Raw genomic sequence first — 194,887 nt, forward strand, 5'->3', positions numbered from 1 at the left:
GTGTGGCACCGGCAGAACATACCGACATGGCATTCCTTCCCGTCGTACCCCGCTGGTTCCACGGTAAGACGGAACCAACCTCGGCGGCTACGGTCTTTGGTCCCTAAACGGCGCAAGCCCCCATTTCCGGCTCGGCGCCAGGGAATGGGGGCTTGTGCGGTAAGCGTTCCGAAGGCTCTTAGACCTCCAGGAAGTTCCGGGTCACGGCCGGGTCGACCTGGATGCCCGGGCCGGTGGTGGTGCTGACGACGACCTTCTTCAGGTAGCGCCCCTTGGCCGACGACGGCTTGGCACGCAGGATCTCGTCGAGGACCGCTCCGTAGTTCTCCGTCAGCTTCTCGGCGTCGAAGGACGCCTTGCCGATGATCAGGTGAAGGTTGGAGTGCTTGTCGACGCGGAAGTTGATCTTGCCGCCCTTGATGTCGGTGACGGCCTTGGCCACGTCGGGGGTCACGGTGCCGGTCTTGGGGTTCGGCATCAGACCGCGCGGGCCCAGGACACGAGCGATACGACCGACCTTGGCCATCTGATCCGGGGTGGCGATGGCGGCGTCGAACTCGAGCCACCCGCCCTGGATCTTCTCGATCAGGTCGTCGCTACCGACAACATCGGCGCCGGCGGCAGCAGCCGCTTCGGCCTTGTCACCCACCGCGAAGACGATGACGCGAGCGGTCTTACCGGTACCGTGCGGAAGGTTCACGGTGCCGCGGACCATCTGGTCAGCCTTGCGGGGGTCGACGCCGAGGCGCATCGCGACCTCAACAGTGGCGTCGTACTTCTTGGACGAGGTCTCCTTGGCCAGCTTGGTGGCCTCAAGAGGGCTGTACAGTTTGTCGCGGTCCACCTTTTCGGCGGCCTCGCGATATGCCTTGCTGTTCTTGCTCATTGGTATCCAATCAATTGTTGGTTCGTGGTCGTACAGGCCGAAGCGGGCCTTACCACTGGGTTATGCGGATTACTCGCTGCCGTGTCTATTCGACGGTGATGCCCATCGAGCGCGCGGTGCCGGCAATGATCTTGGCGGCGGCGTCGATGTCGTTGGCGTTGAGGTCTTCCTTCTTCGTCTCGGCGATCTCGCGCACCTGATCCCAGCTCACCTTGGCGACCTTGGTCTTGTGCGGCTCACCGGAACCCTTGGGCACACCGGCGGCCTTCAACAGCAGCTTGGCGGCGGGAGGGGTCTTGAGCGCGAAGGTGAAGCTGCGGTCCTCGTAGACACTGATCTCCACGGGGATGACGTTGCCGCGCTGCGAGTCCGTCGCGGCGTTGTACGCCTTGCAGAACTCCATGATGTTGACGCCATGCTGACCGAGCGCGGGACCTACCGGCGGCGCAGGGTTGGCTTCGCCGGCCTTGATCTGAAGCTTGATCAGCCCGACGACCTTTTTCTTCTTCGGGGCCATTGGGTGTTTCCTTACTTTCCTTCCGTGTTCCGGCCGTTATTCGACCGGAGTTCTGCGGACCGTGACGCGGTCCGAAGTCTTGTTAGAGCTTCTCCACCTGAGTGAAGTTGAGCTCGACCGGGGTCTCACGACCGAAGATGGACACCAGCACCTTGAGGCGCTGCTGTTCGGCGTTGACCTCGCTGATGCTGGCGGGCAGCGTCGCGAACGGGCCATCGGTGACGGTGACCGACTCGCCGACCTCGAAGTCGACCTCGATGACGGGACGCTCCAGGCCACCCGTCTCGGCGGCCGCGGTCCCGGAGGTTTCGGCTGAACCACCCTTGGTGGCCTTCTTGGCCGGGGTCTGCGGGAGCAGGAACTTCACCACATCGTCGAGCGACAGCGGCGACGGGCGCGAGGTCGCGCCGACAAATCCGGTGACGCCGGGGGTGTTGCGAACCGCACCCCACGACTCGTCGTTCAGTTCCATCCGGACCAGGATGTAGCCGGGCAGCACCTTGCGGTTGACCTGCTTGCGCTGACCATTCTTGATCTCGGTGACCTCTTCGGTGGGCACCTCGATCTGGAAGATGTAGTCGCCGACATCCAGGTTCTGCACACGGGTCTGCAGGTTGGCCTTGACCTTGTTTTCGTATCCGGCGTACGAGTGAACGACGTACCACTCGCCCGGCTCGCGGCGCAGCTGCGCCTTCAACGTGACGGCCGGGTCGGCGTCCTCGTCAGCCTCCACCTCGGCGCCCGACTCTTCCGAAGACGACTCAGTCGGCTCGGGCGCAGCGCTGATTTCGGCCTCGTCGATCACGTCGACCGACGCAGCCGTGTCAGCGGTGTCCTCTGGCTCGCTCGTAGCGTCGCCGTCGAAGGTCGTCACCGTTAGTCCTCTCTCGTCTTTCTATTACCCGAACACCAGCATGACCAGCCGGGCCAGGCCCAGGTCAATCACGCCGATCAGGGTCACCATGAACACCAGGAAGACCAGCACCACCGTGGTGTAGCTGACCATCTGCTTGCGGTTCGGCCAGATGACCTTGCGCAGCTCAGCGACCACCTGCTGGAGAAACACCCAAAGCTGGACCAACGGGTTGCGCGATGGCCCCGTCTTGTCCTTCTTCGCGGCAGGCTTCCGACTGTTCTTCCCAGCCTTCTTCTTCACCTCACCGGTCTCGGAGGCACCAGATTCGGTGAGCTCCGTAGCCGCGGTCGAGGAATCAGCACGGCGGGTCCGCTTACCCGTCGGGCGAAGCGGCTTGGTCGAGGCGACGGCCCGGTCGCTATCGGCGGTGCCGATGTCGGGCTCGTCTAGCTCGTCGCTCATTCCCTTCCGTACCTCTCTGTTTCCCTAGTTCTTACTCCAGGGTGTTGCAGGGGTGACAGGACTTGAACCTGCAACCTGCGGTTTTGGAGACCGCTGCTCTGCCAGTTGAGCTACACCCCTAAGGCTGGCACGCCAACCCGGTGGTCGGGGGCCTCACACAACACACGCGCCTCCCGAGTAGCCGACAGGCGCGTTGTTATGGGAAAACCCCGAATCTCGAGTGTACCCCGCGGCCAGCTCCAGACTGAAATTGCCCACCGATCCAACACCGATCAGCGAGCTCTCTTCTCAGATGAGCTTGATATCGGCCATTCGATCCGAGTCGCGGCCCATCAGGGTGGTGAACGCTTCCATGACCAGCTCGCCATTCTGATCGCGCACGATGTTGCGGGTGGTCACAATGTCCACGCCGAAGGCCTCCTTGTGGGAGTCGACCTGGAAGTCGCACGACAGTTCATCACCCTCGGTGATGGGCTTGTGGTACACGAACTTCTGCTCGGAATGCACGATCTGCATGGTGTCCATACCGACGTCATAGGTGCGGAAGAATTCCTTCTGCACCAGCAGGGCCATCACCGCGGGGAAAGCCAGGGGCGCGATGAGGCCGTCGTGTCCGAGTTCGGCCGCCGCCTTCGGATCGAGGCTGGCCGGGTCCACGGCCTTGACCGACTGCGCGAACTCGCGGATCTTCTCCCGTCCCACCACATAGGTCCTCGAGTACTTATGCGTCATTCCGACGATATCGAGTTGAAGCGCCATGACTACGCCAGCGTCGCAGTCGCGATAGCGCGCCCGAAGATCTTCTTGCCATTGGTGGTGGCGGTCAGCGCGATGGTGATCGACTTGCTGTCCGCGTCGACCGACTTCACGCGACCGTTGAAGATGATCTCGGCGCCGACACCGTCGTTGGGGACGGTGACGAAGCTGGTGAAGCGCACGTTGTACTCGGTCACCGCCGCCGGGTCACCAATCCACTCGGTGACATACCCGCCACCCAGGCCCATGGTCAGCATGCCGTGGGCGATGGCACCGTCCTCGAGCCCGACCAGTTTGGCGGTCTCGTCGTCCCAGTGGATCGGGTTGAGATCGCCGGAGACTCCGGCGTAGTTCACCAGATCCTGCCGGGTCAGCGGGATGGTCCTCTCCGGCAGCTGATCTCCCACGTTGACCGAACTGAACTCACGCAATGCCATCAGTTGAACCCGCCTTCTTCTCCGTCTTCTGCAGTGCGCCCGGCAAGAGTCGTTAACAGCTCCTGCACCAGCTCACCCTTGTCATTGGTGATCAGGCTCTTGGTGACGATGATGTCGGCACCGAACGAGCGTCGGATCGAGTCGAGGTACACATCGCAGTACAGCTTGTCGCCGGCCCTGATCGGGCGCAGGAGTTTGAGCTCCTGGTCGACCTGGACGATCTTCTCGTCCTTGATTCCGATGTTTGCGTCCTCGAAGAAAGCCGCCTGTGCGGTGTAGCCAAAGATGCACAGAAAGGTAGGCGGGGCGACGAGAGAATCGTAGCCAAGAGCCGCGGCACCTGCCTCGTCATGATGAGCAGGGTGCTCGCTCTTCACCGCCTCGGCGTGCTCGCGGATCTTCTCCCGCTCGACCACATAGTGGTCGGGGTATCGGTAGTGCGTTCCGACGAGATCTTGCGATAAAGCCACGGGGCGGAACCTACCTACTGATGTTGACCGATACCAAGTAAGGCTTGCCTATTCGTGTCGCGTTGAGACGACACGGGAAGAGCAAAGGGAAGCGCGTCAGCGCGACTCTTTGTGAGGCTGGTGCGATCCGCAGTTCGGGCAGAACTTCTTCAGTTCCAGCCGGTCCGGGTCGTTGCGCCGGTTCTTCTTGGTGATGTAGTTACGGTGCTTGCACGTCTCACAAGCCAAGGTGACCTTGGGCCGGACGTCTGTGCTGGAGGCCACTGCAGTTGCCCTCTTTCGTTCGTTGTCTCTAGGTTCGGGTGGTAGCGGTGGGGAGGCTCGATCTCCCGACCTCACGATTATGAGTCGTGCGCTCTAACCAGCTGAGCTACACCGCCCCGCAGACAGAGCCGGCGTTTCCGCCTTCCGTCCACCGAGCCCCCTAACGGAATCGAACCGTTGACCTTTTCCTTACCATGGAAACGCTCTACCGACTGAGCTAAGGGGGCATTAAAGCCCTCACGAGGGTACCCGTTGACGTCGGCGGAACCAAAACGGCTTATCGGGGGTGGCACGGCACCGGCGCGTACAGCGCCTGCCTGCACAAATCCTCGGCCTCGGCAGTCGATCGGTCCAACGGTAGTCGGGTATCGATCACATGCGCCTCGCTCCACCCGTGGTCTGGTCCGACGAATTCGGTGCCCAGCGCCGCCGCGATATCGCCGGTGGCATCCGACATCCCGTCATGGCGGGTGGCCACTCGATGTTGCGCGGTGATCAGCGGTGCCATGCACAGGAACTCCACCATGGGTGCGCCTGCCTCGTAGGCGAGCTGATGCGCGCGCAGTCGGTGCCGAGGACTGCGCCAGGTTCCGTCCAGGATGACGGTGTGGCCGCTCGCCAACGACAGGCGTGCACGCCGTAGTACCGCGTCGTACACGGCACACACGTTCTCCGCCGAGTACAGCCCGGCGTCCAGCACGCCCTTCCCTCCGGATATGACGCCGAGTCGATGCAGTTGTTGACGCACCTCGTCCGTTGAAATCACCTGGGCACCAATATCTTCCGATATGCGACGGGCCAAGGTGCTCTTGCCCGTGCCCGGGCCACCGCCAACGAGCACCAGCCGCACGGTCGCGGCCCCCAGGTGGTTCAGCGCCATCGCCATGTGTTTGGCCGCCCGCGCCGCGGCCGACCGTTGCCCCTGGATGAACCGGACGCAGTCCACCTTGGCACGCACCAGCGAACGATAGGCAATGTAGAAGTGCCGCAAGGGCTCCGGCGCCGTGTCTGCGGACAACTCCACGTACCGGTTCATGAAATAGTCACCCAAATCCCGGCGCCCCAAAAACTCCAGATCCATCGCCAGAAACGCCGCATCGTCCAGACCGTCCACGTGACGCAGCCGGTCGTCGAACTCCAGACAATCCAGCAGGACCGGCCCGTTGGGCAGGCAAAAGATATCGCTGGCCATCAGATCTCCGTGCCCGTCGACGATTCTCTTGTCGGCCACGCGCTGCGCGAAAAGCACGGCGCGCCCGGAGATGAACTGCGTCGCCAACGTGCGGACCAGACGCACATCATCGGCGGCGAGCACCGTCCCCGCGTACTTCTCCAAGGCCGTCACGGTGTCCTCCCACCGATCGACGATGGCATCGAGAGATCCCGCCTCGTCGATCGACGGACTGCGATCGGCCCGCTGATGGAACGCCGCCAATACCTGGGCGATCGCGTCCAGGTCCGCCTTGGTCACCCGTTTGGACTTGGCCATCGCCGACAGCCGCGTGGAGTCCGGGTAGCGCCGCATCACTACGACCGGTTCGCCCGATTCGCCGTCGGGACCGGTGAGGTGTGAGACGCCGACATAGCTGTCGCGCGAGATCCGACTGTTGAGTGCCACCTCACGGGCACAAGCCCTTTCACGAAGCTCGGGGGTACTGAAATCCAGGAAGTTCGTCACCACCGGTTTTTTGATCTTGTAGGCCAATCCTCCGACCAAAATCACGATACCCGTGTGTGTTTCGCGTATCTCCGCACCGACGGAGGTGGGGCTGATGGTCGATCGTAGTGAGCGCATGACCTCATCGTTGCGGGGCAGCCGGTGCGGACATCCGGCCATGGGCCCCCAATCTATGGGCCGGAAGTCACCAGTTCTTCCCATCCGAGGCGCGGGGCACGTGCCCCGCGTCGCCAACGCGAGGACCTGGGGCACATGGCCGGTGACCAAGTGCCCTGTCCATGCGCGGGTAGGTCACCAAGAGTCGATATCACCACCAGCCGAGCGGAGCCGACATGCCCAAGACAATGGTTCACATTGACGTCATCCAGACCGCGATCCAACTTGCCTGCCGGGCACCGTCTTTGCATAACACGCAACCGTGGCGCTGGATTGCCGACCTTGGGTCCGGGCCGGGCGATCTGCACCTGTATCTGGACCGCACCCGATGTGTCACACGAACCGACGGTGCCGGACGCGAGGCAATCATCAGCTGCGGGGCAGCGCTGGATCATTTCCGGGTCGCGATGGCATCGGCCGGCTGGATGTCCCGCGTGGAGCGGATCCCGGACCCCGACAACCCGGACCATCTGGCCGCCATCACCTTCTCCCCCAGCTCCGTTGTGGTGGTGGGGGATCGTCGGCGTGCCGACGCGATCCTGCAGCGGCGGACCGACCGTCTGCCCTTCGAGGCTCCGCCCAACTGGTCGCAGTTCGCCCGAATGCTGAACGCGGTGATCGCCGACAGGACGGTCATCTTGGACGTGATCGATGACATCACGCGGCCGAAGTTGGCCGACGCATCGGCACTCAGTGACGCGCTGCGCATCTACGACTCCGCCTACCAGACCGAACTCGACTGGTGGACAGCACCGTTCGCCTTGAACGACGGAGTTCCGCGCAGCGCGCTGGTCTCGGCGACCGAGAGCGATCGCGTCGATATCGGCCGCACCTTCCCCGTCGTGACGGAACGGACCTCACGGCCCGGCCTACGGGAGGACCAGGCGCGGGTGCTGGCGTTGTCCACGGCCAGAGATACCCCGAAAAATCTCCTGCGCTGCGGCGAGCTGCTCTCGGAAGTACTGCTGGAGGCGACGCTCGCCGGCATGGCCACCTGCACCATCACCCACATGCTGGAGCTGACCGCGAGTCGAGAAGTCGTCGGCACCGCCATCGGCAGGACGCACCCGCAGGCGTTGATCCGGGTGGGGATGGCGCCACCGTTCGGTCGTATCCCGCCACCGACACCACGCCGGTCCCTTGCCGATGTGTTCGAGATTCGCGGCTAGCGCACGGCCATGAGCGAAGTCCGTGCGCGCGGATCCGCGGTGGTGGTCGGTATCGACGGGTCACGGTCGGCGGTCCGGGCCGCGCTCTGGGCAGTCGACGAGGCGCTGCACCGCGGAGTGCCGCTACGCCTGGTTCATGTGGCACCTCAGCCCGAGTTCCCGGAGTTCAGCCACGAACGCAGTCCCGCCGGGACGGCCGTGCGACACGTGTTCCGTGAGATCGGCGCCACCGGCAAGCCGGTGAAGATCGAGGCCGAGATCCGGCATGGCCGAGTGGCTGACGTGCTGTTGGACGCCTCACGCAGCGCCGTCATGCTCTGCGTGGGAGCGATCGGCATCAGCGGCTCCGACACCCGCACGGTCGGGTCCACCGCCGCCGAGGTTCTCCCGTCGGCGCGCTGCCCGGTCGCGGTGATCCGTGACGGCCAGTCACCACTCGGCACGACTCCCGCGGTGGTGGTGGAGATCGACGAGTCGCACGAGTCGGCAGCCTCCTTGGAGCTGGCCGCTCACGAAGCACGGCTGCGCGGTGCGCCGATGCGTGTCCTGCTGCGCCATCGCCCGACCGCGCGGTCCGGCCAACGGGTCGCCACCCTGCCCCGCGGCGACCGTCGCATGGCAGCAGTCCAGGTGGAGCGGCGTCTGGCGCCGTTGCGGGTGCGGTATCCCGATCTGGACATCCGCGCGCTCGATCCGGTGGGCGGCACGCTGGACTACCTGGAACGCCATGGGCATACCGTGCAGCTGGTCGTCGTCGGGGCCGGTGACACGGCTCATGTGCAGGAATTGGTCGGCCCCAACGGGTCCGGTGTGCTTGGCCGGACGCACTGCTCGGTGCTGATCGCGGCGCGCCAGCGGCTGTTGTAGGCCTCACCGGCGCGGTCTCGACCCCGGAAATGCAATCAGGCCCCCTCGTGAGGGGGCCTGAGCAGTGTGGCGGGTGCAGGATTCGAACCTGCGTAGGCGTAAGCCGACGGATTTACAGTCCGCTCCCATTGGCCGCTCGGGCAACCCGCCTTATCAGACGATGCAGGATACAACGATAGGGTCGGGCCAACGCAAACCGACTGGATACGGAACATACGAAGAGCAGAAAGAGGGAGCAGTCATGGCGGATTCATCATTCGACATCGTGAGCAAGATCGATCGCCAGGAGGTCGACAACGCGCTAAACCAGGCGGCCAAGGAGCTGACCACTCGCTTCGATTTCCGCGGCACCGACACCACCATCGCCTGGAAGGGCGAAGAGGCCATCGAACTGGTGAGCTCCACCGAGGAGCGCTTGAAGGCGGCCGTCGACGTCTTCAAGGAGAAGCTGATCCGCCGCGATATCAGCATGAAGGCCTTCGACGCCGGTGACCCGCAGCCCAGCGGCAAGACCTTCCGGCTCACCGGGACCCTCAAACAGGGCATCGACGCCGAGAACGCCAAGAAGATCAACAAGCTCATCCGCGACGAAGGCCCCAAGGGCGTCAAGTCGCAGGTCCAGGGCGAAGAGATCCGGGTTTCGAGCAAGAAGCGCGATGACCTGCAGGCCGTCCAGTCACTGCTGAGGGGCTCCGACCTCGATATTGCGTTGCAGTTCGTCAACTACCGGTAAGACGATGGTCCGATGATTCCCGCCGTGACCCCCGCGCATCTCATCGGTTTCGCGGTGGTGGCGTACGCGCTCATCGTGATCCCCGGGCCGAGCGTGCTGTTCACGGTGGGCCGCTCGCTGAGCCTGGGCCGTCGATCCGGCCTGGTGAGTGTGTTGGGCAACACGGCCGGCACCGCCGTGTTCCTGGTGCTCACGACGGCCGGGCTGGGCGCACTGCTGGCCGCCTCCTCCTGGGCGCTCACGGCCGTGAAGCTGGCCGGCGCGGCTTACCTGATTTACCTTGGCGTGCAAGCATTCCGAGACCGCAAGTCACTCGTTGAGGCGCTCAACGCCCGCCAGCCCGCCGCCGTCGGCCGGCAGCGGGTATTCCGGCAAGGGTTCCTCGTCGGTATCACCAACCCGAAGACCGCGCTGTTCTTCGCCGCGGTGCTGCCGCAGTTCGCCGACCCGTCTGTGGGCTCGGTCACGGCGCAGATTTTTGAGTTCGGCCTGGTGTTCGTCGCGATGGCCATGGTGTCCGACAGCTGCTGGGCGTTGCTCGCCGCCAGCGCCCGCGATTGGTTCGCGCGTTCGCCCCGCCGGCTGGAGGCGGTGGGAGGCGCCGGCGGCCTCATGATCGTCGGGCTGGGTGCCGGCGTGGCGATCTCGGGCACATCGTCCTGACCCCTGCCCCGCCATCGACACGCCGCGTTTCGGCGGAGCTACTCGCGAAACGCGTCAGAAACCGGAGTCTCGGCGGCAGGCCCCCAGCAGCGCGGCCAGCAACTCGCGATCGGGCCGATACGGGGTGTTGAAGCCCAACCGGTGCACCAGATCGCCGTAGCGGCGTGCTAATTCGTGCGCACCCTGCGCGGCGTCGGTGACGGTGATGGCCGCGGTGTCGACGAACTCGTCGTCGATCAGAGTGGCCATCGCATCCCATTCACCTTGTTTGGACAGCTCTTTGAGTTTCGGCCCGACATCCGCTCGGCCGTGCAGTTCCAGCACCGGCCAGTAGGCCGGTGTGGATCCGTAAAACGCCAGCTGTTTGCGCACCGCTGCGCGCGCATGTACCAGCTCGGCGTCGTCGCGCCCGATGACGATCATCGGCGAGTGGTGGATCTGGATGTCGGCGAGCGTCTTTCCGGCTTTCGCGGCGCCGCGGTCCAGGGTCGGTCGCGTGACCTGCGCAAGGTAGTCGGGTGTACAGAACGGGTGTGACATGAACCCGTCGGCCACTTCGCCGGCCACCGCTGTCATCCCACTGCCGACACCGGCCAGCCAGATCGGCGGCGGGCCAAAGGCGCTCACCTCAGCCGGATCGGGCATGAACATCGGCGTCATGAGGGTGTTCTGGTAGAACTCGCCGCGATAGTCCAACGCTCCGCGCTCCTGCCACGACTGCCAGATGGCGCGCACCGCGAGCACCATGTCCCGCATCCTCGCGGCGGGACTGCTCCACGGCATGTCGAACCGGCGGGTGATGTGCGGTTTGATCTGCGTGCCGAGCCCCAGGATGAATCGGCCGCCCGAGTACGCCTGCAGATCCCAGCCAATATTGGCCAGCAACATGGGATTTCGCGCAAATGCGACAGCGATCGAAGTGCCCAGCACGACATCCTTGGTGTGCTCGGCCGCCAGCAGTATCGGCAGGAAGGGGTCGTGCGCACCTTCGAAGGTCCAGATGCCGGCGTACCCGGATTCCTCGGCCTCGGAGGCATCGGTGGCCATGGTGTTCAACCCGGTTGTGAGCGTCACGTCGATCAACACCTCACTCATATTGCCGAACTGCATATTGGAGGCGCACAGGGCCCATACCCTGGCGAGCATGGCAGCACTTCGTGAACCGCAAGTCGTCGTCCTCGGTGGCGGATCCTGGGGCACCACAGTGGCCTCGATCGTGGCGCGGCGCAGTCCCACGCTGCAGTGGGCCCGATCCCCCGAGACTGTCGCCGATATCAATGAGCGGCACCGTAATTCGCGGTACCTGACCGATGAGGTGGAGCTGACCGAGAGTCTGCGCGCCACGTCGGATCTGCACGAGGCCGTCGAACAGGCCGATGTGGTGATCATGGGGGTTCCCTCACACAGCTTCCGCGAGGTGCTCACCGAGATCGGGCAATCCCTGCGCCCGTGGGTGCCCATCGTCTCCTTGGTGAAGGGCCTCGAGCAGGGTTCACGGATGCGGATGTCGCAGATCATCGAGGAAGTACTCCCCGGGCATCCAGCGGGCATTCTGGCCGGCCCCAACATCGCCAAGGAGGTGGCCCGCGGATATGCGGCCGCCGGTGTGGTCGCGATGCCCGATCAGCACCAGGCGGACCGCCTGGGCGAGCTTTTCCGCACCTCACGCTTTCGCGTGTACAGCACCAATGACGTAGTGGGCGTCGAGATGGCGGGCGCACTCAAGAACGTCTTCGCCATCGCCAGCGGGATGGGCTACGCGATCGGGATCGGCGAGAACACACGCGCCATGGTGATCGCCCGGGCCCTGCGCGAGATGACCAAACTCGGGGTGGCCATGGGCGGCGATCCCGAGACGTTCCCCGGCCTGGCGGGGCTGGGCGACCTCATCGTGACCTGCACGAGCCCCAGCAGCCGCAACCGGCACGTGGGTGAGGAGATCGGCAAGGGCAAGACCATCGATGAGATCATCGAATCGATGAATCAGGTCGCCGAGGGGGTAAAGGCATCCTCGGTGGTGATGACCCTTGCCGAGGAGTACGGCATCCAAATGCCGATCGCCCGCGAGGTCGACGGAGTGATCAATCACGGCTCCACGGTGGAGCAGGCCTACCGCGGGCTCATGGCCGAGACGCCCGGCCATGAGGTACACGGCACCGGATTCTGATCACGCCGGCAAGTACTCGGGCTTCACCACATCGCGCAGCTCGGACAGCGCAACCCGGCTCTGCATCGGTCCCTCGGCATAGGACGCCACTCGGTACGGCTCGAACGAGAACAGCAGCGCGTCACCGTCCAGCGAAAAGTCCTTGAAATTCCCCGGTTCCGGATCCGTTCCGGTGTCGACGAATTCGGTGCCGATACCGCCGAGCTGTGCACGCAGGTCGCGCCGGACCAGCGCCGCGACCTTCGGCAGCGCGGCCGCGGGATCGATCAACAGCGTGTCCAGGGTGATGGGCCGTTTGGTGGTGCGGTCGAAGGCGAGGGTGCGAAACGCGAACCCCGGGTGATAGCCACCAAGTGACTCGCTGATCGAGAACCGCACGCTATCGGAGGGATGCACGCCCTTGCCCTGATACGCCTCAAAGCTGAGCTGAAGCGCCCAGGGCTTTCCCTCGGGTGGGGCGCCGGCGCGTTCGACGGACTTGCGGAAGCTGGCGCGAACATCCGCCACGGTGTCATCCACCGCCCGCTGCAGTTCGGGAAACGACGAATCCCATTGCACGGGAATCACCAGATGCTGCGTCGCCTGCGGCGTGGCCTCGTCGATGACGCAGCCTTGTGCGGCGTCCCAGCGGCCGCCGTGTTTCGGGCACGCGGCCTCGCCGCTCGGATCGACGCGGACAGTGGGCGATGCCGTGGCGGATTCCGACGCGCTGGTGGACTCCGGGGCGGATGTTTCCCTGGGCGCCTCTCCCCGATCACAACCGACGAGGACGACACCGCACAGGACGGCGGTCAGTAGGTACCCGAAACGCATGGGAACCAATCTAACCGGCCGCTACGTCGTGTAGCTGCCACCCGGGCCTACCACGAAGCCGTTCTGCCAGCGATTGTTGACGCAGGTCAGCGTGCCGCCCCCATCCAGACCGCAACTCACTTCGCGGTAGCTGAGCCGGGATCCCGGCGGCAGTGGCTTGAACGGCTCGCCTCCGAGGCCGTAGATCGGCCGATCGGTGCTCGCGAAACCGGGGGCATTGCTGCCGCTGACGAGGTTCGCTCCGTTGGGAGCCCCGGGCAACGGACCGCTGCAGCCGTAGCTCGCGTCGGCGCGCTTGATCAGACAGGAGATTCCACCGGGAATGGTGAAGCCGTACGCGGTGTCGGCCAACGTGCTGTACTCCAGCGGCGACACCGGGGTGAGTCCGTTGACATTCGGAAGCCCGGACGGGTCAAGGGGATTCGGGGTGTCCGGATCGGCGGTCGCCGTGCCTGCCAACATCACGGCAGCGACGACGCCGGTCACAGCGCCAAGGATGGGCAGGATACGCATCCCGTGACCATATCCAAGTTCGCGCGCGATCTCGCGGCTACTGGTCGAAGGCGATATCGACACTGTCCGTGACCGGAATGGCCTGACATGCGAGGGTCAACCCCATCGCGAGGTCAGCCTCGACCAGGGTGTCGTTGCGCAGCATCCGCACCTCGCCGCGGCGCACGGTACAGGCGCACGCACTGCACGCACCTTCGCGGCACGAGTACGGCGCGTCGATGCCCTGCGCGAGCAGCACATCGAGCAGCGGGGTGTTCCTGGGCCACTCGACGGTGACCTGTGTGCCGTCGAGCTCCACAGTCGCCCGGGCCGCATCCTCGCCACCGTGCGGGATGACGATGTCGGCAAACGGGTCACCGGAGAGGGACTGGTAGAGCTCGATGTGAATGTGCTTGGCGGGCATTCCGACGGCCGACAACGCGGCCCGGGCCTCCGTCATGAACGGTGCGGGGCCGCAGATGTACGTGCTGTACCGCGTGTAGGCGGTGAACATCTCGGACATGGCGTCGCGGGTGGGCAGGCCGCGTTCGGCTTCGAGCCAGTGCACGACGCGCAGCCGATCCGGGAATTCCACCATGATGTCGTCGATCTCGGCGCCGAAGATCACGCTCTGCTCGTCGCGGTTCGCGTAGAAGAGATACACGGTTCCCGCACCACCGAGCAGCACCGACTTGGCGATGGACAGCATCGGGGTGATGCCGCTTCCGGCGGCAATCAGCAAGAAGTCGCCGTCCAGCGAGCGCGGAACGAAGACCCCGGAGGGAGTCAGCACGGTGATGTGGTCTCCAACACCGACGTTGTCGCACAGCCAGTTCGACGCATACCCGCCGTCGGTGCGTTTGATGGTGACCACGAGGTCGTCGTCAAGGTGCGGTGAACTGGACAACGAGTAACAGCGGGCCACCGAGCCGGTCCGCTCACTGGGGACCTTCAGCGTCAGAAACTGGCCCGGCCGGTAGCGGAAAGCGTCGACGAGTGCATCCGGCACTTCGAACACCAGGGAAACGGCATCCCCTGTCTCCCTGATGATCTCGACGACCTCGAGAGAGTGAACATGAGGATTTCCGGTCACCCTGCGCGCGTCGGGAGTAGCGATGTCTGTCATCGGCCGCCGCCTAGAGCTCGATACCGAAGCGTGCCGCGATCTTTTTGCCGACCCCGTACTTGCCGATTCCATAGAAGGGCGCCATCAGGTCCCCGTAGCGCGGTCCGATGACGCGCGGTATGGCGTCGAACACCCTGGCATCGGGACCGATCAACACGCGTGGCCGATTCTTCTCCACCCCACGCAGAATGATCCGTGCGGCCGAGTCCGGCCGGGTGATGGCCGCGAGCTGGAATCCTTTCCGGACGGTTTCCCGGTCGACGCCCTCTGGGATACCGCGCGCGCTCGATGCGATGTTGGTCTTGATGCCACCGGGGTGCACACAGGTGACACCGACGGGGTACTTCGCCGCCCGGATCTCCTGACGCAGCGCCTCGGTGAAGCCGCGAACAGCGAATTTCGCTGCGTTATAGGCACTCTGGGAAGGTATACCCATAAATCCAAACACCGACGACACGTTGACGAGATGACCGTCGCCGGACTCGATCAGATGCGGCAGGAAGGCCTTGGTGCCGTGGGCGACTCCCCAGAAGTTGATATTCATCAACCAGTCGAAGTCATCCCATTCCATGTCCTTGACATCGGCCGAAAGCGCCACCCCGGCGTTGTTGAACACCAGGTTGACCTGACCGAACTCGCTCTTGACGTCGGCGGCATGGGCGTAGACGGCGCTGCGGTCGGCGACATCGAGTTCGAACGGGATCGCGGTCGCACCTGCTTTCTCGCAACGTCCCGCGGTGTCGGCCACCCCGGCGGTGTCGATGTCCGAGAGTGCCAGCCGCGCACCGCGCTGCGCCAGTGCCAACGCCAGGCTGCGGCCGATACCCGAACCGGCACCGGTGATTACGGCGACCTTGTTGTCGAAGTCCTTCATCGTTTCTCGCTTCTGTGGGACGGGGAAAACGGCTAGTTTGTGGCCATGCTCGGCGACGTCTGCCGGGGCCCGTTCACCAGGGGAACGGTCTTGCGAACAGCCGGGCGCACCGCACCCTCGAACTCGTACTCGGTGGGGTCGACTTTTCTTGTCTGCGACCAGTATTCGAAGGTGAATCCCGACCACAGTGTCCGGTTCTTGCCATGCTCATCGAGGTACCAGCTCTGGCAACCGCCGCTATTCCACACCGAGCCCTCCAGCTTGCGTTGGACCTCGGCATTGAAGCGGTCCTGGGCCTCGCGGGTGGGCACAATCGCCTGGGCGTACGCCTCGTCGACGCGTTTGATCGCCTCGGTGACGTAGTGGATCTGCGATTCGATCATGAACACGATCGAGTTGTGGCCCAGGCCCGTATTGGGCCCGAGGAGGAAGAAGAGGTTGGGCATGCCGGCGATGGTGATGCCGCGGTGAGCGGCGACCCCTTCCCTCGACCAACGGTCGCCGAGGTCCTCACCGCGCTGCCCCTTCAGGTCCAGATACTTGTACGAGTCGGTGACGTGGAAACCGGTGCCGAAGATGATGGCGTCGACCTTGCGTTCTATCCCGTCACTGGTGATGACGCCGTCCGCGGTCACCCCGGTGATGGACTCGGTGACCAATTCCGTTTTCGGGTTATCGATGGCCTTGTAGTACGTCCCAGATCCCAACAGGCGCTTGCACCCCGCGCGGTAATCGGGTGTCACCTTCCGGCGTACTTCTGGATCGGAGATCTGGCTCTTGATGTACGCACGGCCGAGCAGCTCAACACCTTTCAACAAGGCAGGCCTGCGATTCATCGCGTACGCACCGGCCTCTGCGCCGAAGTACATGCTGCTGCGGAACAGCGCGCGCAGGCCGGGAACACTCGCGAACGCCCGTTTGGCCAATGTGCCGAACTCGACATTGGTGCGTGGCAGCACCCACGGCGGAGTGCGCTGAAACAGCTTCAGCTCACCGACCTTCCCGACAATCTCGGGGACAAACTGAATAGCGCTGGCGCCCGTACCGATTACCGCGACCTTTTTGCCGGTCAGGTCGAAGTCATGGTTCCACTGCGCCGAGTGGAAGACCGGTCCCTCGAAGCGGTCAAGGCCCTCGATCCCCGGGATGCTCGGGATGTGCAGGGCACCGACCCCCGAGATGAGGAACTGGCAGATGTACTCCTGGCCGCTATCGGTGAAAACGTGCCAGCGGTACTCGTCCTCGTCCCAGTACCCGCGGGTGACGCGTGTGTTGAAGGTGACGTGCCGATAAAGGCCGTATTTGGCGGCGACTTCCTTCAGGTAGTCAAAGATCTCGGGCTGCCGGGAGAAAAGCTGTTCCCAGTTCGATCGCGGCTCGAAGGAGAAAGAATACAGATGGGTAGGCACATCACATGCCGCACCGGGATAGGTGTTATCGCGCCATGTTCCGCCTACCTCGCCTGCCTTCTCAAGGATGAGGAACGGTACTCCCATTCTCTGCAAGGCAATTCCCGCGCCAATGCCCGAGAACCCCGTGCCGACAATCAACGCGCGAATGCGGATGGGCTCCGACGAACCGCTATCGTCTGCGGTTCCGGGTTGCTCCTCTTCGCGCGATGCTTCGGTAACAGTCATGTGGTGCAATCTCTTTCTGTTTCACGGGTGGACCCTGGACATGGCTGAACCTGGCTCATTGCACCGGCAACGAGCCAGTTCGATTGCCGCGCTTACCGCGCCTTGATCTCGGCCAAAATGTCTTCGGGCATCGCGCGGGACATCCGCAGCAGTCGGCCGGTGAATTTGCCGTCCAGGAAACCGATCTCGTGCATGAAACGCATCAGGGGCTCCGAAACCCAGGTCGCATTTTCGCGATAATGCGGGGAGGTCAGGAAGGTAAACAAACCACGGAGAGGATGGATTCCCACCGACCGGTAGGCCTTCGGATTGAAGAGCACCGGATAGATACCGATCACGGACAGGGCGAAGACCGCTCGATGGAACGCGTTGGAAACCGGTCCCCGCTCGGCGATCTGTCGGACCAGTTCCTCACGCGCATAAGTGATATGCCGCGCCTCTTCCAGCACGTGGATCTTCATGAGCTGACGGGCATGCGGCTGCACCGTCTCATCCATCATCGTTTCCCGCTGCGCACGGTCCAGCACCTCCTCGACCAGCAGCAGGGTGCCGAGCCCCGAGGGGCCCAGTGGTACCAAACCGAGGAGCCGGATGACGCGCGTCGCGAACTTCGGATAGGTGTACGGCTCGATGCCGAGCTTATTCACCAGGCGGCCAAACATGGTGGAGTGCCGTGCTTCTTCGCTGATCTCGGTCAGCGCATAGCGGCCGTGATCGGTCGCTCCCCCATTCTGCTCGACAACCTGCCGCCACAGCATGGCGCTGAGACCGGTCTCGACGTAGATACCGAAGCTCAACACGGAGCCCAGCTCATGGCGCGTCAGCTCGATGCGCTGTTCCTGAGTCAGCTTGTCCCACAGCTTGGTGCCGTACAGCGACGTCCGGCGCGGCGTGGCCCAGTACAAGCCGGGCACCACCGGGGCGTCCCAGTCGATATCGACCTCGCCGTCGTAGGCGCGTTCCGCGGCCGACCGCAACAGCCGTTGCGCGGTCTTCTCCCGATCCCCGACGGACTTGCCCCGTACCGACGAGGCGCCGGCCTCGTGCAGAGCCCTTGGCTGGTCGATGGTCGTCATTGATCCCGCCCTCCCGTTTTATTCATTACTTTAAGTATCCGTTACTCTTCATACCGCTAACCTGAGTCTCATCCTCGCGCGCCGGTTTGTCAATGCCTCACGCGACGTCAAAGAAGCCCATGACCTCCGAGAATCGCCCGTGCAGCAGCAGTTCTGAACATCCCCGCACCCTCGGCGACGTCGAAGTATCGACCCAGCAGCACCACATTCCGGTGGCGAATTTTCTCGCTGCGCGCGGCCGCGCGGCGCCCCCTCCTCGAGGTCAGGCCCACGCCGGCGTAGACCTGCGGCCGGACGATCAATGACGTCACCAACACCGTCAGCAGCGCGAGTGATACGTCCGCCCAGGCCGCCGGGAGGTACTTGCGGGTGTCCGTAGCTCGGTACAGCTCGTCCTCGGCGAACTCGAGCTGACGACGGCTGACCAGAACACAGATCTTCGCGACCTGCCGGACCACTGGCTGAGCCAGCTCATCGGCCTCAAGCTCGCCCATCAACTCATGAATCAGTCTGTGCAACAACAGAACGAAACCGCGCCCCAGCGGGCCGTGCGGAATGAGCGGAACGCAGAACCGCTGCAGACGCTGCACCACCATGGGAGCGGGCTGCAGCTCCAGCCCCGTTTTGTTGATCAGCCGGCCGACCATGGTGGCGTTGCGGCTGATATCGCGGACACTGGCCAACAGGAACCGTGTGTAATCGTCGGCCAGGGTGTTGCCCTCGATGACATCGCGGAACATCAGCGACGCCAGTGCGCCCTGTGCATCCATCACGAAACTGAGCAGACTGACCAGCTCTCGGCGCGCCAATTCCCCTTGCTGCGCAACCGAAAGCGCATCCCACTCCGATGTGCCATAGATCGATACCCGAGGTGCGGCCAGCCAGTGCTTGCCCGAGTCCAGCGGCGCATCCCAATCGATATCCAGCTCGGGGTCATAGCTGAGTTCCGTCGCCTCGAAGAGCAGCCTGCGAGCGGTCTTCAGTCGATCGCCCACTCGCCGCCGCCGAGTAGGCACCTCGCCATCGACCGTGGTGGCCGGGGTGAATTCACGGTCGGCGTAATTGATGTCTTTGTAACTGCTGGACGTCACGTCACTGCCTTCTGATCAGCCAAGATCAAGTATCCGTACCCAAAAGTATGGGGTACTGTTTGTTACGACAATGTCAGCGAGTCTGTCGGGGCGGTGTCCCGATTGTCAAGAGGCAACCAAGCCGGACGGAGAGTCATGAGCCTGCCCCGCCAGGACGACGCCAACAGCGTCTTCACCCACAGCCCGCACGACGATTCGGACTACATCGGCGAAGCGACAGTGACCGTTCGCGGTGTCGACATCCCGGTCGAGCTGGAACTGAAGGGCTATAGCGAGCCGATCGACGGCGTCTTCCGCTGGATCGGCCGTATCAGGCCGAACGACCAGCTGAGCGCGATCGTCGGAGACGAGGCGCGCGTCAAGGCAACCATCCGCACCACACACAGCGCCCGCGATGCGTTCATCGGCGACCCCGACCCATGGAATCGGTACCGAGTCATCGGGAAGAGCACTCCACCGTTCCACGTGCCCACCGATCTCTCGGAAATCCAAGCAGAATAAGGGCTTTCGCCCTTAACGTGCCCGCGCACGGATGAGTGCAATCAGCTCATGCTCAACCTCGCGCAGCGGCTGTACCGAGTGCGCGGCCTGCGCCTGCAACAGCGCACCTTCGATCGCGCTGACCGTGAGCGATGCCAGGCTGTCGACGCCTTCGGTCACCCCCGAATCACGAAAGGACTCCGCCAGCCGGGCCCGCATCGCCACGAAGGCATCGTGCGCCGCGGCACGGATTTGCCCCTCCCCCGGCCCGGCGAGCGCGGCCGCGGCGTGGGGGCAGCCGGTGTCGAAATCGTGGGTCTCGAGCTGTTTGACCCACCATGCGATGAACTTCGTCAGGAGGTATTCGGCGTCTCCCCGGACCCGCAGCGCGTCCAGGAATCCGTTGGCAAGCTCCGACGCCTCGCGCTCGGCCGCCGCGATGAGCTCCGCCTTGCCCTCCGGGAAGTGCTGATAGATGGAGTTACGCGCAGTGCCGCTGCGTTTCAGCAGGTCAGCAAGGCCGGTGGCATGCACCCCGCGTTCACGCATCATCGCGATCGCACTGTCGATCAGCCGTTGCCGTGGACCCGGTGTCACCTCGTCCTCCTCACCCGATATGGACCAATCGGTCCATGCCCTGCTACCGTCGGCATGGACCAATCAGTCTACGCGGAAGGGTGGCCATGACCACGGAAATCGAGAACCTGTCCGGACTGGAGCTACTGCGCAGCATGGGCGGGACGGTGGAGGGGATGCCTCCCATGGCCCGTCTGCTCGGGATGCAGCTGGAGGAGATCGAGTTCGGGTCGGTCTCGTTCAGCGTGGTGACCCGGCCTGATTTCGCCAATCCGCTGGGCACCTTGCACGGCGGTATCTGCGCCACGCTGCTCGATTCGGTGCTGGGCTGTGCCGTGCACTCCACCCTGGAACCCGGAATCGGTTACGGGACACTCGAACTCAAGGTCAACTACGTTCGGACCGTCCCCGTCGACGGCGAACGCCTGATCGCCACGGGCACCGTGCTGCACCCGGGACGCCGAGTGGCGACGGCCGAGGGCAAGGTCGTGGACTCCCAGGGCAGGTTGGTAGCGCATGGCACCACCACTGTCATGGTGTACCGCTGATGAGCGCGCGCGAAGAGGATCGGGCGATGATGAGCGGCTCGCGCGAAGAAGGTCGAGCACAAACGAGCGCCGACGACTTCACGCGCGCTTCGGCGGCCATTGAGGCGCTGATCGCGGCGGTGCACCCGGACCAGTGGGATGCCGAGACGCCGTGTGCGGAATGGAATCTGCGCCAGTTGGTGGACCATCTCGTCGAGGTGAACTACTCACTGGCCGAACGCTTCGGTGGCCCCGGCGGAGACACCTGCGACGACCCGGCGGCCGCCTACCGCCGATCAGCGCAGGCGCTGAGTGACGCGCTGGCACGTCCCGGCGTGCTGGATCAGACCTATCCCGGCCCATTCGCGCACACCACCGGCGAAAGGCAACTTCAGGTCCGCATGGCCGACCTGGTGACGCACGGCTGGGATCTGGCGCAGGCCACCGGAATTCCCGCGGACCTGCCACTCGACCTCGTCCAGAACGCGCTCGGGTTCGTGGAGAAACTTGCCGCTGCATTCGCCCGGTCGGGGAAGTTCGGTACCCCGCAGCCCGTTGCCGCGGATGCGCCGATACTCGACCGGCTGGCAGCGCTGAGCGGACGTCCGGTCGGGTAGTCCATCGAGGCTAGAAGCGGGCCATAGCCTCAAGGCGCGCAATGCGATCGGCCATCGGGGGATGCGTCGAAAACAGCGACGCCATCCGGTCACTGGCCCGGAACGGGTTGGCGATCATCAGGTGCGACTGACTGGCCAGCTGTGGTTCGGGCGGCAGCGGTGCGGCCTGCACCCCGCCGGAAATCTTGCGCAGCGCCGAGGCCAGTGCCAGCGGATCACCCGTCAACTCGGCACCGGACTGGTCGGCCTGATACTCGCGCGAACGAGACACGGCCATCTTCACCACCGTGGCGGCAATGGGCCCTAGCATCGAAACCAAAAACAGCGCAAAGGGATTGGGACGGTCCTCGTCACCGCCGCCGAAGAAGTTCATGAACATCGCCATATTGGCCAGCCCCGAGATGACGGCGGCCAGAGCTCCAGCGACACTGGAGATCAGGATGTCGCGGTTGTAGACGTGTGAGAGTTCGTGGCCCAGCACCGCGCGCAATTCACGCTCACTGAGCAGTTCGAGAATGCCGGTGGTGCAACACACCGCAGCGTTGCGGGGATTGCGGCCCGTGGCGAACGCATTGGGCGCATTGGTATCGCTGATGTACAGCCGGGGCATCGGTTGGCGAGCGACGGTCGCCAGCTCCCGCACGATCCGGTACATGGCGGGCTGCTGCAACTCGGTCACCGGCTGGGCATGCATGGCGCGCAGCGCCAGGGTGTCGCTCTTGAAGTACACATACGCGTTCATGCCCACGGCGAACAGAACCGCCAGCAACAAGATGCTCGGGCTGTGAAACAGCGAGCCGATGAACACGATCATCGCCGACATGCCACCCAGCAGCAGCACTGTCTTGAGCCCGTTGGCGTGGCTAGATCCTGCCGCCGGCATGTTCATCCTCCTCGTTACTCGGTGTCACTCAAGCTAACGAAGAAGGGGCCGCTCGGGTTCCAGGCGCGCTACCCGTGACGGCGAACGGTGTACTCGATGAGCACAGCCAGCGCGTCGCGGGCACCACCCGGTGGCAGCTCCACCAGCTCGGCCTTGGCACGGTCGGCGTAATCGATGACCACGGCCTTGGCTTGCGTGAGTCCGTTGGAGGCCCGCAGCAGGGTGAGCGCCTCCTCCACCTCGGCATCGTCGGCGATGGGCGCCGCCAGCAGGGTGCGCAGCCGGTCGGAGCCGGGACCGGTATCGCGCAGGGCGTACAGCATCGGCAAGGTGTGCACTCCCTCACGCAGGTCCGTGCCGGGTGTCTTGCCCGACTCGTCGGTGAGGCTCTCGATGTCGATGATGTCGTCGGAAATCTGGAAGGCGGTGCCGACGATGGCGCCCAGGCGGCTCAGCCGTTCGATCTGCTCCTCATCGCAGCGCGACGTCATCGCGCCAAACCGACCCGCCGCCGCGATCAGTGACCCGGTCTTCTCGTGGATGACCTTGAGGTAATGCTCGGTCTCGTCACCGCCCACGGGCACCCCGACGGTCTCACGCATCTGGCCGGTAACCAGCTCGGCGAATGTCTCGGCGACGATACGCACGGCCGCCGGACCCAGCCGGGATACCAGCCGGGAGGCTGTGGCCAGCAGATAGTCCCCAGCGAGGATCGCCACGTTGTTGCCCCACCGCGCGTTGGCGCTGGGCACTCCACGGCGCTTCTGCGCCTCGTCCATGACATCGTCGTGGTACAGCGTGGCCAGATGGATGAGCTCGCACACCGCACCGGCGAGGATCACCTCGTCGTTGTCCGGATCGGGCCCGGTCTGCGCCGCCAACACCGTGAACAGCGGGCGGAAACGCTTACCGCCGGCGTGGAAAAGGTGCAGCACAGACTCCGTCAACAGCGGGTCCGACTGCCCCAGCTCGGTCACGATGAGGGTTTCGATGGCGGCCAAATGGTCGCGCACCTTGGCGGCGAATACGGGATCACCGAGGTCAACTCCGGCCACCGTGGTCGAGTTACTCACCGGTCCAACATACTGGGAAGGTGCAGACCTCAGCGGACCTGGTCGTCATCGGTGCCGGCCCAGCCGGATCAGCGGCCGCGGCATGGGCGGCCCGCTCCGGCCGTGAAGTGGTCCTGGTCGATTCGGCGGTGTTCCCCCGAGACAAGACCTGCGGCGACGGACTGACCCCGCGCGCCGTCGAACAGCTCGAGTTGTTGGGCTTGCGTACATGGCTCGACGAGCACATCCGATACCGAGGCCTGCGCCTGCACGGCTTCGGCGGCAATCTCGAAGTACCCTGGCCCGGGCCGTCTTTCGGGGGCACCGGCAGTGCGGTACGCCGCACCGAACTGGACGACAAGATCCGGCAGGTGGCCGTCGACTCCGGCGCCAAGATGGCCGAGTCCACCAAGGCTGTTGACGTGGAACGCGACGCTGCGGGCCGAGTGACCTCGGTGCGAGTGCTCGACGACAGCGGGCCGGGAGAGATCGCGTGCAAGGCCGTCATCGTCGCCGACGGGGTGCGCTCCACCCTCGGGAAAGTCCTTGGACGTGAGTGGCACAAGGACACCGTGTATGCCGTCGCCGGGCGCGCGTACATCGAGTCGGCGCGTGGCGACGACGAATGGATGACCTCGCATCTGGAGCTGCGCTCGCCCGAGGGCGACGTGCTGCCCGGATACGGCTGGATCTTCCCGCTGGGCGGCGGACAGATCAATATCGGCGTCGGCGCACTCGCCACCTCGAAACGCCCCGCCGACGCGGCGTTGCGTCCGCTCATCGAGTACTACACCGAGCTGCGACGCGAGGATTTCGGCCTCAGCGGGCGGCTGCAATCGATAGCGTCGGCGCTGCTGCCGATGGGTGGCGCGGTCTCCGGCGTGGCCGGTCCCAACTGGATGCTCATCGGCGACGCCGCGGCGTGTGTCAATCCACTCAACGGTGAGGGCATCGACTATGGGCTCGAGACCGGTCACCTGGCGGCCGAAGTGCTCGATGCCGACGATTACTCGCTGCTGTGGCCCGAGCTGCTGCGGGATCGGTACGGCCGGTCATTCTCGATCGCGCGGCGGCTCGCTTCGCTGCTCACCTTGCCGCGCTTCCTGCCCGTCATGGGGCCGGTCGGCATGCGTTCGGCGGTACTGATGCGGATTGCCGTGCGCCTCATGGGGAATCTTGTGACCGACGAGGATCACGATGTGATCGCGCGTGCCTGGCGAGTTGCCGGTGCCGGTTCACGGCATCTCGATTCCCGCCCGCCCTTTTCCTAACCGCGAGCAGACATGTCGTGCACAGAAGTCCCAGGACAGACGTGCAATAAGCGTCTGCTGGCCGGGAGGCGTCAGAGCGTGGCGACGTGCAGCGCGACGATGCCGCCAGTCAGGTTGCGCCACCGCACATTCGACCACCCGGCCGAGAGGATCTGCTGGGCCAGCGCCTGCTGGTCGGGCCACGCCCGGATCGATTCGGCCAGGTACACATAGGCATCCGGATTGCTACTGACGGCGCGTGCGACTTCGGGCAGAGTCTTCATCAGATACTCCATGTACAGCGTGCGGAACGGCCGGTTGACCGGTGTCGAGAACTCGCATACTGCAAGGCGGCCACCGGGTTTGGTGACGCGAGCCATCTCACGCAATCCTTCGACGTGATCGACGACATTGCGCAGCCCGAAGCTGATGGTCACCGCGTCAAACGAATGATCCGCGAACGGCAACCGCGTCGCATCTCCGGCGACCTTCGGTACGTTGCGACGGGCTCCCGCCTTGAGCATGCCGACCGAGAAGTCCGCCGCCACGCACCACGCGCCCGACTGGGTGAGCTCCGCCGTCGAGACTGCTGTGCCCGCGGCGATGTCGAGGACCTTGTCTCCGGGCTTCAGCTTCAGCGCCGCCCGAGTGGCGCGGCGCCACGAACGGTCCTGCCCGAAAGAGAGCACGGTATTGGTGATGTCGTATCGCTTGGCCACCGCGTCGAACATGGACGCGACCTCGTGCGGGTCCTTTTCCAGGGTGGCGCGGTTCATACCGTGACGGTACAGGGCAGCCCGTTTTGCCGCCGACGCGCAGTCGGCGAGATCACCCGTGCGTCAACGTCGCGGTGTACTGGTATCGCACGTGTTGGTATCGCATTGCCCCTGTGCCCCCGGATAGCCCGGATAACAGGTGCAGGCGCGAGTGCCGTTGTGGCTCTGGCGCGCACGCTTGGCCTCATACAGGCTGAAATCGGCTTCTCGCGAGAGCGATTCGAAGGTGAAGTCCTCGTTGTAGGTGTACTGCCAGGCCGAGCCGACGCTGATCGAAACCATGGGTTCGGCGGTTTTCAACGGTGCGTCGCAGATTCGCCCCAGCACGGTGTCGACGTCCTCGGAGCGGTCCAGGAAGGCCACGACCATGAACTCGTCCCCTCCGATGCGGGCGGCGATATCGCGCTGACGGATGCCGGCGGCGAGGGTATCGGCGACCCTCTTCAAGGTGGAGTCGCCGACATCATGGCCGCAGGCATCATTGACTTCCTTGAAATGATCGATGTCCACGACGAACACCGCCACCACCGCGGGTCGCGGTTCCCTACATAGCCGGGCCCTCATGGCCGATTGCACGCCGCGGCGGTTGAGTAGGCCGGTGAGCGGATCACTATGTGCGGCAATGGCGTTTCGTCGGATAGACTTGCGCACTCCTTCAATTACGGCCTGAATGACGATGGGCAGGAACACCACGTTCGAGTACGCCGGGGCGTTGTACACGTACAGCTCGGATAGCGTGGCGGCACCGGAATGAAGGTTCCACAGCGTCAGGGCAGTGATCACGGCGGTAGCGAAGACGCAGTGCGCGGCCAGCACCCGCCACCCCAGCAGGAAAGCCGCGAAGATCCCGATCAGGGCGAGGTGATTGGTGGCGCCGAGCTGCGATGCGGGTTGAGAGCACATGCTGGCGCCGACAGCGGTCGCCGTGTCAGCCCAGAAAACGAACGCAATGGCCCAGGGCCGGCTGGGCCATGGCCGCACAATCCACGCCAGACCCACAAGCAACGCCGAACCGGCCACAATGCCATGTATGGCTCGCGGCCATAGGCCCTGCGGCCCCAGCGGATTGAACTGCACGATCACCGACAGCACGGTCATCGACATGCACAGCACCCCAATGGCGATTTTTAACCGGGCGGTGTTTCTCGTCGTCTCCAGCGCCATTGTCAGGAATCGATATGTCACCCCATGCCGACGGCCCTGACGGTCAATGTCTACGGGCCGCGATTCAATTACGAGATTGTTAGTCTCGCCCCGCTCCGAGGAGCGCCGATCCGCCACCTCCATTATTTGCCACTCAAAAGGGTCGGATTTCTTTACGAAAGACCACGGGTCTCACGAACAGAATTAAATGACCGGCCGATCCGATCAACGCGTATCACCATTGCCATGACCTATCCGCCCGGGCGGGCGGCCACAACGGTAACGCGTCAGCTCCGCTACCGTCCGGGCCTGTCGAGATATAATCCGCACGGCGACAAGCTGATTGGTCGCCACAAATTCCGTGATTCATCACTGATCCACCTCAGTAGTTGCCGTCACCAACTCACAAGGAAGGCCTTACCCCGACCGTGACGGAATCGCCCCGCACGATCAATTCGTTCGCATTCTCGTAACGGCACCGTACCATTGTGCCCATAGCCGTTACCAGTTTCCGGGATTCGCACGAGGGCGTCCGTTCGGCCGCGGCCTAACTGCCCCGCAGAATTACTCGTCCCGCCTTCGGACAAGTCCGCGGGCGTATTGAGGAAATGGTCAGGCGGTCATGATGCCGCGGCCCAACGTGGTGCCCGCCGCGGCGGCGTAGTGCTCCAGCAGCTCATCACAGATGGCGGGCCAGGTGCGCGAGAGCACTCCCCGGCGAGCGGCCGCCGAGAATCGGCTGCGCGTCGCCGGCTGCACCAGATGGTCGACCGCCATGCCCAACCGCGCCTCGAAGTCGGCAACCGGCAGCAGCATGCCATTGCGCCCCGGGACCACCAAGTCGCGCGGCCCGCCGGCATCGGGCGCGATGGACGGCACCCCGCTGGCCAGCGCTTCCTGCACCGCCTGACAGAACGTCTCATGCTCCCCGGGGTGGATGAAGACATCGAGGCTGGCGTACGCCCGGGACAGCGCCGAACCGGTTAGCTCTCCGGTGAAAACCGCTGTAGGCATCCGCTTTTCGAGCGCCTCTCGCTCCACGCCGCCGCCGACGATGACGAGTTGCAGATCGTCACGATCGGCCAGCACGGCGAGGCGCTCCACATGTTTTTCGGGCGCAAGCCGACCGACGAACCCGATGATCGGCTTACCTTCGGGCGACCAGGATCGACGCAGTTCCTCGTCACGCGCCGAGGGGGCGAAACGTTCGATGTCCACGCCGCGCGACCACCGGAACACCCTTGGGATTCCATGCGCGGCAAGGTCTTCCATAGCAGAAGAGGAGGGCGCCAACGTGCGGTCGGCACGCCCGTGCAGATGCTTGGTCCAGCGCCATGCGGCACGCGCGGCGAAACCGGCGCCGTAGCTGTCGGCGAATCCCGCCACATCGGTCTGATAGACGGCCACGACGGGGATGTCGAGGTGCTGTGCGGCGCGCAGTCCGCCGTATCCCAGCACGAACGGCGAAGCCAGGTGCACCACATCGGGCGCAAACTCACGAAGGATCCGCACCATGCGCGGCTGTGGGACTCCCAGCGGCAGCGTGCTCACCTTGGGAAACATGATCGCCGGCACGCGGTGCACCGGAAGGCCGTCGTGCTCGGTGGCGGCGGGACTCTGTCCGCGGGGGCTGTCCGGCGCGATGACGACGGCCTCGTGCCCGGTGCGGCGGAGGTGCTCCAGCACCCGCAGCACCGAATTGGACACTCCGTTGACGTTCGGCAAGAACGACTCGGCGACGATCGCGATGCGCACATCGATAGCATGTCAGTGCCAACTGGCAGTTAGGTTGCCCCCAGGCATACGTCACGCAAACTTAAGCATGAACGGGAGCAGGGCTGCGGCGCTGCATCCAGGAAAGCCCCAGCAACAACGTCCCGGCAACCGTCCACACCACCACGATGATGGAGCCCGCCGGGACGATCGACAGTGATGCGTTACGCCCTTGTACGCGAACCAAATCCGGGTTGGCCTTGTCGTATTCAACGTAGATGCGCATACCCGGGCTGAGCTCGGACGGGTAGAGAACGCCCAATTCCGGTCGGTACGTAACGCGTTCGGGCGTAACGAACTCGATGGTGGATCGCCGCGGCCCCGCACTGAGCACCTCAGCCAAGGCGACGCCCATATCCCGCTCGATGGCCTTGTCATTGCGCCAGGCCCCGGCGACCAACAGCAATGACTGCAGGGTCATCAATCCCGCCAGTACCAGCACCCCGATCCGGACTCTCTTGATGACCCGGGAGCGCCGGTTCACAGAGCAGCCCTGATCGCGGCATGCAGCTCGCGCAGGGTCGAGCGGTCGGCCTTGACCTCCAGAACCCTGATACCCCTGGCTGGTTCGTCCAGTGCGGGGCCCAGCTCCTCGACCGAGATGGATTGCGAATCCACGTGGTAGGCCCGGCACAGTGCCGTGATATCGACATCATGCGGAGTGCCGAAGATGCGTGAGGACACATCGCGGAATCGCGGGTCGCCCTGCTCCAACAGCTCGAAAATGCCACCGCCGTTGTCATTTGAGACCACAATGGTCAAGTTGTCGGGCCGCGGCTCGGTCGGGCCGATCAGCAGGCCCGAGCTGTCGTGCACGAAGGTGAGATCGCCGATCAACGCCACCGTGCGGCTTCCCTGGTGCGCCAAGGCCGCACCGATCGCCGTCGATATCGTGCCGTCGATACCGGCCACGCCCCGATTGGAGCGCACGCGAACATCTTTGGCGCCCCACGGGACAAGGGCGGCATCGCGGACCGGGTTGGAGGCGCCGAGCACCAGCTGGTCCCCGTCACGCAATGACCCGCATACCTGCGCCGCCACATGCAGACCTGTGGTGAGGGGATGCGTGCTCAGCTGTCCACGCACAGCATCGAGTGCCTTTTGGTGCGCGTGGGCGCACCGTTGCAGCCAACCGGCATCCGGGGTTCCGGACGTGATCGCCCGGGTACCGGTGGCCTGCGAGTTGCCGGACACATCGGGCCAGCGCGGTCCGGTGGTCAACGCGTACACCGGAATCCGACTGTCAGCCAGCAACGATGACACCTGCCGATGGAGCGTGGGCCGCCCCAGCATGATCACCTGCTGCGGATGCAGCAGCGCGAGCGCCAGCGAATGAACCGGGTTATCGGGTTGCGGCGCAGTCGGTTCGGCCACCGTGGGCAACATCGAAAGATTCGGGTGCGCGGCCGCGCCGTGCCCCGCTATCACGACGGTGTCGGGGGTCAGGTCGATCTCGACGGGTTCATCGAACGTCACGTCCGGGGTGTATGTCCATGGGGCGCCACCGGGACGTCCGGCGGGTACCGGGCCGCCGTCACGATCGGGCACGAGCGGTTCCCGCAGTGGGATATCGAACTGCACGGGTCCGGCGTTGGCGGTGCGGGATCCCTTGGCCGCAGCCAGGACTCGACAGGTCGCCGAACGCCAGTGCGGATTCTGCGCCTCGATCTTCTCCGAGCCCTCTTCCGCCAGACCCAGGCTGATGGCAGCGCGAACCTGGGTGCCGAAGTAGCCCAGCTGCTCCATGGTCTGATTGGCGCCGGTGCCCAGCAGTTCGTAGGGGCGATTGGCGGACAGCACGATCAGGGGCACCCGGGCATAGTTGGCCTCCACCACCGCCGGGCCGAGGTTGGCTACCGCCGTCCCGGACGTCATCGCCACGGGAACCGGGGAGCGGCTGGCGGCGGCAAGCCCGACGGCCAGGAAGCCGGCGGTGCGCTCGTCGATGCGCACATGCAGCCGCAACCGGCCGGCCTTATCGGCATCGTGCAGCGCGAAGGCCAGCGGGGCGTTGCGTGAACCGGGGCACAGCACCACCTCGCGGACGCCGCCGCGGATGAGCTCGTCGACGACGGCATGGGCCTGTGCGGTCGACGGGTTCATGCCTTCAGGGTGTCATACCGTGCGAGCGGTGCTCGCAAAGAACTCCAGGATCACGCGGTTGACCTCGTCGGGTTGCTCGATGAAGCCCAGATGCCCGGCATCGGCGATCTCTACATACTTTCCGCCGGGAATCGCGTCGGCCACCTCTTTACCAAGGTAGGGCGGCAGGGTCATATCGTCGGTGAACCCGATGACCAACGACGGGACGCTGATATCCGCATAGGCACCGGGCCGGTCGGGGGCGGGTATGGCGCTGCGCTGATGGTCGATGCCGCCCGAGGTCGGCTCCGGCCACAGCGTGAACATGTCGATCCAGTCCTTGATGGCCGCATCGTTGTTCAGGGTCTTCGGCGAGAAGTTCAGCAGCAGGCGCATCGCCGCCTGGTACGCCGCCGGTACCTCGACCCCTGACGCGGACAACTCGAGCTCGGCCTTGCGGAAGAACGACCGCGTGGAATCCTCACGGCCGCGGGTCCCCATGAATACGGCTGCGGTCACCAGATCGGGGCGGGTGAGCGCGAGCTCCTGGGCGATGAGAGCGCCCATGGAGAATCCCACCAGCCGGGCCGGGGCGGCACCGAGATCTTCGATGAGCGCCGCGGTGTCGGCCACCATGTCCTGCAGTGTGAAGCCATCGGCCGACTCGGTGGTCGGAGGTATCCCCCGGTTGTTGAACGTGATGGTGCGATACCCGGCAGCACGGAAGGCCGGCACCTGATGCAGGTGCCAGCTGCGCCCCGCGCCACCACGCCCGGAGATGAAGACGACAGGATCGCCCGAGGCGCCGAGCGCCAGGGGTCCACGGTCGTCGTAGCTGATCTGGATGCCGTTGATGTTCGCGAGAGGCACGTTGACTGAACCTACCGGTTCAGCAGCGCGTAGCAGTCGGCCACTCGGTGCTGCCACCAATCGCGCCGGTCAGCGGGCGCGGCGAGCGTGGCCAGCCGAGCCGGGTCGGGGGTGAACGATGCCACCGCGAGGTGACCGTCCACCACAGGCGGCATATCCGCTACATCGTCCAAGAAGAATCCTCCGGTGCCCAATCCGCAGGCATGTTCCAGCACCGGGAGCGCCGCCGCTGCGCGCAGGCCGATTCCGATGCCTACCGCGCTGTCCAGCGCGCTGGAGATCACCACGGGCATGCCGATGCGCTCGGCGATCTCCAGCAGCGCGGCCACACCACCGAGGGGCGCCACCTTGAGCACGGCGATATCGGCCGCCTGCGCCTGCGCGACACGTAGCGGATCACTTGCGCGCCTGATGCTTTCGTCGGCGGCAATCGGCACGCCCGGGAGACGGCGGCGCAGTTCTGCGAGTTCCTCCACGGTGGCACACGGCTGCTCGGCGTACTCGAGCGCGCCGTCGCGAGTCAGCGCGGTCAGCGCGTGGACTGCCTGCGCAAGGGTCCAGCCGCCGTTGGCGTCGACGCGCACGGTGCGAATCTGCGCGCGGACCGCTTGGACCCGCGCAATGTCCTCATCGAGTGTCTGTCCGGGCTCTGCCACCTTGATCTTGGCGGTCTGGGCGCCCGGGAATCGGGCCAGCACCTCGGGCACGTCTGCGGCGGCGACCGCGGGCACCGTCGCGTTGACCGGGATTAGGCTGCGGCGCGCTGCGGGAAGCCCGCGGTACCCGGCCTCGATGGCCGCGGCCAGCCAGGCGGAGGCCTCGGGGGCCTGGTACTCGGGGAAGGCGCCGAACTCACCCCAGCCCGCCGGCCCGTCGATCAGCGTGACTTCACGGGTGGTGATGCCGCGAAATCGCACCCGCATGGGTAGCGCGACGACATGCAACCGGTCGAGCACATCGTCCAACCCGGGCAGCTCCACGCCTGCGATCGTCGCACGCTGGTCAGCGGATCCACCGGGCCGCCCTGAAAGTGACTTTCGGTTCTAGGCGGCCTTGCGGCCGGATGCCAGTCTGCCCACGGCGATGTACGCGATATGCGAAGGGAGAGGACATGGCAACGGTTCACGGTGTCGCGGGATTTCAATCGGGTTGCCGGTGCGGCGGCTGCTCCTCGGCGGAGTCACGGCGGCTGCAGCGGATCGGCGAAGCGGAACGGGAACGCTGGGAACCCATCAACCAACGTGCCACCCGGCGCTCTCAGCGTTACTTCGCCGATGCTTCGGATCATCCGCTGAACTGGCAGAAGCCTTGGACCAAAGAGGAAATCAACACGGTGCTCGACGCGTCGTCGACCGCCGCGCAGGTCGCGACACGGCTGGGCCGTTCGGTCGGAGCCGTTCACGCGGCGCGCAGACGATTCCGCCCTCGGCCACGCCGCAACTAGCCCGCCAGGGAAGCCACGCTGCATACCGCACTTCGGCTGGGCCACAACTTTATTAGCACCGAACATCTCCTGCTGGCCATCCTGTCGGGCCACACCGGCACCTCGCGAAAGCTCTCCGAACTGGGCCTCAACGCCGTCGTGGCGAGGAGCAGGTGACTCGCCTGCTCCTCGGCGAAACCCTGTAGGGCAAGACCCCTGACCACGGCGGACATCCAAGTCCCGTGAGCCAAAGGGCGATCACCGCGGTTGCACATGCCGCGGTGCCATCTTCGCGCACCTTGCCAGCACTTGGTATACAACGTAAACTAGAGTGGGTGATCGGGCGCGTGCGTGCCGTAAGAACTTCGCATCAGCGGCAAGAACTGCCTGGCGATGGTGGCGCCCGTCGATCTTCCTCGGCGGGCGCCGCCGCATGGCGCCCGATCCAAATAAGGCATCCGCACAATCGCGTTGGAGGTTTTCATGTTGGTTCGGCGCATTGCCCGCCCGCTGCTCGGCTCGTATTTCATCACCGCAGGTTTAAGTGGTTGGCGTGAGGCGGCGACACCTGCCGCCGAACCCGTGGTGTCCGGAGTCCGGAACGTGTTGCCCGAGCGAGCCACTCGATATCTGCCGGATGACCCGCAGGTGTACGCGCGCGCCAACAAGGCACTGCAGTTGATTGGCGGGTTGGCGTTGGCCAGTGGAAAACTGCCGCGGATCTCCGCACTGGTACTCGCGGGCACGCTCGTGCCAACCACATTGGCCGAGAACCGTTTCTGGCAGGAGTCCGATCCCGCGGCGCGTGCGCAACAACGAACTCATTTCTGGAAGAACACGTCCATACTGGGTGGTCTGATCATCGCGGGAATAGACACCGAGGGGCGTCCGGGACTGTCATGGCGCGCCCGGCGGGCCACCCGCCAGGCGGCCGAAGTGGTGGCCTCGGTCATTCCTACAACCAACCACCCGACACAGTCACTTACCGACAGAATGAATGAACTTGGCGATGCCACAAGGTCGTTGGCCGAGAGAGCGGGCGAACGCTGGGATGAGGTGTCCGAGACCATAGGCGATGGAACCTCCACGCTGAGTGAGATCGCCCGCCACAATGCGCCCAAATTGGCGGATTTCGCTCGCGACAAGGGCAACCAGCTCGCGAAGGTCGCGCAAGAGCAGGGCAGCACGCTTGCCGACGTCGCATCGCGGGGTGGCCGCAAGATCGCCGACCATGCCACACACCTGCGATCAGAACTGACAGACACCACGACGCGCAGCTAGTTCCGCCAGACGAGCCCTGATCCATACGCGGCGCCAAACCCCTGGCCAAACGACACCCCGCAGGCGTAGCGTGATGTCATGTCAATTGACATCAAACCCGTTCCCAAATGGCTCAAATACTTCAACAAGGTCGTCATCGGTGGACACAAGGTAGGGCTCAAATTGCCGATGGTGGTCCTGACCGTCCCGGGCGCCAAGTCCGGCAAGCCGCGTTCGACTCCCATCACCCCGTTCACGCTCGACGGGCAGCGCTATGCCGTCGGCGGAGTTCCGGGATCGGCCTGGATCACCAACGCGCGTAAAGCCAAAGCGGGCACCCTGACCCAGGGACGGCACACCGAGCAGGTGCGCATCGTCGAGCTTTCCGCCGAGGACTCACGCCCGGTGCTCCGCGCGTTTCCGATCGAGGTGCCCACCGGTGTCGGCTTCATCAGAAACGCCGGGCTGGTCAAGGAGGGCACTCCGGACGAGTTCGAGGCCCTCGCCGGGATCGCCGCCGTATTCCGGTTCGATCCGGTGGAGGGCTAGATACCCGCGCGCCACACGCACTGATCGTCGACGCCAACGCCCGGATGAAGAATCCGGGATTGATTGCCTCCGCCGCGCTTTGCCTCGTACATCGCGCGGTCGGCACACGCGGTCAGCGCATCGATCGCCTCCTGCGATGTCGCCAAGGCCACACTCGCCACCGGCTGAGCCGCGACCCCGACACTCGCGGTCACGGCGATACCCGCGGGCATGGAGGCCGTCACCGCTTCCTTGAGGCGAGTGGCGAATTCGGCGACAGACCCCGCCGGGCAGATTGTCACCACCAGAAACTCCTCACCACCCGAGCGGCCCACCAAGTTGCCCTGAGCCGTCTCGGCAGTCAGCGCACCGGCCAGGCCGACGAGCACCCGATCCCCCGTACCGTGGCCGTAGCGGTCGTTGATCGATTTGAAGCGATCGATATCGACAATGGCGACCGCGATCACCCGATCACCCTCCAAGATGCGGTCACCGGTAAGCCCATTGTGCAGGCGCTGCCACTCACCGTAGATACCGCGTCGGTTGAGCAATCCGGTGAGCGGGTCCCGCTGCGCGGCAAGTGCATCCAGACGCACCACCGCGATCCCGAACTGGATGACCGCGGGTATCAGCACCACGACCAGCAGCATGCTCGTCATCTTCACCACCGCGGTCATCGCCGCACCGACAGTGCCCGCGGCCAACAGGCGGGATGACAGTGCCAAGATCATCGGTGCACACCAGGCGACATGCGCCACCAACAACCGGTTCCCCAAGAAGAAGCTGACATACGCACCGACCGGCGTGAACAGCACCGTCCCCACCAGGCCTGCCAGTGGATCGGAATCCTGCCAACACGCGATCGCGATGCCAACGTCCGCAAAGACCACGAACCCCACCGCTTCACGCAGGGAAGGCCACGGCCCGACTACCCAGCGCACTGCCCAACCCAGCGCACCAAGGGCGCACACACCGACGATGATGCGTCCGGAGGTGCTACGGGGCCCGGTGTCGCTGAACTGCACGGCGACACAGATCGCAGCAAAGATCAACGCATACCCGCCGATCAGGTTGCGGACAGTCCGGTCGAGCTTGCGCGCGTGCAAGAACGCCCGGAGCCAGCCCGTCGGAACCGGTTCGGTCCACCATTGGCGCAGGAAGCCCATCCACGCGGTGGAGCGGATGTACGAAACGATCACGACGTCGCATTGTCCGGATTGGCGGTCGGCGGATTTCGCCTGGGTACCATCCGCACCTTCGGCAATGGCGGCGCGGGCAGACGAGGCACCGCGCCCCAGTAACCCTCCACGCGGCCAAAGCGCTCGGATTCTGACTGCCATTCCTCGCGGAATCCCGCGATCTCATCGTGATCACGGCCGACGAAATTCCACCACATCACGATCTGTTCGCCGAACGGCTTGCCGCCCAACAGAATCGCTCGTGCCGTGTCATCCGTCGGGTTGGTTACGGTCAGTTGCTCCACCCCCGTGCCCACGTAACCCAGCTCACCGCGCGACAGCCGGGTTCCGGAAAACTCGATGGTCTCGGTGTCCACCAGTAGGCCGTGCTCGAACCCCGGATCGACATCGAATCGCGCCGTGCTGCGCGGCTCCAGCAGCAGCTCCGCACCGAGAAGCGCAGTGGCGGTACGCACCGGTGACACCTGACCTGCCAACGCTCCCAGAAAAACCCGCACACTAACCCCACCGGCCACCACTGCCTCGGGGGCGTAATGCTGGAAATCTCTTGCCGCATCCCGAGATTCATTGGGCAGCGCGACCCACAGTTGCACACCGTGCAGCGTGGTGGTCTCTGATGTCGACACCTCCGAGTGACAGATCCCGCGACCACCCGTCATCAGATTGAGCTCGCCCGGGCGCACCACGGCATGTACACCATTGCTATCGCGATGCTCGATCTCGCCGGTGAACAGCCAACTCACCGTCTGTAGCCCGGTATGCGGATGAGGCGCGACATCCATACCGCCGGTCTGCGTGATGTCATCGGGCCCATAGTGATCGGCAAAGCACCAGGCGCCGATCAGCGAGCGCTGAGCCTGAGGCAGAGTCCGCAGCACCGTCATCGCGCGCGGTCCGCCGAGTGGAACCTCTCGGGCAGTGAGTATTTCAACCACCGGCCGGCCGGCCCCATCCAGCGGACACGGGCCACCCTCGCACCGGGTTTCCGTCGGCGTGGTCTCGGTATTGCTCATGTCACCATCATCGGCCGAATTCACCATACGTGCGGCATAGTGGGTCACCATGGACGAACCCGACGCCACGGTCGCCGACGCCCCCGACAATCGTCGATTCGAGATAACGGCAGACGGTGAGCTCGCGGGATTCACCGAATACCTGGATACCGCATTGGACGGCGCCGAGGTGCGGATCTTCTTTCACACCGAGATCGACGAGAAATTCGGTGGTCGCGGCCTCGCCGGGACGCTGGTGCAGTCCGCACTGACCTCCACCCGGTCCACGGGGCGCAGGATCGTGCCGGTCTGCCCCTACGTGAGGAAGTTCGTCGGCAAGCACCACGAGTTCGACGACATCCTCAGCCCCGTCACCCGGGAGGCGCTGGCGGCGGTCGAGGCACGTCAGGAATGAGCGAACATCGCGTCTACATCGACAAACAAACTCCCTCCGTCTATCAGGGACTGAGCAAGGCCGCCGCCGAGCTCCGCACGCGCGCCGCCGAGGCCGGGCTCGCGCGAACGACATTGGAATTGGTCAACATTCGGGTGTCGCAGCTCAACCGCTGCCTGTTTTGCCTTGACCTGCACACCCGGATCGCGCTGGAAGAAGGGGAGTCCACGCAGCGGATCGCCGTACTACCGGTGTGGCAGGAGGCCGAGTTGTTCAGCGATGTGGAGCGCGCGGCGCTGACGATCGCCGAAGCCGTGACGGAAGTCACCGACCAGCACCTCAGTGACGAGCAGTACGCCGCCGTGCGCGAGCACCTGTCCGACGATCAGGTGTCGGCGCTGGTGTGGTCGGCGATCATGATCAACACCTTCAACCGGATCTCGATTCTGAGCCGCCACCCGATCAAGCGGCGCTGACAACCGGTCACGGGGCGGGAATACAGCCACCCCACCATGGGTTAGATTTCTTAAGCCAGGGTAATGATCTGGCCACTGACATATCTCATGGGGAAGGTATTCAACGATGGCTCAGGTGCATGCCACACATTTCCGTAGGACAGTGCGTTCGGTAGTGGTGGCGGCCGCACTTGCTACCGCACTGTCCGGGTGCACCGTCTACCAGACCCTGACCAAACCCACCGAAGTTCCCCAGACCACCACGGCCCCCACCGTCAGCGATCAAGAACAGATCCGTCAGGTGACGGCCCAGATGGGCAAGGCCCTCGGCAGCCTGGACCTGGACGCCGGCAACGCGCTGACGTGCCCCCGGTACCAGGTGTCCAGCCGCACCGCCGACTCCAAGCTCGTCCCCTCGATCAATTCCTGGCGTGGCGCCGAGCAGGCGCTCATGTACGGCGACACCTCAACGCTGTCCAGCGATGTGGCACAACACTTCCCCAGCGCAGGAAGCAGTGAACGCGCCACGCTGGTGCGGGCGATCGTCAGCCGTGACGAGTTCGCCTACTCGACCACCGTGCTGCAGGTCATCCGCGAATCCACCACGGTGGAGAAGTTTGCGATCGACAACATCAAGATTGTCGGCGACAGCGCCACCGGGGACATCACCGCGACCTACAGCTTCGGCGGCGCCGGCACCCAAACCCAAACCAAGCCGAATCAGTTCCGCAAGGAAGGCGGCAAGTGGGCGTGGTGCCAACAGCCGCCTCCGGGTCTCTTCACCCAGTGGACGACGTCGTCGGCAGCACAGGCCTCGGCCTAGTCGTTCACGGGTGGCGTCGGCCGACCGCCGACAAGGCGGCCTCTAGAGTCGGAGCCATGACCCAAGAGCACGGGCAGACCGCCAATCCCTTCGACCCGACGCGCTGGCAGCCGGTGCCAGGGTTCGACGACCTGACGGACATCACCTATCACCGGCACGTCGAGCCCGGCTCCGGAGAAGGCGTCAAAAAAGGCACCGTGCGGATCGCGTTCGATCGGCCCGAGGTGCGCAACGCGTTCCGGCCACACACCGTCGACGAGCTGTATCGCACGCTGGATCACGCACGGATGACCTCCGATGTGGGAGCGGTGCTACTCACCGGGAACGGCCCGAGCCCCAAGGACGGCGGCTGGGCCTTCTGTTCCGGCGGCGATCAGCGCATCAGGGGACGCACCGGATATCAGTACGCCGGCGGCGAAACCGCCGAGACCGTAGACCCTGGACGTGCGGGCCGTCTACACATCCTGGAAGTGCAGCGCCTCATCCGTTTCATGCCAAAGGTGGTGATTGCCTTGGTGAATGGCTGGGCCGCCGGTGGCGGACACAGCCTGCACGTGGTGTGTGACCTGACACTGGCCAGCCGCGAACACGCGCGCTTCAAGCAGACCGACGCCGATGTGGGCAGCTTCGATGGCGGATATGGCAGCGCGTATCTGGCCAAGATGGTCGGGCAGAAATTTGCCCGCGAGATCTTCTTCCTGGGTCGGCCGTACACCGCCGAACAGATGCACCACATGGGTGCCGTCAACGAGGTCGTCGACCACGCGGAGCTAGAGAACGTCGCGCTTGAGTGGGCGGACGCCATCAACGGAAAGTCACCGCAGGCGCAACGCATGCTGAAATACGCCTTCAACCTCGCCGACGACGGACTGGTGGGACAGCAGCTATTCGCCGGTGAGGCAACACGATTGGCCTACATGACCGATGAGGCCGTCGAGGGCCGCGACTCGTTCCTGGAGAAGCGCGAGCCGGACTGGTCGCCCTACCCCTGGCATTACTAAGGGGCTGTTCCTCCTCCGTCGTCGAGATCGACGTTTTGCAGACGCACACGCGCACTTTCGCTGCAAAACGTCGATCTCGGCGGACGGGGTGCGCCCGAACTAGGCGCGATCCATCCAGAAGTCGAGTTCGAGGTCCTCTTCGGCGCACTGACGGTATTTCGAGAAGTCGGTGACGCCCGCTTCTCGGAGCACCTCGTCGTCGACGAAGCTGTTTCCGGTGACCTCACGGCTGGGCTTGATCAGGATCTCGTATGCGGCATCGGCCATGATCTCCGCAGAGCGACAACGCGCAACCAGTTCTGCACCGAGGATGTTTCGGATGGCGGCGGTGTCGATCGTGGTGCGCGGCCACAGCGAGTTCGACGCGATGCCGTACTCGCGCAGTTCGGCGGCCAAACCGATGGCCACCAGACTCATGGAGAACTTGGAGATCGTGTACGCGGTGGTGGTCTGGCTGAACCACTTGGGATCCAGGGTGATCGGCGGCGACAGCGTCAGAATGTGCGGATTGTCGGCCTCCTTGAGTGCCCCGATCGCCGACTTGGACAGCGAGAACGCGCCCCGCGCATTGATGTCCTGCATCAGGTCGTAGGCCTTCATCGAAATCGACTCCGAGGGAGCAAGATTCAGCGCACTGGCATTGTTGACCACAATGTCGATCCCACCGAACTTCTCGACCGTCTGCGCTACCGCCGACACGACGACCTCGTCGTCACGGACGTCTCCGAGCAGGGGCAGCGCGTGACCACCGGCCGCCTCGATCTCCTCGGCGGCGGTGTAGATGGTGCCGGGAAGCTTGGGATGCGGTTCCGCGGTCTTGGCCATGATCGCCACGTTGGCGCCGTCCCGAGCCGCGCGCAGCGCGATGGCCAGCCCGATACCTCGGCTGCCTCCCGACATGATGATGGTCTTACCCGCCAGCGATCCCATAAGCCACGTCCTTGTCGTCATAGGGTTGAGTGAGGCCAGCGTAGGACACCGCCAGCGCGTAAAACCGGGCGAGATCAATGTCACCGGGACCCAGCATTTCGCACGCAACGGAAGAGGAATACAGTTCTTACTCGTGAGTAAGAACTCGGTCAGCAGTCGCGTCAGCACAGCCATCGCGCGCGCGGCCATGCAGCCATATCCCAGCCCCTCACTCCTTCGGGCCAAGTTCGATCCCAACTACGGGGTCCCCCTCAAGGGCAAGCGCGTGCTCATCACCGGCGCCTCCTCCGGCATCGGCGAGGAAGCCGCCTACCGTTTCGGCAAGCTCGGCGCCAAGGTCATCGTCGTCGCCCGCCGCGAGGACCTGCTGGCCGAGGTCGCGGCCCGCATCACCGCCGACGGCGGCGAGGCCGACGCCATCACCTGCGACCTGTCCGACCTGGATGCCATCGACAAGCTCGTCGAGACCGTGACCGAACGCCACGGCGGCGTCGACGTCCTGATCAACAACGCCGGGCGTTCCATTCGGCGCGCCACCCACGAATCCCTGGACCGCTGGCATGACGCCGAGCGCACCATGCAGCTCAACTACTTCTCACCGCTGCGGTTGATCCGCGGGTTCGCCCCCGGCATGGTCGAGCGGCGCAGCGGGCACATCATCAACGTGGCCACCTGGGGTGTGCTGAACGATGTGGTGCCCAAGTTCGCCGTCTACAACGCGTCCAAGGCGGCGCTGTCGACGGTCAGCCGAATCGTCGACGCCGAGTACGGCAAGTACAACGTGCACACCAGCACCCTCTACTTCCCCCTGGTACGCACCCCGATGATCGCGCCCACCGACGCGTTCACCGACGCGCCGGCGCTGACCTCTGCCGAGGCGGCCGACTGGATGGTGCTGGCCGCGCGCGTGCGGCCAGCCCGAATCGCCCCGCGTTTCTCGGTGCTGGCCGCAACGGTGAACGCGGTGGCACCCGAGCTGGTGACCCGCATGGCGCGATCAGGGCCCGAAACCCTGGGCTAATACTGCCCACCGTGATAGACACGGCACATGGAGATATTGTCCAGCCGAATACTGTTGCGGCCTAAGGACTATGACGCGACGTTGGCGTTCTATCGCGAGACGTTGGGGCTGGCCGTCGCACGTGATTACGGGGCAGGCATGGTGTTCTTCGCCGGTCAGTCCCTCATCGAGATCGCCGGGCATGGTCGCCCAGACGGTCCGCCGACGGCGTTTCCGGGCGCGCTCTGGCTCCAGGTCCGCGACGTCTATGCGACGCAGGCCGACCTCGAAAGCCGTGGGGCCGCAATAGCCCGTGCCGCACAAGAGGAACCGTGGGGCCTACATGAGATGCATGTCGCAGCGCCCGACGGTGTCACGCTGATCTTCGTGCAGATCCCGGCCGACCACCCACTACGCAAAGACACCCGGCGGTAGCTCCCGCCGGGTGTCTTTGAGGGTCTCGGTTACTTCTTGAGGAACGGGAAGAAGTCGAAGCCGGTGTGGTGGATGATCGTCGTCCGGGTGATCCACAGCAGCGCGATGACGATAACCGCGCCGACCAGAGTGAACAACGCCAGCCCCAGGAACTTCACGGCCGGGTTGGGGGCGACAACGGTGCCGTCGTCGTTGGCGCCACCGGCACCCGACGAGTAGGCGACCAGGCCCGCGGCGAAGACCGCCGGCAGACCCGCACCGAGAATCAACCCAACCGCGAGCACCTTGCCGAGGGCTTCCAAGTAGTTCATCGAAGATTCCTTACTGTCCGTGGAGGTCTGATTCGCGGGGTTCGGTTAGACCGAAGCCGTGTCGTTGGCCGAGTCCTTCTTCGAAGCATCCTTGTCCGAGACCTCGGCGGACGCTCCGACCTCGGCCTCACGATCGCCAGCGGGCACCACCGAGTTGGTGGAGTCGTCCCAATCGGCGTTGACGTTGCTGGAGTCGACCTTCTCCTGCTGAGCGCGCCACCACATGTAACCGGAGAGCACCACCAGCAGGGCGAAGATGATCAGGTCGCCGACCATCGGGGTGGTGAGGTTGCCGATGAGATGCGACAACCAGTAGGACAGTGCGCCGACGATGCCTGCGGCGGGCAGCGTGACCAGCCAGGCCAGCACCATGCGGCCGGCCACGGCCCAGCGCACCTCGGCACCCGGCTTACCAACGCCGGTACCGAGAATCGAGCCGGTCGCGACGTGGGTGGTGGACAGTGCCATACCGGCGGCGCTCGAACTCAGGATGATCGCGGCCGAGGACGCTTCGGCAGCAAGACCCTGCGGGGACTCGATCTCGACAAGACCCTTGCCCAGTGTGCGGATGACCCGCCATCCACCGAGGTAGGTGCCCAGGCCGATGGCGAGCGCACAGCTGGCGATGATCCAGAACGGCAGGCCCGTCTCCTTCACGTTGCCGGTCAGGTGGCCGGTGGTGATAAGCGCCAAGGCGATGACACCCATGGTCTTCTGCGCATCGTTGGTCCCGTGCGACAGAGCGACGAGGGACGCGGTCGCGATCTGGCCCCAGCGGAAGCCTTCCTCACGACGCTTCTTCACTACTTTGCGGGTAATCCGGTAGACCAACCAGGTGCCCGCGGCGGCGACGAGGCCCGCGATCAGCGGGGCGGCCACGGCGGGGATGATCACCTTCTGCAGGATGCCGTCCCACTTGACGCCCGACGTGCCGATGGCGGCAAGGGCGGCACCGATCAGGCCACCGAAGAGCGCATGCGAGGAGCTGGACGGGATACCGAACAGCCAGGTCAGCAGGTTCCACAGGATGCCGCCGATGAGGCCCGCGAAGATGATCGTCAATCCCATGGACGGGGTGATGTTGGGCAGTAGGTGCCCCGTCTTGCTGTCTTGCACCTTGATCACCGAGGTGGTCACGGTGACGGCGACTTCGACGGAGAGGAAGGCGCCGACGAGGTTCAGGACGCCGGCCAGTAGGACCGCGGTCTTGGGCTTGAGGGCGCCTGTTGCGATGGACGTGGCCATGGCGTTACCGGTGTCATGAAACCCGTTGGTGAAGTCGAAAGCCAGTGCTGTGGCAATAAGCAGCACCAGGATGATCATGGTTGCGTCCATGGCGCTAATTCTGAGGCAAAGGCCTTGACTTTGACCAGCTGATGACGGACGAAGTTTGGGCGCTGACCGGCCAGTTTGATATTTCCCGCAAGGAGTTCACATTCCGTTAACCTTCTGGGTGCGGACTGTTCGGGCTGCTTGTTAGTTTCAGCACCGAGTACCGCTAGGTTTTCCACTGGCGACAATGGGCCTCAACGGCACTACGATCGCTAGGCAGTCGACAAGATCCAGGACGGCCGCCCGTCCTTACAGGAGTTAGAGGCCGTGAACGCATTTCTGAGCAAGATCGTCACCTGGCTTCGGGCGGGCTACCCCGAAGGGGTCCCGCCACCGGACTATGTGCCGTTGTTGGCGCTCCTAGGACGCCGCTTGAGCAACGACGAGGTCAAGACCGTGGCCCGCGAACTCATGGCCCGCGGCGACTTCGACAACATCGACATCGCGGTTCTCATCACCCAGGTCACCGACGAGCTGCCCACCGGCGAGGACATCGAACGCGTCCGTGAGCGGTTGGCCAAAAAGGGCTGGCCCCTTGACGATCCGCGTGAGCCCGCGGAGCACGATGAGAATGGCTCCGGTCAGGCAACAGACCATTCCGCGTGACGCGGCTGCTGCGCGCCCTGCCCGTGCCCAGCGGGCAGAGAATGCTCGGGTTGCTGCCCCGCCTGGCTGAGCTCCTGGACGGTCGCGGCGATGCGGTCCTGCCCGTGCCCGCCGACAACGCCGATCAAGCACACCTCCTCGCCTCCGAGCTCTCCGCCGACGAGCCCATCGCCGAGGACGTCGCGATAGTGGTATCGACCTCGGGCACAACGGGAAAACCCAAGGGCGCCATGCTTACCGGCGAGGCTCTTAGCGCCAGTAGTACCGCGACACACGCACGCCTGGGCGGCACCGGTCAATGGCTATTGGCACTGCCACCCCACCACATCGCCGGAATGCAGGTGCTGCTGCGCAGCATCCAGGCCGGAACCGATCCCGTGGTGCTCGACGTATCGGCAGGCTTCTCCATCGCCGACTTTGTGCGCGCCGCTACCGAGATGACCGGGAGTCGGCGATATATCTCTTTGGTCGCAACACAATTGGTGAAAGCGCTGGACGACTCGGCAGCATCGGAGGCACTCGCCTCCTTTGACGCGGTCCTGTTGGGCGGCGGCCCCCTACCCGCCACCGTGGCCATCAAGGCCGCCCAAGCGCGTGTCCCCGTCGTGCGCACCTACGGCATGAGCGAGACCTGCGGAGGGTGCGTCTACGACGGAGTCGCCCTCAGTGGAGTCGAGGTGCGCGTCGGCCCAGAGGGGCGTATCAGTCTGGGTGGCGCCACCGTGGCAGCGGGATATCGAAACATGCCAGACCACAAATCCTTTGCCGAACCCAGGTGGTTTCATACCGATGACTTCGGCGAGCTCGAGGACGGCCGGCTCCGGGTGCTGGGACGTTTGGACGAGGCCATCAGTACCGGGGGGCTCACGGTGGTCCCACAGGTGGTGGAGGCGGTCCTTGGTGCTCATCCACTGGTGGCCGAATGCGCCGTCTTCGGCGTGCCCGACGGCCGGCTCGGCCAACGCGTCGCTGCCGCGGTGGTGCCCTCGGCGGCAGGCACCCCGACGTTGGAGGATCTCCGCGCGCATGTCACCGCGGCGCTCGACGGCACCGCGGCACCTCGTGAACTACACCTCCTCGACGAACTACCCCGGCGCGGGATCGGGAAACTGGACCGCCGCGCCCTCGTCAAACGCTTCTCTTGACCTCAAGCTCACGTGAGCCCATAGCGTGGAACGCTATGACACGCGAAGAATTTGAGCCGGGTTCCGCGCCGCTGGTTCGGGACGGGGATCGGGAGTTCGTCAGCACCGCCGCCGGGAACAACACCGGATTGGTGCTGGACTCCGAGGCGGCGGGCGGAGCGGTCAGCGTGCTCACCGTCTCGCTGCCGAAGGGCGCCAACGGCGCGGCCCCGCATTTCCACACCCGATCCGCCGAGCTGTTCTACGTGGTGTCCGGGCGACTGGAAATCCTGGCCGGCGATCGCATCGAAATCCTCGAGCAGGGTGACACCCTGCTGGTCCCGCGGCTCATGCCACATGCCTTCGGCGCCACCGGTGACAGCGATGTCGACATCTTCACGGTGCTCTCCCCCGGCGTCCAGCGCTTCGACTACTTCCGGCTGCTGGACCGAATCGTGCATGGACAGGCGGATATCAGCGAGCTGCAGGCGGCGCAGGAGACCTACGACAACCATTTCGTGGAGAGCGCGGTGTGGGCGCAAGGGCGCGGGCTATCGGCGCTGGACGCCCAGTAGTCACGCCGCCTCGGCGACCGCCTTGATCCGATTCAGGGTCTCGCGCATGCCGTTTCGATTGGTGCGCCCGCGCGCCCAGCCGAGCAACGCCCAGTAGATGCGCAGCGGCAATGTCGGTGTCAGCTCAAAGGATTCGGTGACATCGGTGCCGTCGCCGGCGGGTTCGAAGCGGTAACGCCAGGTGTTGACCGTCTTTCCATTGGGCCAGAGCACCGCGAAACCGAAGGAGCGGTCACGGTCGCACTCGACGATCCGGCACACCGTCCAGTAGACGGGCCCCTTCTGATTGCGCTTCACATGACCGCGGAACCGCACACCCACCGCCGGGCCGGTGGCCCCGTCGAGCCACTCGGCCTCGAAGGTCTCCGGACTGAACTTGCCTGTGTTGGTGATATCGCTGACCAGTCCCCAGATCTTCTCGGCGGGAGCCGCGATGTGCACCGTGACCGAATCACGCATGGCGTTACGGTACCCGCGATGAATCCTGACGCCGGGTCGGGTCTGTATCCGCATGACCCTTACCTCCCGTCTTGATCAGCGGTTCAGCGAGCCCGGCGCCGGCGCGCCCGCCTGGTGCGAGGTGTCGGCGCTGCTGGCCGCCGCCGAGCTGTACTGGATCGGCACCGTGCGCTCCGACGGCAGCCCGCATATGACCCCGCTCGTGGGCCTATGGCAGCAGGACTCGTTCGCGTTCTGCACCGGCCCCACCGAGCAGAAGGCCCGCAATCTGGAATCGAATACCGCGGTGACGATCGCCACCGGCGTGAATACCTGGAACCAGGGGCACGACGTCGTCGTCGAGGGCACCGCGGAACGTGTGGTCGACACGGCCGCACTGCAGAACCTCGCCGATGCCTATTTCGAAAAGTACGGCGAGGACTGGAAATTCAGGCCGAGCGAGGGCGGATTCGGGGAAGGTGACCAGTTCGCCATGGTGTACCGGGTGACGGCGTCAAAGGTTCTCTCCTTCACCAAAAACCCGCACGGACAGACCCGCTACACCCCTTAGGGAAGCTCGATGGGGAGCGTGACGCCCTCATGCGCGCGACAGTGCCCGCACGTCTGGACGGATTCCGTCGCGGTGACCGCGGTGCGCACCAGCTCCTTGAATCCGCCGATGTTCCGCTCGAACTCGGCGAATACGTCCACCGCCCGAACGCCCTGACCGTGCTCGACACCGGCGTCCAGATCGGTGACCAAGGCGATTGCGGCGTAGCAGATTTCGAGTTCACGGGCCAGCACTGCCTCGGGATAGCCGGTCATGTTGACCAGGGTGAAGCCCTGTGACGCATACCAACGGCTTTCCGCACGCGTCGAGAATCTCGGCCCCTGCACCACCACCATGGTGCCGCCATCGACGGCGCCCGGTTGCAGGGACACCCCGCGTAGCTCGGGGCAGTACGGGTCGGCGAACTCGACATGGATGCCGCCGCTGTCGAAGTAGGTCTGCTCGCGTCCGCTGGTGCGATCCACCAGCTGATCGGGCACCACGATGGCACCGGGTCCTAGATCGGCGGTGAGACTGCCCACCGCACAGGGCGCGAAGACCCTGCGCACACCCAGCGCCCGCAACGCCCACATGTTCGCGCGGTACGGCACGGTGTGCGGCGAGAACTCGTGACGGCTCCCGTGCCGCGGCAGAAACGCCACCTCCCGCTCCCCCACCAGCCCGATCGTGATGGGTGCGCTGGGCTGACCGTACGGCGTCGTCGGGGTGACGGTCCGCACCGGTTTGTCGAAGAACGAATAGAAACCGCTTCCACCTATCACCGCCAGCATGCCGCTATTGTCGTTTATCGTCTGAGCCCCAATCCATCTGGGGGTGAGAGAACACACTCCGCATTGAATTCGTCGTACAAATGGCCGAGATAGTTCCCGAGAGAATTCGCAGAAACCGGGGATCTCCCGAATTCGACAGATTCACACAACGGGCCTTGAAGAAACGCCCACCGCGATTACCGTGGAGTCGTGAATTCGATTGAGTATCAACTACATCGAAGGCAATTCTTGGTGATGGCGGCCGCATCCGCGGGCGCCCTCGCACTCGCGTCGTGCACCGGCCAGTCCCACGAGGAAACAGCCCCAACAAAGGAGACGAGCGGCGTGTATCAATTACCGAATCTCGACTGGGATTATTCAGCTCTCGAGCCGCATATCTCCGGCGAAATCAACCAACTGCACCACGACAAACATCACGCCGCCTACGTGAAGGGCGCCAACGAAGCCGTGGAACAGCTCGCCCAGGCGCGCGAGAAAGGCGACAACGCGGCCATCGTGCTACTCGAGAAGAACCTCGCCTTCAATCTCGGCGGGCACACGCGAACCATTCGATTTGGTGGAAGAACCTGTCGCCCGGACGGCGGCGACAAACCACAGGGTGAGCTGGCCAGTGCCCTCGATCAGCAATTCGGCGGATTCGACAAGTTCCGCGACCAGTTCTCAGCGGTGGCCAGCGCGGTGCAAGGCTCCGGCTGGGCGTGGCTGGGGTACGACACTCTGGGGAAAAGGCTGCTCACCTTCCAGATGTACGACCAGCAGTCCAACGTGCCATTCGGCACCGTTCCGCTACTGGGCCTCGATGTCTTCGAGCACGCCTATTACCTGCAGTACAAGAACGTCAAGGCCGACTACATCAAGGCATTCTGGAACGTGGTGAACTGGCCCGATGTCCAGGCACGTTTCGCGGCAGCGGTATCCAAGACACCCGGCCTGATCTTCCCCTAGCGCGCCCGGGACGCCCAGGTCGCTCCATGGCAGGATTTGCCACATGGCCAGCATCGCGCAGTGGATCGAAGGTTCTCGCCCCCGCACCTGGCCGAACGCGGTGGCACCCGTCATCGCGGGCACCGGTGCCGCGGCCGCGGCCGACTCGGCCGTCTGGTGGAAAGCGCTTCTCGCGTTGGCCGTGTCGGTCTGCATGATCATCGGGGTCAACTTCGCCAACGACTATTCGGACGGTATCCGCGGCACCGATGACGACAGAGTGGGCCCGCTGCGCCTGGTGGGCTCCCGGCTGGCGTCGCCGTCGGCGGTCAAGGCCGTCGCCATCGCCTTCCTGACGCTGGGTGCGGTAGCGGGTGTGGCGCTGGCCGTCACCACCGCATGGTGGCTGGTGGCCGTCGGGGCGGCGTGCGTCGCCGGGGCATGGTTCTACACCGGCGGCTCGAAACCTTACGGATACAGCGGTTTTGGTGAGATCGCGGTATTTGTGTTCTTTGGGCTGGTGGCGGTGCTGGGCACCGAGTACGTACAGATCTTGGCGATCAGCCCCACCGGGATTGCGCTGGCGGTGGCCATTGGCAGCTTCTCCAGTGCCGTACTCGTCGCCAACAATCTGCGCGATATCCCCACCGATCGCGAGTCGGGGAAGATCACCCTGGCCGTCCGGCTGGGCGATGCCCGCACCCGAATCCTGTTCCCGGCCCTGCTCGCGGTCCCGGTTCTGGTCAGCATCGGACTGGGCTTCAGTCACCCATGGCACCTGCTGGGGCTTGTGATGTTGCCCCTGATGGCCAAGGCCGCCCGGCCGGTGGTAACGAAAGCACAAGGGCCGGCACTGATCCCGACGCTGCGCGATACCGGACTGGCCATGCTCGGCTGGGCGATTCTCACCGCCTTGGCGCTCGCCTGGCTGAGCTAGGCGGCCTGATCGAGCAGGCCCACCACGGCGTGCCGTAGTTCGTCGGCGGGTACCCGCTCGGTGATGACGGCCAGCGCGACCGGGTCACCGCCACGCAAGATACCCAGCACCATGTGCTCGCATCCGATCCAGTTGTCCTTGTGCGCAATGGCCTCCCGCAGCGCCAGCTCCAGGCACTTCTTGGCCGATGAGTTGAACGGGATCATCCCGAACGGACGCCAGCCACGGACGCGTCCCTTGCGGCGCCCCGATTTTGCGAAAGCCTCGTCGAAGGCCTGCGGGCCAAAGACTTTCGAAACACTCTCGCGCACCTGAGACAGATCGATGCCGATCGCCTTGAGCGCCTCGGCGTCCTCCTCGTCCAACGGCGGCTGCGCGGATCCGGCGCGGAGCCGGTCACGCACACCATCTGCCGTCAGTCCGTATTCACTCAGCAGCGCGGAGAGCGGTCCGCCGGCGCTGTCCAGCACACCCACCAGGACATGCTCGGCCCCGATGCGTGATTCGTCCATCTCGCGGGCCTCTTCCTGCGAGAGCACCACCGCGACCTTCGCCGACTTCTGGAACTTCTCGAACATGGCCACTCACTTCCTCACGCGGTTGTATTTCTGGTGCACTGCCTGACGGCTCACTTCGAGTGCCTCGGCGATCGCCTGCCAGCTCCACCCCTGATTGCGGGCATTGGTCACGTGGATCGCTTCCAGCCGTTCACACAGACGCCGCAGGGCCTGCACCGCCCGCAGGCCCACAGCTGGGTCGGTACTGCTGACGGCGTCGTCCAGATTGGCCGCCGCGAGGTCACTCATACCTGTCAACATAGATTGACAACTTCAATGTGTCAAGAAAAGTTGACACGCCACGGCGACCTTCGATACAGCCCCGCCACGAGACGGCGCGTCGGCGGAGAGTGAGTTAGGAGTCTTTCGGCTTTTCGCCGCGCAACCGCGCCTGCAGATCGGCACGGTCGGCCCGGCGCCGCTCATCGACAACGGCAATGCTGGCGGTCACTCGACGGCGCAGCGGGGCGAACACCGCCATCCCCAACGGCAGCGCAATGATCAACGCGAACAGGATCGCGATGGCCAACGGAAAGTCCTCATACCCGATGAGCCGGGCCAGCCAGAAAATGACAAGCGTCAAGACGACCGCGAGACCCAACCGCGCCAAGGTGTACAACGCGATGTCGATAGCGAGCCGGCTCCCCGGCGACCGTTCAGCCACGTCACCACCCTATCGCTGCGCCGAACACCAACCTTGGCCGCGCGTATATTCGGAGTTAGTTGTTCAGGAGGCTTTCAGAAGGATTTTCTTGTGTATTACGTGCTCATCGCGGTCGTACTCGGCGCGCTGGTCTACGCCGGGTGGCGAATCAGCCAGTCGGTCCCGACCCGTCCGCAGACTCGCGTGACCGGCCCCGACGACGATCCCGAATTTCTCTGGCGCATCAGCAGGGACGATCCGTCCGAACACTGACGTTATGCGGCCCGATAGGCCGCACAACGCCTCTAGCCCTGGAACGTCTGCTGTTGACGCTGCGTACCGGTGAATCCCTGCGCCACGACAGCGGCCAACTCGATGAGCGCGCGCCGCGTCGGCGGCCGAAGCCGGTCCAGGCTGATCTCGGCGCCCTCTTCCAGGTGCGGGTCGAACGGCACCAAACGCACCGCACGGCACCGCCGCGAGAAGTGATCGACGACCTTCTGCATGTCGACCTTGCCCGAACGTGGACGCACCGCGTTGATCACCGCGACCGAACGGCGCACCAGCTCGCGATGCCCATGGGCGTCCAGCCAGTCCAGGGTCGCCGACGCGCTGCGGGCACCGTCCACCGAGCCGGAGCTGATGACCACCAGCGTGTCCGCCTGCTCCAGCACCGATGACATGGCTGAATGCATGAGCCCGGTGCCGCAGTCGGTGAGCACGACGCTGTAGAAGCGCTCAAGAATCTCCAGGGTGCGCGAGTAATCCTCGGCGCTGAACGCCTCGGATACGGCCGGATCACTTTCCGACGCGAGCACCTCGAGGCGGCTCGGCCCCTGCGAGGTGTAGCTGCGAACATCGCTGTAGCGCTGGATCGAGTTGGCGTCCCGCAACAGGTGACGCACGGTCGCCGGGGTTTCCAGCGGCACCTTCTGGCTCAGCGTGCCACGGTCCGGGTTGGCGTCGACGGCGATGACGCGGTCACCGCGGATGGACGCGAAGGTAGCACCCAGGGTTGCGGTGACGGTGGTCTTGCCGACACCGCCCTTGAGGCTCAGCAGAGCGATCTTGTAGCAGCCCTGCAGCGGCTGGTTCACCTGGGCGACGAGGTCGTTTTCCTCTGTCTTCTTGGTGCCCTCACCGAGGTTGATCGTCCCGAAAGATGCGCGGTAGACGGTCTTACGCCACCCCGCGGACGGCGCCGGCTTGTGCGGGCGCAGCAACGCGGAGGTAGACAGGTCACGCGAGGACGGCGGTAGCTCGGGCCGGATCTGGGCACCGATTCCGGTCTGCTGGCCGCCGACCGGGGTGTAGTACCGGGAGCCGCCGACGGGAGGCTGCTGGGCCTGCTGCGGGATGCCAGTGGCGGGAGTGTCGCCGCCCCAGCGATCAGCCGTGAACGGCGTCTGTTGTTGGGGCTGCTCAGCGGAGTCACTGAATCGGTTGTCGGCCCGGAAACCTCCCGCGCCGGCCGACGACCCTGCCGCTCCGATCGCGGTGGGGTCGGCGCTCTCATGCCCACCCGACGGCGTGAAATCGAGCGGCGCGAACGAACCACCCAGGGTGTTCAGCGAAGGCACCGAAGGATCGTGTCCCAGGCCCGCGATGTCCTGCTGTGGCGCAAACGGATCCTGGAACGGGACCGCCTGGAATTGCTGGGTCATCTCATGGGGCTGCTGCGGCGTGCTCTGGCCGTACATCACCGGCTGCGCAGGCTCCTGAGCTGCCCACGGCGGGGCCGTTGGTCCACCCTGCGCCTCGTCGGCGTATGGCGACGGTCCATCCGGCGCGCGGTGCGCGGGATAGTCAGACATCGATCCCCCAATGCATTGGTTGGATGTGCAGTTCGGACACGGAGCGTTCGGAACAAGTGTTCGGAACGACTCAGCATCGCACCCTATCGCAGGTGTGATGAACCGATCTGGCGGAACAGTTCGTTAGCTCACACCAGCGTACGAGTGAAGACCAACCGTCACCAGGTTGACGAAGAACAGGTTGAACACCATCGCCACGAATCCGGCGACGTTGATCCACGCGGCCCTCTTGTCCCGCCAGCCGGCGGTGGATCGTGCGTGCAGGTACGCGGCGTAGATAACCCAGGCAACGAAGGAGACGGTTTCCTTGGGGTCCCATGCCCAGAACCTCCCCCACGCCTCCTCGGCCCAGATGGCACCGAAGATCACGCCGAATCCGAAGATGGGAAAGCCGAAGATGGTGGTCCGATATGCCAACCGGTCCAGGGCCTGAGCGTCGGGCAACCGCTGAACAAATGGGTTGTCGGGCAGGTACATCTTGACCAAGAACAGGATGCTTGCCACCCCGGCGACCAGGAAGACACCCGATCCGAGGCTCACCACGGAGACGTGAATGGGCAGCCAGTACGACTGCAGCGCCGGCATCACCGGGGCGGCATAGGTGTAGAGGTACCGCCCGGACACCGTGAGCAGGATGAGCACCGGAATCAGCACGAAGACCCAGAGCGCCCGGCGCCCCTCTGCGCCGTTGGCGCGCGGCCGCAGCACTACCGCCGCCGTCACCAGGCCACACGCACACGTCAGGTTGATGAACTCGTACATGTTGCCCCAGGGCACCCGGGTGGTCGCCACGCCGCGCAGCACGATGCACAGCAACAGCAGCCCGATGCCCAGGTAGACCAGGGCCAACCCGGAGCCACCCACCCGCTCGGCGAGCGGACGCTTGCCCTGCGGCACTACCAGACCCGGCTGATTCTGATCGGCGGACACCACCTCACCACCGGAGCTGACCAGCTCACGCTGGGCGGTCTTGTTGCTCTGCCGGTAGGCCAACTCGATGGCCAACAGCACCAGCGCACCGACCATCACCACGATCGCCGACGTGAAGGCGTAGTCGGAGAACTTGGCCAGATTCACGTCGATATTGGTCGAATTCATTCGGCATCCTCATCGTTGTGGCCGTTGCCGGCCCCGGCTGCGCCCAGCGGGGGGAAGCCCTCAAGGCAGCGATCGCACAACCGCTCAAACTCGTCGCCCCAGCCGGAGCTGTCGGTGCGCGCCAGCCCTCCCAGCTCGACGTTTACCGTACCCGCGGCGGCGCCCGGGGTCAGCCGCGCCCAAACCCGGCGACGCTTGATGACGAGCGACACCACCAGACCCGCCATCATGGTCAGCGCGAAGATCAGCACCCACAGTTGGGCGGGATCACGCGACACCTGCAGATTCACGAAGTTGACGGCGCCGTCGAACTTGACGATCGTGCCGTCATTGAGCTTGACCGACTGCCCGGGCAGCAGGTTGGCGCGCGCGACCTGATTGAGGCGCTTCTGTTCGATCATGCGGGGATCGAGCTCGAAGATCGACTGCGCCCGTCCCGAGTCCAGCCCGGTGTCCCCCCGATAGATGTTGATGGCCACCGCGGGCTTGCGCATCTCCGGGAAGCTCGAGGAAAGCAGAGTGCCGTGCAGTTGTTCGGTGGGTGCGAACAACCCCTGGATGGCGATTTGATTCTTGCGACGCACATTGGGATCCGGGTAGGTACCGGCCGGCGGATCGATGCGCACGGCTCCCGAGGACAGCAGTGTGGTGGGGTCATCCGGTCGCCATTGGATGGTCTCGCTGCGTGAACGTCCGTCCGGGAAGGTGACCGTGAACGTGGGCGCGTAGCCGTAACCGAGCAGGTAGACACGGTTGCCGTTGACGCGCAGCGGATGGTTCATGGCCAGCCGATCCGGCCGCCACACATTGTTCTGCAGGTCGTCTCCGGCCTGGAACTCGATGTTCGATTCGAAGGAATGCGCCTGTCCGGAGGCAAGGTACGTGGCCTTGAAATCCTTGACCTTGACGCAGACCGGATCCAGGTTGGTGCCGTCGACGGTGTTGCCGGCCCGGAACGAGTCGAAGGCCGCCGGCGATGACGAGCAGAATCCTGGACCGTTGTTGGCGACAACGATGACGTTGCCCTCGTATCCGAAGAGCTTGCCGACCGCGAACGCGACCAACAGTCCCACCAGGGACAGGTGGAAGACCAGGTTCCCGACCTCGCGCAGATAGCCCTTCTCCGCCGAGATTTCGGTGATCTCGTCCTTGACCCGGATGCTCTTGCGCCAACCACGAAGCCGGCCGGAAATGACCGCGGCCAGCTGCTCCTGGTCCGCGGTCACGGTCCGTTCTGCGTGCTTGGGCAACCGTCCCAGGTTCCGGGGCACCGGAACCGGCTGCGCGCGAAGGGCCTTGGCGTGCTCGACGGTCCGGGGAATGATGCATCCCACCAGCGAGACGAACAGCAGAACGTAGATCGCGGTAAACCAGAAGCTGGAGAACACGTCGAAGGCCTGCACGCGATCCAGCCACGGACCGATGGTCGAGTGTTCGGTCAGATACTCGTCGACCTTGGCCTGATTGAGTGCGCGTTGCGGCAGCATCGCACCGGGTATCGCGCCGAGCGCGAGCAGCACCAACAGCGCCAGCGCGGTGCCCATGGAAGTCAAGCCCCGCCAGGTGTTGCGCGCATAGGCGAGGAGACGCTTCGCGATCATCATCAGATGGGCAACCTCGCGTCCGAAACGAATGAATCGCGCACCCAGGCGACGAAGTCAGCCCACACGCCGGTCACCAGCGCCACCCCGACGGCCAACAGCGCGATACCGCCGATGATCTGGATGGTCCGGGTGTGCCGCCGCAGCCAGTCCATACCGCGTACCGCGCGCGCCGATCCGAAGGCCAGCAGCAGGAACGGGATTCCGAGCCCCAGGCAGTAGGCAATCACCAGCGCTATCCCGCGCGCCACATCGGCACCCTCGGTGGCCGATGCCACCGCGACCACCCCGGTCAGGGTCGGCCCCAGACACGGCGTCCACCCGAGCGCGAACACCGCGCCCAGCAGCGGCGCACCGGCCACCGTCGAGACGCGGCGTGGCGTGAACCGGAAATCACGCTGCAGGGCCGGCACCAGGCCGATGAACACCAGGCCCATCGCGATGGTGACCACCCCGCCGATGCGCTGCAGCAGCACCTGATTGGTGATCAGCGTGGTCGTCATTCCCATCACGGCCACCGTGCCCAACAGGAACACCGCGGTGAACCCGGCGACGAACAGCAGCGCAGATCCCGTGACACGCAACCGATGGGATCGAGTGTCGGCCCCGTTCGCCGGTCTGTCGTCGGCGCCCACCACCGCGGCCAGATAGGACAGGTATCCCGGCACCAGCGGAATCACGCACGGCGATGCGAACGACACCAGCCCGGCGAGCGCGCAGGCGCCCAGCGCCAGCAGCAGCGGTCCGCTGGTCGCCGCGTCCTGAAACGCGGAGCCGGCATCGGCGAGAATCACTTCACATCCCCCGCAGGCTCTTTCGCTGATTCTTGTGCCACGCGCTGCACCACGGGCCGCAGATCTTGGGTCAGCAGCTCGCGCAGGAACACCGCCGCCACCCGGTGCTCACGGTCCAGCACCAGGGTCGCGGGGATCGCCCCCGTCGGGAACTTCCTGCCGAACGCGATGAGTGTGCGCATCGACGGGTCGTAGATGGACGGATACGGCACCTGGCGATCGGTCACGAAGTCCTGCGCCTTGGTGATCTCGTTGTCCCGGACGTTGATACCGAGGAAGTCCACCCCCTGAGCATGGGTGGCCCGATAGACCTCTTCCAGGGCCGAGAACTCCGAACGACAGGGACCACACCACTGCCCCCACACATTGATGACGACGACCTTGCCGGCGAAATCATTGAGCGACAGCGTCTTTGCCGGATCCAGCAAGCTCGGCCCGGCTATCGGCCCGGGTGTCTGACGAGTTTGCGGCGGGTCGTAGAAGATATCGGTCTTGCCGCCGGGTGAGACGAATTGGAACTGGCCACCGCGCGCCACCGCGTCATCACCGGTGGAACACGCGGTGATGAACAGAGCCAGCGCGGCCATCGCCGCGACCAAAAGTCGCACTCGTTACCCCGCCGGTTCCGAGTACACGACGTCGGCCAACTCTTCCCCGTCGAACACGAGCGAGGTGAGCGACGCGACATTGCATTGGCGCTTACGCGGGTCGTGCCACAACTTCTTGCCGAGCAGGTACTGGCGCGCAGTCCAGACCGGCAGCTGATGGCTGACACACACCACCTCGGAGCCTTCGGCACGCGCCCGCGCCCGATCGATCGCCGCCGTCATCCGGGATGCGATGTCGCGGTAGGACTCTCCCCAGGAGGGAGTGAACGGATCCCGGAGCTTCCACCAGTTGCGGGGGTCGCGTAGCGCGCCGTCGCCCACCGACACCTTCATGCCCTCGAAGGAGTTACCGGCCTCGATGAGGTCGTCGTCGGTGACGATGGCGAGCCCGTGAGCGTCGGCGATCGGTGTGGCCGTCTGCTGGGCACGCAGCAGCGGCGAGGCGACCACAGCGGTGATCGCATTGCCTCGCAGCGACTCTGCCACCTTCGCGGCCTGTCCCTGCCCCTTGTCCGACAGCCGGAAATTCGGTAGCCGGCCGTACAGAATGCCTTCCGGGTTGTGTACCTCGCCATGGCGCATCAAATGAACGATGGTGCGGGTCGTCACAGTCAGTTCTCCTCAACAGACGCCGCGGCGCGAGCGGCGGCGGGCAACGCGTCGGCGATACGGTCGAACGCCTCGTCGTCGAGGGCGGTGGAAACGAACCAGGTCTCAAACGCACTCGCCGGGGGGTACACGCCACGGCTTAGCAGTGCATGGAAAAACGCGGGGTAGCGCCAGGTTTCGGTGGCCTTGGCACTCTGGAAGTCCTGTACCGGTTCGGCACCGAAGAAGACACTGAACATGCTGCCGGCGCGGCCGATCTGGTGCGCCACACCCTCGGCATCCAGGGAGGCGGTGAGCAGCGCGATAATCGCGTCAGCGTTACGATCAAGCGTCTCATAGGCTTTCGCGTCCGCTGCGCGCAACGAGGCGAGCCCGGCCGCGACCGCGATCGGATTGCCGGACAGCGTGCCCGCTTGATACACCGGGCCCAGCGGCGCCAGCCGGTCCATGATGTCGGCGCGACCGCCAAACGCCGCGGCGGGCATGCCACCGCTCATCACCTTGCCGAACGTGACCAGATCGCCGGCCACCTGATCGATGCCGTACCAACCCGAACGGCTGACCCGGAAACCGGTCATCACCTCGTCCATGATGAGCAGGGCGCCATGGTTTTCGGTGATGCGCCGCAGTCCGGCGTTGAAATCCGGGGCAGGTGCAACCGTGCCCATGTTCCCCGCCGCGGCCTCGGTGATGACAGCCGCGATCTGATCGCCCTCTTCGGCGAAGATACGGGCCACAGCACCGATATCGTTGTACGGCAACACGATTGTGTCGGCCGCCGAGGCTCCGGTGACCCCGGGCGAGGAGGGCAGGCCGAAGGTGGCCACCCCGGACCCCGCATCGGCCAGCAAGGCGTCGGCATGACCGTGGTAGCACCCGGCGAACTTGATGATCTTGGTCCGGCCGGTGAATCCGCGGGCCAGGCGCACCGCACTCATGGTGGCCTCGGTGCCGGAGTTGACCAGACGCACCTTTTGTACCGGCTCGACGCGATCGATGATCTCGCGCGCGAGATCGATCTCACCCTCGACGGGCGCGCCGTAGGACAACCCCGTAAGCGCGGCTTCACGGACGGCCTCCACCACCGCGGGGTGTGCGTGGCCAAGGATCAGCGGCCCCCAGGAGCAGACCAGGTCCGCGTACCGGTTGTCGTCGACATCGGTGAGCCAGCATCCGGCGCCGGATTTGATGAACCGCGGGACGCCGCCCACGGCAGCGAAGGCACGTACCGGCGAGTTCACTCCACCTGGGATAACGGCCGAGGCGTCGGCGAACAGACGTGTGGAGTTGGGCGTCTCGTCAGGCACGGCATCCAGTGTCTCAGCTGATGCCAAATCGTCCACTACAGGGTGTAGTGGATCAGGCAGGTGTCAACGCAAATGTCGGGTGATCGGCGTCGTCGGGCAACTGCGCGAAATAGCCGTCGACAACCTTTCCCGCCTTGGGCTTGTAGGCGGCGATGATGGGCGCACGGTCGGCTACCGGGACCTCGGTGGCCGTGTACACGGTGCTGGCGCCCTTGACGGTCAACGTCACCTGCGGGTTTGCCCTGATGTTCTTGACCCATTGGCTCTCGCCCCGGGTGGAGACCACGTACTTGATGCCGTCAACGTCCACGGTGGCAACCGGGATCTGCTGAGGCTCTCCGCTGACCCGTTTGGTGATGGTCAGCGTCTCGCCGATATTGGCAACCATCGCGACCTTGTTGAAGATGTTTTTCACGAACCATGGGGGCTTGAGGTATGCCATGGATCACAGTTTGATGGTGGTATGCAGATACCGCAATCGGTCGCGCGCTTCAACAAGTACGTCACCAACCCGGTCCAGCGGCTGTGGGCGGGCTGGGCCCCGAGCTTCGCGATCATCGAGCACAAGGGCCGCAAGTCCGGCAAGGAGTTCCGGACGCCGGTCACCGCGTTCAAGACGCCCGACGGCGTCGCCATCCTGCTGACCTACGGCCCCGACCGGGATTGGCTCAAGAACTTGCAGGCCTCCGGCGGCGGTCGCATCGTGCGTCGCGGGAAGACCCACGATGTCGTCAATCCGCGGGTGGTCAGCCGGGATCAGGCGGCGGCACTGGTCAAGAGCCGCGCATTCGGGAAGCTCCCGTTCGAGCAGGCCGTGCTGCTGACCTACGCCTAGCCCTTCTCTGCGCTGGTAGACCTGCGTCTACCAGATCTTCACGAACTTGTCCGGCGCGTTCACCATGGGATCGCCTGCCAGGCAACCGAATTCGGTTGCGAACGGTGCGACATTCGGCACCACTCCGTTGATCCGCAGCGCCGGCGGAGAATGCGGATCGCTGGCCAGCTGGGTGATGGCCGCCTCGGGTCGCTGTTTGTCACGCCAGATCCGTGCGTAGTTCAGGAAGAACCGCTGCTTCTCGTTGAACCCGACAATGCCGCTGGCCTTGTCGGCATCGTTCTTCTTCGCCAGTTCGGCGACCAGTGCGTCGTACGCGGTGTTGACGCCGCCCAGGTCGGCGATGTTCTCGCCCAGGGTCAGCCTGCCGTCGACGTGTAGGTCGGGACGGCCCGGAATCGGCGCGTAAGCGTTGAACTGCTCCACCAGCCGGTTGGCACGCTTGTCGAACTCCTCGCGATCGTTCGGTGTCCACCAGTTGACCCGGTTCCCCTCGCCGTCGAACTGGCTGCCCTCGTCATCGAACGCGTGGGTGAACTCGTGGCCGATCACGGCACCGATACCGCCGTAGTTGAACGCCGGATCTCCCTTGGTGTCGTAGAACGGCGCCTGCAGGATCGCCGCGGGAATGGTGATGCTGTTCTCGGTGGGGTCGTACTGGGCGTTGACCGTCTGCGGGGTCATCCCCCACAGCGACCGATCGGTAGGGCGCCCGATCTTGGCCATCTCGAAGTCGTAGTCGAACTTCAGCGCGGCGGCCCGGTCGGTGTAGAAGTTATCGCCGCCCAGCTTCAGCTTCGAGAAATCGCGGTTCTTGTCGGGGAATCCCACCTTGAGGATCAGCTTGTCCCACTTGCTCTTTGCGGCAAGCTTGGTCTGCGGGCTCATCCAGTCGACGGCCTCGATGCGTTTGCGCAACGCCTCCTTCACATTGCCCACCATCTCGGTGGCGGATCGCTTGTCGCCATCGCTGAACATCCGCTCCACGTACAGCTGACCCAGTGCCGGGCCGATCAGCTTGTTGACGATCTCAAGCCCCTGCTCCCAGCGCGCCTTCTGCGCCGTTGTGCCGGTGAGCGCCGACTTGAATGTAAAAGCGTTGTCGCGGAATGTCTTCGACAACGCGTTGGCCGACCGATGCACCGCATGGAAGGTCAGGTACGACTTCCAGGTGTCCAGATCGGTGGTGGCGAGCAGCCGATCGAATGTCGTGAAGAACTCGGTCTCGGCCAGCGAGAACGACCTGGCCTCCGGGGCTCCCTGCGCCTTCAGGTAGGCGCCCCATTCGAAATGCGGTGTCAACGCATCAGCTTGCGCAACCGTGACCAGCTTGTACTGGTTGGCCGGATCACGTTGTTGCACCGGGCTCAATGTCGCTGCCGCCAGCGCAGATTCGAGCGAGGCCACCTGTTCGGTACGAGCCTTGGCTACCTCTTGATCGGCTCCGATCGAGCCGAAGGTCGAAGCGATGTACGTGCGGTACGCGTCGAACACCGACGCATACTTCGGATCGGTGTAGTAGTCCTTGGCGGGCATGCCCAGCGCGTCGGCCCGGGCATAGCCGATCTGCTCGGTGGCGTTGGCGTAGTCGGCACCGGCCTCGAAACCGAACACCAGATGCTGTCCGGTGGCAGCGTCGGCGGCCAAAAAGGCGGCAAGGTCCTCGGGAGTCTTGATCTGATCGATCGCGGCGAGCGTCGGACGGATGGGGTCATATCCGGCCGCATCCAGCTTCGCGTCGTCGGTGGCGGTCCGGTACAGCAGACCGACCTGATAATTGACCGACTCATGATCGGCGGTACCAAGCCCCGAGACCGCACCGTCGACGATCTCGTGCTGAACCTTGCGGGACTCGTCGGCCAGCATGTCGAAGCTGCCGTAGCTGGCCTTGTCCGCGGGGATGGTGGCCTCATCGATCCACTTGGCGTTCACAAACCCGTTGAGATCGGCGCACGCGGCAAAACGCATGCTCAGCTGCGCGTTGTCGAATGTGGGAATGGGCGCGTTCGACGCTACCGGCGCGGTGGGCTGGTCGCGGGTACACCCGGAGAGGGACACGGCCAGCACTAACGCCGCCACACCGGCGGATCGACTCAGAGGCATGCCCCCCATTTTGCCTATCTGAGCCACCGCGTCGAGCCCGCCCCTGAAATCCCCCGCGAATCCCACGTGATTCCGGACGACCCATGATCGATACCTACCCCCTTCCTAATCTCGGTCTATTTGCGTGACCCGTGGGGCATACTTGACGTGCAACTTCGCCTGTAGGTGGTGGGTCGTGCGGAAAGTATTCATCTCGTACGCCCGGGCTAACAAGCCCGACGTCGATCAGTTGGTCGAGCACCTGACCGAGCTCAACTGCCAGACATGGGTCGACTCGTCTCTGCACGGCGGCCAAGATTGGTGGCAGGAAATCCTGCGCCGGATCGCGGATTGTGATGTGTTCATTCCGGTTGTTTCGCACGAATCGTTGAATTCTGGTGCATGCGCACGCGAATTCGATTGGGCAGAGAATCTCGGCAAATCCGTCCTACCCGTCGCATTGGAGCGACCGTCGCCCGCGCTTCCGCGGCGCATCTTGAGCCGTCAGATCGTCGACTACTCCAACCCGGAGGAACGGGACCGCGCCGCCCGAAAGCTTGGTGGCGGTTTGTTGAGCCTGCCACCCGCACCACCGCTTCCCCACCCGATGCCGCAACCACCGGCGGCCCCCCTGTCCTACCTCACCGATCTCGTGGAAAAGCTGTCCTCGCCGCACGCCCTCAGCCACGAGGAACAGCGGCAGATCCTTGCGAGGTTGGATCCGCCCCTTCGATCCCTCGACCCCGAGGAGCGACAAGCAGGACGCGCAATCCTCGATCGATTGGGCAGCCGGTCCGACCTCTACGCCGACGTAGACCGCACGATCGGTGTGTTGAAACAACTCCATGACGAGGTACGCGGGAAGGTTCACACACCCTCGCGGGCAGCACCACATTCGCCTCAACGATTTGTTGACGACGCCGTCGCCCCGCCAAAAGGACAGCCGTTCAACCATATTCCGCCGCCTACCCGCAACGGCGAGAAAGCCCCGTCGGCCCCGACGGTCATGCCCCTTCCAAAACCACGGCCAGCGCCGATACCTCGTCCGAAACCGGACCCACATCGACCCCTCTCCGGCGAGTGGACGACCGCACTGCCGGCGACGCTGCTCGTGATGGCAGCGATCACGGGAGCGATACCACCCATCCGAGCACTCAGCTCGGGATACGACTACGGCATCAGCGTGTGGTATTGGCAGACAATCTCACGGATCCTTATCGGTATAGCGTTCAGCGTTTTGGCGTGGAGCGCAAAGTTGTTCTCCCCCAACGCCGCCCCGGTGGGCTGGTTCATGGCGCCGATCATGGTGGTCCATGTCATCAACGACATCGTGGTGTTGACCGCAATAAGTGCGGGCAAGTGCACACCCACGTGTATAGCCGACCCGGGAATCGACCTTATGCGCGTGTACGGGTATCCCCTCTTGCTAGGCGTGGCCGCACTCGTCGGAATCGCGTTCGGATTCGCTGTTTTCGCATCCACGCGCGCCGCCTGGGCACCAATACTGGCGGTGTGGGGATTTTGCGGTGTGCTGGAAGCGATTCTGTCGTACATCGCCAAAGTTGACGATCAACGCGCTCCCGAAGCCGATGCGGTGTTGATCGTGCAGAACGCAATCTTGCTGGTGGCCGCGATCGTGATGTACCAGCGCGTCCGGCCCAATCGCCCGATCAAGCAAACACCACGTTGACTGGGCGCATCCCTGCGTCAATGTGGCGGCTTAGTACCGTAATCCGATATGTAGATCTGCTCACGAACCCCGTCCAGCTCCCAACCGCCCGACCTCAACGATTCGGACGCCAGTCCAAACTTGTTGTCTCTGCTATAGCCTTCCGCAGCGGAAAGGTGAGCCCGGGCGTTGTCGAGCTCGTGCCCACTGAGCGTTCCGCTCCTGAAGAAGCCCCCAGTGCGCTCGTTCACATGGGGCTGAAGGTTCTCGATTTCGTTGCGCAAGCGTTCAATTCTGCCGGCTACCGCAGACTGGGCAAATAGTTGACGTGGTCCTTCTACTGTGCTGCGCACACTATCGGACATCCGCAGCTCGGTGTCGCCAACTCGAACGGTTGTGCGCCCGAAGACATGTTCGCCGCGTTGGATTGCTTCATACATCTGAATCGCACGCGTGCCGGCACTGACGCGGTCACCGTTCCCACGCGCGGTGTCGTAGGCGGCAACGAACTGCTTGTCCGACGTAACATCCACAACGTTCCGTGGCGGTGCGTCCGTTCGATTCGATTCGGTGACTGGCATTTGTTGCCGGGGCTCGTACACCTCGACCACGACGTCACGGAAGGCCCGTGTCTCCATGCGTTCTTGGATATCTCGCGATACTTCGCGGTCCGGACCGGGATCTGCAGCGCGGTACTCCATCGGTGGCCTGACGACATCCGCGCGGCTGGAGCCCGAAACAATGTAAGCGCCTTCAAACTTTCGGATCTGATCCGCAGTCGTGAACACGGGGTTCCCGAAGTCGTGCGTTCTCGGCTCCGACACACCTGCATGGATGGCGACCCAATTGCCGGCGGTCTGTAATCGTCGGACCTCTGGCATCAACTCATTGACTGCCTTCTCCGCCTTGAATCGCTCGGCGTGTTCAAGATTCTGGATTTGGGCCTGGTGGAGCGCCAAGGCGAGGCCTTCAACGCCTCCCTTGGTCGCCTCGGATGATCGCGGGTTATCGATCTCCCCGGTTGTCCGAGGTGCCATCACACCTTCGGCAGGCTTGACCGTTTCTCGGACGCCACCGGATTTAGTGTCCTTGTTCCCTGTCTCGGTGTTCCCTGCCTCGGTCGTGACAACGTTCCCCGTCTCAGTCCTAATAATGACCTTCGGTTGTTCCACCGCGGGCCGGCGCTGCTCAACAGCCGACTTGGGCGTTGTGGCCCCTGCCGCAACATGCTCAGGCGGGGGCCCGGTAACGACAACACGGACCGGAACATCCTGGATAGTTCGATTCTGCAGATTGCCGCCCTGGTATCCCGCGAGATCGCTGTTCAGCTGTTGCTCGGCGGTCTGCTGCAATCCACGTTTATCTGACGCGCCGAGGCTCTCAAATCTAGGCACCTCGACATAAATCGCAAGCCCATCCGGCTTCGTGAGTGTGACATTCAATTTGGTTCCGTCGGCCTGCGTCCGAGTCGCTGACGACTGACCGGCCTCCAACACTGCGTCAAACTTCTTGTACGCCTTGTGAACCTCGCGTTGAATACGAGTTTCCAGTGGAGTCTTGGCAGTGGGGTCAAGACTTTTCAATTGCTGCCACTCGCCGCCCGTGATTTCACGGGATACTCGGACCTTCCCGCTCTTTTCAGTAGTTTCCGATCGCGACTCCTTCGGCACCTGACCGTTCGGGCCGTGGCCGACCCAATCGACTGCCGGCTGTTTGACATTGACGTCGATCGCCGTCGGATTAATTCGCTCCTTCGACTGCGGTTCCCGCATCTCGTTCCGGCTCATTCCACGGGGAATGGCGGGTTGTCCGGTGCTTCTGTCGGAAAGCGACGGCCTAGCCGCAGCACCCTCTACCTTTGCTCTGTCCTGTGGCATCGAGGTAACCGCGTGGGGCTGATCAACCCTGCCGACGTCCGTGGTTCCAGGACCACTGACCCGGCTCTCAGTGGCGGATGCCCCCGTGGCTGCCTTCCCTGCCTCCGCGGTACCCGTACGACGAGTCAAATCCGGCCGACTCGCCGTTGCCGGTGCGGCAGTTGCCTCGGCGTTGCCGCGCTGCGCTTGCTCCGGCCGCCGCTGCCCAAGGTCGGCGCCACGCTCCCGCGTCTGAATCGAAACGTCCCGCGGCCTGTCCGGGCTCCCGCTCTTGCCAGCATCCGCAGGCTTCCCTACCCGGCCATCGTCACGCCGGCCAGCCTCACCTCGCTCATTGCCGACTCCGGGTTGGCTGCCGTCCCCGCCGCACTGCAGCGTGCGCTCACCTTTTATCCCGTCGCCCAGTTGGTCGCCACGTTCAGCACGGGATGCCGTGTCAGTACCGCGATAGGACGCACCGCTTGATGAGCCGCAATCCGACGAGCGGTCCTCACCGTACGATCGGTTGGAGGAACCACCTCCGCCACCGCCTGAACTGCTGCCACCCATACCGCCGCGGGAGCTTCCACTGCCGCCACCAGAACTGGCTTCCCGCCGTTTGCGATCCAGCTCCTCTTTCGGCGTTTCAAGGCGACCGTCGCTCTTGATCCTCACCATGCCAGGCCCTCGTTTCCAGGCTCTACAGCTCCGCTTCGGCGACGATCCGGTCGAGGATCCGCCGACTTGTTCTGATCGACTTGCGTGTGTCGGCGACGAGCATCTGCTGTGCGAAACACATGCACACGCGTTTGGCGTTGGCCACGATGTGTTGGGCGACATCGGCTGGAGCGCCTTCATCGGGAAACTCTGTGATCTCGTAAGCGGCGTCCTGACACACCTGCCAAGTCTCTTCGCGCGCACCATCTTCCGACCGCGCATCTGTCTCGTCCGCCGCGTACCAGGCGTCCTCGTAGCGGCCACTGGCGACCACATCGGCAACAGCGGCACGGTACAGACATTGCGGCGGCACCTGGTCACACACCTTGCCGCACAACGGATACGGGTCGAGGGAGCGGGCCGCAAGCCGGTGTGCGATCTCGTGAAGACTGCCCCGCAGCTGTGCGGTCACCTGGTCATCTGTACCTTGCAGTTTGTCGAGAAGCACTGCGCGGAGACGGTCCGAGTAGTCCGCGGTGTCTGAGTAGTTCCAATTTTCCTGGGCTCCGCGTCGCTGAGCGAACCAGTCAGCGAGGTGGCCCGCGAGCGCTCGCTGCAGCGCCCCCGCGTCGACGTAGCGCGGACGGCGTGCGTCGATCGAGGCAATGACATCCGGCCAGAGACGGTCAAGCGCACCGATCTGCTCGACCGCCGCCAACACCACCCTCGCGAAAGTCCTTTGCACGTAGACATCTTCGGCGAGCTCTCGCGCGACTGCGCACACTTCGGGCGCATCCGCGCATGTTGAGGCGCAGAACGTACGCGGATAGAACAGTGCCCCGCCCTGGTGAGCGCGCAACAGTTCGGTCGACGCGCGTATGCGGCTTCGGATGCGCTCTTTGTCGCGCAGATCGCCTACCGGACGCTTAGCCTCAGGCACCTGCAAGAGCAGCGGCGCGTCGTCTCCGTCGGCGAACACCGCTGCCTGGCCGGGCCTGAACGTGGCCAGGGCACGCGCCTGATTCTCGTTCATCACCATGGCCGAGGCAAGCGTCGCCCGGTCGTCGCTGGCGACGATGCGATGCACAAGTTTGAGGTTCGTATTCTTCACAACGTCAGGAGCGAGCTTCGACGGCACCTGGTCGACGATGACCAGTCCCTGCCCATAGGCCCGGATTTCGGAGATCAAGTTGGCAAATGTCTCGACTGCTTTACCCCGCACGTCGCCCCCGGATTCCTCGCGCTGCACGACTGGGCCGCCCGTGCCGGCAAGCAAGCGGTGGGCTTCTTCGACGATGAGCAGATGACGAATCCCGTCATGGGCGCCAATACCGCGCAGATGCTCGGCAAGGCCAATCATGAACAGTCCCATGACAAATGCCTTGTCATCGTCGTCACCCATCCCCTCCAGCTCCAGGACCGTCGGCCGCTGTACCAATGCCTCGATCGACAGAGAGCGCTGGACATCGAGCATTCGCCCCTTACCGCCCACACGAAGACTGTTGAGCCGCGTGCCGAGTGCGGCGCGAATGTTGTTTTCGACTTCCTTGTCGTATCCAAGCTGACCGGCGACCTCGTCGACCTTCGCGGCGAGATCCGCGAGCGTTGGAAATGACAATGATCGACCAGACATGTTGTCCAGACGTCGATTTCGGTTGGTAGTAATGTCCCAACCACGGTCTTCATAGATTCGATACAAACAGGTTTCGAGCACCTGAGGCAGCGGCGTCCACATTCCGAAGCTCACGTTGAACACCGACCGGAGCAGATCGAGATGCACGCCAACGGATACTCCGGGAGGAAATTCGAAGGGGTTCAGCCGCAATGGAGATACTGTCTCGTCACCCAATGTGAACACCTGCAAGTGAGGTCCGATCAGCGGATCGTCCACAAGTGAACGGTACTCAGACTTAGTGGGTTCGATGACGAGGAACGGCACCCCTTTTTCCGCGAGCTGTTGAAGCAAGTAGAAGACCGTGTTGGTCTTTCCTGAGCCAGTGACACCGGCGATGAATGCATGGCGGGTGAGCGTATCCAGCCCAACATCGTAGGTGGCGCTGGTGGGCTGCCGGTGTTGCAGCACACGCCCGAGCGGGACGCAAGACGAATCTTGTTGGGCCGTCCCGGGAACAAGGTCGAATCGGGCAGCGAAGTCGGTGGTGTATCCGGGAGTTTCGAGCTCTGGCAGATGAACGCACGCGGCTAGTTGCGCCGATGACAGCAGCGTCTGGTGTTCAAACGGCCGGCGGTAGTGTCCAGGGCCCAGCGCTCCCGCGGTGTCCGGTAGGGCCCACATGTTTGCCAGGTCGCACACTTGGTCGAGATCGATGGTACGGACCGGTTCCGGCAGGGACTTGGCACCAGACATCACGCTTCGCCATGCGCTGGCCAGGCGTGGATAGCTCTCGTCGTCTCCCAGAAGGTAAACCGCCGTACGCCAAGCGCCTGTTGCCATCCCGTCACTCGTCGCCACCAGCCCCGCCTTGAGCAACTCCACATAATGATCGGCCAGCGGACTCGGAGCGGCTTCGTTCTTGGCAGCAGCCATCACCGTGCGCATCTCATTGAGGATGGCTTGGCGTTGTCCCGCAATGCCACGTTCCGACATTGGTTGTGCCAGCACCTGGATCGCCCACTCCGATCCGCTCATCGAACGGATGACCTGGTCGATCGGCGCGGCTCCATCGATCTCATTGATGCCGGCCGGCGCCGGGACTCCCAACGCCAGTCCGCCGCTTCGCCATGCCGACCGTTCGGGCAATGCTTCGAGAAGATCGATCGCCGGGTAGAGGCCACGTAGAACGGACCCCATGATGCCGATTTGCGCATCGTCGGAGGCCGGATCCTCCTCATGATTTGTAGGCCAGGTACCGATATAGACCTGGACGCCGTGCGGCGATCCCCGCACCGTGTAAGCAAGCGGAATCCGGTAGCCGTACAGTCCGGTGATCAGTTCGGCGGTTGTCGGCCGCCAAGGATCGGAGTTCGGCGAAGACACCGGCTTCGGCGCACGGAGCGTGTCCTTATCGGGGCGCGAGATCCCCCGTACATGAAGCATCCGCCGCGATGCCGGATCGCCAACCGTGTACGGGGCATTCGGCGCTTGCGGCGATTCCCCGCAGCGTTGCAGATAGTCGACTTTCGCAGTCGTGACGGATTCGGTCGCCACTCAAATGACCCCGTCACACTCGTGGGGCAGCTTCATACCGGCGTCCCTGATGTTCAGGCACCAATTCTTGAGCTGGTCATCCCGCTCGCGATCAAACGTGGAATCAGCATGGCGAACCAACAACACGAACACGGTAATGACCACAACGATCACGGTGACGATCGCCGCCAGCACGATCACAAATCCTCTGCGGATCCTCTTCCGGCCATCCGGCGAGATGGATTCGGTCAGCTCTTGCCAACCCGACCGTCCCTGAACGTGCGCTCCGGTCGAGAGGTTGATGACCGTGTCGGCCCGGAGATTCCCACCCCGCCATTGGCCGCGAACCTCAACCTCGTCTCCGTCACTGATCTGCCCTGATATTCGGCTTCCGCTCCACTGCATGCCTCCCAACTCCACGGGAACCGGCGCGAGCCGGTTGCCTGCCGGGTCGTAGCGTTCAACGCGAAACGTCAAGATTTCCATGGCCGTTTGGCTTCCGACGGAGCGCTGTTGCACCGCCCGGGCGGAGCCACGAATCACGACTTGCCGGCCGGACGATGTCTCGGCGTCGACGCGACTTCTGGGCGCGGGCGCTATGTACGGGCTGTCCGAACCACGCGAAGGGTTATGCAGATTGCTGACCCCAGTGGGGTACAAAGGTGGCTGGTCTACCGTGCCAGTCCATTCCTCGGATCGATCAAGACGTGGCCGGCCGCCGTCGTTGCGCATCGGACGATCTACCGTCGATCGAGGGCCTGCAGAACCGGGGCGTGGCGTTGTCGAATCGGTCCACCGATCCCCGTCCCACCACCGCAGCAACGCATCGTCAGAAGGATCGGCGTACCAACCCTGCCGCCGCCCTGATTGAGATTTATCTGTCATGGCATGCGCCTCGCTGTCCTGACGTGCGTTCGCAGAACGTATTTTATGACCGCAATAAGCATTGCGGGCGAAGTTGTGTACCCTACTTTCTCTCAACCCTCCACGAATATCGTCCTCTAGTTTCCCGCAAATCAACCTGTAGGCCACTGCGCGCTGAAGGCGTTAGGTGCACACCCATTTCGTTTTCCAACTGCACATCAATTCGGCAACAGTGCGCGAGAATTTATCGGTGCATGCGCCCGCCGACGACAAGCTTCGGAGGCCGTTCTTCCTCCGGACGGCGCGACGCCGGCGGCCAGTCGTGGCACGCCGGTGGACGTCGATCGTTGAATTGCTGCTGGACACGTGCTTCGTCACCGCGATCATCTTCCTATGCCTGAAAGCGCTGAAACCTGGGATATTCGAAGGCATCTCATGGTTTAGCTGGTTCGGCACACCCGGCTCAGGGGCGCTGGCTACGATTGCTGCGGTCTTGGCACTCCCCACGCTGGGTTTCGGCGTACGTTGGCTTAGCGGGACAACACTTTTCGACGGCCCACCGCTGGTGCTGCTCTCAGCAGCGGCAGCCTCGGCGTTCGCCTTGGGCATGAGCGCTTACTGGGGCTGCCATGGTGCCCACGCGCCGTTCTTCGCACCATTGACATGGACAGTGGCGTTGTTCGCGGGCGAGTATCAGGACCCTGACGGCGCGGGAAGCTCGTGCCAAACAGTACCTGTCGCATTGGACTTTGCGCGGCTACTCGCTATTGGGACGACGCTGGGCACCGCGCTGGCCGCGGCCCTGACCTTTCTCCGCGCGGAACGCGATCGTCTCGCCGTTTGGCGGGCGCGCGCCTTGACGGCAGTCGTAGGCCTGGACGACGACGCGGTGCCGATGGTCCGGGCGATCGCTCGCACCATGTCGCCCCGGGAGAGCCTCGTTGTGCTCACCGGCGATTCGGACACAACGGCGGCTCACGCGGTACGCGATATCGGCGCCCGGGTGCGAGTCGTCAATCTGGATGATCCACAGGCCCTACCGCGTCTGCATATATGGAACCGGCTTGATCGGCTGTATCTGCTCTCAGCGGATCCGGTGCAGAACCTTAAGCGTTTCAACGTGATTAACGCCGAAGTCGGCGGCCAGCGATCCGAGCGTGTGCGGTTGCCGGTAACCGTGCGTATCGACAATCCGTGGCAGGCAGAGGTAGTACGTCGCAGACTCTTAGCGCACAGTGATCGCCGCTGGGCGGCCGATGCGGTGGGCCGCTTCGAGGCGACCGCAGCCAAGCTTGTCCGGCACATGACGCTAGCGCGCCCCGAAACCGACGCTCCGCAAACGGTTGTGCTGTGCGGGCTATCTCCGCTTACGTACGCGATAGCCTCCGCACTTTCGCAGTCACAGCGCGAACTAGAACTGGATCCCAACGATCGGATCGTATTGCCGGCCCGGGTGGTCATCTTCGCCAGAGGCGCCCAGAGCTTCGTCGATGACCACCGAATGTGGCAAAGCATGCTGACTCCGGCGAATTCGGCACTGCCGGTGATAGCGCACAACGCCGAGCCCTCCGTCGATGAGATCACCGAATACATCCGGCAGGACCCTCCGGCACACGTGGTTGTCTTCAGCGACCCCGCAATGGAAACAGAAGGCATCCGGCTCACTGCACGATTCCCAGACCTACGCCTGTATCTAGCATCAGCGGTGTCCACAACCTTCACCGACTTTTCGCTTGCGGGAAGCCTTCTCAGTTTTCCGATCAACATGGAACTCGACCAGGGCGCACCACACGACGCATGGGAGCGTGCGGCCGAGTTGATACACGAGCACTACAGCAGAGGCAAAGACCGAACCCGACGCGCCACGAAACCCTGGGTGGAGCTCGATCCCTTCTTGAAGAGTTCGAACCGGCGTCAAGTGCTCAACGCCTTGTGGATCGTGGAGACCTACGGCGATCACACTTGGAACAGTTTCGAGAGCGGTCCGGCAGAACCACTCCCGCCCGGCTTCGATGCGTTGGACCCGCTGCGACGCCTCGAAATCCTGGGGTTCGAGGAAGCGACCGTCATGCGAATGATCAAAGCCGAGCATGAGGACTGGTACCGCTTTTACCGGGGCGCGGGATGGAAGTACGCGGCAATTCGCGACGACGACCACAACAGCCACGACAAGCTCCTGCCATGGAGTGACATGGAGAAGCACCCGGGGTTCGTGCTGGACGCGCAACGCAGCCTTGCGAGCACTCTGATCAACCTGCGATGTCTCGGATACCGGCCGGTGCTAAAGCGGCAGGTAGAGGTGAGGTCGGACGATGTCGGCTGATTCAGTCTGGAATTGCTATCGCCGGCGCGGCGAGGTCACCGCCAAAAAGCTTTCACGCGCGTGGCGCTGGACGACCCCACACGGCGACCAGATGGAGGCCCAGCCGGGCGACTGGGCAGTCACCGACGACAGCGGCAACGAGCGATCGGTAGCGGCGGGAGTGTTTGAAAGAACCCACGAGCAGGTCGGTCCGCAGCGGTACCGGCGGGCAGGAACGGTGTTGGCCCGCACTGCCACGCGGCGAGAAGTGACGGAGACGTTGGAGGGCAAGGCCGTTGCCCACGTCGGCGACTGGATTCTGCGGGGCGAGAACGGCGAACAGTGGGTGGTGCCGGCCAACCAATTTCGGACTACCTACGAAGGTCCGCTCGACGCGGACATCAGCCAACCGCCGGGATAGCCGCAGACCACGCCTCACACTGTGGCGGGTTTCACTGAGAGCAGGATTGGTTCGGCTCGCTAACGGTCGTACGCTGGCACGAGTGCCGGTGCAGGAGATGTTTTTCATCGCGCTCGCCGCGTTCGGTGCCGGGGCGATCAACGTGGTCGCCGGGTCCGGCACCCTCATCACCTTCCCCACCCTCATCGCATTCGGCTATCCGCCCGTGGTGGCGACGATGTCGAACGCCATCGGGCTGACCGTCGGCAGCATGACCGGCGTGTGGGGTTATCGCCGCGAACTGACCGGACAATGGTCACGGCTCAAGTGGCAGGTACCCGCGGTGCTGCTCGGCGCGCTCATCGGATCGTTTCTGCTGCTGCATCTTCCGGAAACCACATTCGTCACCGTGGTGCCGGTGCTGCTGATCCTCGCGCTGGTTCTGGTGGTTGTCGGCCCCAAGATCCAGGCCTGGGCGCGGCGGCGGTCCGAGGCGCAGGGCCTGGACGCCGATCACGTGCCTCCCGGCCGCATGGCCGCACTCACCGGAGGAAACTTCCTCGTCGGCATCTACGGCGGGTATTTCACTGCCGCCCAAGGCATCATGCAGATCGCGGTGATGGGCGCGCTGCTGCCCGAATCCATGCAGCGAATGAACGCGGCCAAGAATGTGCTGGCCATGATCACCAATATTGTTGCCGCCCTTGCCTACACCATCGTCGCGTTCGATCGGGTGAGCTGGACGGCGGCCGGGATCATCGCGGCCGGCTCGTTTGTGGGCGGACTCGCCGGAGCCCGCTGGGGGCGCCGGCTCTCCCCCGGCGCGCTGCGGGTGGTCATCGTGGCGGTTGGCCTGATCGGCCTGTGGCGGCTGCTTTTCTAGCAGCTCCCCTTCGACACGCCGCGTTGTGATCTGTTTTGCGAGTAACTCGCGCACAATGCGGCGTGTCGGCGGTAGTGACTAACTGACCTGAGTGAAGGCGCCCGGCAGCGTGTAGCGGACGTTCTTAACCTACGAACCCTCCTGTTGACACTCACCACATTCGGTAAGGAACCTAGCGGAAGGTTCGCAGCCTCAGGCTGTTCAGCACCACGAAGACGGACGACGTCGCCATCGCCGCACCCGCGATCATCGGGTTGAGCAAGCCCAGCGCGGCCAGTGGAATGGCGGCGGTGTTGTAGGCGAACGCCCAGAACAGATTGGCCTTGATGGTGCCGAGTGTCTTGCGCGACAAACGCAGCGCGGTCGGCACGGTGGTGAGCTCACCACGCACCAGGGTCAGGTCGCTAGCCTCGATCGCGGCATCGGTACCGGTACCCATGGCCATACCGATATCGGCCGTGGCCAGCGCGGCGGAGTCGTTGACACCGTCGCCGACCATGGCGACCCTCTTGCCCTCGCCCTGCAAGCGCGCGACGACGTCCGCCTTCTCCGTGGGTTTGACTCCGGCGATGACATCACCGGGGGCGATCCCGACTTCCGCGGCGACCCGCGCGGCCACCTCCGCGTTATCACCGGTCAACAGCACCGGCGTGATGCCCATGGATTTGAGCTCGTCGATGGCCCGGCGGCTGGACGGCTTCACCGTGTCGGCCACTTCGATCTCGCCGCGGCGCAATCCGCCCCAGGTGACCGCCGCCGTGGTGTTCTGGCCCGGGATGGCCTCGATCGACACCTCGTGGCCGTCAACAACACCGGTGACACCGATACCGGGCTCGTTGCGGAAGTTGGTGGCAGGTGACAACGTCAGCCCGCGCGCCCGGGCCGATTCCACGATGGCCTTGGCCACCGGGTGTTCCGAGGCAGCCTCCACCGAGGCGGCGATGCGCAGGATCTCGTCGGTGTCGGCGACACCGGACCCGATACTGCGCCGCACGGCCACCACGCTCATCGCGCCGGTCGTCACGGTGCCGGTCTTGTCGAGCACCACGGTGTCGATGTTCTTGACGTTCTCCAACACCTCGGGGCCCTTGATCAGCACGCCTAGCTGCGCGCCCCGGCCGGTACCGACCAGAATCGCCGTCGGCGTGGCCAGTCCCAACGCGCAGGGGCACGCGATGATCAGCACGGCGACGGCCGCCGTGAACGCCGACGACAGTGGATAGCCCTGCGCGGTCCAGGCCACAAAGGTGAATGCCGCGATGACGAGAACGACCGGCACGAACACCGCCGACACCCGGTCGGCGAGCCGTTGTACCTGCGCCTTGCCGGTCTGCGCATCGGATACCAGCCGCGCCATCCGGGCCAGCTGGGTATCGGCGCCCACCGTGTTGGCGCGCACCACGATCCGCCCGTGGGTGTTGACGTAGCCACCCACCACCGGGTCGCCCGCGCCGACCTCGACCGGCACCGATTCGCCCGTCATGGTGGAGGTGTCCAAGGCCGAGTGGCCGTCGGTCACCACACCATCGGTGGCGACGCGCTCACCCGGGCGCACCACGAACTCGTCGCCCACCGCCAGTTGTTCGACGGGAATGCGCGTCTCGTGCCCACCCCGCAGGACGGCGACATCCTTGGCACCGAGGGACAGCAGGGCGCGCAGCGCCGAGCCTGCCGAGCGCTTGGCCCGCGATTCCGCGAACCGGCCGGCGAGCAGGAAGACCGTGACCGCCGCGACCACCTCGAAGTAGACGTGAACGCCCCCGTGAGTGTGTCCGGCACCGGCGAACAGTGTCCACATCGACCACACGTAGGCGGCGATGGTGCCCAGGGATACCAGGGTGTCCATCGTCGAGGCGCCGTGGCGTGCGTTGACCAATGCTGCGCGATGGAACGGGTAACCGCCCCACAGCAGGATCGGCGTGGTCAGCGCCGCGACCACGACTTCCCAGCCGGAGAAGTGCCAGGGCATCACCATCGAGATGGCCACCACCGGGACGGCCAGGATGAGTGAGCCGATGAGCCGGGTCTTGAGCTGGCTGTCGGGCACATCGTGGTTCATGTGATCGTGCGAATCATGGCCCTGGTGTTCATCGGCGGCGTGCTGTGAACCGCCGACCACCTGAGCCTTGTAACCCACCGATTCGACGGCCTTGACCAGATCCTCACCGGAGACCGAGCCGTCGTGTTCGACGCGGGCGCTCTCCAGCGCCAGGTTCACTCGGGCCGTCACGCCCTCGAGTCTGTTGAGCCCCTTCTCCACACGGGACGCACACGAGGCACATGTCATGCCATGTAGCTGCAGATCAGTGGTCTCCATGCCCGTCTCAGTGAACTCCATACCTAAACTATACCCCTAGGGGGTACCAAACAACAGGGTGACCTGCGCTACAGCCCCCGTCGCGCCACCACGATCTGCAAGGGCATCGGTAGCTGAACCCTGGCGCGGAGCTCGACAACGATCGACGGGTCCGCATGCGCAGCAAGGCTACGCAATGCCTTCGGACCGTAGGCACGCAACTGACTGATGGCACCGTCATGGGCAACCGGATGCACCCACCCGATGACCGACGCCAGAAGATACGCGGGTGCCAATAGCGGGGCCGGCAAGCGCAACAAGTCGATGATCAAAAGAGTTCGCCCCACCCGAGTGCCCTCGGCGAAAACCTTCGCGGCAAGCGAGGGCGGCAGATGGTGGAACGACAACGCGAACACCACCAAATCAAACGCCCCGTCCGGAGCATCGACGGCTGTCGCATCCATGGCGCGTACGGTCACCCGGGAGTCCGAACCCAGATCGGAGGCGGCGATACCCGCGACAGAGGACGGCTCGATGTCGGTCACCGTGATCGAGGCATCGGGGCGCAACTTCAGCAGTTCACGGGACAGGCCGCCGTGGGCGGCGCCGAGTTCGAGCACGCGCGGGTTGTCGATACCGACGAGGAAGGCGGCCGCCTGCTCCGCATTCCACTTGTGCAGCCCCTTCTTCTCGCCCAGGAGGTCAAGCGACTCGACGACGGCCCGTTTCTTCCCCGGAACGTCGTCGCGGTCGAGGTACTCCAGACGGTCCGTCTGCAGCGTGCGGTCCCACAAGGGAGCGCCGAATCCAGCGCGCGGCATCTGGTCGATATCAGCAGTCTCGGGCATAAACACCAGCGTAGATTAATGTCAGTTAACCTGACATTAAATTCAGCTGTGAATCGCGCGGTCAGCCTCCCGTCGGGCACGAACACCCCGCGATATCGCCATGACCAGGAATATTCCGGCAACAGCGCTCAGCGCGAGGGCCCGCGCCACGCATGCACCGTCGAGAGCGGTGAAATACAGCGTCGGCTCGCCCTTCGCGACGGGCGCCACCTCAGTCGGTATGCGTGCTGACGCTGCCGCCCAGCCGGCGAGCGCAATCGCCACCGCCGCAATGACCAGATCTACTGCTACCCGCTTCCCGAACTTCACCACTTCTCACTCTCGATATCGATTTCCGGGTCGTCGCCCAGATCCATGCCGGCCGGCGGCGCGGGCACCAAGGTCGCAAGCGCCGCCCGCAGCTCCTCATGCTTCCTGGCCCACGCTTGTGCCCGGCGTCCCCCAGTCAGGCGCAGACCCACCGGTTTACGTCCCTTCGGCACGCCCGTCAGCTCTCCCAGCGGACGGGACTCCTCCCAGACGTTCCGGTCGGCATCCGGATACAGCCATTTGATCTGACTCACCGCCAGGGTCTCGCCGCCCTGCCGGAGCTCGGTGGGTGTCAGCTCGACGGTCGCGTGCACCCGTGCGGCGTAGATCTGCAGCGAGATGAAGAAGGCGACGATGGCCGCCGCGATCAACGGCATGACGGGACTGAGCCCGGCCTTGCCCCAGACTTGCAGGCCGAACATGATCAGCCCGGCCAGCGGGCCCAGGAGCAGCCACCGCCACCGGCTGCCGGGTTCATAGAACAGGCGCGGCTCGCCGTCCGGCTCCTCAGGCATGGTCGGCCCCGTCGAACCATTCCTGGGCGGTCGGCCTGATGATCAGCACATTGGCGACGATCAGCGACAGCGCGGCGATGAGTAGCAGCGGGCCCACCGAACCGGAACTCGCCATCGCGATGGCGCCGAGAACCGAGACCAAGGACAGCGCGATCAACGCCCGGCGATACCGCTTATCCCCCTGCCGGGTGCGCCCGGCAAGGAATGCGATACCGACCGCCAGCAGGATGCACAGCACCCCCCATCCCCGGGAGAAGGTGACCAGATCGCGCACCTGCTCATCGGTCAGCGAGGGTTTTGCGGCCCGTGCCATGTCGAAGCCGGTGAGCACCCCGGCCAGCCCGTTGAGGAACAGCGCGGCCGCCGAGACCACCCAGAACCAGAACGCCACGTCGACAATGCGTGGGCGCGGTTGTGCGGGAGTCATTCGGGGCCCTTCGTCATTCGGGCAGCGTATCGGGGCGCTAGCGCTGCCTCGTCAGGTACGCGGTGGAATCCTCGCGATGCAGCAGGAACAGGCCGCCACAGATCAGGACGGACGCGGTGATACCCGACAGCGCCTGCACAATCGCGGGCACACCCTGCAGGTCGATCAACCGCGTCGCGGTGAACACCACCGACCCGACCGCACCGCCGGTCAGGAAGGTACGGGCCAAGCGGTAGCCCGCGCGCATCAGGAAAATCGCGGTGACGACAAGGGCGCCCACCACAACGACGATGAATCCGTTGAAGGCATAGACCGTCCACAGCGGGGCGGCCTTGTGGACCTCGGGGTCCTGCTGCCATTGGCCGACATTCGCGGCCATATAGCTCACGATCATCAGCGGGAGCGAGGCCAGCCAGAGCCAACAGCCGGTGTCGATATCGTCGGGTCGCGGCTTGGCCGGACCTGTTGGGGATTGTCCAGCCAGCCCGCTCCGATGGTGGGGATCGGGATACATCACCAACCACGGTAGTGCAGGACGCGACGGTTGACAGACCCCGGTGGCCATGCCGCGCACTGTAAGTGAACCGCAGTCCGCCAGAGCGGCGATGGTCCCTTGCCACTCGGCTACAACAGGAGGCCACCATGCACGTCGCTGTGGTTCGTACAGATATCGCTGGCGGTGGTGCTCCTCGGCACAGGCTACGTGCGAAACTCGGCGATCTCGCCGATGCGGCTCGGCTACCTGCCCTGCGCGCAAGGGTGGCAGCGGCCATCGGGCTGGTGGCGCCCCAGGCAACAGGCGTTGCCCCACTCTCGTCGTTGCCGCCGCTGCCGGATTCGGCATCTGGGGCCGTCTTTCGCAGTAGCCCCGACCTCGCTAGTCGGAAAGCCAGCCCGCCACATCGGCTGCCCAGTAGGTCAGCACGATATCGGCACCGGCGCGACGGATGGAGGTCAGTGTCTCCAGCGCCATGGCCTGCAGGTCGATCCAATTGTTTTGCGCCGCAGCACAGATCATCGCGTATTCGCCCGAGACCTGATACGCCGCCACCGGCACCGGTGAGACATCGGCCACCTGTCGCAACACATCGAGATAGGCCATCGCCGGTTTCACCATGATGATGTCGGCGCCCTCCTCGACATCGAGTTCTGCCTCACGCAGGGCTTCGCGCCCGTTGGCCACATCCTGCTGGTAGGTGCGCCGGTCTCCGCGCAACGAGGAACCCACGGCCTCCCGGAACGGACCGAAGAAGGCCGAGGCGTACTTGGCGGTGTAGGCCATGATGATCACCTCGGTGTGCCCGGCAGCGTCCAGTCCGTCGCGAATGGCCGCCACCTGGCCGTCCATCATGCCGCTGGGGCCTACTACGCGCGCACCCGAATTCGCCTGCGCCACCGCCATGTCCACGTACTGCGCCAAGGTCGCGTCGTTGTCCACCCGGCCAGAGGCATCCAGCACCCCGCAGTGGCCGTGATCGGTGAACTCGTCGAGGCAGGTATCGGCCATCAACACCGTGGAGTCACCCAGGTCCGCTGCGAGGATCGACAGCCCCCGGTTGAGAATTCCGTCCGGCGCCAAACCGGCACTTCCGCTGGCGTCCTTGTCCTTCTCCTCGGGAACCCCGAATAGCATCAGACCGCCGACACCGGCCGCCACGGCATCCGCCGCGGCCCGGCGCAGAGATTCGATGCTGTGCTGAACCACGCCCGGCATGGAAGCGATAGGGCGCGCTTCCGTCGCACCGTCGGCCACGAACATCGGCAGCACCAATTGCCGCGGCGCAAGCGTGGTTTCGGCCACCAACCGGCGGATCGCCGGGGTAGCTCGCAGCCGGCGCGGACGCTGGTAAGGAAAGGGCACCGCTATGGCCTCCGCTATCTCCGTCGTTACCTTCTGCGGCTCTTCTTACGCGGCGGCGGCAGGGCACCCTCGGTGCGCAGCCTTGCCGCATGCTCGGCGAGCGCCTCGACCAGCGGGCCGATGGCCGCGGTCTCCGGTTGTACGTCCACTCGCAGCCCGAATTCGATTGCGGTCTCGGCGGTTTTCGGCCCGATGCACGCCACGATGGTGCGCGCGTGCGGCTTGCCTGCAATACCCACCAGGTTGCGAACCGTCGAGCTCGAGGTGAAGCAGACCGCGTCGAATCCACCGGTCTTGATCATCTCGCGGGTCTGCGCCGCGGGCGGGGCCGCACGTACGGTGCGGTAGGCGGTCACGTCGTCGATCTCCCAGCCACGCTCACGCAAGCCCTCGGCGAGGGTCTCGGTGGCGATATCGGCGCGCGGCAACAGCACCCGGTTCACCGGATCGAAAACGTCGTCGTAGGGCGGGAACTCGTCGAGCAGGCCCAGTGAGGACTGCTCGCCCGCAGGCACCAACTCCGGGTTGATACCGAAGGCGCGCACCTTGTCGGCGGTCGCCTGGCCCACGCACGCGATCTTCACGCCGGAGAACGCGCGGGCATCCAGACCGAATTCGGCGAACTTCTCCCACACCGCGCGCACCGCGTTGGTGGAGGTGAAGACCACCCACTGATACCGGCCGTCGACCAAACCCTTGACGGCCCTTTCCATTTGGGCAGGGCTACGCGGCGGCTCGACAGCGATGGTGGGCACCTCGACCGGCAGCGCGCCGTATCCCACCAGCTTCTCGCTCATCTCGCCGGCCTGATCCTTGGTGCGTGGCACCAGCACGGTCCAGCCGTACAGGGCACGGCTTTCCCACCAGTTCAGCTTGGAGCGGCCAGCGACCACACGGCCGATCGTCAGCACCAGGGCGCCGGTCATCGGCCCGTGCGGGTCATTGGCATCCACCGGGACGCCGTCGATCAGCGAGGCCAGCGTGGTCTCCACGGTGCGCTGCGCGCAGGTGGTGCCCTGGGCGGTGACGGCGACCAGGGTCTGGTCGGAGAGGCCGTGCTCGATGAGCGCCTTGGCGGCGTCGGGCACATGCGTCGGGGTGGCGTGCAAGATCAGCGGGCCGGGAGCGGCGGCCAACGCCGCCCAATCCACATCGCCACGCACGTCGGCGACGGTGTGCGCGGATCCCGGGGGCAGGCCGGCATACGCGGGCACCGCGGTGCTCGACGACAGACCGGGCAGGATCTCGAAGGCCACCTGGGTCCGGGTGACCGCGTGAACCTCGGCGAGCACCGAATCGATCGAGAGCGGATCGCCGGCGACCAGCCGCACCACGTCCACACCGTTCTTGGCCTCGGCGACGAGAGTCTTCGCGACATCGGCAGGATCACCCAGGGCAGGGCGAATGTCGATGGTCAGCGACGGCTCGGCAGCGGCCTCGCTGTCGGTCGCGGCAGGCGTCTCATCGCCACCAGTCGCGGGTTTGACGGGCGCAGGTTCCGGAAGTTCGACCGCCGACCCGACGAGATCGAGTACCACCTGCGGCACGTCGGGATCGGTGAACGCCACCGTGGCACCTGTGAGCACCGCGCGCGCCCGGACGGTCAACAGACCTGGGTCACCAGGTCCGGAACCAACGAACAGAATGCGCCCTGGCTTCTTGCGCCCTCGGGTCACTACTGCCTCCCATATCGGCGGTTTGCGCCGCCTACTCAGCTGTCATCAGTGCTCGCGCACCGAGATCAAGCAATTCCCTCGCGACCGCGAGCCCAAGCTCTGCGGCCCGATCGGGGATGCCAATCCCAGAGGCCCGAATCACGTCAGATCCGTCCAGCGCCGCCGCACATCCGCGCAACGACAGTTCGTCGAAGACGCGGCCTTCCTCATCGATCGACTCGACCACCTCGGCGATCGCGCCGACCGGTGCGGTACAGCCCGCCTCCAGCTCGGCAAGCAGAGCCCTTTCGGCAGTCACCGCGGCGCGCGTGTCGGTGTGATCGAGTTCCGCCAGTACGGCCACCAGATCGGCGACCTCACTGCGGCACTCCACCGCCAGCGCTCCTTGAGCCGGTGCGGGCAACATCTGCACCGGTTCCAGTGTCTCGGTGATGCGGTCCAGACGTCCGATACGGGCCAAACCCGCCCGGGCGACTACCACACCATCAAGATCACCATTGGAGACCCTGCTCAACCTGGTATCCAGGTTGCCTCTTAGGGGGCGAATTTCCAAACCGAGACCCAGTGCTCTAAGCTGCGCGGCCCGCCGCGGAGACGAGGTACCGATCACCGAGCCTGTGGGCAACTCCCCCAGCACCAGCCCGTCGCGGGCCACCAGGGCGTCTCGATAGTCTTCACGAGGCGGAATGGCGGCTATGACAAAGCGCGGGTCGGCTGCCGTTGGCAAATCTTTGTATGAGTGCACGGCAACATCGACGACGTCATCGGCGATGGCCTCCCGAAGAGCGGCCGTGAAGACCCCCACACCGATTTGCTCGACGGGTGCCGCCGACTGGTCCCCCGCGGTCGCCACGATTACCAGCTCCGCCTCGTGCCCCTTGGCGCGCAGCGCGTCCCGAATCACCCCGGCCTGAGTCGTCGCCAGCAGGCTGCCGCGGGTACCAATTCGGATCATGAACAAGCCTCTCGGGCGATGGCGGTCAAGATGGATGACCCAGTTGGGCGAGGAACATCAACCACGACGGCTATTCGCGCAATTCCTTTGTGGCGAGCGGCAGTTCACCGGCCGTCGCCACCGCCTCGACGGTGTGCGGATCAAGCTCGAACAGCTCACGCAACGCCTCGGCATAGCTGTCACCGCCGGGCGCCGACGCCAGCTGCTTCACCCGCACCGTGGGGGCATGCAACAGCTTGTCGACGACACGGCGCACGGTCTTGGCGACCTCGTCCCGCTCGGCTCCGGCCAGACCGGGCAGACGCCCATCCAGCCGCAGCAGCTCGGCCTCGACGACCTCGGCGGCGCGCTGACGCAACGCGGTGACCGTCGGGGTGACCTCCGCCATCCGCTCGCCGGTCAGGTACCGGGCGACCTCGTCGTTGACGATCTGGCGAGCGGCACCCGCGTCGTTGGCCGCGGCGCGCGCGGTGGGCTCGCGCTGGATGCGTTCCATGTCCACCACGACCACGCCGGGCAGGCCGGCGACCGTCGGATCGACGTCACGGGGCATGCCCAGATCGCAGAAGACCAGCTGGCGTCCGCCGCCCAGAGCGCGGTGCACATCGGCCAGTGAGATCACCGGACGCACCGCGCCGGTACAGGACACCACCACATCGGCTTGAGCCAGCGCCTGGTCCAGGTTGTCCAGGGTGATCGCCTGCGCGTTCACACCCGCTTCGCGGGCCGTCGCGGCGAGGCGGTGCGCACGGTCGGCGCTGCGATTCACCACCCAGAGGTTGTCGATGCCCGCACGGATCAGCTGTGCCGTCGCCAGCGAGCCCATCGACCCGGCGCCGACAACGGCAGCCGTGCGCCCGGGCAGGCCATCGAGCTTGCCGTCGGCCAGGTTCAGCGCCACCGACACCACCGAGGCACCGGCCGCGTCGATACCGGTCTCCGAATGCACCCGCTTGCCCACACGCAGCGCGCTCTGAGACAGCTCGTGCAGTACGCGACCAACCGCCTGATGTGATTCGGCGGTGGCGTAGGCGTTGCGCACCTGGCCGAGCACCTGCTGCTCACCGATCACCATGGAATCCAGGCCGCTGGCCACCGCGAACAGGTGCTCGACGGCGGCCTCGCTGTATCGCACATAGGCGTACTTGGTGAGCTCGTTCATGCCCATTCCGGCATGGCGGGCGATCGCCTCCCCGATGACGGTCAGACCGCCGTGGAAGGCATCGACCACGGCATATACCTCGACCCGATTGCAGGTCGAGAGCACCATTACCTCGGTGACCAGGGGCGATTGCAGAATGTGTTCGATGATCTTGGGCTGATCGGCCTCGCCAATCGCCAGTTTCTCCAGCACCGGCACAGGCGCGCTACGGTGCGAGGCTCCGAACAGCAGGACACTCACCGCAGGTCACTCCGCTGACATCTCAGGGGCTGACGCTCTTCGCGCAAGCGGCTCATCACTGTCCAGCTCCCTTGCTTTTGGTGAGGCTCGAACTTCAAGCACGGTAGCTCGAATATGGCCACTGGGCAAAATCCAAACAGCCTGTTATCGGTCACGTTTCAGGTCCGCCCGGAGCCGGGGCTCGTCCACTTCCCAGTAGCTGTGCTCCAGACCATCAAGCAGAACCACCGGAAGGCGGTCGCCGAACTCCGCGCGCAGCGAGGAATCTGTGACGGCGGCCTCATCGACATCGGTGACCGTGAGGCCGATACCGAACTCGTCGGCCAACGCCGCCAATTCGCGCTGGGCACGATCGCAGGCAGAGCATCCGGCCCGTGTCAGCAGCGTTAGCGACGTCATATCCCAATTCTGCCACCGGGTCCCCCGCGTTCCGGCCACCCTCAGTAGGGTTGGACGGCATTGGCACGCGGCGCACAGGAAGGGCGGGTAACCAGTCATGACCAGCCCACAAATCAACGGCGAACCCCCTGCCGAGGGTTCTGCCGAGGAGCAAGTGCTGGCCGAGGCGTTCGCCGAAGATGTCGCGCGGGCGGCATCCTTCGCAGAGGCCGACGCGGCGGCCGAACTGCCGCCGGGCCCTCCCCCCGCCGATCTGACCGCTGCCGCGTTTTTCGACGTCGACAACACGCTGGTGCATGGCTCCTCGCTGGTTCACTTCGGCCGCGGCCTGGCGCAGCGCGACTACTTCCAGTACTCGGACATGCTTCAGTTCGTCTGGGCGCAGGCGAAATTCCGGCTGACCGGTCGCGAGAACTCCGACGACGTCGCGGCCGGCCGCCAGAAGGCGCTCTCGTTCATCGAGGGGCGCAGCGTCGACGAACTCGTCACGCTCAGCGAGGAGATCTACGACGAGACGATCGCGGACAAAATCTGGCCCGGTACCCGGGCACTGACCCAGATGCACCTGGATGCCGGTCAACAGGTGTGGCTTGTCACCGCCACACCCAAGGAGCTGGCGGAGACCATCGCGCGGCGGCTGGGTCTGACCGGAGCGCTGGGCACCGTCGCCGAATCGGTCGACGGGGTCTTCACCGGCCGCCTCGTCGGCGACATCCTGCACGGGCCGGGCAAGGCGCGGGCCGTACGCAACCTGGCTATCCGCAACGGCTTAAACCTCAAGCGCTGCACCGCATATAGCGACAGTGTCAATGATGTGCCGATGCTGTCCTTGGTGGGCACCGCAGTGGCCATCAACCCCGACGCGGAGCTGCGAGATGTGGCACGGCGCCGGGGGTGGGAGGTCCGTGACTTCCGTACCGCCCGCAAGGCCGCCCGCATCGGCGTGCCGTCGGCGGTGCTGCTCGGTGCCGCGGGCGGGGCATTGGCGGCCGCGTTGGCCCGCCGAGAGAAGTGACGTTCGGCATTACCGCTGCTGATAGGCTCAGCGCCGCTCGAACTGTCCTAGATTCGTCACTGACCTGCAGCGAAATGGGTTAACGCATGGCCATCCGCCAAGACATCGTCGGAACTCACTACCGCTACCCCGATTACTTCGAGGTCGGCCGCGAGAAGATGCGTGAATTCGCGGCAGCCATCAAGGACGAGTGCGAAGAGAACTCCGGCGTCGTCGCGCCCATCACCTTCCTGGCCGTCGCGGGCCGGCGCGTGCAACACAAGATCTTCACCGAGATGGATCTACCCATCAATGTGGCGCGGGTACTGCACCGCGACCAGAAGCTCAAGTTCCACCGGCCGATCAAGGTCGGCGACCGGCTGTACTTCGACAGCTACCTGGACAGCGTGCTGGAGTCACACGGCATGGTGACCGCCGAGGTACGTGCCGAGGTGACCGATGCCGACGGCGAACCCGTCGCGACGAGCATCGTGACCATGATCGGCGAAGCCGAGGGCCACGAAACCGACGCGGCTGCCATGGCCGCGAATATCGCCTCCCATCGCAAGAGCTAGCCCGATCCCAATAGTCTGGCCACGACCATAAGCCAGTTCCGCCTGAAATCTGTTGCCCCCAAAGGGACAACACGAACGCCCCAGATGCCCCACACTGTCACCAACGCGTGACACCTGGGCCACCGACGCGCTCCCGTGAGCACGTGGACAAAGGGAGATGTTCATGGCTCGCAGGCGGAAGAAATCACTCCGATGGCTCGCTCTCTCGAGTGCGGCGATGCTGCTGATCGGTACCTCCGGATGCTCAAAACACGATCAATCAGAAGCACTTTCGCCCGACCAGCAGGCCAAAGCGATTGCGCTTGACGCCTACATCTACGGCTACCCGCTTGTCACCGTGGAGATGACCCGGCGCGTGATGACCAACGTGGACAAGCCCCAATCTCCCCGCGCACCAATGGGACAGCTCCTACGGATGCGCGAATATCCCACTGCGGCCTTCCGCGATGTGACCGCCCCCAATGCCGACACCCTGTACACCAATGCATTCGTCGACGTCGGCAAGGAACCGTGGATTCTGAACCTGCCGGAGGCAAACGGGCGGTACTACCTGTTCCCCATGCTGGACGGGTTTACCAACGTCTTCGAGGTACCCGGAAAGCGTACGACGGGCACTGGCCCCCAGACCTATGCCATCACCGGCCCCGGCTGGAAAGGCACACTGCCCCAAGGGGTCAAGGAGTACAAGTCCCCGACATCCCTTGTCTGGCTACTGGGCCGCATTTATTGCACCGGCACTCCGGAGGACTACGCCGCCGTCCACAAGCTGCAAGACGAAACCTCGTTGGTGCCACTCAGCTCATACGGGAAGCCGTATATCCCGCCGGCCGGCAACGTCGATCCCCGCATCGACATGAAGACGCCCGTCCGCGAACAGGTGAACAACCTGACTAGCAAGGCGTACTTCGATCTGCTGGCCGGCCTGCTCAAGGACAATCCGCCCACGGAGGCCGATAAGCCGATGGTGGAGAAAATGGCCAAGATTGGCATTGAGGCCGGAAAGCCATTCGATATCGACAAGCTCGGACCGGACGTGGTGAGCGCGCTGCAGTCGGTGCCCAAGGAGGGCTTCGAGAAGATCATGGCGCACTTCAATGACACCGGCGAAAACATCAATGGGTGGGTGTTCACCACGAAGACGGGTCTATATGGCACGGACTACTTGCAACGCGCGACAATCACCGCGATTGGCTTGGGCGCCAACCGACCTCAGGATGCCGTCTATCCGACCTCAGAGGCGGATAGCACCGGCGCACCCTATGACGGCACCAAGAAGTACGTGGCGCACTTCGACAAGGGACAGTTCCCGCCGGCCGAGGGTTTCTGGTCGCTGACCATGTACGACGAGGATTATTTCTTCGTCGACAATCCGCTCGACCGCTACACCCTGAGCCAACGCAACACCTTCACACCGAACCCCGACGGCTCGGTGGATCTGTACCTGCAGCACCAGAACCCGGGGCCAGGAAAGGAAGCGAACTGGCTCCCGGCACCGGCCGGGAAGTTCAAACTGATGCTTCGTCTGTACTGGCCCAAGGAAACCCCACCGTCAATCATTGACGGCACGTGGAAACCACCCGCTGTTCAACGAGTCCCGTAAGGAGCTGTCCATGAAACTGATTGCCACCAGCCTGTTCACCGCACTGGGCGCTGCGGCGCTGTTCACCGCGGCGGCCGCGAACGCCGAGCCGGATCGTCCGCCGAACTGCACGGCGGCCGACTTGGCCGGGGTCTCGGCGGGCGTCGCCGCCGCTACGTCGAGCTACCTGTTCACCCATCCGGATGTGAATGACTTCTTCACCAGCCAGGCGGGCAAGCCGCACAGCGAGGTACAGAGCGCGGTGCGGGCCTACTTCAGCACCAACCCGGACGCCGAAAACGATCTACGCGGCATCCGTCAGCCCATCGTCGACTTCCGCCAGCGGTGCCAGCTGCCACAGGAGCGGCAGCCATGAGGCGCGCGACTGCCGTGCTGACCGTCGCGGTGGCGTTCGCCGGCTTACTGCCGGTGATCCAACCGGCAGCCAATGCCGACGTCTGCGTCGGAGGAGGCCGCCGGATCTCGGTGAGTGGCTGCGCCAACATCGCCGACACCGTGCAGCGCTACGCGCCCCCGCCCGAGGATTATGCACCGCTGCCGGACGATCCCCCGCCTCCCCCGCCCGCACCAAATGTCCATGCCTGCGTGGGTTACAACGGCCGGTGGGTCAGCGCGAGCGGCTGCAACCCCTAGCGGGTGATGTACTCGACCAGGGCCGGGTGCAGCCGGTGCTGGCCAAAGTCGGCGGCCGGGTCCGGCCGCCAGAAGATCGGCAGGTCGTTCTCCTCGGCCGCGCGATGACACTTGATCAGCAGCTCGTCATTCAGCGGTTCGGCGGCCCGCTGGCTCAGTGCTGATTTGAGCTCGTCGGGCAGTGCCCTCCAGATTGCTTCCGGGTTCAGATCCGTGGTCACACAGCGCCTCTCACTCTTTCCTTGGGAACTGATCAGAACCCGGGCGTCGTATTCCCCGACCAGATATTGGGTTGATCACTGCGTCACGCCTCCAGTGGCCACGTCAGCCAAACTCACCTGAGCGCCGGGGGTCGTCAGCGAGTCGCGCAGGATGATCGCCGAAGGCTCAGCCCCGGCGGGGATATCGAACGCTATGGACGCGACCACGCTGTCGCCGGGGCCGAGGTCTGCACCAAGCATGGGCTGCGAGGACATCTGGTCCGCACCGAAGGACTCGTCGCCCACAATAAGTTGCTGAATCGCAGGCTCGAACCGCTGAGGGGCCTCACCTTCATTGATCACACGCACACCGACGAGAACACGGTCACCCTGCGTGGCCTGCGGCAGTCTTGGGTCGCCGGTCTCCCAGGGTGCAGTGATGTCAGTCACGACAAGGGCTAACTGACCAGCTCGCACCTCGTGCCCAAGGTCGGCACCCCCAGGTGCCACCGAAGCAACTTCGTGCACTGGCGCCGATCGAGAGGCGCTAAAGTTTCTGCCATCTCTGATCCCTACCATCGTGGCAACAACGATGAAGGCCGCGATAACGGCACCGAACATCATGGGCACCGCAGGAAAATCGCCACCACCGCAGTAAGCGGGCGCGAGCCTCTTCTCACTTTCCAGCGAATGTTGAGTCACAACAATGATCCTCAATTCAGGGTAGCGGTGCAGCGGTGAAGCGCCCCCCTCGATGGATAGAAGGCTAACATCAATAGTCCCTATCGGCACAGCAACCCATTCGTTACAGGCGATCCCACGCTGTTTGCGGACAACTACCGGCAGCACCCGGTATGGCGCTTGTCTAAATTTGCTGAACTGGATCCCCACTGGCCAGTACAGCCGAGATCAGCGACGATGACAGCAGACGATCGACGCGGAAATCCGTGCAGTCGACCTGTTAGCCGGTGGATATCCCTCGGCACTCCGGGCGGCAGACGGCCACGATGCGGTAGGCGCGGTCTGTTATCGGGCCCTCTACAGAAAATCGTGGTCAGCTGTATCGGGTAGCGAGCGTAGCGATCACAGCGGTGAACTCATCCATGGTGGCGTCCAGGATGTCCTGGACCGACTCGACGGCGCCGATGCGTCCGGCCACCTGGCCGCCCAACGGGACGAAAGTGTTCATGTCACCACCGAAGTAGAGGTCCTTCGGATTCCCCGTCTCCATGAGCGACACCAGATCTCGTCGCTCCAGCTCTTCGGTGCGCTCGCTGCGCAGCGCCCGCAGGCCCGGCTTGGTGAGCCGGTTGAGCAGCACGGTGTCGGTTTCGCGGGCCGCGACCACCGCAGCCTTCCAGTTCCCGTGGATGGGTGATTCCGCGGCCGACATCATCCGGGTTCCCATCTGCACGCCCTCAGCACCGAGCGCGAACGCGGCGGCCATCGAGGCGCCGTCGCAGATCCCTCCGGCGGCGATAATCGGGACATCGACGTGCGATCGCACCAGCGGCAGCAACACCATGGTCGACGCGCCCTTCGGGTCCTTGAATCCGCCGCCCTCGACGCCTTCCACCACCAGCCCGTCGACTCCGGCATCGACGGCTTTGAGCGCCGCGGCCAACGTAGGGACGACGTGAAAGACCTTGAGTCCATTGTCCTTCAGGATGCGGGTGTACTTGTTGGGGTCCCCGGCGCTGGTGGTCACAAAGGTTACGCCCTGATCGACCACGAACTGTGCAATGGAGGGGTCGCGCACGAACGCCTGCGCGATGTTGACGCCAAAGGGTTTATCGGTGAGCTCACGCATGGCTCGGATCTCGGCCTTGATGGCATCAAGCTCACCCGAACTGGTTTCGATGATGCCCAAACCACCGGCATTGCAGACCGCGCTGGCGAGCTGGGATCGCGCTATCCATCCCATGGGCGCCTGCACGATCGGCCGCTCAACGCCAAGTAGTCCGGTTATCCGGTTGGTGATCACGCGTCGAACCTACGCCGGTCACCGATCGTGATCATCCGCCCCCAGACAATTCCCTCTTCATTCATTCCCAGCCGATCGCCCACCAAGCCCCCACGCCCCGTAACTGCCGACGACAAATAAGTCGACCATCATTGGCTCACGTCCTCGCTGAGAGCTCAGCGTGCAGTCTGCCTATGGCGTCGAAGTCGCCGGGACTGATCGAACTTGGGGAATCCCTCCAGTCAGTTTGTCGCTAACTCCGGTATCTGACTTTTGGTAAGCGCGGTGGTCGCAGCCGATTCGTTCGTTAGGAAGTGGCCCAGTTCGGTGATGGCACTCATCAGTGGAGCCGGGAAGACGATGGTGGTGTTCTTCTCGACACCCAGTTCAACAAGGGTCTGAAGATTCCTCAACTGCAGGGCCAACGGATGCTGCATCATGGTGTCGGAGGCCTCCCCCAGCGCTGTTGCGGCGCGCGCCTCTCCCTCGGCGGCAATGATTTTGGCGCGCTTTTCGCGCTCGGCCTCTGCTTCGCGGGCCATCGCCCGTTTCATGCCGTCGGGCAGTTGTATGTCTTTGAGTTCCACCAACGTGACCTCCACTCCCCAGTCCATGGTGGTGACATCCAGAATTTTCCGGATACTGCCGTTGATGGCCGATGTCTCTGCAAGCACTTCGTCCAGCGCATGTTGGCCCACCACGTTACGCATGGTCGTCTGAGCGATCTGATTGATTGCGGCATGGACGTTTTCGATCGCAACCACAGCCTTGCGAGCGTCAATCACTCGGAAATAGGCAACTGCGGCGATGTCGATGCTGACGTTGTCTCGCGTGATGATTCCCTGCGATTGGATCGGCATGGTCACGATGCGCAGTGACACGCGCCAGAGCCTATCGATCACCGGAATAATCAGCCGCAATCCGGGTTCGCGAACGCCAATCACCCGCCCCAGACGGAAGTGTACGCCCCGCTCGTACTGCTGCACGATGCGCACAGCACCCAAAGCTAAGAGCCCCAACACAATAACGGTGATGATCGCTATTGCAAGAACAATTCTTGCAGTCATGGTCTTCCCGACCTTTCCTCGCGGTGGTTAACACCCTCTGCAGATCCGATCCTGCCGCCCACCACCCCCCTAGACGAGGGAAATTGATACGAATCGACCGGGACCTAGGTCACCTGTGCGGCGATAGACACGGGTCGCCGAGTTGTTCGCCTCAGCGACTCCATAATGAGTACGCAGCAGCGACAATGGCGTAGTGGACTTCTATTCGATCTACCGGCAAGGCTTCGCCCGTGTAGCTGCGTGCACGCTACGCACGACGATCGGTGATCCCGTGGCCAATGCCGCATCGGTGCTGCAGATGGCCCGCGAATGTCACGCCGACGCAGTGGCTTTGGCAGTATTCCCGGAACTGACCTTGTCGGGTTATTCGATCGATGACATCGTCCGACAGGACACGCTCCTCGATGCAGTTGAGGAGGCCCTGCAGCAGGTGGTGGTCGGAGCGGGCGACCTATTACCGGTTCTGGTCGTGGGAGCACCCCTGCGTTATCGACACCGCATCTACAACTGCGCGGTGGTGATCCACCGAGGCGCAGTCCTCGGAGTGGTACCCAAGTCGTATCTGCCCACGTACAGGGAGTTCTACGAACGACGCCAAGTTGCGCCCGGCGATGATGTGCGCGGCACCATCGCCATCGCCGGCGCCACGGTCCCGTTCGGGCCCGATCTTCTATTCGCTGCCACGGACCTCCCCGGATTCTTGTTGCACGTCGAGATCTGCGAAGACATGTGGGTCCCCGTTCCACCGAGCGCGCGGGCGGCCCTCGCCGGCGCCACGGTGCTGGTCAATCTCTCGGGCAGCCCGGTCACCGTCGGCCGTGCCGAGGCCCGAAGGTTGCTCGTGCGTTCGGCGTCAGCACGCTGCCTCGCGGCGTACGTCTTCGCAGCAGCGGGTGAGGGCGAATCCAGCACCGATCTGGCGTGGGACGGTCAAACCTTGATCTACGAAAATGGTGTCCTGCTCGCCGAATCGGAGCGATTTCCGCAAGGTCCGCGGGCGTCTGTGGCCGATATCGACCTAGAGTTGCTCCGCTCCGAGCGGTCGACCGTGGGAACCTTCGACGACAACCGTCGTCATCTCGGCATCGGTGAGGAGTGGGCTCGACGCATCGAATTCACTCTCGAAACCCCCGCCGGAAACGTCGGCCTGCGCCGGGTCGTCGAGCGATTCCCATTTGTTCCCGCCGATCCTGAACGGCTGCAACAGGATTGCTACGAAGCCTATTCCATTCAAGTCGCCGGCCTGGAGCAGCGGTTGCGCGCGCTGAACCACCCGAAGGTGGTGATAGGCGTGTCGGGTGGAATCGACTCCACGCATGCATTGATCGTCGCCGCCAGGGCAATGGATCGCTTGGGCCGGCCACGCAGCGACATATTGGCTTTCACAATGCCCGGATTCGGCACCGGTGACCGGACCAGACACAACGCCATCGCGTTAAGCCAAGCGCTCGATGTCACGCTTGAGGAGATCGACATCCGCGACGCCGCAGAGCTGATGTTGACCCAGTTGCGCCATCCTTACGCACGTGGCGAGAAGGTCTACGACGTCACATTCGAGAATGTGCAGGCCGGCTTGCGCACCGACCATCTGTTCCGGTTGGCGAACCAGCGCGGCGGCATAGTGCTGGGCACCGGTGATCTTTCGGAGATCGCACTCGGTTGGTCAACCTATGGTGTGGGAGACCAAATGTCCCATTACAACGTCAACTGCGGGGTTCCGAAAACGTTGATCCAGCACCTCATTCGCTGGGTTATCTTGTCCGGGCAGTTCACCACCGAGGTCAATGCCCTACTGCAGTCGGTTGTGGACACCCAGATCACCCCCGAGTTGGTGCCTGCGGGCGAGGACCAGGTGGTTCAAAGCAGCGAGGCCATCGTGGGTCCATATGCACTGCAAGACTTTTCCCTCTACTACGCATTGCGCGGATTCAGGCCGTCGCGGATCGCATTCTTGGCTTGGCATGCGTGGCGGGAGGCCGACGACGGAAGGTGGCCACCCGGCTATCCGCCCAGCCAGCGACCGTCGTACTCACTCAAGGTGATTCGCCATTGGCTTGAGATATTCGTCGAGCGTTTCTACGCCTTCTCCCAATTCAAGCGTTCGGCGATGCCTAACGGACCCAAGGCCTCGTCGGGGGGCGCACTCTCTCCGCGTGGCGACTGGAGGGCACCGTCGGATATGTCGGCTCGTGTCTGGCTCGACGAGATCAGACGCCACGTGCCCGCAGATTAGGCGTGCACGCCGACATTGGCGACATGCCCGCGGCTCATTCACTGAGCTTGTCGGGCAAACGACCTGCGCATAGAGGCCGTAAGTCACTACTGAATCCAGCGCTCGCGGTGAACGCTGACGACATGATCGAGATGGGTCGCGAAGGTCTCGACGATTCCGTTCGCCGCGGCCGGTCGATCGACCGGCCGTCCCACAGCGGTGCGGAGCCCGGGCCGGCCCGCGAGCTCTCGCTCGATCTCTACCGGGTCTCGGCCGTCGTCATTGTGGTGCTGGGCCATTGGCTGGCGTCCGCCGTGAACTATCAGGACGGGCACTTCGTCTATCTGAATGTGCTCGTCGAGATGCCTTGGACGCAGTGGCTGACTTTGATATTCCAGGTAGTCCCGGTGTTCTTCGTGGTGGCCGGCTACGCCAATGCGGCGTCGTGGACGCGTTGGCGTGACACCCACGGCGATCGTGCCCTGGATTGGATTCGCCATCGCGTGACCACAACACTCGGGCCAACCACTGTGTATGTCGCGGCCGCGCTCGCGGTGGTAGGCGTGCTGTGCGGAATCGGTATGGGCGGAACGACTGTGGAGCTGGGCGCGTGGGCAATCGCCATGCATCTGTGGTTCCTACCGGTGTATCTCGCCACGGTGTCACTGACGCCGTGGCTGGTGTCGGCTCATCGACGACGGGGGTTGGCCGTACTGGTCGCGCTGGCGCTCTGCGCCGCCGCCATCGACATCGCCACGCTCGGTGCGGGAGTGCCGGTGATCGGTGTAGCGAACTATCTGTTCGTATGGACCGCGATCTACCAGATCGGCGTCGCCTGGTTCGGCGGAGCATTGACAGGGCGGAGCCCGATTCTCTTGGCGGCTGGTGCGGCAATCACACTGGCAGCTCTGGTGTGGCTGGGCCCGTATCCGGTAAGCATGCTGGGAGTCCCCGGCCAGCCGGTGCGCAACAGTTCACCGCCGACTATCGCATTACTCGCATTCGCGGCCGTCCAATCGGGGCTGCTGCTTGCCGCGGCACCGGCCGTGACGCGCTGGTTGCAACGCTCGCGCTGGCGACGGCTCCTCATGGTGGTGAACGCCAATGTGATGGCGCTGTACCTGTGGCACATGATCGCGGTGGTTGTGGTGGTGCTCGTCGGCTATCCGGCACATTTGATACCTCGGCCAACGCTCGGTTCGGGCGCGTGGTGGCTATCTCGAGTGGTGTGGGTGGCGACCCTGCTCGCATTCACCGCGGCGATCATGATGTTGTTGTCGACATTGCGGTCCCGTATCCAGCGGAGAACGCGTGCGATACCCGTTGTCGCACTGCGGGCCTCATCGTGGTTGAACGCACTTTTGCTCGTGGTGGGCACGGCGATCGCGGCGGCGGCCCTGGCGCAGTTCGCTGTTGCGGGATTCGCCCCGAATGGGAAGTTTCCGGCGCTCGCCGCACTGGTCTATGCAGCTGGCGTGGGGCTGGTCGCCCTCTCACATTCATTGACAACACCATCACGAGCGCATCAAACATCTAGCGGCAGAGCGTGATCCGCGCTCGGTACAGACCTCTAACCGTGGCAGCGCAATGGATGGCTAGACAGGATCGCGTTCTAGCCGAAGAACATGTTGCGCCGGCCCGCCAGCAGCCGGTACAGCGTCTGCTGAATGGTCTCGCGCACCTGATCGGTGACATCGAAGGTCACCATCGGGTCGTCGGCGGCGGCTTCGTCGAATCCGTCGGTCGGGATCGGCGTGCCGAACTCGATATGCCACTTGGACGGCAGCGGGACCAGCCCGACCGGACCGGCCGCCGGGAACAGCGGGGTCACCGGGAAGTACGGTAGGCCGAACAGCCGGGCGATCACCTTCAGGTCGGCGATCATCGGGTAAATCTCCTCGGACCCGACGATCGAGCACGGGATGATCGGCGCCCCGGTGCGGATGGCCGCCGCCACGAAACCTCCGCGGCCGAACCGCTGCAGCTTGTAGCGATCCTTGAACGGCTTGCCCAGCCCCTTGTATCCCTCGGGGAACACGGCGGTCAACTCGCCCGCGGACAGTAGCCGGTGCGCGTCAGACGTGCAGGCCAGCGTATGGCCGGCTTTTCGCGCCAGCTGCCCCAGGAACGGCGCGTCGAACACCATATCGGCGGCGAGGTTACGCAGGGTGCGGTTGCCCGGGCAGCGGTCGTGCACGGCCACCGACAGCATCAGCCCGTCCAGCGGCAGCACACCTGCGTGGTTAGCCACCACAAGGGCTCCACCGGTAGCCGGGATGTTCTCCACCCCGGTCACGTCCACTCTGAACCACCGGTTGAACAGTGGCCGCAGCAACGGAAGTAGCAGCGATTCGTTGAGGTGTTCATCGAAGCCGAAATCATCGACGCTGTAGTCGCCACCGACGCGGCGGCGAATGAACTCAGTCACGGCGGCAATGTTGGCCGCGAGCGCGGTCAGCGACTCCTCATCGCCCACGGGTGCGTTGCCCTGTGCCGCGCGGATCTCGTTGAGGTCATGGATTACCGCGGCCGTGTCCGTTGCCGGGGCGTCGTTGGTCAACGCTGACGGGTGCCGCCTACCGGCATCGGCCCGCGCCTCGGCCCGGCGAGCGCGGGCAGCATGGCGTTCCGAATTAGCCTGCAGTTGAATGACTTTCGCCTTTGTCTCGCCGGCCATGCTTTTCACCTCCACCCTATTTCTACGAACTGATCTTCTGCGCGAATGCCACCGCGCGATCTCCCAATGAGCGTACCCACTCCGGCTCGATAACTGGAGTGATCCCGCGACCCCTTACGTAATCTCCGAAGGCCCCGATGGTCGTCCACTTGGGCTGGTATCCGAGCTCGGATTTCATGCGGGTGATGTCCATGGCCCGTCCGTATGCAAGCCAGTCGCGCTGCTCGGAGCTCAGTTCGGTGTACCTGGTGCCCTTGGTGAAGGACGCGATCGCGGCTACCGCAAACGACGGCACGGGAATACCGAGTTGCCCGGAACGGCGGACGGCCTGCGACATCATCATCATGCCGTCGGCCGCGATGTTGAACGTGCCGGCCTTACCGGCCATGGTGGCGCGTTCGAGCGCACCCAGCGCATCCTGTTCGTGCAGCAGCTGCAGCCGAGCATCGCGCCCGAGCATGGTGGGGACCACCGGGCCCGCCAGGTAGCGAGCCAGCGCGGTATCCATACCGGGGCCGATCAGATTGGCCAACCGCAGGATCGTCACCGCGACATCGGGACGCCGCCGACCCAAGCCACGCGCATAGCTCTCGATGTCGATGCTGTCCCGGGCGAACCCGTCGGCCGGTGGGCGGCGTGCGCTCATCTCTTCGGTGAACATCACCGGGTCGCGAGCACTCGCCCCGTACACCTGCGCGGTGGATTTGACGACGACACGCTGCACCGTGGGTGCCTTCTGGCACGCCGCGAACAGCTGCATCGCGCCCATCACGTTCAATTCCTTGAGCGCGGCACGCCCACCCGAACGCGGCGAGTACGAGGCCGACGCGGTGTGCACCACCGTGTCGACCTCACCGTTGCGAATGACCTTCGCGATGAATGGGTTGCGGATATCGGCCCGTACGAACTCGGCCCGGCCCATCCTGCGCAGCAGGTCCTTGCTTGGAGCGACAGCATCCACCGCGATGACGCGGTTGATCATCGGGTTCTGTACCAGGCGCGCAGCCAGGTAGCCCCCGAGGAATCGGCTGGCCCCGGTGACCAGCACCACCCGTGGGTAATGCAGATTGGTCTCACCGGTGCTCACGGACGAAGCCTATCCATCACAGCACCAATGGGCATCCCGAGCGGATGCCCACTAACGCAAGGTTTACTTACCGAGTTTTCTGCGCTGAACCCGGGTGCGGCGAAGCAGCTTGCGGTGCTTCTTCTTGGACATACGCTTACGCCGCTTCTTGATAACTGAACCCATGAACTCCTGCTAACTACTTTGAAATCGTCTTTACCGTGGACGCGTGCACAGCGGCTTATGCCAGCCGTACACAAGGCGCCCTAACCCCACAAAGGCTTACGCCAGGGTGCCGCATGACTCTACCTGCTGCGGCCTCAGGTCAGGAAACCGGCAGAACCGGATAGCCCGCCGGGGGACACCTCCCGCTTGCGACTGCCTATCCGGCGTCGAAGTAGGAGGCCTGCAGCAGATCGTTGACCGCCTTGGCATGCACACGGAACGACCGGCCGACCCGCACCGCGGGCAGCTCTCCGTTGTGCACCAGCCGGTAGACAGTCATCTTGCTGACGCGCATCAGCGCGGCGACCTCGGCGACTGTAAGGAACTGAGCCTTCCCGGACTGGCCAGCGGCCGCCGCGTCCCGGCCCGGCTTGGCGCCGGCCCCGTCGCGTGCGGATGGCCCATTCATTGACGTCATCGCATACCCATTTCCCTAGGCACGTGTCGTGCCGCCAATCTTCCCCATCGGCGGTACGGACACGCACGTGCTAGAAGGAGAATAGCGGGACCAGTGGGGTTACTGATACCCGTGTGGGCTAATTGATCAAGATTTGGTTAAATTACTCTGATGTGATTCCGAGCTGCTCGGAGCGTGTTTTTGCGGCATCCACAGCCGCATAGACGCTTGCCCGCAAACCTCCGCGTTCCAATTCGCGCAGCGCAGCGGCGGTAGTACCACCCGGCGAGGTAATCGTCGCGCGTAGCTCGGCGGCGGTCGTATCGACCTCGGTACGGGTCTGGAGCCCGGGGGCACGATTTCCGTCCGATTCGGCTCGTTCCAGGAGCATCGCGGCGGATCCGGCCATGGTTTGGATGACCAGATCGGTGGCAACGGGGCGAGCCAGACCCGACGCGACACCCGCATCGACCAGCGCCTCGACGAGCAGAAAGAAGTACGCCGGGCCCGATCCGGACAGTGCGGTGACGGTGTCCATCTGTGATTCGGCCACCGTAATAACCGAGCCCACCGACTCCAGCAGCTCGGCGACGGCGCTGAGCTGCTCGTCATTCGCGAATCGTCCCTTGGCCAGGGCGCTGACCCCGGCGCCGACCAGCATCGGGGCGTTGGGCATCACGCGCACCACCGGCGCTCCGGCGGCCAACTTGGATTCGAAGAAGCTCGTGGAGACCCCGGCGGCCACCGACACCAGCACCTGGTCGGTCTCGCGTTCACTACCCTCGGCATCCAGTTTCGCCAGCGCAGCGGCGATCTCCGTCGTCGCGCTCTCCACATCGGACGGCTTGACTGCCACCACGATGAAATCGGCGCCCTCGACGGCGTCGGCCACTTCGCTGATCCGGATGGAGTACGCCTCCGCGAGGGCCTTGGCCCGGGCCGGAACCTTCTCCGAGACGACGATGTCCTTGGCTTGCCGTCCGGCCCTCAACAGCCCGGAGATAAGTGCTTCGCCGATATTGCCGCCACCGATAATCGCGATTCTGGACATGCCGACCAGCATGGCAGACCAATTACCACGTCAGGAAACGGCTTTCCGGGCATGCGTGGGGTGCCGTGAGCAGTATGTGGGCGCCAATATCCACATTCGGCCGGGTTTGTGACTATTCGCAGACCTGACCTGCGGTAGTAGCGCGAAGATCGATATCCGGACTACAAGTTACATATGTCACAACCGCAGCGTCGCGTGCAGACGGCCCCTGTTGTCGCGCCCAGTCCCGGCCGCACCGATCTGGTCGGCGGGGTGCACGGCTGGGCCCGTCCCGAATTCGACCGGGTGGTCCGGAAGTTCGCGTCGATGTATGTCGACCGCATCGGTGGCGGCGCGCTCTGCGCGTATGTCGACGGCGAACAGGTGCTCGATATCTGGGCCGGTGAGGCGCGGCCGGGCATGTCCTGGACACACGACACCGCGCCTCTCGTGTATTCGGCATCCAAGGGGGTGACCGCCACCGTGATTCATCGGCTGGCCGACCGCGGGCTGCTGGCCTATGACGCTCCGGTGGCCCGGTACTGGCCGGAGTTCGCCGCCAACGGCAAGGAATCGATCACGATCCGAGAGGTCTTGGCGCACAAGTCGGGACTGGCCGCACTCGCCCCGCTGGCCTCCACACCCGAGGAACTGCTCGACCACGAGCTCATGGAGGAACGACTCGCCGCCGCACCCGTCGGACGCTTCTACGGGAAGGCCGCCTACCACGCGATGAGCTACGGCTGGCTGCTGGCCGGGCTCGGACGGGCGATCACCGGACACGACATGCGCGCGCTGTACCGGGCCGAGATCGCCGAACCCCTTGGGGTCGATGGCATCCACCTGGGGCGCCCGCCGGCAGATTCGCCGACCATTCCCGCCGGAATCTACGCGCAACTCGACAAAGCGGTGAACACTCCGTTCCTGTCTCGTGGCCTGTCCATCGGAGCACGCCTCGTCGACGCCATCCCGGCCGCGCGGGGGGCCACCGGCGCGATCCACGTCCCCGGGGCCGAACGCATCATCGCCGACAACGGGCACACCAGCGCACCGCTGTTCGACACCCAGATGGGCGCGGCCAACGCCATCTGCACCGCACCGGCGCTGGCCAAGCTCTACGCCGCGTTGAGCAATCGAGGAAGCGTCGACGGTCGGCAGCTGTTGTCGGCCGAGAAGACCGCCGAGCTTGCCCGTGGGCGCGGGATCAGGCCCGGCCTTCCTGTCACCCGGGACATTTGGGACCTCGGCTACCACTGCTTCCCGGCCCCGGGCCTGGTGGGCGGTTTCGGCCACATGGGCGCGGGCGGTTCCACCGGATGGGCAGACCCGAAGCGCCACATCGCTGTTGGGCTAGCACACAACCACCTGATACTGCCCAATCCGATGCACAATGTGGCCTTCCCCCGACTATGGGCCGCGACCGTGCGGAGCGCTCGCTAGGCCGTGGCGGCCAGTGCCTGCCGATCCTCGGCGGCGAACGTGTCCTCCAGCTGGAGCGGCGAGTAGTCGAGGTCGATCTCTCCGAGCGGGCGGCCGCGGGCGCTGCTGATGGTTCCGAATCGGCGCATGCCTTTGTCGGCGGAGTACTGCATGAACTCGTCGAGGGAAAGCCCGAACGGGGTATCTTCCCCGTAAAGTCCGAACCCTTCCTCGGTGAGACGCAGGGCGATCGGGATGAGTTCGTTCATGCGAGCCTCGAACACCGACCAGTTCACATCGTCGGCCGCGACGTGACGACGGCAGGTGAAGGTGCCCCAGGCCATGTGGCGCCGCTCGTCGTCGCCGATCCGGCGAACCAGCTCCTGCATACCGGGGAGGATCCCCCGGTCGACGCAAATCTTGTGCCACGCATAGTATCCCGTGAGTGCGAGCATGCCCTCCACAACGTGGTTGTAGGTCACCGAGGCGCGAACCTGCGCCGCCGGCGACGGGTCGGAGGCGAGCCGCCCGAGAGCATCGGGAAGTTCCTCGAAGAAGATCTCGCGATACGCGGGAAGCTCATCGAGATATCCGTGCAGGTCCGCGCTGACGCCTACCGCGTCGAGCCATAGCCGGAACACCTGAGTGTGCTTGGCTTCCTCGAAAGCGAACTGTGTCAGGTACATTTCGTCACCGAGTCGCCCCTCGGCACGCATGGCCGACATGAATGGCTGGATATCCTGGGTCACCGACTCCTCCCCCGCGATGAACTGTGCGCACAGCCGGGTGGCGTAGTCACGTTCGCGATCGGTGAGCGACTCCCAGTCGGCTCGGTCGCGCGAGAAATCGATACCGGCCGGGTCCCAAAATTTCGCGTTACCACCCGCGAACAGCTTGAGCGGCAAGGAATCCCAGTTGAGCCCTCCGGCCTGCAGCGATCCATACTGTGTGCGCGTCATAGGGCCTCCTAGTGTCGACATTGACCTAGTACCCATGCTGAATGTGAGGCGGCTCACAATCAAGGGCTCAGCCCACTGGCATCTGATCGAGAATCGCACGGGTCGCCAGCTCCGCGCTCTGCGCGGCCCCACCGATGGTCGACGGGAAGTCGGTCGCGGTCCAGTCACCGGCGAGCGCCAACCCGCGCACCGTGGTGAGCTGCGGCGGGCGGGTGCCGGCCGTACCCGGACGTTCGCTGTACGTGGCGCGCGGCATCCGCACGACCTTGGCGTGCACCAATTCCGCATCCCGGGCTGCCGGATAGTAGTCGCGCAAGAACCGCATACAGGTGTCGACGATCTCGCTACTCGACTTCAGTGAGTTCAACGCATACGCGGCGCTGACCGTGATCTCGTACGAATGCAGTCCGCGTTCGCCGCCGTCGTACCCCACCATCTTCTGCCGATCGAAGACTTGCTCGACAACACCTTCGCCGCCCACCAGGGCGTCGAGGATGGTTTCCAATCCCAGCGATTTATCGAGTTACAGGTACACACTCACCAGTGGAGCGGGGACGAGATTGGCCGCCGCCCGGTACAACTGCTCATGCCCGGGTACCGCGTCGAGCAGTCCCTCGATCGCCCAGGGCGGGACGGCGCAGATCACCGCATCGGCGGCAATGAATTCGCCATCGGTCAGCGTCACGCCGGTAACGGCGTTGTCATGCACCGTGATTGACTGAACACCGGCACGGCCACGCACCTCACAGCCATGATTGGCAAGCACCTTCTCGGCGCCGGTGACGAACAGTGACGTGAAGTCCACGGTGGAGTACAGCAGCGATCCGTTGCGCGCAGCACCGCGTCCGCGCCGGGCCATGGTGACCAGCAGATTGCGGAATGCGCTGGCGGAGATGAGGTTCGGCTTCTCGTTGTGTGCGCCGATGATCAGAAAATCGATCCAGGTGTCGCGGGCTATCTTGGGCATCCCGATGCGGTCAAGCCACTGTTGCGCGGTGATGGTGTCCAGATCACTGGGAGGTCGGGCGCAATCACGGACAATCCGCATGTAGGCACGCCACACCCGGAGCCGGTCGGCGATGCTCGCGGCGGGAAGCCACGCGAATGTCCGGAACAGTGAGGTGTCATCCACCTCGCCCCCGGGCAGTAGTCTGCGTGCATAGGTTCCCGACTGTGCGGCCAAAAGGTCTCGCGCCCCGATGGTTTCGAGGTAGCGCAACAGCTCCTCCATCGATCCGGACATGACGTGCACGCCATTGTCGGCGACGTCGTCGACCTGGGGAATCTCGATCGAATGGGTGCGGCCGCCCAGCGTGGCCCGGCGTTCCAACAGCGTCACCCGGTACCCCGCCTCGGCCATCCACACCGCCGAGGCGAGCCCTGCCACCCCGGCGCCGATCACCACGCAGTGCCGGGAACTGTCAGTCACGGGCGGCACCCAATCCGTGCGTGATGTAGTCGGCGAAGTAGCGACGCACCGCCACCGGATCCGACAGGTCGATCACGATGGGCGGAAGCACTTCGATGCTCATCAGGGTTCGGATGATCCACTCGGCGGCCTCTTCCGGCACGATGCGACGCGGAATCTCCTTGCGTTCCTGCGCTTCCCGTATGCGGGGCGTCCAGAATGCCACGGAGCGCGCCATCAGGTCCTCGCCGCGCTCGTCAAGGATGAGCTCTAGCAGATCGGTGGTGTGCAGGGCCAGGTGATCCGTCCAGCGGCGATGCTCGCAGATCCCCGCGGCAGCGGCCGAGACCTGATCGACAAGCGTGCTCTCGGCACCTACCGCCGCGGCGAAGAACTCGATGAATGCATCGGCGAGATAACCGAATGCGGTGTCGATGGCGGCCTGCTTGCCACCAAACCAGTTGTACAGGGTGCTACGGGATACCCCAGCCTGTTCGGCCGCGGCCGACAGATTGAACCGTTGCATACCCGACCGCACCAGCGTCATGGCGACTGCCGCCACGATGGGTTCGGGAATATCGTCGCGCGGGTTGTCCGCCGTCGCCACCTTCATGTTGGACACAATATGAAAAAGTGTCCAATTCGTCAATGGCGCTTTCGGGAGGTGCCGGCACCCCGATTTTCAGGGCCGGCGTTAAGCAGGCACGCAGACGATGACCGGGATGTCCCGGTCGGTGTTCTTCTGGTAGCCCGCGTAACCCGGGTTGACCTTGACGATCGCCGGCCACAGTGCGGCCTTCTCCTCGGCGGAGGCTGTGTGTGCAGTGAAGGGACGTGTCACGTCATCCACGGCGATTTCGACTGCCGGGTTTTTGACGAGATTCTTGTACCAGGCCGGGTTGTCCGTGCCGCCGCCGTAGGAGGCCACCAGCACCACCCTGCTGGGCTCGTAGATCGGCGCGGTCAGCAGTGTGCCGCGACGCTGGCCCGTCTTGCTGCCGATGGTGTAGAGCTCCACCGGCTGCATGCCCAGCACCTTCTTGGGATAGCGACCGCCGGTGAGCGCGAGCACCGCGCGGTGCCCGTTCTCCAGGAACCAGGCGCCAATTCGGATGGCCCAATCGGGTTGCTTGCTCACAGATATCTCCTAAACCGGTTCACAGATGACGACGGGAATGTCTCGGGTGGTGCTGCGCTGGTATCCCGCGTACGGGTTGCCGACGCCGCGCGTGATCTCGGGCCAGAGTTCGGCCTTCTCCTCGGCCGAAGCGGTGCGCGCGATGTAGGGCTTGGTCTCGCCGCGCACGGTGATCTCGACATTCGGATTCGCGACGAGATTCAAATACCAGGCGGGGTTATGGGAGGCTCCGCCCAGCGAGGCGATCACGACGATGCGCTCGGGCGTGAAGATGGGCGAACTCAACAACGACGAGCGGCGCTCACCGGACTTGCGTCCGATGGTGTGCAACTCCAGTGTGGGCATGAAACCGAGCTTGTGCGGCCAGCGACCGCCCGTCAGCTTCAACAGCGCCCGGTGCCCGTTTTCCAGTACCCAGGCGCCGCCCTCGGCGAGCCAGTCAGGTGTCTTCTGCTTGTCGCCCATGCCCGTCTCCCTCGTCAGGTAGCCCGATCAGTTTACCGGCACCATGGCGAGCTGGCGAGACTGCACCACCAGAGCGCCCTCGGAGTCGATCACCGTGTGTTCGGAGTCAAACCAGTGTTGGCCGATCTGGTTGGTGCTGCACAACACTCGCAACCAGCCGTCCGCAGGCAGCGTACGTAGATACGTGGTCAGCTGCACGGTGGGCGCCCAGCCGAAACGCCCCAGCGGGAAGGTCACCGGCACCGAGATATCGCCGCATACCAGGGCGAACAACCCGTCGGGGGCCATATCGCGCGGGCGTGCCCACAACACGATCTCGGGCTTGCCGCGCTCGCTCAGATCGCTCATCGACCGCAGCGAAGGACGCACATCGATCCCGCCGAACAGATGGAAGATGTCCCCCATCGGATGCCCCTCGGCAATCGGGGCCACTCCGGGCGGCGGTTCGGCGGGCAGCTGGGTGAGAGCGGGCGGCAGTGCCGTCAGCAGCGGGCCCACATGCAGTTCTGGCGTGCCGAGGGTGACGACGGCATGTACCGCGGTGCGGTCGCCCTGGATGAGCTCAGCGTCGACGAGAGAGATCTGCCTGCCGCGTTTGCGTACGGAGGTGCGCACCTGCATGTCACCGGGAGACGGGGCGAACAGATAGCTCGCGCTGACGGCGATGGGCTCACTCTCGCCCGCGGATGAGCCGCTTGCGCGAAGACCTTCGGCAAGCGTCTCGCGCGCCGCACCCGCGAGCAGCGCGAGCATGACACCGCCGTGCAGCTTGGGTCCGATGGTCCAGGTGTCATTCAGGTGCGCGTCAAACAGTCCTTCACCGGCCGGGGTGAGAGACATTGCGTGCGCGAAGGGGGCATCAACCACGCCGTCTATCGCACCAGATGAGTTCTGGCGAACTCCAGCGACTCCCTCAAAATGGCCTCGCGCTGGTCTTCGGTGCGCGCGGTCGAGGTGTGTACCTCGAGCACCACCTGCCCGGTGAAGTCGCCGGCAGCCAACTCCCGGCATACCTGCGCGACGGGCTGAGTTCCCTTGCCGGGCACCAGATGTTCATCGACGGATGCGCCGGTGCCATCGGTGAGATGCAGATGCGTCAGCCCCGATCCCATGCGGCGCATCATGTCCAACGCGTCGGTACCGGCGGTCGCGGTATGCGACAGGTCAAGGGTGTAGTGCGCGTGGTTGGCGTCGGTGGGATCGAATGACGGCGCAAAGGCGGACACCCCGATTCCGGGCCTGCCGCCACGGCGCTTCATGCGTTCCACCGAGGACTGTCCCGCACCGAAGAGACGGTCGGCCCGCAGCGGGAACATGTTCTCCACCGCCACGTGTACATCGCTCGAATCCTCGAGCACGGCAACCTGTTCGGCGAATCCCTCGGCATACCGGCGCTGCCACCGAAACGGCGGGTGCACCACAACGGTTTGCGCGCCCAATTTCTCGGCCGCACGAACACTGCGTTCCAGCTTCGGAATCGGATTGGCACCCCAAACGCGCTGCGACACAAGCAGGCACGGGGCATGCACCGACAACACCGGCATGTCGTACTTGCGGGAGAGTTTCGCGACGGCACTGACGTCCTGGCTCACCGCCTCGGCCCACACCATCAGCTCGACACCGTCGTAGCCGAGCCGGGCCGCATACTCGAAGGCCGCTTCGGTTTTAAGCGGATACACCGAAGCCGTGGACAGACCAACCTTGATCGCAGGGCGCACGGTTCGGTAACGCTACCTAATCAACCGCTTGCAGCATGAGTACAAGTGGGCCGAAGGCGATCAGCGCTCCCACCACAATCGCGATGAGAATGCTGGCCAGGTCCACCGTTTTGCGAATCACCCACAGTGAGGCGACCAGAATTGCGATGAACAACACACCCAGGACCAACGCGATGCCCTGATTCCAGCTCCACAGTTCCCGAAATCCGAAGAAGAGGCCCGCACCCGCGGCGGCGGCCAGCAGGTACTGCGCGGCGATCCAGCTGCCCTGCAGGTAGGTCTTGATCTTCTCCCGGCGGTCGGCCTTGGCCGCGGCAGTGTCGGATTCGGACCTCTTGTCGGTGTCGGCCGCGGCAAGCTGACTGACCTCGGAGTCGGCCCCGTGCTGGCCGACGAGCTCCTGAAGCTCATGTTCCAGTTGGTAGTCGTTCTCGTCGTAGTCGTTCTCCGCGCCCTCGACATCGTGCTCGGCGTCGTGTGAGGTCCACTCGACGGCCGAGGCGCGTCCGTACGGGTCGTCTTCTTCGTGCCGCGCGTAGTCGTCGTGCCCATCCTCATGGACTTCCGGATGGACTTCCGGATGGGCTTCCGGTTCCGGTTCTGCGTGCGGATGCACGACCGCCTCAGGCTCCGGCACAGGCGCGAGCTCGGGTTCCGGCTCGACGGGCGCGGGGACAGACACCGACGGAGGCGGAGTCACTGGAGGGATGGGCACGGCAGGCGGGGCAGGTTCGGCCGCCGGTGCCGGCGTGGCCGCCTCGGGCTTGAGTGCGGGCGCCGGCTCGGACTTGGGTTCGCCGGTGACCGGGGAGATGACACCGGTGGCGTCATTGAAGTCGATCGACTTCCGCGGTTCTCCGGGCCGGGCGACGGGTGTGGGGGTCGGCGGGAAGATGCTGCGAAGCGAAGACGCCATCGCGGAAGGCTGTCCCGGTGCCGACGGCGTGCTGGGGCCGCGACGCGCCGCCTCGTCGGCCATGCTGTCGCCACCGAACAGCGCATCCTCGTTGGAACGCAGGTAGGAACGAGCCCCCGACGGGGCCGGAGCTTCCGGGGCCTTGGCCGCCTCGGGCGCAACAGCGGTTTCGGGCGTGGGTGCCGGGTTCGGGCGCGCCCGGCCGCCCTTCTTGTCACGGATGACGGGGATCTCACCGGTCAGCTCGGCCACCGGGATCGCGTCAGCATTGCCGCGCATGCGGCGGCGGTGGCCGCTGATCTTGCCGTCGGCGGCGCCATTGCGCGCCAGCAGCTCGGCAACCGATACCGGCCGCTGCGTGTCGTCTGACTCGGTCATGTCCTCTCCTACCGTCCGAGGCTTATGTCGCCGGCACTGCGGCTCCGGGGACGGGTTTTAGTCAACGAGTGCGGTGCCATCTGCTTCGCTATCCAGCTTGCGCAGAATTAGCCCTTCGCGCAGAGCCCACGGACAGATGTCGACCGCCTCTAGCGACAGAGCACGCATGCTTGCCTCCGCAACGAGTGCTCCGGCGACGATCTGAGGCGCCCTGTCGACACTGACTCCCTCCAACTCCGCACGGTCTGCGGTCGTCATTCGCGAGATGAACGCGATCAACTGGCGCAGTCCGCTTGCTGTAAGTGTCCTCTTAACACGTGGTCCTGCGCCGGAAGGTGCAGCACCGGTGAGTCGCGCGAGCGACCGAAACGTTTTCGAAGACGCTACGGCCAGATCGGGCACCCCGGCCGCCGCCACCTGTTTGGCGGCGTCGACCAGTTCCGATTCCAGCCAGTCACGCAGCATAGCGACGCGGCGACGTCCCGGCGGATCTTCGGCCAACCACTCCCGCGTCAATCGGCCGGCCCCCAAGGGCAGGGACAACGCGATGTCGGGTTCTTCGTCGACTCCGCAGGACATCTCCAGGGAGCCGCCGCCGATGTCGAGGTTGATGATGCGTCCCGCACTCCAGCCGTACCAGCGGCGCACCGCCAGAAAGGTCAGCCGCGACTCGTTGACGCCGGAGAGCACGGCGAGATCCACGCCGGTTTCCTTCTTGACGCGGACCAGCACCTCATCGGAGTTCGTGGCATCGCGCACCGCCGAGGTGGCGAACGCCATGATCTCCGCGCAGCCCGAGCTGCGGGCAATCTTGGAGAACTCCTGGATGGTGTGCACGAGGCTGTCCGCCCCCTTGCGGGTGAGCTTGCCCGACTCGTCGATGGCCTCCGCCAGACGCAACGCCGCCTTGGTGGAACTCATGGGTGTGGGGTGACCACCCCGTCGGGCATCAACCACCAACAGGTGCACCGTGTTGCTGCCGACATCCAGCACGCCTAATCGCACGCTGCACAGGTTAGTGGGTCTACCGTTTACATCTGTGACGACGCTGCCAAAACAGCCATATCGGCGTGACGCCTCCCTCGACGGCAAAGAGGTAGAGCTCGACTTCGCCCGTGAGTGGGTGGAGTTCTACGACCCGGAGAATCCGGAGCATTTGATCAAGGCCGACATGACGTGGCTGCTGTCACATTGGACCTGTGTGTTCGGTACCCCGGCGTGCCAGGGCACCGTTGCCGGACGCCCCGACGACGGTTGCTGCTCGCACGGCGCTTTCCTGTCGGATGCCGACGACCGGGCGAATTTGGACGACGCGGTGAAACAGCTCACCGATGTGGACTGGCAATTCCGGGAGAAGGGGCTGGGCCGCAAGGGCTACCTGGAGAAGGACGATCTCGACGGGGAGAAGCACTGGCGCACACGCAAGTACAAGGGCGCGTGCATCTTCTTGAATCGTCCCGGCTTCGCCGGCGGGATCGGTTGCGCCCTGCATTCCAAGGCGCTCAAGCTCGGCGTGGAGCCGTTGACGATGAAGCCCGAGGTGTGCTGGCAGCTCCCGATCCGGCGGACGCAGGCCTGGGTGGACCGCCCGGATGGTTCGCAGATTCTCAAGACGACGATTACCGAGTACGACCGGCGCGGTTGGGGCGAGGGCGGCGCCGACCTGCATTGGTACTGCACGGGAGATCCCGCGGCGCACGTCGGCAAGAAGCAGGTGTGGCAGTCGTACGCCCCGGAGTTGACGGAGCTGCTGGGCGAGAAGGCCTATGCGGAGCTGGCCGCGATGTGCAAGCGCCGCAAGGGCCTGGGATTGATCGCGATACATCCGGCGACGGTCGCCGCAGCGCCCCACTAGCGCCCGGGCGTGCCGCCCAATCCGCTTGGGCATGCTCGCCGCTAGAGACCGGCGAAGAGGTCGGTCTCGGGTGCCGTGGTTGCGACACGACTCCGCGCGAGCTCGAACTTCTCCGTCGGCCAGAGGTGCTGACGCCAGGTCCACGGCACCAGAAAGAACGGGCCGTTGGGGTCGACCTGCGACGCGTGAGCCCGCAGTGCCCTGTCGCGCACGGAGAAGTAGTCGCCGCACGCGACCTCGGTTGTCGCGCGACGACCCCGCACTCTTTGTGTGAGCACGCTCGAGGCCCGCACCCAGCCGGGTACCGCCACCTCCCCCAGCCGCAGATCGCGGGGTGCTGCTGCGCTGGATGTGCGCCGAGGGATACGGCTGATGACTCGCTCGGCCCGACCCGCAATCCTCACCATCCGCGGTGTCACTCGGACGATTTCGTGAAAGTAGTAGAGCTTGGCCACACTCGGGCAGTCCTCGTAGGCCGCGACGGCCATCTGATGGCAGCGGATGTGATCGGGGTGCGGATAACCACCGCATTCGTTATAGGTGACCATCACGTGCGGCCGGAATTGCTTGATCACCTCGACGAGCCGTGCCGATGACTCGGCGAGCGGCACGCGCGCGAAACCATCCGCCGGTACCAGGCCCGGGTCCAGGTGCAGGCCGGAGTCGGTGAAGCCCAGCCAGTGATGCCCGACACCAAGGGTTTTCGCGGCAAGTGCCATTTCCTCGCGGCGCACATCCGTCAGGTTTTCGTGGATTCCCGGCAGGTTCATCGCCGGGTTGAGAATGTCACCACGCTCGCCGCCGGTGGCCGTCACGACGAGAACCTCATGCCCCTCGGCCGCGTACTTGGCCAGGGTCGCCGCGCCGCGGCTCGACTCGTCGTCGGGGTGGGCGTGCACCGCCATCAACCGCATCGTGTCAGTGGACCACAACGCACCGGCAATGCACCTCCCGGCCGGGGTCAGCTGGTGCGCTGTGGCCCGCGTACCGGCAGTTCACGGGCCAGCCCGCCGAGACCGAACCAGAAGATGGGCTGGAGGATGGCGGCAACCGGGCGGATCAGGAACCGCGAGCCAGGGATGTTCGTCAGGTATCGCGGCGCGCAAGACAGCGTCCAGTCGACGGTCGCCTTGCCGGGGTCGGCTTCCGGCACAACCCGGTACTCCTCACACCAGGAGCCGAACACCGGCAAGGTGGCGTCCAGCGCCGTGTACCGCATCACGCGGGGCGCATCGAAATGAATGATCTGCTCGTGCTGGGCGAACACCATCCAGGAGTGGATATACATCTGAAAGTCCCGCACGGTGCCGTCCGTCGGCGCGATGTCCTGCGGGTACCGGCAGCCCCAGACCGAGGGCAGCCACGACCACATCCGCTCGCCCGACACCACCCGCCACACCTCCTCGGGCGGCGCGTCGAAGGTGCGACGGACTCGGGTCACGAACGGCGCCGTCGCGAAGAATTCCTCGACTCCGTCGGCCGCAATGGGCACCGCGTCAAACCGCATGTTCGATCTCCTTCACCGGGCTGTTTATCCGCTTGAATTCATATGCGGTCGAGGGGAATTGGACGCTGCGCCGGTAGGACTGCAAGACCGTCCATGGCCGCACATAAGGCGTGTGGCCCTGCGAGTTGATGAAATAGCTGTTTGATCCGGCGCAGTTCACCGTGAAGTACCGATTCAGGTTGGCACCGCTGCGGGAGATGCTGGCCTGAAAATCGTCGAGGGCCACCTGGGTCACCTCAACCCAGGTGGCCTTCCTGGCCCGGGCGAGTTTGATAACGGCCTCGATGTGGCGCATCGAGTTCTCCAGGATGTAGTGGAAGCTGGTGCCCGTCCACGAGTACGGGCCGACGAGCATGAACCTGTTGGGCAGCCCCGGAACCGAGGTGCTCTGGTAGGCCTGCAGCCCGTTGTCGCGATAGAACTCGGCGAGGTCGAACCCCTTGGTACCCAGCACAGTTCCCACCCGGTAGGTCTCGGCATCGGAAAACATCTCGTACCCGGTGGCCAGGACCAGGACGTCGATGGGGCGCTCGACGCCCGCTTTGTCCACGATGCCGGTCGGGGTGATCCGCTCGATACCGTTCGACACCAGCGTCACATTCGGCCGGTTGAACGTCGGCAGGTAGTCGGCGCCCAGTGTGCCCCGCGTGCATCCCGCGCCGAACCGTGGGCGCAGCTGCTCCCGGACCTCTGGACTATCCACCTTGTACCGCAACCAGCCGCGGTATGCCCACAACGCCACCCGGTCGAATATCGCCCCACCCACCCGGAACAACGGCTTCGGTGTGTAGATCAGCACACGCAGGCCGAGTTCGACTCCGGCCAAACCGATCCCGTTCACACCGTTAGCGAACCTGCGTCCGGACAACAGCCGCTGCAGCAGCTTCGGCAGCCGGAAATCAGGTTTCGGGAAGTACCACTGCGGTGTCCGCTGGTATACGTCCAGATGTTCCACCTCACCGGCGATGGCCGGAGCGATCTGCACGGTGGAACTACCGACACCGACAATGCCGACGCGCTTACCGCGCATGTCGATGTCGTGTTGCCACCGGGACGGCACCTGGATCGGCCCCGCGAAGCTGTCCAGACCTGGAATGTCCGGTGCGGTACGCGGATTGATGTAGGCGCCGATTGCGCTGATCAGGAACCTCGACGAGATGACGTCACCATCGGCGGTATGCACCTGCCAGAGATGGTTGTCTTCGTCGAACACCTCACGGTCGACGCATGTCCCGAATCTCGCACGTGCACGCAGTCCGTGCTCGGCAACCAGATCCAGTGCGTACTGCTGTATCTCGGATCCGGTCGCGAAAAATCGCTGCCAGTCCCCCTTAGGGGCAAAGGTGAATTGATAGGCGACGACCGGGATGTCGGCGCCGACCCCCGGATAGGTGTTGCGTAGCCATGTGCCGCCGAAGTCCTGGTCGCGGTCGATGATCACGAAGTTCTCGATACCGATCTCGAGCAGCTTGATGGCCGCGCAGATGCCACCCAACCCGGCGCCGATGATCGCCACCTCGTAATCGGGTTCGTCATGCAATCCCATGACCACGTCCATGGCTCGTTTCACCCACGTTCCCTTCTATTTTTTCGGGACCTATCTCCCTGGACGGCCTGAGCGGGCACAGGCTCCGCGAGCTGACTCACCGACCCGGCAAGTCCAGGATATTTAATAGACTGACACGCCATTCGCTAAATATCAAGACATTCACGGACGCCCACGCTGCGCAAACTCCCACACTCAAGGGCCTAGGCGTGATTTGCAGTAGCCGGTACTATCCGTTCCACGCAATTCACAATCGATGTTGACCCGGGAGGCGCCGTGGGCATGCCGCAGGATCCGAGACTGGCCGAATCACTGATTGACCCCACGCGGATCACACACCCGCCCAAACGCAACCACGGCTATCTCGATGTGCTCGGCCCCGAAAGCGACGAGCCGGTATCCCTGGCCAACCGATTCATGCAGAGCCCGCTGTTGGCCGCGATCTACGAGCGTGTCTGGCGGCCGATGTTCACCCGAGGATTCAGCTATGGCGGCAAGAGCACACTCAAGGCCCACACCGCATTGATGGACGAGATCGCAGGCCGTGGCGATCGCAAGATCCTCGATGTCGCGTGCGGTCCCGGCCTGTACACACGCGAACTCGCCGCCCAGCTCGGAACCGACGGCGTGTGTATCGGTCTGGACCTTTCCGGCCCGATGCTACGGCGGGCGGTGCGCGATAACTCGGCGGAACACGTCGACTACATACGCGGGAGCGCACACGCACTGCCGTTTGCCGACGCGGCATTCGACACCGTGGTGTGTCTGGCCGCGCTGTACCTCATCCCCAACCCCGAGCAGGCCGTGCGAGAACTGTGCCGGGTGGCGGGGCCGGACGGCGAGATCGTGATCTTCACATCCCTGTGGACTCCGGCGGCATCACTGCCCGGTGTCACCCGGGCGATGCGTGTCGGCGGCTTCCGCGCGTTCCGGCGCGATGAAGTCACCGGCTGGCTGCACGCTCAAGGGTGGACCGAGATCGACCAAACACTGACCGGGCAAGGACAATTCATCCGGGCCCGCCGCGCGGCCGCTCTCCGGATCGCGACCTAGCGGCGGGACCGGTCCGTTACTTCTTGTTGGGCACCAGCTTGATGAGGTCGGTCATGCCCGCCTTGCTGGCGAAGTAACGGGTCAGCCCCGGAGCCAGCCGGTTGTTGAGGTACTGCAGCCGCGCCTCGGGTGTCACCGGCACGACCTGCTTGTTCTTACGCACCGCGCTGACGATCTGCCGGGCAACCTTCTCGGGACCGTAACGGCGCATCGCATACGCCTTGTCGCCGGCCTGCTGCATCCGTGCCTCTTCCGCGGCATCTACACCCGAAATCTTGGTAGTGGCAACGATGTTGGTGTGCACCACACCGGGGCAGATGGTGGTGACGCCGATGTTGTGCGCCGCCAGGTCGGCGCGTAGGCAATCGGAGAACATGAACACCGCCGACTTGCTCGTCGAATACGCGGTGAAAGCCTTCTGCGGGCTGTAGGCAGCCATGCTGGAGAGATTGACGATGTGGCCGCCGAGGCCGCGCTCGGCCATCTTCGCGCCAAATGCCCTGCTGCCGTTGACCACTCCAAACAGGTTGATCTCGATGACGCGGCGGAACTCTTCCGAGGGCGTGTCCAAGAACCCACCGGCTGCCCCGACGCCGGCGTTGTTCACCAGTACGTCGGGCACACCATGAAGTCTGACGACCTCCTCAGCATGCGCATTGACGGCTTCCTCGTCGGCCACATTGAGCCGGTAGGCGTGCGCGACGCCACCAGCCTGCTCGATGAGTGCGACAGTGTCGTTGGCACCGTCCAGATTGACGTCGGAGAGCACCACCTCGGCGCCCTGTCGGGCGAACTCGAGCGCCGTCTCCCTACCGATACCGCTGCCCCCTCCGGTGATGACCACCAGTTGGTCCTCGAACGGCTTGCGGTTCTTTCCCATTTCTGCCCTCCGTAATGCACGGCCGGGTTGCTTGCCCGATACCGCGTCGATGAGTTCTATGGCGGCCGCCGCGAGCACCTGTGGATGCGAGAACGGCAGCCAATGGCCGCCATCGAGCACCCGCCGCCACGTCTGTTGGTTCCACTTGAGTTCGTCGTCATAGTTGGATTGGCGCACCGCGGGGTCGCGGCTGCCCACGATGACCTGAACGGGGACCCTGGTGTGCCGATCCTGCGGATGCAGCATGGCCGGTAGCGCATTGGCGCGGTACACCCGCAACGTTCTGGTGATATCGCTCATGAACGTCGGCCCCAGGTGTATCTCGTTCACAGGGGCACCTTCGGCCAGTGATAGCCCAGTTCGCCAGAGCTTTTCTCTCATGGTCAGCCTCAACAGGACGTTCGGTAGGACGGGAGTCATCGAACCGAACATGTAGAGCAACGAACCGATCTGCCCCAGCGCCAGTGCCAGATTCTTGGGCGTCGGGTTGCCAAGCCGTGAACGCACCCACCGGCTCATGTGATGCGCAGACGGCCCGGAGACGGAGGTGAATGAGGAAAATCGATGTTCCACATCGGGATTGCAGATGGCTTCCCACATCGCGACACTGCCCCAGTCGTGTCCGAGGACGTGCACCGGCGTGTCCGGGCTCACCGCATCGGCAACAGCGACGTAATCACTGGCCATCTCGGTAAGCCGAAAGTCGCGGAAGCTCTTCGGATTCGTGCTCTTTCCCGCGCCGCGATTGTCGATGGCGACCAGCCGAAAGCGATCTCTCAGCAGCGGCGCCACCCCGTCCCAGAGGTGATGGGAATCGGGCCACCCGTGCACCAGCAGGATGGTCTCCCCGTCGGGATTACCCTGGATGAAGTACGCGACGTCGATATCTCCGTTGCGCACCACATGTTCGGTGACACCATTGTTTGTCGCGCCGTCCGCGCGCTCGGTCGTGAGAGTCATCCATATCTCCGTTCTCAAATGTCCAGTACCAGGCGCCCGCCGTCGGCCCGAGATACGCATAGGAGCATCTGGCCTTCGGCGCGCTGATTTTCGGTCAAGAGGTTGTCGCGGTGATCGGGGCAGCCCGCGAGCACCTTTACCTTGCACGTTCCGCAGAAGCCCTGCCTGCAGGAGTGTGGTGTGCCGGGCCGGGCCGCGAGGACTGTTTCCAGCGCGCTCTTTTCCGGCCCGACCTCCAGCACGGGACCTCCCGCACCCAGCTGCACCTGGAACGGCACTCCATTCTCGATCGGTGGCGCCGAGAATCGTTCGAAATGCAGTTCGGCTCCGGGGTATTCGGCGACAGCATCACGAACTACCTTCAGCATCGCCGTGGGGCCACAGCAGTACACCGCGAGATCAGGGTGCAGCGGCGGCAGCAGATCGGCGGATGCCGGCAACCCGTCCTCGTCGTCTGTGCGGATGGTGATCCGTTCGCCATACCCGGCCAGCTCATCACGGAAGGGTATGGATCGTCTGCTGCGCCCGGTATACGTCATGGTCCACGGCAGCCCCAAGTCCGTGGCCGCCGCCAGCATCGGCAATATCGGGGTAATTCCGATTCCGCCCGCCACGAAATGGAACTGGCGGGTATCGGTATTCAGGTGTCCGGTGGTGGCCAGCGGGAACGCATTGCGCGGCCCCTTGACCCCGAGGGTGTCACCAACGCCCACCCTGTCATGGAGCTCTATCGATCCGCCGTTGCCATCCAAGATGCGCCGCACCGCAATTCGATACCGATACCGGTCGCGGGGGTCACCACATAGCGAGTACTGGCGCACGGCGCCCGAGGGCAGCGTGACATCCAGATGCGCTCCCGGCCGCCACCTCGGCAACTCGCCGCCGTCCGGCGCGCCGAGCGTGAAGGCGACCACATCCTCGTCGGCGGCGACCACCACACGTTCCCGCACCACCAGGTTCAACGACCGGTCCACCCATGTGGGTTGACGGATGGGCCCCAACAGCGGACTCAGCCGTAGCACCGCGGGCAGTGTTTTCCCGAATGCCGCGACAGCGGTCGGCCCCACCACCTCCAGAACCTTCATGCCCCAACGGAGAGGATGGCGGCCCGGAGGGGCCGCCATCGGAAGCGTTCGCGTCATGCCGCGGCCGCCGCCTTGGCCGCAGGAGACTTGGCCAAGTAGGCAACCGCCTGCGCGGTATCACCGATGGATTCCGGAGTGAACGCAGGCCTCAGGAAACTTCGGAAACCCTCCCCCAGGACACTCCACTTCAACGTCGCGCCGCGCTTCATCGCCCGGTTGGTCTCACGCAGCCAGCGCGCCAGGCTCATCTTCGGCACCTCGGGGTCGGCGCGCGCAAGCAGCCAACTGAGCAGCACCAGACCCATGGGGATAGTTGCGCACGAACCGATGAAGTACACCATCATCCGCGGGCGCCCCACCCCGAGGTGCCGCGCAAGATCCCAGGCGACGCTGCGGTGTTCGACCTCCTCCGCGCCGTGCCAGCGGAACATGTCGGTAATCACCGGGTCAGCCCCGTAGTGCTCGAATTCGAAGTTGAGCAACCAATCTCCCGCTGTGGCAGTCAAGTGCTCGATGCCCGCGATGATGGCGATGCCTTCGACCATTACCCGGTAGCGCACCTTCGGTGGGAGCCGATCCATCTGCTGCTTGAACGTGGCGAGCACTCGGTCGGTGAGATCGTGCATTGGCTGGGCGTCGATACCGTGCTGGCTGAAGTACTCCAGTAGCGCCTTATCGTGTGTATCGGAGTGCAACTGCTCTTGCCCGATGAAACCAATCACGTCCTCGCGCAACTTCTCGTCCCTGATGTGCGGCAGCGCCCGGCCGAACACCTCGACGAAGAACAGCTCGCCGGCGGGCAGCATGAAATTCAGCGCCGATAGTGCGTGGGAGGCCACCGGCTCGCCAGGGATCCATTGCAATGGGGAATCCGAGAAGTCGAACCTCACGTTGCGTGCGCGCAACGCGACCTCGCCGATGTCTGCGGTGTCATTCATCTGCCTACCTCCGTACCGTCATAGGCTTTCGGGCCTCCTCGACGCCGCCTTGACGCGGAAGCAGATTCAGGTCGTCAAGCTTGCCGAGCGCCCAGCCTCCCCATCGCTCGGCACGCTCGATCGAGAATGCTTGTGTGGTGCGGCGATTGATTCCCGGTGCGAGTCGTCCCAGGACATACCCGAGCCATGCCTCGGTGCGCACCGGTACCACCGCAAGGTCGTAACGCACCGCACGCGTGACGGCACGCGCTACCAAATCCGGGCTCATCGGCGAGAAAGGCAGACTGGCCGCGAACTCCTGTATCCGGCGCATGATTTCCTTGCCCCGATCGACCATCTCCTGGTCGACGCCGACGGTTATGCCGTTCAGTCCGATGTTTGTGTTGATGAATCCCGGGCAGATGGCACTGACTCCAACGCCTTTCGGCCCCAGCTCCAGCCGCAGGCATTCGGTGAGCATCTTCACGCCGGCCTTCGACACCGAATACGGCGCCATCACCGGGGTCGGCGTGAAGGCTGCGGCCGAGGCGATGTTGACGATATGACCACTACCGCGTTCCACCATCTGTTCGCCGAACACCCGGCACCCATGCACCACCCCCATGAGATTCACCGAGAGCAGTCGATCCCAGTCCGCCGGGGTGAGTTTCAGAAATGGTCCCCCCAAGGCGATTCCGGCGTTGTTGACCAGCACATCGGCCACACCATGATCGGCAAGAACATCCCGCGCGAAGGTTTCCCACTGGTCCGGATCGGTGACATCCAATTGCGCCGCCGATGCCCCGTTTCCATTGGCCCGGATCATCGCGGTGGTGGCGTGCGCGGAATCAAGATCCATATCGGAGACGACCACGTGGGCTCCGCGTTTGGCGAATCTGATCGCGGTGGCCCGACCGATGCCACTGCCCGCCCCGGTGACCACCACCAGACGAGGCTCCAGCGAGTTGTTCTTCACGCGCTCTCCCCCGCTATCGATGCCACGGTCTCCGGTACCAACGACCCCGCCGAATAGTGATACACGTCAAGGTCGTAGTGGCGGTTCTGCCAATACATTTCGCCGTGGGTCGTCGGCCGGAACGGTGAATCGCCATTCTGGTCCAGGTAGTACGTGTTGGACCCGGCGCACACGTCGGTGAAGAGGAAGTTCTTCTCTTGCCGCTTCAAGCATTTCCGGAAGTACTCGTCGTGGACATCCTGGCGGATCTCGCAGACGGTGGCCCCGCGACGCTTGGTCTCGGCGATGGCACGGGCCAGGTGCGCCGAGGTGGCCTCGATCATCCACAGATAGGACCCGAGGACGAATCCGTACGGCCCGGTGATGGAGAACATATTGGGATACCCGGGTACCGAAACTCCCTGGTAGGACTGGAAACGGTGCCTGTCCCAGAACTCGCCGAGTTCCTGCCCCCCACGGCCTCGCACGGGGAAAGGCGGCACCGAGCCCTTGTCCCACAATTTGAATCCCGTCGCACAGATCAGCACATCAACCTCGTGCTCGACACCGTCAACCGTGCGTACTCCGTTGGGCGTGACGCATTCGATCGATTCGGTGATCAAACTGACGTCGCCACGGTTGAAGGTCTTGAGGTATTCGTTCGACATCGACGGACGTTTGCAGCCCAACCCGTACTGCGGAATCAGCTTCTCGCGGATCACCGGGTCATCAACCTGTTTGCGCATCCATCGGCGCATCGGCGCCTCACCCGCGCGCCTGACCGCGTTGATCAGCCACGCCGGACCGGCCACCTGACCGCTCATGGCCAACTCAATGCCAACCGTCGCGACCGATCGGATGGCCGAACGAATCTGCTTATTTCCCAGAATCATCCGGCCCAGTGGCCCTATCTCCACGTCGAATTTTGGGCCCACCCAGATTGGTGTGCGCTGGAAGACCGTGAGATGACGTGTCTGGGCGGCAATGGCGGGAACAAGCTGCAACGAGGTTGCCCCCGTTCCGATCACGGCGACACGCTTACCCGCGAGCGCCACATCGTGATCCCATAACGCGGTATGTAGCAGTACCCCGCCGAAATCGTGCACGCCCGGGATGTCGGGCATCTTCGGGCGTTCCAGGCCACCGACCGCCATCACGCAGTACCGGGCGGTGATCTCCTTGCCACCATCGGTGGTCAATCGCCACAGGCTGTTTCGATCGTCGAACTCCGCGCGGGTGATACTCGTCCCCAACCGCAGCTTGTCGCGTAGCCCGTACTTGTCCACCATGGAATCGGCGTAGTGCTGTAGCTCCTCCCCCGGCGCAAACAGACGCGACCAATCACCACGCTGCTCATAGGAGAAGCTGTACACCACCGACGGAATGTCCACCGCCACCCCGGGATAGGTGTTCGCATGCCAGGTGCCACCCACCTGATCCCATTTGTCGATGATGATGAAATCGTGGATCCCTTTGCGTTGCAGAGAGATACCAGTTCCGATTCCGCCGAATCCGGCCCCGATCACCGCTACCTCGTGATCGGGTTGTTCCAGTTCAGCCGTCGTTGAACGCCGTGCGGCACTGCTCACGGTTCGCGTCTCCTTTGACGTGTCGCGGGCTACTTGAGGTGATCGACGAGAATGCCCTTGCTACCGAAAAGCTCCTGCTGCCAACGGTCCAGCAGTTCTCCGGTGTTGATGTCGTCGGGATGGAAGCCGGGCCGCAAGTACTGGCGGACGTCACTCAAGATTCCCTTGAACAGCGGCCCGCCGAAGAGCCCCCGCGCTTCCCTGAGCAGCCGGCGGGGCTGACGCCTCGCCACCGGATCGGACAGCAGCGAGCCGGCGAGGATGCCAAGCGTCAGCGGCGGGACGATGGTCATCGCCACCAGCATGAGACCGATCCGCATCGTCTCGGTTCCGCCTACCGCGCGGTACACGTCGAAGGCCACCGACTTGTGTTCCAGTTCCTCCAGGGCGTGCCAGTTGAGGAGATGCCATACCTCGGGGTCACCCGGAATGGCCTGCACTTCCTCACTGCCGAGCGTCCGCTCGGCGAGTATTGCGGTCATGTGTTCGGCCATCGCGGTGAACGCCAGGTGAGCACGCGGAGGGAGCATGTTCTCGAACCGGATCAGGCGGTCAACCTGCTTCTTCGAATCCCACCACGCGATGGGGTAACCCATCTCGACGAGTTTTTCGTTGACCCGACGGTGCTCTTGACCGTGCACTGACTCCTGCCCGATGAATCCGGCCACGCGCTTCTTGAGTACCGGATCGGTGATCTGGTCGGAGAATTTGCGCACCGAACGGATGAATCCCTCTTCCCCAGGCGGGAAACCGCCGGACAGCCCCGCGACGAAATGGCTGTAGACGATGTCGTCTTCCACGAAGTACTTGTGGGCCTTGCCGTCGTCGCCGAAGCGGAATCGGATCCGCCGGGTCTTGGGGTACACCGCAGCCGGGCTTACCATTTTCATCACTCCCTTGTGACAAGAAGTTACTGGTACTCAAAGTACTACCTGGAGTACACCATAAGACCGCGGCGGCGCGGGGCGCAATACATCGCGGTAGGTGAAATCAGCTCAAGGAATCACTGAAACAGCCAGTGTTCGACCCCGCGCGACAAGGAAGGAAAGAAAGCGCCCATCGGACGGGCCGAGAAGGACCGGGCGGGCGAGAAGTCAGTCGACAGGCAGGAGGACCGGATCGTCGGGATTGAGCTCGACACCCCGCGCCTTGGCCGATGCCGCCAGCCCACCCCACACGTACACCACCAACTCGTCGACGAGAGCTTCCTTGCTGATCACGGGCTCATCGAACCAGCGCAACACCGCAATACCCATGGAGGCCAACATCGCGTCGATGACGTATTCGATGTGGTCGGCGTTGCCACCGCGGGAGCTGAAGACCGACCCCACCAACTGCGCAATGGCGTCGGACAACGGCCGCCCGCTCTCGATGAGCGACGTCGCATTCGCGTACTGCACGCTCAACAGGAAGCGCACCAAGTTGGGTCGCTCATCAACGAGGTCGACGTAACCCGCCATGCCCGTGCGGAACAGTTCGAGCAGCGAGACGGACAGGTCGATATTTGATACCACCTGCTCGACGACCAACTCCTGAACCCGCATCGCCACCGCGGCGAAGAGGGCTTCCTTGTCGGTGAAGAAGCGGTACAGCTTGGGCCGCGAGATACCCGCGGACTTCAGGACATCGTCGATCGACAGATCCGGACCAAGCTCATCGATCGCATGAAGAGTGGCTTCGACCAATTCCGCTCGGACTTTCGCGCGATGCTCTCGCCACCGGTCAACGCGGGCGTCACCGGTCAGCTCAGGAAGGCCGCGCTCCGGGTACACCTGCGTTGACACGCCCACATCGTAGACCGACTACCCGACTCCCCGGCGCGCATATCACCAGGTACAGGTATCGAGAGTCTAAAGACCCATCCCCGGCGGGCAAACTCAACAATACTTTCAGCAAACAAATGTCGTTAAGTCCAGGACCTCGGGCTCTCTAGAGATAGGTATGCAGCACTTCTGCCCGACCTCGTGATATTTCCTCGACCTGTCGTTCAGCTAATGAAATGGGTTGTGACGGCGCCCGAATGCGCCCTGACAAGTTCGGGCATTTTCCAACATATTTGCCAGCAGTGGTTACTGTGATCGCGTGGCCAGCACAGACAGCGTCCGGCGAGGGCCGGGCCGTCCGCCCAATCCGGCGCGTGCACGCGAACGTCAACGCACACTTACCGAAGCTGCCGCACTCGAGTTCGCCGAGAAGGGCTACCACAAGGCGAGCATCACCGACATCACCCAAAGGGCCGGCGTTGGCCGGGGCACGTTCTATCTGTACTTCGACACCAAACGGGACGCCCTGGACGCGGTGATCGACAGCTATTTCCAGAGAACACTTGCGGCGGTCAACGACACCAGCGACCTGCTGGGAAACGCTGCGGACTTCGAATTGCACCTGCGTACGGTGTTCACCCGGCTCTTCGACATGCTGGACAACAGTCCGGAGATCATGCGCAGGTCATCCTGCGTGAGGGACTGATCGACACGGCAATGACCAAGCGTATGTTCGGCATCCTCGACCTCATCGAATCCATCAACGTCACCATCGTCGAGCAGGCTGTCGAGGACGGCGCCATTACCGGCACGGTCGACGCGTCATTCTTGGCTCACGCCATCACCGGGTTGTCCATGGCAGCCACCCTCAAGGCGATCAGGGGTGAGCTCGCGGCGGACGCACGCGAGTCCTACATCGACTCATTTATCCAGCTAGTGCGGGCGGCGACGACGAATTCCGCGCCCGCTGCAAATTCTTGACAATTCGCGTCCCAAGATCACGAAGCTCCGCTAGCCTCGGCCCTAGCCAATAATCTGACTACCGAGTCAGTGAATTGCTGAGACCAGGGTCGGGGGACCTCCGACGGTCTCGTCGCGACAGCGCCCCGACCGGGGCCACTTGATATACCCGCGCACGCGGGCACACATTGCCAACCATCAAGCGCGGCAACCCCATGCTTGACACGGACCATGACCTACACCACACTAGGCCACCGTATGTGATGCAGAGTACCCGTTACTTGTTGTTACGCAAATGGAAACATTTGAGCCCGTCGATCCAGTTCAGCCCCGGAAATATGAAGCCAGAGGAGCCGCTGTTGAGCTCAGCAATGAGTCATGTGGCGGCTGATGCGCGCATGGAGCCCACCGCAGACGAGTGGGCCGAATCTCCGGAGATCCCATCCGATAGCAAATACCACGACGAGAGCGAGGCCAATCCAGCTCCGGGCAGTTCCCCCCAGCTACTCGATCGTGTCCGCCGGGTCGTCAAAAGGCCCGTCGAATACGTGGTGTCTCAAACCGATTCGATGCTGAAGACGCTCGGGCGCTATGTCGATCTGGTCGTGCAATCGTTCGCGTTTCTGGTGAGCGATATCGTCCGTCTCCGCCACCCGTGGCAGGACACCGTCATCCAGTCCTGGTTCATCCTGACGGTCACGGTCGTCCCAGCCATTCTCGTATCGATCCCGTTCGGGGTGATCGTGGCGGTGCAGGCCGGCAGCATCATCTCGCAGGTCGGCGCATCGTCCATTTCCGGAGCGGCCGGTGGCCTAGGCGTCATCCAACAAGGTGCGCCCATCGTCGCAGCCCTGCTTCTCGGTGGCGCCGCGGGTTCGGCGGTCGCCACCGACCTCGGTGCCAGGAGCATCCGCGAAGAGGTAGACGCCATGCGCGTGATGGGCGTCAACCCTGTTCAACGGCTCGTAACACCCCGCCTGGCGGCGATCCTTTTTGTGTCGCCATTGCTGTGCATCTTCATCATCTTCGTCGGTATCTTCGCCGGATACCTGGTCAACGTGGGTTTTCAGGGTGGCACCCCAGGCAGCTATCTGTCCTCGTTCGCAGCTTTCGCCAATGTCAGTGACGTCACCGTGGCGGTTCTCAAGACCTGGCTGTTCGGTGTGGTGGTCATCCTGGTGGCCTGCCAGCGCGGCCTGGAAGCCAAGGGCGGTGCGCGCGGTGTCGCCGATGCGGTCAACGCCACCGTGGTCATCGGGGTCGTCACCGTCATGGTGCTCAACACCGTGATCACCCAGATCGTCGCGATGTTCATGCCCTCGAAGGTGGGTTGAGGATGGCGACGTCCCGCCCGTCCCGGCACTTCCCGGATGAACTCCCCGCACCCGCGCGGTCCCTGTGGAATTTCACCAAGGGCGCGGGCGGTTCCGCCGAATATCTCGGCCACCAAATTACTTTCGTCGGTTTGGTGCTCGCCGCCATACCCCAGACGCTCAAGCGTTATCGCCGCCAAACCGGGGTCCTGCTGGTCGATATGACCTGGGGCAACGGCTCGATCATCGTGGGCGGCGGGGTCATCGGTGTGCTGGTCTTCATGGGGATTGCGGTCGGGGCTTCTGTTGGCATCGTGGGCTTCTCGACCCTGGACATGGTGGGTATGGGGTCCCTCACCGGATTCATCTCTGCCTATGTGAACACCCGGGAGATGGCGCCGATGATCGCCGCCATCGGGTTCGCGGCCCAGGCCGGTTGCCGCATGACCGCCGAGATCGGGGCCATGCGTATTTCGGAGGAGATCGACGCACTGGAGGCGCAGGGTATCCGTTCCATCCCCTTCGTCGTCACCACCCGAGTGATCGCCGGAGTCATCATCATCGTTCCGCTGTATGTGCTGACCCTGCTGCTGGCCTACGGCTCGTGTGCCTTCATGGTGTTCTTCGTGCACAACCAGTCGCAGGGTGTGTACAAGCACTATTTCGACTCGTTCGTCCATCCGGTGGACGTGCTTTATTCGGTGATCAAGGCCGTGGTGTTCGTCGTCATCATCATCGCCATCCAGTGCTATCAGGGCTACTACGCGGGCGGCGGACCCGAGGGTGTGGGCATGGCCTCGGGTCGTGCGATTCGGGCGTCCCTCGTCGCGGTCGTGCTCTTCGACATGCTCCTCACGTTGCTCTTCTGGGGCAACAATCCTGGAATTCAGATATCGGGGTAACGGGTGGCCATTTACAAAGATCCAAGTGGACGGTCCGCGGGCCCGACCGCTCTCAAAATCCGCGGGCTTGCGCTGGCGCTGCTCGTCGCGGCCGGCGGCTACTCGCTCTATCAGTCCGGTATCGGCAGCTACGGTGACCCCTTCGAACTCACCCTCATCACCAACACCATCGGTGAGGGCATGGGTCCGGGTGGTGAGGTCAAGTACCGCGGTTACAACATCGGGCAGGTCAAGTCCCTGCAGACCACCGGGTACAACAAGCAGCGGATGACGGTGATCCTCGATGGCCGGCAGGCCAAGGCACTCACGTCAGATACCAAGGCGCAGTTCACCTCGTCGAACATCTTCGGCACCGCCGCGGTCGAGCTTGTCAGCAGTGGTGTCGGCGAGCGGCTGAAATCCGGTGGCGTGCTTGAGATCAGCAGTGATGTGCAGGCCGCCTCCATCACCGGCTTTCTTCGGATGGGTCAGCGGCTGGGCTCGATCCTGGACAGCCGCGAATTCAATGCGATCATCGCGACATTCGAGCGCCATGCCGACCTGACCGGACCGGTCGTGAAGTCCTTCTGGGACTTGTTCGCGATGATCGCCGATTCCCAGAAGGTGCCCTTCTCCAAGACCTTGGATGTGATGGCCTCGTTGATCGAGGGCACCAACGAGTTTGTCCCCGTCATCGGCTCTACCAACAAGCTGCTGGACAGCCTCACCTTCATGGTCGGGCCGGGCAACACCGAACGGGCCACCGCCGCACTGGGTTCGTTGTCGGATCTGCTGAAGTCGCTGGGTAGCGGGCTCGGTGCGAACAACGACTGGTTGGTTCCGCTGATTCGGTCGATCATGGATCTCGCGGTTCCCTTTACGTACTTCCTGGGCAGCCTCGCGCCGGCATACGACCGGGTGAACGGCCTACTCGACCGCACCACCGCCGCCTTCCCCGTCGACAACGGCAAGGTACGCATGAACGTTCAACTGATCATGGACACCGCGCCCGGGCTTGGTGCGGCACTGCCGATGGCACCGGAGGGTCAAGCCGCTCCCGTAGCCGCGACCGCCCCTGTCGGACCTACTCCCGGCCCAACCGCCGGAGGGCAGCGATGAAGCGGATTGCACTTCTGATGGCCGGCCTCACCGCGGTGGTCGCGGTGGCGGTGGTGCTGACCCTGATCATCGTGAACGCGCTACGCACACCGGTCAATGGTCCTGTCCGGCGCTTCGACGCGCTGTTCACCGATGCCTCGGGGTTGATCATCGGCAACGACGTTCGCATCTCCGGCGTACAGGTCGGCAAGGTGGAAAAGATTCATCTGGACGGCAACAACGCTCGGGTGACGTTCAACGTCCTCACCGATCATCCGCTGTACCAGAACACCACCATCGCCATCCGGTATCAATCGCTGGTCGGTCAGCGGTACGTCGAGATAGCGCAAGCGCCGACACCCAGCGCCCCGCTACCGGCGGGCGCCACCATACCGCTCGGGCAGACTATTCCCTCATTCGATATCGCCAAGCTGTTCAACGGTTTTCGACCCATCTTCGAAACACTGGACCCCGCCCAGTTCAACAGGCTGACCGAGAACATCCTGCAGCTCATACAGGGCGATCAGCGCGGCATCGGGCCAATCCTGCGGGATATCGATGCCGTGCTCAAACTTTCGGTTGACCGCCAGGCCGCCCTGCAGACCATCATCACGAATCTGGGTGATATCTCGAAGGATCTGGGGGGCACCTCAGATCAACTGTTCTTTCTGATCAACGACCTCAACGATGTGTTGGCGCCGTTCGAGAAACAGGCCGACGAATTCAATAGGGCCGGCGCGGATGCGCTGCCGGTCTTGCGTAGATCGGTCAGCATGTTGCGGTACATCGAGAACACGGTCGACGGAGCCCAGCTGCCCATGTACGACCTGGCGAGTCGCACCAACCCGGGCGCGCCCACCATCATCGCGGGTCTATCGCTGCTCCCCGATCTGATCCAAGGCATGCGCGACTCCCTCATCGAGGACAAGACGGCACCCCCCACCTCCTTCGAATGCAAGAACGGAGTGGTGAAGATGCCAGGAATCGGCGAGGTTTCCTTTGCCAATCAAGATCTGGTGGTGTGCAAGTGAATGCCCTCACAAGGTTTTTCGCGAGAAACCGTCCGATCCTCGACGAAGATGAGGCAGCCAAACGCAATCGCCGCAACGGTCTCATCGGCGTCCTCGTCATCGCCTCGGTGCTGGCCGCAACCGGAGTGGCCTTCGTCAACACGAGCGGCATGAAGACCTACGCGTTACACCTGCGGGCCTCGGGAGGGCTGCGCGCCGGAGACGATGTCCGGATCGCCGGCATCTCGGTGGGCAAGGTGTCCAGCGTGCGCATCGATAAGTCCTTGGTGGAGGCCACCTTTACGGTGGATCACACGGTGCCCGTCGGATCAGAGTCGCGAGCCGATATCCGCATGCTCACCCCGTTGGGCGGGCACTATGTGGCCCTGTATCCGGAAGGCTCCATCCCGCTGGGAAGCACACCCATCCCGCCCGAGCGCACCAGTGTCCCCTTCGAGATCAACGAGCTGTTTCAGAAGTTCACCCCCGTGGTCAAGAAGGTGGACGCCAAGGTCATCCACGACAGCCTGATGGAGGTCGCGAATGCAGTCGAGAAGTACCCCAACGGTTTACGCGACTTCTTTAAGTCATCTCAATCGCTCATCAGCGCGCTGGAGCCCAGCACCGAGGACTTCCACGCCACCCTGAACTACGCGAACGAGTACCTCCGCGCCTTCAAGACGGGTAAGGAGCAACTCGCCAAGATCGTCACCACGATGTCCAAACTCGGTGCCAAATACAGCAAGTCCACGACCGACCTGATCGAGGTCTTCGTGCTACTGCGAGATCTCATCCGACTTTTCCATCGATTCTTCGCGGCGTATGCGCGCGACTACGAGCCCATGCTCAACGGCCTCGACGACATCGTGGACACCCTGACCAAGTACCCCGAGAAGCTTGGCAAGGCCTCAGAACAATGGGGCCAACTCGTCGGAATTGTCCTGCCCATGCTCAGCGGCAACGGCATCACCGTCAATGAGAACGACCGAGTGATCCCGGGACAAGATGTCTGCCTGCCACACTTCTTCAGGTTTTGTTGAGGCCCTTGATGACACAGCCCATTTTTCTCCGGAATATCCTGACCCGCCTTGCGGGCATGCGGCCCGCCGCGCGTGCGGCGGTGGTGAGCGCCGTTGCGCTGGTGCTTGTCGCAGTGGTGGCTGTTGCCGGAATCTTCGGCGCCCGCACGGTCTTTCCGGCCGTCAAGAACCTGGTCATGCCATACCTGGGGAATGCTCATATCCCGTTGCTGGACAATACAAAAGCGCTCTGTGCGGACTTTCGCGACGGATCCGGGCTCTACAAGGGCAACAAGGTCCTGCTGCTCGGCGTAGAGATCGGAACGGTGACAGCGGTTACCAACAAACCCGATCATGTCGAGGTCGACTTCGAGATTCCGAGCGACATGGACCTGCCTGCCGACGTGGGCGCGGCGAGCTACTCGCAATCGGTGATCACCAATCGCAGTATCGAACTCACCAGGTCGTGGAGTGAGGGCGCCAAATTCACCGGAAACCAATGCATCTCCCTAGAGAACACCAGAACCCCGGTGACCGTTACCGAGTCGTTCTCCGCGATAGGCGAGCTTGCCGACACCCTGATGCAGGCGGCACCCGGGCAGGATCCCGCCAACTCGCCGGGCGTACAGGCGCTCAACAAGACCCTCAAGGGCGCGGCCAGATCGCTCGACGGCGTGGGCCCGGGCTTCAAGGAGATGCTCAACAACCTCACCACGATGGTGGGCGATCCCTACAAGGCCGACGCCGACTACCGTCAGCTGTTCGAGAACAGCGCGATCGTCACGTCGAACTGGCTGCAGTACTGGAACGAGTTCGCGGGCGTGGTCTCCTCGCTGCCCGATACCGCCCGTCTGATCGCGGGTATATCGGAGAACTTCTCGGTCGGCCTGGACTACCTGACGACACTGCTTCCGACACTGAACGGCATGGTCCAACGTGCCGCGGGTCGGTTGTACAAGAACGTCTTCGACAAGGTGGTGCCCTGGATACGCGACATCCTCAACGCCTACACACCGCATATCCTCACCTTCTTCAATACCTTGCCGCCCATGATCAATTGGCTGGCCGATGACATCTACCTGCCGAACACCAAGACCCACAACGTCACCTATGTTCCTCCGCGCGTTGCTATCTCGCCAGAACAGGCCAGCGCCATCTGCCAGAACCTGCGCAACCGGAACACCCCCGGATCTCAGGCAGCGTGCGCACCCGGAACCGCCTCGGATCCGGTCACCCTCGGCCTGACCAACCTGATCATGGGAGCCGCGCTGTCATGATCAGACGCATCCTGACAGTCCTGTTCGCCGCGGCATTCGCGGTGGTCCCGGCATGTTCCTCGGAGGCTCTCGACCCCACCAAGATGCCCATGCCCGGGGCCTACATCCCAAAGAACACCTATCGCATCAAGATTGAGTTCTCCAGCGTGCTGAATCTGCCGGGCCGGGCGAAGGTCGATGCCGGTGGCGTGCAGGTAGGTCTGTTGGACCGGGTGGAGCTCAAGGGCACCACCCCCGTCGTGTACGTCGATGTCGACGGCAGTGCCAAGTTCCCCCAGAACGTCAGGGCCGAGCTCCGGCAGGCCACCGTGCTCGGCGACATCTACATCGCGATGATCTCACCCAAGGATCCCGCGCCCACTCAGCTCAAGGACGGCGACACCATCGCCCTGGCCGACACCGTCCCGGCGGCGAACGTGGAAGACCTCATGCGGTCCATGTCCAATCTGATCGGTGGCGGCAGCCTCAACACTATGCAGACCACGGTGGCCAACATGAACAGCGCCTTCCCCCCACCGGAAGAACTCGACCGCATCCATCGATCGCTGGCCGGAATCATCAACGACCTGTCCAACAATCAGGACACCCTCAACAAGATCCTGACCAACATGCAGAACGTCAGCGAAACCTTCCGCGCCAACAAGGGCACGTACCTACGGCTCCTCACCGAGGGGCCCACCAAATTGCCCTCGCTGGCCAAAGTGGTTCTGAGCCTGAGCGATCTGATCATCAACGGCGCCGAGCTCTTGCGGCAGATCGGGCAGCTGCTGGACTACCCCAATCTGATGCAAGTCCTGTCCTACCTGACGCCGTTCATCCACAGCGCCTCGACCGCCGACACCACCATCCCGGTTCTCGGCGACAAGATGGTCCGGACCATCCGCGACAGAATCATCCCCTTCTTCAAGGATGGCGGTCCCAAATACACCGTCACCGATATCCAAACTCCCGACAGCACACTGGGCGTCAGCCCCGGGGAGCGCGCCGACTCGGTGATCCGGAACATGCAGACGATGGGACTGGTTCGATGAGGGTGAACGTCCTACTCACCCTCGCGGTGCTCTCGATCATCTCGCTAGTAGGCGCCGTCTACATGGCCTTCGGTGTCCTCGACATCGCCTCCACCAGCAAGACCAATCACATGACCCTCATGCTGAACAGCTCGGGCGGACTGATGTCCACCTCGCAAGTCACCCTGCGCGGAATCAAGGTGGGACGGGTCACCGATATTCAGGCCACCGCATCGGGTCTGGCGATCTCCATGGCTCTGGACAGCAGCTACCCCATTCCCGTCGACAGCCAAGTGAGTGTCCAGAACCTCTCCGCCGCAGGCGAGCAGTACGTGGAGTTCAAACCCGCGCGTATCGACCCCCCGTACTACAGCGATGGAGCCGTGATCCCGGCGTCGAAGGCCGCACCGGTCTACACCGTGAGCGATCTGCTGCAGAAGGGCAATGCGCTCATGCAGGCCATGAACGCCGACGACCTGCAAACCACGCTCGACAACGTGGCGGCCGGATTCATGGACAACACCAAGAACATTGATCAGTTGGCCACCACTGCAAGGCTATTCGCACAGATGGTGCGCGACGATAAGCACTATCTGGCCGAGGTGATCGGCAACATGGCCACCTTGACCAACGGTCTCGGCGACATCCGGGCCGGCGAGATCCTGAAGCAATCCGCCAAGACCATTCCGAGCAGCCTCGACGGCCTCTCGTCTCTGGTGAAGGTGATCGAGAAGCTCGAGCCCCTGGTCGAATCGGGTATGGGCGACGGGAAACCACTGACTGACCTGGTGGACAAGCTCATCGACTACATCAACGCCCTCTCTGAGCCGCTCTCTCAATTCGTGACCGTCCTCGAGCCTGTCGTAGCCCCGCTGCGCGATTTCAAATTGGACGCCGGTCACTGGCTGGACTTTTGGGACTCGACATTCAACAACCAGGGCGGCGTCCGAATCCACCTCGGTGTGCCCGAATGGCCTGCGCCCGAATCATCCCAGCCCGCACCGGGTACCCAGCCGTCGCAACCGTCCGCCAAACCGTCAGCACCCAAACCGACACCGGCACCACAAACGGCAACAGCAGGAAGGCCTGGATCATGACCGACATCTCCGAGCGCACGCTCACCCTGGATGACGCAGATCCCGAAGAACTCGCGGACATGGCCGAGGAGTCGAGCCCCGACTCGGCCGAGGCCCGAGCCGGAGCCAAGGTGGCGAAGGCGATACCTGAGAAGCGCACCAAAGCTGTTGAACAGCAGGCAGATACCACCGAGACCGATAGCGGACCCAACATCTGGAAGTGGATAGCCTTCGGGCTACTGACGCTGGGAATCATCGCCACGGTGCTTGGGGGCTGGCAGTACCAGAAGTTGTCCAACACCCTTGCGGCCACTCGCGCCGGCGATGCCGAGCGCGTCGCCGCCACCGACGCGGCTTCCACGTACGCGATGAAGTCCTTGACGTACACCTACGAAGACCCCGACGGATTCTTCAAGAACGTCAAAGAGAATGCCGCCGAGCCCCTGAAGAACAAGTACAGCGACGCCGAAAAGGTTCTCAAGGCCATCATGCTGCAGGCACAGGTGACGTCCAAGGGAGAGATCATCGCCTCGGACGCGGTCGCACAGCAGAACGGCATCTACCAGGTCGTCGTCACCACCCGGCAGACCACCCGGAACGTGCAGAACCCGGAGCCGCGGGCGACCACCCTGGTTCTGCAGATCACCGTCAAGAAGGACGGCGACGGATGGCAGGTCATGGACATCGGCCCCAAGAACGCCAGCTCCACCGGAACCATCATGCATCCCGGCGACCAGAAGCTGATCCCTGAAGGTCCTGACGCACCTCCCGCCGCCCCCGGTAAGGCGCCCGCGTCGAGCCTCCCCCCGCTGCCCGTGCTTCCCGGTCAGAAGTAGGCCATGCCCTGCAGTATGCGTAGCTTGAGTGCGGGTGTGGCCGCGGCCGCCCTTGTGGTGTCGGCGCAGACGATCCACCCGCTGGCGGTGGCGCGGGCGGCACTAGCCCCCTGCGCCAGCCGAACCACCATGATCGTCCCGGAAACTCCCATGGCGCACACGGATTGCCGTCTTACCGCAACGGACGGCACCGGGATCACCTTCGATGTCGTGTACTGGCGACCGCTCCCCGACAACAACGACGCCCCGGACTATCCGCCGTTGTCGGTGCGGGTCACCATCAAGGATGCCGCCGGCAACAAATTGCAAGAGGTCAACGAGCTGCTCGAGGCATCGAGCCCCGCACCGGTCGGCCTGCAGGACATCGATGGGGATGGCCGGGACGAGATGATCATTCCGATGGCGACCCGCGTCATGAATGGTGCTGTGAACAGCCGCTTTTCGGTGTGGCGGGCAGAGAAGCAGACCACGCACTTCGAGCGGGTTCAAATGTTCGGGCAGGCCATCTACCCCAGTGGGGATGGGTATGTGGTGGTCAACAGTGGCGCCTTCTCCAGCCGCGATCTTGATTTCTACCTACCCACCGCGGCCGGCTACACCCAGATCGTCACCCTGACGATGACCACCGAAGAGGTCGACCCCAACACCCGCAAGGTCCTCACCGCAAGCTGCATGGTGCACAAGCAGTCCGGCCTGGGGGCCATCGATATGGACTGGCAGGACTCACCGGTGTTCTGCGACTCCCCTGCGGCCAAGGCGATTTGGCCGGACGCCGAGCGGGTGGAGACCAACCGCCGCGTGCAGGGCCGCTAACGCACCTCCGGTAGGTGGCTCGCGCCGTCGAGAAGTTCGATCAGGGATCGCAGGCCCGGGCGCAATCCCCAGGTGAAGACCACACACAGCAGAGGTTGCAGCCACCGCAAAGGAAGCCATGAAACGAAACGCGGGGTTATCGCGACGGTCCACTCCAGCATGCAACCATCCGGAACACTGGTGAACACGTAGTCCTCTGCCCACAGTTTCAGCAGCGGCCAGGTGCCCGCCACCGCGGCGTAGGTGATGCGATGCGGTGGTTCGTAACGCCAGAATCTCTCCCGCTGGATCCACAGAAACCGCCAGGGAGCCGAGACCGTACCCATCTCTCGCTCCATGCCCACGCGGCGGCCCGGTTCGTCGTATCGCACGCCGCAACCGAACGGGAGCCACGACCACGCATGGTCGCTGTCCAGTGCGGCCCATACCTGGCCGATGGGTACGGAGAAGGTGTGGGATGTTCGCAACACGATGGCCGCTGACTCGAACGCAGAATCGTCCGCCATCGGAACCCGGCACTGGGGCGCGAGCATCGGCCAGCTCACCGTCAGACCGTGGCCTGCGAATGATCCACGACCGCACCACAGTCGGCATCAACACTGCGCTGCCCGTACGCATAGTCCTCGGCCGGGAAGTGTCTCGCCGCCCGGCGCGCCTGCAGGGTTGTCGTCGGGCGCAACAACGGAGCATCGTCATCGGCGTTCTTCCAGTAAGAACGCACTCCCCGGTTGAGCTCGGTGAAGTAGTACTTCAAGTTCCTGCCGTTGCGCAACATGCTCTGGTGGAAGCGGTCCAGTGCTTCTTGCCGTACTTCCATGCGCGTGGCGCGCCGCTCATCCGCCAACGAGATAGCGCGCACGATGTGCGTGACCGCAGTGTCGGCGAGCCCGTGCCATCCGCCGTTGCCGGTCCACGAGTACGGACCGACGATGATCCAGCGATTCGGGAACCCCGTGATCGAGACACTTTCGTAGGCCTGCATGCCGTGGGTGTTGAAAAAGTCCCCGAGGTCACGTCCGCTGGCTCCGGTGACCCGCCCTCGCTTGTAGGAGGCGGGCTCTGAGAACAGCTCGAAACCCGTGGCAGTAATAAGGAAATCTGCCTCGTGAACTGTGCCGTCGGCGGTACGCACTCCCTCCGGCACCACTTCCTCGATGGGCGTGGTCACCAGGGAGCAGTGCGGCTTGTTGAAGACCCGTGGGAAGTCGGAGTTGAGGGTGGGCCGATTGCCGAACGGGCCGAAAGACGGGAGCAGCTCACGGGCCACCTCCGGATCGCGCACCACCGCACGCAAGTATGCGCCGTACAGTGCACGGCCCGCTCTATCGAAGGCCCGCATCAACGGTCGCATGACGGCGCCGGGGGTGTGGATCATGAACCACAAGCCCAGGCTGCCGCCCACCAACGCGCCCCACTCGATCACCGAGAACAATCCCGGGATGCGCAGTGCCCATTGGGCTATCACGGGGATCCGGAAATCGGGTTTGGGGATGCAATACACGGGTGTGCGTTGGAACACCGTCAGCGATTGGGTGTCCTGCGCTATCGCGCCACACAACTGAACGCCGGTGGCCCCGGTGCCGATGACCGCCACTCGCTTGCCGCGCACGTCATGTTCCGGGAGCCACTGCACCGGCGTCACCCGAGTGCCTGCGAAGCTGTCCAGCCCCTCGATAGCGGGCTTCTTCGGGTCAAAGAACGGGCCGATCGCCGAAATCACGAACCGCGCGGTAATCACCGCACCATCCGCGAGATTCAGCCGCCAGCAATGGTTTTCCTCATCCCATTCCTCGTTGCGCACCTCGACACCGAACCGGAAGTGCGGCCGCAGACGGAAACTCTCGGCAACCCGCTGGTGGTAGGCCTGCACCTCGGCGCCGGGAGCGAATACGCGGGACCACTGCGGGTTGCGCAAGAACGGGAACTGGTAGATCACCGACGGGATGTCCACTGCGATACCCGGATACACGTTGTCACGCCAGGTGCCACCCAGGTCGGCAGCCCGATCGATGATCACGAAATCCTCGATACCCGCCTGCTGCAGACGCACGCCGGCGCATAGACCGCCGATACCCGCGCCGATCACGACAACGTGGTGATCGGGAGTTGATCTGGTCATGGGAGCTCCTCATTCGAAGTACCGGAAGGACAACTGGTTGATGTTTCAGGCGATGGCGGCAACCATCGGTGCATGGAGAAACCGGTAGTACGCCAACGGCGACCGAACGGAATCCTTACGGGAATCCGGGCGAGGATCACTCTGCCTCCCACGAGGCCAACCAGCTCGCTGCGGGGCGCCGCTTCGATACAAGTAGGCCCACCATTCAACGTATCGCCATCTTGCTTCTTCAGCATGTTCAGCTAGTTCGACTGCGCGGCAGTGGTTTCCGCCAGCCGCGGGCCATCACCCGGACCTGGTAGCCGATCAAAGCGGAAGTCGTCCAACGGGAAGCGTTTACTGGCTCGCGTCGACTGATACGCCGTGGTGGGACGCAAGAACGAAAAGTCGCCATGCCGGTCGATGTAGTAGGAGTTGGCGTTGACACACGCCCGACCGTGCATCAGCGTCGACTCCGCCTTGGGCGCGATGAATTCGAAGAATCTGTTGTTGGCTTCTTCGGTCACCGCGATGGCTGTGGCGCCCCGTCTGTGTGCCTCGGCGATGATCCGCACCGCGATACGCGTCGCGTTCTCCACCATGACGTGCCACGAGCTGCCGCTCCACGCGAACGGCCCGAACACCATGAACGTGTTAGGTAGCTGGGGCATCGTGACACCCTCGTAGGCCCGGGCACGATTGTGTTCATAGTAGTCGGCGAGGTCGAATCCATTGCGTCCCTTGACGGGGCGGGCGCGATACACCTCGGGGCTTTGCGACATCTCGAACCCTGTCGCGAGCACCAGTACGTCGATGTCGCGACGCACACCGTTCTTCGTGACAATGCCCGTCGGGGTGATCTCGGCGATCGGATCGGTCACCAGATCCACATGCGGTTGGGTGAAGGTGCGGTAGTAGATGTTCGAGACGCTCGGGCGCTTGCACCCGAATCCATACTCCGGTGTCAGTTTCCTGCGCAGCTCCCGGTCGCGGACCTGGCTGAAAAGGAATGCGCGGCATGCCCAATTCGGTATGAGCGTGATCGGAGCAATCTGCTTGCCATACACGGTGATCGCCACCAGGCCAACCTCCACCGCCGCCGCCGCGATCCCCCGGATCAACGACTGCAAGCCGGGAACATACTGCAGCGCCCAGCGCGCGATGCGCGGTATCGGAAAATCGGGTTTGGCGAAGACCCAGATGGCACGGCGCTGATAAACGTCCAGGCGCGATGCCATCCGCGCCATTTGGGGAATGAGCTGCACCGACGTAGCACCCGTTCCGATCACGGCGATCCGCTTGCCCGCCAGATCGTAGCCATGATCCCAGTTCTGGGTCTGAATGACCTTGCCGCCAAACGATTCCAGGCCGGCAATATCGGGCACCTTCGGCTCGACGAAGGCACCGACTGCGGTGATAACGAACCGAGAGGTGATCACGCGGCCGTCGGCCAGACTCAAGAGCCACAGGTGGTTGTCCTCATCCCACACCCGTTCCATGACCTCATGACCCAACCGGAGGTGGTCGTTCAGCCGGTACTGATCCACCAAGCCGGCGATGTACTGCTGCACCTCGCGCCCCTTGGGGAAGGTGCGAGACCAATTGGGATTCTTCGCAAAGGAGAACTGATACACAATCCCGGGAACATCCACGGCGACATCGGGGTAGTGGTTGTTGTACCAGGTGCCGCCGATTCCCGCGGAGCGCTCGAGGATGACGAAGTCGGTCAGGCCGGCACGCTTGAGTCCTATGGCGGCGCCAAGTCCACCGATGCCCGCGCCGATAATGACGATCTCGTGTTCGGGGTTGCTCATAGGGCCGCCCCGGCCTGCCGGTTGATGCGGCCGTCGTACTCACTGCGGGCTCGCCGATCCACCGGTCCAACGGTTCTGTCGGCGTTCACAACTCGCCTGCCCAGCAGCCATAACCACTCGGGAACCAGGTGCTGCAGCCGAAGCGCTAGGACCGTACCCCTCGGGGAACCGACCACTGCAGGCCGGTTGCGCACGGTCCTGACCGCGTCGCGCGCCACCCAGCCGGGCGGAATGATCCCCAGCTTCTCCCACCATGTGAAGGGGATCCCGTCCACGAGCTGGGTGCGAACAGCCGATGGCATCACCGTCGAGATGGTCACGCCAGTGCCGGCGAGCTCCTCGCGGGCGCTGCGGGCGAATCCGGTGGCGGCGTGCTTCGACGCGACGTAGCTCGCCAGTCCGGGCGAGTGAATAGCGCCCGCCGCCGACGTCACGTTGATGAAATGCCCTCTGCCCCGGCCGATCATCCGTGGCGCCAGCACCTGGAAGGAGATGTAGTGGCTCCAGAAGTTGACGCGCATCGTAGCCTCCGCCACCCCGCGGGACTCTTCCAGCAGCGGGCCCACGGGCATGATCCCGGCATTGTTCACCACGATGTCGATGGGTCCGATGGAGTCCTCGATCTCGTCCACCACCCGCAGGTACTCGTCGAATTCGGTCACGTCCAGCACGAAACCTCGCGCACCCGAACCGACCTCACGTGCCGCGTCGGTGGCGGCAGCTTCGTCGAGGTCGGCGATGACCACTCGTGCACCCATGCCCGCCAATCGGTGGGCGATGGCCAGGCCGATTCCGCGGGCTCCACCCGTGACCAACGCGACGGCACCATCCATCTGAATCTCGGTGAACTTCATGCCGCCTGCCGTCCCACATGAGCCTTGACGAATGCCGAGATCTCCGCGACAGCGGCCCTCGCATCGGCGAGTACATCCGCGGCGATCTGGAAAACGTGCACCTGATTCCTCCATATCTGTAGTTCGACGGGTACACCCGCCTCGGCCATCCGAGTGGCGGCGAATTCGCTATCGGGGCGCAGGATCTCGTCGCTGCCCACCTGAAAAAGTGTCGGCGGCAGGCACTCCAACGTGGGAAGGCAACCTTCGACGAAGCTGTCGAGAACCTCAAGCCCTGCGGTGGTCGTCTCGGCGGACAACATGAGGCGTTCCATGGCGATCAGTGCCGCTTCCGGGAACAGTGGGTCGTTGGATTGCGTGGCCAGGACCAGCTTGCCCGCCGGGTCACGTTGAACCAGTGGGGATATGCACACCAGCGCACCCGGCGAGCCGTAGCCGCGACGCTGTGCGATCAGGCTCGTGACCAGGCCCAGGAAGCCGCCGGCGGAATCTCCGGCGATGGCGATCTCCGAGGGCTGATAACCCATCTCGATGAGCTGCCGAAATCCGTCGAGGGCGTCCTCGACGGCTGCGGAGACAGGGTGCTCGGGCAACTTGCGGTAGTTGACGGCAAGGGACGTGACGCCGGCACCCGTGACGATGCGCGAGACCAGCCTGCGGTGCGAGTTCAGGCCGCCGACGACAAACGCGCCGCCGTGCAGGTACAGCAGCGCGCCATACGACGGGCCATCGCCGCATGACATGAGTTCCGCCTCGCAATGGGCAAGCCGCACCGGGGTACGGTGCACTCCCCGCACCGGCCTCAGCACGACGGCTGCCAGGTCAACGACTCGGTACGGCCATGGCAGATGAGGGAAACGCGCCCACAGCGCAATCACCGGGTAGGCGACGGCACGGATGGCCCATCGCCCCAATCGCAAGAGAACCGTCAGCGAGCCCCGTTCGGAGCGCACGAGCTCCACGCGTTCGGGATGCAGCGGCACCACGTTGGCCGTCATCGGCGCTCCTCGATGGTTTCGAAAACAAACAGGTGTTTAACAGACTGACATGCCATTCATAAAAATACAAGATGGCATTCCCGCCACCACCGAGGCGGCTGTTATTGCTGTTGAGACCAGATTTCGATGCCCTCACCCATGGGTGTGGCGGCATCGGCGAGGCCGAGGTACTCGCGCGCAATCGCCGACCAGGGCGCCTCGGCGCCGAGCTTGCCGAGCAGTGCCGCCACGCACATCTCCGTGCGCCGCGCCATCGCGTGCGTCTCCACCAACCGCTGGTGGCGGATGCCGTCGTAGAACTTGGACGAGGGCAGCACCGCGTCGGCGACCGAGCGACGGGCGATATCCGGGGTCATCCGCAGGCTCCCGTCCCCGAGATGCCAGCTACTGACCGCGCGGATGTACTCGGTGGCAGCGCTTCGTTCCATGGCCGCCGGGTCAGCCAGGAATCCCGCAGCCACAGCGAGTTCGAACGCCTCATCGTCATCTCCGGTGAGCAGCGCCCGGAACACCTTGCGCTGAACCTCGGCGTCCTCGGGGTCCATATCCATGCACAGCCCGAAGTCCACGAAACCGACCCGGCCGTCGGGAAGCAGCATGATGTTGCCGGGATGCGGGTCGGCACAAAAGAATCCCGTCCGGTACATCTCACCGCAGTAGAAGCGGTAGATCGCCTCCCCCACTCGGTCCCGCACCGGCTGATCCTCGCCGCCGAGACTGTCGAAGGGCGCACCGTCGAGGTACTCGGTCACCAGGACCTGTTCGGTGCACAGTTCTGCAATCGGTTCCGGGATACGCCATGCGGGGTGCCCGCGAAATGCGTCGAAAATCCGCTGATGATGCGCCAGTTCGGTGCGATAGTCGACTTCCTTGATCATCTGCCGCTGCACCTCCGCCACAATGGCCTGAGTGTTGCTCGCCGGCATCTTCTTGGCTGCCAGCTTGGTGACCAGTTGCAGATTCTTCAGATCCGCGCGGACCTTGGACGCGATATCCGGGTACTGGATCTTGATCGCGACTGTCCGCCCGTCGTCAAGACGGCCGCGGTACACCTGCCCGATCGAGGCCGAGGCGATGGCGCCTGCATCGACGCTCACGATCCTGGCCCGCAGATTGCCCAACGCACGCTCCAGCGCCGTGTGCATCGTCGCGTCGGGAACCCTTGGCGCATTGTCGAATAGCGGCGCGAGCCGGGCGGTGAACTCATCCCTGGCCGATGCGGAGGTGATGCCCACATCCACCACCGACAGCAGCTGCCCCAGTTTCTGTGCGGCACCCTTCATCGAGCCCGCGACGGCCACAAGGTCGTCGGCGAACCGCAAGATATCGGCGTCGCGCCGGGCGGCCACATCCGCGGCGACCGGCTTGATCGCCGTCGTTATCGCCGAGCGAACGGCATGGCCGGCAACAACCTTCCCCAGCGCCGCCGCCCTCTTCGCGCGCAGCGGCACGCCCGTTCGAGTCTCGTTGACTTCGTTGTCAACTGGTTCGCCGATGGGTGTGCTCCTTCGTTCCCGTGCCGACCTATGGCGCTGGATTCAGACCATAGAGCAAAAACTGCGTGATGGCTTGCGCATACTCGTCGACGTGGTCTGTCCGGCCGTTGTCATCGACAATCAGGGTGACGGCACCCACCAACAGCGACACGAAGGCCTGCCCCAGGAACTCGGTGTCCATCGACGGGTTGATGCGGTCCGCGCCGATCATCGAGAACACCGACTGCTCGCTGCGCACCGAGGCAAAGCGGAAGAACTGGATAATGGACTGAAGCGCTTCCGAGTCCACTCCGGCGGCCTCGGTACACACGAAGATCAACGCGGGCAACCGACCGGCCACCGCCTCCAATGCATTCCTAAATCCTTGTGCAAGAGCGTGTTCGATATCGCGGCGGGCATCGAGTCGGGCAACCGTCCTGGACAGGGCCGGTTCCATCGCCGAGAATTCGCGGACCATCAGCGCATCGAGCAAGTCGCGCTTGTTTTGGTAGTAGTTGTAGAACGTGCCGTGGCTGACCCCGAGTCTTTCCACGATCTCATTCACCCCGACGGCGTGATAGCCGTCGGACAGGAAGCATTCGAGCGCGGCATCGAGAAGCTCATTGCGCCGGTCGGCCGCGACAGGCAACGGAACATGTCCGGAGTCAACGGCTTCCGCCGACCCGTGTCCCTCCCCCAGTTCCAGGCTCACACCGTCGCGCAGGATGCCCTTCTCCGCGATCAGCGACGCGGTGCTCACGAAACGTTCCCGGGTACCGGGGTTGTCGTGCCGGCTTTGGGCGAGTAGGAAACCCGGCAGGACCAGTGCCGGCAGCAGCCGCGCCAGCACGGTGTGGTTCTGGGCATCCTCCGGGAGCCAGCCGGCCCGGCTACCGGACTCCAAGCCCCGCTGCACGTACGAGTCGAGCATCCCCTGGATGCCGACGACTCGCTGCTTGAGCTCCTTGTCGGCCGCGGCCGACTGCACCGTCAGGAGTTTCAGCAGCGCGGGTTCCCGGTCAACCAGTGCGTAGAGGCGGCGGCCGCCCTCCATGATGATGTCGTTGCGTTCCTCGATACCCGCCGTGCCGCCGACGACGTCGAAGAAATCATCGAGTGCCAGGGTGTCGATGAGCCGTTCCACGCCATAGTCGAAAACCAGGTCGAGGACCTCGCGCTTGCTGTCGACATACCGATAGACGGTGCCCTGCCCCATACCCGCGCGGGTCGCGATATCGGACATGCTGGTCTGCTCGTAGCCGTTTTCGGTGAAGGCCGCGAAAGCCGCGTCCACGATCTGCTGACGCCGCTTGTCGGCAAGTCCGGACACCGGGGGCCGTCCTCGGCGAGGGGGCTCCTGCGGCACTAGCTGCTCCATCGACGTGTCCGACCTAACCAGGGCGCACAGATCTGAGCGCCTCGTTGCCGTCCGAGTCTAAACGCCTCCGGGTCAGACCCGGCGAACTCAGCCTTCGAGTTTGTAGCCCAATCCGCGCACCGTGACCAGGTGCACCGGATTGGCCGGATCAGCCTCGATCTTGGACCGCAGCCGCTTGACGTGCACGTCGAGGGTCTTGGTGTCGCCCACATAGTCCGCGCCCCAGACCCGATCAATCAGCTGACCGCGGGTGAGCACCCGGCCACTGTTGCGGATCAGGTATTCCAGCAAGTCGAATTCCTTGAGCGGCAGGGTGATCGCTTCCCCATTCACCGAGACGGTGTGCCGGTCGACATCCATGCGCACCGGCCCGGCCTCCAGCACCCCGTCACCGGAGGCGGTCTCTTCGGAGTCCGAGCCGCGACGCAGCACCGCGCGAATGCGGGCGATGAGCTCACGTGCCGAGTACGGCTTGGTCACGTAATCGTCGGCGCCCAGCTCCAGCCCGACGACCTTGTCGATCTCGCTGTCGCGTGCGGTCACCATGATCACCGGGACGCTGGACTTGGCACGCAGTTGCTTGCACACATCGGTGCCGCTCATCCCCGGCAGCATGAGGTCCAGCAGCACGATATCGGCGCCGGCGCGCTCGAATTCGGCGAGCGCGGAGGGACCGTCGTTCACGATGGTCGCCTCGAAACCCTCCTTACGCAGCAGGAAGGCCAGTGGATCGGCCAGCGAGTCTTCGTCCTCAACAATCAAGACACTGGTCATCGACGTACATGTTCCTCTCGTGAAGTCGCTTTGTGCTCTTCGCGTAAGCGGCTGATAGGTACTTGTGGTGCGGCGTGATTACTCGCATCTTTGCGAGGCGTGCTCTGGTCGGAGGGTAGGTGCGCTTCGGTGTCCTCGACGTCGTCCTGATCCTCGTACACGGGCAGAGACAGCGTGAAGGTCGATCCCGTGCCCGGCTGGCTCCACAACTTGATGGCGCCATTGTGGTTGGCCGCCACATGCTTGACGATCGCCAGCCCAAGCCCGGTGCCGCCGGTGTCGCGGGAGCGCGCCTTGTCGACCCGGAAGAACCGTTCGAAGACGCGCTCCTGATGTTCCTTGGCGATCCCGATGCCACGGTCGGTGACGGCGATCTCGATTTTGTCGCCGCGGCGCCGGCGGCTGATCGACACCGGCGATCCCTGTGGCGAGTAGGCGACCGCATTGGCCACCAGATTGCTGATCGCGGTGATGAGCAGGGTGGGGTCGCCGCGCACCTCAAAGCCGCTGGGTGCGTCGGTGGTGACCGCGATATCGGCGTTCTCTGCCGCCACCTTGGACCGGCTCATCGCCTCGGACACCACGAAGTCGACGTCGACGACCTCCAGGTCGGGCAGCTTTTCGGCCCCCTGCAGCCGCGAGAGCGCGATGAGTTCGGTGACCATGTTGCCGAGACGGCGAGACTCCGCGAGCACCTGTTCGCCGAAATGCCGCACGGTCTCGGGGTCATCGGAGGACTCCAGCAGCGCCTCGGCGAGCACGCCCATCGCGCCGACGGGCGTCTTGAGCTCGTGGCTGACGTTGGCCACGAAATCGCGGCGGGTGGCCTCCATGCGGACATGCTCGGAGTCGTCGTCGACGTAGATGACCACCCAGCGGGTATCGGCGTCGGAAAGCCTGCGTACGTGACCGCGCAGAGAGAACCCCGCACGGCCCGGCGCCTTCGGCTTGGTGGTCAGGTCCACTTCCACGGCCTCACCGGTGACCAATGTCCGCTGCGCGGCATTCCATGCGTGCTCGTCGAGTTGACGGTCGCGCACCAGGCCGAGTTCGCGGGCGCGGGCGTTGACCAGGACCACATCCTGATGCTTGTCCACGACGACGATTCCCGTCGGCGCGATGGCGACGATGCGCTCCAGCATCTGCGAGACCGTCAGACCTGTCTGGGCTACATCGGAACCCTTCCGGGTCTTCCGGAGGGTCGGGGAGCGCCGTGAGTACCAGACGCCCAGCGCCGCACCCGCAGCAAGCGCCGCGACGGCTGCGATCGTCACGATCACAACCAGAGAGCCCGATGCGGCGGTCACGCGAAAAGCGTACGCATTCGGTGAACGTCACCCCAGCAGCGTGCGGCTAAATGCCGAGCAAGTCACATATTCCCGCACAGGTGTTAGGCGTGCGTTTACCGATTATTCGCCAATTGGCGAACTTTTGGTGGGGCCAGACTCTCGGTGAGGCTATTTCGCGCCCTGGTTGGCTACCGCCGCGGCGCCTGCGGCCGCGGCCTCCGGGTCCAGGTAGACCCCACCCGGAGTGATCGGTTTGAGGTTCTCGTCGAGGTCGTACCGCAACGGAATGCCCGTGGGAATGTTCAGGCCGACGATCTCCTCGTCGGAGATCCCGTCGAGGTACTTCACCAGTGCGCGCAGCGAATTACCGTGAGCGGCAACGAGAACTGTCCTACCCGCGCGCAGCTCCGGCACGATGGAGTCTTCGTAGTACGGCACGAACCGCGCCACCACATCGGCCAGACATTCGGTGAGCGGCCCGCCGTCGATATCGGCGTAGCGGGGATCCTGGTCCTGGCTGTAGTGGCTGCCACGCTCGATGGGCGGCGGCGGGGTGTCGTAGCTGCGGCGCCAGGCCATGAACTGGTCCTCGCCGTACTTGGCCTTGGTTTCCGCCTTGTCCAGCCCCTGTAGCGCACCGTAGTGGCGCTCATTGAGGCGCCAATCGCGCACCACCGGGATCCACAGCCGGTCGGCCGTGTCGAGGGCCAAGTGCGCGGTGTTGATCGCGCGACGCAGCAGCGAGGTGAACAGAATGTCCGGCAGCAGCCCCTGCTGAGCGAGCAGCTCACCACCACGCTGCGCCTCGGACCTGCCTTTTTCGGTCAGGTCGACATCGACCCAGCCGGTGAAGAGGTTCTTGGCGTTCCACTGGCTCTCGCCGTGGCGCAGCAGGATCAGGGTGGCCCCGTTTGACTGACTGGAGGTCTCGCCGCTCATGCGCGTTACCTTATCTACTCGCGCTTCGGTTCGATACAGCGATACCCGGCGCTGGTTTAGACAACGGCCTGGTCAGCAGCCACCGCCACGGCCCGCACCTGCTCGGCCCGCCCCTCAAACGCGTAGTCATGGAGCGGAAACGTGCGCGACGAGCGGCGCGCGGCCTGCGTGGACATGGGCCGGATGTACGCGGACTCGCCGTTGTGGTCGAAGTAGTAGCTGTTGGCAGAGGCGCAGTTGCCGACTTGGAACAACGAGGTGGCATACCGGCCACGAACCTGTTCGGTCCAGTCCACCGCCGCCTGCCGGCGTACTTCGACATCGGTAGCGCCCAGGCGCTGCGCCTCGGCGATCACCCGGCTGATGTGCGCGCCCGCCGTGTCCACGACGCTGTGCCACGTGCCGCCGGTCCATCCGTAGTGCCCGAACACCTGGAAGTAGTTGGGCAATCCGGGAGTGGAGATGCCGTGATAGCTCTCCGGCAGCTGGTGCGCGTAGAAGTCGCCGAGGTCAAACCCGTGGCGCCCGGTGACCGGGGTGTCCCGGTAGATCTGCGGGTCGTAGAACAACCGGAATCCGGTCGCGAGCACGAGGACGTCGACGGGGCGTTCGCGCCCGTCACGCGTGCGAATCCCGGCCCGGGTGATGGTCTCGATCGGATCGGTGATGAGGTCGACATTGTCCCGATTGAAGGTCTGCAGATAGGAACTGGAGACCGCGGGGCGCTTGCAACCGAAGTCGTAGTCCGGAGTGAGTTTGGCGCGAAGCTCCTTGTCCGGCACTGCCATCCGATAGGTCACGTTACGCAGGAAGCTCGACACCGCCTGTGGGATGACCTTGACGTTCGCGTAGTACATGACGCCGTACACCAGCACCCCGGCGTAGACGAGTTCCAGCCCTTCCTGCAGCAGCCGCTGGGCGAGGGGCACCCGACGGAAGAAGGTCTTGACGGCCCCGGGCGTGGTGGGGTCGAACTTGGGAAAGATCCAGATCGGCGTGCGCTGATAGACATCGAGGTGGCCTACTTCGGGCGCGATCTCCGGAATGATCTGTACGGCACTCGCTCCGGTGCCGATGATGGCGACGCGCTTGCCCGCCAGGTCGACACTCTGATCCCAGGACGCCGATTTCACGATCGTGCCCGCGAAGTCGTCCAGGCCGGGGAGTTCCGCCGGTTTGGGTTCTGGGAATGGACCGGCCGCCACGATGACGAACCGCGCGGTCACGTCCTTGCCGTTGACCTTCATGCGCCAAAGATCGGCGTCGTCGTCCCAATGGCGTTCCCCCACTTCACTGTTGAAGCGAATAAGTTCACGCACACCGAAATCGTCGGTCAACCGCTCGACATACGCCAGCACCTCCGGGCCCTTGGCGTAGAACCGGGACCAGTCGGGGTTGCAGGCTTCCCGGAACTGATATGCCTGCGCGGGGACATCGACGCCGATACCGGGATACACATTGTCGCGCCAGGTTCCGCCGACGCCGGCGGCCCGCTCGAAGATGGTGACATCCGTGACGCCGGCCCGCAGCAGGTCGCGGGCCACCCCGATGCCGGACAGACCGGCACCGATGATCACCACCTGATGATCGGGCCCCCGCATGGGCTTACGACGTCGCGCGCTCATGCCGTTGCCTCGTAGGTGAGCTCCTTGGACCAGGACGGCTGCGCCGGAAGCCATTTACGCGGAATGTGGTCAGAGGCCTTGACCATGGAGTTGGCCAAGTAGTGATAGGGGTGATCGGGGTTGATGACCCACTGGGAGCCCTTCTTCAAGAACCGGTAGATGAACAGCCGGGTCCCCTTGCCGCGGTCTCCGACGTTGGAGAAGCGGTTCATCGCGTCGTACAGCCGCTGTTCACTCAGCCCCATCGCCACGATGTTGTTGCGAATCCGGTTGATGAGCGGAATCCCGGCACCCAGCCCCACCAAACCTGCGACCAGGAAGGAGGGGCTGACCAACGTGCCGACGTTCTCGATGACGGCCCGGCGCATCGGCCCCTGTCCCATCATGTCGAGGACGTGGAAATCGACTGCGAGGTGCCGAGATTCGTCGGAGTTGATATGCCGGAACGCATCGTGGCAGATCGGGTCCTGCACCTCCTCGAGGAGGAACTTCAGCAGCGCGCCGTCGAGCGCCACCTCAAGCAGCGGGATGACCGTGCCGAGGACCGTCAGCGAGAGACCGTCCGAATACTTGTCCAACCATTCGATGGCCAAGCGCACGTTGATGTTCGGCTCGGGGATCTCATCCTCCTTGAGCATCCCCCAACGCCTCATGAGTGCGAGTTCGGCGTTGGCGTGCTTCTGCTCTTCGGCGTGGAAGTAGCGGTAGATCTCGGCAAGCGTGGGGTCCGGCGCCTTCTTGGCCAGCGCGGCGAACCCACGCGCGCCGATGTTCTCGATCCACACCAGGTCTGCCATGAAGCTCTTGAGCTTGGGCCACAGTTCGGGGCTGATGGTCTCGGCGCCGGGCGCATCCCAGTCGACGTCCGCGAGCGCCCACTGCTTGTCCTTGATGGTCTGCAGCATGTCTTCCAATACAACGGCCATTGCCATTCCTCCTTATGCGGACTGCGCTGTGGTGGTTTCGACGTGGTCAGCGAGAGTCTGGGTGACAAATCTCCCTGCCGCACGCACGGCAGCTCCGGCCTCGGTGCTGAACCGCGGGAGCGCCTGAAACACGTGGATCTGCCCCGGCCATACCTGCAGTTCACATTGCCCACCGGTACGGGTGATCATGAGTTCGAGATGTTCGGCGTCGGCGGCCATCATCTCGCGGCCACCTACCTGAATCAGGGTGGGCGGCAACACTGTTCCCGGTACCAGAGAGATCCGCAGCCGGGGATCGCCCTCGTCCCGCCCCTGCGTGTACATGTCCACAAGACGCCGTGCGGCGGCGGCGGAGATGATCGGGTCCGGGGCATCACGTTCGCGTTCGGCCGACATCCCCAGCGTGAGATCCATCAGCGGTGAGAACAGCACCATCGCTCCCGGTTGCGGTACCCCGAGCCGATGGTTCTCCGCGATGAGGTCCACCGCGAGATGTCCACCCGCCGAGTCGCCGGCGATCACAATGTCTTTGGCGGCGTACCCCTTCTCGAGAAGCCATTGGTAGGCCACCCGTACATCGTCGGCCGCCGCCGGGAACGGGTGCTCCGGCGCCAGCCGGTAATCGAGACTGAAGGCGGGCAACCCGGTGGCCCGGGACAGTCGCGCCACCAGCCTGCGATGTGTCCGGGGCGAGCACACCACGTATCCGCTGCCGTGAATGTAGAACAGGATCGGGCCATCGGGATCGCTGTTGGCGGTGTGCACCCACTCGCCCCGCAGATCGCGCTCTCTGACCCGCGAGATCCTGACATCGTCAGGCATCGGACTACCGGCTGCCATGGTCCCGGCGACGACGCTGCGTGCCGCGGCGACCCCAAACCTGTTGAGCCGTACCCGATTGAACACCGGACGCAGCGCCAATCCGGTCAGTGCCGCTGTCGCCCGGGTGCGCCGGGACGCGGGCTGCACACCTGCGCTCAGGTCGGGGCGTATCGCACCCTTGACCCGCGCGGTCACCTTGTCCACCCGGCTGCGCACCCGCTGCACAGCATCCCTGCCCGGTTGCCGGCGGGGAGGGTCTGCCTGGAAGAGGTTCGGGAACCCCGCCACCGAAATATCGTCCAGCTCGGGCATTTCGCGACCGCCGATTCCCGTCACCGGGATTCTCGACGCCGCCATCTCCTCGGGCGCCGAAGCGAAAACGATCACATCGCAATGATGTTCAATGCCTTCGACACTCCGGATTCCCGCGGCGCTGAAGCGCGCGATGGGCCACGTGATCAATGTGCAATTGGGTGCCTGCAGCGCGGTGTAGAACTCGTCGGCGACCACCACATTGGGACGCCCGGTCAGGGGCAACGGCGTGAGCTGTCGGCGCGTCCATGGATCTTCGATGTGCTGGCGCAGATTGTTTCGCGCCAGCAGCTCGAGGATGCCCGCACGCTGGGGGCGCCGTCCCGCGAACCACGCCTGTCGCGCCGCATCCCTGACCGCCGGAACCTTCACCAGAAGCCGGGCAGCGCGAGTCTCCCGGCGCGGCAGTATCCAGTCCGGGGAGCTTTGAAAGAGCTTGACAGCGGCCGCCTCTCGCACGATCTCGGGAAGCAAGGTAGCTGCGGCGGCGCCGTTGCCGACCACAGCTACCCGCTTACCGGCCAGGACAACGTCTCTGAACTCCTGGCCTCGCACGACCGTCCCGGCATAGGCCTCCATACCGGGAACCGTCGGATCTGCTTCTGATCGCGAGCCGATGGCCAGCACCACCGATCTCACCGACAGGTCTTCTCCCCCAGCGATGTCAACATTCCAGCGCCCGTCGACCTCGTCGTAGGCGAGCGCGGACACTTCCTGCCCGAGACGCACGTGCTTGCCCAGGTCGAACAGCCGGACGGTGTCGTCACGCCAGGTGCCGGCCTGCGCTTCGCCACGATCCAGCAGCACGAAGTTGTGGATGCCGGCACGCTTCAAACCGGCGGCCACACTCAGCCCGGTGAATCCGGCCCCGATGATGGCGGCATCTGCATGCATGGTCATCACCGCACATCCGCGCCGAGTAGTTCTTTGGCATCAACCGGCGACGGCATCAGCCGACCGATCAGGCCGGCACCCCAGCGGTAGGGGTTTGGGGTATGCCGTTTGAGGTGCCACACGAGCTTGGCGTCGAGCTGCGGGACGACGTAGAACCGTCCCCGATCGTGCGCATCGAGCGTGCCGCGCGCGATCCGTTCCGGCGAGACACCGGTGTACTTCATCACCGATGCGGCAAGGCCGCTGACCGAGCCGCTGATGCGGCCGTCGCTGACGATGTTGGTCTTGACGAACGTCGGGCACAGCACCGTGACCTTGACTCCGGAGCCACTCAGCTCGGCGGACAGCGTCTCCGATAGCGCCAGCACGCCCGCCTTGCTCACGTTATAGGCGGCCATCATGGGCGCGGCAGCGAAGCTCGCGGCCGAGGCGACGTTGATGATGCCACCGAAACGTTGCTCACGTAGCAGCGGAGTGAACACCTGACAGCCGTAGATGACACCCCACAGGTTGATGGCCAGGGTGCTCTCCCAATCGGACATCGACATCGTGCCCACCGGCAGCCCGCCGGTGCCGATCCCGGCGTTGTTGATCACCAGGTCCGCGGGCCGGCCCAACCAGCTCTCGGACACCCTGGCCAGCTCATTGATCTGCTCGTACGAGGTGACGTCGCAGGACACCGCGTGGGCTTGCCCACCACCGATCATCTCGACGGTCTCCTGCGCCCGGCCCAGGTCGATGTCAGCGCAGACGACGCGGCTGCCGCGTGCGGCGAGCGTCTGGGCGAAGGCGCGGCCAATGCCGCTGCCCGCACCGGTCACCACCGCACTCGCTCCGTAGCTGACCTTCGGACGTCGGCGCGGGTAGGCTCCCGCGTCGGGTGCCGTCATTGGCATCACCCTTCGCTTGTCGCTTACGCATGACATGTAAACGTAAATCAAGCGTGTGGCACACCCGGCCGCTTGTCAAGGGTGCGGCGAGATCAATGTCGGGTTAGTAGTCCCGCGCGGTGGCTAACGCAGAGCGGTCAGTCCATCGATCGAGCTGCCGTTGTTTTCCAGCGCGCTCTGCAGGGTCAACTTCTCCTCGGGCACTTTCTCAACATGTTTTTCGTACACGTCGCGATGCCCGACGAAGTCCATCAGCGGAACCGAGTACCCGCACGAGTCAGCCACCCGCGTGACATCAACCAAAATGATTGAACGAGCACCCTTTTCGAGCGTGTTAGCGAAATTCGCACGCAATTGCGGATACTCGGGTTCATTGAACTGCACCACGCGCGCCCGGCCGTGTAACCGAATGATGCGGCACCGCTTGTCGAATGAACAGAACATCAGCACGATGCGCCCGTTGTCGCGCACATGTGCGATGGTCTCCGCGCCGCTTCCGAAATAGTCCAGATAGCCCACCTGGCTCGGCCCCAGCACCGCAAAGGTCCCGGCCATCCCCTTCGGAGACACGTTGACGTGCCCGTCCGAGCCGCTGGGCGCCGTGCCCACGAAGAACACCGGCTGATCGGTCAGCCATCGCGCCAGTTTGTCGTCGATCTCTTCGTACACAAGACCCATGCGGTCCAGCGTGCCACCGGGGCCCGACAATCCGCCAGCGGATTCCGGAGGGTCAGATGCGGGTGCGCAGATCCTTGCGCAGGATCTTGCCCGCAGCGCTCTTGGGAATCGCGTCGATGAACTCGACCTGCCGAATCCGCTTGTGCGGAGCCACCTTCTGCTCGATGAAGGTCATCACCGCCTCATCGGTGAGGTCCGCGTCGGTGCGCACCACAAAGGCCTTGGGGATCTCGCCGCTGGAGGGATCGGGTACCCCGATAACAGCGGCATCGCCGATACCCGGATGGGTCAGCAGCAGCGCCTCCAGCTCGGCGGGGGGCACCTGGTAACCCTTGTACTTGATGAGCTCCTTGAGCCGGTCGACGATCGTCACCACCCCGTCGGCGCGCACCACCGCGATATCGCCGGTGTGCAGGAACCCGTCGGGCTCGATCGTCGCGGCGGTGGCTTCGTCGTTACCGAGGTAGCCGGCCATCACATTGGGCCCGCGTACCAGCAGCTCCCCCGGCGCACTTTCCCCCTCAGCCGGAACGTCGATCTCCACACCCGTCTCGGTGTCGATGAGCTTGTTCTCGGAATTCGGGACCGGGATACCCACCGAGTTGAGCGGGATATCGGGACGGTTCGGCGGAATGAGGTGGCTGACCGGGCTCAGCTCGGTCATGCCATAGCCCTGGCTCACGCGGCAATTGAGACGTGCGGCAACCGCATTGCCCAGCTGCTCGTCCAGCGGCGCGGCACCCGAGAACACCGAACGCAGGCAGGAGACGTCGTGCTTGTCGACATCCGGATGCTTGGCGAGCACCACGGCCACCGGCGGCGCCACGAAGACGTGGTCCACTCGGTAGTTGGCGATAGAGCCCAGGAAGGTGTCGAGCTCGAAGCGCGGCAGGATTATCAGCTCGGCGCCCAGCTTGAGCTGCACATTGAGCAGCACCACCAGTCCGTAGATATGGAAGAACGGCAGGACGGCCAGCACCCGGTCGCCTCGCTCCACCCCATAGAGGTGCTTGGCCTGGGCGATGTTGGCGACCAGGTTGCGATGGGTGAGCATGACGCCCTTGGCCTTGCCGGTGGTTCCCGACGAGTACGGCAGCACCGCCAAATGCGTTGCCGGGTCAAAGGAGATCTGCGGCGGCGCGAGATCGGGCCGCACGATATCGGCCAACGACAGGCGCCCTTCCACGGGATCGATGGTGATCACGTTGGCTGCATCGAGCCCGGCGATCTCGGCGGCCTCCAGCGCGCGCGACAGCAGCGGCGAGACCGTGAAGATGAGCTGGGACTTGGAGTCGGCGAGCTGCTTGGCGAGCTCCTCGGCGGTGTACAACACGTTGACCGTGCTCGCGGTGCCGCCCGCACGCAGGATGCCATGTAGTACGACGGCGAAGGTCGAGCAGTTGGGCAGGAAGACCGCCGCGACATCACCCGGGCCGAAACCGCGGTCGGCCAGCCCCGCCGCGGCAGCGTCAACCTGGGAGCGCAGCTCGCCGAAGGTGGTCTGTGCGCCGGAGAGCCCATCGATCAGCGCGACACGGCCGTCGTCTTCGCCTTGATCGCCAAACACGTACTCGTAGACGGAGCAGTCGGGAATCGAGACGTCGGGCAGCGGGCTTCGAAAGGTCACGCCGGACAGTCTTGCACGCCGCGTCTAGTCCCTGCTCAGAGTCCTCGCCTCCACCATCGGGGGCCGTCTAGTCCTCGATGAGGTGCTCAAAGGCCTCGAGATTCTTCAGCGACTCTCCCCGCGACGTTCGCCAGGCCCATTCCTTCTGAATGGACGTCTTGAATCCCAATTCCAGCAAGACGTTGAAGTCGCCGTCCACGGCTTCCAGCACCTGCCCGAGCAGTCTGTCGATCTCATCGGGTGTGATCGCGGGCAGCGGTAGGCGACCCACCAGATAGATATCGCCCGTGTTGTCGATCGTGTACGCGACGGCGTATAACCGGCGGTTGCGTTTGAGCAGGTACCGGTACACACCCTCGGTGTTCTCGTCGGGACGGCGGCAGACGAACACCTCGATGCGCACGGCGTGCTCGCCGGGGCTGAGCATCGTGGTGATCTTCTGCTTGCGTTCGCCGGGCAGCTCCACGATGAGCGAAGGCTTGCCGTCGGGCCCGTGGTGTTCGGTGAAGGTGACTTCCCGCTCGACGAGCGTCCGCACGATGGTGGCGTAGGCCTGTTCGGCTGTCGTCATCGCCGCAGCCCCGACAGCCGGCGCGCCCGGAAACGCGAACGAGGTGCTCGCTGCGTGGAGGGCCTTTGTGGCGCACGGTAATCGGCGATGGCACGGCTGTAACTCGACAGCAATGAGTCCGCGGTGCTGGACCAGGAGAAGCCCGCGGCATGTTCTACGGCCGCACGGCTGAGGTCGGATCCCGTACGCGCCAGCAAGCTCCCGATCGCACCCGCCCAGTCCTCGGTGCGATGAGTCGGCACCAGCAGACCGGTGCGTTCGTCGGCGACCGCGACCGGTAGACCGCCCACCGCGGCCGCCACCACCGGGGTACCGCAAGCCTGCGCCTCGATGGCCACCAGTCCGAAGGACTCCGAATGACTGGGCACCGCAACGATATCGGCCGCCCGATAGACCTGGGCGAGCCTTTCTCGTGTTTGCGGAGGCAGGAAGGTGACCCGGTCGGCGATCCCGAGGTCCACGGCGAGATCCTGCAGCGCCGTCGGCTCGTCGAGACCACTGCCCGACGGCCCGCCGACAATCAGAACCCGAACCCCGGGCAGCCGCTCAGCGGCGCGGACCAACAGATCGGGAGCCTTCAGTGGCTGGATGCGCCCGACGAAGGCCACCACCTGCTCATCGGTCCGCAGGCCGAATTCGGCGCGGGCGGCAGCCCTGTCGCCCGGAGTAAACACGTCCAGGTCGACGCCGGGATGGACAATATCGATGCGCCCAGGGTCCGCGTTATGTATCGAAACCAGTTGCTTGGCCTCATCTTTGGTGTTGACGATGAGCCGGTCGGCCTCATCTACCACCTGCTGCTCACCCACGGCGCGCAACGCGGGCTCCGGGCGGTCCCCCTCGGCTAGGGTCTGGTTCTTGACGGCGGCCAGCGTATGCGCGGTGTGCACCAGCGGAACACCCCAGCGATCGCGGGCCAGCCAGCCTGCCTGGCCGGAGAGCCAGTAGTGCGAGTGAACCAGGTTGTAGTAGCCGGGCTCGTGGATCGCCTCGGCCCGCAGCACCCCGGCGGTGAATGCGCACAGCTGGGTAGGCAGGTCGTACTTGTCCAAGCCCTCGAAGGGGCCGGCGACGATATTGCGCACCGTCACCCCGTCGGCGACGGCCACCGCCGGCTCATCGGACGACGCGGTGGCACGGGTGAAGATGTCGACGGCGACACCCCGACGGGCCAGCTGAAGTGCCGTCTGCAGCACGTAGACGTTCATACCGCCGGCATCGCCGGTACCCGGCTGAGCCAGTGGTGAGGTGTGTACGGATAGGACGGCGACGCGGCGCGGCTTCAGCGCCGCAACCGCCCGGCGCGCGAACTCATCGCCACTAAGCACACAGCCATCTTGTCACTTACCCACAGACGGTTGACGCGCAGCATCGCTACCAGCGGTTTGAGCGTCAGCGTGACCTGATCTCCTGCCGGTATCCCTCTTCGAGGATCTTGCGCAGCTTCTCGTCCGAATGCGTGATGGCCAGCGAGATGAACGGCGAAATGACCTTGCCGAGCGCGCGCCCGGCAAGCCCGCCGGGCAGCCGGTAGTCGATGTTGATCTCCAGCTCGGTTTCGTCGTCGGAGGTGGGCCGGAAACGACATTCGATCTGGTTGTCGATCCCCGAACGCGACTCGGTGGTGAACAGGGTGTCCGGGTCCCACCCGGTCACCTCGATTGTCGACCGCAGGGTGGCGCCGAGGTTGATGGCAATGTCGTACTTGGCGCCAAGGCCGCGTGACACGTCGTTGACGAAGCGAACGTGCTCGATCCCGAACATCCAGTCCGCCAGATGGTGCGCATCACTGACATAGTCGAAGGCGTATGCCATGGGCACCTTTGCGGAGGAGACGTGATGGATATGCGTCATGTGCACATCCCTATCACTTTCACCTTCGCCGAGTGTGAAGCCATGGCGGAAAACCGTGCGAAACCCCGCCATGGCTTCACGCTCGGTGCAGCTCAGAGCCTCAGGCCAGTGCAGAGGCCTCGCCGCGGCGCGCCGACGCCCGCCGCATGGCACCCAAGGGATCGGCGAACAGCCCGCCCAGCGACACCACACCGGCGCCGGCCTCCTGCACCCGGTTGCCGAAGGCCGTCACCCGAATATCGCGCTTGGATAACGTCGATCGGTCCAGGAAGGCGGTCTCGACGTCATTCATCACTTCGGGGTACTCGGTGAAGGCCTGGCCACCGACGATCACCTCGTCGGGGTTGAGGATGTCCCGCAACAGCGCCACCGACTGGCCCAACACGCGTCCGCGTTCGGAAAGCAGTTGGCGCGCAGACTCATTGCCGCCGCGCGCGGCCTTGTACACGGCACTCACCGAGACCCCTTCACCGGCGGGCACGATGCGAAGCTTGCGTGCCGCGGCCAGCACCGCCTCATCACTGACGGTGGTCTCCAACTTGCCGGTGCCGCCTAACAATTCGGAATCGACCGGCAGTGCCGCAATGGTTCCCGGCCCACTGGACGGGCTGTGTACCCGTCCATCGATGGCAAGCGCGAAACCAACTGTCTCACGGGCGTATACGTACAGGCTCGTCAAGGAGCGGGCCGCGAAGCGGCGCAGTCCCAGTAGCAGCTCGGCACCGGCCATCGCGTCCACGTGCGAGGCCACCGATACCGGCAGACCCAGGGTGTCGGCGAAGACTCGGCCCACCGGCGCCTCGGTCCAGCCCAAACGCGGGTGATCCACCGTCCCGGCCGGTCCGTCGACCACACCACCGGTGGCTACACCTACCCACAGTGGCCGGCGGCGGTGCCAACGGGCCAGGTAGCGCTGCGCGCTGCCGGCCAGGGACGCCAGCGCGGCACCTTGCGGACCGTTTGGCGTGGGAGTTTCCACCACATCCAGGGTCCGCCCGAACAGGTCGGTCGCCACGATGCTGGTGGCGCGGGCACCTATGTGGATGCCCAGGGTCAGGAACGGCTCGTGGTTGAGCTCCACGGGCACCCGCGGGCGGCCGATGGCGCCCGAAACCGCCAGGTCGGCGCGTTCACGCAGCAGTCCGGCGTCCAGCAACGCCGTCACCTGCCGGTTGACGGTAGCGATGGAAAGGCCCGTGACCTGGGCAATTGCGTCGCGGGCGACGGGCCCGCGCACACGGGCGGCGCGGAAGACCGAGGACGCGGCGCTATCGCCGATGTACAGGGCGGGCGGGTGAATCTGGTGGCGGGAAACAGGTCGGCGAACCGGAGCAGTCATGAGATGGGTCCTTTGGCGGGGGCCGGATTCAGGCGAGGGCTGAAACACGGGCTACAGGTGGCTTTTGGTGTTGTGAACTGGGGCGATACCACGCCCGAGACGTCAAGAAAGACGCAGAAATCAGGCGCAGCGACAGACGCAGCGACAACACAGCTCGCGAGCCAGCGGCAGCCGAGAACCAATACCCGCGATCACAAAAGTGACCCGGGGTTCGGCGGCACGCGTGTTGGACACAGGCGAAATTTAGCATCCCTACGAGCCGATGTCCTAGTAGGACTTCTGACTACAGTGACGACCATGACCAATCCCACGTTCGACGGCCGGGTCGCGGTCGTCACCGGCGCCAGCTCCGGAATCGGCGCGGCCACCGCTAAATCACTTGCTGCCCTTGGGTTTCACGTCGTCGTCGCGGCGCGTCGAGAAGACCGCGTCAAGGCTCTCGCCGATGAAATCGGGGGCACCGCGGTTGTGCTCGATGTCACCGATGCCGATTCGGTTGCGGCCCTTGCGCAGAGCCTGGACCGGGTGGATGTGCTGATCAACAACGCCGGCGGCGCGTGGGGCCTGGAGCCGGTGTTGGAAGCGGATCTGGAGCACTGGCGCTGGATGTGGGAAACCAATGTGGTGGGCACCCTGCAGGTGACCCGCGCGCTGCTGCCCAAGCTGATTGCCTCCGGCGACGGGCTCATCGTCACCATCACATCCATCGCCGCACTCGACGTCTACGACGGCGGCAGCGGATACACATCCGCCAAGCACGCTCAGGCGGCGCTGCATCGCACATTGCGCGGTGAGCTTCTCGGAAAGCCGGTGCGGCTCACCGAGGTCGCGCCGGGCGCGGTGGAGACGGAGTTCTCGGTGGTCCGCTTCGACGGCGACCAGGACCGCGCCGACGCGGTGTACCGAGGAATCACACCCCTGGTGGCCGAGGATGTCGCCGAGATCATTGCCTTCGTCGCGTCGCGGCCGCCGCACGTCAACCTGGACCAGATTGTGGTCAAGCCGCGGGATCAGGCCTCGTCTACCCGCAGGGCGACGCGTCAGTAAGAGGTTCGGACCTTCCTGGACCACACATTGCCTTGTGTTCGGTGTTCGGTCATGACCGAACACCGAACAGAAAAGCTGGCGCCTCTGGCGGGAATCGAACCCGCGTCACGTGTGTACACGACAGGCGCGCTTCCTGTTGAGCTAGTCCGGCGCGGTAGGTACCCCCGGGAAGAATCGAACTTCCATCCACGGCTTCGTAGGCCGTCACTCTGTCCGTTGAGCTACAGGGGTGTGGTGCCTTTCGGCACCCCCGGCGGGATTCGAACCCACAACTTCCGGTTCCGGAAACCGGCGCGCTATCCATTGCGCTACAGGGGCGTTGGGGCGACCGGAGGGAGTTGAACCCTCGACTGCGGAGTCACAGACCGCTGTGTTTCCGCTACACCACGGCCGCCATGGCGGAGGCGGAGGGATTCGAACAGTCTCCGGTTCGCTGCCTCGCCAGGGCTCGAACCTGAACTCCCGGATTCAAAGTCCGGTGGGCGACCGATTACCCCACAAGGCATTGTTGGTGCGTACGAAGCGATTCGAACCTGCACCACCGCGCTCCCCGAGCAGGATTCGGACCTGCAGTCACGGATCAACAATCCGCCGGTTTACCGATTAACCAACCGGGGAAAGCACTGGTGAGGCACCTATGGAGCCATCGCATAGGTGAACCTGTCTCGTTCCTTCGGCTCGAAAGGCTCACGCATGAGGGTCATCCCGGCCTCTTGCGGAGTGCGGTTACCCTTGAACCCGTTACAGTCCCGGCAGGCCGCTACCGTGTTGAGCCAGGAGTCGACTCCCCCACGAGACCGCGGCAGGACGTGATCCCACGTTTCGGCCGAGGCCCCGCAGTACACACAGGCGTAGCCATCGCGCCGCAGCACTCCCACCCGGCTGACGCGATTTTGTGAGGTGTACGGGATGTACACGTACTCACGCAGCGCGATCGAGACCGGCAGCTCGATGACCAGCGATGCACTGCGCACGTGCACCGCGGGGCGGTGGGTGTCGATGGCGTACACGACCCCCTTGAGAATCAGCTTGATCGCGTGCTGCCACGGAATCTGGTGCAGTACGCGGTAATCGGCGTTGCAGAACTGCACGGTTTGGTTGGCCATCAAAGTCGACATTGCCGCGTACCTCCTTTCCTTGGTCGATTGGTCGTCGGCTGTGTCGCGCGGGCAAGACGGGAACCCCTCATCGACACATGTGCGTACGTCCGGCAGGAGTCGAACCTGCATGCCCGTTTCGGGCACTGGAGTCTGAATCCAGCGCGTATCCCAGTTTCGCCACGGACGCATATGTCACCACTATGGATTTATCAAATAAACTGCAGCACAATCACTTCCGAAATTCGCCGGGTGATCAACGCAGCCTCGCTGGTCGCGCCGCAAACAATGGTGCATCGGCGATGGGCCGATGTAAACCCCTTTAATTTCGATTAATACGTTGTAGTTCAGCAGTTTCGAGCGCACTCAACTCTAGGAATGTCGGGCGACATCCCTAGCAGAGCAAACCAAAAGGTTGAGATATTCATGAGAATCGTTGGCCGGCGATCGCTTGCCGCCTGATCTTCCACCCGCCTGCTGAGCGGTAAGTCGCTGCGACCACGACGAAACAACCGGCGATGCTAGGCGCATCCCGGCAATCTGCTCGTCATGGAACCGTGCGGACATGGGCGTGACGCTACCAGCCATCATCGGCTGGGCGACATGGTTTTTCTGCGCGCAGGGCTATCGACGCGTCGTCGTCGGCGTGGCCGAGAGCGATGGCGCGCCCGACGGGGTCGACGGCGCTGACGTCGGCGTCCCCGAGAGGGTCGGCGCACCCGACGGGGTCAGCGGTACGGTCGTCGGGATCGACGAAGTCGTTGTCGTCGGCGACGATGTGACGGTTCGTTCCTTCGGATTCGGGGGAAGCGCCGACATCGACTGCCAGGTCGGCCAATCGACCACCCAGTCCCACAGGTCGCCGTCGGCGTACGACAACTCGATCGAGGTACCGGTCACCTCAACGGGATCGCCGTACATGGCAGTCCGGAAGTACGACTCGGCATCACCCAGCGACAAATTGATACAGCCGTTCGTGACGTTCGTGTTGCCCTGTTGTCCGGTGGTGTTCGGATTGGCGTGGATGAACTCGCCGTTGTTCGAGATTCGAACCGCGAAGCGTTCGTGCACGTTGGTGTAACCGGCCGCCGGGTTGGACATCCAGAAGTCCTCGTACTTCTCCGTGACAACGTGAATTCCGCTGCGGGTGACGTTGCGCGGCAGATCTGCCTCACCGTAGCTACACGGCAGGTCAAGGATGGTGCCCTCGTCGGTAGTCACTCGAATGCGGTGACTCTGCGCATCGGCGTAGACAACCTGGCGGCGCCCCACACTGAAGTCCAGGGACATGTCCTCGTTGCCAAAAGCACCGTCACCGAAAGGAATTCCATAAAGATTGGCCTTCACGTCGACCTTGGTGCCGGCCTTGAAGTATTCACGGGACCGCCAATGCACCCGGGAGCCCTGCGCCTCGTCGGGCAACCAGGCCCAACCACCTTCGGTGGGCGGATCGCAGGTGATGCTCAGCGAACGCTCCACCGCGGCCTTGTCCGCGATATGCGCATCGAACTGGATGATGACGGGGGCAGCGATACCCACCGTCTGCCCGTCGGCGAGCTGGAACTGGCCATTGACCTTCGCCGTCGGCGCCAAGGTGGTGAACGCGCCGGACACCCCGACGGCCTTGCCGTCCAGGCCCACCGCCGAGCCCTTCCAGGTGTAGGTCACATCGAATCCGAGCGGTTCGGTGGTGCGGAACCTTGTCTGGTCGCGGCTGAGCACTCCGGCGACAACCTTGCCGTCCGCGTTGACCAGCTTGACGTCCTGGAACCAGCCATTGGCCACCGTCACACTGACCGGCGCCGTCGGGTTGACGTCCTTGGCCTTGTCATCAGGCAGGAAGGTCAGGGAGGCTCCCGGCGAGGGGGCCTCTTCGGGTGCGTTCGGGCCGACGCTCGTGCAGGCCGCAGCAACAGCGGGCACCGTCAGACCCAAAATCGTGAGCGCGCGTCGTCGCGTCAGCGCATCACGGAGATCTGGTCTGGGGTACTTCACGACACCCAACGATACGGGCCGCCGCGGACAGCTTCGCCCAGCCCGACCAGGATCACACCCCGGATCGGGCGGGACGTGCGGTTTTGTCCCGCGAATCGGCTAGTAGACCGGGATATCGAAGATCGCCGCAGGCGCACCGTACTGGGCCCCCCACCCGGCCCAGGCGATATCGCTCGGGCCCACGCGCTTGTCGACGAGCGTCCAGCCCTGATCGTCCTGATGCAGCAGCGCCACGTATTTCTTCGACAGGACGCCGTTGGCGGCGGCCTCGGCAAAGGGAGTCCCGGTGTAGTCGACGGGGCTGCCATCGGGCCCCTGGATGGCAGACCACAGAAAGGCCCAGCCTTCGGCGGCCTTGAGGCTACGTACCTCTAAACGGACCGGCTTGCCGAGTTGGGCCGTCACATCCGCAATGGCGGGCGCCAGGACGGCGGCCCCCTCCGCGGACGACGGGTCCACCGGTGTCGCGCCGGCGTCGGCCGCTGCGACCGGCAGCATGAGCATGCCGAGCCACACCAGTAGTGCCAGGAATCCGATCCGCATGGGCGCTCCTTCGTCGGCGACCTTCGAACGGTAGACGACCCGCGACTCCAATCCCTGAAGACAAGCCCAAGCGGTATCGCTTTCGCCTACCGTCGGTCCATGACGACGGGTGGGTCCTGTGACGCACGGTTCAGCCAGGTACGCGAGGAATTCGAACGTAATTTCGCCGAGCGCGGCGAGCTAGGAGCGGCGGTCTGCGTGATGGTCGACGGTGACGTTGTCGTCGATCTCTGGGGCGGATCGGCGCACGAGGACGGCGCCGCGTGGGAATCCGACACTGTCGTGCCCGTGTACTCCTGCACCAAGGGGGCCACGGCCTTATGCGCTCATGTGCTGGCAGACCGCGGCCAGCTTGACTTCGACGCGCCGGTGGCCGCCTACTGGCCGGAGTTCGCCGAGAACGGCAAGGCCGACATTCCGGTTCGGATGCTGCTCAACCATCAGGCGGGGCTGGCGGCGATACGAGAAACGCTGCCGGATAAGGGCTATGCCGACTGGGAATTGGTCACCGGCCTGCTCGCGGCTCAGGCACCGTTATGGGAACCGGGCACTCGATCGGGGTATCACGCGCTGACCATCGGCCATCTTGTCGGAGAAGTGGTCCGCAGGATCACCGGGCGCACAGTGGGCCAGTTCTTCCGGGAGGCGGTCGCGGGGCCGCTCAGTGCCGATTTTTGGATCGGACTGCCCGAGGACGAGGAACACCGCGTTGCGCAGTCCATCGCCGCTGATATCCCGGCTGACCTTGCCGAACTGCCCGTCTTCTTCCGTACCGCTCTCACCGACCCCACCTCGATACCCGGGCTCGTCGTACTCAACTCCGGCGGATTCCTGCTGCCCGCACCTACTGCCGAACGCCAGATCAACACCCGTACGTTTCATGCCGCGGAGTTCCCATCAGTCAATGGCATATCCAACGGCCGCGGTCTGGCCACGATGTATCGCCCCTTGGCGCTCGACGGCAGTGCCGATGGCACGCGTGTTGTCAGCAGCGCACAGATCGTGCAGATGTCGCAGGTCGTGTCCGCGTCGGCAATCGACGCGACCGTCGGCATCCCCACCCGCTGGACACTGGGTTTTCATACGGGCGGCGACAATCGCACCCTGAGTAAAGGCAGCAGCCTCATCCTGGCGCCGGGGGCGTTCGGGCACTGCGGCATGGGCGGTTCGGCAGGCTTCGCCGACCCAGGGGCACGAATGTCCTTCGGCTACACCATGACCAAGCAAGGCACCGGCATCGTGGTCGATTCGCGGGCACAGTCCTTGATCGACGCCGTCTACCGCGGTCTGGGATATCAGGAACACGGCGGGTACTGGCTCAACCTGAACTGACTGTCGTATCTTCCGGCGTCAGCAAGCGACCATCGGAGGCTCGCAGTTCAAAGCGCCGCACGGGGCGCGATGTCTCGCAATCCACCAGAGAAACGCGCGGTTCACCCGGCAGGAAGCAGAACTCGTCACTCCACTGCCGCAGTGCGACCAGGACGGGAAACAGGCCGCGACCCTTGTCCGTCAGTCGATATTCGTGCCGCGCCCCGGCTGGAACGACCTCCAGAATGCCGTTGTCCACCAGCGCCGCCAAACGGGACGCCAGGATGTTCTTGGCGAGCCCAAGACTCTTCTGAAACTCCCCGAATCTGCGCAATCCGTCGAACGCGTCGCGGACGATCAGCAACGACCAGCCGTCGCCGATCTCACCCAACGGCCTTGCCAGGGTGCAGCTCGATTCCGCATGACTGGCGCGTCCCACCATCGGTGAACTCCTTTGGTTGCAAAATGCAACCACCCATGCGATGCTCGAACGGTTGCGAAGTGAAACCAACTCTACCGAGAGGCGCGCGTGCTGACCAGACCCGTCATCGTGTTGTTCTCGTTCGCCTGCGGGCTCGCGGTGGCAACCATCTACTTCTCTCAACCACTGCTGGACACCATCGGCGCGCAATTCTCGACGCCCACAGCAGAAGTCGGCATCGTGCTCACGCTCCCCCAGATCGGTTACGCCATCGGTCTGCTACTGATCGTGCCCCTCGGCGATATCGTCGATCAACGGCGGCTCATCGTCGGGCAGACCGTACTGCTGGGAGTGTCACTGCTCGCCACGGCGATCGCGCCCAACGCGTGGACGTTCCTGGCGAGCATCACCGCCCTGGGCGCACTGGCCGTAGTGACCCAGGTGATGGTCACCTATACGGCGGTGCACGCCGCGCCGGAGCGACAGGGATGGGCCGTCGGCGTGGTCACCGGCGGCATTATCAGCGGAATTCTTCTGGCGCGCACGGTATCCGGCGCACTATCCGACCTCTTCGGCTGGCGGTCGGTGTATGTGGTGGCGGCCATCGCCACGGTGGCCACTGCCGGGATGCTGATGCGCACCCTGCCCCGATCCACCCGTACGCGACAGGCGCTCCCCTACCGCAGGCTGCTGCTCTCGACGCTGCGACTGCTGCACGACGAGCCGGTCCTGCGTTCGCGGGCCATCATCGCGATGCTCGTCTTCGCCGCCATCACGGTGCTCCTGACGCCCATGGTGCTGGCCCTCACGGCTGCTCCATATCACTTGTCGCACACCCACGTCGGGCTATTCGGGTTGGCCGGGGCCGCCGGTGCGCTGGGAGCCTTCAAGGCCGGGGCGTGGTGCGATGACGGCTGGGCCACCCGGGTCACCGGCATCGGGCTGTCCTTGATGCTGGCGGCATGGGCCTTGGCGGCGACTCTGCACTGGACCCTGCTCGGGCTCGCCCTAGCTGTCGTGATCATCGACTTTGGCCTGCAGTCGGTGCATGTGGCGAACCAGAGTCTCATCTACCGGCTGGACACCGAACTTCACGGGCGTCTGACGGCTGCCTACATGACGTTCTACTCCATGGGCAGCGCCGTGGGCGCCATCGTGTCGACGTGGGTGTACTCGGTCCACGGATGGACCGGCGTGTGCCTGCTGGGTGCCACTATCAGCGTTGGCGCACTTGCCTATTGGGCCATCTCAGAGAGAGCAGCCCACCAGCACCGGCTCAGGCACCAACCGCACCCCGAAGCTCTCCAGGACCCCATCACGCACGGTGCGTGCGAGCGCCAATAACTCACCGGAGCTACCCCCACCGCGATGCGTCAGTGCCAGCGCATGTTTCGTGGACACCCGCACTGTCGACTGCTCCCCCGGGTAGCCCTTGACGAATCCGGCGCGCTCCACCAGCCAGCCCGCCGACAGTTTCACTCCACCCTCAGCCGGATACTGCGGCATCACGGTATCCGGCCCCAGGTGATCGCGCACCCGCGCCCGAACGTCATCCACGTCACCCTCTGCGACAACAGGATTCGTGAAAAATGAGCCTACGCTCCAGGTGTCACGATCGGACTCGTCGAGCACCATGCCCTTGCGCCGGCGCAGTCCGAGCACCGCCTCGCGTACGGCCAGCGCGTCGGTGCGCTCCCCTTGCGCTACCCCCAGCTCCTTGGCCAGCTCCGGGTAGCGGATCGAAGAACTCAGTCCGTCCGTGGACAAACCGAATTCGACTTCCAGCACCACGCGAGCGTCGGTGTCCTTGAGAATGCTTGTGCGGTAACCGAACCCCAGTTCGTCGGGCTGATACCAGCGCACCTGGCCAGTTCCCCGGTCCAGTACCCGCACTCGTCGTAGCAGCGAGGCAACCTCGACGCCGTAGGCACCCACGTTCTGCACAGGGGTAGCGCCCGCCGTGCCCGGGATTCCCGAGAGGCATTCCAGCCCACCGAGACCGGCCCGCAGCGACAACGCCACCACCTCGTCCCAATTGCTTCCCGCATCCGCGCGCAGCAGCGGCCCCTCCACCGTGACACCGGCCGCGGCGATGTGAACCACCGTCAGGTCCGGCAGCTCATCTGCCAAAACCACATTGGAACCACCGGCGAGGAGCAGGGTCGGTTGGCCGGCGAGCGCGGCCAGCGTGCCGGTCACCTGCGCGGTGCTCTCGCACCGAACAAGCGCGGGGACCACCGGCCCCAACCGCAATGTCGTCAACGAAGCCAGCGGGGCATCATCGGTCACCGCGGCGCCGAGATCCTCGATCTCCGCGCGCGTTGCCGCTGTCAGCCTTTTCGGTCTTCGCGCAAGCGGCTCATCCAAGCTCACGGGCGCTAACGGTAGCCTTGCCACCCATGGCGCGCTCATTTGACCTGTCAGTGGAGTACTCGGCTACCGTCGAGCAAGTCCATGCGGCCTTCGCCGACGAGACCTACTGGAATGAACGTCTGACAAGCTCCGGTGCTGATACCGCGACACTGGATTCCCTGAAATCCGACGGCGGCGCCCTCGAAATCGTGACCACTCAGGTGCTGCGCAGCGACCGGCTGCCGGGCATCGTGTCGCAGTTCCACCGCGGCGATCTGCAGATTGTCCGCACCGAGAAGTGGAGCGCCATCGCCGACCGTGCATCCGAGGGCACCGTGGTGGGCTCGATACCGGGTGCACCCGTCACCCTGTCCGGCGCCGCCCGCCTGCACGACGGGGCCAAGGGCGCGCGGCTGGACCTGAAGATCAGCGTGGAAGTCAAGATTCCGCTGGTAGGCGGCAAGATCGAAGGCTTCGTCGGCGGCAAGCTCATGGACCTGCTGTCGGCAGAGCAGCGATTCACCTCGGAGTGGATCGCTACCCACGGCTAACCTGGGTCAAATGTCCAGGCGCACGGTATCCACGGTGAACTTCCCGGCGCCGGCCGAGAAGATTTACCAGGACTTCGCGAGCCGCGACTACTGGGAAACCCTGATGTCGGCGTACGGATGGCTCACTCCGGTCTCCGAGATTCACACCTTCACCGTCACCGACAACGGTATCGACGTGGTGCTCAGGCAGAATCTGCCCCGCATCTACCTGCCGCCGATCGCACAGAAGGTGATGCTCACCGACATGGTCATCACCCGGGTGCAGCATTTCGCCCCATTCGATCACGGCAAAGGCTCAGCGATGGGCAGCTACAGCGCCTCGGTGCCGGCCGGACCGGGTTCCTTCACCGGGGTCTGCACGCTGACCGATACCGATCAAGGTTCGCAGCTGAAACTCTCCAGCACGTGCAAGGTGTACATCCCGTTCATCGGAGGCAAACTCGAAGACCTGATCCTGTACCACCTCAGCGACCTGTTCCTCGTGGAAGAAGGCTTCATCGCCGATTGGATCTCGAAGCACCACTAGTTGCGGGCATTATCTCGGCGCCTCGAAGCCACCGATTTTCTGCTCGAGCAGTTCAGCCAGCCGCAGCGTGGTGTGGTCTTCGAACATGGGACCGACGAGCTGTACTCCTACCGGCAGACCTTCCGTGGATCGTCCCGCCGGTATTGCGGTGGCGGGCAGGCCGGGCATGGTCGCCACGCCCGCCCAGACCAACTGATTGACGAACGGGTACTCGATGCCGTCGATATTGACATGCCGTTCTTGCAGATTCAGTTCGTGATCGTGTGGGAAGGCGGGAGTCGGCGTGATCGGACAGACCACCACATCGAATTCGGCGAAGAGCTGCCGCCAGTCGTGGCGGTGTAGCTCGCGACGACCGTTCGCCTCGATCCAGTCGCGATGGCTGAACACCGGCCCGCGCAACCATGCGGTGTCAAAACCCTGGTCATCAGGGCTCAGGGTGGCGGCGAGGACCCGCAGCTGCTCGTATCTCTCCGCGGGGTAGCCTGCCGCGAGATTCGACGTGAGTAGCTCGGCATACAGTGCTGCGGCCTCGCCCAGATCAGGAAGCAGCGGACTGTACCGTTCGACGCGCGCACCGCCGTCGACAAGCGCGTCGGAGACCCGGTCAACCGCTGCCCGCACGGCGGATCCTGTGGGGACGAGCGGATGCTCATCGAGCACCAAGACGCGAAAGTCGCGGAGCCGTTCGCGGCGGGCGGGTGGTAGCGCCACGTCGAATCCGACACCCACGGTGAGTGGATCCGGCCCAGCCATCACCTCGAACAACAGCGCCAGATCACGGGCGGTGCGCGCCATGGGGCCGACCACACTCAGATCGCGGTCGGCGGGCAACGCCGGATTGGGCGGCGGCAGATGACCGCGATTCGCCACAAGTCCGAGTGTCGGCTTGTGCGCATAGACGCCACAGAAATGAGCGGGTGTGCGCAGCGAGCCGGCGATGTCCGAGCCGATGGACAGCGCGCCGAATCCGGACGCCAGTGCGGCCGCTGATCCGCCCGAAGATCCGCCCGGCGTTCGACTGTGATCCCACGGGTTGTTGGTGGTGCCGTAGATCTCATTGAAGCTCTGTAAATCTTGGAGCATCAAGGGCACGTTCGTCTTTCCGAGCAGGACGGCGCCGGCGGCCTTGATCCGTGATACCTGTACCGCGTCGTCGGTCGGCACGTAGTTCCTGTGCTGGGGCATGCCCCAGGTCGTGGCCAGCCCTGCCACGTTGTAGGACTCTTTGACCGTCATCGGGATACCGAGCAGCGGCCGATCCTCGCCGCGAGCACGCGCCTGATCGGCATCGCGCGCAGCGGCCCGCGCGCGGTCGAAGTCCCGCACACAGACCGCGTTGATCGCCGTGTCGTCGCGCTCGATACGGGCGATTGCCTCCTCGGTCAGCGCTACCGATGTGACCGCACCGGTGCGCAACGCGATCGCAAGTGTCTCGGCTGACTCAAAACTCCACTCCACGGATCTGACGCTATCGGCCCGCCGCGGAGGACATAAAATGCCGCTCAGCGCAACAGGATCGGTGTTTCTTCTTGCGATGGGCAAGCTCGCACGCACACCGAGCCGTCAGTAGTCCGATTCGGCAGCCAGCAGCTCGGCCAGGAATGCGTCGGCTGTGGGTGCGGCCAGACGGGCGCGCGCGAATGCCCGGACCCGATCCCGCAACTCGCCCGATTCGGCAGCGCCCCCGGCCCCCACACTGATCTCCGTCGCCGACCAGTCGGCGTCCCAGGCCCGCGCCTCGTCGACGGGCTGTCCGTCGGCGTCGAGCACCGGCAGCGCCGCACCACCCGTGGCATCCAACACGCCGACCGCATGAAAAGGCCCGCAACGCAACGAGACCGGAATGCCCGCGGCCGAGTCGGGGCCGGATACCGCCGCCCGCAATCGTGCGGTGACCGCCGCCCCCTCCGAGACCACCGCCCAGTCCAGATTACGTTCGGCCGCGTCAAAGACCCCCGGCGGCACAACCGACCAGGCGATGGTCACATCGCCCGTCGCAATCGCGCCCGGCGACGGAGATCCGTCTGCGCGACCAGCGGCCAGTGCATAATCCTCGCGCCGCGCGACCCCGACGTCCTGTGCCGCCCACTCCAGTCCCATCTCATCGGCCAGGTCTCGGCACTGCGCCACGAGCACCTCCACTCGGGGGTCACGACGGGAAGCCAATGCCACGCCGCGCGGTGCCAACAGGCCGGCCACATCGGCGTCCAGCGTGTCGTCGGTGAAATAGTCTTCGGCTGCCGCGGTCAGCACCGCGACCTCCGCATCAAGCACCCCACGGTCCAGCACGGTGATGCCGTCGCGGCGACTGGCCGGCCACCACCGCCGAAGCCAATGCCCCAGCGCCAACCGTCGCAAGGAGTCCGCCGACCCTGGCAGCACGGAGACCGACGGCAGCTCGATCATCCTCGCGGGATCAGCATCGCGCAGTGCCTCGATGACCGCGACGTGACCTGTCTCGCCGAGAATTCGCCACATCCAGTCGGCCCGGGCCGCGTCGGTGAAGCTCATCACCGGCGACCGCGACGGCTCGTCAACCGGCCACGACAACACCGCGCCGCTCACTTCCAGGACCGCCACCGCAGGAATCGGGGCTGGGGCGGCTCCCGTTGTCCACAAACCGGATTCGTTGATAAGCCTCATCCGGCGGCCCGCAATTCCAGCATGGCTTTGATGCGCTGCCGGTGGTCCAGGCTCACCGAGCGGGCCGCGCCCTCCAGCAGCGACCGCAGATCATCGACGTCACCGCAGGATTCCTGCCAGACATCGCGACCGTGCAATCTGGCCCACAACCGGCTCAGATAGGGCCGCGCGAAAGCTGCCAGGTCGTCGACCACCTGTCGCTGCCGCGGGTGAATGGCCCCACCTGCCGCGAGATAGCGCCGTGCGTGCATCACGTAGGCCTCTTTCACCAGCCGAGCCTGCACCCGTCCGGACAGCTCATAGCGCGTCGACACCGAATCACCAAGCGGCCGTAGATCCGTCGCCATCTCAACCCCAGCCACCAGGGCAGCCTGTTTGTCCTCACCCATCAGGCCCCATGGGGCGCAAGCCCTATCGACCTCCTCGGCGCACAGCAGTGGGACATCGGGCAGCTCATCACGATCCAGTGCCCGGCGAAGCGTGGCGCGCACCCGATCCACCACACTGCGATCCATCGGGCGATCACCTCCCGCATCCCCATCGATGGCCGGAGGTCTTTGCGGTTCAACCGAACTCAATCCGATCTCGACAATCGACCACGGCACAGTGGCGGCGCCATGAACGCTTGCCCCTAGGTTGTACGGTGTGGCATCGGCAATCAACGCCGTCCAAACCCGTTGGCGCGCAGTCACCTCACGATGGCTAACGGCAGCACCGAGTACCGTGACCAGACCGGTGAAGAAAGGTCCGGTGATGGTGCCGTCGGGCCGCACATCGCGCCAGCTTCGGTCCCGCAGTGAGGCAAGTCTGGCGACCACGGCGGGGTCCTCGACATGGCGATTGAGCACCTCGATCGCCGTACGGTCCCGGCCGCGGTGCAGATCGTGCAGAACCTCCGTCGCCGTGTGCTGATCTTCCTTCTGCGGAACGCCTTTAGTGACGGCCAGTTCGAAACATACCGGGAAATAGAGCTCTTGCGCGTTGCCGGTGGTAATGCGCAGCCTGCGCCGCTCGGCCTTCAGCATCACGAACCAGTCCGCCGTCGCCCTCAATTGCGGACCATGTCCCACGATCAGGGTGTGCATGGCGGCGGCCACCTCAGGGGCCAGCACCGGGGCTGAGTAGGACGTGTTGCTGCGCAGCCGCAGTACCAGCGGGTCGAGGATCCGTTTCACCGTCCGGCGCAGCGGCCCGCCGTCGTCGGCGCTCAGTACCTCGACACCGGAACCGATCGCACGCCATGCCCGGTCGATCACGGCACGGCGCGGCACGGCCGATTGCACCCTGACGGCGCCCTCGGACGTTGCCGACCCGATACTCATCCTGACAAGGGTAATCGCTGTCCGCAGAACAAAAGTTGGGTTCGGTAGCAGCCGGCCGGGTCGACGCTATCGACATGACCACAGGACTGTTTCCCGCCATTTCCCGAACCTTCGGTGGATGCGTCGCTTTACTGTGCGGCCGCCGGACAACGTGTGTCCATCCGGACGAGGAGGCCGACGAGCGCCTCGTCACGGTGGAGGAATTCGCCGCCGAGTTCGATCACCTGCTGATCCGCAAGCGGTTGTTGACCGCGGCGCAGCGCGCGATGATCGATGGGGGCACCCGCTCCCGCGGAGTCGTCACCGGCATGAACGCCACCGGTCCGGGCCGCGAAGTGCAATTGGATCTCATGGTGACCAGGCCGGACGGCGGCCAGTTCCCGGTACGCGAAACCGCGGTGATACCGGCGTCCACCCTGCCGAAGATGGCGCCGGGCAGCGTGATCGACGCGTACTACCGGCCAGGGGACCACAGCATCATCGCGGTACGGGTGCGCGCCGGCTGATCTAGCGGGCACCGTCGACGGCGAAACTGACCACGGCCGCCCAGTGCAATGGACTCGCCGCATGGTCGCCGCCACGCCAGCGCCGCAATCGGGCCCGCTGCCAACGGTTCACCGCGCGGCCGGCATCCTCATCACAGTGCGCACTGTCTATCTCAGCGACCGTATCTGCCATGGGATCCTCTGTGTACGAACAGAATTGTCGGTATGCCGCAGTAGTCGGCAACGACCACAGGGTCGCGGTCACCAACTCCGCACCACCCAAGATCATCGCCGCGGCGAGCCCGGTCGCCTCATCGAAGCGGTAATCGCCTCCCGACGAACACGCCAACAGCGCCACTCGCGGCGGGACCGGAAACTGCGCGGCCATCATGTCTGCCGCAGTCAACGGGCGATCCTCAGCCAGATGCAGGGCGGCCCGCTCAGCGTGGCCGACGGCGCCCTCTGCCGCACTGGCGTGCCCGACATAGAACAGCCGGGAGGGTTCCTGTGCACACGCGTGCGCAAGCCAGTGGCGATCGATATCGCCCCGGCGGAACAGTTCTACCGGTGCACCGACCGCGGGCAGCACCCGACGTTCGTCCATCAGCTCGCCGAAATGACGGGTCAGCGCACCCTCCAGAGCGGGGCGACCCAGCACCGAGCCCAATGTCGAATCCGGTCGCTGTCCGGGAATCCGCGGGTCCAGCAGCAGCACCGCCGGGCCGTCCCTGTGCTCTCGCCAGCGCACCGACCGGCGCGGCGCATGAACGATGTTCGGCGGCACCGCCATCAGAACGTCGACCAGTTCCATCAATCGAAAACCATCCGGACCCGGCATCGCCAGCTGCCCCCAGGGCACCCGCGCCAATTTCGGGCTGGGGGTCACGAACAGCACAGCCCGCTGAGATGCGGTACGCCTGGACAATTCGGACAACAAGGTCCAGCCGTCGTCGGCCACCAACTCGGACCCCAGCGCACCGGCAAGCTCGAATTCGGCATCCGGGCTGGCGAACGCCCCGGTGGTCAACGCGCGTTCGATGGCGATGAGCGCTGTCTCGGCGCCGCACGGATCCGGCAAGGCGGAATCGAGTGCGTCGCAGACCGTTTTCAGGGGCTGCTGCTGGATAACCCAGGTCACCGTGCGATCCGGCTCCCCCACTACCCGCAGGCTGGCGTAGGTGGCGATGCCCACATCAGCGAATCGCAACACCAAGGTGTCTGTCATGGCCAGGTCGACCATTCGTCGTCGACGGCGGTCACCTCGCGGCCGTACCGCTGCCGGGCCAACTCTCGATAACTACTCATGATCTGATCACCGGCAGGGTCCATCCGCAGCGGTGGCAGCGGCCCCAAGCGGGTGAGCCCGCCGTCCGCTTGCACCGGGGGTGCCGCGGCGACCAGCGCCAGGTCGCCCTCGACGGGAACCGCCGCGGTGGCGGTCCAAGCCCACGCGCCGGCGGTCGGACCCGACGGAGCATCGCTCACCTCGGTGGTGAAAGCACCTCGTGCGCTGTGATATTCGATCAACTCACTGACAAGCGCAGCGTTGTCCCATTCCTTGGCGACCGCGAAGGCGCCCGCCAGCATCGGCGCCGAAACGCACCTGGCCCAGCGCATCCGCGCTCCCGCATCGGCGATGACATAGCGCACCGCATCGACCGCCAAGGCCGCCGGGACCTTGAGGTCCGCGGCCTGTTCAAGCTTGGACATCGCACTCCGGTATCCCGTGCTGCCGGGCTCACCAGACACCGTGCCCGCGCCGGGGTCCAGGCCCAGGTCTGCGAGCGCGTCGGCACGCCAGATGTTGCCCAGCTGATCATCGAGACGCGCGTACTGCAGCCAGCTGCGCCGCGGATAGGCGTCCAGCAGTTCCCGGGCCTGCGCTACCTTCTCCGATGCCGCGGCGAAATCACCGCGCAGAATCGCGATCCAGCTGCGCTGTAACAGAATTCGGTGAATGTGCAGTGGTTTTTCGATCTCGCGCCAGTGCCGCTCTGCGTGGCCCCAACATTCGTCGGCCTCCTCCAGCGCGCCCATCCTGAATCTGATCAGCCCGAAGTACAGCCAGCTGCGGGACACGTCGTGCGCCCGGACATGCTCGGCGATCGCGGGGTATGCCTGGTGGACCAGCGTCTGAGTTTCGGCGATATCGCCGTCGGCCCACCGGGCCGCCGCGCGTTCCAGCTGCGCCCGCGCGCAGGCCAAACGCCAGTCCCTGGCGCCGGCCCGCGCCTCGGCCCGGCGTAGCCACGGTTGCGCCTCGTCGAGCCTGCCGGTCTCCACACAGAACCGTCCATAGGAGAGCGCGCCGTTGACGAACAGGTGATCGGACTCGGGGTCGCCCTGGCGCGCGTACTCCTCGAGCCTGTCGAGAACCTCGGCCCACACCGGAACCGAGTCCGCGTACATGTCGTCGTCGCATAGACCCCGGGCAATCAGGATCCTGGCGTAACAGATGAGGCCGTGGTGCTCGGCAACCAAGTCCTCGAAGTCCCCGCCGGTCTCGATCAGTGTCTGCAGGTGCGCGGCGGCGCCCGGGTGGTCGCCGTTGGCGGCGGCGAGTCCGGTGGCAAGAAATTCCGCACGCCGGGTATACCGGCTGATCAGGTGGTCGATCTCGTCATCGGACATGGTGACCTGTGCGGCAAGATCGGGCCGGCGACCCGCGCGGATTTCCGCATAGGTGCCCAGGCACTCGCGGATGCGCCGGACGCCTTCGACCACGCCGTCGTAGGCGGTGCGCACCAGGTAGATCTCGGCGAGCTGAGCCAGCACCTCACACGCGAGGTCATCGCGATCGGTCTCCTCGGCCTGCGCCAGCAGCCGCAGCAGGATCTCCTTGGCGGATTCTTCCTGGGCCGCCAACGCCAAGTGACGGGCGCGCTGCAGATCGCCGATGATCGTCACCTCCGAATAGTAAAAAGCGGCGGGCGCACCATGCACGCCCGCCGCTTTTTCCTGATGTCAGCCGCAGCTCACCTTGATGGTGAACGGCTTGGTGATCATGCCGGCCATCGGGTTCTTGATGTCGGCACCCGAAGCCTCGCCGCTGATGGTGTACGTCTTTCCGTCGACCTTGACATCGGCGGAGCCGACCTTCGCACCCATGCCCTCGCTGACTGCCAGCGCGGCGCCGTCGTACACCAGCCCCAGCGATGTCACCTTGGGAGTCGCCTCGTCGGTCATGACGACGCCCAGACCCTGCTGGCCGTTGATGGCGCCGCTGGCCACGTTGATATTGCCGCCCTGCTTGACGCAGGTCACCGACTTGAGATCCAGCCCCGCCAGGTCCTTACCGTCCACCTTCACCTCGGCGCCGCTGCCGGAGCTCACCTGCGAACCGCCGCCCGGCTTATCGGTCGAGCAGCCGACCACTACCGCACCGGCGGCAAGAAGTCCCATGGCGCCCACGATTACACGATTCATCATTCGTCCCTTCGTCGTCCGTCGCCCCGATGGCTCCGCGATGACACAAGTGAAGGCGCGCCGATCCACTACCGATCCCAAGAAATACCGATTACCGCAGGCAGCGCCCTTCCAGGCACCATGGACACCGTGGCCGTCTCCCCCGCTCCCCGTCGCGCTGGGCCCCCTCCCGCCACCCGCCCACAGGGGGCCATCACCCGCGGTACCACGGGGATCAACCGGCTGCGCCGCAGCGACCGCTGGCTCGTCCACCATGACGCGGTGCGTTCGGCGCTCGACAGCGCCCCTGACCCGCTGGTGGTGGACCTGGGGTACGGCGCCATGCCCAACACCACACTGGAGCTGGCCGCTCGGCTGCGCACCGTGCGGTCCGATATCCGGGTGGTCGGGCTGGAGATTGATCCGCAGCGGGTGGTACCGGCGCGCGACGGGGTCCACTTCGGCCTTGGCGGGTTCGAGTTGGCAGGCCACACACCGGTTCTGGTGCGTGCGTTCAATGTATTGCGCCAGTACTCGGAGTCGGAAGTGGCGGACGCCTGGGCGGCGATGACGACGCGGCTCGCGCCGGGCGGGCTGATCATCGAGGGCACCTGCGATGAACTCGGCCGCCGCTGCGCATGGCTGCTTCTCGACGCATCCGGCCCCCGGACGCTCACCCTGGCCTGCGATCCCTTCGATATCGACAGGCCATCCGATTTGGCCGAACGGTTACCGAAAGCCCTTATCCACCACAACGTTCCGGGCCAACCCATCCACGATCTACTTGCGGCCGCCGACCGGCAGTGGGCGGCCGCCGCCCCACACGGCGTCTTCGGCCCCCGGGTCCGCTGGCGCATCATGCTGAAGTCACTGCGTGACAACGGATTTCCTGTCGAACAGCAGCGACGCCAAGTTCGTGACTGCATCTTGACAACACCGTGGTCAGCGGTAGCCCCGGTAACTGGCCCATCCAGCTAGGCTGGACCCATGCGGATTGTGTTGGCGCAGATCACCAGCAGTGCCGATCCCACCGAGAACCTTGCCACGGTGGCGACCACGGTTCGGGACGCGGCCGTGCAGGGCGCCACCCTGGTCGTCTTCCCCGAGGCCACCATGTGCCGGTTCGGCGTGCCGCTGGGCCCAGTCGCCCAGCCGGTAGACGGTCGGTGGGCCGACGAGGTCCGCTCTATCGCACAGGAAGCGGGCCTGACCGTCGTCGTGGGGATGTTCACTCCCGCCTCCGACGGCCGCGTACACAACACGCTGCTGGCCACCGGCCCCGGCGTCGACACGCACTACGACAAGATCCATCTGTACGACGCGTTCGGCTTCCGTGAATCGGCGACCGTCGCGCCCGGAAACGAGCCGGTGCTCATCACTGTCGACGGGGTGAGCGTCGGACTGACCACGTGCTACGACATCCGTTTCCCGGCCTTGTACACCGAGCTGGCATGTCGAGGCGCCCAGGTGATCACGGTCAGCGCATCCTGGGCTGCGGGAACCGGCAAATGGGATCAGTGGACACTGCTGGCACGGGCGCGGGCGGCGGACTCGACATGTTTCGTGGCGGCGGCCGACCAGGCCTTACCAGCGCTCGAGACTCCGGCCAGCGGCTCGCCCACGGGAATCGGCGGCAGTCTGCTGGCCTCCCCGACGGGCGAACTCATCGCCCAGGCCGGTCCGGACCCTGAGCTCATCGTGGCGGACCTGAACCTCGACGCAGTCTCCGAGACCCGCAAGATCTTGCCGGTCCTTAACCCGTCCTCAGCCGAGTAGGGCACAATCGCGCGGGTGACGACACCGCCCCAGCCGCCGTTCGGCCCACCCGGATCGACACCTTCCGAGCCTTCGCCGTGGCAACCGCCCGCGCAACAGGTTCCACCCCCTGCGCAGGACCAACAGGTTCCGCCCCCGGTGCAGGAGCAGTCACCGACCCTGCAGATCCCGGTGACGCCGCCCCCCGTCGAACCACCGCCGCCGCCGAGCGAACCAGGTCAGGCACCGGAACCGGGCTCGCCGAAGAAGGGCCGCGACTACAGGTCGCTGGTGCTCATCGCCGTCATCGTCGTCGCCGTGGTCTTGGCCGCCGTGCTCGGTATTGAGCTGTACGCCCGCCAGCGGACCAGCAGCGAGGTCAACGCGGCCACGTCATGCCTGGTGCAGGACGGCGCGACCGCCTCCTTCGGCCCGATGCCACTGGTGCTGCAGTACCTCGGCAATCACATCGACAAGCTCACGATCAAGACCGCGGGCAACCAGATCGCACAGGCCAAGAAGATGACCGTCGCCATTACCGTGCGCGATGTCTCCCTCAATAAGACCGCCGACTCGCTCGGCACGATCGGCCAACTCGACGTCGAGGTGTCCTGGCCGACCGCCGGCATCACCGAGAGCGCCCGCGACCTCGTGCCGGGAATGCTCGGTTCGTTGGTGGGTGATGCCACCACGAATGAATCCACCGGCGAGATAACGCTGAGCGCCGCCGGAGGACTGGCACAGATCACCACCAAGCCCGTCATCAAGGACGGGATGGTGACACTGCAGTCCGAGAACGTGTCCGCGTTCATCGGTCTGCCGCGCGAGATCATCCAGCCGGCACTGGACACCTTCTCCAAGGGCCTCGTCGGCGGCCAGTACCCGATGGGACTCAAGGCCCAAGAGGTGAAGGTCACCAACGACGGCATCACGGTGAAGCTGTCGAGCACCAATCAGCCGATGAAGCCGGTGGAGAATCCCTGCCTGCAGAACCTGTCGTTCTAGTCCGGGAACCCGTCCAGGACCGCCCTGCTGCTCGACAGGCCTAGCCGCGTCGCACCGGCCTCGATCATGGACGCCGCGTCCTGTGCGGTCCGGATTCCGCCGCTCGCCTTGACCTGAAGCCGATCCCCCACGGTCTCGGCCATGATCCGCACCGCCTCGACCGTCGCTCCCCCTGACGGGTGAAATCCGGTGGAGGTCTTCACGAAATCGGCCCCGGCGACCTCGCTGGCGCGGCAGGCCGCACGAACCGCATCGGCACCGGCGCGCTCCAGCAGTGCCGCGGACTCGATGATGACCTTGAGGGTCGCCGTCGGGGCCGCCCGCCGGACCGCCTCGATATCGGCCTGCACCGCCGCGAAATCGCCGGCCACTGCGGCACCCACGTCGATCACCATGTCGATCTCGGCTGCGCCCGCTGCCACCGCCAGTGCCGCCTCATGCGCCTTGATGGACGAAAGGTGCTTGCCCGAGGGGAATCCCACCACTGCCGCGACGATGAGCCCGTTGGCATCCTTGGGTACGTCCAACGGCAGCATCGAGGGTGACACGCACACCGCCAGCACCCCGAGATCCACCGCCTCCGCGATGAGTGCCTGCACGTCCTGCGGTGTCGCTTCGGGCTTGAGCAGCGTGTGGTCGATGAGCGCGGCTACCTCCGCACGTGTGGGCCAAACCGCGCTTGTGCCTGCCGAATCCGTCACGGGCTGCGTCATAAGGGCTAGCGTCGCACACATGACCTCGCAACATGACCGTGCGGTCGCGTTCGCGGCCCTCCATCAGTCCGGAACGTTTGTGGTTCCCAATCCCTGGGATGCCGGGACCGCCCGCATTCTCACCGGCTACGGCTTCCCGGCACTGGCCACCACCAGCGCCGGCCTGGCCTTTGCGCTGGGGCGACGTGACGGCGCCAATCTGGTCAGCCCGGCCGAGACGCTGGCCAACGCTTCCCACATCGCGGCGGCCACGCATCTACCCGTGTCGGCCGACTTGGAGAACGGTGGCCCCTCCATCGGAGACATCGCGATGACCATCCGGGAGGCAGCCGCTTCGGGGCTTGTCGGTGGGTCGATCGAGGATGCCACCGGGCTACCCGATGCCCCGATCTTCTCGCTGGCCGAGGCGGTGGACCGCATCACCGCCGCGGTGCATACGGCACGCGATCTGCCGTTTCCGTTCACGTTGACGGCGCGCGCCGAGAATTTTCTGTACGGCAGACCGGACCTGGCAGACACCATCACCCGGCTCAACGCGTATGCGGAGGCCGGTGCGGACGTGGTGTATGCCCCGGGCCTGCCCGATGCTGCGGCCGTGCGCACGGTCTGTGCGGCGGTGGATCGCCCGGTCAATCTGCTCGCCGCAGGGTTCGTGCTGAATCACTCGGTCGAAGAGATCGCGCAGTGGGGCGTGCGGCGTATCAGTCTGGGTTCCGCGATGGCACGCGCGGCGCTGGGGGCATTCGTTGAGGGCGCGCGGGAGATTGCACAACGCGGCATGTTCGGATTCGCATTGCGCGCCATCCCCTATGGGGAGGCAAATGCACTGTTCCCGTGTGGCTAGCCGGCGGGGGGTATCAGACCGACAACGCCGTTGCACATCTGACGGAAGTTGACGATCCCGAAGATGCTGCCGCCGGGGACGAACTGGCATCCCGAACCTCCACCGGCACCGCCGCCACCACATTTCGGCCACGCACCGGGGCCCTGAGTTCTGAGCACATCTTCGGCAACTGCGATCTGTTGTTCACGGCTGGCTTCGGCGGGATTCCCCACTCCACCGTGCGAGGCCCATGTCGACGGTTTGAATTGCAGGCCGCCGTAGAAACCGTTTCCGGTATTTGCCGACCAGTTTCCACCGGATTCGCATTCGGCGACCGCATCCCAATTCATGGAGTCGGCCGACGCGACGCTCGCGGTCATGGACAACGACATCACGAACAGCACATTGAAGATCAGACACACCGCACGCCTGTCGCGCACCCACCGTGCCCGGTCCATGACGACCTTCATGTCACTGCACCCCGATCCTCTATCTCCCGGCGAGATCGTGCGATGGGTGATGAACCACCTGCCACGCCGGTCGTGATCAGATTGTGATCACTGTTGTAATCGTTACTCACGAGGTGTGCGTTACGCAAGCGGAGAATGGTAAGAAAAGTTGCCATTGGGCTACCTGAGGCTTTAGTGATTTCTTACTTCCACCTATAACACCGAGATAAACCGGTGGTCTCGGCGGAATTACACGATTGTAATTCGAGGGCGAAATTGATTCATGTCACAGCGCAATTTGCCGGCCGATACGCGAGATGCCGCGGATCGTCACTCACATCCGGGAATGCCGCCCCGAAGCCGGATAGATCGGCTCCCTAGACCTCGGGACCGCCCGGGTTGCACCGCGAGGCCGCCATCAGCCCCTCGTCCACCTGCGGCCGCCACGGCTCCAGATTCCAGCTGGGCTTGTCGGGGATGAACACCCGCCCGTACCAATGGCAATCGAACTGCATCCGCATGCCCGGCGTCTGCGCATCGGGAGCCAGCGCGACGACCTCGACCCAGGCGACATCCGCCCCGTCGGGCTTGTCATAGGTGCGCCCCAGCACCGTCGGATAGATCCGCAGTGTCCGCCCCAAAGATGTTGCGCCCCATGACACATGGTCAATAAGGACGGGCCCCACGGCTGCCGCGGGCGCCGTATTCATCACCAGCAGCGCGGCCATCGAGCCGATCAGCGCCACGACTCGGTGCAATAGTGTCAACGCTCTTCGCGCACGAGGCTCATCATCGCGACTTACCCTGCACCTCGAGCACGCGCGGACGAACGTCGACGAAGTACACCCCGGCCGCGACCGCGGCAATTCCCGCCGTCATCAGCTCCAACCCCGGAATCAGGGTGAGCACGGCAGCTCCGGCGAGAATGACTACCCACGTGGTCTTGGTCTGCTTCTCCGCCGCCACAAACGCATCCGCCGGCTGGATCGCAGCATGAACCAGCGCAACGATCGCCGCGATCAGGGCGATGAGCGAGAGCAGCGCGAAGACATGAAAAGAAAAGGCCACCCGATCAGCCTACGTGGCTGATCGGGTGGCCGTCAGAGCTGGAACTGCCTACTTCTGGGTGACGGTGCGGGTCGCGGCCGCCTTCTTGGCCGGAGCCTTCTTGGCCGGAGCGGCCTTCTTGGCCGGAGCCTTGGCCGGGGCTGCGGCCTTCTTGGCGGGCGCGGCCTTCTTGGCCGGAGCAGCCTTCTTCGCGGGGGCCTTCGCGGCCGGAGCGGCCTTGCCCGACAGGTCGATGCCCACCAGCTTGGCGGCACGCTCGCCGACGGCGCGAGTCTGGCTCGCCACGGTGCCCAGCGCCTGCTCGGTCAGCTCGGCGTAGTTGCCGACCAGACCCTCGGCGCGGGTCACGTTCTCCTCGATACCGGGGGTGCTGCGGATGCGCTCAATGGCCTCTTCGCCACGCTCGGCCAGGTTGTTGTAGATGTCGGTGGCCACCTGCAGGTAGGCCTCGGCCACCTTGCGCAGCTCCTCCGGGGTGAACCGGTCGCGCAGCTCGTTGACGTCCGTCGGCAGCTCGGCCGAAAGCTCACGCAGCCGGTCACGGGTCTCGTCCACGCGCGCACCGGCCTCAGAGGCGGCCTCCTCGGCGCGCTCGCGCAGCTTGACGACGACATCGGCAACTGCGGCCAAGGCCAGGTCACCGGCGCCGACGGCTACGTAGAACGGGGTTTTCAGGTCGTCGAACGAGGCGTTCTTCTTGGTCATGCCAGATTCCTTTCGGGGATGGGGAAAGTTATTCAGTTGTCGCCAGAAGATTCGGGGTCGGACTCAGCCACGTCCGACTGGGCTTCGGCATTTTGCTGGACGAACGAGCTGTATACGTCCAACAACACTTGCTTCTGCCGCTCTGTGATGACGGTATCGGCAATGATGGCGTCCCGCACCGGGCTGGCATCACTACGATCCAAAATGCCGGCACGCACGTACAACACCTCCGCCGAAACCCTTAGCGCCTTTGCAATTTGATTGAGAACCTCCGCCGACGGACGGCGCAGTCCGCGTTCGATCTGGCTGAGGTACGGGTTGCTTACTCCGGCCTTCTCGGCCAACTGACGCACGGAGACCTGGGCGGCCTCACGCTGGGCCCGAATAAAGCCTCCGATATCGGAAGCGGCGTTGCTCACAGCGGTGGCGAGGTCTGATTCCTGCGACATAAGAACCACGGTAAGCCAGTAGTGCTAGCTATTGCAAGCACTACTGTTAGCAATGTGTTCCACGTCACTCTCGCGCGGGAATAGCCGGGTCAGGGCCTTTTTAGAAGAGCAGCTGCGCGACGGTGTAGATCACCAGACCTGCCAGCGAACCCACCACCGTGCCGTTGATACGAATGAATTGCAGGTCACGGCCGACATGCAGCTCGATCCGGCGACTGGCCTCGTCGGCGTCCCAACGCTCGATGGTCTCGGTGATAACTGCTGTGATTTCTGCGCCGTACTGATCGACGAGATGACGCGCGGCGCGCTCTATCCAACCGTCCACCTTGTCGCGCACGGTGGCGTCATCGCGCAGCGTCTCCCCGATCCGCACGACGGTGTCGGCGATCCGCGTACGTAGCTCGCTCGACGGATCGTCCACTGATTCGGTGATCATCTTCTTCGCCGCCGACCACGCCGTGGCCGCTGCGTTCTGCACTTCCTCGCGCGCCATCAAGCGGGCCTTGACCGCTTCGGCTTTAGCGATGGTCAGATCGTCGTGCTGCAGATCATCGGCGAACTCGTAGAGCAGCCGGTTCACGGATTGCCGCAGATCATGGTCGGGATTGCGGCGCACCTTGTCGGTGAAATCCACCAACTCGCGATAGATGCGGTCACCGACGAAATGGTCGACGAACTTGGGTGTCCAGCTGGGTGAGTCACGCACCACCACTCGGTCAATGGTGTCGCTGGCACCCAGCGCCCATTCAAAGGCCCGGTCGCACAGCAGCTGGATCACCGGCGCATGCCGGTCCTCCTTGAGCACTGTCGACAACACCCTGCCGACCGGTGGGCCCCATTTCGGCTCGGCGATCCTGCGCACGATCACGCTGTCGATGGCTTGTTGCACGTCCTCGTCGCGCAGCATCTGTGCGCCCACCCGAAGCACCGTGGACGCCTCCGCCGCCACCCGCTCCGCATGCGACCGGTCGCTCAGCCACTTGCCCAGCCGGCCCGCGATCTGCGCATCCCGCACCTTGGCGGCGATGACGGCGGGCGACATGAAGTTCTCCCGGACGAAGTTCCCGAGCCCCTCGCCCAGCTGATCCTTCTTACGCTTGATGATCGCTGTATGCGGAATCTTTAGCCCAAGCGGATGCCGGAACAAGGCGGTTACAGCAAACCAGTCTGCAAGCGCGCCGACCATACCCGCCTCGGCGGCCGCTCCGACATAACCTACCCAGACCGGTGCGCCGATGGACTGCCACCAACGGCATGCCAGGAACAGCACCGTGGCGCCGATCAGGAACCCTGTGGCCACGGCTTTCATTCGGCGAAGCTGCTTCCGCCGCTCCTCGTCGACGGCCGAATTGGCCATCGCGAAGACGCCGCCGGATGCTTTCCGCGTACGCGGCTGATCGGTGTGCTTGCCTGCCACGACTCCATCATCCGCCATGGCGCGCATTACGCACCTCCGAGGGCCCCGTCCAGTAGTATCGGTTACAGATAACTAAGGGAATGTGGCGATAACCGTGGCAAGTAAAACGCAGCCTGCGGCTATCAAGACTGATGGTCGCAAGCGCCGCTGGCATAAGCACAAGGTCGAACGACGAACCGAACTCGTGGACGGCACCCTCGATGCAATCAGGCACCGGGGGCGCGATATCAGCATGGATGAGATCGCCTCTGATATCGGCGTCTCCAAGACGGTGCTCTACCGGTACTTCGTCGACAAGAACGATCTGACCACCGCCGTGATGACCCGGTTCGCACAGACCACCCTCATCCCCAAGATGGCCATGGCGCTGTCGGCCCGCCTCGACGGCTACGACCTCACCCGGACCGCCATCAAAGTGTACGTCGAGACCGTGGCCGCCGAGCCGGAGATCTATCCCTTCGTCATGGCCAACAGCTCCACCAGCCGCAGCAAGGCGATCGCCGATTCCGAACGCATCATCGCCCGCATGCTCGCCCTGTCACTGCGCCGCCAGATGTCCGAAGCATCCATGGACACCCACGGCGTGGAACCGTGGGCGTACATGATCGTGGGCGGCGTCCAGCTTGCTACCCACTCGTGGATGTCGCACCCGCGGATGAGCTCCGATGAGCTCATCGACTACTTGACGATGATCTCCTGGAATGCGGTGCTAGGCATCGTGGGTGTGGGCGGCTCACGCGAGATGTTCGTCGGAATGCCGCACCCGTCGCCGGTTCCTCCCGCGCTACAAACGCGTCAGACCCACTCGGCCTGACCCGACCTCACTAGGGTCACAGAGCATGACCCTCAGGATCGATACGTCCACGCTGCGCTACCGACCCGGCCTGAAATTCGCCGACGTCGATCCCCGCGCCACGCCCGGATTCGACGGATCGCGCGAGGACGGCGAAGCACTGCAGGCCGAGCTCTCCGAACGCCTGGGACTCCTACAGGAGATGCTCTATGCGAACGGGCGCAGCGGAGACCGCCGCTCCGTGCTACTGGTGCTGCAGGGAATGGACACCTCCGGCAAGGGCGGAATAGTCAAACATGTTGTCGGACAGGTAGATCCACAGGGAATAGAGCATGCCAGCTTCGGCGTGCCCACCGAGGAGGAGCGCAAGCACCACTATCTGTGGCGCATCCGCAATGCGTTGCCCGCGGGCGGACAGCTCGGCGTCTTCGACCGTTCACACTATGAAGACGTCCTCGTGGTGCGGGTGCACAATCTGGTGGCGCCAGAGGTCTGGGGCGCACGCTACGAAGAGATCAACGCTTTCGAGAAGGAACTGACCGAGGCCGGCACCACCCTGCTCAAGGTCGCCCTGGTGGTATCGCTCGACGAGCAGAAGCAGCGCCTCGCCGAACGGCTGGACCGCCCGGACAAGTACTGGAAGTTCAATCCCAACGACATCGACGAGCGCGCCTTCTGGCCCGCGTACCAGGACGCGTATCAGGCGGTGTTGGAAAAGACGAGCACCGACTACGCGCCGTGGCACGTCATCCCGTGTGACCGCAAGTGGTTCAGCAGGCTCGCGGTCACCGCACTTCTCGATGAAACACTGGATGGACTAAATCTGTCGTGGCCACCAGCCGATTTCGATATTGAGGAACAGAAACGCCGCCTCGCGCAAGCGTGAGACGGCGTTGACCTGTTAAGTCTCGTTATTTGACGAGGGTGAACTGCCCGACGTTGGTGACACCGCGGCGGAAGAAATCCGCGCAACCGGTCAGGTACCTCATGAAGCGGTCGTAAACTTCCTGCGACTGAATCGCGATCGCTTCCTCACGACGCTCTTCGAGATTCCGCGCCCAGATATCCAGCGTCTTCGCATAGTGCGGCTGCAGCAAATGCACACGCTCCAGGTTGAATCCGGAACCGGCAGCAAGCTGCTCAATGTCCTCGACAGCCGGCAACTGACCACCGGGGAAGATCTCCTCGCCGATGAACTTCATGAATTTGAGGTCGCTAATGGTTATAGCAATTCCATTTTCACGGAAGAACTGCTGTGTATGCGCAAGAATTGTATGCAGCAACATGCGGCCATCATTCGGAAGAATGTCATATGCCCGTTCAAAGAAGATCGGGTACCGCTCTTGCTTAAATGCCTCGAATGCACCGATCGTGACAATTCGATCGACCTTGTCGTTGAATTCTTCCCAACCCTGCATGCGAATTTCCGCGGTACGACCGGTCTCCGCGGCGACCTGCGCCAGACGCTTGCGGCTGTATTCACTCTGATTCTTACTCAGCGTGATGCCGACAACGTTGACGTCGAATTTACGCATCGCGCGCTCCAGGCAAGCGCCCCAGCCACAGCCGATGTCCAGCAGGGTCATCCCGGGCTCAAGGTTGAGCTTGCCGAGCGCGAGGTCGAACTTGGCGAACTGGGCTTCGGCGAGCGTCAAATCATCGCGCTCAAAGTACGCGCACGTATAGCCCATCGTTTCTTCGTCAAGGAAAAGTCCGTAGAATTCGTCCGAAATGTCGTAGATGGACTGAGATTCCTCGTAGTACGGCTTCAGATCGGACATTTATTGGAGCACCTAATTCCCATCAACATCGGCTACCTTGCACTGGACGGCACCCTAGCACGGCGTGCTGTGTCTACCTCTTAGGAATGGCTACCAGCCACTCCAGCTGCCCCAATAGCACCCTGGCAGCCCCCTCGATCTCTCCAGCATCCCCGGTGACCCCCACGACGCGCAAGGTGGCGTCGGCCAGCGCCTCCGGCGCTATCGAATCCCCGTCCGCACGCAGCATAATCACCGACTCCACGAGCCGGAAGGGCAAGCGCTCCACCCCGTCGCGGACCATGTCAGCGCGGCAGGCAGCAGCCGCCAGATCCTGATAGTGCATGCGCAGCTGGTCACGCTTGCGCCGGAACACCAAGAACCGATCCGCGCGTAGATCCGGCAATAGATAGAGAGCACCCAGGTTCCATCGACTCGCGGCGAGCTGAGCGGCGTCGGCGAGCGCCAGGGCGTACAGGCGTACCACCGGCGGCTCGGATCGATCGGCGATCAGGGCCGCGTAGTGCAGCGGCTGGTCGATGGTCATCGCCAGCAGCGCATCGAGGATGTCGTCCTTGGTCTTGAAGTGGTAATACAGCGAGGCCTGCTGGATACCCACCGACTCGGCGATGCGGCGGGTGGTGGTTGCGGCGAACCCATCGGTGGTGAACAGCTCGGCCGAGGCATCGAGGATCTCGTCGCGAGTGGTGTTCCCCTCACGAATGGGACTGATACGCCGCGGTCGCCCTGACATTGTGCCGACCCTTCCATGTATTCCTCGGCAACGTCCCTATGCCACTACTTGGTGAGCGTTTCGTCATCGCTCCGACATCTGCGCAACGACAATGTTACACCGCACACCAGTTCCGAAACGGCACTGTCACCCACACGTACCGGTCGCCCGTCAAACTTATTTACCTATCGCCTGACAGATATTTCTCCCCACATAGAAGTGGGTTTTTGACGACACACAGGGCACAGAAGGCGTTGCCCGAGGACCTATCTGGAGTGCCCATGAATGCCACAACGGCCACCGAGACCGCGGGGCGGTCCGCAGCGATCAGCGCCGGATCCGACTCCGACGACCTTGCTGCTTTCGGCTACAAACCCCAGCTGCATCGCAGTCTCGGCAAATTCGCTTCCTTCGCGGCGGGCTTCTCGTTCGTCTCGATCCTCACGACGATCTTCCAGCTGTTCGCCTTCGGCTTCAGCTTCGGGGGTCCGGCCTTCTTCTGGACCTGGCCGATCGTCTTCGCCGGGCAGTACATGGTGGCGCTGAACTTCGCCGAGCTTGCCGCGCGTTATCCGATTTCGGGTGCCATCTACCAATGGGCCCGTCGCCTCGGCGGCGCCGTGGTGGGCTGGTTCGCCGGTTGGTTCATGATCATCGCCCAGATCGTGACCGCCTCGGCGGCGGCGATCGCCCTGCAGGTGGTCCTGCCGACGGTATGGAGTGGATTTCAGCTCATCGGCACCGATTCCTCGTTGACGAGCGTCAGCGGCGCATCGAACGCCGTGTTGTTGGGATCGCTGCTGTTGGTCGCCACCACCGCCATCAACGCCGTCGGCGTCAACTGGATGTCCCGCATCAACTCGATCGGCGTCACGTGCGAAATCATCGGCGTGGTCGCCGTGGTCGGCATGCTGTTCTGGCATGCCGAGCGCGGACCGAGCGTCGTGTTGCACACCGGCGACGCGGGCAGCGGGTATCCGTGGGCGTTCCTGGCCGCCGGCCTCATGGCCGCGTACGTGCTCGTCGGATTCGGGTCGGCGAGTGAACTCGCCGAGGAGACCCGCAACCCGCGCAGAGTCGCGCCGCGGACCATCCTCTCCGCAATCGTGGTATCGGCGATCGGTGGTGCGCTGATGATCCTGGGTGCACTGATGGCCGCCCCCAGCCTGACCGACGGCCAGCTCGCCACCGGAGGCCTTCCCTATGTATTGGACAGCAAGCTGGCGTCCCCGTTCGGCACTCTGCTACTCATCGATGTCGCGATCGCGGTGTTCGTCTGCACTCTCGCCATTCAGACCGCCGCCTCGCGGTTGATGTTCTCGATGGCCCGCGACGGCAAGCTGCCATTCTCCGCCGTGCTGTCACACGTGAACCCACGCACCGGTACACCGATCGCACCGGCCGTCGTCGTCGGCGTCAGCTGTGTGCTGATCCTGGCGGTCAACTTCGGCAACGCCGCACTGTTCACCAGCCTGTGCAGCGTCTGCATCGCCCTGATCTACCTGGCCTATCTGATGGTCACCACGCCACTACTGCTGCGCCGCTTGGGTATCGGCGGAAGCAAGTGGGACGGCAACAAGGATCAGACGGATGCCGACGGGCGAAAGCTCTTTTCGCTCGGGCGGTTCGGGCTCCCGGTCAACATCCTTGCCGTCGGCTACGGCGCATTCATGGTCCTCAACTTGTCGTGGCCGCGCACGGCGGTATTCGACCCCACCGGCGAGCACCCCTACCTGGTGTGGATAGCCCCGATCTGCATCGCCGCGGTGCTCATCGCCGGGCTGGTCGCCTACCCGCGGCGCGCGGCTTCGACCACCGAGGAGATCGCCTGATGACCACCGCTACCACCAAGGGAGCACGGGATCACGCCCGCTCACAGGCCGGCCAGATCACCGACTCGATGCCGGTGCTCCCCGCCTCCAACTGGCCCTGGACTCCTGGCGATATCCCCGCGTCGACCCTGATCTGGGCCGAGACCATCCCCGGCGGCCGATACGCCACCAAGGTGCTCGGTCGCGGCACCCGGCTGCGGCTCACCGATGTCAGCGGGTCGGGCTGCCTCAGCATCGTCCTGCTGCGAGCCGACGCCCCGTGGGAGCGGCTCAATGTCGCCGACACCGTCAAGGTTCCGTGGCAGGCCTATCTCGGCACCGGTCATCCGCTGCTTTCCGATCAGGGGCGGATACTGGCCACCATCGTCGCTGACAGCTCCGGGCATCATGACACCTTCTGCGGGCCCAGCACATTGACCGCCAACGCCGCTAAATACGGTGCGGGCGAGCTCTATTCAGCAAGTCCGGCCGGGCGTGAGCTGTTCACACTGGCCGCCGCCAAGCACGGACTGGCGCCGCGGGATATCGGCCCGTCGGTGTCGTTCTTCCACGGGATCCGCGCGGAGGCTGACGGCGCACTGCACAGCATCGGCACTGCAGGCCCGGGAGCCGCAGTGGATCTGTTGATCCATCTTCCGGTGATCGCCCTGCTGGTCAACACCGCACACCCCCTAGATCCGTCGGACACCTTCGACACCGGTCCGGTTCAGGTCTTGGCCTGGCCCGCACCGGCCGAGCTGGCCGACCTGCCCAACACGGATCCGGAATATCAACGCGCCGTGCTCAACACCGAAGACGCGTGGGCCGCGGCCCAAGACGCAGAGACAGGAAAGTCACAGTGACACAAACGATATTGGATGAAGTGGTCCCCGCGCGCGCCCCGTGGAGCGCCGTTGTCGCCGCCGGTGACGTACTGACCATCATCGATCTGAAGGGCAATCAGGCCGTCGACACCCTGCTGTACTCGGCCGCCGATACCGGGGTGCGCTACTCGGCGCAGGCAACCATCGCCGCGCAGTCAAACCTGTTCCTGCGCAGCGGCACCGTGCTGCGTGCCGAGGACGGAACCCCGCTGATGACCATCGTGGAGGATGAGGTGGGCAGCCACGACACCATCGGTGGGGCATGCTCACAAGAATCGAACACCCTGCGCTACGGGCATCAGACCAAGCACCAGCATGCCTGCGTGGAGAACTTTCTGCTGGAAGGCGCCAAGTGGGGACTCGATAAGCGAGACCTGGTGTCCAACATCAACTTCTACATGAATGTCCCGGTTGACGAGGATGGGACCCTGGGCATCGTCGACGGCCTCTCGGCGCCCGGAAAGAAGATCAAACTCCGCGCCGAGGTCGACACCTTGGTATTGGTATCCAATTGTCCACAGATCAACAATCCGTGCAATGGTTTCGACCCCACTCCGGTGCGAATGACGGTGGAGAGCGCATGAGCATCACGCCCGATCCCCTTGGCCTCGGTGGCTCATCGGTGAAGGTCACGGCCCCCGGCATGTTGACGACGGTGCAGGACTGGCCGGGACGCACCGGGTACTGGCAGGTGGGGGTGCCTCCGTCCGGCCCCATGGACGACCTGTCGTTCCGGCTGGGCAATCGTGCCGTCGGAAACCCCGAGGGTGCGGCGGGCCTGGAGGCGACACTTGCCGGCCCCACATTGCATTTCACCGAAGAGACCCTGGTCTGCGTCACCGGCGCACCGGCACTGGTGACCGTCAACGGCCGACCGGTCCCCCAATGGCGGGCCGTCACCGTCCCCGCCGAGGGCACGCTCGCCGTGGGCGCCGCGGCAGACACCGGGATGCGGATCTACGTGTTGATCGCCGGCGGCATCGAGGTTCCTCGATTCCTGGGCAGCGCCGCGACCTTCACCCTCGGAGGATTCGGCGGTCCGGCCGGCCGCGCGCTGGCCATCGGAGATGTTCTCCCCCTGGGCAAGTCCGACGGTGCTGAGCCGCAATGCATTCCCGGTGCCGCACAGCCTGCCATCGGCCATCGCTGGGAGCTCGCGGTTACCGAGGGACCGCACGGCGCGCCCGACTTCTTCACGCGCAGCGATATCGACGAACTGCTGTCCACCGACTACGAGGTGCATTTCAACTCCGATCGCACCGGGGTGCGACTCATCGGCCCCAAACCTCAGTGGGCGCGCACCGACGGCGGCGAAGCTGGGCTGCATCCGTCGAACATCCACGACAACGCGTATTCGATCGGCACTCTCGATTTCACCGGCGACACCCCGATCCTGCTCGGCCCCGACGGCCCCAGCCTGGGTGGGTTCGTCTGCCCCGTCACCGTGGTGTCGGCCGACCGCTGGAAGCTGGGCCAGCTGCGCGCCGGCGATACCCTGCGTTTCGTCAAGATCGAAGCCGCGCGGAGTGCCTCACTGCGATCGATCGGCATCGATCGGCGTGGACATTGGCCCTCGGTGTTCTCCACCCGTGGCGATGGCGACGACGGCGTGCTGGCCTATCGCCCGGCCCGCGGCGACGCGCCCGATATGACATACCGTCGCAGCGGCGATGACAACATCCTGGTCGAATATGGCGACATCACACTGGATTTGGCGTTGCGTGCGCGTGTTCATGCGTTGCATCAACGACTGGAGGACACCCACACCAAAGGTATCGTCGACCTGACGCCGGGTATTCGATCGCTCCAGGTACATTTCGATCCCGATCGGCTGCCGATGGGCAAGGTGCTGGGGCTACTGGACGATATCGACGAGCATCTACCTGCGTCCGACGAGTTGGTGGTACCGAGCCGCCGCGTGGCCATGCCGTTGTCCTGGGACGATCCGTCGGCCCGCGAGGCCATGGAGCGATACCGGCTGGGCGTCCGCGCGGATGCACCGTGGATGCCGTGGAACATCGAATTCATCAGGCGCATAAATGGTTTGGATACCGTAGACGACGTGTATCGCACGGTCTACGACGCCTCATATCTGGTGCTCGGCCTGGGTGACGTGTATCTGGGCGCGCCCGTGGCAACCCCGGTCGATCCCCGGCATCGGCTCGTCACCACCAAGTACAACCCGGCACGTACCTGGACCCCGGAGAACGCCGTCGGCATCGGTGGGGCCTACTTGTGCATCTATGGCATGGAAGGCCCCGGCGGATACCAATTGGTGGGGCGCACCGTGCAGATCTGGAACCACCGGCACCCCGACAACGCGGGCATGTTCGAACCCGGAACGCCGTGGCTGCTGCGGTTCTTCGACCAGATCAGCTGGTACCCGGTGAGTGCCGAGGAGCTTCTGGAGCTGCGGGACGAGTTGGCCACCGGACGCGGCAGCGGCGGGGTCATGATCACCGACGGCGAGTTTTCCATGGCGGAGTACTCGACGTTCCTTGCCCACAATGCGACGTCAATAGGTGACTTCCGCGACCACCAGCGCACGGCATACGCCCTCGAGCGCGAAGCATGGAGCACTGCGGGCGAATTCGCCCGGGCCTAGCAAGTGAGCGCCCCGAACCCCTCGTGCACGAATACCGGGGCGTGTCACTTTGCTGTTTGAATTAACCACCTGAGGGCGATCTTGGTCAATACATTCTGGTGCGCGATCTTTTGACCCAGCCGAAAGTAGTAACTTTCGCTAACGAAATTGCCCCGTATGAGACGCCGTCACTGTGGCGCCCAACTCGTCGCGCAGGAACCGGACCGCGAGATCAAACCACGCTTCCGCATTCTTCATGGCGCAGTGGTCGTCGTCCGCATAGAGCACCAGTTTCGCATCGGGCGCGTAGGTCGCGATGTCGATTGAATCCTCGACCCTGACCAGGGTGTCGTCGGCACCGTTGAGCACCAGCAACGGAATTCCTATGCGCGACAGATGATCCCGCAATGAAAGTTGCTTGATCTTGCCGATCATGTCCAACAGGCCGTCCGCCCCGACGGTTCGCTGGATGGTGGACACGATTATCTCGGGGACGCCCAACGCCCCCGTCGGCGCAAGGCTTCGGTCCGCTGGGGCACCGTTTGCGATGGCGACGCGCAACCGCGGCTCGACCGCCGCCATCCGCGTCGCCCAGTACGCACCGAAGCTGACGCCCAACATCCCGATTCTTTCCGCGTCCGCCCTGCGGTCCGCCGCGAGGAAATCGATCACCGCGGAATACACACGTTCGGATTGGGGCGTCAGCGGACGGCGGTAGTTGTACGTGCCCGGCATCTCCATGACGAAGTAGGCCATATCCTCGGTGCGGTACTTCAGCAGCGGCAGAGTGGTTTCCGCCAGCGAGCCTTCCAGCCCATTGGTGATCAGAACCGTCGGCAGTTGGCGTGCACCCTCCGGTGCGATCAGGTAGCCACGAACGTGGTCATTGCCGCCGCAGGGAATACGCACCGTCTCGACGGTCAAACCCATGGCCGGAGCGAGCGCGGTGAGCACCACTTCACACAGACGGTGGGAGGTCTCGTAGGCCCGTAGCCGGCGCGAAGTCCATCCGGGCCACGCGGCCGCGAACTCGTACACCATCGCTTTGATCAGCGCATCCAAAGCGATTGCGGCATCACGCGCTTCGGGCTTCCGCGCGGAGAACTCGCCCACGGCGTCCGGAGCCGCGACCGCGCCCCGATCGGCAAGGATCTCCACGGCGGGCGCGAGCAGTTCGCCAAGCCGGTGCGTGCGGTCCGCATCGGCCGCATCGAGCAGGTCTCGCACCGCCGGCGCACCGAGCGAGGACAGTGCGATATCGGCAATGGCCAGATGTTCGGTGGCGAACGCCTCCCAGTGAGCCGCCCACCGTTCGTCATCGAATGATCGACAGGCATCCAGCTGGACACTGAACACCGAAGGTGCAATACCGCCGAGATGGGTGAATCTATCCACGAACAACGCGGGCAGGAACGGCGCCACGCCAAGACTGCGTGCCGCGTACTCCGTAGAGCGGGTCAGTGCGAGCGCGCTCACGAATACACGCTTTACCTGGGGATTTAGTGAGGCCATGGTCAGTCTCCATCGAGGTCCGGCTTCCATCCGCCCGCCAGGAGGGGGCTGCCGCCGCATCATCAGAGAACCACACGCGACAAGCAAAAGCAATATTATTGCTTTAATGATTTCTGGCAGCCACACCAAGAAGAAGGGTGTCCACCATCTGCTCCAGGACAGCGTCCTCGATGGGTTGGCGCACAAGTAGCGCCCGGAAGTGCAGCGGTGCCACACACAGTTCGAGGACCACCTCCGGATCGACATCGGCTACCAGCTCGCCGCGCTGTACCGCGCGATCAAACATCACCCGCACGGCGTCGTATCGAACACGCCAGAAGCTGGCACGCCCCTCGGCCAGCTCCGCATCGTCCTCGGCTACCGCCATAGCCCGCGATAGTGCCAGCCCCAGCGGTGAAGCCAGATAGGCCGCGATAAGCCGTGCGAAGGCGATCAGATCACCCCGTAGCGCTCCGGTGTCGGGCACGGGCAGCAGCTCTTGACTACGCGACAGCAGCGCATCCAGCATGACATTTTCCATTGTCCCCCAACGCCGCTGGATCGAAGTGGCATGCACTCCCGCACGCTTGGCGATCTCACTGATCGTGAACCCGCCGGGGCCGCGCTCGGCCATCGCCTCCAGCGCCGCTTGCAGTACGTCACCACGCACGCGCGCGGACCGCCCGCCCGGTCGGCGCTGGATGTCCTGGCTTGTCTCGTCAGCGCCCATCCCATCAATCTAATGCGAGCCTATTGCGTTAGTAGTCGTGCCCACTCACCGTCGACACGCCGCGCGGCGAGCGTGTGGCCGAGATCGCTTCCGAGATACCGGCCACACGCTCACTGGTTGCCCCTAAGGGAGGAGCGGCCCACCCGGGTGTGGCGGGACGGCCGGGCCGGGGCCGTTAGGCAAAGGGAGACCCGGACCCGGGTTGCCCGGAGGCGGAGGCACACCCGGGCCGGGAGCGCCGGGGCCCGGGATTGGCGGAGGCGGCTCCGCGGAGGCGGCGGCGACACCAAAGCCCAAGGCCCCAATACCTATTCCGCTCACCAAGACGGCACCGCTGAGCACTTTTCTAAGGTTCACTTTCACTCCTTCTCAGTCTGATGAATCGTCTCGACCCACCGAGTACGCACGTTAACGGCGAAATTCATGAGCACCCTAGGTGATAACTATGCGCACGCTGTGCGACTGTCACGGTGCGACGAGATACGGAAAGCACCACTTCAGAACGTATTTCGCGCGATATGAGGCAACCGTCCGGCTCACTTCGGAGCGGTCAAATCGTAGAGAGTCACACCGTCGATCTCGACGGCTCTGAATCCCGCGGTAATCCACTCGGTGATCTTGTCGGCCTCGGTGGGTTCGGCCCGCTCGCTGCCCGCTCCCGGCAAGCCCTGGGGCCCGTCGTGCACAGGGGCGATGAAGTAGTGCACACGGTGCTCCGCCACGTACCGCTGGAACTGGTCGAGCGTAGGCGAAGGATCACCGGATGCGAATCCACCGAGCGGCAGCACCGGGCGAGCCGTGGCCAGTTGATACGGAGCGGCGTCCATCGAGCCCTTCGCAGCGGCCACCCAGGTATAGCCGCTCGCGTTGTCCAGCAGCTGGGCAACAAGTTTGGTGGTTACGGGTTGCTGATTGGGCGGGCCGGCCGGCATGCCCCCGGGGCCCGGTCCAGACGATTGCGGACCGCGCATGCCGTTGCCAGTGGGCCCCGCCGTGACAATGCCGCCGGTGTGCGCCGTGACCAACGTCTGCAGTGAGTAGGCCAGCGGACCGGCACAGGCGGACACCACCGCGCCGATCACCGCGGCCCGGGTGAGGCCTCGGCGAAGCCCGGTACCCAGGGGTCGCACCGCGCACCAGACCATGATCAATGCCGCCACGATTCCGGACACCAGGATGATCCATCGCAATGCCGGCACAAAATCTGGTGTGCGACTCAACAAGACCCACGCCCAGAGACCGGTGACCGCAACGGTGACGGCAAGTATGTAGGTAATCCAGTGCCTGTCTCGCTGGTGCCACAACTGTGACGCCCCGATGCCGGTGAGCGCGGCAATAGCCGGCGCCAGCGCCACGGTGTAATAGTCGTGATAGATCCCGCTCATGAAGCTGAACACGACGCCCGTGGTGAGCAACCAGCCACCCCACAGCAGGTAATGCGCTCTCGTGACGCTGGTACGGCCGGCCCCTCTGCACAGCACCAGACCCACCACAAAGAAAACCAGCGCCGCCGGGAGTAGCCACGAGATCTGACTTCCGGACGTGGTGGTGAACAACCGCGTCCAGCCAACGTCACCGCCGAATGGGGGCGGGCCGGCCATCCCGGAAGGCGGAGCCGGAAGATTCCCGAGACCACCGCCGCGCAGGCGGTCAAGCCCGTTGTATCCAAAGGTCAGGTTCAGGAAGCTGTTGTCCGCAGAGCCTCCCACATAGGGACGATGCGCCGCCGGAGTGAGTTCTACCAACAGCACCCACCAGCCGGCCGCGACGACGATGGCCGCCACCCCGGCCGTCAACTGCACCGCCCGTTTTCCCCACCGTGCCGGCCCGCAGGCGAGGTAGGTCAACCCGAGTGTCGGCACGATCAACATGACCTGTAGTTGTTTGGTGAGGAATCCAAATCCGATAAGGATGCCGCACAACACGATCCACCGTGTCTGCCCATCGTGCAGCGCTCGCAGCAGTGCCCACACCGCCGCGATGAGCAGAAACACCAGCAGCGCGTCGGGGTTGTTGAAGCGAAACATCAACGTGGCCACCGGTGTCAGCGCTAGTACCGCACCCGCGATCAAACCCGCCGGCGGCCCAAAATGTTTCCGCACGATCAGATACAGCAGCGCCACCGAGGCGACCCCCAACAAAACCTGAGGAACTTGAACGGCCCATGTGTTCACGCCAAAGATCCGGGACGAGATCTCCATGGGCCACAACGCGGCCGGGGGCTTATCAACGGTGATCGCGTTGCCACCGTCCGCCGACCCGAAAAGGAATGCCTTCCAACTCTGGGTGCCTGCCTGTACCGCCGCGGAGTAGTAGGCATTCGCCCAACCGTTTCTACTGAGGCCGTACAACCAAGCGGCTGCCGTGACGACCAGCAGCAGCGCACATCGCCAACGCTCACGCCCGGCGATCGGCGCATCAGCGTTCCGCGGGGATATTGGCCACTCCCGGGCCTGCGATTCCAGACCCGGAACGCCGACGGCATTCACCATATCCAGATTGTCGGAGCCTGTGATGGGCCAACACTATGGCCAGCCTGTGCGCTCGCTATGAATGCCCGAGCGCCGATGCACAAGAGCCCATAGGTCACACCTATCTCGGGCCAAGCTACCGCACACAGTTTGGTCTAAAACTCTTTGTTGCAGAGCATGTTTCACAACAAAGCGAGGTTACGACATGAGAATCAGCCATACCGTCCAACGGATCGCCCTGGTGAGTGCAACGGCCTGCGCGGCAGCCGCAATCGCCTTGGCC

197 protein-coding genes, 10 tRNA genes and 6 pseudogenes are annotated in these 194,887 nt (G+C 64.4%); 69 read left to right on the forward strand and 144 right to left on the reverse strand.

The genetic code is table 11. The features are described from left to right. Positions 1 to 178: 178 nt before the first annotated feature. The 12 genes from rplA to B4393_RS04980 all read right to left on the reverse strand — a co-directional run bounded on the left by rplA (position 179) and on the right by B4393_RS04980 (position 6,485). Positions 179 to 886 carry a 50S ribosomal protein L1 gene (gene rplA / locus B4393_RS04925; RefSeq protein ID WP_070938457.1) on the reverse strand — a complete coding sequence of 236 codons (708 nt, stop codon included), beginning with the start codon at positions 884 to 886 and terminating at the stop codon, positions 179 to 181. 85 nt (positions 887 to 971) lie between these two features. Further along, a complete protein-coding gene (rplK, locus tag B4393_RS04930) occupies positions 972 to 1,403 on the reverse strand; it encodes a 50S ribosomal protein L11 (RefSeq protein ID WP_070938456.1) in 432 nt (143 codons plus the stop codon). Between the two features lie 82 nt (positions 1,404 to 1,485). Then, complete coding sequence (gene nusG / locus B4393_RS04935; protein WP_078333176.1) at positions 1,486 to 2,277, reverse strand: transcription termination/antitermination protein NusG; 792 nt, start codon at positions 2,275 to 2,277, stop codon at positions 1,486 to 1,488. Between the two features lie 24 nt (positions 2,278 to 2,301). Next, positions 2,302 to 2,721, reverse strand: coding sequence for a preprotein translocase subunit SecE (gene secE, locus B4393_RS04940; protein WP_070938454.1), 420 nt, complete (start codon positions 2,719 to 2,721; stop codon positions 2,302 to 2,304). Positions 2,722 to 2,768: 47 nt separating this feature from the next. Next, positions 2,769 to 2,841: transfer RNA gene (locus B4393_RS04945), tRNA-Trp, on the reverse strand. Positions 2,842 to 3,009: 168 nt separating this feature from the next. After that, complete coding sequence (locus B4393_RS04950; RefSeq protein WP_078280550.1) at positions 3,010 to 3,480, reverse strand: FAS1-like dehydratase domain-containing protein; 471 nt, start codon at positions 3,478 to 3,480, stop codon at positions 3,010 to 3,012. 2 nt (positions 3,481 to 3,482) lie between these two features. Next, positions 3,483 to 3,914, reverse strand: a complete 432-nt coding sequence (hadB, locus tag B4393_RS04955; protein WP_070938452.1) for a (3R)-hydroxyacyl-ACP dehydratase subunit HadB — start codon at positions 3,912 to 3,914, stop codon at positions 3,483 to 3,485. Beyond that, positions 3,914 to 4,384 carry a (3R)-hydroxyacyl-ACP dehydratase subunit HadA gene (hadA, locus tag B4393_RS04960; RefSeq protein ID WP_078333177.1) on the reverse strand — a complete coding sequence of 157 codons (471 nt, stop codon included), beginning with the start codon at positions 4,382 to 4,384 and terminating at the stop codon, positions 3,914 to 3,916. Before hadA ends, hadB begins: the two co-directional genes overlap by 1 nt. Before the next feature lie 96 nt (positions 4,385 to 4,480). Then, positions 4,481 to 4,648, reverse strand: coding sequence for a 50S ribosomal protein L33 (rpmG, locus tag B4393_RS04965; protein WP_030096611.1), 168 nt, complete (start codon positions 4,646 to 4,648; stop codon positions 4,481 to 4,483). 39 nt (positions 4,649 to 4,687) lie between these two features. After that, positions 4,688 to 4,764, reverse strand: a tRNA-Met gene (locus B4393_RS04970). 38 nt (positions 4,765 to 4,802) lie between these two features. Continuing rightward, a tRNA-Thr gene (locus tag B4393_RS04975) sits at positions 4,803 to 4,875 on the reverse strand. A 50-nt stretch (positions 4,876 to 4,925) separates the two neighbouring features. Continuing rightward, positions 4,926 to 6,485 (reverse strand): bifunctional aminoglycoside phosphotransferase/ATP-binding protein, encoded by a 1,560-nt coding sequence (locus B4393_RS04980; protein WP_109558382.1) that lies wholly within the window; start codon positions 6,483 to 6,485, stop codon positions 4,926 to 4,928. Between the two features lie 173 nt (positions 6,486 to 6,658). Between B4393_RS04980 and B4393_RS04985 the strand changes: the two genes are divergently transcribed. Next, a complete protein-coding gene (locus B4393_RS04985) occupies positions 6,659 to 7,651 on the forward strand; it encodes an Acg family FMN-binding oxidoreductase (protein ID WP_078333178.1) in 993 nt (330 codons plus the stop codon). Between the two features lie 9 nt (positions 7,652 to 7,660). Beyond that, a complete protein-coding gene (locus B4393_RS04990) occupies positions 7,661 to 8,518 on the forward strand; it encodes a universal stress protein (RefSeq protein ID WP_078333179.1) in 858 nt (285 codons plus the stop codon). A 67-nt stretch (positions 8,519 to 8,585) separates the two neighbouring features. Here B4393_RS04990 and B4393_RS04995 read toward each other — a convergent pair. Further along, positions 8,586 to 8,668, reverse strand: a tRNA-Tyr gene (locus tag B4393_RS04995). Between the two features lie 91 nt (positions 8,669 to 8,759). Here B4393_RS04995 and B4393_RS05000 point away from each other — a divergent pair. Both B4393_RS05000 and B4393_RS05005 read left to right on the forward strand, forming a co-directional pair. Next, a complete protein-coding gene (locus B4393_RS05000; protein ID WP_070938448.1) occupies positions 8,760 to 9,251 on the forward strand; it encodes a YajQ family cyclic di-GMP-binding protein in 492 nt (163 codons plus the stop codon). 12 nt (positions 9,252 to 9,263) lie between these two features. Next, the gene (locus tag B4393_RS05005; protein ID WP_078333180.1) at positions 9,264 to 9,914 is read left to right on the forward strand and encodes a LysE family translocator; all 651 of its coding nucleotides are present in this window, start codon (positions 9,264 to 9,266) and stop codon (positions 9,912 to 9,914) included. A 54-nt stretch (positions 9,915 to 9,968) separates the two neighbouring features. Here the strand turns inward: B4393_RS05005 and B4393_RS05010 are convergent, their stop codons facing one another. Continuing rightward, positions 9,969 to 11,024 carry a TIGR03617 family F420-dependent LLM class oxidoreductase gene (locus B4393_RS05010; RefSeq protein ID WP_078333342.1) on the reverse strand — a complete coding sequence of 352 codons (1,056 nt, stop codon included), beginning with the start codon at positions 11,022 to 11,024 and terminating at the stop codon, positions 9,969 to 9,971. A gap of 34 nt (positions 11,025 to 11,058) precedes the next feature. Here B4393_RS05010 and B4393_RS05015 point away from each other — a divergent pair, with 34 nt between their 5' ends. After that, positions 11,059 to 12,081 (forward strand): NAD(P)H-dependent glycerol-3-phosphate dehydrogenase, encoded by a 1,023-nt coding sequence (locus B4393_RS05015; protein ID WP_078333181.1) that lies wholly within the window; start codon positions 11,059 to 11,061, stop codon positions 12,079 to 12,081. Here B4393_RS05015 and B4393_RS05020 read toward each other — a convergent pair whose 3' ends face one another. The 7 genes from B4393_RS05020 to B4393_RS05050 form a co-directional block, all read right to left on the reverse strand. After that, a complete protein-coding gene (locus B4393_RS05020) occupies positions 12,082 to 12,894 on the reverse strand; it encodes an RsiV family protein (RefSeq protein ID WP_078333182.1) in 813 nt (270 codons plus the stop codon). Between the two features lie 21 nt (positions 12,895 to 12,915). After that, positions 12,916 to 13,407 (reverse strand): hypothetical protein, encoded by a 492-nt coding sequence (locus tag B4393_RS05025; protein ID WP_078280569.1) that lies wholly within the window; start codon positions 13,405 to 13,407, stop codon positions 12,916 to 12,918. A 37-nt stretch (positions 13,408 to 13,444) separates the two neighbouring features. Continuing rightward, positions 13,445 to 14,512 (reverse strand): ferredoxin--NADP reductase, encoded by a 1,068-nt coding sequence (locus B4393_RS05030; RefSeq protein ID WP_078333183.1) that lies wholly within the window; start codon positions 14,510 to 14,512, stop codon positions 13,445 to 13,447. A gap of 10 nt (positions 14,513 to 14,522) precedes the next feature. Continuing rightward, positions 14,523 to 15,386 (reverse strand): SDR family NAD(P)-dependent oxidoreductase, encoded by an 864-nt coding sequence (locus B4393_RS05035; RefSeq protein WP_078333184.1) that lies wholly within the window; start codon positions 15,384 to 15,386, stop codon positions 14,523 to 14,525. 32 nt (positions 15,387 to 15,418) lie between these two features. Next, positions 15,419 to 17,023 (reverse strand): flavin-containing monooxygenase, encoded by a 1,605-nt coding sequence (locus B4393_RS05040; RefSeq protein ID WP_078333185.1) that lies wholly within the window; start codon positions 17,021 to 17,023, stop codon positions 15,419 to 15,421. Between the two features lie 92 nt (positions 17,024 to 17,115). Further along, the gene (locus B4393_RS05045) at positions 17,116 to 18,099 is read right to left on the reverse strand and encodes an AurF N-oxygenase family protein (RefSeq protein WP_078333186.1); all 984 of its coding nucleotides are present in this window, start codon (positions 18,097 to 18,099) and stop codon (positions 17,116 to 17,118) included. A 107-nt stretch (positions 18,100 to 18,206) separates the two neighbouring features. Next, on the reverse strand, positions 18,207 to 19,190 hold the full coding sequence (locus B4393_RS05050; protein ID WP_078333187.1) for a diiron oxygenase: 984 nt from the start codon (positions 19,188 to 19,190) through the stop codon (positions 18,207 to 18,209). Between the two features lie 135 nt (positions 19,191 to 19,325). Here B4393_RS05050 and B4393_RS05055 point away from each other — a divergent pair, with 135 nt between their 5' ends. Further along, complete coding sequence (locus B4393_RS05055) at positions 19,326 to 19,691, forward strand: DUF4873 domain-containing protein (RefSeq protein WP_078333188.1); 366 nt, start codon at positions 19,326 to 19,328, stop codon at positions 19,689 to 19,691. Positions 19,692 to 19,703: 12 nt separating this feature from the next. On the opposite strand, the pseudogene B4393_RS05060 reads toward B4393_RS05055, so the two are convergent. After that, positions 19,704 to 20,304, reverse strand: a pseudogene (locus tag B4393_RS05060) (TetR/AcrR family transcriptional regulator). A 49-nt stretch (positions 20,305 to 20,353) separates the two neighbouring features. On the opposite strand from B4393_RS05060, the gene B4393_RS05065 reads away from it, so the two are divergent. Then, positions 20,354 to 20,794, forward strand: a complete 441-nt coding sequence (locus tag B4393_RS05065; protein WP_078333189.1) for a PaaI family thioesterase — start codon at positions 20,354 to 20,356, stop codon at positions 20,792 to 20,794. Further along, the gene (locus B4393_RS05070; RefSeq protein ID WP_078333190.1) at positions 20,794 to 21,390 is read left to right on the forward strand and encodes a TIGR03086 family metal-binding protein; all 597 of its coding nucleotides are present in this window, start codon (positions 20,794 to 20,796) and stop codon (positions 21,388 to 21,390) included. Before B4393_RS05065 ends, B4393_RS05070 begins: the two co-directional genes overlap by 1 nt. A 10-nt stretch (positions 21,391 to 21,400) precedes the next feature. Here the strand turns inward: B4393_RS05070 and htpX are convergent, their stop codons facing one another. After that, a complete protein-coding gene (gene htpX, locus B4393_RS05075) occupies positions 21,401 to 22,273 on the reverse strand; it encodes a zinc metalloprotease HtpX (RefSeq protein ID WP_070939275.1) in 873 nt (290 codons plus the stop codon). A gap of 68 nt (positions 22,274 to 22,341) precedes the next feature. Next, positions 22,342 to 23,328: a polyprenyl synthetase family protein gene (locus B4393_RS05080; RefSeq protein WP_078333343.1), complete on the reverse strand. Its 987-nt coding sequence runs from the start codon at positions 23,326 to 23,328 to the stop codon at positions 22,342 to 22,344. Between the two features lie 38 nt (positions 23,329 to 23,366). Between B4393_RS05080 and menJ the strand changes: the two genes are divergently transcribed. Continuing rightward, positions 23,367 to 24,596 (forward strand): menaquinone reductase, encoded by a 1,230-nt coding sequence (menJ, locus tag B4393_RS05085; RefSeq protein WP_078333191.1) that lies wholly within the window; start codon positions 23,367 to 23,369, stop codon positions 24,594 to 24,596. A gap of 71 nt (positions 24,597 to 24,667) precedes the next feature. Here the strand turns inward: menJ and B4393_RS05090 are convergent, their stop codons facing one another. From B4393_RS05090 to B4393_RS05120, 7 genes are all read right to left on the reverse strand, one after another. Continuing rightward, positions 24,668 to 25,351, reverse strand: a complete 684-nt coding sequence (locus tag B4393_RS05090) for a demethylmenaquinone methyltransferase (protein WP_070938432.1) — start codon at positions 25,349 to 25,351, stop codon at positions 24,668 to 24,670. Between the two features lie 63 nt (positions 25,352 to 25,414). Beyond that, positions 25,415 to 26,515, reverse strand: a complete 1,101-nt coding sequence (locus B4393_RS05095) for a GGDEF domain-containing protein (protein ID WP_413816129.1) — start codon at positions 26,513 to 26,515, stop codon at positions 25,415 to 25,417. A gap of 591 nt (positions 26,516 to 27,106) precedes the next feature. Further along, the gene (locus B4393_RS05100) at positions 27,107 to 28,249 is read right to left on the reverse strand and encodes a glycosyltransferase family 4 protein (RefSeq protein WP_078333193.1); all 1,143 of its coding nucleotides are present in this window, start codon (positions 28,247 to 28,249) and stop codon (positions 27,107 to 27,109) included. Positions 28,250 to 28,310: 61 nt separating this feature from the next. After that, on the reverse strand, positions 28,311 to 28,751 hold the full coding sequence (locus B4393_RS05105) for a DUF3592 domain-containing protein (RefSeq protein WP_109558383.1): 441 nt from the start codon (positions 28,749 to 28,751) through the stop codon (positions 28,311 to 28,313). Then, positions 28,748 to 30,370, reverse strand: coding sequence for a 2-succinyl-5-enolpyruvyl-6-hydroxy-3-cyclohexene-1-carboxylic-acid synthase (gene menD / locus B4393_RS05110; protein WP_078333194.1), 1,623 nt, complete (start codon positions 30,368 to 30,370; stop codon positions 28,748 to 28,750). The genes B4393_RS05105 and menD overlap by 4 nt, the downstream gene beginning before the upstream one ends. A 12-nt stretch (positions 30,371 to 30,382) precedes the next feature. Continuing rightward, positions 30,383 to 31,219: an alpha/beta fold hydrolase gene (locus B4393_RS05115; protein ID WP_078333195.1), complete on the reverse strand. Its 837-nt coding sequence runs from the start codon at positions 31,217 to 31,219 to the stop codon at positions 30,383 to 30,385. 11 nt (positions 31,220 to 31,230) lie between these two features. Then, positions 31,231 to 32,199 (reverse strand): o-succinylbenzoate synthase, encoded by a 969-nt coding sequence (locus tag B4393_RS05120; protein WP_078333196.1) that lies wholly within the window; start codon positions 32,197 to 32,199, stop codon positions 31,231 to 31,233. Positions 32,200 to 32,330: 131 nt separating this feature from the next. Here B4393_RS05120 and B4393_RS05125 point away from each other — a divergent pair, with 131 nt between their 5' ends. From B4393_RS05125 to B4393_RS05140, 4 genes and pseudogenes are all read left to right on the forward strand, one after another. Beyond that, positions 32,331 to 32,663 carry a hypothetical protein gene (locus B4393_RS05125; protein ID WP_078333197.1) on the forward strand — a complete coding sequence of 111 codons (333 nt, stop codon included), beginning with the start codon at positions 32,331 to 32,333 and terminating at the stop codon, positions 32,661 to 32,663. 3 nt (positions 32,664 to 32,666) lie between these two features. After that, positions 32,667 to 32,848, forward strand: a pseudogene (locus B4393_RS05130) (Clp protease N-terminal domain-containing protein); the annotation flags it as partial. A 277-nt stretch (positions 32,849 to 33,125) separates the two neighbouring features. Then, on the forward strand, positions 33,126 to 33,923 hold the full coding sequence (locus B4393_RS05135; RefSeq protein WP_078333198.1) for a DoxX family protein: 798 nt from the start codon (positions 33,126 to 33,128) through the stop codon (positions 33,921 to 33,923). Between the two features lie 78 nt (positions 33,924 to 34,001). After that, positions 34,002 to 34,451 (forward strand): nitroreductase/quinone reductase family protein, encoded by a 450-nt coding sequence (locus B4393_RS05140; RefSeq protein ID WP_078333199.1) that lies wholly within the window; start codon positions 34,002 to 34,004, stop codon positions 34,449 to 34,451. Here the strand turns inward: B4393_RS05140 and B4393_RS05145 are convergent. Next, positions 34,448 to 35,629: a GGDEF domain-containing protein gene (locus B4393_RS05145; RefSeq protein WP_078333200.1), complete on the reverse strand. Its 1,182-nt coding sequence runs from the start codon at positions 35,627 to 35,629 to the stop codon at positions 34,448 to 34,450. The two genes, B4393_RS05140 and B4393_RS05145, sit on opposite strands and share 4 nt — an antisense overlap. Further along, positions 35,626 to 36,642, reverse strand: a complete 1,017-nt coding sequence (locus B4393_RS05150) for a pirin family protein (protein ID WP_078333345.1) — start codon at positions 36,640 to 36,642, stop codon at positions 35,626 to 35,628. The genes B4393_RS05145 and B4393_RS05150 overlap by 4 nt, the downstream gene beginning before the upstream one ends. A gap of 49 nt (positions 36,643 to 36,691) precedes the next feature. Here B4393_RS05150 and B4393_RS05155 point away from each other — a divergent pair, with 49 nt between their 5' ends. From B4393_RS05155 to B4393_RS05170, 4 genes are all read left to right on the forward strand, one after another. Continuing rightward, positions 36,692 to 37,036: a GNAT family N-acetyltransferase gene (locus B4393_RS05155; protein ID WP_078333201.1), complete on the forward strand. Its 345-nt coding sequence runs from the start codon at positions 36,692 to 36,694 to the stop codon at positions 37,034 to 37,036. Then, complete coding sequence (locus tag B4393_RS05160; RefSeq protein ID WP_078333202.1) at positions 37,033 to 37,491, forward strand: carboxymuconolactone decarboxylase family protein; 459 nt, start codon at positions 37,033 to 37,035, stop codon at positions 37,489 to 37,491. The genes B4393_RS05155 and B4393_RS05160 overlap by 4 nt, the downstream gene beginning before the upstream one ends. 106 nt (positions 37,492 to 37,597) lie before the next feature. After that, on the forward strand, positions 37,598 to 38,293 hold the full coding sequence (locus B4393_RS05165; RefSeq protein WP_109558384.1) for a hypothetical protein: 696 nt from the start codon (positions 37,598 to 37,600) through the stop codon (positions 38,291 to 38,293). Positions 38,294 to 38,349: 56 nt separating this feature from the next. Further along, entirely contained in the window at positions 38,350 to 39,294 is a 945-nt protein-coding gene (locus B4393_RS05170) for a 1,4-dihydroxy-2-naphthoyl-CoA synthase (RefSeq protein ID WP_078333204.1), read from the forward strand. A 99-nt stretch (positions 39,295 to 39,393) separates the two neighbouring features. Here the strand turns inward: B4393_RS05170 and B4393_RS05175 are convergent, their stop codons facing one another. After that, positions 39,394 to 40,224 (reverse strand): SDR family oxidoreductase, encoded by an 831-nt coding sequence (locus B4393_RS05175; protein WP_078333205.1) that lies wholly within the window; start codon positions 40,222 to 40,224, stop codon positions 39,394 to 39,396. A 133-nt stretch (positions 40,225 to 40,357) separates the two neighbouring features. Between B4393_RS05175 and B4393_RS05180 the strand changes: the two genes are divergently transcribed. Continuing rightward, positions 40,358 to 41,245: an SDR family oxidoreductase gene (locus B4393_RS05180; protein WP_078333206.1), complete on the forward strand. Its 888-nt coding sequence runs from the start codon at positions 40,358 to 40,360 to the stop codon at positions 41,243 to 41,245. A gap of 27 nt (positions 41,246 to 41,272) precedes the next feature. Then, a complete protein-coding gene (locus tag B4393_RS05185; protein WP_070938416.1) occupies positions 41,273 to 41,659 on the forward strand; it encodes a VOC family protein in 387 nt (128 codons plus the stop codon). 29 nt (positions 41,660 to 41,688) lie between these two features. On the opposite strand, the gene B4393_RS05190 is transcribed toward B4393_RS05185, so the two are convergent. The 3 genes and pseudogenes from B4393_RS05190 to B4393_RS05200 all read right to left on the reverse strand — a co-directional run bounded on the left by B4393_RS05190 (position 41,689) and on the right by B4393_RS05200 (position 43,506). Next, a complete protein-coding gene (locus B4393_RS05190) occupies positions 41,689 to 41,970 on the reverse strand; it encodes a hypothetical protein (protein ID WP_078333207.1) in 282 nt (93 codons plus the stop codon). A gap of 45 nt (positions 41,971 to 42,015) precedes the next feature. Beyond that, the gene (locus B4393_RS05195; protein ID WP_078333208.1) at positions 42,016 to 43,305 is read right to left on the reverse strand and encodes an inorganic phosphate transporter; all 1,290 of its coding nucleotides are present in this window, start codon (positions 43,303 to 43,305) and stop codon (positions 42,016 to 42,018) included. Further along, positions 43,290 to 43,506 (reverse strand): annotated as a pseudogene (locus B4393_RS05200) (hypothetical protein). Before B4393_RS05200 ends, B4393_RS05195 begins: the two are co-directional and overlap by 16 nt. 63 nt (positions 43,507 to 43,569) lie before the next feature. Here B4393_RS05200 and B4393_RS05205 point away from each other — a divergent pair. The 3 genes from B4393_RS05205 to B4393_RS05215 are packed head-to-tail and all read left to right on the forward strand — an operon-like array spanning position 43,570 to position 45,607. After that, on the forward strand, positions 43,570 to 43,908 hold the full coding sequence (locus B4393_RS05205; protein ID WP_070938413.1) for a DUF3349 domain-containing protein: 339 nt from the start codon (positions 43,570 to 43,572) through the stop codon (positions 43,906 to 43,908). Beyond that, positions 43,905 to 45,053 carry an o-succinylbenzoate--CoA ligase gene (menE, locus tag B4393_RS05210; RefSeq protein WP_078333210.1) on the forward strand — a complete coding sequence of 383 codons (1,149 nt, stop codon included), beginning with the start codon at positions 43,905 to 43,907 and terminating at the stop codon, positions 45,051 to 45,053. The genes B4393_RS05205 and menE overlap by 4 nt, the downstream gene beginning before the upstream one ends. A gap of 35 nt (positions 45,054 to 45,088) precedes the next feature. Continuing rightward, complete coding sequence (locus B4393_RS05215) at positions 45,089 to 45,607, forward strand: cupin domain-containing protein (RefSeq protein WP_078333211.1); 519 nt, start codon at positions 45,089 to 45,091, stop codon at positions 45,605 to 45,607. Here B4393_RS05215 and B4393_RS05220 read toward each other — a convergent pair whose 3' ends face one another. Beyond that, positions 45,608 to 46,066, reverse strand: a complete 459-nt coding sequence (locus B4393_RS05220; RefSeq protein ID WP_078333212.1) for an SRPBCC family protein — start codon at positions 46,064 to 46,066, stop codon at positions 45,608 to 45,610. It lies immediately after the preceding gene. Between the two features lie 52 nt (positions 46,067 to 46,118). On the opposite strand from B4393_RS05220, the gene B4393_RS05225 reads away from it, so the two are divergent. Further along, complete coding sequence (locus B4393_RS05225) at positions 46,119 to 46,616, forward strand: pyridoxamine 5'-phosphate oxidase family protein (RefSeq protein ID WP_078333213.1); 498 nt, start codon at positions 46,119 to 46,121, stop codon at positions 46,614 to 46,616. Here the strand turns inward: B4393_RS05225 and B4393_RS05230 are convergent. Beyond that, a complete protein-coding gene (locus B4393_RS05230) occupies positions 46,613 to 47,386 on the reverse strand; it encodes an S-methyl-5'-thioadenosine phosphorylase (RefSeq protein ID WP_078333214.1) in 774 nt (257 codons plus the stop codon). The two genes, B4393_RS05225 and B4393_RS05230, sit on opposite strands and share 4 nt — an antisense overlap. Before the next feature lie 324 nt (positions 47,387 to 47,710). Here B4393_RS05230 and B4393_RS05235 point away from each other — a divergent pair. Further along, positions 47,711 to 48,331 (forward strand): annotated as a pseudogene (locus tag B4393_RS05235) (superoxide dismutase). Between the two features lie 43 nt (positions 48,332 to 48,374). Continuing rightward, complete coding sequence (locus B4393_RS05240) at positions 48,375 to 49,247, forward strand: 1,4-dihydroxy-2-naphthoate polyprenyltransferase (protein WP_078333215.1); 873 nt, start codon at positions 48,375 to 48,377, stop codon at positions 49,245 to 49,247. Here B4393_RS05240 and B4393_RS05245 read toward each other — a convergent pair. The 3 genes from B4393_RS05245 to B4393_RS05255 all read right to left on the reverse strand — a co-directional run bounded on the left by B4393_RS05245 (position 49,244) and on the right by B4393_RS05255 (position 50,468). Continuing rightward, positions 49,244 to 49,825, reverse strand: coding sequence for a Clp protease N-terminal domain-containing protein (locus B4393_RS05245; protein WP_078333346.1), 582 nt, complete (start codon positions 49,823 to 49,825; stop codon positions 49,244 to 49,246). The two genes, B4393_RS05240 and B4393_RS05245, sit on opposite strands and share 4 nt — an antisense overlap. Positions 49,826 to 49,831: 6 nt before the next feature. After that, positions 49,832 to 50,053, reverse strand: a complete 222-nt coding sequence (locus B4393_RS05250) for an HTH domain-containing protein (protein ID WP_078280828.1) — start codon at positions 50,051 to 50,053, stop codon at positions 49,832 to 49,834. Between the two features lie 106 nt (positions 50,054 to 50,159). Next, entirely contained in the window at positions 50,160 to 50,468 is a 309-nt protein-coding gene (locus B4393_RS05255) for a DUF4229 domain-containing protein (RefSeq protein ID WP_078333216.1), read from the reverse strand. A 90-nt stretch (positions 50,469 to 50,558) separates the two neighbouring features. Here B4393_RS05255 and B4393_RS27140 point away from each other — a divergent pair, with 90 nt between their 5' ends. Next, positions 50,559 to 50,720, forward strand: coding sequence for a hypothetical protein (locus tag B4393_RS27140; protein WP_099051365.1), 162 nt, complete (start codon positions 50,559 to 50,561; stop codon positions 50,718 to 50,720). Between the two features lie 32 nt (positions 50,721 to 50,752). Here B4393_RS27140 and B4393_RS05260 read toward each other — a convergent pair whose 3' ends face one another. The 8 genes from B4393_RS05260 to B4393_RS05295 form a co-directional block, all read right to left on the reverse strand. Further along, positions 50,753 to 52,147 carry a MinD/ParA family ATP-binding protein gene (locus B4393_RS05260; protein WP_070939267.1) on the reverse strand — a complete coding sequence of 465 codons (1,395 nt, stop codon included), beginning with the start codon at positions 52,145 to 52,147 and terminating at the stop codon, positions 50,753 to 50,755. A gap of 237 nt (positions 52,148 to 52,384) precedes the next feature. Then, entirely contained in the window at positions 52,385 to 53,359 is a 975-nt protein-coding gene (gene ccsB, locus B4393_RS05265; RefSeq protein ID WP_078333217.1) for a c-type cytochrome biogenesis protein CcsB, read from the reverse strand. Next, positions 53,356 to 54,963 carry a cytochrome c biogenesis protein ResB gene (gene resB / locus B4393_RS05270; RefSeq protein ID WP_078333218.1) on the reverse strand — a complete coding sequence of 536 codons (1,608 nt, stop codon included), beginning with the start codon at positions 54,961 to 54,963 and terminating at the stop codon, positions 53,356 to 53,358. The genes ccsB and resB overlap by 4 nt, the downstream gene beginning before the upstream one ends. Continuing rightward, positions 54,963 to 55,754, reverse strand: coding sequence for a cytochrome c biogenesis CcdA family protein (locus B4393_RS05275; RefSeq protein ID WP_078333219.1), 792 nt, complete (start codon positions 55,752 to 55,754; stop codon positions 54,963 to 54,965). The genes resB and B4393_RS05275 overlap by 1 nt, the downstream gene beginning before the upstream one ends. Beyond that, positions 55,751 to 56,362, reverse strand: a complete 612-nt coding sequence (locus tag B4393_RS05280; protein ID WP_078333220.1) for a TlpA disulfide reductase family protein — start codon at positions 56,360 to 56,362, stop codon at positions 55,751 to 55,753. The genes B4393_RS05275 and B4393_RS05280 overlap by 4 nt, the downstream gene beginning before the upstream one ends. Before the next feature lie 3 nt (positions 56,363 to 56,365). Then, positions 56,366 to 56,944, reverse strand: a complete 579-nt coding sequence (locus B4393_RS05285) for a histidine phosphatase family protein (RefSeq protein ID WP_078333348.1) — start codon at positions 56,942 to 56,944, stop codon at positions 56,366 to 56,368. A gap of 29 nt (positions 56,945 to 56,973) precedes the next feature. Then, positions 56,974 to 58,278, reverse strand: coding sequence for a glutamate-1-semialdehyde 2,1-aminomutase (gene hemL, locus B4393_RS05290; RefSeq protein WP_078333347.1), 1,305 nt, complete (start codon positions 58,276 to 58,278; stop codon positions 56,974 to 56,976). 52 nt (positions 58,279 to 58,330) lie between these two features. Further along, positions 58,331 to 58,720 (reverse strand): nitroreductase family deazaflavin-dependent oxidoreductase, encoded by a 390-nt coding sequence (locus B4393_RS05295; RefSeq protein WP_078280680.1) that lies wholly within the window; start codon positions 58,718 to 58,720, stop codon positions 58,331 to 58,333. A 21-nt stretch (positions 58,721 to 58,741) separates the two neighbouring features. Here B4393_RS05295 and B4393_RS05300 point away from each other — a divergent pair, with 21 nt between their 5' ends. Continuing rightward, positions 58,742 to 59,113, forward strand: coding sequence for a nitroreductase family deazaflavin-dependent oxidoreductase (locus B4393_RS05300; protein ID WP_078333221.1), 372 nt, complete (start codon positions 58,742 to 58,744; stop codon positions 59,111 to 59,113). 27 nt (positions 59,114 to 59,140) lie between these two features. Here the strand turns inward: B4393_RS05300 and B4393_RS05305 are convergent, their stop codons facing one another. Continuing rightward, a complete protein-coding gene (locus B4393_RS05305) occupies positions 59,141 to 61,216 on the reverse strand; it encodes a M13 family metallopeptidase (RefSeq protein ID WP_109558397.1) in 2,076 nt (691 codons plus the stop codon). Between the two features lie 175 nt (positions 61,217 to 61,391). Between B4393_RS05305 and B4393_RS05310 the strand changes: the two genes are divergently transcribed. Continuing rightward, positions 61,392 to 62,885, forward strand: coding sequence for a toll/interleukin-1 receptor domain-containing protein (locus B4393_RS05310; protein ID WP_157901267.1), 1,494 nt, complete (start codon positions 61,392 to 61,394; stop codon positions 62,883 to 62,885). Positions 62,886 to 62,902: 17 nt separating this feature from the next. Here B4393_RS05310 and B4393_RS05315 read toward each other — a convergent pair whose 3' ends face one another. Then, complete coding sequence (locus B4393_RS05315) at positions 62,903 to 64,651, reverse strand: hypothetical protein (protein ID WP_078333223.1); 1,749 nt, start codon at positions 64,649 to 64,651, stop codon at positions 62,903 to 62,905. 276 nt (positions 64,652 to 64,927) lie between these two features. On the opposite strand from B4393_RS05315, the gene B4393_RS05320 reads away from it, so the two are divergent. Beyond that, positions 64,928 to 65,206, forward strand: a complete 279-nt coding sequence (locus B4393_RS05320) for a hypothetical protein (protein WP_078333224.1) — start codon at positions 64,928 to 64,930, stop codon at positions 65,204 to 65,206. A gap of 214 nt (positions 65,207 to 65,420) precedes the next feature. Here B4393_RS05320 and B4393_RS05325 read toward each other — a convergent pair whose 3' ends face one another. The 3 genes and pseudogenes from B4393_RS05325 to B4393_RS28035 all read right to left on the reverse strand — a co-directional run. Continuing rightward, positions 65,421 to 68,546, reverse strand: coding sequence for an ATP-binding protein (locus tag B4393_RS05325; RefSeq protein WP_078333225.1), 3,126 nt, complete (start codon positions 68,544 to 68,546; stop codon positions 65,421 to 65,423). Beyond that, the gene (locus B4393_RS28030; RefSeq protein WP_236743118.1) at positions 68,547 to 69,011 is read right to left on the reverse strand and encodes a hypothetical protein; all 465 of its coding nucleotides are present in this window, start codon (positions 69,009 to 69,011) and stop codon (positions 68,547 to 68,549) included. It lies immediately after the preceding gene. Positions 69,012 to 69,302: 291 nt separating this feature from the next. Next, positions 69,303 to 69,410, reverse strand: a pseudogene (locus B4393_RS28035) (DUF2510 domain-containing protein); the annotation flags it as partial. Between the two features lie 166 nt (positions 69,411 to 69,576). Between B4393_RS28035 and B4393_RS05335 the strand changes: the two are divergent. The 3 genes from B4393_RS05335 (at position 69,577) to B4393_RS05345 (ending at position 72,974) form a co-directional block, all read left to right on the forward strand. Beyond that, entirely contained in the window at positions 69,577 to 71,712 is a 2,136-nt protein-coding gene (locus tag B4393_RS05335; protein ID WP_078333227.1) for a hypothetical protein, read from the forward strand. Next, positions 71,702 to 72,112 carry a hypothetical protein gene (locus tag B4393_RS05340; protein WP_078333228.1) on the forward strand — a complete coding sequence of 137 codons (411 nt, stop codon included), beginning with the start codon at positions 71,702 to 71,704 and terminating at the stop codon, positions 72,110 to 72,112. The genes B4393_RS05335 and B4393_RS05340 overlap by 11 nt, the downstream gene beginning before the upstream one ends. A gap of 82 nt (positions 72,113 to 72,194) precedes the next feature. Next, positions 72,195 to 72,974, forward strand: a complete 780-nt coding sequence (locus B4393_RS05345; RefSeq protein ID WP_109420759.1) for a sulfite exporter TauE/SafE family protein — start codon at positions 72,195 to 72,197, stop codon at positions 72,972 to 72,974. Positions 72,975 to 73,146: 172 nt separating this feature from the next. Here the strand turns inward: B4393_RS05345 and B4393_RS05350 are convergent, their stop codons facing one another. From B4393_RS05350 to B4393_RS05400, 11 genes are all read right to left on the reverse strand, one after another. Next, the gene (locus tag B4393_RS05350) at positions 73,147 to 75,312 is read right to left on the reverse strand and encodes a heavy metal translocating P-type ATPase (RefSeq protein ID WP_078333229.1); all 2,166 of its coding nucleotides are present in this window, start codon (positions 75,310 to 75,312) and stop codon (positions 73,147 to 73,149) included. A 47-nt stretch (positions 75,313 to 75,359) separates the two neighbouring features. Further along, positions 75,360 to 76,118, reverse strand: a complete 759-nt coding sequence (locus tag B4393_RS05355; RefSeq protein WP_078333230.1) for a class I SAM-dependent methyltransferase — start codon at positions 76,116 to 76,118, stop codon at positions 75,360 to 75,362. Positions 76,119 to 76,160: 42 nt separating this feature from the next. Next, entirely contained in the window at positions 76,161 to 76,430 is a 270-nt protein-coding gene (locus B4393_RS05360; RefSeq protein ID WP_078333231.1) for a hypothetical protein, read from the reverse strand. Continuing rightward, positions 76,424 to 76,942, reverse strand: a complete 519-nt coding sequence (locus B4393_RS05365; RefSeq protein WP_078333232.1) for a hypothetical protein — start codon at positions 76,940 to 76,942, stop codon at positions 76,424 to 76,426. Before B4393_RS05365 ends, B4393_RS05360 begins: the two co-directional genes overlap by 7 nt. After that, on the reverse strand, positions 76,935 to 77,369 hold the full coding sequence (locus B4393_RS05370; RefSeq protein WP_078333233.1) for a hypothetical protein: 435 nt from the start codon (positions 77,367 to 77,369) through the stop codon (positions 76,935 to 76,937). The genes B4393_RS05365 and B4393_RS05370 overlap by 8 nt, the downstream gene beginning before the upstream one ends. A 37-nt stretch (positions 77,370 to 77,406) precedes the next feature. Next, positions 77,407 to 77,883 carry a hypothetical protein gene (locus tag B4393_RS05375; protein WP_078333350.1) on the reverse strand — a complete coding sequence of 159 codons (477 nt, stop codon included), beginning with the start codon at positions 77,881 to 77,883 and terminating at the stop codon, positions 77,407 to 77,409. A 363-nt stretch (positions 77,884 to 78,246) separates the two neighbouring features. After that, entirely contained in the window at positions 78,247 to 79,230 is a 984-nt protein-coding gene (gene hemB, locus B4393_RS05380; protein WP_078333234.1) for a porphobilinogen synthase, read from the reverse strand. A 26-nt stretch (positions 79,231 to 79,256) separates the two neighbouring features. Further along, positions 79,257 to 80,906, reverse strand: coding sequence for a bifunctional uroporphyrinogen-III C-methyltransferase/uroporphyrinogen-III synthase (locus B4393_RS05385; RefSeq protein ID WP_078333235.1), 1,650 nt, complete (start codon positions 80,904 to 80,906; stop codon positions 79,257 to 79,259). A 31-nt stretch (positions 80,907 to 80,937) separates the two neighbouring features. Then, positions 80,938 to 81,861, reverse strand: a complete 924-nt coding sequence (gene hemC / locus B4393_RS05390; RefSeq protein ID WP_070938392.1) for a hydroxymethylbilane synthase — start codon at positions 81,859 to 81,861, stop codon at positions 80,938 to 80,940. Positions 81,862 to 81,931: 70 nt separating this feature from the next. Further along, the gene (locus tag B4393_RS05395) at positions 81,932 to 83,263 is read right to left on the reverse strand and encodes a glutamyl-tRNA reductase (RefSeq protein WP_078333236.1); all 1,332 of its coding nucleotides are present in this window, start codon (positions 83,261 to 83,263) and stop codon (positions 81,932 to 81,934) included. Between the two features lie 144 nt (positions 83,264 to 83,407). Then, the gene (locus tag B4393_RS05400; protein WP_078333237.1) at positions 83,408 to 83,662 is read right to left on the reverse strand and encodes a glutaredoxin family protein; all 255 of its coding nucleotides are present in this window, start codon (positions 83,660 to 83,662) and stop codon (positions 83,408 to 83,410) included. Positions 83,663 to 83,759: 97 nt separating this feature from the next. Here B4393_RS05400 and B4393_RS05405 point away from each other — a divergent pair, with 97 nt between their 5' ends. The 5 genes from B4393_RS05405 to B4393_RS05425 all read left to right on the forward strand — a co-directional run bounded on the left by B4393_RS05405 (position 83,760) and on the right by B4393_RS05425 (position 87,464). Continuing rightward, positions 83,760 to 84,677, forward strand: coding sequence for an HAD family hydrolase (locus B4393_RS05405; protein WP_078333238.1), 918 nt, complete (start codon positions 83,760 to 83,762; stop codon positions 84,675 to 84,677). An 86-nt stretch (positions 84,678 to 84,763) separates the two neighbouring features. After that, positions 84,764 to 85,231, forward strand: coding sequence for an FAS1-like dehydratase domain-containing protein (locus B4393_RS05410; RefSeq protein WP_078333239.1), 468 nt, complete (start codon positions 84,764 to 84,766; stop codon positions 85,229 to 85,231). 217 nt (positions 85,232 to 85,448) lie between these two features. Beyond that, positions 85,449 to 86,831: a DUF1254 domain-containing protein gene (locus B4393_RS05415; protein WP_330359271.1), complete on the forward strand. Its 1,383-nt coding sequence runs from the start codon at positions 85,449 to 85,451 to the stop codon at positions 86,829 to 86,831. A gap of 10 nt (positions 86,832 to 86,841) precedes the next feature. After that, positions 86,842 to 87,186 carry a heme-binding protein gene (locus tag B4393_RS05420; RefSeq protein WP_078333240.1) on the forward strand — a complete coding sequence of 115 codons (345 nt, stop codon included), beginning with the start codon at positions 86,842 to 86,844 and terminating at the stop codon, positions 87,184 to 87,186. Further along, complete coding sequence (locus B4393_RS05425; RefSeq protein ID WP_078333241.1) at positions 87,183 to 87,464, forward strand: hypothetical protein; 282 nt, start codon at positions 87,183 to 87,185, stop codon at positions 87,462 to 87,464. Before B4393_RS05420 ends, B4393_RS05425 begins: the two co-directional genes overlap by 4 nt. Here the strand turns inward: B4393_RS05425 and B4393_RS05430 are convergent. The 4 genes from B4393_RS05430 to B4393_RS05445 form a co-directional block, all read right to left on the reverse strand. Next, complete coding sequence (locus B4393_RS05430) at positions 87,461 to 87,685, reverse strand: hypothetical protein (protein ID WP_236743110.1); 225 nt, start codon at positions 87,683 to 87,685, stop codon at positions 87,461 to 87,463. The two genes, B4393_RS05425 and B4393_RS05430, sit on opposite strands and share 4 nt — an antisense overlap. A 75-nt stretch (positions 87,686 to 87,760) precedes the next feature. Beyond that, positions 87,761 to 88,288: a DUF4352 domain-containing protein gene (locus tag B4393_RS27435; RefSeq protein ID WP_330359272.1), complete on the reverse strand. Its 528-nt coding sequence runs from the start codon at positions 88,286 to 88,288 to the stop codon at positions 87,761 to 87,763. Positions 88,289 to 88,718: 430 nt separating this feature from the next. After that, positions 88,719 to 89,648, reverse strand: a complete 930-nt coding sequence (locus B4393_RS05440; protein WP_078333243.1) for an NAD(P)H-dependent flavin oxidoreductase — start codon at positions 89,646 to 89,648, stop codon at positions 88,719 to 88,721. Positions 89,649 to 89,869: 221 nt separating this feature from the next. Further along, positions 89,870 to 90,694: a slipin family protein gene (locus tag B4393_RS05445; protein WP_078333244.1), complete on the reverse strand. Its 825-nt coding sequence runs from the start codon at positions 90,692 to 90,694 to the stop codon at positions 89,870 to 89,872. Between the two features lie 193 nt (positions 90,695 to 90,887). Between B4393_RS05445 and B4393_RS05450 the strand changes: the two genes are divergently transcribed. After that, positions 90,888 to 92,927 carry an NAD(+) synthase gene (locus B4393_RS05450; RefSeq protein ID WP_078333245.1) on the forward strand — a complete coding sequence of 680 codons (2,040 nt, stop codon included), beginning with the start codon at positions 90,888 to 90,890 and terminating at the stop codon, positions 92,925 to 92,927. A 122-nt stretch (positions 92,928 to 93,049) separates the two neighbouring features. After that, complete coding sequence (locus B4393_RS05455) at positions 93,050 to 94,456, forward strand: acyltransferase family protein (protein ID WP_236743112.1); 1,407 nt, start codon at positions 93,050 to 93,052, stop codon at positions 94,454 to 94,456. Between the two features lie 62 nt (positions 94,457 to 94,518). On the opposite strand, the gene B4393_RS05460 is transcribed toward B4393_RS05455, so the two are convergent. The 5 genes from B4393_RS05460 to proC all read right to left on the reverse strand — a co-directional run bounded on the left by B4393_RS05460 (position 94,519) and on the right by proC (position 98,322). Further along, positions 94,519 to 95,583, reverse strand: coding sequence for a lysophospholipid acyltransferase family protein (locus tag B4393_RS05460; RefSeq protein WP_078333246.1), 1,065 nt, complete (start codon positions 95,581 to 95,583; stop codon positions 94,519 to 94,521). A 22-nt stretch (positions 95,584 to 95,605) separates the two neighbouring features. Beyond that, a complete protein-coding gene (locus B4393_RS05465; protein WP_070938382.1) occupies positions 95,606 to 96,670 on the reverse strand; it encodes an SDR family oxidoreductase in 1,065 nt (354 codons plus the stop codon). 63 nt (positions 96,671 to 96,733) lie between these two features. After that, positions 96,734 to 96,835, reverse strand: a complete 102-nt coding sequence (locus B4393_RS05470) for a 30S ribosomal protein bS22 (protein ID WP_003402602.1) — start codon at positions 96,833 to 96,835, stop codon at positions 96,734 to 96,736. A gap of 196 nt (positions 96,836 to 97,031) precedes the next feature. Continuing rightward, positions 97,032 to 97,292, reverse strand: a complete 261-nt coding sequence (locus B4393_RS05475; protein WP_070938381.1) for a helix-turn-helix domain-containing protein — start codon at positions 97,290 to 97,292, stop codon at positions 97,032 to 97,034. A 142-nt stretch (positions 97,293 to 97,434) separates the two neighbouring features. Continuing rightward, positions 97,435 to 98,322 carry a pyrroline-5-carboxylate reductase gene (gene proC / locus B4393_RS05480; protein ID WP_191988848.1) on the reverse strand — a complete coding sequence of 296 codons (888 nt, stop codon included), beginning with the start codon at positions 98,320 to 98,322 and terminating at the stop codon, positions 97,435 to 97,437. 174 nt (positions 98,323 to 98,496) lie between these two features. Here proC and B4393_RS05485 point away from each other — a divergent pair, with 174 nt between their 5' ends. Next, a complete protein-coding gene (locus B4393_RS05485) occupies positions 98,497 to 99,741 on the forward strand; it encodes a serine hydrolase domain-containing protein (RefSeq protein ID WP_078333248.1) in 1,245 nt (414 codons plus the stop codon). Here B4393_RS05485 and B4393_RS05490 read toward each other — a convergent pair. The 10 genes from B4393_RS05490 to B4393_RS05530 all read right to left on the reverse strand — a co-directional run bounded on the left by B4393_RS05490 (position 99,738) and on the right by B4393_RS05530 (position 107,707). Further along, positions 99,738 to 100,679, reverse strand: a complete 942-nt coding sequence (locus tag B4393_RS05490) for a R2-like ligand-binding oxidase (protein ID WP_078333249.1) — start codon at positions 100,677 to 100,679, stop codon at positions 99,738 to 99,740. The two genes, B4393_RS05485 and B4393_RS05490, sit on opposite strands and share 4 nt — an antisense overlap. A gap of 67 nt (positions 100,680 to 100,746) precedes the next feature. Beyond that, the gene (locus tag B4393_RS28350) at positions 100,747 to 101,184 is read right to left on the reverse strand and encodes an FAD-dependent oxidoreductase (RefSeq protein WP_330359269.1); all 438 of its coding nucleotides are present in this window, start codon (positions 101,182 to 101,184) and stop codon (positions 100,747 to 100,749) included. Between the two features lie 18 nt (positions 101,185 to 101,202). Further along, the gene (locus B4393_RS28355) at positions 101,203 to 102,108 is read right to left on the reverse strand and encodes an FAD-dependent oxidoreductase (protein ID WP_330359270.1); all 906 of its coding nucleotides are present in this window, start codon (positions 102,106 to 102,108) and stop codon (positions 101,203 to 101,205) included. Next, positions 102,101 to 102,700 carry a TetR/AcrR family transcriptional regulator gene (locus tag B4393_RS05500; RefSeq protein ID WP_078333250.1) on the reverse strand — a complete coding sequence of 200 codons (600 nt, stop codon included), beginning with the start codon at positions 102,698 to 102,700 and terminating at the stop codon, positions 102,101 to 102,103. The genes B4393_RS28355 and B4393_RS05500 overlap by 8 nt, the downstream gene beginning before the upstream one ends. An 81-nt stretch (positions 102,701 to 102,781) precedes the next feature. Next, positions 102,782 to 103,225, reverse strand: a complete 444-nt coding sequence (locus B4393_RS05505) for a nitroreductase/quinone reductase family protein (protein ID WP_070938375.1) — start codon at positions 103,223 to 103,225, stop codon at positions 102,782 to 102,784. A 9-nt stretch (positions 103,226 to 103,234) separates the two neighbouring features. After that, positions 103,235 to 103,690: a nitroreductase/quinone reductase family protein gene (locus B4393_RS05510; protein ID WP_070938374.1), complete on the reverse strand. Its 456-nt coding sequence runs from the start codon at positions 103,688 to 103,690 to the stop codon at positions 103,235 to 103,237. Positions 103,691 to 103,717: 27 nt separating this feature from the next. Then, positions 103,718 to 104,557: a thioesterase family protein gene (locus tag B4393_RS05515; protein WP_078333251.1), complete on the reverse strand. Its 840-nt coding sequence runs from the start codon at positions 104,555 to 104,557 to the stop codon at positions 103,718 to 103,720. Positions 104,558 to 104,562: 5 nt separating this feature from the next. Further along, the gene (locus B4393_RS05520) at positions 104,563 to 105,408 is read right to left on the reverse strand and encodes a sugar phosphate isomerase/epimerase family protein (protein WP_078333252.1); all 846 of its coding nucleotides are present in this window, start codon (positions 105,406 to 105,408) and stop codon (positions 104,563 to 104,565) included. A gap of 16 nt (positions 105,409 to 105,424) precedes the next feature. Further along, positions 105,425 to 106,702 carry a hypothetical protein gene (locus B4393_RS05525; RefSeq protein ID WP_078333253.1) on the reverse strand — a complete coding sequence of 426 codons (1,278 nt, stop codon included), beginning with the start codon at positions 106,700 to 106,702 and terminating at the stop codon, positions 105,425 to 105,427. Between the two features lie 57 nt (positions 106,703 to 106,759). Then, a complete protein-coding gene (locus tag B4393_RS05530; protein ID WP_078333254.1) occupies positions 106,760 to 107,707 on the reverse strand; it encodes a Ppx/GppA family phosphatase in 948 nt (315 codons plus the stop codon). Between the two features lie 34 nt (positions 107,708 to 107,741). On the opposite strand from B4393_RS05530, the gene B4393_RS05535 reads away from it, so the two are divergent. Further along, complete coding sequence (locus B4393_RS05535; RefSeq protein WP_078333255.1) at positions 107,742 to 108,557, forward strand: hypothetical protein; 816 nt, start codon at positions 107,742 to 107,744, stop codon at positions 108,555 to 108,557. Positions 108,558 to 108,598: 41 nt separating this feature from the next. On the opposite strand, the gene mca is transcribed toward B4393_RS05535, so the two are convergent. Genes mca through B4393_RS05550 form a run of 3 tightly spaced genes read right to left on the reverse strand, consistent with a single transcriptional unit; the run spans position 108,599 to position 111,622 of the window. Then, positions 108,599 to 109,471, reverse strand: coding sequence for a mycothiol conjugate amidase Mca (gene mca / locus B4393_RS05540; protein WP_078333256.1), 873 nt, complete (start codon positions 109,469 to 109,471; stop codon positions 108,599 to 108,601). Between the two features lie 47 nt (positions 109,472 to 109,518). Next, a complete protein-coding gene (locus tag B4393_RS05545; protein WP_109558388.1) occupies positions 109,519 to 110,064 on the reverse strand; it encodes an SRPBCC family protein in 546 nt (181 codons plus the stop codon). Beyond that, the gene (locus B4393_RS05550; protein ID WP_191988856.1) at positions 110,054 to 111,622 is read right to left on the reverse strand and encodes a flavin-containing monooxygenase; all 1,569 of its coding nucleotides are present in this window, start codon (positions 111,620 to 111,622) and stop codon (positions 110,054 to 110,056) included. Before B4393_RS05550 ends, B4393_RS05545 begins: the two co-directional genes overlap by 11 nt. Positions 111,623 to 111,892: 270 nt before the next feature. Here B4393_RS05550 and B4393_RS05555 point away from each other — a divergent pair, with 270 nt between their 5' ends. Next, on the forward strand, positions 111,893 to 112,663 hold the full coding sequence (locus B4393_RS05555) for a class I SAM-dependent methyltransferase (protein WP_078333257.1): 771 nt from the start codon (positions 111,893 to 111,895) through the stop codon (positions 112,661 to 112,663). A gap of 16 nt (positions 112,664 to 112,679) precedes the next feature. Here B4393_RS05555 and B4393_RS05560 read toward each other — a convergent pair whose 3' ends face one another. The 7 genes from B4393_RS05560 to B4393_RS05590 all read right to left on the reverse strand — a co-directional run bounded on the left by B4393_RS05560 (position 112,680) and on the right by B4393_RS05590 (position 120,839). Next, entirely contained in the window at positions 112,680 to 114,503 is a 1,824-nt protein-coding gene (locus B4393_RS05560) for an SDR family oxidoreductase (RefSeq protein ID WP_078333258.1), read from the reverse strand. 14 nt (positions 114,504 to 114,517) lie between these two features. After that, on the reverse strand, positions 114,518 to 115,588 hold the full coding sequence (locus B4393_RS05565; protein ID WP_078333259.1) for a PDR/VanB family oxidoreductase: 1,071 nt from the start codon (positions 115,586 to 115,588) through the stop codon (positions 114,518 to 114,520). A 53-nt stretch (positions 115,589 to 115,641) separates the two neighbouring features. After that, positions 115,642 to 116,526 carry a metal-dependent hydrolase gene (locus B4393_RS05570; protein WP_078333260.1) on the reverse strand — a complete coding sequence of 295 codons (885 nt, stop codon included), beginning with the start codon at positions 116,524 to 116,526 and terminating at the stop codon, positions 115,642 to 115,644. Positions 116,527 to 116,530: 4 nt separating this feature from the next. Next, positions 116,531 to 117,481, reverse strand: a complete 951-nt coding sequence (locus tag B4393_RS05575) for an SDR family NAD(P)-dependent oxidoreductase (protein ID WP_078333261.1) — start codon at positions 117,479 to 117,481, stop codon at positions 116,531 to 116,533. Next, positions 117,478 to 119,049 (reverse strand): flavin-containing monooxygenase, encoded by a 1,572-nt coding sequence (locus tag B4393_RS05580; protein WP_078333262.1) that lies wholly within the window; start codon positions 119,047 to 119,049, stop codon positions 117,478 to 117,480. The genes B4393_RS05575 and B4393_RS05580 overlap by 4 nt, the downstream gene beginning before the upstream one ends. Before the next feature lie 29 nt (positions 119,050 to 119,078). Further along, positions 119,079 to 119,933, reverse strand: coding sequence for a metal-dependent hydrolase (locus tag B4393_RS05585; RefSeq protein WP_078333356.1), 855 nt, complete (start codon positions 119,931 to 119,933; stop codon positions 119,079 to 119,081). A gap of 210 nt (positions 119,934 to 120,143) precedes the next feature. After that, entirely contained in the window at positions 120,144 to 120,839 is a 696-nt protein-coding gene (locus B4393_RS05590) for a TetR/AcrR family transcriptional regulator (RefSeq protein WP_078333263.1), read from the reverse strand. 292 nt (positions 120,840 to 121,131) lie between these two features. Here B4393_RS05590 and B4393_RS05595 point away from each other — a divergent pair. The 11 genes and pseudogenes from B4393_RS05595 (at position 121,132) to B4393_RS05645 (ending at position 132,105) form a co-directional block, all read left to right on the forward strand. Further along, a pseudogene (locus B4393_RS05595) lies at positions 121,132 to 121,793 on the forward strand (TetR/AcrR family transcriptional regulator). A 350-nt stretch (positions 121,794 to 122,143) separates the two neighbouring features. Continuing rightward, complete coding sequence (locus B4393_RS05600) at positions 122,144 to 123,106, forward strand: MlaE family ABC transporter permease (RefSeq protein WP_078333264.1); 963 nt, start codon at positions 122,144 to 122,146, stop codon at positions 123,104 to 123,106. 2 nt (positions 123,107 to 123,108) lie between these two features. After that, positions 123,109 to 123,987, forward strand: a complete 879-nt coding sequence (locus B4393_RS05605) for an ABC transporter permease (protein ID WP_078333265.1) — start codon at positions 123,109 to 123,111, stop codon at positions 123,985 to 123,987. Between the two features lie 3 nt (positions 123,988 to 123,990). After that, positions 123,991 to 125,085 (forward strand): MlaD family protein, encoded by a 1,095-nt coding sequence (locus tag B4393_RS05610; protein ID WP_078333266.1) that lies wholly within the window; start codon positions 123,991 to 123,993, stop codon positions 125,083 to 125,085. Next, complete coding sequence (locus B4393_RS05615) at positions 125,082 to 126,095, forward strand: MlaD family protein (protein WP_078333267.1); 1,014 nt, start codon at positions 125,082 to 125,084, stop codon at positions 126,093 to 126,095. Before B4393_RS05610 ends, B4393_RS05615 begins: the two co-directional genes overlap by 4 nt. Further along, positions 126,092 to 127,114 (forward strand): MCE family protein, encoded by a 1,023-nt coding sequence (locus tag B4393_RS05620; protein WP_413816130.1) that lies wholly within the window; start codon positions 126,092 to 126,094, stop codon positions 127,112 to 127,114. The genes B4393_RS05615 and B4393_RS05620 overlap by 4 nt, the downstream gene beginning before the upstream one ends. Before the next feature lie 8 nt (positions 127,115 to 127,122). Beyond that, on the forward strand, positions 127,123 to 128,370 hold the full coding sequence (locus B4393_RS05625) for an MlaD family protein (protein WP_078333269.1): 1,248 nt from the start codon (positions 127,123 to 127,125) through the stop codon (positions 128,368 to 128,370). Further along, entirely contained in the window at positions 128,367 to 129,401 is a 1,035-nt protein-coding gene (locus B4393_RS05630) for an MlaD family protein (protein WP_078333270.1), read from the forward strand. The genes B4393_RS05625 and B4393_RS05630 overlap by 4 nt, the downstream gene beginning before the upstream one ends. Further along, complete coding sequence (locus B4393_RS05635; RefSeq protein ID WP_078333271.1) at positions 129,398 to 130,477, forward strand: MlaD family protein; 1,080 nt, start codon at positions 129,398 to 129,400, stop codon at positions 130,475 to 130,477. The genes B4393_RS05630 and B4393_RS05635 overlap by 4 nt, the downstream gene beginning before the upstream one ends. Continuing rightward, a complete protein-coding gene (locus tag B4393_RS05640; protein WP_078333272.1) occupies positions 130,474 to 131,292 on the forward strand; it encodes a hypothetical protein in 819 nt (272 codons plus the stop codon). Before B4393_RS05635 ends, B4393_RS05640 begins: the two co-directional genes overlap by 4 nt. A 3-nt stretch (positions 131,293 to 131,295) precedes the next feature. Next, positions 131,296 to 132,105, forward strand: coding sequence for a hypothetical protein (locus B4393_RS05645; RefSeq protein WP_078333273.1), 810 nt, complete (start codon positions 131,296 to 131,298; stop codon positions 132,103 to 132,105). On the opposite strand, the gene B4393_RS05650 is transcribed toward B4393_RS05645, so the two are convergent. The 20 genes from B4393_RS05650 to B4393_RS05750 form a co-directional block, all read right to left on the reverse strand. Then, positions 132,102 to 132,638 (reverse strand): SRPBCC family protein, encoded by a 537-nt coding sequence (locus B4393_RS05650; RefSeq protein WP_078333357.1) that lies wholly within the window; start codon positions 132,636 to 132,638, stop codon positions 132,102 to 132,104. The genes B4393_RS05645 and B4393_RS05650 overlap by 4 nt on opposite strands. Before the next feature lie 14 nt (positions 132,639 to 132,652). Then, complete coding sequence (locus tag B4393_RS05655) at positions 132,653 to 134,224, reverse strand: flavin-containing monooxygenase (RefSeq protein ID WP_078333274.1); 1,572 nt, start codon at positions 134,222 to 134,224, stop codon at positions 132,653 to 132,655. A gap of 242 nt (positions 134,225 to 134,466) precedes the next feature. Further along, the gene (locus B4393_RS05665; RefSeq protein WP_078333276.1) at positions 134,467 to 136,017 is read right to left on the reverse strand and encodes a flavin-containing monooxygenase; all 1,551 of its coding nucleotides are present in this window, start codon (positions 136,015 to 136,017) and stop codon (positions 134,467 to 134,469) included. Further along, positions 136,014 to 136,871, reverse strand: coding sequence for an SDR family NAD(P)-dependent oxidoreductase (locus B4393_RS05670; RefSeq protein ID WP_078333277.1), 858 nt, complete (start codon positions 136,869 to 136,871; stop codon positions 136,014 to 136,016). The genes B4393_RS05665 and B4393_RS05670 overlap by 4 nt, the downstream gene beginning before the upstream one ends. Continuing rightward, positions 136,868 to 137,869, reverse strand: coding sequence for an alpha/beta hydrolase (locus B4393_RS05675; protein WP_078333278.1), 1,002 nt, complete (start codon positions 137,867 to 137,869; stop codon positions 136,868 to 136,870). Before B4393_RS05675 ends, B4393_RS05670 begins: the two co-directional genes overlap by 4 nt. Before the next feature lie 101 nt (positions 137,870 to 137,970). Then, a complete protein-coding gene (locus B4393_RS05680) occupies positions 137,971 to 139,320 on the reverse strand; it encodes an ABC1 kinase family protein (RefSeq protein ID WP_078333279.1) in 1,350 nt (449 codons plus the stop codon). A 73-nt stretch (positions 139,321 to 139,393) separates the two neighbouring features. Next, positions 139,394 to 140,674, reverse strand: a complete 1,281-nt coding sequence (locus B4393_RS05685) for a TetR/AcrR family transcriptional regulator (RefSeq protein WP_078333280.1) — start codon at positions 140,672 to 140,674, stop codon at positions 139,394 to 139,396. A gap of 135 nt (positions 140,675 to 140,809) precedes the next feature. After that, on the reverse strand, positions 140,810 to 141,496 hold the full coding sequence (locus B4393_RS05690; protein WP_005062021.1) for a response regulator transcription factor: 687 nt from the start codon (positions 141,494 to 141,496) through the stop codon (positions 140,810 to 140,812). Beyond that, the gene (locus tag B4393_RS05695) at positions 141,493 to 142,803 is read right to left on the reverse strand and encodes a sensor histidine kinase (RefSeq protein ID WP_078333281.1); all 1,311 of its coding nucleotides are present in this window, start codon (positions 142,801 to 142,803) and stop codon (positions 141,493 to 141,495) included. The genes B4393_RS05690 and B4393_RS05695 overlap by 4 nt, the downstream gene beginning before the upstream one ends. A gap of 150 nt (positions 142,804 to 142,953) precedes the next feature. Then, the gene (locus tag B4393_RS05700; protein WP_078333282.1) at positions 142,954 to 143,724 is read right to left on the reverse strand and encodes a phosphoglyceromutase; all 771 of its coding nucleotides are present in this window, start codon (positions 143,722 to 143,724) and stop codon (positions 142,954 to 142,956) included. 56 nt (positions 143,725 to 143,780) lie between these two features. Further along, the gene (locus B4393_RS05705; protein ID WP_078333283.1) at positions 143,781 to 145,349 is read right to left on the reverse strand and encodes a flavin-containing monooxygenase; all 1,569 of its coding nucleotides are present in this window, start codon (positions 145,347 to 145,349) and stop codon (positions 143,781 to 143,783) included. Next, the gene (locus tag B4393_RS05710; protein WP_070939258.1) at positions 145,346 to 146,275 is read right to left on the reverse strand and encodes a reductase; all 930 of its coding nucleotides are present in this window, start codon (positions 146,273 to 146,275) and stop codon (positions 145,346 to 145,348) included. The genes B4393_RS05705 and B4393_RS05710 overlap by 4 nt, the downstream gene beginning before the upstream one ends. A 12-nt stretch (positions 146,276 to 146,287) precedes the next feature. Further along, complete coding sequence (locus B4393_RS05715; RefSeq protein WP_078333284.1) at positions 146,288 to 148,309, reverse strand: flavin-containing monooxygenase; 2,022 nt, start codon at positions 148,307 to 148,309, stop codon at positions 146,288 to 146,290. Next, positions 148,309 to 149,193: an SDR family NAD(P)-dependent oxidoreductase gene (locus B4393_RS05720; RefSeq protein ID WP_078333285.1), complete on the reverse strand. Its 885-nt coding sequence runs from the start codon at positions 149,191 to 149,193 to the stop codon at positions 148,309 to 148,311. Before B4393_RS05720 ends, B4393_RS05715 begins: the two co-directional genes overlap by 1 nt. A gap of 123 nt (positions 149,194 to 149,316) precedes the next feature. Further along, positions 149,317 to 149,871 carry a pyridoxamine 5'-phosphate oxidase family protein gene (locus B4393_RS05725; protein ID WP_078333286.1) on the reverse strand — a complete coding sequence of 185 codons (555 nt, stop codon included), beginning with the start codon at positions 149,869 to 149,871 and terminating at the stop codon, positions 149,317 to 149,319. A gap of 52 nt (positions 149,872 to 149,923) precedes the next feature. After that, a complete protein-coding gene (locus tag B4393_RS05730) occupies positions 149,924 to 151,498 on the reverse strand; it encodes an AMP-binding protein (RefSeq protein WP_078333287.1) in 1,575 nt (524 codons plus the stop codon). A gap of 67 nt (positions 151,499 to 151,565) precedes the next feature. After that, a complete protein-coding gene (locus B4393_RS05735) occupies positions 151,566 to 152,069 on the reverse strand; it encodes a type III secretion system chaperone family protein (protein ID WP_078333288.1) in 504 nt (167 codons plus the stop codon). Further along, positions 152,066 to 153,397 carry a D-inositol-3-phosphate glycosyltransferase gene (mshA, locus tag B4393_RS05740; RefSeq protein ID WP_078333289.1) on the reverse strand — a complete coding sequence of 444 codons (1,332 nt, stop codon included), beginning with the start codon at positions 153,395 to 153,397 and terminating at the stop codon, positions 152,066 to 152,068. The genes B4393_RS05735 and mshA overlap by 4 nt, the downstream gene beginning before the upstream one ends. 64 nt (positions 153,398 to 153,461) lie before the next feature. Then, positions 153,462 to 153,923 (reverse strand): SRPBCC family protein, encoded by a 462-nt coding sequence (locus B4393_RS05745; protein ID WP_070939257.1) that lies wholly within the window; start codon positions 153,921 to 153,923, stop codon positions 153,462 to 153,464. Between the two features lie 100 nt (positions 153,924 to 154,023). Further along, entirely contained in the window at positions 154,024 to 155,262 is a 1,239-nt protein-coding gene (locus B4393_RS05750) for an ROK family transcriptional regulator (RefSeq protein ID WP_078333290.1), read from the reverse strand. Positions 155,263 to 155,559: 297 nt separating this feature from the next. Here B4393_RS05750 and B4393_RS05755 point away from each other — a divergent pair, with 297 nt between their 5' ends. Continuing rightward, positions 155,560 to 156,309: an SDR family oxidoreductase gene (locus B4393_RS05755; RefSeq protein ID WP_070939256.1), complete on the forward strand. Its 750-nt coding sequence runs from the start codon at positions 155,560 to 155,562 to the stop codon at positions 156,307 to 156,309. 159 nt (positions 156,310 to 156,468) lie between these two features. Here B4393_RS05755 and B4393_RS05760 read toward each other — a convergent pair. The 9 genes from B4393_RS05760 to B4393_RS05800 form a co-directional block, all read right to left on the reverse strand. Next, positions 156,469 to 156,540 (reverse strand) — tRNA-Arg (locus B4393_RS05760). A 14-nt stretch (positions 156,541 to 156,554) separates the two neighbouring features. Continuing rightward, positions 156,555 to 156,627 (reverse strand) — tRNA-Arg (locus tag B4393_RS05765). A gap of 2 nt (positions 156,628 to 156,629) precedes the next feature. Continuing rightward, positions 156,630 to 156,703 (reverse strand) — tRNA-His (locus tag B4393_RS05770). Positions 156,704 to 156,742: 39 nt separating this feature from the next. After that, positions 156,743 to 156,814, reverse strand: a tRNA-Gln gene (locus B4393_RS05775). 41 nt (positions 156,815 to 156,855) lie between these two features. Then, a tRNA-Asn gene (locus B4393_RS05780) sits at positions 156,856 to 156,927 on the reverse strand. 17 nt (positions 156,928 to 156,944) lie between these two features. Beyond that, positions 156,945 to 157,427 (reverse strand): HNH endonuclease, encoded by a 483-nt coding sequence (locus tag B4393_RS05785; RefSeq protein ID WP_191988850.1) that lies wholly within the window; start codon positions 157,425 to 157,427, stop codon positions 156,945 to 156,947. A gap of 84 nt (positions 157,428 to 157,511) precedes the next feature. Then, positions 157,512 to 157,596, reverse strand: a tRNA-Leu gene (locus B4393_RS05790). Between the two features lie 434 nt (positions 157,597 to 158,030). Continuing rightward, complete coding sequence (locus B4393_RS05795; protein ID WP_078333291.1) at positions 158,031 to 159,401, reverse strand: L,D-transpeptidase; 1,371 nt, start codon at positions 159,399 to 159,401, stop codon at positions 158,031 to 158,033. 99 nt (positions 159,402 to 159,500) lie between these two features. After that, positions 159,501 to 159,944, reverse strand: coding sequence for a hypothetical protein (locus B4393_RS05800; RefSeq protein ID WP_078333359.1), 444 nt, complete (start codon positions 159,942 to 159,944; stop codon positions 159,501 to 159,503). A gap of 99 nt (positions 159,945 to 160,043) precedes the next feature. Here B4393_RS05800 and B4393_RS05805 point away from each other — a divergent pair, with 99 nt between their 5' ends. Next, the gene (locus B4393_RS05805) at positions 160,044 to 161,276 is read left to right on the forward strand and encodes a serine hydrolase domain-containing protein (RefSeq protein ID WP_078333292.1); all 1,233 of its coding nucleotides are present in this window, start codon (positions 160,044 to 160,046) and stop codon (positions 161,274 to 161,276) included. Here B4393_RS05805 and B4393_RS05810 read toward each other — a convergent pair. Beyond that, positions 161,263 to 161,697, reverse strand: coding sequence for a winged helix-turn-helix transcriptional regulator (locus B4393_RS05810; protein WP_078333293.1), 435 nt, complete (start codon positions 161,695 to 161,697; stop codon positions 161,263 to 161,265). The genes B4393_RS05805 and B4393_RS05810 overlap by 14 nt on opposite strands. An 87-nt stretch (positions 161,698 to 161,784) precedes the next feature. Here B4393_RS05810 and B4393_RS05815 point away from each other — a divergent pair, with 87 nt between their 5' ends. Continuing rightward, on the forward strand, positions 161,785 to 163,020 hold the full coding sequence (locus B4393_RS05815; RefSeq protein ID WP_078333294.1) for an MFS transporter: 1,236 nt from the start codon (positions 161,785 to 161,787) through the stop codon (positions 163,018 to 163,020). Here B4393_RS05815 and B4393_RS05820 read toward each other — a convergent pair. After that, on the reverse strand, positions 162,925 to 164,010 hold the full coding sequence (locus tag B4393_RS05820) for a UDP-N-acetylmuramate dehydrogenase (protein WP_413816133.1): 1,086 nt from the start codon (positions 164,008 to 164,010) through the stop codon (positions 162,925 to 162,927). The two genes, B4393_RS05815 and B4393_RS05820, sit on opposite strands and share 96 nt — an antisense overlap. A 65-nt stretch (positions 164,011 to 164,075) precedes the next feature. Here B4393_RS05820 and B4393_RS05825 point away from each other — a divergent pair, with 65 nt between their 5' ends. Next, positions 164,076 to 164,579: a DUF2505 domain-containing protein gene (locus B4393_RS05825; RefSeq protein ID WP_078333360.1), complete on the forward strand. Its 504-nt coding sequence runs from the start codon at positions 164,076 to 164,078 to the stop codon at positions 164,577 to 164,579. Between the two features lie 10 nt (positions 164,580 to 164,589). Beyond that, positions 164,590 to 165,105, forward strand: coding sequence for a DUF2505 domain-containing protein (locus tag B4393_RS05830; protein WP_078333296.1), 516 nt, complete (start codon positions 164,590 to 164,592; stop codon positions 165,103 to 165,105). Positions 165,106 to 165,114: 9 nt separating this feature from the next. Here B4393_RS05830 and B4393_RS05835 read toward each other — a convergent pair whose 3' ends face one another. The 3 genes from B4393_RS05835 to B4393_RS05845 all read right to left on the reverse strand — a co-directional run bounded on the left by B4393_RS05835 (position 165,115) and on the right by B4393_RS05845 (position 169,073). Next, positions 165,115 to 166,566: an amidase gene (locus B4393_RS05835; protein ID WP_078333297.1), complete on the reverse strand. Its 1,452-nt coding sequence runs from the start codon at positions 166,564 to 166,566 to the stop codon at positions 165,115 to 165,117. Positions 166,567 to 166,671: 105 nt separating this feature from the next. Continuing rightward, complete coding sequence (locus B4393_RS05840) at positions 166,672 to 167,751, reverse strand: hypothetical protein (protein WP_078333298.1); 1,080 nt, start codon at positions 167,749 to 167,751, stop codon at positions 166,672 to 166,674. After that, positions 167,748 to 169,073 carry a hypothetical protein gene (locus B4393_RS05845; RefSeq protein WP_078333299.1) on the reverse strand — a complete coding sequence of 442 codons (1,326 nt, stop codon included), beginning with the start codon at positions 169,071 to 169,073 and terminating at the stop codon, positions 167,748 to 167,750. Before B4393_RS05845 ends, B4393_RS05840 begins: the two co-directional genes overlap by 4 nt. A 68-nt stretch (positions 169,074 to 169,141) precedes the next feature. Between B4393_RS05845 and B4393_RS05850 the strand changes: the two genes are divergently transcribed. Further along, entirely contained in the window at positions 169,142 to 169,579 is a 438-nt protein-coding gene (locus B4393_RS05850) for a hypothetical protein (protein WP_078333361.1), read from the forward strand. Position 169,580: 1 nt separating this feature from the next. Here B4393_RS05850 and B4393_RS05855 read toward each other — a convergent pair whose 3' ends face one another. From B4393_RS05855 to B4393_RS05865, 3 genes are read right to left on the reverse strand one after another with little or no spacing between them, the layout of a single operon-like run. Continuing rightward, on the reverse strand, positions 169,581 to 170,783 hold the full coding sequence (locus B4393_RS05855) for a CHAT domain-containing protein (RefSeq protein WP_109558646.1): 1,203 nt from the start codon (positions 170,781 to 170,783) through the stop codon (positions 169,581 to 169,583). Continuing rightward, positions 170,780 to 172,465 (reverse strand): hypothetical protein, encoded by a 1,686-nt coding sequence (locus B4393_RS05860; RefSeq protein WP_078333362.1) that lies wholly within the window; start codon positions 172,463 to 172,465, stop codon positions 170,780 to 170,782. The genes B4393_RS05855 and B4393_RS05860 overlap by 4 nt, the downstream gene beginning before the upstream one ends. Positions 172,466 to 172,522: 57 nt before the next feature. Continuing rightward, a complete protein-coding gene (locus tag B4393_RS05865) occupies positions 172,523 to 172,984 on the reverse strand; it encodes a lipoprotein LpqH (protein ID WP_070939253.1) in 462 nt (153 codons plus the stop codon). 120 nt (positions 172,985 to 173,104) lie between these two features. Between B4393_RS05865 and B4393_RS05870 the strand changes: the two genes are divergently transcribed. The 3 genes from B4393_RS05870 to B4393_RS05880 are packed head-to-tail and all read left to right on the forward strand — an operon-like array spanning position 173,105 to position 175,723. Further along, positions 173,105 to 173,941 carry an SAM-dependent methyltransferase gene (locus B4393_RS05870; protein WP_078333301.1) on the forward strand — a complete coding sequence of 279 codons (837 nt, stop codon included), beginning with the start codon at positions 173,105 to 173,107 and terminating at the stop codon, positions 173,939 to 173,941. A gap of 9 nt (positions 173,942 to 173,950) precedes the next feature. Beyond that, positions 173,951 to 174,739: a carbon-nitrogen hydrolase family protein gene (locus tag B4393_RS05875; RefSeq protein WP_078333302.1), complete on the forward strand. Its 789-nt coding sequence runs from the start codon at positions 173,951 to 173,953 to the stop codon at positions 174,737 to 174,739. Between the two features lie 15 nt (positions 174,740 to 174,754). Next, a complete protein-coding gene (locus B4393_RS05880; protein WP_078333303.1) occupies positions 174,755 to 175,723 on the forward strand; it encodes an LmeA family phospholipid-binding protein in 969 nt (322 codons plus the stop codon). On the opposite strand, the gene deoC is transcribed toward B4393_RS05880, so the two are convergent. After that, positions 175,720 to 176,436 carry a deoxyribose-phosphate aldolase gene (gene deoC / locus B4393_RS05885; protein ID WP_078333304.1) on the reverse strand — a complete coding sequence of 239 codons (717 nt, stop codon included), beginning with the start codon at positions 176,434 to 176,436 and terminating at the stop codon, positions 175,720 to 175,722. The genes B4393_RS05880 and deoC overlap by 4 nt on opposite strands. A 19-nt stretch (positions 176,437 to 176,455) precedes the next feature. Here deoC and B4393_RS05890 point away from each other — a divergent pair, with 19 nt between their 5' ends. Next, a complete protein-coding gene (locus B4393_RS05890) occupies positions 176,456 to 177,280 on the forward strand; it encodes an isocitrate lyase/PEP mutase family protein (protein WP_078333305.1) in 825 nt (274 codons plus the stop codon). On the opposite strand, the gene B4393_RS05895 is transcribed toward B4393_RS05890, so the two are convergent. The 6 genes from B4393_RS05895 to B4393_RS05920 form a co-directional block, all read right to left on the reverse strand. Beyond that, complete coding sequence (locus B4393_RS05895) at positions 177,277 to 177,729, reverse strand: transglycosylase family protein (protein WP_078333306.1); 453 nt, start codon at positions 177,727 to 177,729, stop codon at positions 177,277 to 177,279. The genes B4393_RS05890 and B4393_RS05895 overlap by 4 nt on opposite strands. 356 nt (positions 177,730 to 178,085) lie before the next feature. Further along, entirely contained in the window at positions 178,086 to 178,436 is a 351-nt protein-coding gene (locus B4393_RS05900; RefSeq protein WP_078333363.1) for a DUF2599 domain-containing protein, read from the reverse strand. A 61-nt stretch (positions 178,437 to 178,497) separates the two neighbouring features. After that, a complete protein-coding gene (locus B4393_RS05905) occupies positions 178,498 to 178,776 on the reverse strand; it encodes a DUF2516 family protein (RefSeq protein ID WP_078282293.1) in 279 nt (92 codons plus the stop codon). A gap of 48 nt (positions 178,777 to 178,824) precedes the next feature. Continuing rightward, on the reverse strand, positions 178,825 to 179,481 hold the full coding sequence (locus tag B4393_RS05910) for a heparin-binding hemagglutinin (protein WP_078333307.1): 657 nt from the start codon (positions 179,479 to 179,481) through the stop codon (positions 178,825 to 178,827). 32 nt (positions 179,482 to 179,513) lie between these two features. Then, complete coding sequence (locus B4393_RS05915; RefSeq protein WP_070938312.1) at positions 179,514 to 179,930, reverse strand: helix-turn-helix domain-containing protein; 417 nt, start codon at positions 179,928 to 179,930, stop codon at positions 179,514 to 179,516. Between the two features lie 100 nt (positions 179,931 to 180,030). Continuing rightward, a complete protein-coding gene (locus tag B4393_RS05920; protein ID WP_078333308.1) occupies positions 180,031 to 181,374 on the reverse strand; it encodes a DUF445 domain-containing protein in 1,344 nt (447 codons plus the stop codon). A 67-nt stretch (positions 181,375 to 181,441) separates the two neighbouring features. On the opposite strand from B4393_RS05920, the gene B4393_RS05925 reads away from it, so the two are divergent. Both B4393_RS05925 and B4393_RS05930 read left to right on the forward strand, forming a co-directional pair. After that, the gene (locus tag B4393_RS05925; RefSeq protein WP_078282295.1) at positions 181,442 to 182,161 is read left to right on the forward strand and encodes a TetR/AcrR family transcriptional regulator; all 720 of its coding nucleotides are present in this window, start codon (positions 181,442 to 181,444) and stop codon (positions 182,159 to 182,161) included. Between the two features lie 25 nt (positions 182,162 to 182,186). Next, entirely contained in the window at positions 182,187 to 183,026 is an 840-nt protein-coding gene (locus B4393_RS05930; protein WP_078333309.1) for a polyphosphate kinase 2 family protein, read from the forward strand. Positions 183,027 to 183,051: 25 nt separating this feature from the next. Here the strand turns inward: B4393_RS05930 and B4393_RS05935 are convergent, their stop codons facing one another. Next, positions 183,052 to 183,921 (reverse strand): cyclopropane mycolic acid synthase family methyltransferase, encoded by an 870-nt coding sequence (locus B4393_RS05935; RefSeq protein ID WP_070938308.1) that lies wholly within the window; start codon positions 183,919 to 183,921, stop codon positions 183,052 to 183,054. Positions 183,922 to 183,994: 73 nt separating this feature from the next. Then, complete coding sequence (locus B4393_RS05940) at positions 183,995 to 184,654, reverse strand: helix-turn-helix domain-containing protein (protein WP_078333310.1); 660 nt, start codon at positions 184,652 to 184,654, stop codon at positions 183,995 to 183,997. Positions 184,655 to 184,914: 260 nt separating this feature from the next. Here B4393_RS05940 and B4393_RS05945 point away from each other — a divergent pair, with 260 nt between their 5' ends. The 4 genes from B4393_RS05945 to B4393_RS05960 are packed head-to-tail and all read left to right on the forward strand — an operon-like array spanning position 184,915 to position 189,933. Beyond that, positions 184,915 to 186,465 carry an amino acid permease gene (locus tag B4393_RS05945; protein ID WP_078333311.1) on the forward strand — a complete coding sequence of 517 codons (1,551 nt, stop codon included), beginning with the start codon at positions 184,915 to 184,917 and terminating at the stop codon, positions 186,463 to 186,465. Then, entirely contained in the window at positions 186,465 to 187,307 is an 843-nt protein-coding gene (locus B4393_RS05950) for an urea amidolyase associated protein UAAP1 (protein ID WP_078333312.1), read from the forward strand. Before B4393_RS05945 ends, B4393_RS05950 begins: the two co-directional genes overlap by 1 nt. Continuing rightward, on the forward strand, positions 187,304 to 187,912 hold the full coding sequence (locus tag B4393_RS05955) for an urea amidolyase associated protein UAAP2 (protein ID WP_078333313.1): 609 nt from the start codon (positions 187,304 to 187,306) through the stop codon (positions 187,910 to 187,912). Before B4393_RS05950 ends, B4393_RS05955 begins: the two co-directional genes overlap by 4 nt. A gap of 38 nt (positions 187,913 to 187,950) precedes the next feature. Next, the gene (locus tag B4393_RS05960; protein ID WP_078333364.1) at positions 187,951 to 189,933 is read left to right on the forward strand and encodes a 5-oxoprolinase/urea amidolyase family protein; all 1,983 of its coding nucleotides are present in this window, start codon (positions 187,951 to 187,953) and stop codon (positions 189,931 to 189,933) included. 138 nt (positions 189,934 to 190,071) lie between these two features. Here the strand turns inward: B4393_RS05960 and B4393_RS05965 are convergent, their stop codons facing one another. The 3 genes from B4393_RS05965 to B4393_RS05980 form a co-directional block, all read right to left on the reverse strand. Continuing rightward, entirely contained in the window at positions 190,072 to 191,388 is a 1,317-nt protein-coding gene (locus B4393_RS05965) for an alpha/beta hydrolase family protein (protein WP_236743113.1), read from the reverse strand. A gap of 139 nt (positions 191,389 to 191,527) precedes the next feature. Beyond that, positions 191,528 to 192,133 (reverse strand): TetR/AcrR family transcriptional regulator, encoded by a 606-nt coding sequence (locus B4393_RS05970; protein WP_078333315.1) that lies wholly within the window; start codon positions 192,131 to 192,133, stop codon positions 191,528 to 191,530. 536 nt (positions 192,134 to 192,669) lie between these two features. Beyond that, the gene (locus tag B4393_RS05980) at positions 192,670 to 194,625 is read right to left on the reverse strand and encodes an ArnT family glycosyltransferase (protein ID WP_078333316.1); all 1,956 of its coding nucleotides are present in this window, start codon (positions 194,623 to 194,625) and stop codon (positions 192,670 to 192,672) included. Positions 194,626 to 194,887: the final 262 nt, after the last annotated feature.

The organism is Mycobacteroides franklinii, from assembly GCF_002013895.1.
In the GTDB taxonomy this organism is placed as follows: Bacteria; Actinomycetota; Actinomycetes; order Mycobacteriales; family Mycobacteriaceae; genus Mycobacterium; species Mycobacterium franklinii.

What these genes read in the sequence shown, in the direction of transcription:
- B4393_RS05930 (WP_078333309.1), top strand. Translation starts at nt 182,187, where the DNA reads ATGACCCTCAGGATCGATACGTCCACGCTGCGCTACCGACCCGGCCTG.
- B4393_RS05785 (WP_191988850.1), bottom strand. Translation starts at nt 157,427, where the DNA reads ATGTCGACTTTGATGGCCAACCAAACCGTGCAGTTCTGCAACGCCGAT.
- B4393_RS05840 (WP_078333298.1), bottom strand. Translation starts at nt 167,751, where the DNA reads ATGAGGCTTATCAACGAATCCGGTTTGTGGACAACGGGAGCCGCCCCA.
- B4393_RS05415 (WP_330359271.1), top strand. Translation starts at nt 85,449, where the DNA reads ATGCTGCTGATCGGTACCTCCGGATGCTCAAAACACGATCAATCAGAA.
- B4393_RS05720 (WP_078333285.1), bottom strand. Translation starts at nt 149,193, where the DNA reads ATGACGGCACCCGACGCGGGAGCCTACCCGCGCCGACGTCCGAAGGTC.
- B4393_RS05645 (WP_078333273.1), top strand. Translation starts at nt 131,296, where the DNA reads ATGCCCTGCAGTATGCGTAGCTTGAGTGCGGGTGTGGCCGCGGCCGCC.
- B4393_RS05155 (WP_078333201.1), top strand. Translation starts at nt 36,692, where the DNA reads ATGGACGAACCCGACGCCACGGTCGCCGACGCCCCCGACAATCGTCGA.
- B4393_RS05825 (WP_078333360.1), top strand. Translation starts at nt 164,076, where the DNA reads ATGGCGCGCTCATTTGACCTGTCAGTGGAGTACTCGGCTACCGTCGAG.
- B4393_RS05745 (WP_070939257.1), bottom strand. Translation starts at nt 153,923, where the DNA reads ATGACGCATATCCATCACGTCTCCTCCGCAAAGGTGCCCATGGCATAC.
- B4393_RS05940 (WP_078333310.1), bottom strand. Translation starts at nt 184,654, where the DNA reads ATGTCAGGGCGACCGCGGCGTATCAGTCCCATTCGTGAGGGGAACACC.
- B4393_RS05675 (WP_078333278.1), bottom strand. Translation starts at nt 137,869, where the DNA reads ATGACGGCCAACGTGGTGCCGCTGCATCCCGAACGCGTGGAGCTCGTG.
- B4393_RS05410 (WP_078333239.1), top strand. Translation starts at nt 84,764, where the DNA reads ATGGCCATCCGCCAAGACATCGTCGGAACTCACTACCGCTACCCCGAT.
- B4393_RS05920 (WP_078333308.1), bottom strand. Translation starts at nt 181,374, where the DNA reads ATGCGCGCCATGGCGGATGATGGAGTCGTGGCAGGCAAGCACACCGAT.
- B4393_RS05615 (WP_078333267.1), top strand. Translation starts at nt 125,082, where the DNA reads ATGAAGCGGATTGCACTTCTGATGGCCGGCCTCACCGCGGTGGTCGCG.
- mca (WP_078333256.1), bottom strand. Translation starts at nt 109,471, where the DNA reads ATGCGGTTGATGGCGGTGCACGCCCACCCCGACGACGAGTCGAGCCGC.
- B4393_RS05170 (WP_078333204.1), top strand. Translation starts at nt 38,350, where the DNA reads ATGACCCAAGAGCACGGGCAGACCGCCAATCCCTTCGACCCGACGCGC.
- B4393_RS05215 (WP_078333211.1), top strand. Translation starts at nt 45,089, where the DNA reads ATGACACGCGAAGAATTTGAGCCGGGTTCCGCGCCGCTGGTTCGGGAC.
- B4393_RS05090 (WP_070938432.1), bottom strand. Translation starts at nt 25,351, where the DNA reads ATGAACCGCGCCACCCTGGAAAAGGACCCGCACGAGGTCGCGTCCATG.
- B4393_RS05810 (WP_078333293.1), bottom strand. Translation starts at nt 161,697, where the DNA reads ATGGTGGGACGCGCCAGTCATGCGGAATCGAGCTGCACCCTGGCAAGG.
- B4393_RS05650 (WP_078333357.1), bottom strand. Translation starts at nt 132,638, where the DNA reads ATGCTCGCGCCCCAGTGCCGGGTTCCGATGGCGGACGATTCTGCGTTC.
- B4393_RS05125 (WP_078333197.1), top strand. Translation starts at nt 32,331, where the DNA reads ATGGCAACGGTTCACGGTGTCGCGGGATTTCAATCGGGTTGCCGGTGC.
- B4393_RS05510 (WP_070938374.1), bottom strand. Translation starts at nt 103,690, where the DNA reads ATGGGCGACAAGCAGAAGACACCTGACTGGCTCGCCGAGGGCGGCGCC.
- B4393_RS05970 (WP_078333315.1), bottom strand. Translation starts at nt 192,133, where the DNA reads ATGGGCGCTGACGAGACAAGCCAGGACATCCAGCGCCGACCGGGCGGG.
- B4393_RS05315 (WP_078333223.1), bottom strand. Translation starts at nt 64,651, where the DNA reads ATGAGCCGGAACGAGATGCGGGAACCGCAGTCGAAGGAGCGAATTAAT.
- B4393_RS05565 (WP_078333259.1), bottom strand. Translation starts at nt 115,588, where the DNA reads ATGAAGGTTCTGGAGGTGGTGGGGCCGACCGCTGTCGCGGCATTCGGG.
- B4393_RS05485 (WP_078333248.1), top strand. Translation starts at nt 98,497, where the DNA reads ATGTCACAACCGCAGCGTCGCGTGCAGACGGCCCCTGTTGTCGCGCCC.
- B4393_RS05260 (WP_070939267.1), bottom strand. Translation starts at nt 52,147, where the DNA reads ATGTACGGCCAGAGCACGCCGCAGCAGCCCCATGAGATGACCCAGCAA.
- B4393_RS05470 (WP_003402602.1), bottom strand. Translation starts at nt 96,835, where the DNA reads ATGGGTTCAGTTATCAAGAAGCGGCGTAAGCGTATGTCCAAGAAGAAG.
- menD (WP_078333194.1), bottom strand. Translation starts at nt 30,370, where the DNA reads ATGAACCCGTCGACCGCACAGGCCCATGCCGTCGTCGACGAGCTCATC.
- B4393_RS05630 (WP_078333270.1), top strand. Translation starts at nt 128,367, where the DNA reads ATGATCAGACGCATCCTGACAGTCCTGTTCGCCGCGGCATTCGCGGTG.
- B4393_RS05095 (WP_413816129.1), bottom strand. Translation starts at nt 26,515, where the DNA reads ATGGCGCTGGAGACGACGAGAAACACCGCCCGGTTAAAAATCGCCATT.
- B4393_RS05300 (WP_078333221.1), top strand. Translation starts at nt 58,742, where the DNA reads ATGCAGATACCGCAATCGGTCGCGCGCTTCAACAAGTACGTCACCAAC.
- B4393_RS05045 (WP_078333186.1), bottom strand. Translation starts at nt 18,099, where the DNA reads ATGACGACCATCGACCAGCCAAGGGCTCTGCACGAGGCCGGCGCCTCG.
- B4393_RS05185 (WP_070938416.1), top strand. Translation starts at nt 41,273, where the DNA reads ATGGAGATATTGTCCAGCCGAATACTGTTGCGGCCTAAGGACTATGAC.
- B4393_RS05340 (WP_078333228.1), top strand. Translation starts at nt 71,702, where the DNA reads ATGTCGGCTGATTCAGTCTGGAATTGCTATCGCCGGCGCGGCGAGGTC.
- B4393_RS05900 (WP_078333363.1), bottom strand. Translation starts at nt 178,436, where the DNA reads ATGGCCGCGCTGCTGGTGATGAATACGGCGCCCGCGGCAGCCGTGGGG.
- B4393_RS05490 (WP_078333249.1), bottom strand. Translation starts at nt 100,679, where the DNA reads ATGACGCGCACACAGTATGGATCGCTGCAGGCCGGAGGGCTCAACTGG.
- ccsB (WP_078333217.1), bottom strand. Translation starts at nt 53,359, where the DNA reads ATGAATTCGACCAATATCGACGTGAATCTGGCCAAGTTCTCCGACTAC.
- B4393_RS05865 (WP_070939253.1), bottom strand. Translation starts at nt 172,984, where the DNA reads ATGAATCGTGTAATCGTGGGCGCCATGGGACTTCTTGCCGCCGGTGCG.
- B4393_RS05475 (WP_070938381.1), bottom strand. Translation starts at nt 97,292, where the DNA reads ATGACGTCAATGAATGGGCCATCCGCACGCGACGGGGCCGGCGCCAAG.
- B4393_RS05950 (WP_078333312.1), top strand. Translation starts at nt 186,465, where the DNA reads ATGACCACCGCTACCACCAAGGGAGCACGGGATCACGCCCGCTCACAG.
- B4393_RS05875 (WP_078333302.1), top strand. Translation starts at nt 173,951, where the DNA reads ATGCGGATTGTGTTGGCGCAGATCACCAGCAGTGCCGATCCCACCGAG.
- B4393_RS05560 (WP_078333258.1), bottom strand. Translation starts at nt 114,503, where the DNA reads ATGACTCTCACGACCGAGCGCGCGGACGGCGCGACAAACAATGGTGTC.
- B4393_RS05455 (WP_236743112.1), top strand. Translation starts at nt 93,050, where the DNA reads ATGATCGAGATGGGTCGCGAAGGTCTCGACGATTCCGTTCGCCGCGGC.
- B4393_RS05250 (WP_078280828.1), bottom strand. Translation starts at nt 50,053, where the DNA reads ATGAGTGACCTCGCGGCGGCCAATCTGGACGACGCCGTCAGCAGTACC.
- B4393_RS05890 (WP_078333305.1), top strand. Translation starts at nt 176,456, where the DNA reads ATGACCTCGCAACATGACCGTGCGGTCGCGTTCGCGGCCCTCCATCAG.
- B4393_RS05705 (WP_078333283.1), bottom strand. Translation starts at nt 145,349, where the DNA reads ATGAGCGCGCGACGTCGTAAGCCCATGCGGGGGCCCGATCATCAGGTG.
- B4393_RS05140 (WP_078333199.1), top strand. Translation starts at nt 34,002, where the DNA reads ATGTCAATTGACATCAAACCCGTTCCCAAATGGCTCAAATACTTCAAC.
- htpX (WP_070939275.1), bottom strand. Translation starts at nt 22,273, where the DNA reads ATGCCGGCGGCAGGATCTAGCCACGCCAACGGGCTCAAGACAGTGCTG.
- B4393_RS05830 (WP_078333296.1), top strand. Translation starts at nt 164,590, where the DNA reads ATGTCCAGGCGCACGGTATCCACGGTGAACTTCCCGGCGCCGGCCGAG.
- B4393_RS05375 (WP_078333350.1), bottom strand. Translation starts at nt 77,883, where the DNA reads ATGTATCCCGATCCCCACCATCGGAGCGGGCTGGCTGGACAATCCCCA.
- B4393_RS05295 (WP_078280680.1), bottom strand. Translation starts at nt 58,720, where the DNA reads ATGGCATACCTCAAGCCCCCATGGTTCGTGAAAAACATCTTCAACAAG.
- B4393_RS27435 (WP_330359272.1), bottom strand. Translation starts at nt 88,288, where the DNA reads ATGATGTTCGGTGCCGTTATCGCGGCCTTCATCGTTGTTGCCACGATG.
- B4393_RS05425 (WP_078333241.1), top strand. Translation starts at nt 87,183, where the DNA reads ATGAGGCGCGCGACTGCCGTGCTGACCGTCGCGGTGGCGTTCGCCGGC.
- B4393_RS05665 (WP_078333276.1), bottom strand. Translation starts at nt 136,017, where the DNA reads ATGAGCAACCCCGAACACGAGATCGTCATTATCGGCGCGGGCATCGGT.
- B4393_RS05285 (WP_078333348.1), bottom strand. Translation starts at nt 56,944, where the DNA reads ATGCGCCATGGCGAGGTACACAACCCGGAAGGCATTCTGTACGGCCGG.
- B4393_RS05735 (WP_078333288.1), bottom strand. Translation starts at nt 152,069, where the DNA reads ATGACGACAGCCGAACAGGCCTACGCCACCATCGTGCGGACGCTCGTC.
- hadB (WP_070938452.1), bottom strand. Translation starts at nt 3,914, where the DNA reads ATGGCATTGCGTGAGTTCAGTTCGGTCAACGTGGGAGATCAGCTGCCG.
- proC (WP_191988848.1), bottom strand. Translation starts at nt 98,322, where the DNA reads ATGTCCAGAATCGCGATTATCGGTGGCGGCAATATCGGCGAAGCACTT.
- B4393_RS05420 (WP_078333240.1), top strand. Translation starts at nt 86,842, where the DNA reads ATGAAACTGATTGCCACCAGCCTGTTCACCGCACTGGGCGCTGCGGCG.
- B4393_RS05225 (WP_078333213.1), top strand. Translation starts at nt 46,119, where the DNA reads ATGACCCTTACCTCCCGTCTTGATCAGCGGTTCAGCGAGCCCGGCGCC.
- B4393_RS05700 (WP_078333282.1), bottom strand. Translation starts at nt 143,724, where the DNA reads ATGAGCGGCGAGACCTCCAGTCAGTCAAACGGGGCCACCCTGATCCTG.
- B4393_RS05350 (WP_078333229.1), bottom strand. Translation starts at nt 75,312, where the DNA reads ATGGAGTTCACTGAGACGGGCATGGAGACCACTGATCTGCAGCTACAT.
- B4393_RS05065 (WP_078333189.1), top strand. Translation starts at nt 20,354, where the DNA reads ATGACCACGGAAATCGAGAACCTGTCCGGACTGGAGCTACTGCGCAGC.
- B4393_RS05870 (WP_078333301.1), top strand. Translation starts at nt 173,105, where the DNA reads ATGGACACCGTGGCCGTCTCCCCCGCTCCCCGTCGCGCTGGGCCCCCT.
- B4393_RS05715 (WP_078333284.1), bottom strand. Translation starts at nt 148,309, where the DNA reads ATGACCATGCATGCAGATGCCGCCATCATCGGGGCCGGATTCACCGGG.
- B4393_RS05755 (WP_070939256.1), top strand. Translation starts at nt 155,560, where the DNA reads ATGACCAATCCCACGTTCGACGGCCGGGTCGCGGTCGTCACCGGCGCC.
- deoC (WP_078333304.1), bottom strand. Translation starts at nt 176,436, where the DNA reads ATGACGCAGCCCGTGACGGATTCGGCAGGCACAAGCGCGGTTTGGCCC.
- B4393_RS05710 (WP_070939258.1), bottom strand. Translation starts at nt 146,275, where the DNA reads ATGGCCGTTGTATTGGAAGACATGCTGCAGACCATCAAGGACAAGCAG.
- rplA (WP_070938457.1), bottom strand. Translation starts at nt 886, where the DNA reads ATGAGCAAGAACAGCAAGGCATATCGCGAGGCCGCCGAAAAGGTGGAC.
- B4393_RS05600 (WP_078333264.1), top strand. Translation starts at nt 122,144, where the DNA reads ATGAGTCATGTGGCGGCTGATGCGCGCATGGAGCCCACCGCAGACGAG.
- B4393_RS04990 (WP_078333179.1), top strand. Translation starts at nt 7,661, where the DNA reads ATGAGCGAAGTCCGTGCGCGCGGATCCGCGGTGGTGGTCGGTATCGAC.
- B4393_RS05605 (WP_078333265.1), top strand. Translation starts at nt 123,109, where the DNA reads ATGGCGACGTCCCGCCCGTCCCGGCACTTCCCGGATGAACTCCCCGCA.
- B4393_RS05005 (WP_078333180.1), top strand. Translation starts at nt 9,264, where the DNA reads ATGATTCCCGCCGTGACCCCCGCGCATCTCATCGGTTTCGCGGTGGTG.
- B4393_RS05070 (WP_078333190.1), top strand. Translation starts at nt 20,794, where the DNA reads ATGAGCGCGCGCGAAGAGGATCGGGCGATGATGAGCGGCTCGCGCGAA.
- B4393_RS04980 (WP_109558382.1), bottom strand. Translation starts at nt 6,485, where the DNA reads ATGGCCGGATGTCCGCACCGGCTGCCCCGCAACGATGAGGTCATGCGC.
- B4393_RS05690 (WP_005062021.1), bottom strand. Translation starts at nt 141,496, where the DNA reads ATGACCAGTGTCTTGATTGTTGAGGACGAAGACTCGCTGGCCGATCCA.
- B4393_RS05555 (WP_078333257.1), top strand. Translation starts at nt 111,893, where the DNA reads ATGCCGCAGGATCCGAGACTGGCCGAATCACTGATTGACCCCACGCGG.
- rplK (WP_070938456.1), bottom strand. Translation starts at nt 1,403, where the DNA reads ATGGCCCCGAAGAAGAAAAAGGTCGTCGGGCTGATCAAGCTTCAGATC.
- B4393_RS05845 (WP_078333299.1), bottom strand. Translation starts at nt 169,073, where the DNA reads ATGAGTATCGGGTCGGCAACGTCCGAGGGCGCCGTCAGGGTGCAATCG.
- B4393_RS05585 (WP_078333356.1), bottom strand. Translation starts at nt 119,933, where the DNA reads ATGGTAAGCCCGGCTGCGGTGTACCCCAAGACCCGGCGGATCCGATTC.
- B4393_RS05750 (WP_078333290.1), bottom strand. Translation starts at nt 155,262, where the DNA reads ATGACTGCTCCGGTTCGCCGACCTGTTTCCCGCCACCAGATTCACCCG.
- B4393_RS05035 (WP_078333184.1), bottom strand. Translation starts at nt 15,386, where the DNA reads ATGAAGGACTTCGACAACAAGGTCGCCGTAATCACCGGTGCCGGTTCG.
- B4393_RS05625 (WP_078333269.1), top strand. Translation starts at nt 127,123, where the DNA reads ATGACACAGCCCATTTTTCTCCGGAATATCCTGACCCGCCTTGCGGGC.
- B4393_RS05910 (WP_078333307.1), bottom strand. Translation starts at nt 179,481, where the DNA reads ATGACCAAGAAGAACGCCTCGTTCGACGACCTGAAAACCCCGTTCTAC.
- B4393_RS05895 (WP_078333306.1), bottom strand. Translation starts at nt 177,729, where the DNA reads ATGAAGGTCGTCATGGACCGGGCACGGTGGGTGCGCGACAGGCGTGCG.
- B4393_RS05195 (WP_078333208.1), bottom strand. Translation starts at nt 43,305, where the DNA reads ATGGACGCAACCATGATCATCCTGGTGCTGCTTATTGCCACAGCACTG.
- B4393_RS05945 (WP_078333311.1), top strand. Translation starts at nt 184,915, where the DNA reads ATGAATGCCACAACGGCCACCGAGACCGCGGGGCGGTCCGCAGCGATC.
- B4393_RS28030 (WP_236743118.1), bottom strand. Translation starts at nt 69,011, where the DNA reads ATGGAAATCTTGACGTTTCGCGTTGAACGCTACGACCCGGCAGGCAAC.
- B4393_RS05460 (WP_078333246.1), bottom strand. Translation starts at nt 95,583, where the DNA reads ATGGCCGGCGAGACAAAGGCGAAAGTCATTCAACTGCAGGCTAATTCG.
- B4393_RS05160 (WP_078333202.1), top strand. Translation starts at nt 37,033, where the DNA reads ATGAGCGAACATCGCGTCTACATCGACAAACAAACTCCCTCCGTCTAT.
- B4393_RS05635 (WP_078333271.1), top strand. Translation starts at nt 129,398, where the DNA reads ATGAGGGTGAACGTCCTACTCACCCTCGCGGTGCTCTCGATCATCTCG.
- B4393_RS05805 (WP_078333292.1), top strand. Translation starts at nt 160,044, where the DNA reads ATGACGACGGGTGGGTCCTGTGACGCACGGTTCAGCCAGGTACGCGAG.
- B4393_RS05015 (WP_078333181.1), top strand. Translation starts at nt 11,059, where the DNA reads ATGGCAGCACTTCGTGAACCGCAAGTCGTCGTCCTCGGTGGCGGATCC.
- B4393_RS05150 (WP_078333345.1), bottom strand. Translation starts at nt 36,642, where the DNA reads ATGAGCAATACCGAGACCACGCCGACGGAAACCCGGTGCGAGGGTGGC.
- B4393_RS05055 (WP_078333188.1), top strand. Translation starts at nt 19,326, where the DNA reads ATGAGCCTGCCCCGCCAGGACGACGCCAACAGCGTCTTCACCCACAGC.
- B4393_RS05165 (WP_109558384.1), top strand. Translation starts at nt 37,598, where the DNA reads ATGGCTCAGGTGCATGCCACACATTTCCGTAGGACAGTGCGTTCGGTA.
- B4393_RS05500 (WP_078333250.1), bottom strand. Translation starts at nt 102,700, where the DNA reads ATGAAGGTGGCGACGGCGGACAACCCGCGCGACGATATTCCCGAACCC.
- B4393_RS05245 (WP_078333346.1), bottom strand. Translation starts at nt 49,825, where the DNA reads ATGTTCGAGAAGTTCCAGAAGTCGGCGAAGGTCGCGGTGGTGCTCTCG.
- B4393_RS05025 (WP_078280569.1), bottom strand. Translation starts at nt 13,407, where the DNA reads ATGCGTATCCTGCCCATCCTTGGCGCTGTGACCGGCGTCGTCGCTGCC.
- B4393_RS05980 (WP_078333316.1), bottom strand. Translation starts at nt 194,625, where the DNA reads ATGGTGAATGCCGTCGGCGTTCCGGGTCTGGAATCGCAGGCCCGGGAG.
- B4393_RS05640 (WP_078333272.1), top strand. Translation starts at nt 130,474, where the DNA reads ATGACCGACATCTCCGAGCGCACGCTCACCCTGGATGACGCAGATCCC.
- B4393_RS05570 (WP_078333260.1), bottom strand. Translation starts at nt 116,526, where the DNA reads ATGAATGACACCGCAGACATCGGCGAGGTCGCGTTGCGCGCACGCAAC.
- B4393_RS05000 (WP_070938448.1), top strand. Translation starts at nt 8,760, where the DNA reads ATGGCGGATTCATCATTCGACATCGTGAGCAAGATCGATCGCCAGGAG.
- B4393_RS05305 (WP_109558397.1), bottom strand. Translation starts at nt 61,216, where the DNA reads ATGCCTCTGAGTCGATCCGCCGGTGTGGCGGCGTTAGTGCTGGCCGTG.
- secE (WP_070938454.1), bottom strand. Translation starts at nt 2,721, where the DNA reads ATGAGCGACGAGCTAGACGAGCCCGACATCGGCACCGCCGATAGCGAC.
- B4393_RS05855 (WP_109558646.1), bottom strand. Translation starts at nt 170,783, where the DNA reads ATGACAGACACCTTGGTGTTGCGATTCGCTGATGTGGGCATCGCCACC.
- B4393_RS05040 (WP_078333185.1), bottom strand. Translation starts at nt 17,023, where the DNA reads ATGACTGTTACCGAAGCATCGCGCGAAGAGGAGCAACCCGGAACCGCA.
- B4393_RS05655 (WP_078333274.1), bottom strand. Translation starts at nt 134,224, where the DNA reads ATGACCAGATCAACTCCCGATCACCACGTTGTCGTGATCGGCGCGGGT.
- B4393_RS05400 (WP_078333237.1), bottom strand. Translation starts at nt 83,662, where the DNA reads ATGACGTCGCTAACGCTGCTGACACGGGCCGGATGCTCTGCCTGCGAT.
- B4393_RS05020 (WP_078333182.1), bottom strand. Translation starts at nt 12,894, where the DNA reads ATGCGTTTCGGGTACCTACTGACCGCCGTCCTGTGCGGTGTCGTCCTC.
- B4393_RS04950 (WP_078280550.1), bottom strand. Translation starts at nt 3,480, where the DNA reads ATGGCGCTTCAACTCGATATCGTCGGAATGACGCATAAGTACTCGAGG.
- B4393_RS05445 (WP_078333244.1), bottom strand. Translation starts at nt 90,694, where the DNA reads ATGACTGCAAGAATTGTTCTTGCAATAGCGATCATCACCGTTATTGTG.
- B4393_RS05935 (WP_070938308.1), bottom strand. Translation starts at nt 183,921, where the DNA reads ATGTCCGATCTGAAGCCGTACTACGAGGAATCTCAGTCCATCTACGAC.
- B4393_RS05545 (WP_109558388.1), bottom strand. Translation starts at nt 110,064, where the DNA reads ATGCGGTTTGACGCGGTGCCCATTGCGGCCGACGGAGTCGAGGAATTC.
- B4393_RS05240 (WP_078333215.1), top strand. Translation starts at nt 48,375, where the DNA reads ATGGCCAGCATCGCGCAGTGGATCGAAGGTTCTCGCCCCCGCACCTGG.
- B4393_RS05030 (WP_078333183.1), bottom strand. Translation starts at nt 14,512, where the DNA reads ATGACAGACATCGCTACTCCCGACGCGCGCAGGGTGACCGGAAATCCT.
- B4393_RS05370 (WP_078333233.1), bottom strand. Translation starts at nt 77,369, where the DNA reads ATGACTCCCGCACAACCGCGCCCACGCATTGTCGACGTGGCGTTCTGG.
- B4393_RS05525 (WP_078333253.1), bottom strand. Translation starts at nt 106,702, where the DNA reads ATGACCGAGTCAGACGACACGCAGCGGCCGGTATCGGTTGCCGAGCTG.
- B4393_RS05800 (WP_078333359.1), bottom strand. Translation starts at nt 159,944, where the DNA reads ATGCGGATCGGATTCCTGGCACTACTGGTGTGGCTCGGCATGCTCATG.
- B4393_RS05915 (WP_070938312.1), bottom strand. Translation starts at nt 179,930, where the DNA reads ATGTCGCAGGAATCAGACCTCGCCACCGCTGTGAGCAACGCCGCTTCC.
- B4393_RS05550 (WP_191988856.1), bottom strand. Translation starts at nt 111,622, where the DNA reads ATGGACGTGGTCATGGGATTGCATGACGAACCCGATTACGAGGTGGCG.
- B4393_RS05190 (WP_078333207.1), bottom strand. Translation starts at nt 41,970, where the DNA reads ATGAACTACTTGGAAGCCCTCGGCAAGGTGCTCGCGGTTGGGTTGATT.
- B4393_RS05365 (WP_078333232.1), bottom strand. Translation starts at nt 76,942, where the DNA reads ATGCCTGAGGAGCCGGACGGCGAGCCGCGCCTGTTCTATGAACCCGGC.
- B4393_RS05230 (WP_078333214.1), bottom strand. Translation starts at nt 47,386, where the DNA reads ATGCTGGCGGTGATAGGTGGAAGCGGTTTCTATTCGTTCTTCGACAAA.
- B4393_RS05355 (WP_078333230.1), bottom strand. Translation starts at nt 76,118, where the DNA reads ATGCCCGAGACTGCTGATATCGACCAGATGCCGCGCGCTGGATTCGGC.
- B4393_RS05725 (WP_078333286.1), bottom strand. Translation starts at nt 149,871, where the DNA reads ATGGGTCTTGTGTACGAAGAGATCGACGACAAACTGGCGCGATGGCTG.
- B4393_RS05175 (WP_078333205.1), bottom strand. Translation starts at nt 40,224, where the DNA reads ATGGGATCGCTGGCGGGTAAGACCATCATCATGTCGGGAGGCAGCCGA.
- hemC (WP_070938392.1), bottom strand. Translation starts at nt 81,861, where the DNA reads ATGATCCGAATTGGTACCCGCGGCAGCCTGCTGGCGACGACTCAGGCC.
- resB (WP_078333218.1), bottom strand. Translation starts at nt 54,963, where the DNA reads ATGATGATCGCGAAGCGTCTCCTCGCCTATGCGCGCAACACCTGGCGG.
- B4393_RS05135 (WP_078333198.1), top strand. Translation starts at nt 33,126, where the DNA reads ATGTTGGTTCGGCGCATTGCCCGCCCGCTGCTCGGCTCGTATTTCATC.
- B4393_RS04985 (WP_078333178.1), top strand. Translation starts at nt 6,659, where the DNA reads ATGCCCAAGACAATGGTTCACATTGACGTCATCCAGACCGCGATCCAA.
- B4393_RS05220 (WP_078333212.1), bottom strand. Translation starts at nt 46,066, where the DNA reads ATGCGTGATTCGGTCACGGTGCACATCGCGGCTCCCGCCGAGAAGATC.
- B4393_RS05405 (WP_078333238.1), top strand. Translation starts at nt 83,760, where the DNA reads ATGACCAGCCCACAAATCAACGGCGAACCCCCTGCCGAGGGTTCTGCC.
- B4393_RS05670 (WP_078333277.1), bottom strand. Translation starts at nt 136,871, where the DNA reads ATGAAGTTCACCGAGATTCAGATGGATGGTGCCGTCGCGTTGGTCACG.
- B4393_RS05010 (WP_078333342.1), bottom strand. Translation starts at nt 11,024, where the DNA reads ATGCAGTTCGGCAATATGAGTGAGGTGTTGATCGACGTGACGCTCACA.